The organism is Mycobacterium sp. URHB0021 (assembly GCF_054057895.1).
In genome coordinates this window covers 7030476-7261161 of record NZ_JBSRZT010000002.1, presented here as the reverse complement: position 1 = coordinate 7261161, position 230686 = coordinate 7030476, and the positions used below count along the sequence as shown (strand labels likewise).

195 protein-coding genes, 2 tRNA genes and 7 pseudogenes (2 of these 204 only partly in view) are annotated in these 230686 nt (G+C 66.1%); 102 read left to right on the top strand and 102 right to left on the bottom strand.

Annotated features, from left to right (window positions below):
- Positions 1 to 427: the 3' portion of a hypothetical protein gene (locus tag ACVWWN_RS37615; protein WP_457148400.1), read on the top strand. 98 nt of this gene lie to the left of the window's left edge; 427 of the gene's 525 nt are visible here — the last part of the coding sequence; its start codon lies beyond the left edge, outside the window; its stop codon occupies positions 425 to 427.
- A gap of 21 nt (positions 428 to 448) precedes the next feature.
- On the opposite strand, the gene ACVWWN_RS37610 is transcribed toward ACVWWN_RS37615, so the two are convergent.
- Complete coding sequence (locus ACVWWN_RS37610; protein WP_457148399.1) at positions 449 to 943, bottom strand: YajQ family cyclic di-GMP-binding protein; 495 nt, start codon at positions 941 to 943, stop codon at positions 449 to 451.
- A 103-nt stretch (positions 944 to 1046) separates the two neighbouring features.
- Between ACVWWN_RS37610 and ACVWWN_RS37605 the strand changes: the two genes are divergently transcribed.
- Positions 1047 to 1129, top strand: a tRNA-Tyr gene (locus ACVWWN_RS37605).
- A 1854-nt stretch (positions 1130 to 2983) separates the two neighbouring features.
- On the opposite strand, the gene ACVWWN_RS37600 is transcribed toward ACVWWN_RS37605, so the two are convergent.
- The 3 genes from ACVWWN_RS37600 to ACVWWN_RS37590 all read right to left on the bottom strand — a co-directional run bounded on the left by ACVWWN_RS37600 (position 2984) and on the right by ACVWWN_RS37590 (position 4826).
- Complete coding sequence (locus tag ACVWWN_RS37600) at positions 2984 to 3139, bottom strand: hypothetical protein (RefSeq protein ID WP_457148398.1); 156 nt, start codon at positions 3137 to 3139, stop codon at positions 2984 to 2986.
- Between the two features lie 151 nt (positions 3140 to 3290).
- Positions 3291 to 4391 (bottom strand): alkaline phosphatase family protein, encoded by a 1101-nt coding sequence (locus ACVWWN_RS37595; RefSeq protein ID WP_457149429.1) that lies wholly within the window; start codon positions 4389 to 4391, stop codon positions 3291 to 3293.
- A 228-nt stretch (positions 4392 to 4619) separates the two neighbouring features.
- Positions 4620 to 4826: a hypothetical protein gene (locus tag ACVWWN_RS37590; protein ID WP_457148397.1), complete on the bottom strand. Its 207-nt coding sequence runs from the start codon at positions 4824 to 4826 to the stop codon at positions 4620 to 4622.
- On the opposite strand from ACVWWN_RS37590, the gene ACVWWN_RS37585 reads away from it, so the two are divergent.
- Entirely contained in the window at positions 4819 to 5310 is a 492-nt protein-coding gene (locus ACVWWN_RS37585) for a hypothetical protein (protein WP_457148396.1), read from the top strand. The two genes, ACVWWN_RS37590 and ACVWWN_RS37585, sit on opposite strands and share 8 nt — an antisense overlap.
- 716 nt (positions 5311 to 6026) lie before the next feature.
- On the opposite strand, the pseudogene ACVWWN_RS37580 reads toward ACVWWN_RS37585, so the two are convergent.
- A pseudogene (locus ACVWWN_RS37580) lies at positions 6027 to 6205 on the bottom strand (LLM class F420-dependent oxidoreductase); the annotation flags it as partial.
- A 64-nt stretch (positions 6206 to 6269) separates the two neighbouring features.
- Positions 6270 to 6512, bottom strand: coding sequence for a hypothetical protein (locus tag ACVWWN_RS37575; RefSeq protein ID WP_457148395.1), 243 nt, complete (start codon positions 6510 to 6512; stop codon positions 6270 to 6272).
- A gap of 186 nt (positions 6513 to 6698) precedes the next feature.
- Here ACVWWN_RS37575 and ACVWWN_RS37570 point away from each other — a divergent pair.
- Both ACVWWN_RS37570 and ACVWWN_RS37565 read left to right on the top strand, forming a co-directional pair.
- Positions 6699 to 6892, top strand: a pseudogene (locus ACVWWN_RS37570) (LuxR C-terminal-related transcriptional regulator); the annotation flags it as partial.
- Positions 6893 to 7018: 126 nt separating this feature from the next.
- Positions 7019 to 7285, top strand: coding sequence for a hypothetical protein (locus ACVWWN_RS37565; protein WP_457148394.1), 267 nt, complete (start codon positions 7019 to 7021; stop codon positions 7283 to 7285).
- Here the strand turns inward: ACVWWN_RS37565 and ACVWWN_RS37560 are convergent.
- Positions 7266 to 8720 (bottom strand): sensor histidine kinase, encoded by a 1455-nt coding sequence (locus ACVWWN_RS37560; RefSeq protein WP_457148393.1) that lies wholly within the window; start codon positions 8718 to 8720, stop codon positions 7266 to 7268. The two genes, ACVWWN_RS37565 and ACVWWN_RS37560, sit on opposite strands and share 20 nt — an antisense overlap.
- A 452-nt stretch (positions 8721 to 9172) precedes the next feature.
- On the opposite strand from ACVWWN_RS37560, the gene ACVWWN_RS37555 reads away from it, so the two are divergent.
- The 3 genes from ACVWWN_RS37555 to ACVWWN_RS37545 all read left to right on the top strand — a co-directional run bounded on the left by ACVWWN_RS37555 (position 9173) and on the right by ACVWWN_RS37545 (position 11440).
- The gene (locus tag ACVWWN_RS37555) at positions 9173 to 9418 is read left to right on the top strand and encodes a hypothetical protein (protein ID WP_457148392.1); all 246 of its coding nucleotides are present in this window, start codon (positions 9173 to 9175) and stop codon (positions 9416 to 9418) included.
- Positions 9419 to 9750: 332 nt separating this feature from the next.
- Positions 9751 to 10944 carry a hypothetical protein gene (locus ACVWWN_RS37550; RefSeq protein WP_457148391.1) on the top strand — a complete coding sequence of 398 codons (1194 nt, stop codon included), beginning with the start codon at positions 9751 to 9753 and terminating at the stop codon, positions 10942 to 10944.
- A 169-nt stretch (positions 10945 to 11113) separates the two neighbouring features.
- Complete coding sequence (locus tag ACVWWN_RS37545) at positions 11114 to 11440, top strand: helix-turn-helix domain-containing protein (protein WP_457148390.1); 327 nt, start codon at positions 11114 to 11116, stop codon at positions 11438 to 11440.
- 465 nt (positions 11441 to 11905) lie between these two features.
- Here the strand turns inward: ACVWWN_RS37545 and ACVWWN_RS37540 are convergent, their stop codons facing one another.
- Positions 11906 to 13672: a sigma-54-dependent Fis family transcriptional regulator gene (locus ACVWWN_RS37540; protein WP_457148389.1), complete on the bottom strand. Its 1767-nt coding sequence runs from the start codon at positions 13670 to 13672 to the stop codon at positions 11906 to 11908.
- 296 nt (positions 13673 to 13968) lie between these two features.
- Between ACVWWN_RS37540 and ACVWWN_RS37535 the strand changes: the two genes are divergently transcribed.
- The 10 genes and pseudogenes from ACVWWN_RS37535 (at position 13969) to ACVWWN_RS37490 (ending at position 24546) form a co-directional block, all read left to right on the top strand.
- Positions 13969 to 14181, top strand: coding sequence for a hypothetical protein (locus ACVWWN_RS37535; protein WP_457148388.1), 213 nt, complete (start codon positions 13969 to 13971; stop codon positions 14179 to 14181).
- A gap of 1533 nt (positions 14182 to 15714) precedes the next feature.
- The gene (locus ACVWWN_RS37530) at positions 15715 to 16767 is read left to right on the top strand and encodes an alpha/beta hydrolase (RefSeq protein WP_457148387.1); all 1053 of its coding nucleotides are present in this window, start codon (positions 15715 to 15717) and stop codon (positions 16765 to 16767) included.
- Positions 16768 to 17351: 584 nt separating this feature from the next.
- Positions 17352 to 18272, top strand: a complete 921-nt coding sequence (locus ACVWWN_RS37525) for an NADP-dependent oxidoreductase (RefSeq protein ID WP_457148386.1) — start codon at positions 17352 to 17354, stop codon at positions 18270 to 18272.
- A gap of 339 nt (positions 18273 to 18611) precedes the next feature.
- The gene (locus ACVWWN_RS37520; protein WP_457148385.1) at positions 18612 to 19046 is read left to right on the top strand and encodes a cupin domain-containing protein; all 435 of its coding nucleotides are present in this window, start codon (positions 18612 to 18614) and stop codon (positions 19044 to 19046) included.
- Positions 19047 to 19136: 90 nt separating this feature from the next.
- Positions 19137 to 19622 (top strand): annotated as a pseudogene (locus ACVWWN_RS37515) (hypothetical protein).
- A 230-nt stretch (positions 19623 to 19852) separates the two neighbouring features.
- Positions 19853 to 20530: a sigma-70 family RNA polymerase sigma factor gene (locus ACVWWN_RS37510; protein ID WP_457149428.1), complete on the top strand. Its 678-nt coding sequence runs from the start codon at positions 19853 to 19855 to the stop codon at positions 20528 to 20530.
- 231 nt (positions 20531 to 20761) lie between these two features.
- Positions 20762 to 21277 (top strand): YkgB family protein, encoded by a 516-nt coding sequence (locus ACVWWN_RS37505; RefSeq protein ID WP_457148384.1) that lies wholly within the window; start codon positions 20762 to 20764, stop codon positions 21275 to 21277.
- 44 nt (positions 21278 to 21321) lie between these two features.
- Complete coding sequence (lpdA, locus tag ACVWWN_RS37500; protein WP_457148383.1) at positions 21322 to 22731, top strand: dihydrolipoyl dehydrogenase; 1410 nt, start codon at positions 21322 to 21324, stop codon at positions 22729 to 22731.
- Positions 22732 to 23189: 458 nt separating this feature from the next.
- On the top strand, positions 23190 to 23762 hold the full coding sequence (locus ACVWWN_RS37495) for a hypothetical protein (RefSeq protein WP_457148382.1): 573 nt from the start codon (positions 23190 to 23192) through the stop codon (positions 23760 to 23762).
- A 430-nt stretch (positions 23763 to 24192) separates the two neighbouring features.
- The gene (locus ACVWWN_RS37490; RefSeq protein WP_457148381.1) at positions 24193 to 24546 is read left to right on the top strand and encodes an LLM class flavin-dependent oxidoreductase; all 354 of its coding nucleotides are present in this window, start codon (positions 24193 to 24195) and stop codon (positions 24544 to 24546) included.
- Between the two features lie 209 nt (positions 24547 to 24755).
- On the opposite strand, the gene ACVWWN_RS37485 is transcribed toward ACVWWN_RS37490, so the two are convergent.
- A complete protein-coding gene (locus ACVWWN_RS37485; protein ID WP_457148380.1) occupies positions 24756 to 25010 on the bottom strand; it encodes a hypothetical protein in 255 nt (84 codons plus the stop codon).
- Positions 25011 to 25270: 260 nt separating this feature from the next.
- The gene (locus tag ACVWWN_RS37480; protein WP_457148379.1) at positions 25271 to 27052 is read right to left on the bottom strand and encodes a sigma-54-dependent Fis family transcriptional regulator; all 1782 of its coding nucleotides are present in this window, start codon (positions 27050 to 27052) and stop codon (positions 25271 to 25273) included.
- A gap of 583 nt (positions 27053 to 27635) precedes the next feature.
- Between ACVWWN_RS37480 and ACVWWN_RS37475 the strand changes: the two are divergent.
- Positions 27636 to 30430: pseudogene (locus tag ACVWWN_RS37475) on the top strand (ATP-binding protein).
- 24 nt (positions 30431 to 30454) lie between these two features.
- On the opposite strand, the gene ACVWWN_RS37470 reads toward ACVWWN_RS37475, so the two are convergent.
- Complete coding sequence (locus ACVWWN_RS37470) at positions 30455 to 30676, bottom strand: hypothetical protein (RefSeq protein WP_457148378.1); 222 nt, start codon at positions 30674 to 30676, stop codon at positions 30455 to 30457.
- A 391-nt stretch (positions 30677 to 31067) separates the two neighbouring features.
- Here ACVWWN_RS37470 and ACVWWN_RS37465 point away from each other — a divergent pair, with 391 nt between their 5' ends.
- The 16 genes from ACVWWN_RS37465 to ACVWWN_RS37390 all read left to right on the top strand — a co-directional run bounded on the left by ACVWWN_RS37465 (position 31068) and on the right by ACVWWN_RS37390 (position 47879).
- A complete protein-coding gene (locus ACVWWN_RS37465) occupies positions 31068 to 33344 on the top strand; it encodes a LuxR C-terminal-related transcriptional regulator (RefSeq protein WP_457148377.1) in 2277 nt (758 codons plus the stop codon).
- 1159 nt (positions 33345 to 34503) lie between these two features.
- The gene (locus ACVWWN_RS37460) at positions 34504 to 35484 is read left to right on the top strand and encodes an NAD(P)/FAD-dependent oxidoreductase (protein ID WP_457149427.1); all 981 of its coding nucleotides are present in this window, start codon (positions 34504 to 34506) and stop codon (positions 35482 to 35484) included.
- Between the two features lie 37 nt (positions 35485 to 35521).
- Positions 35522 to 35809 (top strand): thioredoxin, encoded by a 288-nt coding sequence (gene trxA / locus ACVWWN_RS37455; protein WP_457148376.1) that lies wholly within the window; start codon positions 35522 to 35524, stop codon positions 35807 to 35809.
- A 195-nt stretch (positions 35810 to 36004) separates the two neighbouring features.
- The gene (locus ACVWWN_RS37450; RefSeq protein WP_457148375.1) at positions 36005 to 36466 is read left to right on the top strand and encodes a DUF5709 domain-containing protein; all 462 of its coding nucleotides are present in this window, start codon (positions 36005 to 36007) and stop codon (positions 36464 to 36466) included.
- Between the two features lie 3 nt (positions 36467 to 36469).
- Positions 36470 to 36913 carry a GNAT family N-acetyltransferase gene (locus ACVWWN_RS37445; protein WP_457148374.1) on the top strand — a complete coding sequence of 148 codons (444 nt, stop codon included), beginning with the start codon at positions 36470 to 36472 and terminating at the stop codon, positions 36911 to 36913.
- A 302-nt stretch (positions 36914 to 37215) separates the two neighbouring features.
- Positions 37216 to 37989 (top strand): SDR family NAD(P)-dependent oxidoreductase, encoded by a 774-nt coding sequence (locus ACVWWN_RS37440; protein ID WP_457148373.1) that lies wholly within the window; start codon positions 37216 to 37218, stop codon positions 37987 to 37989.
- Between the two features lie 55 nt (positions 37990 to 38044).
- Complete coding sequence (gene msrB / locus ACVWWN_RS37435; protein ID WP_457148372.1) at positions 38045 to 38539, top strand: peptide-methionine (R)-S-oxide reductase MsrB; 495 nt, start codon at positions 38045 to 38047, stop codon at positions 38537 to 38539.
- Positions 38536 to 39084, top strand: coding sequence for a peptide-methionine (S)-S-oxide reductase MsrA (msrA, locus tag ACVWWN_RS37430; RefSeq protein WP_457148371.1), 549 nt, complete (start codon positions 38536 to 38538; stop codon positions 39082 to 39084). The genes msrB and msrA overlap by 4 nt, the downstream gene beginning before the upstream one ends.
- A 147-nt stretch (positions 39085 to 39231) precedes the next feature.
- Entirely contained in the window at positions 39232 to 40377 is a 1146-nt protein-coding gene (gene tal, locus ACVWWN_RS37425; protein ID WP_457148370.1) for a transaldolase, read from the top strand.
- Positions 40374 to 42128: an aa3-type cytochrome oxidase subunit I gene (gene ctaD, locus ACVWWN_RS37420; protein WP_457148369.1), complete on the top strand. Its 1755-nt coding sequence runs from the start codon at positions 40374 to 40376 to the stop codon at positions 42126 to 42128. Before tal ends, ctaD begins: the two co-directional genes overlap by 4 nt.
- Positions 42129 to 42962: 834 nt before the next feature.
- Entirely contained in the window at positions 42963 to 43562 is a 600-nt protein-coding gene (locus ACVWWN_RS37415; RefSeq protein WP_457148368.1) for a sulfite oxidase-like oxidoreductase, read from the top strand.
- A gap of 3 nt (positions 43563 to 43565) precedes the next feature.
- The gene (locus ACVWWN_RS37410; RefSeq protein WP_457148367.1) at positions 43566 to 44306 is read left to right on the top strand and encodes a ferredoxin reductase; all 741 of its coding nucleotides are present in this window, start codon (positions 43566 to 43568) and stop codon (positions 44304 to 44306) included.
- A gap of 17 nt (positions 44307 to 44323) precedes the next feature.
- The gene (locus ACVWWN_RS37405; RefSeq protein WP_457148366.1) at positions 44324 to 44596 is read left to right on the top strand and encodes a DUF6510 family protein; all 273 of its coding nucleotides are present in this window, start codon (positions 44324 to 44326) and stop codon (positions 44594 to 44596) included.
- Positions 44566 to 45246, top strand: a complete 681-nt coding sequence (locus tag ACVWWN_RS37400) for an RraA family protein (protein ID WP_457148365.1) — start codon at positions 44566 to 44568, stop codon at positions 45244 to 45246. The genes ACVWWN_RS37405 and ACVWWN_RS37400 overlap by 31 nt, the downstream gene beginning before the upstream one ends.
- A gap of 846 nt (positions 45247 to 46092) precedes the next feature.
- Positions 46093 to 47136 (top strand): alpha/beta fold hydrolase, encoded by a 1044-nt coding sequence (locus ACVWWN_RS37395; protein WP_457148364.1) that lies wholly within the window; start codon positions 46093 to 46095, stop codon positions 47134 to 47136.
- Positions 47137 to 47216: 80 nt separating this feature from the next.
- Entirely contained in the window at positions 47217 to 47879 is a 663-nt protein-coding gene (locus ACVWWN_RS37390) for a class I SAM-dependent methyltransferase (protein WP_457148363.1), read from the top strand.
- A gap of 31 nt (positions 47880 to 47910) precedes the next feature.
- On the opposite strand, the gene ACVWWN_RS37385 is transcribed toward ACVWWN_RS37390, so the two are convergent.
- Positions 47911 to 49572 carry a peroxidase family protein gene (locus ACVWWN_RS37385; protein WP_457148362.1) on the bottom strand — a complete coding sequence of 554 codons (1662 nt, stop codon included), beginning with the start codon at positions 49570 to 49572 and terminating at the stop codon, positions 47911 to 47913.
- Between the two features lie 61 nt (positions 49573 to 49633).
- Here ACVWWN_RS37385 and ACVWWN_RS37380 point away from each other — a divergent pair, with 61 nt between their 5' ends.
- The gene (locus tag ACVWWN_RS37380; protein WP_457148361.1) at positions 49634 to 50038 is read left to right on the top strand and encodes a hypothetical protein; all 405 of its coding nucleotides are present in this window, start codon (positions 49634 to 49636) and stop codon (positions 50036 to 50038) included.
- Between the two features lie 955 nt (positions 50039 to 50993).
- Positions 50994 to 52643 carry an alkaline phosphatase D family protein gene (locus tag ACVWWN_RS37375; protein ID WP_457148360.1) on the top strand — a complete coding sequence of 550 codons (1650 nt, stop codon included), beginning with the start codon at positions 50994 to 50996 and terminating at the stop codon, positions 52641 to 52643.
- 18 nt (positions 52644 to 52661) lie between these two features.
- Here ACVWWN_RS37375 and ACVWWN_RS37370 read toward each other — a convergent pair whose 3' ends face one another.
- From ACVWWN_RS37370 to ACVWWN_RS37310, 13 genes are all read right to left on the bottom strand, one after another.
- On the bottom strand, positions 52662 to 53642 hold the full coding sequence (locus ACVWWN_RS37370; protein WP_457148359.1) for an alpha/beta fold hydrolase: 981 nt from the start codon (positions 53640 to 53642) through the stop codon (positions 52662 to 52664).
- Between the two features lie 5 nt (positions 53643 to 53647).
- The gene (locus tag ACVWWN_RS37365; protein WP_457148358.1) at positions 53648 to 53956 is read right to left on the bottom strand and encodes a hypothetical protein; all 309 of its coding nucleotides are present in this window, start codon (positions 53954 to 53956) and stop codon (positions 53648 to 53650) included.
- A 158-nt stretch (positions 53957 to 54114) separates the two neighbouring features.
- Positions 54115 to 55371, bottom strand: coding sequence for an ATP-grasp domain-containing protein (locus ACVWWN_RS37360; protein WP_457148357.1), 1257 nt, complete (start codon positions 55369 to 55371; stop codon positions 54115 to 54117).
- Positions 55368 to 56642 carry an MFS transporter gene (locus ACVWWN_RS37355; RefSeq protein ID WP_457148356.1) on the bottom strand — a complete coding sequence of 425 codons (1275 nt, stop codon included), beginning with the start codon at positions 56640 to 56642 and terminating at the stop codon, positions 55368 to 55370. Before ACVWWN_RS37355 ends, ACVWWN_RS37360 begins: the two co-directional genes overlap by 4 nt.
- On the bottom strand, positions 56639 to 58264 hold the full coding sequence (locus ACVWWN_RS37350; RefSeq protein ID WP_457148355.1) for a branched-chain amino acid transaminase: 1626 nt from the start codon (positions 58262 to 58264) through the stop codon (positions 56639 to 56641). The genes ACVWWN_RS37355 and ACVWWN_RS37350 overlap by 4 nt, the downstream gene beginning before the upstream one ends.
- Positions 58261 to 59496: a GNAT family N-acetyltransferase gene (locus tag ACVWWN_RS37345; RefSeq protein ID WP_457148354.1), complete on the bottom strand. Its 1236-nt coding sequence runs from the start codon at positions 59494 to 59496 to the stop codon at positions 58261 to 58263. Before ACVWWN_RS37345 ends, ACVWWN_RS37350 begins: the two co-directional genes overlap by 4 nt.
- Positions 59493 to 60722, bottom strand: a complete 1230-nt coding sequence (locus ACVWWN_RS37340; RefSeq protein WP_457148353.1) for an ATP-grasp domain-containing protein — start codon at positions 60720 to 60722, stop codon at positions 59493 to 59495. The genes ACVWWN_RS37345 and ACVWWN_RS37340 overlap by 4 nt, the downstream gene beginning before the upstream one ends.
- Positions 60719 to 61822, bottom strand: coding sequence for an Ldh family oxidoreductase (locus ACVWWN_RS37335; RefSeq protein ID WP_457148352.1), 1104 nt, complete (start codon positions 61820 to 61822; stop codon positions 60719 to 60721). Before ACVWWN_RS37335 ends, ACVWWN_RS37340 begins: the two co-directional genes overlap by 4 nt.
- Before the next feature lie 78 nt (positions 61823 to 61900).
- Positions 61901 to 63301: an HNH endonuclease signature motif containing protein gene (locus ACVWWN_RS37330; protein ID WP_457148351.1), complete on the bottom strand. Its 1401-nt coding sequence runs from the start codon at positions 63299 to 63301 to the stop codon at positions 61901 to 61903.
- Between the two features lie 32 nt (positions 63302 to 63333).
- Positions 63334 to 64791: a GNAT family N-acetyltransferase gene (locus ACVWWN_RS37325; RefSeq protein WP_457148350.1), complete on the bottom strand. Its 1458-nt coding sequence runs from the start codon at positions 64789 to 64791 to the stop codon at positions 63334 to 63336.
- A gap of 23 nt (positions 64792 to 64814) precedes the next feature.
- On the bottom strand, positions 64815 to 66146 hold the full coding sequence (locus ACVWWN_RS37320; protein ID WP_457148349.1) for a KamA family radical SAM protein: 1332 nt from the start codon (positions 66144 to 66146) through the stop codon (positions 64815 to 64817).
- On the bottom strand, positions 66143 to 67156 hold the full coding sequence (locus tag ACVWWN_RS37315; protein ID WP_457148348.1) for an AurF N-oxygenase family protein: 1014 nt from the start codon (positions 67154 to 67156) through the stop codon (positions 66143 to 66145). The genes ACVWWN_RS37320 and ACVWWN_RS37315 overlap by 4 nt, the downstream gene beginning before the upstream one ends.
- Complete coding sequence (locus ACVWWN_RS37310; RefSeq protein ID WP_457148347.1) at positions 67153 to 68025, bottom strand: TauD/TfdA family dioxygenase; 873 nt, start codon at positions 68023 to 68025, stop codon at positions 67153 to 67155. Before ACVWWN_RS37310 ends, ACVWWN_RS37315 begins: the two co-directional genes overlap by 4 nt.
- Positions 68026 to 68201: 176 nt before the next feature.
- Between ACVWWN_RS37310 and ACVWWN_RS37305 the strand changes: the two genes are divergently transcribed.
- A complete protein-coding gene (locus ACVWWN_RS37305; protein ID WP_457148346.1) occupies positions 68202 to 68816 on the top strand; it encodes an FHA domain-containing protein in 615 nt (204 codons plus the stop codon).
- Positions 68817 to 68842: 26 nt separating this feature from the next.
- On the opposite strand, the gene ACVWWN_RS37300 is transcribed toward ACVWWN_RS37305, so the two are convergent.
- Positions 68843 to 71878 (bottom strand): Kelch repeat-containing protein, encoded by a 3036-nt coding sequence (locus ACVWWN_RS37300; protein ID WP_457148345.1) that lies wholly within the window; start codon positions 71876 to 71878, stop codon positions 68843 to 68845.
- 760 nt (positions 71879 to 72638) lie between these two features.
- Between ACVWWN_RS37300 and ACVWWN_RS37295 the strand changes: the two genes are divergently transcribed.
- Positions 72639 to 72950, top strand: coding sequence for a DUF3303 domain-containing protein (locus ACVWWN_RS37295; RefSeq protein WP_457148344.1), 312 nt, complete (start codon positions 72639 to 72641; stop codon positions 72948 to 72950).
- Positions 72951 to 72995: 45 nt separating this feature from the next.
- Here the strand turns inward: ACVWWN_RS37295 and ACVWWN_RS37290 are convergent, their stop codons facing one another.
- The 3 genes from ACVWWN_RS37290 to ACVWWN_RS37280 form a co-directional block, all read right to left on the bottom strand.
- Positions 72996 to 73658, bottom strand: coding sequence for a hypothetical protein (locus ACVWWN_RS37290; protein ID WP_457148343.1), 663 nt, complete (start codon positions 73656 to 73658; stop codon positions 72996 to 72998).
- A complete protein-coding gene (locus ACVWWN_RS37285) occupies positions 73636 to 75486 on the bottom strand; it encodes a hypothetical protein (protein WP_457148342.1) in 1851 nt (616 codons plus the stop codon). The genes ACVWWN_RS37290 and ACVWWN_RS37285 overlap by 23 nt, the downstream gene beginning before the upstream one ends.
- Before the next feature lie 238 nt (positions 75487 to 75724).
- Positions 75725 to 77680: a hypothetical protein gene (locus ACVWWN_RS37280; protein ID WP_457148341.1), complete on the bottom strand. Its 1956-nt coding sequence runs from the start codon at positions 77678 to 77680 to the stop codon at positions 75725 to 75727.
- A 533-nt stretch (positions 77681 to 78213) separates the two neighbouring features.
- Here ACVWWN_RS37280 and ACVWWN_RS37275 point away from each other — a divergent pair.
- Both ACVWWN_RS37275 and ACVWWN_RS37270 read left to right on the top strand, forming a co-directional pair.
- Entirely contained in the window at positions 78214 to 79944 is a 1731-nt protein-coding gene (locus ACVWWN_RS37275) for a DUF4407 domain-containing protein (RefSeq protein ID WP_457148340.1), read from the top strand.
- A 94-nt stretch (positions 79945 to 80038) separates the two neighbouring features.
- Entirely contained in the window at positions 80039 to 81616 is a 1578-nt protein-coding gene (locus tag ACVWWN_RS37270) for a serine/threonine-protein kinase (RefSeq protein WP_457148339.1), read from the top strand.
- Positions 81617 to 81622: 6 nt separating this feature from the next.
- Here ACVWWN_RS37270 and ACVWWN_RS37265 read toward each other — a convergent pair whose 3' ends face one another.
- The 13 genes and pseudogenes from ACVWWN_RS37265 to ACVWWN_RS37205 form a co-directional block, all read right to left on the bottom strand.
- Positions 81623 to 82639 carry an NAD(P)/FAD-dependent oxidoreductase gene (locus tag ACVWWN_RS37265; protein WP_457148338.1) on the bottom strand — a complete coding sequence of 339 codons (1017 nt, stop codon included), beginning with the start codon at positions 82637 to 82639 and terminating at the stop codon, positions 81623 to 81625.
- Positions 82636 to 83139: an isoprenylcysteine carboxyl methyltransferase family protein gene (locus ACVWWN_RS37260; protein WP_457148337.1), complete on the bottom strand. Its 504-nt coding sequence runs from the start codon at positions 83137 to 83139 to the stop codon at positions 82636 to 82638. Before ACVWWN_RS37260 ends, ACVWWN_RS37265 begins: the two co-directional genes overlap by 4 nt.
- Positions 83140 to 83147: 8 nt before the next feature.
- Positions 83148 to 84209 carry a type III polyketide synthase gene (locus ACVWWN_RS37255; protein WP_457148336.1) on the bottom strand — a complete coding sequence of 354 codons (1062 nt, stop codon included), beginning with the start codon at positions 84207 to 84209 and terminating at the stop codon, positions 83148 to 83150.
- Between the two features lie 121 nt (positions 84210 to 84330).
- Positions 84331 to 84591: pseudogene (locus tag ACVWWN_RS37250) on the bottom strand (MMPL family transporter); the annotation flags it as partial.
- Positions 84592 to 84882: 291 nt separating this feature from the next.
- Positions 84883 to 85845 carry a 2-hydroxyacid dehydrogenase gene (locus tag ACVWWN_RS37245; RefSeq protein ID WP_457148335.1) on the bottom strand — a complete coding sequence of 321 codons (963 nt, stop codon included), beginning with the start codon at positions 85843 to 85845 and terminating at the stop codon, positions 84883 to 84885.
- A gap of 14 nt (positions 85846 to 85859) precedes the next feature.
- Positions 85860 to 87197 carry an enolase C-terminal domain-like protein gene (locus ACVWWN_RS37240; protein WP_457148334.1) on the bottom strand — a complete coding sequence of 446 codons (1338 nt, stop codon included), beginning with the start codon at positions 87195 to 87197 and terminating at the stop codon, positions 85860 to 85862.
- A gap of 1 nt (position 87198) precedes the next feature.
- Positions 87199 to 88047, bottom strand: a complete 849-nt coding sequence (locus ACVWWN_RS37235; protein ID WP_457148333.1) for an IclR family transcriptional regulator — start codon at positions 88045 to 88047, stop codon at positions 87199 to 87201.
- Between the two features lie 11 nt (positions 88048 to 88058).
- Entirely contained in the window at positions 88059 to 88781 is a 723-nt protein-coding gene (locus tag ACVWWN_RS37230) for a sulfite exporter TauE/SafE family protein (RefSeq protein ID WP_457148332.1), read from the bottom strand.
- Complete coding sequence (locus ACVWWN_RS37225) at positions 88778 to 89779, bottom strand: ABC transporter ATP-binding protein (protein ID WP_457148331.1); 1002 nt, start codon at positions 89777 to 89779, stop codon at positions 88778 to 88780. Before ACVWWN_RS37225 ends, ACVWWN_RS37230 begins: the two co-directional genes overlap by 4 nt.
- Positions 89772 to 90821 carry an ABC transporter ATP-binding protein gene (locus tag ACVWWN_RS37220; protein ID WP_457148330.1) on the bottom strand — a complete coding sequence of 350 codons (1050 nt, stop codon included), beginning with the start codon at positions 90819 to 90821 and terminating at the stop codon, positions 89772 to 89774. Before ACVWWN_RS37220 ends, ACVWWN_RS37225 begins: the two co-directional genes overlap by 8 nt.
- Complete coding sequence (locus ACVWWN_RS37215) at positions 90818 to 91810, bottom strand: ABC transporter permease (RefSeq protein ID WP_457148329.1); 993 nt, start codon at positions 91808 to 91810, stop codon at positions 90818 to 90820. The genes ACVWWN_RS37220 and ACVWWN_RS37215 overlap by 4 nt, the downstream gene beginning before the upstream one ends.
- Before the next feature lie 20 nt (positions 91811 to 91830).
- Positions 91831 to 92760, bottom strand: coding sequence for an ABC transporter permease (locus ACVWWN_RS37210; RefSeq protein ID WP_457148328.1), 930 nt, complete (start codon positions 92758 to 92760; stop codon positions 91831 to 91833).
- A 16-nt stretch (positions 92761 to 92776) separates the two neighbouring features.
- Complete coding sequence (locus ACVWWN_RS37205) at positions 92777 to 94360, bottom strand: ABC transporter substrate-binding protein (protein ID WP_457148327.1); 1584 nt, start codon at positions 94358 to 94360, stop codon at positions 92777 to 92779.
- Positions 94361 to 94669: 309 nt separating this feature from the next.
- On the opposite strand from ACVWWN_RS37205, the gene ACVWWN_RS37200 reads away from it, so the two are divergent.
- Genes ACVWWN_RS37200 through ACVWWN_RS37190 form a run of 3 tightly spaced genes read left to right on the top strand, consistent with a single transcriptional unit; the run spans position 94670 to position 96791 of the window.
- Complete coding sequence (locus ACVWWN_RS37200; RefSeq protein WP_457148326.1) at positions 94670 to 95659, top strand: 2-hydroxyacid dehydrogenase; 990 nt, start codon at positions 94670 to 94672, stop codon at positions 95657 to 95659.
- A 31-nt stretch (positions 95660 to 95690) separates the two neighbouring features.
- A complete protein-coding gene (locus ACVWWN_RS37195) occupies positions 95691 to 96494 on the top strand; it encodes a transglutaminase-like domain-containing protein (protein ID WP_457148325.1) in 804 nt (267 codons plus the stop codon).
- An 18-nt stretch (positions 96495 to 96512) separates the two neighbouring features.
- Complete coding sequence (locus ACVWWN_RS37190) at positions 96513 to 96791, top strand: hypothetical protein (protein WP_457148324.1); 279 nt, start codon at positions 96513 to 96515, stop codon at positions 96789 to 96791.
- 132 nt (positions 96792 to 96923) lie between these two features.
- On the opposite strand, the gene ACVWWN_RS37185 is transcribed toward ACVWWN_RS37190, so the two are convergent.
- Together ACVWWN_RS37185 and ACVWWN_RS37180 are read right to left on the bottom strand one after the other, a co-directional pair.
- On the bottom strand, positions 96924 to 97253 hold the full coding sequence (locus ACVWWN_RS37185; protein ID WP_457149426.1) for a hemophore-related protein: 330 nt from the start codon (positions 97251 to 97253) through the stop codon (positions 96924 to 96926).
- Between the two features lie 97 nt (positions 97254 to 97350).
- A complete protein-coding gene (locus tag ACVWWN_RS37180; RefSeq protein ID WP_457148323.1) occupies positions 97351 to 98274 on the bottom strand; it encodes a LysR substrate-binding domain-containing protein in 924 nt (307 codons plus the stop codon).
- Between the two features lie 663 nt (positions 98275 to 98937).
- On the opposite strand from ACVWWN_RS37180, the gene ACVWWN_RS37175 reads away from it, so the two are divergent.
- Complete coding sequence (locus ACVWWN_RS37175) at positions 98938 to 100578, top strand: diguanylate cyclase (RefSeq protein WP_457148322.1); 1641 nt, start codon at positions 98938 to 98940, stop codon at positions 100576 to 100578.
- Here the strand turns inward: ACVWWN_RS37175 and ACVWWN_RS37170 are convergent.
- From ACVWWN_RS37170 to ACVWWN_RS37155, 4 genes and pseudogenes are all read right to left on the bottom strand, one after another.
- Positions 100562 to 101831, bottom strand: a pseudogene (locus ACVWWN_RS37170) (glucarate dehydratase family protein). The gene ACVWWN_RS37175 and the pseudogene ACVWWN_RS37170 sit on opposite strands and share 17 nt — an antisense overlap.
- 2 nt (positions 101832 to 101833) lie before the next feature.
- Positions 101834 to 102772, bottom strand: a complete 939-nt coding sequence (locus tag ACVWWN_RS37165; RefSeq protein WP_457148321.1) for a 5-dehydro-4-deoxyglucarate dehydratase — start codon at positions 102770 to 102772, stop codon at positions 101834 to 101836.
- 30 nt (positions 102773 to 102802) lie between these two features.
- Positions 102803 to 104398 carry an aldehyde dehydrogenase (NADP(+)) gene (locus ACVWWN_RS37160; protein ID WP_457148320.1) on the bottom strand — a complete coding sequence of 532 codons (1596 nt, stop codon included), beginning with the start codon at positions 104396 to 104398 and terminating at the stop codon, positions 102803 to 102805.
- A gap of 143 nt (positions 104399 to 104541) precedes the next feature.
- Positions 104542 to 105282, bottom strand: a complete 741-nt coding sequence (locus ACVWWN_RS37155) for a M15 family metallopeptidase (protein WP_457148319.1) — start codon at positions 105280 to 105282, stop codon at positions 104542 to 104544.
- A 207-nt stretch (positions 105283 to 105489) separates the two neighbouring features.
- Here ACVWWN_RS37155 and ACVWWN_RS37150 point away from each other — a divergent pair, with 207 nt between their 5' ends.
- Positions 105490 to 106689 (top strand): KasA/KasB family beta-ketoacyl-ACP synthase, encoded by a 1200-nt coding sequence (locus ACVWWN_RS37150; protein ID WP_457149425.1) that lies wholly within the window; start codon positions 105490 to 105492, stop codon positions 106687 to 106689.
- A gap of 5 nt (positions 106690 to 106694) precedes the next feature.
- On the opposite strand, the gene ACVWWN_RS37145 is transcribed toward ACVWWN_RS37150, so the two are convergent.
- Both ACVWWN_RS37145 and ACVWWN_RS37140 read right to left on the bottom strand, forming a co-directional pair.
- Positions 106695 to 107591 carry a cyclopropane mycolic acid synthase family methyltransferase gene (locus ACVWWN_RS37145; protein WP_457148318.1) on the bottom strand — a complete coding sequence of 299 codons (897 nt, stop codon included), beginning with the start codon at positions 107589 to 107591 and terminating at the stop codon, positions 106695 to 106697.
- A 65-nt stretch (positions 107592 to 107656) separates the two neighbouring features.
- Positions 107657 to 108595, bottom strand: a complete 939-nt coding sequence (locus ACVWWN_RS37140; protein WP_457149424.1) for a cyclopropane mycolic acid synthase family methyltransferase — start codon at positions 108593 to 108595, stop codon at positions 107657 to 107659.
- A 254-nt stretch (positions 108596 to 108849) separates the two neighbouring features.
- Between ACVWWN_RS37140 and ACVWWN_RS37135 the strand changes: the two genes are divergently transcribed.
- Positions 108850 to 110232, top strand: coding sequence for a cytochrome P450 (locus tag ACVWWN_RS37135; protein WP_457148317.1), 1383 nt, complete (start codon positions 108850 to 108852; stop codon positions 110230 to 110232).
- Here the strand turns inward: ACVWWN_RS37135 and ACVWWN_RS37130 are convergent.
- Entirely contained in the window at positions 110185 to 111000 is an 816-nt protein-coding gene (locus ACVWWN_RS37130) for an aminoglycoside phosphotransferase family protein (RefSeq protein ID WP_457148316.1), read from the bottom strand. The genes ACVWWN_RS37135 and ACVWWN_RS37130 overlap by 48 nt on opposite strands.
- A gap of 124 nt (positions 111001 to 111124) precedes the next feature.
- Between ACVWWN_RS37130 and ACVWWN_RS37125 the strand changes: the two genes are divergently transcribed.
- A complete protein-coding gene (locus tag ACVWWN_RS37125) occupies positions 111125 to 113497 on the top strand; it encodes a CocE/NonD family hydrolase (RefSeq protein ID WP_457148315.1) in 2373 nt (790 codons plus the stop codon).
- A gap of 94 nt (positions 113498 to 113591) precedes the next feature.
- Positions 113592 to 115406, top strand: a complete 1815-nt coding sequence (gene stpK7 / locus ACVWWN_RS37120) for a serine/threonine protein kinase StpK7 (protein ID WP_457148314.1) — start codon at positions 113592 to 113594, stop codon at positions 115404 to 115406.
- Positions 115407 to 115418: 12 nt separating this feature from the next.
- Here the strand turns inward: stpK7 and ACVWWN_RS37115 are convergent, their stop codons facing one another.
- Entirely contained in the window at positions 115419 to 115889 is a 471-nt protein-coding gene (locus tag ACVWWN_RS37115) for an Lrp/AsnC family transcriptional regulator (RefSeq protein ID WP_457148313.1), read from the bottom strand.
- Positions 115890 to 116021: 132 nt separating this feature from the next.
- On the opposite strand from ACVWWN_RS37115, the gene ACVWWN_RS37110 reads away from it, so the two are divergent.
- Complete coding sequence (locus ACVWWN_RS37110) at positions 116022 to 118346, top strand: transketolase-like TK C-terminal-containing protein (RefSeq protein WP_457148312.1); 2325 nt, start codon at positions 116022 to 116024, stop codon at positions 118344 to 118346.
- Between the two features lie 18 nt (positions 118347 to 118364).
- Here ACVWWN_RS37110 and ACVWWN_RS37105 read toward each other — a convergent pair whose 3' ends face one another.
- Entirely contained in the window at positions 118365 to 119381 is a 1017-nt protein-coding gene (locus ACVWWN_RS37105; protein ID WP_457148311.1) for a hypothetical protein, read from the bottom strand.
- A 1286-nt stretch (positions 119382 to 120667) separates the two neighbouring features.
- Between ACVWWN_RS37105 and ACVWWN_RS37100 the strand changes: the two genes are divergently transcribed.
- On the top strand, positions 120668 to 121150 hold the full coding sequence (locus tag ACVWWN_RS37100) for a DUF5994 family protein (RefSeq protein WP_457148310.1): 483 nt from the start codon (positions 120668 to 120670) through the stop codon (positions 121148 to 121150).
- 103 nt (positions 121151 to 121253) lie between these two features.
- Here the strand turns inward: ACVWWN_RS37100 and ACVWWN_RS37095 are convergent, their stop codons facing one another.
- Positions 121254 to 121457 (bottom strand): cold-shock protein, encoded by a 204-nt coding sequence (locus ACVWWN_RS37095; protein ID WP_457148309.1) that lies wholly within the window; start codon positions 121455 to 121457, stop codon positions 121254 to 121256.
- Positions 121458 to 121922: 465 nt separating this feature from the next.
- On the opposite strand from ACVWWN_RS37095, the gene ACVWWN_RS37090 reads away from it, so the two are divergent.
- Positions 121923 to 123173, top strand: a complete 1251-nt coding sequence (locus ACVWWN_RS37090) for a KasA/KasB family beta-ketoacyl-ACP synthase (protein ID WP_457148308.1) — start codon at positions 121923 to 121925, stop codon at positions 123171 to 123173.
- 16 nt (positions 123174 to 123189) lie between these two features.
- On the opposite strand, the gene ACVWWN_RS37085 is transcribed toward ACVWWN_RS37090, so the two are convergent.
- Together ACVWWN_RS37085 and selD are read right to left on the bottom strand one after the other, a co-directional pair.
- Positions 123190 to 124008, bottom strand: coding sequence for a DUF1932 domain-containing protein (locus tag ACVWWN_RS37085; RefSeq protein ID WP_457148307.1), 819 nt, complete (start codon positions 124006 to 124008; stop codon positions 123190 to 123192).
- A complete protein-coding gene (gene selD, locus ACVWWN_RS37080) occupies positions 124005 to 124997 on the bottom strand; it encodes a selenide, water dikinase SelD (protein WP_457148306.1) in 993 nt (330 codons plus the stop codon). Before selD ends, ACVWWN_RS37085 begins: the two co-directional genes overlap by 4 nt.
- 69 nt (positions 124998 to 125066) lie before the next feature.
- Here selD and ACVWWN_RS37075 point away from each other — a divergent pair.
- The 7 genes from ACVWWN_RS37075 (at position 125067) to ACVWWN_RS37045 (ending at position 134152) form a co-directional block, all read left to right on the top strand.
- A tRNA-Sec gene (locus ACVWWN_RS37075) sits at positions 125067 to 125161 on the top strand.
- Positions 125162 to 125176: 15 nt separating this feature from the next.
- A complete protein-coding gene (gene selA / locus ACVWWN_RS37070; protein WP_457148305.1) occupies positions 125177 to 126457 on the top strand; it encodes an L-seryl-tRNA(Sec) selenium transferase in 1281 nt (426 codons plus the stop codon).
- Entirely contained in the window at positions 126445 to 128193 is a 1749-nt protein-coding gene (locus ACVWWN_RS37065; protein ID WP_457148304.1) for a SelB domain-containing protein, read from the top strand. The genes selA and ACVWWN_RS37065 overlap by 13 nt, the downstream gene beginning before the upstream one ends.
- Positions 128175 to 131447: a formate dehydrogenase gene (fdh, locus tag ACVWWN_RS37060; RefSeq protein WP_457148303.1), complete on the top strand. Its 3273-nt coding sequence runs from the start codon at positions 128175 to 128177 to the stop codon at positions 131445 to 131447. The genes ACVWWN_RS37065 and fdh overlap by 19 nt, the downstream gene beginning before the upstream one ends.
- Positions 131447 to 132346, top strand: coding sequence for a 4Fe-4S dicluster domain-containing protein (locus ACVWWN_RS37055; protein ID WP_457148302.1), 900 nt, complete (start codon positions 131447 to 131449; stop codon positions 132344 to 132346). Before fdh ends, ACVWWN_RS37055 begins: the two co-directional genes overlap by 1 nt.
- Positions 132343 to 133317 carry an NrfD/PsrC family molybdoenzyme membrane anchor subunit gene (gene nrfD, locus ACVWWN_RS37050; RefSeq protein ID WP_457148301.1) on the top strand — a complete coding sequence of 325 codons (975 nt, stop codon included), beginning with the start codon at positions 132343 to 132345 and terminating at the stop codon, positions 133315 to 133317. The genes ACVWWN_RS37055 and nrfD overlap by 4 nt, the downstream gene beginning before the upstream one ends.
- 148 nt (positions 133318 to 133465) lie before the next feature.
- On the top strand, positions 133466 to 134152 hold the full coding sequence (locus ACVWWN_RS37045) for a DsbA family oxidoreductase (protein ID WP_457148300.1): 687 nt from the start codon (positions 133466 to 133468) through the stop codon (positions 134150 to 134152).
- A 2-nt stretch (positions 134153 to 134154) separates the two neighbouring features.
- Here ACVWWN_RS37045 and ACVWWN_RS37040 read toward each other — a convergent pair whose 3' ends face one another.
- A complete protein-coding gene (locus ACVWWN_RS37040; RefSeq protein ID WP_457148299.1) occupies positions 134155 to 135792 on the bottom strand; it encodes an APC family permease in 1638 nt (545 codons plus the stop codon).
- On the opposite strand from ACVWWN_RS37040, the gene ACVWWN_RS37035 reads away from it, so the two are divergent.
- The 5 genes from ACVWWN_RS37035 to ACVWWN_RS37015 all read left to right on the top strand — a co-directional run bounded on the left by ACVWWN_RS37035 (position 135754) and on the right by ACVWWN_RS37015 (position 140958).
- Entirely contained in the window at positions 135754 to 136917 is a 1164-nt protein-coding gene (locus tag ACVWWN_RS37035; protein ID WP_457148298.1) for an ROK family protein, read from the top strand. The two genes, ACVWWN_RS37040 and ACVWWN_RS37035, sit on opposite strands and share 39 nt — an antisense overlap.
- A gap of 61 nt (positions 136918 to 136978) precedes the next feature.
- Positions 136979 to 137758: a glucosamine-6-phosphate deaminase gene (gene nagB, locus ACVWWN_RS37030; protein WP_457148297.1), complete on the top strand. Its 780-nt coding sequence runs from the start codon at positions 136979 to 136981 to the stop codon at positions 137756 to 137758.
- 253 nt (positions 137759 to 138011) lie between these two features.
- Positions 138012 to 138434, top strand: a complete 423-nt coding sequence (locus ACVWWN_RS37025; RefSeq protein WP_457148296.1) for a hypothetical protein — start codon at positions 138012 to 138014, stop codon at positions 138432 to 138434.
- 168 nt (positions 138435 to 138602) lie between these two features.
- Positions 138603 to 140618 carry an MFS transporter gene (locus tag ACVWWN_RS37020; RefSeq protein ID WP_457148295.1) on the top strand — a complete coding sequence of 672 codons (2016 nt, stop codon included), beginning with the start codon at positions 138603 to 138605 and terminating at the stop codon, positions 140616 to 140618.
- Positions 140619 to 140628: 10 nt separating this feature from the next.
- Positions 140629 to 140958, top strand: coding sequence for a DUF2505 domain-containing protein (locus tag ACVWWN_RS37015; RefSeq protein ID WP_457148294.1), 330 nt, complete (start codon positions 140629 to 140631; stop codon positions 140956 to 140958).
- Positions 140959 to 140979: 21 nt separating this feature from the next.
- Here ACVWWN_RS37015 and ACVWWN_RS37010 read toward each other — a convergent pair whose 3' ends face one another.
- Positions 140980 to 141486, bottom strand: coding sequence for a hypothetical protein (locus tag ACVWWN_RS37010; RefSeq protein WP_457148293.1), 507 nt, complete (start codon positions 141484 to 141486; stop codon positions 140980 to 140982).
- 137 nt (positions 141487 to 141623) lie between these two features.
- Between ACVWWN_RS37010 and ACVWWN_RS37005 the strand changes: the two genes are divergently transcribed.
- Positions 141624 to 142241: a rhomboid-like protein gene (locus ACVWWN_RS37005; protein WP_457148292.1), complete on the top strand. Its 618-nt coding sequence runs from the start codon at positions 141624 to 141626 to the stop codon at positions 142239 to 142241.
- A gap of 36 nt (positions 142242 to 142277) precedes the next feature.
- Here ACVWWN_RS37005 and ACVWWN_RS37000 read toward each other — a convergent pair whose 3' ends face one another.
- Positions 142278 to 142499 carry a hypothetical protein gene (locus tag ACVWWN_RS37000; RefSeq protein WP_457148291.1) on the bottom strand — a complete coding sequence of 74 codons (222 nt, stop codon included), beginning with the start codon at positions 142497 to 142499 and terminating at the stop codon, positions 142278 to 142280.
- A 324-nt stretch (positions 142500 to 142823) separates the two neighbouring features.
- Between ACVWWN_RS37000 and ACVWWN_RS36995 the strand changes: the two genes are divergently transcribed.
- Positions 142824 to 143360 carry a threonine/serine exporter family protein gene (locus ACVWWN_RS36995; RefSeq protein WP_457148290.1) on the top strand — a complete coding sequence of 179 codons (537 nt, stop codon included), beginning with the start codon at positions 142824 to 142826 and terminating at the stop codon, positions 143358 to 143360.
- Positions 143333 to 143704, top strand: a complete 372-nt coding sequence (locus ACVWWN_RS36990) for a threonine/serine exporter family protein (protein WP_457148289.1) — start codon at positions 143333 to 143335, stop codon at positions 143702 to 143704. Before ACVWWN_RS36995 ends, ACVWWN_RS36990 begins: the two co-directional genes overlap by 28 nt.
- Here ACVWWN_RS36990 and ACVWWN_RS36985 read toward each other — a convergent pair.
- From ACVWWN_RS36985 to ACVWWN_RS36940, 10 genes are read right to left on the bottom strand one after another with little or no spacing between them, the layout of a single operon-like run.
- Positions 143609 to 144289: a GntR family transcriptional regulator gene (locus tag ACVWWN_RS36985; RefSeq protein ID WP_457148288.1), complete on the bottom strand. Its 681-nt coding sequence runs from the start codon at positions 144287 to 144289 to the stop codon at positions 143609 to 143611. The two genes, ACVWWN_RS36990 and ACVWWN_RS36985, sit on opposite strands and share 96 nt — an antisense overlap.
- Entirely contained in the window at positions 144286 to 145884 is a 1599-nt protein-coding gene (locus ACVWWN_RS36980) for an ABC transporter substrate-binding protein (protein WP_457148287.1), read from the bottom strand. Before ACVWWN_RS36980 ends, ACVWWN_RS36985 begins: the two co-directional genes overlap by 4 nt.
- A 32-nt stretch (positions 145885 to 145916) precedes the next feature.
- Entirely contained in the window at positions 145917 to 146909 is a 993-nt protein-coding gene (locus ACVWWN_RS36975) for an ABC transporter permease (protein WP_457148286.1), read from the bottom strand.
- A gap of 4 nt (positions 146910 to 146913) precedes the next feature.
- Positions 146914 to 147777 (bottom strand): ABC transporter permease, encoded by an 864-nt coding sequence (locus ACVWWN_RS36970; RefSeq protein WP_457148285.1) that lies wholly within the window; start codon positions 147775 to 147777, stop codon positions 146914 to 146916.
- Positions 147774 to 149333 carry an ATP-binding cassette domain-containing protein gene (locus ACVWWN_RS36965; RefSeq protein ID WP_457148284.1) on the bottom strand — a complete coding sequence of 520 codons (1560 nt, stop codon included), beginning with the start codon at positions 149331 to 149333 and terminating at the stop codon, positions 147774 to 147776. The genes ACVWWN_RS36970 and ACVWWN_RS36965 overlap by 4 nt, the downstream gene beginning before the upstream one ends.
- Positions 149330 to 150220, bottom strand: coding sequence for a polysaccharide deacetylase family protein (locus tag ACVWWN_RS36960; protein ID WP_457148283.1), 891 nt, complete (start codon positions 150218 to 150220; stop codon positions 149330 to 149332). The genes ACVWWN_RS36965 and ACVWWN_RS36960 overlap by 4 nt, the downstream gene beginning before the upstream one ends.
- Positions 150217 to 151713, bottom strand: coding sequence for an amidohydrolase family protein (locus ACVWWN_RS36955; RefSeq protein WP_457148282.1), 1497 nt, complete (start codon positions 151711 to 151713; stop codon positions 150217 to 150219). Before ACVWWN_RS36955 ends, ACVWWN_RS36960 begins: the two co-directional genes overlap by 4 nt.
- Positions 151710 to 152399, bottom strand: coding sequence for an aspartate/glutamate racemase family protein (locus ACVWWN_RS36950; RefSeq protein ID WP_457148281.1), 690 nt, complete (start codon positions 152397 to 152399; stop codon positions 151710 to 151712). The genes ACVWWN_RS36955 and ACVWWN_RS36950 overlap by 4 nt, the downstream gene beginning before the upstream one ends.
- A complete protein-coding gene (locus ACVWWN_RS36945; protein WP_457148280.1) occupies positions 152396 to 153274 on the bottom strand; it encodes a carbohydrate kinase family protein in 879 nt (292 codons plus the stop codon). The genes ACVWWN_RS36950 and ACVWWN_RS36945 overlap by 4 nt, the downstream gene beginning before the upstream one ends.
- Positions 153267 to 154445, bottom strand: a complete 1179-nt coding sequence (locus tag ACVWWN_RS36940; RefSeq protein WP_457148279.1) for an SIS domain-containing protein — start codon at positions 154443 to 154445, stop codon at positions 153267 to 153269. The genes ACVWWN_RS36945 and ACVWWN_RS36940 overlap by 8 nt, the downstream gene beginning before the upstream one ends.
- 122 nt (positions 154446 to 154567) lie before the next feature.
- Here ACVWWN_RS36940 and ACVWWN_RS36935 point away from each other — a divergent pair, with 122 nt between their 5' ends.
- From ACVWWN_RS36935 to ACVWWN_RS36920, 4 genes are all read left to right on the top strand, one after another.
- Positions 154568 to 156409 (top strand): ATP-binding protein, encoded by a 1842-nt coding sequence (locus ACVWWN_RS36935; RefSeq protein WP_457148278.1) that lies wholly within the window; start codon positions 154568 to 154570, stop codon positions 156407 to 156409.
- 270 nt (positions 156410 to 156679) lie between these two features.
- Positions 156680 to 157858 (top strand): glycosyltransferase, encoded by a 1179-nt coding sequence (locus ACVWWN_RS36930; RefSeq protein WP_457148277.1) that lies wholly within the window; start codon positions 156680 to 156682, stop codon positions 157856 to 157858.
- The gene (locus tag ACVWWN_RS36925) at positions 157849 to 158871 is read left to right on the top strand and encodes a glycosyltransferase (RefSeq protein ID WP_457149423.1); all 1023 of its coding nucleotides are present in this window, start codon (positions 157849 to 157851) and stop codon (positions 158869 to 158871) included. The genes ACVWWN_RS36930 and ACVWWN_RS36925 overlap by 10 nt, the downstream gene beginning before the upstream one ends.
- The gene (locus ACVWWN_RS36920) at positions 158868 to 160346 is read left to right on the top strand and encodes a glycoside hydrolase family 130 protein (protein WP_457148276.1); all 1479 of its coding nucleotides are present in this window, start codon (positions 158868 to 158870) and stop codon (positions 160344 to 160346) included. The genes ACVWWN_RS36925 and ACVWWN_RS36920 overlap by 4 nt, the downstream gene beginning before the upstream one ends.
- Before the next feature lie 16 nt (positions 160347 to 160362).
- On the opposite strand, the gene ACVWWN_RS36915 is transcribed toward ACVWWN_RS36920, so the two are convergent.
- Positions 160363 to 161544, bottom strand: a complete 1182-nt coding sequence (locus ACVWWN_RS36915; protein WP_457148275.1) for a N(5)-(carboxyethyl)ornithine synthase — start codon at positions 161542 to 161544, stop codon at positions 160363 to 160365.
- On the bottom strand, positions 161528 to 161665 hold the full coding sequence (locus tag ACVWWN_RS36910; RefSeq protein ID WP_457148274.1) for a hypothetical protein: 138 nt from the start codon (positions 161663 to 161665) through the stop codon (positions 161528 to 161530). Before ACVWWN_RS36910 ends, ACVWWN_RS36915 begins: the two co-directional genes overlap by 17 nt.
- Positions 161666 to 161891: 226 nt before the next feature.
- Between ACVWWN_RS36910 and ACVWWN_RS36905 the strand changes: the two genes are divergently transcribed.
- Positions 161892 to 163073: a fatty acid desaturase family protein gene (locus ACVWWN_RS36905; protein WP_457148273.1), complete on the top strand. Its 1182-nt coding sequence runs from the start codon at positions 161892 to 161894 to the stop codon at positions 163071 to 163073.
- Here ACVWWN_RS36905 and ACVWWN_RS36900 read toward each other — a convergent pair.
- Complete coding sequence (locus ACVWWN_RS36900; protein ID WP_457149422.1) at positions 163042 to 163368, bottom strand: STAS domain-containing protein; 327 nt, start codon at positions 163366 to 163368, stop codon at positions 163042 to 163044. The two genes, ACVWWN_RS36905 and ACVWWN_RS36900, sit on opposite strands and share 32 nt — an antisense overlap.
- Positions 163369 to 163836: 468 nt before the next feature.
- On the opposite strand from ACVWWN_RS36900, the gene ACVWWN_RS36895 reads away from it, so the two are divergent.
- From ACVWWN_RS36895 to ACVWWN_RS36875, 5 genes are all read left to right on the top strand, one after another.
- On the top strand, positions 163837 to 164577 hold the full coding sequence (locus ACVWWN_RS36895) for a TetR/AcrR family transcriptional regulator (RefSeq protein ID WP_457148272.1): 741 nt from the start codon (positions 163837 to 163839) through the stop codon (positions 164575 to 164577).
- Positions 164578 to 164716: 139 nt separating this feature from the next.
- On the top strand, positions 164717 to 164920 hold the full coding sequence (locus ACVWWN_RS36890; protein WP_457148271.1) for a cold-shock protein: 204 nt from the start codon (positions 164717 to 164719) through the stop codon (positions 164918 to 164920).
- A 145-nt stretch (positions 164921 to 165065) separates the two neighbouring features.
- The gene (locus ACVWWN_RS36885) at positions 165066 to 166565 is read left to right on the top strand and encodes a wax ester/triacylglycerol synthase domain-containing protein (protein WP_457148270.1); all 1500 of its coding nucleotides are present in this window, start codon (positions 165066 to 165068) and stop codon (positions 166563 to 166565) included.
- A 117-nt stretch (positions 166566 to 166682) separates the two neighbouring features.
- Complete coding sequence (locus ACVWWN_RS36880; RefSeq protein ID WP_457148269.1) at positions 166683 to 166841, top strand: DUF6307 family protein; 159 nt, start codon at positions 166683 to 166685, stop codon at positions 166839 to 166841.
- A 4-nt stretch (positions 166842 to 166845) separates the two neighbouring features.
- Positions 166846 to 167043 carry a hypothetical protein gene (locus tag ACVWWN_RS36875; protein WP_457148268.1) on the top strand — a complete coding sequence of 66 codons (198 nt, stop codon included), beginning with the start codon at positions 166846 to 166848 and terminating at the stop codon, positions 167041 to 167043.
- Positions 167044 to 167106: 63 nt separating this feature from the next.
- Here ACVWWN_RS36875 and ACVWWN_RS36870 read toward each other — a convergent pair whose 3' ends face one another.
- The 5 genes from ACVWWN_RS36870 to ACVWWN_RS36850 form a co-directional block, all read right to left on the bottom strand.
- Positions 167107 to 168387, bottom strand: coding sequence for an amino acid ABC transporter substrate-binding protein (locus ACVWWN_RS36870; RefSeq protein WP_457148267.1), 1281 nt, complete (start codon positions 168385 to 168387; stop codon positions 167107 to 167109).
- Between the two features lie 53 nt (positions 168388 to 168440).
- Entirely contained in the window at positions 168441 to 169184 is a 744-nt protein-coding gene (locus tag ACVWWN_RS36865; protein WP_457148266.1) for an ABC transporter ATP-binding protein, read from the bottom strand.
- Complete coding sequence (locus tag ACVWWN_RS36860; RefSeq protein ID WP_457148265.1) at positions 169181 to 169894, bottom strand: ABC transporter ATP-binding protein; 714 nt, start codon at positions 169892 to 169894, stop codon at positions 169181 to 169183. Before ACVWWN_RS36860 ends, ACVWWN_RS36865 begins: the two co-directional genes overlap by 4 nt.
- Positions 169891 to 170916: a branched-chain amino acid ABC transporter permease gene (locus ACVWWN_RS36855; protein ID WP_457148264.1), complete on the bottom strand. Its 1026-nt coding sequence runs from the start codon at positions 170914 to 170916 to the stop codon at positions 169891 to 169893. The genes ACVWWN_RS36860 and ACVWWN_RS36855 overlap by 4 nt, the downstream gene beginning before the upstream one ends.
- Positions 170917 to 170977: 61 nt before the next feature.
- Positions 170978 to 171853, bottom strand: a complete 876-nt coding sequence (locus ACVWWN_RS36850; protein WP_457148263.1) for a branched-chain amino acid ABC transporter permease — start codon at positions 171851 to 171853, stop codon at positions 170978 to 170980.
- 353 nt (positions 171854 to 172206) lie between these two features.
- Here ACVWWN_RS36850 and ACVWWN_RS36845 point away from each other — a divergent pair, with 353 nt between their 5' ends.
- The gene (locus ACVWWN_RS36845; protein ID WP_457148262.1) at positions 172207 to 173178 is read left to right on the top strand and encodes a patatin-like phospholipase family protein; all 972 of its coding nucleotides are present in this window, start codon (positions 172207 to 172209) and stop codon (positions 173176 to 173178) included.
- 232 nt (positions 173179 to 173410) lie between these two features.
- Here ACVWWN_RS36845 and ACVWWN_RS36840 read toward each other — a convergent pair whose 3' ends face one another.
- Entirely contained in the window at positions 173411 to 174031 is a 621-nt protein-coding gene (locus ACVWWN_RS36840; RefSeq protein WP_457149421.1) for an antibiotic biosynthesis monooxygenase family protein, read from the bottom strand.
- 680 nt (positions 174032 to 174711) lie between these two features.
- On the opposite strand from ACVWWN_RS36840, the gene ACVWWN_RS36835 reads away from it, so the two are divergent.
- Together ACVWWN_RS36835 and ACVWWN_RS36830 are read left to right on the top strand one after the other, a co-directional pair.
- Positions 174712 to 176226, top strand: coding sequence for a serine hydrolase domain-containing protein (locus ACVWWN_RS36835; protein ID WP_457148261.1), 1515 nt, complete (start codon positions 174712 to 174714; stop codon positions 176224 to 176226).
- 71 nt (positions 176227 to 176297) lie between these two features.
- Positions 176298 to 176762, top strand: a complete 465-nt coding sequence (locus tag ACVWWN_RS36830) for a cyclic nucleotide-binding domain-containing protein (RefSeq protein ID WP_457148260.1) — start codon at positions 176298 to 176300, stop codon at positions 176760 to 176762.
- A gap of 16 nt (positions 176763 to 176778) precedes the next feature.
- On the opposite strand, the gene ACVWWN_RS36825 is transcribed toward ACVWWN_RS36830, so the two are convergent.
- The 3 genes from ACVWWN_RS36825 to ACVWWN_RS36815 form a co-directional block, all read right to left on the bottom strand.
- The gene (locus ACVWWN_RS36825) at positions 176779 to 177405 is read right to left on the bottom strand and encodes a hypothetical protein (RefSeq protein WP_457148259.1); all 627 of its coding nucleotides are present in this window, start codon (positions 177403 to 177405) and stop codon (positions 176779 to 176781) included.
- Positions 177406 to 177423: 18 nt separating this feature from the next.
- Positions 177424 to 178104 (bottom strand): MspA family porin, encoded by a 681-nt coding sequence (locus tag ACVWWN_RS36820; protein WP_457148258.1) that lies wholly within the window; start codon positions 178102 to 178104, stop codon positions 177424 to 177426.
- Between the two features lie 210 nt (positions 178105 to 178314).
- Positions 178315 to 179931: a DUF7937 domain-containing protein gene (locus tag ACVWWN_RS36815; RefSeq protein ID WP_457148257.1), complete on the bottom strand. Its 1617-nt coding sequence runs from the start codon at positions 179929 to 179931 to the stop codon at positions 178315 to 178317.
- A gap of 134 nt (positions 179932 to 180065) precedes the next feature.
- On the opposite strand from ACVWWN_RS36815, the gene ACVWWN_RS36810 reads away from it, so the two are divergent.
- Together ACVWWN_RS36810 and ACVWWN_RS36805 are read left to right on the top strand one after the other, a co-directional pair.
- A complete protein-coding gene (locus tag ACVWWN_RS36810) occupies positions 180066 to 181913 on the top strand; it encodes a hypothetical protein (RefSeq protein WP_457148256.1) in 1848 nt (615 codons plus the stop codon).
- A 22-nt stretch (positions 181914 to 181935) separates the two neighbouring features.
- Positions 181936 to 182682, top strand: coding sequence for a Mut7-C RNAse domain-containing protein (locus tag ACVWWN_RS36805; RefSeq protein ID WP_457148255.1), 747 nt, complete (start codon positions 181936 to 181938; stop codon positions 182680 to 182682).
- Positions 182683 to 182693: 11 nt separating this feature from the next.
- Here the strand turns inward: ACVWWN_RS36805 and ACVWWN_RS36800 are convergent, their stop codons facing one another.
- The 3 genes from ACVWWN_RS36800 to ACVWWN_RS36790 all read right to left on the bottom strand — a co-directional run bounded on the left by ACVWWN_RS36800 (position 182694) and on the right by ACVWWN_RS36790 (position 185153).
- Complete coding sequence (locus ACVWWN_RS36800; protein WP_457148254.1) at positions 182694 to 183179, bottom strand: hypothetical protein; 486 nt, start codon at positions 183177 to 183179, stop codon at positions 182694 to 182696.
- Between the two features lie 25 nt (positions 183180 to 183204).
- Complete coding sequence (locus ACVWWN_RS36795) at positions 183205 to 183588, bottom strand: DUF6152 family protein (protein ID WP_457148253.1); 384 nt, start codon at positions 183586 to 183588, stop codon at positions 183205 to 183207.
- Between the two features lie 104 nt (positions 183589 to 183692).
- Positions 183693 to 185153, bottom strand: coding sequence for a UbiD family decarboxylase (locus tag ACVWWN_RS36790; RefSeq protein ID WP_457148252.1), 1461 nt, complete (start codon positions 185151 to 185153; stop codon positions 183693 to 183695).
- Between the two features lie 193 nt (positions 185154 to 185346).
- Between ACVWWN_RS36790 and ACVWWN_RS36785 the strand changes: the two genes are divergently transcribed.
- Both ACVWWN_RS36785 and ponA2 read left to right on the top strand, forming a co-directional pair.
- Positions 185347 to 186150 carry a 3-oxoacyl-ACP reductase gene (locus tag ACVWWN_RS36785; protein ID WP_457148251.1) on the top strand — a complete coding sequence of 268 codons (804 nt, stop codon included), beginning with the start codon at positions 185347 to 185349 and terminating at the stop codon, positions 186148 to 186150.
- 571 nt (positions 186151 to 186721) lie between these two features.
- Positions 186722 to 189229 carry a transglycosylase/D,D-transpeptidase PonA2 gene (gene ponA2, locus ACVWWN_RS36780; RefSeq protein WP_457148250.1) on the top strand — a complete coding sequence of 836 codons (2508 nt, stop codon included), beginning with the start codon at positions 186722 to 186724 and terminating at the stop codon, positions 189227 to 189229.
- Positions 189230 to 189278: 49 nt separating this feature from the next.
- Here ponA2 and ACVWWN_RS36775 read toward each other — a convergent pair whose 3' ends face one another.
- The 11 genes and pseudogenes from ACVWWN_RS36775 to ACVWWN_RS36725 all read right to left on the bottom strand — a co-directional run bounded on the left by ACVWWN_RS36775 (position 189279) and on the right by ACVWWN_RS36725 (position 202946).
- Entirely contained in the window at positions 189279 to 190181 is a 903-nt protein-coding gene (locus tag ACVWWN_RS36775; RefSeq protein ID WP_457148249.1) for an intradiol ring-cleavage dioxygenase, read from the bottom strand.
- Positions 190178 to 191242 (bottom strand): maleylacetate reductase, encoded by a 1065-nt coding sequence (locus ACVWWN_RS36770; protein ID WP_457148248.1) that lies wholly within the window; start codon positions 191240 to 191242, stop codon positions 190178 to 190180. The genes ACVWWN_RS36775 and ACVWWN_RS36770 overlap by 4 nt, the downstream gene beginning before the upstream one ends.
- A complete protein-coding gene (locus tag ACVWWN_RS36765) occupies positions 191239 to 193032 on the bottom strand; it encodes an FAD-dependent oxidoreductase (protein WP_457148247.1) in 1794 nt (597 codons plus the stop codon). Before ACVWWN_RS36765 ends, ACVWWN_RS36770 begins: the two co-directional genes overlap by 4 nt.
- Before the next feature lie 142 nt (positions 193033 to 193174).
- A complete protein-coding gene (locus ACVWWN_RS36760) occupies positions 193175 to 194122 on the bottom strand; it encodes a helix-turn-helix domain-containing protein (protein WP_457148246.1) in 948 nt (315 codons plus the stop codon).
- A 49-nt stretch (positions 194123 to 194171) separates the two neighbouring features.
- Positions 194172 to 194396: pseudogene (locus ACVWWN_RS36755) on the bottom strand (hypothetical protein); the annotation flags it as partial.
- 171 nt (positions 194397 to 194567) lie between these two features.
- On the bottom strand, positions 194568 to 195074 hold the full coding sequence (locus ACVWWN_RS36750; RefSeq protein WP_457148245.1) for a peptidoglycan recognition protein family protein: 507 nt from the start codon (positions 195072 to 195074) through the stop codon (positions 194568 to 194570).
- Between the two features lie 856 nt (positions 195075 to 195930).
- On the bottom strand, positions 195931 to 199296 hold the full coding sequence (locus ACVWWN_RS36745) for an ATP-binding protein (RefSeq protein ID WP_457148244.1): 3366 nt from the start codon (positions 199294 to 199296) through the stop codon (positions 195931 to 195933).
- On the bottom strand, positions 199289 to 199975 hold the full coding sequence (locus ACVWWN_RS36740; protein WP_457148243.1) for a DUF4194 domain-containing protein: 687 nt from the start codon (positions 199973 to 199975) through the stop codon (positions 199289 to 199291). Before ACVWWN_RS36740 ends, ACVWWN_RS36745 begins: the two co-directional genes overlap by 8 nt.
- Positions 199972 to 201417: a DUF3375 domain-containing protein gene (locus tag ACVWWN_RS36735; protein WP_457148242.1), complete on the bottom strand. Its 1446-nt coding sequence runs from the start codon at positions 201415 to 201417 to the stop codon at positions 199972 to 199974. The genes ACVWWN_RS36740 and ACVWWN_RS36735 overlap by 4 nt, the downstream gene beginning before the upstream one ends.
- 316 nt (positions 201418 to 201733) lie before the next feature.
- On the bottom strand, positions 201734 to 202309 hold the full coding sequence (locus tag ACVWWN_RS36730) for an Asp23/Gls24 family envelope stress response protein (protein WP_457148241.1): 576 nt from the start codon (positions 202307 to 202309) through the stop codon (positions 201734 to 201736).
- Positions 202310 to 202403: 94 nt separating this feature from the next.
- Entirely contained in the window at positions 202404 to 202946 is a 543-nt protein-coding gene (locus tag ACVWWN_RS36725; protein WP_457148240.1) for an RNA polymerase sigma factor, read from the bottom strand.
- Positions 202947 to 203195: 249 nt separating this feature from the next.
- On the opposite strand from ACVWWN_RS36725, the gene ACVWWN_RS36720 reads away from it, so the two are divergent.
- The 8 genes from ACVWWN_RS36720 to ACVWWN_RS36685 all read left to right on the top strand — a co-directional run bounded on the left by ACVWWN_RS36720 (position 203196) and on the right by ACVWWN_RS36685 (position 207542).
- The gene (locus ACVWWN_RS36720) at positions 203196 to 203663 is read left to right on the top strand and encodes an Asp23/Gls24 family envelope stress response protein (RefSeq protein WP_457148239.1); all 468 of its coding nucleotides are present in this window, start codon (positions 203196 to 203198) and stop codon (positions 203661 to 203663) included.
- Positions 203660 to 204157, top strand: a complete 498-nt coding sequence (locus ACVWWN_RS36715; protein WP_457148238.1) for a hypothetical protein — start codon at positions 203660 to 203662, stop codon at positions 204155 to 204157. The genes ACVWWN_RS36720 and ACVWWN_RS36715 overlap by 4 nt, the downstream gene beginning before the upstream one ends.
- A 187-nt stretch (positions 204158 to 204344) precedes the next feature.
- Entirely contained in the window at positions 204345 to 204524 is a 180-nt protein-coding gene (locus ACVWWN_RS36710) for a hypothetical protein (protein WP_457148237.1), read from the top strand.
- Entirely contained in the window at positions 204521 to 204943 is a 423-nt protein-coding gene (locus ACVWWN_RS36705; protein ID WP_457148236.1) for an Asp23/Gls24 family envelope stress response protein, read from the top strand. The genes ACVWWN_RS36710 and ACVWWN_RS36705 overlap by 4 nt, the downstream gene beginning before the upstream one ends.
- 20 nt (positions 204944 to 204963) lie before the next feature.
- Entirely contained in the window at positions 204964 to 205494 is a 531-nt protein-coding gene (locus ACVWWN_RS36700; protein WP_457148235.1) for a DUF6286 domain-containing protein, read from the top strand.
- A complete protein-coding gene (gene amaP, locus ACVWWN_RS36695; RefSeq protein WP_457148234.1) occupies positions 205494 to 206069 on the top strand; it encodes an alkaline shock response membrane anchor protein AmaP in 576 nt (191 codons plus the stop codon). Before ACVWWN_RS36700 ends, amaP begins: the two co-directional genes overlap by 1 nt.
- Before the next feature lie 73 nt (positions 206070 to 206142).
- On the top strand, positions 206143 to 206991 hold the full coding sequence (locus tag ACVWWN_RS36690) for an LmeA family phospholipid-binding protein (RefSeq protein WP_457148233.1): 849 nt from the start codon (positions 206143 to 206145) through the stop codon (positions 206989 to 206991).
- Between the two features lie 188 nt (positions 206992 to 207179).
- The gene (locus ACVWWN_RS36685; RefSeq protein WP_457148232.1) at positions 207180 to 207542 is read left to right on the top strand and encodes an antibiotic biosynthesis monooxygenase family protein; all 363 of its coding nucleotides are present in this window, start codon (positions 207180 to 207182) and stop codon (positions 207540 to 207542) included.
- A 456-nt stretch (positions 207543 to 207998) separates the two neighbouring features.
- On the opposite strand, the gene ACVWWN_RS36680 is transcribed toward ACVWWN_RS36685, so the two are convergent.
- On the bottom strand, positions 207999 to 209081 hold the full coding sequence (locus ACVWWN_RS36680; RefSeq protein ID WP_457142590.1) for an IS630 family transposase: 1083 nt from the start codon (positions 209079 to 209081) through the stop codon (positions 207999 to 208001).
- A 66-nt stretch (positions 209082 to 209147) separates the two neighbouring features.
- Entirely contained in the window at positions 209148 to 210230 is a 1083-nt protein-coding gene (locus tag ACVWWN_RS36675; RefSeq protein WP_457142590.1) for an IS630 family transposase, read from the bottom strand.
- Positions 210231 to 210859: 629 nt separating this feature from the next.
- Here ACVWWN_RS36675 and ACVWWN_RS36670 point away from each other — a divergent pair.
- Both ACVWWN_RS36670 and ACVWWN_RS36665 read left to right on the top strand, forming a co-directional pair.
- Positions 210860 to 212392, top strand: a complete 1533-nt coding sequence (locus tag ACVWWN_RS36670; RefSeq protein WP_457148231.1) for an AAA domain-containing protein — start codon at positions 210860 to 210862, stop codon at positions 212390 to 212392.
- Between the two features lie 3738 nt (positions 212393 to 216130).
- Positions 216131 to 217275 (top strand): IS3 family transposase gene (locus ACVWWN_RS36665; RefSeq protein WP_457142205.1). Its coding sequence is split into 2 segments (ribosomal slippage): positions 216131 to 216398 and positions 216398 to 217275, totalling 1146 coding nucleotides; the frame shifts between segments, so codons are not numbered across the junction.
- 396 nt (positions 217276 to 217671) lie between these two features.
- Here the strand turns inward: ACVWWN_RS36665 and ACVWWN_RS36660 are convergent.
- Positions 217672 to 218025, bottom strand: coding sequence for a hypothetical protein (locus tag ACVWWN_RS36660; protein WP_457148230.1), 354 nt, complete (start codon positions 218023 to 218025; stop codon positions 217672 to 217674).
- 99 nt (positions 218026 to 218124) lie between these two features.
- Between ACVWWN_RS36660 and ACVWWN_RS36655 the strand changes: the two genes are divergently transcribed.
- Positions 218125 to 221226, top strand: coding sequence for a DUF3427 domain-containing protein (locus tag ACVWWN_RS36655; RefSeq protein ID WP_457148229.1), 3102 nt, complete (start codon positions 218125 to 218127; stop codon positions 221224 to 221226).
- Positions 221163 to 222221 carry a DUF6884 domain-containing protein gene (locus tag ACVWWN_RS36650; protein WP_457148228.1) on the top strand — a complete coding sequence of 353 codons (1059 nt, stop codon included), beginning with the start codon at positions 221163 to 221165 and terminating at the stop codon, positions 222219 to 222221. The genes ACVWWN_RS36655 and ACVWWN_RS36650 overlap by 64 nt, the downstream gene beginning before the upstream one ends.
- Here ACVWWN_RS36650 and ACVWWN_RS36645 read toward each other — a convergent pair.
- Positions 222218 to 223288 (bottom strand): HNH endonuclease, encoded by a 1071-nt coding sequence (locus ACVWWN_RS36645; protein WP_457148227.1) that lies wholly within the window; start codon positions 223286 to 223288, stop codon positions 222218 to 222220. The genes ACVWWN_RS36650 and ACVWWN_RS36645 overlap by 4 nt on opposite strands.
- A gap of 69 nt (positions 223289 to 223357) precedes the next feature.
- On the opposite strand from ACVWWN_RS36645, the gene ACVWWN_RS36640 reads away from it, so the two are divergent.
- The 3 genes from ACVWWN_RS36640 (at position 223358) to ACVWWN_RS36630 (ending at position 226393) form a co-directional block, all read left to right on the top strand.
- Positions 223358 to 223549: a nucleoside triphosphate pyrophosphohydrolase gene (locus ACVWWN_RS36640; RefSeq protein ID WP_457148226.1), complete on the top strand. Its 192-nt coding sequence runs from the start codon at positions 223358 to 223360 to the stop codon at positions 223547 to 223549.
- A 157-nt stretch (positions 223550 to 223706) separates the two neighbouring features.
- Entirely contained in the window at positions 223707 to 226145 is a 2439-nt protein-coding gene (locus ACVWWN_RS36635) for an AAA family ATPase (protein ID WP_457148225.1), read from the top strand.
- On the top strand, positions 226142 to 226393 hold the full coding sequence (locus ACVWWN_RS36630; protein ID WP_457148224.1) for a hypothetical protein: 252 nt from the start codon (positions 226142 to 226144) through the stop codon (positions 226391 to 226393). The genes ACVWWN_RS36635 and ACVWWN_RS36630 overlap by 4 nt, the downstream gene beginning before the upstream one ends.
- A gap of 231 nt (positions 226394 to 226624) precedes the next feature.
- On the opposite strand, the gene ACVWWN_RS36625 is transcribed toward ACVWWN_RS36630, so the two are convergent.
- Both ACVWWN_RS36625 and ACVWWN_RS36620 read right to left on the bottom strand, forming a co-directional pair.
- Positions 226625 to 227350 carry a heme peroxidase gene (locus ACVWWN_RS36625; protein WP_457148223.1) on the bottom strand — a complete coding sequence of 242 codons (726 nt, stop codon included), beginning with the start codon at positions 227348 to 227350 and terminating at the stop codon, positions 226625 to 226627.
- 66 nt (positions 227351 to 227416) lie between these two features.
- Positions 227417 to 227989 carry a hypothetical protein gene (locus tag ACVWWN_RS36620; protein ID WP_457148222.1) on the bottom strand — a complete coding sequence of 191 codons (573 nt, stop codon included), beginning with the start codon at positions 227987 to 227989 and terminating at the stop codon, positions 227417 to 227419.
- 205 nt (positions 227990 to 228194) lie between these two features.
- Here ACVWWN_RS36620 and ACVWWN_RS36615 point away from each other — a divergent pair, with 205 nt between their 5' ends.
- Positions 228195 to 228551, top strand: a complete 357-nt coding sequence (locus ACVWWN_RS36615) for a hypothetical protein (protein WP_457148221.1) — start codon at positions 228195 to 228197, stop codon at positions 228549 to 228551.
- Between the two features lie 577 nt (positions 228552 to 229128).
- Here the strand turns inward: ACVWWN_RS36615 and ACVWWN_RS36610 are convergent.
- Positions 229129 to 229509, bottom strand: a complete 381-nt coding sequence (locus ACVWWN_RS36610; RefSeq protein ID WP_457148220.1) for a hypothetical protein — start codon at positions 229507 to 229509, stop codon at positions 229129 to 229131.
- A gap of 115 nt (positions 229510 to 229624) precedes the next feature.
- Here ACVWWN_RS36610 and ACVWWN_RS36605 point away from each other — a divergent pair, with 115 nt between their 5' ends.
- Together ACVWWN_RS36605 and ACVWWN_RS36600 are read left to right on the top strand one after the other, a co-directional pair.
- Positions 229625 to 230170, top strand: coding sequence for a TetR/AcrR family transcriptional regulator (locus tag ACVWWN_RS36605; RefSeq protein ID WP_457148219.1), 546 nt, complete (start codon positions 229625 to 229627; stop codon positions 230168 to 230170).
- A gap of 89 nt (positions 230171 to 230259) precedes the next feature.
- Positions 230260 to 230686: the beginning of an NERD domain-containing protein gene (locus ACVWWN_RS36600; protein WP_457148218.1), read on the top strand. 1232 nt of this gene lie beyond the right edge of the window; 427 of the gene's 1659 nt are visible here — the first part of the coding sequence; its start codon is at positions 230260 to 230262; its stop codon lies off the right edge, out of view.

Here is a 230686-nt window from a genome sequence, read left to right as displayed (position 1 = left end):
GGATGAGCCGGAGAATCCGCTCACCGATGAGCAGACGATGGCACAGGTGGTGGACCCGGCCAAGGATGTGGTGCGCGCGCTGCCGCAGCTCGACGATGTCACCGGCGGCTTCTCGTACGGGTCGTGCAACGACCAGGGCGACCCGCCGTTCCAGGGCCGCGTCGAGGTGGCGTTCAAGCTTCCGGCCGACCCCGACACCCTGTTCGGACAGATCCGCGACACGATGCTGAAGCAGGGCTGGAGCGCTGGCGCACCGGAGGGCCAGAAGGTGCACGGCGGGGGTCTCAACCGCAACGGTGTGACGGCCACCGTGGGACCGCGCGCGGCCGACCCGGGTTACGGGTCGCTGAAGCTCTACGGCGAGTGCCGCAACGTGGGTGAGCACCTCGGCGAAGATGCGGTCAACCTGACCGACCAGCTGCGCTAGCGGCGAGCTTCGCTGGTCAGCTCAGCGGTAGTTGACGAACTGCAGTGCTACCTCGAGATCGGCGCCGCGCAGCAGCGCCTGAACGGCCTGCAGATCGTCGCGTTTCTTGGAGCTGACGCGGACCTCGTCACCTTGGATCTGGGTTTTGACGCCCTTGGGTCCTTCGTCGCGGATGAGCTTGGTGATCTTCTTGGCGTGCTCGCTGTCGATGCCCTGCTTGATGGTGCCGCTGACCTTGTAGGTCTTGCCGCTGGCCTGGGGATCACCCGCGACGTCGAAGGCCTTCATCGAGATGTCGCGACGGATCAGTTTCTCCTTGAAGACGTCGATGGCGGCCTTCGCTCGCTCCTCGGTGGAGGAGGTGATGGTGATGGTCTCGTCGCCTTGCCAGGCGATGGTTGTGTCGGTGCCGCGGAAGTCGAAGCGGGTGGCCAGCTCCTTGGCGGCCTGGTTCAGCGCGTTGTCGACCTCCTGCCGGTCGACCTTGCTGACGACGTCGAACGATGAATCCGCCATTGGATCCGTTCCTCCTCGGGGATTGGCTCGGTTTGTATCTGAGGTACATCCTCGTTGTATTCTGCGTTGCGCACTAAACCACCAAGGCTAGGTGCAGCACCCAGGCAGGTTGCCCGAGCGGCCAATGGGAGCGGACTGTAAATCCGTCGGCTAACGCCTACGCAGGTTCGAATCCTGCACCTGCCACACTGGTCAGAGGCATTTTGGCTGCTGACCACGCGTTTGAGTCACCGTACATTGTCAGGGTTTGTCACAACTCGCCCGAAACTCTGCGCTGCTTGACTCGACGTGGCGGACGCCCATGTTCTAAAGGTTGAGCCGGAGTCCGTGTCGTGTAACCACCCAGCCGCCAATGTTGCGCTCTAGTGGCAACGAGACGTCAGAGCGGCGCCTGCGACCGCAGACTAGGAGCCGGTTCCGAACCGACGTCGTGACAGCAGGATTTTGAATATCGGCAGCTCGATGGCGTTCAAGAGACGAACAGCGCCGGATGTGCAACGACGACGCTGGGGGCCACATCGCCTGTTCGTCTCAGCAGGAAGCATTTTTGAAACACAGTTCCTGGTTTGCAAGGTTTATTGACGTTTGTGAGCGTCTGAACGCCTGGAGGGTCCCCATCGGCCACGGCCTCTAACGGCTGTCGGCTGCCAGGTGAAGGGGGACCATTTCAGGGCTGGTTTGCCATGAGCATGGGACCACCTGGCCGGCGGGGTTTGCCAGTTATGGGCGACTCCGGCGTGGTGTGGGGGCTTCCGGTTGTTGGGCCGCTGTATCGGCCCAATGAGCTACCGGAAGGATCGGTGATCGAGATCGTGGAGATGTGTGGCTGTGGCTGCAGGGGTTGGGTTGGTTGCCCGGCTATCGGGGACTGATGGCAAAACGGTGCGACGGTATGTCACCGTGCGCGGGCATGCGGACCGGACGGTGACGGTGAGATGGTCAGCTCACCGATGACCTGCTTGGAGCGGTGATCGCCGAGGTCCATCCGGGGCCGGCCTCGGCGAAGAGGCAGGTGTGGCAGACGTGGGTTGGTGTCGTACCGGACACCGGACACCGGAGAACCGGTCGACCGTGCGTATCCCCGACGGCGCTGTGATCTGCAGCCGCGGTGACGGCAACGATTGCAGCACTCCACGTTCGACACAAAGTCGCTCATCAGGGATCGCGCAGGTCTACGAACGCACCACCGCGTTGACTTCGGCGCACCACGCCTTGGCCGCGGTGTTGGCGGCCGTCCGTCCACCGTGGTGCCATCGATGACCGCCTGGGTTAGCAGCGGGACGGCCAGGTCGCCTTGGGCGCAGCCGCACAGGTTCTCCACGATTGCCTTCGATTGCGGCATTGGCGTGGGCGAACCCATAGTGGTTGGCCAGGCGCACATCATCCGGAGTCGGGACCACCGCTTGACGACCACACACCCTTCAGGCAGACCATCCAATTGCCAGCACCCGCACCGGCACGCCACCGATTGCGACCAGCCTTTCAGCGATCAACGCCAACGGTGTCGAGGTTCGCTGATCGGTGATGAAGGCGACGTAGCGGCAGCGCGAGAAACGCCGGCACCGCACAGAACGGGAACAACCCGGGTGCTGCCTGGACCCAACCGATCACCAAATACTCACCCGGTGGCCACAGCGTAGGATGACATCCGCGATGATTTTGCCTGCGCCACAACACTTTCGCTTCAGCGTCCAGGCGGCGGAAGTTACGGTCAGAACCCCGATAGCCCGCAGCCGCAGCGACTGGCGACAGTCGTTTCGCAGAGATCCGACACCCTGCGACTTCGCGATCCGTTCGGCGACCAGCTCGGCCACCCGGTCATAGTTATGGGCCCGCTCGACCACCTCCGGCGGCGGCGCTCTGGCCTGGTCGGTCGCGAACTTCTCGACGATCCGTTTGACGGTTTTTGGGTGGTGCCGCACACCTCGGCGGCGGCTCGGTATAACCCGAGTTGTTGATGGGCAGAAATGATGCACATGCGGTCCTTCGCAGACTCAGACGAAACCGAACGCGAGCTGACGCAGCCTCTGATCCCAGCTGTCAGGCGGCGGGGCTGATCTCGACCTCGAAACCAAGTTCTTTGAGCTGATGCACCAAACGAGCCTTCTGCAGACCGGGATCATTGCGCTCGGTGTAGTAGTCAGCGCCCAACTCGGCGTAGGCGACCTGGTCGTGCAAGACGTGCCAGACGATCACCAGAATGGTGTGCGCGACAGCGACGACAGCTTTCTTGCCGGATTCAGCGAATGCTCCTGTGCGACAGGGAAGGACGGTCGCCGCCTTCGTCGCCTTCGCACGTGCGCGGCAGGGCGACTTTCGCCGCCCCGCCGCTGCGTGATCCGCCGGATCAGATGCTGAAGGCGTCGCGCATGCTGGCCGCCTTGGCCGCTTCGCCGAGCGGGGGAAGGCCGAGCATGTCCTCGGTGGTGCCAAGCATCGAGTAATGCGTGAAGGCATCGGCCGCCTTGGTGCCCGGGGTGACCGTCGGTGCGATCACCTCGGTGAGGACCTGGTTGGATCCGGCGCCACCCTCGTCCCAAGTCAAGAAGATTGCGGTGTTTCCCGACTGGTACTGGGTGCTGTTGACCAACTGCGGAATGAGGGTGGACAGGTACTTGTCTCCGGTCTGCAGCTCACCAGGCACGCCGGTGCCAGCGCAGGCGTCGTGCATGTCATCGCATAGGTCCGGAGTGATGAAGGTGAACTTTCCGCTGAGGTCCGGCGTCGAGACCGTGTCAAACGGGATGTCCTTCTGCTGGCACAATGTCGAGAAGTTCTTCTCGACGTAGTACGCCGCAGGATTGTGCTTCGGCGCGTAATGGCCGTCGGTCTGTGCCTCGCAGTTGGTCTTCATCGACTCGTTGAGTGCCCGCCAGTCGCCGCCGAGCTGGGAGAAGATGCTTTCCGCAGTGATCGGGGGGAAGTCCGACGGATTCCCATCTTTGGTGACTCCCTGCGTTGAACCGGATGTCATGGCGATGTAGTTGGGCAGGCTCGGGTTGGTAATCGCGCTGTAGTTGGTGGCCTCACCGCACATGCCGGCGAGCTTGTTGATGTAGGGCGCATCGGGAGAACCATTCACCTGTGCAAAGCTTTTGTTCTCCATCACGATCCATACCACGTGCTCGTACTTGGTGTTGGCGGCTTTCTGAGCGACGCCACAGGGCTTGTCGACGTTGGGCCTGCTACTCGGGGTGTCCGCATTGGCGACACCCGGCATGACAGCCAGTGCACTGATCACACCGGCGGCCGCAACAGCAGCCATCCGAGCCACGCGGTGGTGGCGGTTCTGAAATGCGTTCATTACCAATCCTTTCGAGATGGGAGCCGGGTGATATCGGAAATCCGGCCTCTGCAGTCTTGAAAAGTCTTCTGTCCCAATCACATCCATAACATGGATCACAACTGTCTCGTTAGTTAACATCCGCCCCAAAGGCAACGTCTGCACCAACCGTTACATCATGTCCATGTTGCTGCCCTTGACATCCAAGAAGGCCCACGGATCCCCGCACGCATGCCGAGACACGATCAGCTGACGCCCACAGCCCGGCGACCGCATTTCTGCGGGTTGTCAGAACGCAAGCTGGAGGAGTACGTCGGCCACGCCGAACGGCCAATCGTCAGTGCACTCCACAAAATTCGCGTCGGTTGGTGGATCAGCGCCGCTGTGGCCGGCTCAGCGCGGGACTGCTGACCAACGCAGCGACGTCCGTACCCGTTTCACCACTGCCCTCGTGTCGTGACCGGTCAGCACGAGAGCCACCGGGAACAGAGCAATGACAACCTGCACCCCGACGCCAAGCCGATGCGCATCGGCGACCTGTTCAAGCAGCACGGTGTGGGACATGATGCCGGGCTTCTTCTGCCTGAACTTCATGATCACGTTCTTCCTCACCTGGTTCCCCTCCTACCTGGTCGAAGAACGCGGCTTCAACCTGCTCAAGCTCGGCGTCTTCGGCATGATCCCGCCGCTGGCCGCCATCCTGGGCAGCTGGGCCGGCGGTCTCATCGGTGACTATCTATCAGGCCGGGGCTGGTCGCTGAACAAGGTCCGCAAGACGTGTCTGGTCGGCGGCATGATGGTCTGCTCGGTGATCGCGCTGGCCGCCATCGCCCCGGAAGCCTCGCAGCCGCTCGTGCTGATGTCGACTTCGTATGCGGCGGCGGCCTGCACCATCGTGTCGAACTGGTGCCTGCCCGCTGACGTCGTCGGCTTCAGCACCGTCGCCACCCTCGGCTCGACCCAGAAGCTCTTCTCCAACATCGGCAGCGCACGCAGCCCATTCGTCGCCGGCGCGCTGTGCTTTGGACTCCTGATCAACAAGATCGACCCCATTCGACGCCGGGAGTTGAAAACGACGACGTGACTCGGCGCCTACGGACGACGATGGCCTCCGCCTGCTGGCGGGGCCCATCCTCGTTGGAGGACTCAATCCCGCCTGCTGTCAGGCAGCCCCCCGGCACCAGCGGTGCGATGACACCGAGCGGGACCAAACCGAACTCGGCGGCGAGGGGTGACCTTCGGGGCCGTACCTGACCGATAGACCGGGACCGGGCATCGACACTAGGAGGCTGCCGTCATGGCCATCAAGGGATGGACGTGGATGTCGGCGGGTGTGGTCGCTACAAGTACCAGAAGGTCCTGGTTCCAGGACCAACCCTGACCACATGGTGCCCAGTGCGCCGTCGCTGACGACATTCCGCCCCTTCAGGTGGCTCCGCGGTATCGGAGGGGACGGTATTGGAGTATTGGAGTGATCTATGGATCACGAGGCACTGCGACAGCCGCGACGACCGGGAACGCAACGTGATGAGGCGGTCCCGAACTGCTTCGGCCAGACGATCGTGACGGACAGCCGGACTGGTTGCCAGCGGGGACGACGGGGGTCTTCCGAATAGGCGGGCTGCAGGCAGCCCCGAGGAGAGGCTATTCGCGAAGGAGGCCACTATCAAAATCCGGACTAGCTACATCATGGCCCCATTAGCAACAGGCGCTGCCGCGTCGCGATTGCCGCCGCACCGACGGCCCTGGCAGATATCACGTCGGGCATGTCCTTAACATCACCAGTGGGACTGGTGTGCAGTCGTATGGACCGGCAGAGCCCTCGTGCACCGCGGGGTCGACGCCGACGACGTGGTCATCCGCCGGCAGGTGGGTGACGCCCAGTTCCTCTACCTGTCCTCTACCTGTTGGCCGTAGGCACGGCCCGCTGATGCGTCACCGCCGAGTTCCGTCTGGGGGAACACCACGCCGATTCGGATACTGTGCCCCAACGCACCGAGGCCCTCCCCCAATTCCTCAGGGGGAGGGCCTCAGTGATGTTTATCAACGGATGTAGCCCGGCTGCAGGACATCGACTTGGTAGATCCCGTGGTGCCAGCGGGCGCCCGGCATCGCCTCGGGCGACGGGTGTGCCTTGACGTCGGGCGTCGCGACGACGTCCGGCGGGCGCACGTCGGCGTTGTTGGCCGCGCTGGCCGTCCCGGCCAGGCCGAGGGCGGCGCCGCCGATGATTCCGGCCGAGATGATCGGCAGGGCGAAGTAGCGGGCGAAGCGGTTGGTGTTCATGTGAGTTCTCCTGTGTCCTTTGAGGTTTGGTGTCTTTTCGCCGGTGTTTTCCGGTGATGACCCAAGACTGCCGCCCCGCGGGAGGTTTGTATGTCCGGCGATCGGACGGTGACACGGATGAATCACGTGTCCCCCGATCGGGGGAGGAACCAGCCGGTGCTGGCGCTGCAGGAGGGGGCGGCGGTGCTGGTGGCGCCCAGCCTTGCCGCCGGCCTGTGGGGGAGATGCGGGGGCGAGCCCAACCGCAAGGCCCGGTGCTCAGCCCACGCGAGGCGGAGCTGGTGAGGTTGATTGCCGCGGGCAGCAGCATTCCCGCGTTGGCCAACGAGCTGTACCTGGCGCCGTCGACCCTCAAGACCCACGTCCAACAATTCGTCGACTACTTCGCCGCGCAACCGATACGCGTCCCGCGATTCTGCGGGTGCCAAAGCTCGGCCTGATCGCCGTGCTGGTGTGGATACCGGAGGTCGACCACTGGCTACCCGGGTTGTAGGCGGATCCTCGGTGTGTACGGGGTGGCGGCGGTGCTGTGGCCGGTCACCGTGCTGAAGGGGCCGGCGCCCCGGCGGGCGGCCGTCGACGTGGTGGTGATCATCACGCTGTGCCTGTTGTCGGGCGGCGCGACCGCGGCGCTGCTACCGGTCTTCTCCCTGCTGCCGATCTTCATGGCGTTGCAGGACCGGCCGACATTGACGGTCATCGGAACCGCCACGGCGCTGGGTTATCTCGCGGTGTGGATCTCTATTCCGAACTTCACACGACGGCCTGGTTGAGCTGCTCGACACGGCTCCCGCTGACGATCGAGCCACCCACAGCTTGGCGGTGCGCCGGCCGCAGCGGTATGAACACGGTGACTTCAGTTCCGGGAGATGTCGAGCGCACGTCGAACTGTCCCCCGGACGCGAGTACCTTCGCGCGAATCGATGCCATTCCGATATGACCTTCTTCAGCCTTCTGCGCGATAATCGCCTCCGAGATGCCAACCCCGTCGTCGGATATACGCAATGAAGCCAGCTCTTCCTGGTGGTCCAACTCAATCCAAATGTGTTCAGCCCGCGCGTGCTTGATGACGTTCGTCAGCGCCTCACGCGCCGCGCTGTACAGCACGTAATCCGCCTGGGTACGCAGGCCGTCAGGCCATGTAGGTGCGGCGAGATCGACCGAAAGCTCTGTACGCGAAGAGAGACTCTCGGTGAGGGCGGAGATCGCCGATTTCAACCCCAGGCGCGCGAGCACGTCCGGATGCAGTTCGCGGACCACGTCGCGCAGCAGGCCCGAGCACTCGACGAGTGCCGATTCCACCCGTTCCGCGGCAGCCTTTGAGCCGTCCCGCACGTCCTCCATATCTTGGCGCGCGACCAAGACATACTGAAGGGCACCGTCGTGCAGACGTTCAGAAACCGCCTGCCGCTCACGCTTTTCCAGTCCCAGCAACTCCTCCAACAACTGGGTTCGTTGCCGCGCCAAGTCTGCGATCATTTCAACTTTGGACCGCTGGATGAGCGATAAGGCGACCGAGCCGCCGGCGAGTGCTGCCAATACCGTCGAGCTCAACAGAATCGACGTCCACGGCTCCTGGTTGGACGATCTGGTGATCCAGCAGGTCGCAATGAATACGGATAAGGTCGGCACTGCCACGGCCCCGCTGATGATGGGATCCAACTGCGCCGCCGCGATCAAAGGGATCAGAAAGAAACCGTTCCTCATCACGTTTGATGTCCAGTCATCCGGCGAGGTGATGCCGGTCAGAACCGACAGGACGGATACCACCGCGACGTCGGCGGCCAGCACTACCAGTGTCACCGGCGTTTTGGTGGGTAACACTGCGCGTGCCGCAGTCCGCACCGCCCACGCGCTCCAGCACCCGATCACGACCACGTAGACTCCCATGACCGCCACGCAGATCCATAGGTAGCGATTCGGCGGCTCACCCAACAGAGTCACGACGACGAAAACGGTGAGTACCGCGCGCAACGCAACCTGCAGCAGAGTGCCCAACAACAAAGTCCGCGGGGAGTCCGGCGCAACTTGTTGCACTCGGAGGTCGACCGCATGCGGATGACGTTTCGGCATCGGCGGCTCCAGTCCCTTTAAGCTGGCGAAAGCATAACGCTGGGCGCTCGCTTGCAGGGCCGCGCGCATCGCGTCCGCGTCAGCTTCCCTCCGACGGCTCGACCGCTCAATATCGGTGAACAGAAGCGTCAGCACCCAGCCGCAGGGTCAGCGGAGCAGCCGCCGGATCAGCGGACACCTACGCAGAATCTCACAACAGACATGTTCCAATCTGGCCAGAGGCCACTTAATTGTCTCTGGCACCGCCCTCAGTTCGGTGATCGCCGCAGTAGTCTCACCGGCGGCGTCGAAGGTGGTTGCCACAGCGTCGGGTAGCCCGCCGCCGCGCCGACTCGAATACCAGCGTGCTGCCATCACGGAGCCCAGAAGGGTACCCGGCCCGAGGGCACGACGTCCCACCCCGGGTTAACAACCCGTCGAGCCAACCGCAGCCACGGCGTAATCTGCGGATCCTGGCTGCCCGGAAGCGCCCGCTGTTTGCGCCGGATCGACCATGGGGCGGTTCACTTTTCGACAATCGCACTGTTTCGTCTACGGGCTCGCGGGACTAGTCTTGATGGACGAGCATCGAAGGACGGGAGGAGCGTATGACCTGTTCAGGAATCCTCGGAAAGACCGCGGTGGCAGTGGGCGCGGTGGCAGTGCCGGTGGTGTTCGCGGTCGCTGGGGCGGGACATGCGTCAGCAAACCCGGGTTGGTGCATCAGCGGCCCGTTCGGGTACGCATCCGCATGTCTGGACGTGCCCGTATGGGGAGGCTGGAACCAGTGGGACGGCGGATGGCGCAACGGTTGGTACGGCGGTGACGACGACTGGGAGGGTGGAGACGACTAAGTGGCCAAAAGCGCGAACGGTTTCGGGCGCGTGACGGATGGCCGGGTGTTTGCTTACCTCCACGCAAAGGCGGGCGGTAACTCGTTGCGGCTGAGATAAGGGTGACGACGCCAGTCACAGAAGTCTCATGTCGTCGCTTTACGGCATCTCATTCGACCAAACCCGTTCGAGGGCTACTACGTTGGCGTCGTAGGACATCAGAATGGCTCTGAATCTGCACGTGGGCACGCTGGCCCTGTGGGACGATAGGCCTCGGTCACGCCGCCCGGACCGCGGCGGCGCTGCGCGAAAGGGGAAGCGCCACGTCGTCACGTCGCCCCGAGCTCTTGAGCATGGCGGACGACTACGCGCGCCACGCCCTCTCGCAACGCGCCGCGTTCGAGGCGATTCACCCGGCCGTGATGGCCGCCGCGGACCGGCAGGCGAGCGAGCACGTGCTCTGCGTGGCCGATCTGGGCGCCGCCGACGGCGTGAACTCTCACGACCTCATCCGCGATCTCGTCGCGCAGCGCGCCGGTCGGCGGCTGATCTACGCGCTCGTTGATCTCCCGACGAACGCGTGGCGGGTCGCCGCCGACCACCTGCGGCACGCCTTCGGCCCGGAGGCCGACAGCGGCGCGATAGTTGTGATCCCTGCTTCGGCCGAGTCCGGCGCCGGGATCGCCGACACGGGCACGGGCCCCCATTACGCCTCGCCGGAGGCGCACGGCGAAGCCTGTCGGCGAGCGCTCGATCGCGACCCGCCGCCCGCCACGGTCGTCTCCATGGCCGGAATCCCTCTCCACCAGGCGCCCTCCTTTCCACGAGGCACAGTGCACCTCGCGGTGACCGGGACAACCCTGCACTGGGTCGCCGACGCCGCCGGCCTAGCCTCGAGCGGCTCGGTCTTCCCCGGCTATCCGGACCACGTGGATGAGGACGAGCGACGCGCCTGGCGCATCGCTGCGGAGCGGCAGTGGGAGCGAATGCTCGAGATGCGCGCAGTTGAGCTGGCGCCTGGGGGGTGGTTTATCGCCGCCATCCCAGCCTCCCCCACTCCATGCCCGGACAGGACGGGGCTCTACGTCGAGATCGTCGGGGACATGAACCTGCTACTCGCCGACTGGCGCCGTGCGGGGCGCATCGGCGGCGGCACCGTCGCCGCGGCGGTCGTTCCGGTTTGGTCGCGCACACTCGGCGAATTACGGGTGCCGTTCGAAGCGGGCGGCGGGAGCTTCGCCGGCCTCGAGCTCGAGAGCGCCCAGCTTTTCCGTCTCGACAACCCCTACCGCCATGACAATCCCGCGGTGTTCGCACGGGACTACGTCCGGAGCGTGACCGCGTGGGGAGGGCCGTTGCTGCTCCGCGCCTTCGCGCGCGAGGGCGAGGCGCGCGCTGCCGGTCTCCTCGCCGACTTCCTCGGAGAACTCCAGGAACGCGTTGCAGAGGCCCCAGACCGCTATCGCTGGGACTACGTCGAGGCCCTCGTCATCTGTCGGAAAGCCGGCGACGTGGGGCGGGGCGCCCGTGTCTACTCGACCAGTTGACCTGCACGTCCTGGTGCAGTGTTCTTGGGTGAGCGGTTTTGAGACCGTCCTATGTCGAGTCGATCGAGACGCGGAGCGCCCAGATCGTCCGCGAACAAGTGCGCGTACCGGTCCGGGGTCCGCCGCACCCGCCGGCGGCGGCCGTCGCCTTGGTAAATGCGTAGCGCGGTTGGCCGAGCGTGAGGAACCCGCCGCCGACTTGAACACCAGTGCGCCGCCGCCGCGGTCGACGATCTCGGTCTCCAAGAGCCGAGCGACGAACGCAAGCACGGGCACCGTGCGCGCCGGCGTGACTCTTCGTCGGCTCCTCTACAAGCCCCGTCTTGCGGCGTACGTGACATTGGTGCAAGGCGCGCTGGCGGTGGAGAAGTCCAGCTGGACGGAGGAGTACCTGCAGGTGTGTGCGCTGCTGCGTGTGCTCCGCCGCGACGCTGGATTGACCCAGGCTGCCGTCGCTGAGCGGCTCGGTGTCCCGCAATCGTTCGTCAGCAAGTAGAGACGGGGGAGCGCAGGCTTGACGTGATCGAGCTGCGGCATGTGGCCGAGGCCCTAGGCGCGACGTTGAAAGCTGTGGTCGCGCGACTTCCTTGACGTCGTCGCAACCGTCGAGCTACCGATTCCTCCGCCGTCGTGCACGACGCCGAGATCTGCTGTTCGACGAACAGGGCGAATGAGCAAGCGAATAGGGCTCGGCGGCCTCCACGCGAACTAGCGCTGTAGACCGTTGAGCGCGAATGATATCCGGCGACCATCCGAGGAATTTCTCAGAGTGGCAATGCAGTAGGGCGCTGAGGGCTACGTATTCAACGACTCCGGGTCGAGCCATCAGTACCGGAACGCGAGACGCACTCGAAGCCAGGCGTGCCCGAGGCGACCGGCTCGCCGCGGCGGCGGGCGCTTCTTTTGAACCTGATGCGACGCGGCCGCGCGAGCGCCTGCCTGCTCCACTGGCTTCGGCCGATCAGGCGATGCCGTAGTCCCGCATCTTGCGATAGATCGTCGCCCGCGACATCCCCAAGGCTATCGCCGCCTGCAGCTTGTTGTTGGAGTTGTCCGCCAAGCTGCGGACGATGGCGTCTCGCTCAAGCGCCTCCATCTGGGTGAGTGTCCGCTTCGCGAGCGATCGACACTCGGGCGGCAGCTTGTCTGCACCGATAACGCCTGAATGTTGTCGCGCAACAGTTTCGGCAATAATTCGCCGCAACTGTGCCACATTACCAGGCCACGGCAGCTTATTGAGTTGACGCATCGCATCGGGAGCGAGGCGCACATCAGCGCCGGAGGTCAGCTCGCGCAACAGGAACGGCACCAGTACCTCGATGTCTTCAATCCGGTGCCGCAGCGCGGGGACCCTCACCGTGTGGATGAACAACGGCAGCAGCAATTCAATCATTGGTGAAGGCTTCGACGAACTCGTCGTCGCGGCGATCCATCCGCGACTCGCACGCGACTGCAACACCGGAATGACTGCTGCGAGTGTTCCCTCGTCGATGCAGTCCAGGTCGGAAATCACCACGGCGAAGTCATCGCCGTCGGTTTGGGCCACCATCTCGGCGACGAAAAGTGCTGGTGCCGGGAATGTTTCAGCCCGCATCACCCGCACAGTCCTTCTCGGGTGTACGTACTGGGCGACGCACTGCGCCAGCTTGGCTCGTCCGGATCCCTTTTCGCCTTCGAGCAGTACCCAATCTCGGTCTCGGCAACATTGCTCCACCTGCTGACAAGTGCGCCGCCATGAGCTGCTACGCCCAACGAGGCCAGGGATGTACGACGCGGCCGATTGGCGAGTCGCGATACGGGGCGCTGTTGCCTCGGTCGACAGATGCACATGGAAAACGATGTTCGTCCTGCCACCGGGGATTTCCGCATGGTCGACAACAGAGATGTCGGCGGTCGTTCCACTCGGCAGCATCGCCGGCGGATGTCGCGTGGCGGTGGTGTGAAGCAGATCCGACGCGTGCTCGAGCAGGGCGATTTGATCATTGGTGTCCAGTGTCTGGCGCAGGTAGCGGTTCATCAGCAACACGTCACCGCCGATCGCCAGCACACCGAGTGGGAACCGTCGCGCCTGGTTCTGATACGCCTCCAGAAGCGCGATCTCGCTCGCGTGGGCCGACTCTCTCATCCGGTCCTCGATCTGGCTTCCCAGGCTCGTGACCAACGGCAATAAAACCGGATTCGAGCGGCTAGCCCGGCAGGTGAGATCAACGACGCCGACGAGCCGCTGGGTTATCGGGTCACGGATTGGCGCTCCGGCACAAGCGAGTTCGCCCAGCGACCCGACGAAATGCTCGCCGCCACGAATGAAGGTGGGTCGCCCCGTCTCGAGCGTAGTGCCGATCCCGTTGGTACCGGCGTATTCCTCAGCGTAGCTGTAGCCGGGGGCCAGGCTCACCGAATCCAGGGCCTTCATGAAGGCACCCTCCGAGGCTGAGCGTTCGATCACTACGCCGTCGGCCGAGGTGAGGATCACCGTCATCGCCTCGGTGGTCATGTCCCGCGTGACCTCCTGTAGCACAGGCTCCGCGGCCTGAGCTAGTCGTGAGTCGGTATCCGGCCGCCGAACATAGGGCAAATCGAGCCGGTCAGGGTGAACCCGCATGGCCTGGGACCGACGCCAGGAGTCCAGCACGCTTGGGGGCAAGGTCTCGGCCTCCAAGGAACCCTCGCACAAGAACCGTTCCCGAATTTGCCGAACGTCAGTTTGGACGCCGGCCCGCAAGCTCATCGACGCATGCACCTCGCTCCCCGACCGAGCGGCAGCCCCTCGGCGATACCGGCGTCTCAGATTGAGACGCGCAACCCTGCTCAGATCGAGACGTTCAGCATACGCCGGCGGCGGTGTCATGGGTTACGTCAGCAAATACCGGGACCGGATCGGAAGAGCCACGGTGAGGCAGGCAACGGCACACAGCGTCTGCGCAACGGCGGCTCGGCTGTCAGGTGATCCGCCGCCGGCCATCCGGCACGAGTCCCGGTGCATCGCGACAACCACAACGTGATCCAGCGACAAGGCATGAAGAAATGACCATCTATCAGCTCACCGATCGCCTACACGGCCGTACCGTGTGCGTGCACGCAGATCACATCCCGGCGACGGTGGCCTCATGGCTGGCCGAGTTGGACGCCTGGAGTCCATTAGTAGAGTTGCTCGGGCGAGCGGTGCGCGATGCTGACTGGCCCGCAATACATGCCATCGCCGACTATCTGTCGGTGGAAGTCCAGGTGGCCGCATGACACCACACCCCTACGCTCCTCAGCCCAAAGCATTGGCTAACAATCATCACGGCGAAGCGCCGTGTCCTTTGGCATTTGCTCCTGCACGGTGCGGGTAGCGAAGCGGTTGATGTGGTGCCGGCGCCCGCAGCTCGTTGCGGCAATCCGGTGCGCGGTTGACCGCATCCCGATTCGCACCGTGCCGCCGCCCCGACAATCAGGCTCCAGCTCCCGGCTGATGTCGGCCAATTACGCGGATGCCGTTGCGAAATCCGCCCCTAGGCACGTTTTCGTCTGGTTGCTCGTGAAGCTGGAATAACTCGGCCGATCACCCGGGTGAATTAGTTGTCTGGATGATGACCACTCATCCTACGTCGGTAAATGCTGGCTCAGCAGAAGGCGAGTGGACGGTAAGTGCAGCCGACCATGTACCGGACTTGCATTCGCCGACGCGCAAGCGAGTAACGGGTCGCGTTAGCGGTTCACTCCCTGGCTGCGTTACCACCGTACATCGCCATCGCCATACATCGGAGAAACCAGATGAAGCGTCGTCAATTTCAACGATCGCCTGCTGAATACGGCCCCGGTGCTGCGCGAACACCATGGCTGCTGCATCGAGTGCGTGCGGCTACCGCCTTTGCCCGGCGTCCGGCGCATCGCAAAGGAGATGCCGCGAGAGACGCCGTCGGGGCGATCGAGGAACAACTTCACACACTGCAGCCCATCTGCAGCGCCCAACGGGTGTCGACCGGCGTTTCATGCGGCGCGCCGGCGGTCGCGGTCGCCGAGATACACGCCATCGACGGATGCAACCAGATGGGGCTAAGCCAATACGGCGACCTCGTCGAGACGCTCTGCCAAGCCTGCCTGGCTACTTTGCAACGGGCAATGGCCACCTACGTGGGCGACAAACGCGAGACGGCGTCGCGACGCGGCACCCACCCGGTATGCAGCACTTGCGAGCGTCCCACTCGATACCTGAGCAGTGTCTTCGTTGTGCGCCCCATTGGGCCAGGGGGACTGGCATCATGACCGGACTCCGCATCGCCTTCCTGTTTGTGGCTGTAGTGACCGGTGATTACGCGGCCCTCATGTTGATCGACGGTCAGCTAATCGATTTCGGCGTCGCCGCCGCCATTTGTGCGGGATCCTCGGTCGCCGCCGCGCTGATCGCCTACGCCAACGACGAGGCCGCCCGGCGGCAGCATCAGCTGGGCAGGCGACGCCGCAAGGCGGTGACGCGGGCGCGAGCGCTGTGGGGGCGCCCTGACTGGCAGCCAGCTACCGCGCCCGACCGACAGTGCCCATTATGCGGAGGTGCGCGCCAAAGCCACAGTGAGTCACCGAGATTCGTTGAGCGGCTGGGAGCGCACTTATGCGAGGCATGCGCGCCGGCCTCAACCCAAAGCCGACACGATGAGCCTACGGCCGGTCTCGGTGCCAGTTCTGATAAGCGAGCAAACCGAACCCGTGCACCGGAAGACGGCGAGCCCCGCGTCGGCTGTGATCGGTCGCGTGGCGTGGCGTCAAATGACGCCGGCGTGGAGTATTGACATGAGTGCACCCGCCGTCATGTCGGGGTCACCGCGCCCCGGTCGACGAGCAGCCAGGGCCCGACAAACTCGACGCGATCCGTTCCGGGCGGGCGCCATCGTTGAGGTCATCCGGGACGATCCGAGCATGGCCGGGCGCATCGCGTGGCTCAGCGCCCGGCTGATGATCCGACCCACGCTTAGCATGGGCAGCTATCTGCCCTCGGCACCGTGGCCATGGGGCCTCGCGGAGTTCGCCGCGCGTGCTATCGCGCCGACGCCAGGCATGGTGCGCGCCGGCATCGGGCTCCCGCACTGCACCGCGCAGCTCGTCCGTGCCGCCGGGGTGCTACCGGCTGACGGCACCCGCCGGGTCGTGCTGTATCTGCACGGCGGGGCGTTCCTCACCTGCGGCCCCTACTCGCACGGCCGACTGGTCAGCATGCTGTCCGATTTCGCCGACAGCCCGGTACTGGTGCCCAATTACCGCAAACTTCCCAAACATTCGATCCGCGAGGCGATCGACGACTGTTTCGACGGCTACCGGTGGTTACGCCAAGAAGGCTATCAGCCCGATCAGATCGTGCTGGCCGGTGATTCGGCCGGCGGCTACCTGGCGCTAGCGCTGGCTCAACGCCTGCTCGAGTGCGGCGATCAGCCCGCAGCGATGGTGGCCATGTCACCGCTGCTGCAACTGGCTACACAACCCAAAATGGCACACCCCAACACCGGCTCGGATGCGATGTTTCCGCCAAGGGCATTCGATGCCTTCCACGGCCTGATCACCCGCGCCGCAGCACACCGCAACACCGACGTCGATCCCGAGGCGCTCTACGAACCCCTCGATCACATCCAACCCGGACTGCCGCCCACCCTGATCCATGTGTCCGGGTGCGAAGTCCTGCTCCACGACGCACAGCAGGCGGCCCAACAACTAGCCGCCGCCGGCGTGCCCGTCGAACTGCACGTATGGCCTGGCCAAATCCATGTGTTCCAACTCGCCGCGCCGATGATCCCGGAAGCCAGCCGCTCACTGCGGCAGATCGGCCGCTACATCCGTGAAGCGACCGAATAACGACTTCGGGGCATGGCCACTAGAAATCAACCCCCGCCGCTGAGCTCGACCCGATGGCGTCCACCCCCGATGAATGCGATCCGCCCAGTACCGCATTTGTCCTCACCCGGGTGAATTGGCTCGCCGGGTGATGTCCACTCACCCCGCGTCGGTGAATGCTGACTCAACAGCTGGTCGAGCGAAGGGTGACCGAGAACGGTTGGGTTCGCATTAGCAGCGACGCATCTCGAGGCCGGGTGCGATCGAAGCCGTGGTCATTGGTGAAATCCGCACTCAGCCGACGACTTAGGGCTCCTGAAGCGGGCCCGTGATCGCGGCTCAGGGATGTCAGCGTGCAACCCCAACCCGCGCTGACTCGCACACCCCCGCGCTGACTCGCACACCGACGACAAGGAGACGTATCGATCTTGACGCTCTCAGACGCCAGCAAGGCGGTCGCTCGCCGAGCGCTGCCGACGGCAGCATATGGACATTCGCCGAGAGAGCACAGCCGCATGACTGGACATAGCAAACCCGACCACCGCCCCGTGTAGTGCGCCAGGCGGTCATTCTCAAACAACAACCCACATCAGGAAGGACGTGTGATGAAAGCTATCGCTGTATCAGATCGTGAGGCGGGGGTCGCCGGCCTGTCGTTTACCGACTTGCCCCACCCCGAGGCGGCCTCAAACGATGTCGTTGTGCGGGTGCACGCTGCGAGTTTCATATTCAATGAGCTTGAATGGCCGGACACCTGGACCGACCGCGCAGGTCGTGACCGCACACCGAGCGTGCCCGGCCACGATCTGTCGGGGGTAGTGGTTGAGTTAGGTTACGGTACAACCGGACTGAGTGTTGGTCAGCGGGTGTTCGGATTGACCGACTGGTCGCGCAACGGCTCGCTGGCGGAGTACACCGCGGTGGAAGCCCGTAATCTGGCACCGTTGCCAATCGACATCGATCACACCGTGGCCGCCGCGCTGCCGATCTCGGGATTGACCGCCTGGCAGGGCCTGTTCGACCACGGCCGCCTCACCGCTGGACAAACGGTTCTGATCCACGGCGTCGCGGGTGCGGTTGGATCGACCGCCGTGCAGCTCGCTGCTGAAGTCGGTGCGCGTGTTATCGGCACCGGCCGGACCGCAGATCGCGACCGGGCGGCCGAGCTGGGAGTCCATACCTTCCTGGACTTGGATACCGAAAAGCTGGAGGACGCAGGGGACGTCGACCTGGTGTTCGACGTGATCGGCGGAGACATTCTGGCCCGCTCGACCGCACTGGTGCGCGCCGGCGGAACGCTCGTCACCGTAGCCGAGCCGCCGCAGACCCAGCCGCACGACGGGCGGGCTGTGTTCTTCGTTGTCGAAGCCGATCGCGCCCAACTCGCCGACGTCGCCGCGCGGGTGCGGGATGGACGCCTGAAGCCGGCGGTGGGCGCCGTGTTGCCACTTGCTGAAGCCGCTGCCGCATTCGCTCCCGACAAGCGCATCCTTGGCAAGACGATCGTGCGCGTAGTCGAAGACTGAAAAGGAACCTCCCATTGTCGGACGGCGTTATCGCGGGCCTTCACTCGTTTCTTCCTGCGCTACTCGAAGGCGAGGTAGCAGTGCGCCCATCCGCCAGAGACCCGAGGCTGAGCCCGCCGCTGACTGGGGTGCAACGCCAGCGGCGGGCACAACCGCTCACCTGCTCAATGCAGTGGGCCACGATCAAGGTGTGGAGTCGGCGTGTTCGGTGGCAGCGGCCGACTCCCCACTACGTAGGTGCGCAACCTGTTCTGAGGAGTCTTCACACGCACGCAGGTCAGCTCAGACCGTGTGATCACATGAGTCAGTCGTCAGAAACCCAAAGAGAAGGCAGCCAAGATGGCCGTAAAACCATTGCTCCCTGCGTTGATCGCTGTTGCGATGCTCGCACCGGCCGCGCACGCTGAGCCAACGTCCGAGAGTTCAGATCAAAGGCCGGTCGTGCGAACGGTTTTCGATCAAAATAGTAACGTTCCGGGCAAATCCCTGGTAGGAGTGACCGTCAGCTATCCGCCAGGGGCCAAGAGCGGAGCTCACCATCACGCAAAAACGGCGTTCATCATGGCCTACGTGATCTCAGGATCAATCCGCAGCCAGGTCGAAGGTGAGCCTGCCCGTGTTTATCACGCTGGCGAGACGTGGAATGAATCGCCCGGCGCGCACCACACGATCAGTGAAAATGCCAGCGCCACGGAACCCGCTGAGCTACTCGCAGTCTTCTTGCTCGATACCGGAGACGGACCGCTCACCACGGACGACAACGCACCAGGCTGAGCCTCGCGATGGCGATGAAAACGTTCCAACTGTTCGGCATAGATAAATTTGGGCAGTCCGTTTCGCGAGGCGGCACAGCAGGAGCAGTCCATGCACACGCCTTACCGGATCCGGGTTGTCCGGATCGCACTACGCTTGTCGCTCGCTGCGGCGCTTTTGTCCGCTGTTGCCGACCGATTCGGCTGATGGGCGCCGTTTGGACAGGGTAACTGAGGGAGCATGAGTGACTTCGCCGAGTATGCCCATCAGCTTGTCCCGTTTGCTTCTGGTTGGGTTTTGACCATTACTGTCTGGGGTGCCACCGCCACCGAAGCGAGCCTCGGAGTCTTGCTCTTGGTTGGCCGGCGGCCAAAACTCGTTGGCGCGGCGACTTGCCTAGTGCTCACAGCATTTGGAAACGCGATGGCTGTATCGCTCGGTATGGAATCACCGCTTAGCTACAGCGTCTTCTCCGCAGCAAGCGCTGCCGCGGCCTACGCGATCGTTGACCCAACATCGCCATCAAACGCCATTGAAACCAAGCACCGCCCGCGCCTTACCCAATCTCGATATTCGAAACCGGCACAAGTCGACTGACGGCGAATACGTTGCAGAGAAGCTGGATAACACACTGCATCCGCTTTCAGTGACGCGCACGCGCATGAAGATATGAACCTGAGGGCGTCCACCCCTGGGTTGTGCTCATCCGGGTGAATTGGTTCGCCGGGTGATGACCACTCACCCCGCGTCGATGAATGCTGGCTCAACAGCTGGAGACCGGAGGGCAAGTGCAACCGACGATGTACCGGACGTGACAATGGGAATGTATCGTGGCGCGCGCACGTACTGAACGTGCCAGCCTGACAGAGGATCCGGCAAGCGGCGCTCACTTCGAGCGTGACGTGATCCCACTGCTCGAGCCCCTCCGCAGGCGGGCGATTCAGATGACCTACACCATCGCGGACGCAGAGGATCTGCTGCAGGAAACGCTACTCAAAGCCTACGCCGGTAGGCGTTCATTTCAGCCGGAAACGAATCTGAAGGCGTGGCTGTTCCGGATCATGACCAACACCTACATCAGCAGCTACCGAACCAAGAAACGCCAGCCGGCGCATTATCCGACCGACCAGATCACGGACCGACAGCTTGCAGCCGGCGCTGCGCACCAGTCGGTTGGCCTGTGGTCGGCCGAAGATCAGGCGCTCGCAACGCTGCCGGACCCTCAGATCAAGGCCGCCATGCAGGCACTGCCCGAACAGTTCCGTATTGCCGTGTACTTTGCCGACGTCGCGGGCTTCTCCTACAAGGAGATCGCCGCGATCATGGAAACCGAACGGGGAACGGTGAGTTCAAGAATCAACCGCGGCCGAGAACGGTTGCGCAATTTGCTCATTGACTCGCGGCCGGCGCAGGGAGGTTCACGTCACCGGACAGTGCGGTCGAACGACGACCCACTGTCACCGACGCCAGCCTCGGTGACGCGGCCGGCCGGCGATTGTGACTGACGGCCGCCTCAGAGGCACACAAGCGAGGATCTGCGCCGCAGGACCGTTCTCGTCTGCCTCTCACCCGGGTGAATTGCACAGCTGGATGAGGACAACTCACCCGCTGTGTGCAGATAGTGGTCGCTGACCTGAGCCGCGAGCGGTAGCACTGATCATCAACCTTCTGCGTGAAGGAGACAGAGAGTGTGCGACAGGGCCGCAGCGGCGCAACGAAATACGAACGGAGACCGCATGTCCTATAATCGCGCTACAGGCATCATCGCTGATGAGCTGGGAAGCTCCCGAACTACCGACGTTGCGGCGCTCGTGGCCCGCTATGGTCTGGTCATAGTCTTGGCCTGGTTCGGTGCCATGAAGTTCACTTCTTATGAATCTCAGGGAATTTCACATTGGGTAGCCAATAGCCACCTCTTGAGTTGGGCCTACAACATCATGTCCATCGACGCCTTTGGTCGATTGAACGGATCAATAGAGTTGATTGTTGCAGCATTGCTGGCGGTCAAGCCGTGGTTCCCGAAGGCTTCCGTGGTGGGCGGCGTATTCGCCTCGCTGTTCTTCGTGACCACGCTGAGTTTCATGGTCACGACCCCCGGCGTCGGCGAGGCTTCTGCCGGTGGCTTTCCCGTTTTGTCTGCCGACGGAGAATTTTTGATGAAGGACATCGCGAATCTCGGCCTAGCGCTGTGGCTGCTGGCGGATGCGATTGACGCAACCCGCAGACGGGCGATAGCCGCCAAAGCAACCTGACAGTTCCCGCCCATGAAAATGCCCGTGATCAAACAGGAGCCAAGATGACACCGACAGCCGACGAACATTACGACCTCATCGTCCTCGGTGCCGGCTCCGGGGGATATGTGGCAGCCATCCGCGCCGCCCAGCTAGGCATGAGTGTCGGGATAGTTGAGGAACGTTATTGGGGTGGCGTGTGCCTCAACACGGGTTGCGTTCCCTCAAAAGCGCTGCTGCGCAATGCTGAAATTGCTTCCATCATCACCCACGGGTCCGCCACCTTCGGCATCTCCGGTGACGTCGATCTCGACTACTCCCGCGCCGTGTCACGCAGCCGCGAAGTTGCCGATGCTCGGGTCCGTGGCGTGCATTTTCTGATGCGCAAGAACAACATCACTGAGATCGACGGCCACGGCTGTTTCACCAGTCCCCACAACCTTCACATCGACCTGCGTGAGGGAGGCAGTAGGCTAGTCAGCTTCGACCACGCCGTCATCGCGACCGGATCGCGCGTGCGCATGCTGCCCGGAGTTGCGCTCAGCGACAACATCGTCACCTATGAACAGCAGATTCTCAACGCCGATCTGCCCGAGTCCATCGTGATCATCGGCGGCGGTGCCATCGGCATGGAATTCGCGTACATCTTGCACAGTTACGGCGTCCGCGTCGAGATTCTGGAATTCGCCGACCGTGTCCTTCCTAACGAGGACTTCGATGTGTCAAGAGAACTTCAGCGGCATTACCGGCGCCGCGGGATGGCGATTCACACATCCACCCGGGTGGACAAAGTCATCGACCACGGCGAGCACGTCGTCGTCAGCCACACCGGCGCTGACGGAACGTCCCTCACCGCGCAGGCCACCCGGGCCTTCATCTGCATCGGATTCTGTCCCAACGTCGAGGAAATCGGTCTGGACGCCGCTGGAGTGCGTGTCACCGCCGCTGGGGCTATCGACATCGATGGCTACATGCGTACGTCCGTGCCCCATATCTATGCAATCGGCGACGTCACCGCCAAAGTTCAACTCGCCCACGTCGCTTCCGCACAAGGCGTAGTAGCTGCCGAAACCATTGCAGGCGTGGAAACGATGCCGTTGGACTATCGGATGATGCCGCGAGTGACCTTCTGCCAGCCACAAGTCGCCAGCTTCGGCTATACCGAAGAACAGGCGCTCGCGGCCGGTCACCGCGTGCGGGTCGCTACTTTTCCCATGCAGGCCAGTGCCAAAGCCCACGGACTAGGTGAACGCGGCGGTTTCATCAAACTGATTGCCGATGATGCTCATGGCGAGCTCCTGGGAGCGCATTTGGTGGGCAGCGAAGTCAGCGAACTCCTCCCCGAGTTGACGCTCGCGCAGCTGTGGGACCTCACCGCCACCGAGCTGGCGCGAAACGTACACACCCACCCCACACTCGGTGAAGGGCTACAGGAATGCTTTCACGCGCTGGCCGGTAAGGCCATCAATCTGTAGGGAAACAGCGGCACGCAACCCGGCGCTGGTAGACGTCCGATCCGTACCGCGCTAGACCCAAGGCCACTCGCCCGCACCGCGCCTGCGGCAGCGGCGAATTGACAGCCAGATTTCTGGCTGGGCGCGGTGTTGATCACGCCACCTGCAACACAAGCAACGCTCGTGTCCAGCGCTGTCCATTACTGCTAACCGGCACGGTTCGTTCACGCTGTCGCATTAATCACCCGGGTGAATAGTTGGCTGGGGCGATGGACAGCTCACCCGGATCGGCGGCAGTCTCAATACGACAAGAACTGGGCCGGATTGCCGGGGCGCGACGTTGGCCGCAGCTGAATTCGCCACGCGTTACCGACCGAAGACCGGCGGCCCGTAACCCAGGGAGTTGAGCCGGTAAGGAGCCGGCCAAGAGCGTTCCGGCGCGCTTGACAATCAACCGCGCACTCACTCAAGGAACATGCGTGTCACATGAAGACCACGAGGACCCGGCGGCGGTCGACGCGTTGAACCCGGCGCAGCAAAACGTAACCCAAGAGACCGCGACCGAGCGTTCAGGCGCAGCGACAACAGGCCACCACACCGAATACGCGCGGGCACACCAATGGCGCGAGGCCACCCGTGAGCTGGTGTTGGCCGGAGCCACCGCGGTGGCCGCAGCAGAACCGCAGCAAGCGCAGTGCGCGGTCTCGATTACTCTGACCGGTAACGCATTGTCGAACGACCTGTTGCTCGCCGACACCGGCATCATCGTATTGACATCCCTTCGCGACCACGCACATGCCCGCAGCCACCCGATGAGAGTGTTACCGATGCGACTCGACATGCTCAGCGACCTGCCGGCCATCCGCGTTCTGGGACGTGGCGTGACCGAGCCGACGCGACTGCGGCTGGTGGTCGAATTGACCGCGCGCAACACGCACACCGGCACCACAGCAGTGATGACGTGTGAATACGATTCCGTTCTCCTTGATGCCCAGACGCCGCTCGCGGTACTGGATTTCCAGCTACAGCATGGAGAACCGCACCCCGCGTGATCACGCCGACCCAGACAGTTCGCTACACCGGGTGCGACACCACCAGTCCCACAAGGATGCGACTGGCAATGACTTCGATGTGATCGTGGTAGGCGGCGGGTGGGCGGTGTGGCCACCATGCGGAATCTTGCATCGGCAAGCCTTGCTGTAGCGCTCATCGAGGATCTTCTGATCGGTGGCGAGTGCCACTGTTGCCTGCTGCCCAAGCAGAACATTGCTTCGCCCGCAAGAGGTGTTCAACCTTGCGAAGGCGGTTCCTGGTGTACGGGAGGCCGTTTCGGGCTCAAGACTTGATGTTGCCGCCGTCTTCGCGAAACGCGACGCGATCATCGAGCATCTCTCGGATCAAGACCGAACTGCATCATTGCGGCAAGCGGTTGTAGCAGTGTTTCATGGGTTCGGCCGGCTGCGCGGCGAACGAACAGTGCGAATGGCGCATGCCGACAGCGGCAAAGAGATCAGCGCACAGCCCGGATGGCCGGTGCGGGTCGCTGGCGGCGCGCCCGTCCCGGTATACGTGGCCGCGATGGGCCCAAAGGCATTGCAGGTCACCGGCGAGCTGGCCGATGCCACTGTGCCGTATATCGCCGGTCCTCGGACCATCGAAGAGTTCATGGACCCGGCCGTCTCGAAATCGGCCGCCGACGCCGGACGGCCGGAACCCAGGATCATCGCACAGGTGCCCGCAATCCTGTCCGACAACGTTGATGTCGCAAAAAATTTCGCGGCCGGGCAATTGAGCTTCTACGAGGCACTTCCCTGGTATCGGAAGGTGATTGCGTGAGAGGGTATCGCCAGCGCAGCAGACATTGCCGCGGTGGGTTCGGCGGATTCGATCAGGCGTCAGCTTCAGAGCTATCTGAATGCGGGTCCGACTGATGTTGTGCTGAGCGTGGCCAAGGCCGCTTGCTGCCGTGGCCTATTTCGGTGACCGGGCTGATCTCCTCACGGATCGAGGTTTGCGCCAGCCCTGGCGCGAATGTGGCCTTCCGGTCAGAGCTGAGCACTCTCGTCAGCCTGGTCCTCGTCGTTATCCCCGCCAGCCGCGGCCTCCGGTTGCACGCTAATGAGCTCGAGGCCGAGATCGCGCAGCCGGTCGAGGATTCCGTAAAGTTGTGACTGGTCTTTGACTTCGCCGGTGAACACGGTGTTGACTGCGCCGCCGTGCAGGGTCATCCCGTCGAGTGCCGACGCCAGCCGCTCGGTCAAGCGGCCCTGAACGCAGATCTGGTATATCGTCGGCTCCACTCGCTCCTCCGCTCGCCCGCCGTTGATCCAGCATTCACCGCCGCAGGGTGAGTGATCATCATCCAGCAACCAAATTCACCCGGGTGAGTTTGTGTTATGAGCACCGTGCGCAGCCACCGCAACCTGGGTTTCGGTGGAGGCCCGCCATTGAAACGAAGTTGGCGGATGCGGTCGTTGGCACACGGCACGGCTGACGACGGATATGGCGCTTCGAGATGATGGTTGTTGGCCGAGGCTTTGCGTCCGATAGCCCAGCGGTCTTACGCGATACCGTATTCGTTTATCTTGCGGTAGATGGTGGCTCGCGACATTCCCAGGTCGCGTGCCGCTTCTTTCTTGTCGCCGCCGTTGTCTTGCAGGCTACGGACAATCGCGTCGCGCTCCAGGGCTTCCATATGGGTCAGCGTGCGCCGGGTTACGGAGCGGCACTCTGGCGGCAACTTGTCGGCGCCGATAGTGCCGGACCGTTGGTGGGCAACGGTTTCGGTCAAAACCCGCCGCAGCTGCGGAACGTTGCCCGGCCACGGTAGTTTGCTGAGTTGGCGCATGGCATCGGGCGCCAGCGCCACATCAGCGCCCCGGGTGATCTCGTGCAGCAGCAGCGGCACGAGATCCGAAAGGTCGTCAATCCTGTGTCGCAGAGCAGGCACTGTGACGGTATGGGTAAACATCGACAGCAGCTGCTCGAGCGGTGCTGAAGGAGGAGCGCCGCTGCTGGTCGCCGCGACCCATCCGCGGGAGGCGCGCGCGGCCAATATCGAGGTAATCGCTTCGAGTGTGTCGTTGTCGATGTCGTCCACGTCTGCGACCACCAGCGCGAAGTCCTCCTCGCTGGACTCGGCTGCCAACTCGGCAACGAGACGCGCGGCGCTTGGAAACATTTCGGCGCGCATCACCCGAACAGTTCGGCCCGGTTTCACGTCCTGCCCGACCGCCTGCGCCAGCCGTCCTCGACCGGATCCTTTCTCTCCCACGATCATCACCCATTCTCGGTCGCGGCAGTATTGCCGCACATGCCGGCAGCAGCGCACCCAGGCGCTGTTGCGACCTGCCAGGCCAGGGACGTAACTGCGCGACGGCGGGCCGACTCCGGCGGGGTGCGAGCTGGTCTCGGCGGAAAGATCAACGCAGAAAACGACATTGGTGCGGCCGTTGCGCTGTGCCGACCGATCGGCAGCAGTCATTTTGGCGATGCGTCCGCTCGGCAGAACAGCCAGCGCGGTGCCCGGCGGTGTGGAGGTGAGCAGATCGGAGGCATGTTCGAGCAGCGCAGTCTGCTCGTTACCGTTAAGCGTCCGACGCAGGTACGGATTCATCAACACCACCTCGCCGCCGATCGCAAGGACACCGCTGGAAGACCGTTGTGCCTGCCGCAAATATGCCTCAAAGAGGGCGGTGTCGCCTTCATGAGCCAGCGCACGCATCCGATCCTCGATGTGGCGACTGGCGCTGGTAGCCAGCGCGAACAACAGTGGATCGGATTCGTCAGCCAGACAACTCAGATTAACGGCGCCGATCACCCTGCGCGTTATCGGATCACGGATCGGCGAGCCCGCGCAAGCGAAACCGGTGAACATCCCGACGTAGTGCTCGCCGCCGCGAATGAAGGCGGGCCGGCCAATCTCCAGCGCGGTGCCAATCCCGTTGGTGCCCGCGACCTCCTCAGCCAAGCTATAGCCCGGTGCAAGGCTGATCGCGTCTAACGCTTTGAGGATGGACACTTCTGCGGCGCTCCGTTCAAGCACCACACCATTCGTTGATGTCAGGACAACGCTGACAGCTTGCGCAGCTAGATCATCGGTTACGCGCTGCAGCACCGGCGCGGCCGCGCGCACCAGCCGCGAACCCTTATTGGGTTCGCGCACGTAGGGTAGCTCGACCCGGTCGGGGTGAACGTGCAGGAGCTGGGACCTACGCCAGGAGTCCAGCACACTGGGCTGCAGAATGTCGTCGACTGAGCGCACCGCGTCAACGGACCCGACGGTCAGGAACTTTTCCCTGACCCGCTCAACTTTGGGCGTATGGCCGGCCTGCGACCTCATCCTCCACTACCTCGACCTCGGCTCGCCGTCACTAGCCGTGACCCGTGACCGTCCCTGCGGCTGGACGCACCCGTCCCTGGCTACAGGCGTCAAACATCTTCCCAGACGCCAGACACACTTACTGTACGCGCGGCGGCGGCGTTACTCAGACGAACCGACACGTCCGCGGGAAGCCAAACAGGACGACGATGACGGAGGGTTCAGGCCGCCCTCTGGCGTCTTACTTCAAGTCGCCATTCACGTCATGTTGAAACGCTCACCATCCGCGCGCGGCGCTGTCATGAGGCGCATGAGCCAACGCATCGATGGGCGACGGGAAGAAATACCGTGAGCGGGCACGGTGTGAGGGTGGCTCAGTAGGAATTCCTTGGTCCGTTGGGGGATGCAGATCTGTGGCTGTCTGTGCCGAGCAACCGACGTGGGCACCACAGTTTGGCCAACTGCGCAGTCGATCGCGATTGACAGGAAATGGGGCCAGGAGCACGCCTACACTGAGTCCAGCGCTAGCGTTGGCGAGAACTGTGGACGACACAACTTGGAGGTCTTCCACCCGCCTACTTCACGTCGGTGGGCGGCGGTTCGCGTGAGCACCGCGAGGGCGTCGGGGAAGCTGCGCATACCGCCGATTCGCGGTCGGGCGGGCGAGTTGAAGGTGATCGGCGCGCTGATCGATGCGCTTGCTCAGGGGCGCGGCGGAGTACTGGTCATCGAGGGGCCGCCGGGCATCGGGAAGAGCCGCATGCTGACCGAGATCTTGGCGCTCGCCGAGAAGGCCGGTGTTCGGGCACTATTCGGCGAGGCGTTCGAGTACCAGCAGACGGTGCCGTTTTTCTCGTTGTTCATGGCCACGCTGCGCGCTGATCCCCCGGTCGGTGATGTTGAGGCGCTGCGCAGGCTGGGCGGCTCGGCGGATCTGCGCTACTGGGTGGTGCACGATCTGGCGTACGCGATTCATGCGGCGGCCGCGCAGACCCCCCTGGTGGTTGTGTTGGAGGACATCCACTGGGCCGATAGCGGAACCCTGCTGGCGCTGCGGGTCGCTGGCCACCGTCCGGCCGGATGCGGCGGTGTTGTGGGTGGTGACCGCGCGCACCGGGGCGGGCGGGGCGGGGGTTCAGGAGACGTTGTCGGTGCTGCAACGCACGAATGCCACATTGTTGCGATTGGCAGCGATGACGCCGGACGCGGTCGCCGACATGGTCTGCGACGCGGTGCGGGCGAGGGCGGATGCGTCGCTGCTGAGTCTGGCCGCCAAGGCGCACGGGAATCCGTTTTTAGTCAGCGAACTGGTCGGTGGTCTTGGCGAGGAGGGTCGGCTCGAGTTCTCCGGTGGGCGTGCCGCGGCCACCGGATATGCGCTGCCGCGGCGGCTGCGCGTCGGTATGCAGCAGCGACTGGACCTGCTCTCCGATAGTGCTTCGGAGGTGGTGCAGGTGGCCGCGGTGTTGCCCGACCGGTTTTCGGCCGGACTGTTGGCCGCGATGCTGGACCGCCAGCCGGCATCGCTGATGTCGGCGCTCGAGGAGGCGGTGCGTGCGGATCTTTTCGTCGAAGATGGTGAGCGGCTGCGGTTTCGGCATGACTTGCTGCGCGAGGCCACCCCGGCAGTCGTTACCCCAGTCGCTGCGCCGAGCGATGGAGCGCCAATCGGCGTCGGTCATGCTGGGGATGGGCGCGGCCCCAGCCGAGGTCGCCACCCAGTTGGCGCGCAGCGCCGAGCCCGGGGACCGAGAGGCGATCGACGCGCTGCGCCAAGCCGCGCAATCGGTGGGCCGCGGCGATGCGAGCGCGGCCGCGGACTTGATCAAGCGTGCGTTGGAGCTGTTGCCCGCCGACGACGCTGAGCGCGGGTCACTGGTCGCCGAAACGGTGGAGTTGCTCAACCGGGCCAGCCGCTACGGCGAGGCGGAAGAATTGGCCGTTGCGGCGCTCTCGGAGGCGGCGTCGCCGGAGGAGGAGGCCGAGATTCGCCTCCGGCTCCCGACGATCAATACGCACAGTGCCCAGCGACGCGTGGAGGAGAATCGCCGAGCGCTGCAGTTGGGCGGCATCAGCGAGGTCACCCGGGCGCGGCATCTTGCCTTGCTGGCGTACAACCTGCTGTACGACCAACGTGGGCAACTCCGCGGGGCGGCCGACGAGGCCGCCGCGGCCGCGGCATCAACCGGTGATCTTGAGTCGAAGATCGTCGCCGATGTCACCCTCGCTTGCCTCGACTGTGCGGACGGGTATGCCGACCGCGCGCTGCGCCGCCTCGAGAAGACTCGTGGGCTCGACCGCGCAAGTGATCCGACGGCGGCCCATGGCTTGCTTGCAGCGCACCACGCGAACCTACTGGCGGTGGTCGGCCGGTTGGATGACGCTGCAGCTCAGATCGCCAACGGAAAAGAGCAAGCCAGCCGGGAACGCAACGCGATGGCCCTCGGTATCTGGGCCGATATCGATGCCTGGGTCCATCTCGCAGCGGGTCGGTTGGAGGCAGCTCGCGCCGAGGTTGAATCCCTGCCGCACCCACGCCGGACAGGCCCGACCGACCTGGACATGATCCGCATGGCGCTTTTGGCCGAAGTAGCAGTGCACACCGGCGACCGAAACTTGCTGCAGGAGATGGCCGATGACGCTCGTAACGCCTACCCCACCGGCGGAACTACGGTACGTCGAGCAGCGGCGCACGTGCTCGCGCTGGCGGCGTGGCAGCGCGGCGACGTCCATGACGCGATGCGCTGGCTCGGCGACATCACCTTGCTCGGGACACCCATTACGCCTGAGGTCTTGGATCTCGTGATCTTGGCTGGGCGGGTGGCCTCGGCCGCCGGTGATGCCGGCTTGCGCGCACGTGTCCTGCAGGCCGCCGAGGCGCTGGAGCGCGAGCGACCACCCGTGCCGCTGTTCTCGGGGGTCGCCGGATACGCCCGCGGGATACTCGAACGTGACGTTCAGGCATTGGTGGCTGCCGCGAAGTTGCTCCCCTCGTCGTCGCGGCCGCTTCTTTACGCAAGCGCCGCCGAGGACGCCGGCGGCGAGTTGAGTCGCGCACAGCGCAATGCTGAGGCGCTCGACCAGCTGAACGCGGCATTCGACACCTACATTGAGTGCGAAGCGATTGCCGATGCCCGCCGCGTCGGCCGCGCGCTGCGCCGATTAGGCGTGGAACGGCGCATCGTCACGCACCCACGGGCAAAAACGGGCTGGGACAGCCTCACCGACTCCGAACTCACGGTCGTCCATCTGATCGCCGAAGGCGCGACCAACCGCTCCGTCGCGCAGCAACTGCACCTCTCCCCGCACACGGTGAAAACGCATCTACGCAACGCCTTCGCCAAGCTCGACATCACGTCTCGGGCTCAACTGACGCAACTCATGCGCCGCCAGTATTGACTGGCGCGTCAAATATCAAGGCCACTAGGTATACACCGATCCCGGCCTATAGATCAGCCGTTGACCGATGGTGACGGCTGTGTTCGCCTGCCAACGTGAGAGAGGACACAGAGGAATCGAGAAAGTGATGATGAGCACCTTGTTGGGAATGTTGATGATGATGCCGGTGGTGTTCGCCGTCGGTGGGTACGCGTTGGTGTCCCGACGGCCATGAGCCCACGATGACGGACGGTCCAGCTCGCCCACGGGCGTCTCACTTTGAGACGCCAGTTCACCTCATGATGAGACGCTCACCATCCGCGCACGGCGCTGTCATGAGGTGCATGAGTCAATGCATCGATGGACCTAGAGGAGAATTACAGTGAGCGGGCACAGTGTGAGCGCAGCTCACGAGAAAATCATTGGCCCGTTGGCGGCAAACGGGTCCGCCAGCCTGAACGGGCATCGCCAGCGCCCGGAGGTAATCGGAAAGAACGCATCTGATTCAAGAGCAACTTCGCGATCACCGCGCAGAACGAGCCCGGGCGGTTCCGCAGCGAGCGACGGGGAGGCCGAGAAGCCAAGGCCCACCCAGGATTTGTCGACGCCGAGTGTGCCCGCCCGGACGCTCGGTTCAACTGAGTCGCGGAGTTCGGACATGCTCAGGTCAGATGGACCTAGCGACAACCACATCGCAGAAGGCGCTGAGCGAGCAGTTCTGCTCGCCACCAAACTGCACGTCCCGGCGATCGGGGGCGAGGTTGTTCAGAGGGCAACCCTTTTAGACGCCCTGTCGGCGGGACGACGCCGCAAGCTGACCCTGCTGAGTGCGCCCGCGGGCTGGGGCAAGACGACATTACTGGCGCAGTGGGCTTTGAGTGCGGGCCAGGACCAGCGGTTCGGCTGGCTGTCGCTTGATTCGTCCGACAACGACCCGGTGTGGTTCTGGATGTACGTGGTCGCCGCGCTGCAGCAGGTCAGTCCGGGGGTGGGGACTCGCGCGGTCGAACTCCTGACGATGGGCGCCGACCCGGTGCAGGTCGTTCTGCCTACCCTGCTCAATGATCTGGACACAATCGAGAGTCCGATGGTGCTCATTCTCGACGACTACCACCGCGTGGCAAATCGAGCGGTTCATGAGCAGATGGCATTCGTTATCGGCCGGATGCCGGCGAATCTTCGGTTGGTGTTGGCCACCCGCTCGGATCCGATGTTGCCGTTGGCTCGGCTGCGGGCCGCCGGCGATCTCCTCGAGATGCGAAGCGACGATTTACGTTTCGGGGTTATTGAGGCGGGCCATCTGCTGAACGATGTGCTCGGACTGGACTTGACTGACGACGATGTTCAGCTTTTGCACCGACGCACCGAAGGGTGGGCTGCCGGCCTCTACCTTGCCGCGCTCTCGCTTGCCGGACGCCGTGATGCCGCCGCATTCATCAGGACCTTCGCCGGCGACAATCGTCATATCGTCGACTATTTGATGGCCGAGGTGCTCGACAGTCAGTCAGCGCAGATGCGCAGTTTCCTACTGCGCACATCGGTCTTGGGACGCCTCAGCGGTGCACTGTGCGACGCGATGCTGCAAACGTCTGGCTCGGCCTCGGTCTTGGAGAAGATCGAGCACGAGAACCTGTTTGTGGTGCCACTGGACATGTCGCGTCGCTGGTATCGGTATCACCATCTGTTCGGCGAGTTGCTGCGCGCCGAGCTGCATCGCAGCGAGCCCGATCTCGTCGCGGTTCTGCATCGACGAGCTGCGGCGTGGTTCCAGGCCGAGGGCCTTGTTGATGAGGCGGTGCGCCACCTGGTCGCTGCCGGCGACATCGCGGCAAGTGCTGATCTGATCGCCGCGGACTGGGTCAACGAATTCAACGGTGGCGGCCTGTCGACCGTCTCGGGCTGGCTCGATCTGCTTCCCGACGAGTCTGTTCGACAGGATCCGCGACTGAGCGCGGCGCGGGCCTGGATCGCATTGAATGCGGGCAAGTTTGATGACGCGCTCATGTGGATCGAGGCCGTCGAAGCCGGGCCTGCGGCCGACACCGCCGATCATGGCAGCCTCGACGCTCAACTTGTCGCCCTGCGTGAGGTCCACGCGTTCAAGACCGGTGACGTCGCTGCGGCGCTCGAGGCGGCTCGCCGCGCGATCACCCTCGACTTCGACGACGCACTGCAGGCCCGGTCGGCCGCGTGCTGCATGTATGGATCGGCGCTGTACTTCTCCGGCAGCATCGGCGAGGCCCAAGCCACCTTCCGGGCGGCCGTGGCGCTGGCCGAGAAGATCGGCGATCGGCGCCGCCGTATCTATGCGCTGGGTTATCTCGCTTTGATCGCGGCCGAATCCGGTCAGTTCGCAGATGCCGAGCACCACATTCGCCGAACAACGGGCATCGGTACATACCCGGCGGGTGGCGAGCACTTCGTCAACGCGATCGTGTCGCTAGCGGCGGCCACCATTCTTGATGTGCGTGGCGATGCGGCTGCTGCCGCGGATGCGGCTTCCCTGGCGGTCAGCTTGGCCCGCAAGGGGGGAGGAATCCTCGAACTTGCCAAGGCGCTGGTAGTCAGAGCCACCATCCTCGAGGACGTCGGTGATCACGAGACGGCGGCGGCCAGCCGGAATGAGGCCGGCGCGCTGCTTCTAGGCTGTACGGACGCCGAAATAGCGCAAACGGTGCTCACTTCGGCCCAGCGCGGCAAGTGCGTCGCGCTAAGCCCGCGCAACCAGGGGAACACGGTTGCCGAAGAGCTCACCGCCAAAGAACAAGAGGTCCTTCGGTTGCTGGCCACCCGACTGTCGCGCCGTGAGATCGGCCAGCGGCTGTATGTCTCACTGAACACCGTGAAGACCCACCAGCGCGCCCTGTACCGCAAACTGGGCGTTGAGGACCGCGCCGCGGCGGTCGCCCGCGCCCGTGAGCTCGGTCTGCTCTAAACCGTCGAGCGACACCTTGTCCAAGCTGGTCCTTTCGTAAATCGCCGCGGCGGCCGGAATCCCGCGATAATCACCCGGGTGAACCGGCCGTAAGGGTGATGACCAATAACCCCGCTCGGCGGAAATCTCATGGTGAGCGGACTTGGCCAGCTCTGATCAGACCGGCACAACCAAGCCGGACCCCGCACGGCGCGGTGACCGGATCGAGAACAAAACGATCAAGGGCAAACGGTGGCGCGCCACGAACCAAGTCTGGGAAGGAACCAGGACATGCATTCAGACGTCGACGAGCGATGCCTGGCACCTGCTCGAATATCAAACAGAACCCCGCTGCTGAGCCGCCCGGTTGCTGCTCGCGCGATGATCGGTCACCGCGCGTTTGCGCCGCTGTGTCAGCTGGGGTTCCTCGATAACGGATTCCGGTGCGCCCTGCCGGCGGTGGCGTACGTGGAATTTCACATGGTCGGGCACTGTCACCGCTTCGACTGTGACGCGCACGGTAATGCGTGCGGTTTTGTGTGTGCTGATCATCTAGACGCACTGGAATACACCGCGCAATGCACGGCGGCAGAAATGCAGCCCACGGCGCTGCGGCGATTGTTCAATCGTGTCGCTCGATGCCCGACGTGTGGCAAAACTCTCGTGAGCGCATTCGATATCCTGCAAGCCGTGGTGGCACTCTGATGCCAAACACGTGGGCAGCAGAGGCATTCATTCGTGGCCCCGCCTCGTACCGCGACCATCTGGCCGCAGTCGCTCTCAGCGTCCGCCAACCACCCAGCGCAGCGTGAGATGACCGCTACATTGGCGCTATCTGCGAAGGCGAGGTCGGCTGGATGATCATCGCCGGCGCCGTCTCGGTTGATTTGTCGATCATCTCGGACGCGAACGTGACGTGGATGCTTGCCGATGCAGGCCAGTGTGTGTCTGACGGGTCATGAACCTCAGACCGGCTGATGTTGCCGCTGGCCGTGTTCGACAGGCTGCCCCGCTGGCTAGACGGTTACACCGGCAGCCCAGAAGAGCCGCAACTACGCACCATGGTTGCCGAAATTCGGGCACAGCAGTTCGAGCCGGTTCCATTGCACACCCACCCGGCGCAGCGTGACGATTCACGGCGCACCGCCGCGTCTGCGTGCAGGGTTAGCGTCGCGCGTTGATGCAGGGAGTAGGCCGAGTTCGTGACGTTGTCATCGTCGGATCAGGTCCCGCCGGCTACACCGCGGCGCTCTATGCCGCACGCGCGGGACTCGACACCCTGGTCGTCGAGGGCCATCTGCCCGGCGGTGCCCTGATGGCGGCGGGGCAGATGGACAATTACCCCGGCTTTGCTCAGCCCGTGTGCGGACCCGGCTTCGCCCGCGCCCTGCGCGCACAGGCACAACGTTTCGGCGCCGAGTTCCACACTGGCGACGTCGACGCATTCGATCTGGAAGGCGAGGTCAAGTCGGTCGCCATCAACCACCACCTGCGTCACGCTTCCGCGCTCATCCTCGCTATGGGCGCAGTCAACCGGCCCCTCAACGTTCCCGGAGAGCGTGAGCTGCGAGGCAACGGAGTCAGCGCCAGCGCCAAACGCGACGGTGACAAGTTCGCTGGCTGCGACGTCGCCGTCGTCGGGGGCGGTGACGCCGCCGCCGAAGAGGCGCTGTTTCTTGCGCCGCTGGCCCGCCGCGTGACCGTCATCCGCGGTAGGCGCCGATTGCGTGCATCGACTGGCATGGCTGCCCGGCTGCGCGCTCAGCCCAATGTCGTTGTCGTGGACTCCACCGAAGTGCTCGCCGTAAAGGGCCGACACCACGTCACCGGGCTGCGCGTGCGTAGGGCCCACACCGCCGCCGAGTACGAGATTGACGTCGACGCGGTATTCGTGGCCATTGGTCAGACCCCTCGCTCAGATCTGCTGGTGGGACTGGTTGACCTCGACACGCGCGGCTATGTCCTGACCCGCGACGACAGCACCCATTCCAACGTAGATGGGGTTTTCGCCACCGGCGACCTGATCGACCACCGGTATCGCCAAGCGGTCACCGCCGCCGCCAGCGGCTGTCAAGCCGCGATCGACGCGCAGCGCTGGCTCACCCATTCACGCACTGCCACAAACAACGTCACCATCAGTAAGGACAACGCGCCAAAATGACCAGTCCCATTCGATCACTGTCACCGATGCCTCGTTCATGGCCGACGTCCTCGAAAGCACCACACCGGTACTGGTGGACTTCTGGGCGCATTGGTGTGGTCCATGCCGCGCCGTAGCGTCAGTGCTCGAAGAAATCGCGGCCGAAAACATCGAGCGCCTCACCGTGGCCAAACTCGACGTTGGCGCCAACCCCCTGATCGCTGAGCAGTACCAGGTGGTGTCCATCCCTACCCTGGTCGTGTTCAAGGGTGGCCAACCGGTCGCCCGCATAGTGGGGGCGCGCGGAAAGTCTGCGCTCCTCAGCGACCTCACGGACTATCTCTGAAGACTTCGTAGAGAAGCGTTCGCACCAAACTCAACACGAATGCCGTGCCCGGTCAGCCTATGTCCCGGAGCGACTTCAAGAATGGCGATATTCGACGCGGCTGCCGGCCTCTCACCCGGGTGAATGGCGCAGTGGGCGAGGACAGCTCGTCCCATTACGCGGCATGATCATTGCCGGGAGCCGACGCGATAGGGAATGGAGCACGCACTGATGGGGAATTCTGAGTTTGATGACGTGGCGGCCCATCTGCTTGAACCAGAAGAAAGCCTGGACTCAGAACAGACTGGCATCGACCTGGACGAAGGCTATTCACCCCCGGAGAGTCCGCGAGAACTGGGGGACTGGGGGCTGACCGCCAGTGAAGCGCGTACCCATGAAAGTCTGGCGCGCCGGCTGGCCCGTGAGGTGCCCGAAGTGACCGACCGATGGGATGGCGACGGGATCGGTGACGTCACCGACAGCGATGGCGAGCCGATCGACGATCAGGTCGGCGACAGCCGTGCAGGTCGGCTCGTCGCGTTCGGCGTCGACCCCACAGATCCCACTACCGATTACCGTGCTCACGATGTGGGGATCGACGGCGGCGCTGCGTCGGCGGAGGAAGCGGCCATGCATATCATCGCGGATGAGAGCACCATGGCCCGGGATCATCTTTGACCCGTGGCTGTGATACGCGAGATCATGGAAGGCGAGACCGCGCAAGGTGCCGAGGCAATGCTCTTGCTCAGGCCTCGCTGGAAGACCGCCGACGCCGTTGTCGACTTAATTGACACCAAGCTTCGGCCGACGGGCTATCGGCTGGCCGGCGCTTTCGAGCATTCCTCGGGTGCGGCGGTATCAATCGTTGGTTTCCGCGAGCTGTGGTCGACCGCGTGGGGGTACTACATGTACATCGACGATGTGAGCACACTGGAGACAGCGCGTGGCAACGGATTTGCAGACGAGCTCTTGCGGTGGGTAATCGCTGACGCTAGGCGTCGCCGGTGCGAAGCAGTCCACCTCGATTCAGGCGTGGGAAGCGATCGGGCAGCGGCACATCGGCTGTACATGCGCAACCGCCTGCGGATCTCCGCTCATCACTTCTCGCTCGAAGTCGACAGCTGACGAAATCCGCGTATGGCATTGCTGATGCGCGCGAGTCAACAGCGTCATTCTGTCGAGCACCCACTGCGGCGCCCCGCAATTACACAGCGCAGGACTTAGATACCTGCTCGATGTCGCGTTCGTGGCCCCGGTCCGTCCTCACCCGGGTGATTGGGGCAGCAGGGTGAAGACAGCTCACCCCTAGGCCGGCCAGGCTTGTCTTTCGACAGACCTCCGCAGCGATCACCGACTGTATGGCGCCACATAACCATACGTGCAATGCGGTGTAGCAGCTGAAGGAACCAGAGAAAGGAAACTCGCCAGTGGACGCAGAGTTCGACGGTAAGAAGATCGTTGTCGTAGGCGGCAGTGCCGGCATGGGACGTCAAGCCGCGGTGGACGTCATTGATCGCGGTGGCAGCGCGGTGATCATAGGACGCTCGAAAGATCGTGTCGATGACACTGTGGCCGAGCTGGACCGTCGGGGTAGAGCCTGGGGGATCGCTGCCGAGCTGACCGACCGATCCGCAGTTACCGATGTGCAGCGCGCGCTATCCGAGCACCACGGCGACGCAACGCTGATGGTCAACGCGGCCGGCTACTTCATCCCAAAACCCTTCCTGGACTACGACGCCCAGTCCTACGATTCGTATCTCGATCTGAACTACGCACTGTTCTTTCTCACCCAGACCGTGGTCGCGGGCATGATCGCCAACTGTGCGGGGGGCTCCATCGTCAATATCGGCGCGATGTGGGCGCATCAGGCGATCGGCGCGACGCCGTCGTCGGGCTACTCCATGCAGAAGGCGGGATTACACGCCCTCACCCACAATCTGGCGATCGAGCTGGCTCCCCATCAGATCCGAGTCAATGCTGTCGCACCAGCGGTGGTGAAAACGCCTCTCTACGAGAGGTTTATCGCCAAGGAGGAGATCGACGCAACACTGGCGACGTTCGCGCCACTGCACCCGCTGGGCCGCGTCGGCACCCCGGCCGACGTGGCGAACGCCATCACCTTTCTGCTCTCCGAACAAGCAAGCTGGATCAGCGGCACGATTCTCAACGTTGATGGCGGCGTCATGGCCGGCCGCAACTAGCCCACCGGGATCCGCGGCAAAAACAATCACCGCACCACCACGAGGAGCACCTCCGATGCACGACTACCATAAGAATCCGGCCGCGATCGCCGCGTTGCGCCCCGAGCAGTACTACGTCACCCAAGAAAGCGGCACCGAGCGACCCTTCACCGGCGAATACCTCGACAACCATGAACCAGGCGTCTACGTCGACGTGGTGTCGGGTGAGCCGCTGTTCGCATCGGTCGACAAGTTCGACAGCGGTACCGGCTGGCCGAGCTTCACCAAGCCGGTCGACGGCGACAACATCGTCGAAAAGTCCGACCACCGCCACCACATGGTGCGCACCGAAGTGCGCTCGCGACAGGGCGACAGCCACCTAGGGCATGTTTTCAACGACGGACCCCGGTCCAAGGGAGGCCTGCGCTACTGCATCAATTCCGCGGCTCTGCGCTTCATCCACCGCGACAACCTCGAGGCTGAGGGCTACGGGCACTACCTGAGCCTCTTTGAAACCGCGGACAGCTCTGCGACGCAGGCCGATTCAGAACTCACAGAGCCGCAGCGATGACGACGAGGACCGCGATACTCGCGGGTGGATGCTTCTGGGGCATCCAGGACCTCATCCGCCTGCTGCCCGGCGTGGAAACGACCCGCGTCGGCTATACCGGCGGCCAAAACGAGCACCCGACCTACCGCAACCACCCCGGTCACGCCGAGGCGATCGAGATCACCTACGACCCCACCAAAACTGATTACCGTGCCTTGTTGGAATTCTTCTTCCAGATCCATGATCCAACCACAAAGAACCGCCAGGGCAACGATGTCGGCACCAGCTACCGCTCGGCGATCTTCTATCTCGATGACGATCAGAAGCGCATTGCATGCGACACCATCGCCGATGTCAATGCATCGGGACTGTGGCCTGGCGCAGTGGCCACCGAGGTGACGCCGGCCAGCGACTTCTGGGAAGCCGAACCAGAACACCAGGACTATTTGCAGCGCTACCCCGGCGGCTACACCTGCCACTACGTGCGGCCGGAGTGGAAATTGTCTGACCCCAGTGAATCCGGTGGCGCGACGCGCAGCACGGTTGAGCCGAGCCGTCATGAATGAGTGCCACGCGATGTGGTGTCACCGCATGTCGGCGCGTGATCGGCAGATGCTGACCGCCGCGTACTTACCGGTCATCGCTTTCGGCGCCGTGCTGCTCGCCGTAAAAATCTCGCGGACACCGCGACACCAGCCGCAAGCGGGTCGGCGATGACGCAGAACATCATTCTGAGTGCGCTGTCAGCGGCGGGAGTGTCGGTCTGGCTGGATGACCTATCTCGTGACCGCCTGACATCGGGCAACCTGCAGCAGCTGATCGACACCAGAAGCGTCGTGGGCGTCACCACCAACCCGTCGATCTTTCTGCACGCGATCTCCCATGGCCAGGCCTACACGCGGCAGCTCACCCAGTTGGCCGAAAGTGGCGCCGACGCCGATTCGGCCATCCGCACCGTCATCACCGATGACGTCCGGGCGGCCTGTGATGTCCTGCGCCCGCAGTGGGAAGCCTCCCGTGGCGTGGACGGGCGGGTATCGATCGAGGTCGACCCGCGGCTGGCCGACGACACCGAGGCGACGGTCAGCCAAGCCGCCGAGCTGTGGAAGATCATTGACCGGCCCAACCTGTTCATCAAGATTCCCGCCACGACGGCCGGGATGCCTGCCATCACCGCCACGGTGGCCGAGGGCATTTCAGTCAACGTGACGCTCATCTTCTCCGTCGAGCGTCACCGCCAGGTGATGGATGCGTATCTGGCCGGGCTGGAAGCTGCGCAACAAGCCGGGCGGGACCTCACCGGAATCCATTCGGTGGCTTCGTTGTTCGTCTCCCGAGTTGATACCGAAATCGATCAGCGTCTCGAAGCGATCGGCACTGATGCCGCCATGGCGCTGCGTGGACAGGCGGCAATCGCCAACGCTCGCCTGGCCTATGCGGCCTACCAGGACGTATTCGAAGCCGGAACACGTTATGCCGCATTAAGTTACGCAGGCGCCCACGTGCAGCGGCCGCTCTGGGCATCGACCGGGGTGAAAAATCCTGCATATCCCGACACCATGTACGTCACCGAGCTGATCGCACCGCACACCGTGAGCACCATCCCGGAACGCACCTTGGAGGCGCTCGCTGACCACGGTGTCATCGTCGGCGACTCCATCACCGGCACGGCCGCCGACGCCCAAACGGTGCTCGACGACGTCAGCGCGGTCGGCGTCGGCCTAGAGGATGTCTTCAGAGTGCTTGAAAACGACGGCGTCGCCAAGTTTGCAGCCTCCTGGCGCCAACTGCTCGACGCCTACCCCACATCAGCGGAGACCGCCGAGAATACGCAGGGCAGGGGAGAACCGGACCGTTGACAACCCACGCAGCCCTAATCGGAGAATTGCAGAGCCGGCGTCCCTTTCCGGCGCGGCCGGGTCCCAAGGGCACGGTGCTCTACAAGCTGGTGACGACCACCGATCACAAGGTGATCGGCATGATGTATGTCGTCGCGTGCTTCGCGTTTTTCTTCATCGGCGGGCTGATGGCGCTGTTAATCCGCACCGAACTGGCCGCGCCAGGCCTGCAGTTTCTGTCCAACGAGCAGTACAACCAGCTGTTCACCATGCATGGCACGGTGATGCTGCTGTTCTACGCCACCCCGATCGTGTTCGGGTTCGCCAACCTGGTCCTGCCGCTTCAGATCGGCGCCCCGGACGTAGCGTTCCCGCGGCTGAACGCGATGTCTTTCTGGCTTTTTCTTTTCGGCGCCTTTATCGCGCTGGGCGGCTTTGTCGCCCCCGGCGGGCCGGCCGACTTCGGCTGGACCGCTTACACCCCGCTGTCGAATGCGATCCACTCCCCGGGTGCGGGCGGGGATCTGTGGATTCTCGGTCTGATCGTCGGCGGCCTGGGCACCATTCTGGGCGCGGTCAACATGATCACCACCGTGGTGTGCATGCGGGCCCCCGGCATGACCATGTTCCGGTTGCCGATCTTCACCTGGAACATCCTGGTGACCAGCGTGATGGTGCTCGTGGCGTTCCCGCTCTTGACCTCTGCGCTGTTCGGGTTGGCCGCCGATCGCCACCTGGGTGCGCACGTCTTCGATCCGGCCAACGGCGGTGTCCTGCTGTGGCAGCACCTGTTCTGGTTCTTCGGTCACCCCGAGGTCTACATCATCGCGTTGCCGTTCTTCGGCATCGTCAGCGAGATCATCCCGGTGTTCTCGCGCAAGCCGATCTTCGGCTACACCACGCTGATTTATGCGACTTTGTCCATCGCCGCGTTGTCGATCGCGGTGTGGGCGCATCACCTCTACGCCACAGGCGCGGTGCTGCTGCCGTTTTTTTCGTTCATGACGTTCCTGATCGCGGTGCCGACGGGTATCAAGTTCTTCAACTGGATCGGCACCATGTGGAAGGGCCAGCTGACGTTCGAAACACCGATGCTGTTCTCGGTGGGGTTCCTGGTGACGTTCTTGCTGGGCGGTCTGTCGGGTGTGCTGCTGGCCTCCCCGCCGATCGACTTCCACGTCACCGACTCGTATTTCGTGGTGGCGCACTTCCATTACGTGCTGTTCGGCACGATCGTGTTCGCCACCTATGGCGGGGTGTATTTCTGGTTCCCGAAGATGACCGGGCGGTTATTGGATGAGCGGCTCGGCAAGCTGCATTTCTGGCTGACCCTGATCGGGTTTCATGCCACGTTTTTGGTGCAGCACTGGCTGGGCGCTGCCGGCATGCCACGGCGCTATGCCGACTACCTGCCCTCCGACGGGTTCACCACGCTGAACATCGTGTCGACCATCGGGGCGCTCATCCTCGGCGCCTCAGTGCTTCCGTTCGTGTGGAACGTGTTCAAGAGCTGGCGTTACGGCGAGCCGGTCACCGTCGACGATCCGTGGGGTTACGGCAACTCGCTGGAGTGGGCGACCACCTGCCCGCCGCCGCGGCACAACTTCACCGAGCTGCCCCGAATCCGGTCCGAGCGACCAGCGTTCGAACTGCACTACCCACACATGGTCAAGCGGCTACGGGAGGAATCCCATGTTCACCGCATCCGCAGCGAGGCGCATCAAGATGATGCCGTGACGACCGGGACAACATCCGAGAAGAGGGCACCATGATGCGTCACTTCAATGCGACTATCGAGTGGCTACCCGGACTTCGAGATGGCTTGCATCCGGTGCAAGAACCCGGAGGCATGATGGCGGCACGTCTTCTGGAACGCCCCATCAACGAGGTCCTAAACATTGGTGAGGGCGAGCGCCTTTGTGACTCCACGAGGGTCGACAACAGGGTGCGTCCGTTTCGGGTGATCAGTCAGTGTTCCAAACCAGCCGAATGGATCTACGTGATGAAGTGCTGCGGAGGTCAGTCACTGGCATGCGATCCGTGCCATGAGCAGCACCTACAGCCCACGCTTTATCTGCGTTACTGCGCCCACTGTTCGCATCAGTTCGGCACCCTGGGCGACGGCGCGCGTGCGGTGTATCGGGTGTAGGGCGATGGCCTCTGCGACCCGCATCGAAGCATCAACAAATGCGCTACGAATGGTTTCGCTCACACCTTTGCGGTGAGTCAGCTATCAAGCCCAATCGATTGGAGACATCGTGATGGAAAACTGGGATGCTGTTCGCCTGACGCATGTCGTCGCGGGTACGGCGGTTCTCGGTGGGTTGGCGGCATCGCTCGTGAGTTGTAGCGGTAACGGTTCGAACGCGCCGTCGACCACGCAACCGCCGACGACAACCCCCACCACGCAGTCCCCGACCTCGTTCGTTCCCGCGCCCGCGCCGACTGAAAAAAGTGTCAATCCGACCGGAGGGAACGTGTTCGCACCGACGGTTCACGCGCCACCGGCGCCGACGGCAATTCCCGGGAACAGAGAAAACACTGGATAGGCCACCGACAACGAGCCCGAGATGATGGATGAGTCGTCACTACGAAGGGGAGCACGAATGACTATTGTCAACAAAGGCTTTCGCGGGCGCCGCGCTGAGTCGACGCGCGAGTTGCCGCCCGGTCAGCATCTGACCGCGGATTTCCCAGTCCTGCAGGCCGGACCGACTCCGCGGATCGATCTCGATGATTGGCGGTTCACCATCCGCGACGGGCACGGCGCCGAACACGTGTGGACCTGGACCCAGCTGAAAGCATTGCCCAGCGAGCGGCTCACTGTCGACATTCATTGCGTCACCACGTGGTCCAAATTGGACACCAAGTGGGAAGGCGTTTCGCTGGACAAGCTTTTCGAATCGGTGGACGCCACCGCGGAGTTCGCATTGGTCGGTTCTTACGGTGGCTATACCACCAATATTCCGCTAGCCGATCTACTTGGTGGGAAGGCCTGGATCGTCGACGCCTACCAGGGCGAACCACTTACCGCGGTGCACGGTGGTCCGGCGCGGCTGCTGGTGCCCCATCTGTATTTTTGGAAGTCCGCGAAGTGGGTGCGGTCCATTGAGTTGCGCGACAGCGACATACCCGGATTCTGGGAGCACCTGGGTTATCACAGCTACGGTGACCTGTGGCGAGAACAACGCTACGCCGGGGATTGACCCGTGGAGGATGGGCCGACACCCCATTTGCAGTGGCGGGTTGCGCGGGTGGTGAACTCAACGCCGGAGACCGAATCCGCGCGAACGATCGGACTTGCGGTGCCGGGCTGGGGCGGCCACTTGGCGGGCCAGCACATTGATCTCAAGCTGACCGCTGAGGACGGATACAGTGCACAACGCAGCTATTCGCTGAGCAGACCGGCCGACGGTGAGCGCATCGAGCTCACCGTGCAGCAGATCGACGACGGAGAGGTCTCGCCATATCTCACGGCTGTGCGCCCCGGCGAGGAGATCGCGCTTCGCGGACCCATCGGCGGTTGGTTCGTTTGGCGGCCGGCTGAGGAGGCCCGGATTTTGTTGGTCGCTGGCGGCTCGGGCATCGTGCCGTTGATGGCGATGCTGCGACAGCGGATATCGGCGGGCAGCGGGAAGTTTCGGCTTGTCTACTCGGTGCGCAGTCCCGCCGACGTCTTCTACGCCCACGAGTTGGACCGCCTCGAACGCGACTTCGACTGGTTGCAGGTCGCTTTGGTCTACACCCGGGCCGTCGCGCCGCCGATCACCCGGCGGCCGGGTCGGGTCGGCTGTGGTGATCTCGCGGCGCCTGGATGGATGCCCGACGACGGTCCGCGCATCTACGTCTGCGGCCCAACGGGATTCGTTGAATCGGTGGCCACGAAGCTGATCGGGCAGGGACATTCCCCATCGGCCATCCGGACCGAGCGGTTCGGACCGAGCGGCTAATTCAGGAAGAAGGAAAGATGACAGAACCGACGCACCTCGACGGTAACGCCGCAGCAGGCGCCTTCGCTAAAGTGCTGGGATTCGATGTCACCACTGCGATCGTGACATGCGCGGGATGTGGTCGGGTCGGGGCTTTCGCCGAGACTCACATCTATCAACGCGCCCCGGGTATCGTGGTGCGTTGCCAGAGCTGCGACCATGTGCTGGTCCGACTAGTGCAAACCCCGACCGACGTGCGGCTGGACCCACGCGGCGCCCAGTGCTGGCGCATCCCTTTCCCGGCCGGCTGATGGAGTCGCTCGACGCGCTCGCCAGTCGGGTGCGCACCGCCGACGTCGTGGACGCGGTGGGGCGACTGCATCAACATCGCTGTCATATCAACGACTTGGTGAGCCCAACGCCCGGTCGCCGGCTCTTCGGCCCCGCGGTCACCATCTCGTACTTCCCGGCGTGCCAGGCCGCCCGTCCGCCCGAGCGCTACAACTTCAAGAGGCTGCTCCACCAGGCGATTGAACGCGGCGCCGGCGGGCGCGTGCTGGTCTTGGCCAGCAACGGCTACCCCGAAGCGTCACTGGGCGGTGGAACAAAGCTGTCGCGTGCCCAGAACCATCGGCTGGCCGGCATTCTCGCGGACGGGCGGCTGCGCGACTTCGCCGAGCTTCGGCACTACGACCTGGCCATCTACTGCCGTGGTGAAACCACGCGATGGGGCGGCGACATCGTCACCCCATACGAGGCGAACCGGCCGGTGGTGATCGGCGGGGTGGCGGTCTGCCCCGGCGACTACGTCTTCGCCGACGCCTCCGGCGCCGTGGTCATACCGGCCGACGATGTGCAAGCCGTGCTGCACGCGGCCATCCAGGTCGTCGCAGCCGACGCGGCGTCCATCGCCACCATCAGAGGCGAAACCCGAAACACGCCGAGAGACAGTGAGAAGTGACTAGTGCGCTGCAGAACCCGAGCGCCATTAGGGCAGCGTCCATGATCGGCGGGGAATGACTTGATGTCGCTCGATGAGCGGGCCGAGGAGCTAGATCTGCGACCACTTATGTCAAGTGCAGTAGATGAGTTTGCGTCGGCGCAGCGCTGGCTCGCATGGTAGGCCGCGGTGCGCTCACCCGGTTGCTCGTAAAATTCGATCGGATCGAGCTGGCGATGACCGGCCCAATCGATTCTCGTGACAGCACGCTGATGCACTCTCAGCGCTGGTCGTCCGTTGTCGTCGCTCCTAGCGCTTGGTGTACGGAAGCAACCACTATCGAGCCCGCACCCACCGCCGAGGCGACCCGTCTGATCCATCCGGATCGCACGTTTCCGACAGCTGAAAGCCGGCACGGCTGGTCGCCGGCGGTCGCGGCAACAGGTATGTGAAACACATTGGGAATGTGGCGGTCGACGTCCGGATCGGCGAAGCGGTAGGGCTGGCGGTTGCGCCACCCACCCATCGTCACCCATGTGTGCGCCGACCCGCGTCCTCCGATCGCTGAACGGTTGAGCTCGCCGGTGAACTGCTGCTCCCCATACTCGTGCACTACTTGTGGGATCGTGCTGGGGACACATAGACCTCGATGAAGCTGCTGAGGACGAGGAAGATCTCGGCTGCTCGCCAGCCAGGCTCGTACAGCACGGTGCCGCGCGGCTGATTTCGCGTCGGACTTCCCGCTCACGCTGTCAGCGCATGCGCGGCACGACGTGACTATCAGACGTCGCGCCACTCGGACCGGTGCCGGCGGTACCTCTCATTGCCGTCCTTCCGCTGCCCACACGGCCGCCGTAGGCTCTGGCGATGCTGGAGAACTCCGAGATCCGGTTCCTTGCCCTCGGCGACCGTCGCGTGGCGTACGAGATTCGGGGGGACGGTCCACCTCTCGTCGCTCCGGCATGGTGGGTGAGCCACCTCGAACTGGACTGGCAGAGCCCGGCATTTCGGCGGTTCTGGCAGGGCGTCGCGGATGGATACACACTGATCCGCTACGACCGTCTCGGTGTCGGCATGTCGGACCGTACGGTGCGGGACGCGGATCTGACCATCGACGGGGAAGTCGCAACGCTGCGTGCGCTGCTCGACGAACTCGGGCTCGAGCGTGTGTCGCTCGTCGGGGGCTCGAGCGGGAGCTGCGCGGCGATCGCGTTCACCGCGGCAATTCCGGAGCGCGTGGAGCGCCTGGTGCTGTACGGCTCGTACTCCGATGGCGCAGCGATCACCGCTCCGGCGGTCTCGGAGGCGATTCTCGCGGCGGTACGCGCGCACTGGGGACTCGGCTCGCGTCTGCTCAGTGACATGTTCCTCGGTGATGCTGATCCTGCGGAGCACCAAAGCTTCGCGCGGTTTCAGCGGGAGGCGGCGACCGCCGAGACCGCGGCCGCCTTGCTGGCCCTCGTCTATCGCCTCGACGTACGCGGGCAGCTTCCTCTCGTCCGCCGGCCGGCGCTGGTAGTACATCGTCGCGACGATCGCGCTGTGCCCTACCGACTCGGGCGTGAGGTCGCGGCCGGGATTCCAGGCGCGAGGTTCATCCCGCTGCAGGGCAGCGCGCACTTCCCCTGGCATGGTGATGTCGATTCCGTCATCCGCGCGTGTCGCGAAGCGCTGGGCCCGGCGCAGCCGACGCCAGAGCATGCGAGCGAGCCGGGACCGGTCCTGCTGTCCCGTCGTGAGCAGGAGATCCTCGCCTGCGTCGCGCGCGGTCTCAGCGATCGCGAGATCGCCGAACAACTCGTGCTCAGCCCCCATACCGTTCACCGCCACGTCGCGAACATCCGCAGCAAGCTGGGCCGCACCTCGCGGACGGCCGCCGTCGCCGAAGCCGCGCGTCTCGGCCTGCTGTGAGGTAGCCCGAAGGGGCCATCTCCAGAAGATGGCCGCTTCGGGCGATGCGGGCATCCTTGCGCGGCTCGTACGTTCGCCGGATGACAGATATCGCCGATTCCGGAGTTCACGCGAGCGCACCGTCGGCCGCGTGGCTTCGGATTTTCGCCCTCGTGTACGACCCGTTTCTCTGGCTGAGCGAGATCACAGGCATGCGCCGCATGCGGAGCGCGCTGCTCGGCGGCGCCCGCGGCCGCGTCGTCGAGATCGGCGCCGGGACCGGGCTGAACATCGCGTGTTATCCCGACGGCATCGCCGAGCTGGTGCTCGCCGAGCCCGATCCGGCGATGCGCCGGAGACTCGCGCGTCGCCTGCAGCACCGCAACGCGGTGGATGCGCGGATCGTCGACGCGCCTGCAGAGCGGCTTCCGCTGGCCGATGCGTCCGTGGATACCGTCGTCTCGACACTGGTCCTGTGTACCGTCGATGACCCCGACCGGGTGCTCCGCGAGATCGCCCGCGTGCTCCGCCCGGATGGGCAGCTGCTGTTCATCGAACACGTGCGCGCGAGGTCGCGGTTCCTTGCGGCCTGCCAGGACAACCTGCTCCAACCATGGCGCCGCTTTGCAGCGGGCTGCTGCTGCAACCGCCGCACCGTCGAGCTGATGCGCGCCAACGGCTTCGGGGTCGACGCCGACGACGCCGTGTGGCGCGCAATGCCACCGATCGTCCGTCCACTCATGGTGGGACGGGCGACTCGATGAGCCCGGACGGCCGTCGACCAAATGCGGCGCTCTAGTGATCTGCGCCGTGAATCTCTTGGTAGAGGCGATGCCGTCCCGCAGCTGGGTCAGTTGCTCTGTGAAGCTGTTGATGGAGGCGATGCCGTCCCGCCGGGGCACCGTCATCTGCCCTGTGCAGCTGTCGGTCGAGGCGGTGCCGCCCGTAGCGCGGTTGCTCAGCCGGTGGCTGCGGTTCGACTGTCGGGGGCTGGTCGGCGGCAACGAGCAAGTCCCCGATGCGGAAGTCTCCACCCGATACGTCGGGCAGGTTGGGCGTCTCGAGTGTCTTGATGCCGCCGTTCATCCGGAGCAGGTCGACGAAGACCTCCGCCACAATCCCGCCGCCGACCGCGCCGAGTTCCGCACCCCCCGTAGTGAGTTCGGCTTCGCGAAGCACGTAATACCAGAGCGGCGTGCCCTCCGGGAAGACGGGTTCACCGGTGACCGGCACATCCATCGCCCCGGCGATGTCCTCGCCCGAAGGCACGTCGTAGAACTTGGCACGCACGAGATTGCGGAACGCGAGCACGTTCGACCCGCCGCCCTCCGCACCCGGGATCGGCAATTCGAACAGCGACGGCGCGATTTTGGTATCGATCGCCCGCCCGGTCAGCGCGGGATCCTCGGTGCCGGCTCGCGGAAGCTCGGCGAAGAAGTTGTTGAAGTCGATGATCAAGTTCGCCGGTAACTGACGGCCACCGCGCAGGTCGGCCACGGCGGGGTCGAGCGAGAACACCCGTACGCCACCCGATGCGTCGTTGATGTTGTAGGCGTTGCGAACTTGGGAGTGGCCGAACCGGAATGCCGCCGCCGAGAACTCCACCGGGGTCATCGGGGCGTCCTGCGACCCCGGGTCGTAGAACCCGGCCGTGACGGGCCGGCGCAGCGCCTGGTCCACCGCTTCCTGGCCGACGATCTGCGGCAGATAATCATTCAGCACGACATAGCGGTAAGCACCAACCACCGTCTGGCGTGCCTGATCGAACGACATGCCCTGGTCGATCAGCGAGTTGTGCAGCCTGAGGAACGACAGATGAATCTGGGCGATGATCAGGTTCTCGTCGTTGCGGTGCTCCACCAGGTTTGCGCTGCCATCGGCGTTGCGCGGCAGGTCTGGTGACACGCCGTCGGTGGCGGTGCCGATCAAGAATCTGTCGCCGTCGTACAGCTCCGGGTTCTTCTTGAGGCCGCCCCCGTACACCGAGTCGAGGTCGAACGCGAACGAGCGTCCGTTCACGAGCCCCTCGACGTCGACCGTGTCGGTTGGCTGCGGCTCGTTGTCGAGTGTCAGGTCGTGATCGATGAACTGGCCGAAGAAGGTGATGCCGGCGGTGGTGCCCTTCGGATTCGCGATCGCCACCTCCTCCAACATGGTCTGGGCGAGGTCGGCGAGTTGCTGATTCGTCTGCTGGTTGAGCGGAGGGAGCGGCTCCGTGCTCTCGGTAGATTCCGCGACCGGGAACATTCGCCCAAAGCTTGACGGGTCCTGCGCCCCCTCCGCCCGGCGGCGCACCCAGGCGAGCACCGTCCACAGCGCCGGCGAGTCGACGGGGTTCAGCGGGCTGTTGGACGCGAACGGACTCAGGCCCACAGATGCCAGAACCTTTGACACGACTTCGGTTACGGGCTCCGGCGGTGCCGGCGGATCACTGATCGCACCCGCAATGACTTGCATCTCGCGAGTATCCGCCGCGGCCACGGCGAGGCCGCCTACCGAGTCCATCGCAGCTTCGGTCGTGGTCTCCGGTTCAGCGGTCGACACCGGGGTCGCGACCACGCGGTCGATCACCGTTGACTGCTGGTTCACCGAGGCCGAACTCGCCGATGCGGTGCGGCTCGTCAGGGCGCTGCTGGGAGAATTCGGTGACGTATGCGAATCCCGTTGCGGCTCGACCTTTGTCGTGGACTCAGGAGCAACGTCCGCCGACTCGACCGGAGGCGTCGCGGCCGGATGCGGGGTGGGCATAGCTGCCGTTGGTGGCTCGTCGGGCGAAGCTGCGGAGACGGCAGAAGGCTCCTCGGTTCCGCTGGGTGTCGGCTCAGCTGATGCGGTGGTGTCGCTGCTTGACGGGGCAGAGGCGGTGAGCGCGCCTCCCGAACTCTGCACAATCCCCGAGCGTGGGTCTGCCGTCGAAACCTGACGTGGAGACGAGGACGAACTGGTGTGGGAGTCACCCGAACTCGGCGCCGTTTCAGACAACGAATCTGGTGTAGAGGCGGACGCCGAGTCCGACGACGTTGTTGACGCCGTCGATTCCGAGGCCGTACCGGTCGCGGACTCCGACGAGGAACCCGACGACGTCGACGACGAACCAGACGACGATCTGGAAGAACCTGTGTCGGTAGGTTCGGCGAACGCCACTGCAGGCGTGCTCGCCATGGCGGCTCCGACGCCGAGCGCGAAGGCCAAAACGCCTGCGCGGACGATGTGTTGCGCCTCGGCCGGCATTGCGCTCAGGGGAGAACCGGCGCGGGCACCCGGGCAGCTGCCTCCGGAGCCGACGTGGTCGGCGCGCTGGAAACCTGGCCGGGGGGCGGCGCTCTTGGTGACTTTCTGGGACGCGGGCCGACGATGTTTGGCCGTCGTAGTGGACTTCCGATGCGACCTACTCATGGCGCTGTGGTGTCCTCTCTGCCGCCCAGGAGACAACTTGTCCTGTTCGGGCTGGAGAGGCTACTGGGCCGGCGTTTGCTCTCGAGGTGGAGCGTCGTCGGTCTCACTCCGGGGGCCGCAACCAGCTCCAGGTCCGATTTGGGTGGACCGATGAGTGGTCCAGGCCCGCCAGTGGGAAATATCCGGGCGGGTTGATACCGACGTTAATGTGTGATGTGGATCACGTCACCTTTCGCCACTTTTGCGTTTTCCGCCTAGGCAAACTGTGGAGTGCCTCTAAAAGCTCGACGTCGCGCCTGCACCTGGGAGGCCGAGGCCCGCCGCCGCCGAACCGTAGCCATTTTGTGATCTTCCCGTTATGTGACGCAAATCACAATCTGGGCGACTTCGGGCCGACAGGCGATTGCGGGGGAGCCGAAGATGTGTCGACGACTGGTGACTTTTGACACGGCGCGGCGGCCCTCTGCCCGTAGGGTGATTCGGTGACACTCTTGCTTGGTCCTGCCCTGCGTCACGTTTCTGACACCACGGCGCTCGTGTGGGTGCAAACCGAGAGCGCCGCGACTGTGCAGGTGCTCGGCTGCGCCGCGCAGACATTTGAGGTGCAGGGCCATCACTACGCCCTTGTCATCGTGACCGGACTGATGCCAGACACCGTCACCGAATATGACGTGAAGGTCGACGGAGAACTTGTCTGGCCACAGGAAGATTCGCCCTTTCCGCCGAGCGTCATCCGCACCCGCGGGCCGGCGTCGACTCACCGGCTACAGGCGATCTTCGGATCGTGCCGGTACCCCAGAACCGACGACGAGAAGATCGACTCCAAAGTAGGGCTCGATGCTCTGGACGCGTTCGCCGGCCGGATGGCCACGCGTCCGATCGACGAGTGGCCCGGGGCGCTCATCCTGCTCGGCGACCAGTTGTACGCCGACGAACTCACGCCGGAGGTGAGACGACGCCTAGCCGGCCGCCGCACACGTCTCAACCGCCGTGGAAAGCGGCCGCCCGACGAGGTGGTGAGCTTCGCCGAATACGAACGGCTGTACCGCCATTCGTGGGGTGACCCCGAGATCAGATGGCTGATGTCGACGGTTCCCACCGCAATGATCTTCGATGATCACGACATCAGGGACGACTGGAACACATCGGCGTCCTGGCGCGCCGACATGAAGCAGAAGCCGTGGTGGCGTGACCGGATCCGCGCCGGGCTGGCGTCCTACTGGGTTTATCAGCACCTGGGCAATATGAGTCCGGCTGAATTGGCCGCCGACGACGATTACCAGCGCCTGCTGGCGACAACGGGCGACACCTGGCCGCATCTCGTCGATTTGGCGGACCGGGCCGACGACGAGGTGGACTGCAACAAAGGCATCAGGTTCAGCTATCGATGGGATCTCGGCCGCAGCCGGCTCATCATGATCGACTCGCGCAACGGTCGGATTCTGGACTCCGGTGACCGCATGATGATCGGGCAGCGGGAGTTCGAGTGGCTTCAGACCCAGGCAGCCGACCGTCTGGACGAGTTGGACCACCTGATGCTGGCCTCGTCGGTGCCGTGGCTGATGCCGCCCGCCATCGGAGACCTGGAGGCGGTCAACGAGCGAAATGCCGACCGGCCCGGCCTACGTGGAATTGTTGCCGAAAAGGCGCGCAGAGCAATTGATTTCGAACACTGGCCGGCGTTCCACGAGTCTTTCGTACAGCTGGCGGAGATGGTCACCCGCGTCGCAAAACATCCCAACGGACCGGCGACGGTCAGTGTGCTGTCCGGCGACGTGCACCACAGCTATGCCGCGCGCGCCCAGTGGGCCGGTGATTCAGCTCTGCCGGCGGGCGCCACGGTGCATCAACTCGTGTGCTCGCCGGTGCACAACTACGTCCCCCTGTTCATCAAACCGGCGTTCAGACTGAGCTGGACCCGTCCCGCCGCCGCGCTCGCTGGATGGTGGGCACGTCGGCGCGGCGTCCCGGCGCTCCCGCTGTCCTGGGTGAACACCTGCGGGCCACTGTTCGGAAACACCATCGCCACGATTGAGGTGGACGGCCGCAGCGCCGAAGTGCTTTTCGAGCAGCCTCGCGGTGCGGATGCGCTGGACGAAGTGGCCCGTGTGCCGCTCAGCCGATCCACCTGAGCGGCGTACCGATCCGCTCTATGCGCAGCGGGCTCGGCGGTGCGTCCCCATCGCGTAATCGATGGCGGCGCTGACACAATGAGGCGCTTCCTGGAGGAGCATGTGCCCAGCGGTGGGCCGGTGCACATGGGTGGCGCCCGGGATTGCGGCCAGTAGGTCGTGTGCGTGGGAGGCCGGGGTCAACACGTCCGCTCCGCCGCTGACGATGACGGTCTTGGCGGTGATGGACGCGACCGTGTGGTACTGGTCGAAGTGCTTCAGGCTGGGCAGAAAGCCCGCTGCCGTCGTCAACCCCGTGGAAGAGACGGCGCCTGCGGCAACTGTGGCCAGGGCGTTCCGTTCGGCGCCGGCTCCGCCGGGATACCTGGTGATGGTTTCGCAAATTGGCCGTACGAGAGCCTTGATCGCCTTCTCCGCAGCGCCTCCTGGCATGTGGTGGACAAACTCGAACAGCATCCGGGTGGCGGGAGTGGCCAGCAAGCGGCCGATTCCTCGTTCGGCGATCCTGCCGGCCGCGGTGGCGATCAGGACGAGGCCTTGCGGTTCAACCGGGCGGTCGAGGGGAGGACGGCCGAGGTATGCCAGCGCCGCCATGCCGCCCATCGAGTGTCCGGCCAGGGTGACCGGGCCCTCGACGCGCAGAGCGGTGAGGACCTCGGCGAGGTCGGCAGCGAGGCGGTCGATTCGGTAGGTGCGCATCGAGGCGCCGGTCGAGCGGCCGTGGCCGCGGTGGTCGTAGGTGATGATTCGGGTGGTGTCACCCCACCGACGGACCGCCCGGCGGATCTGGACCGCCCAGCTCTCCTGCGTCAGGCAAAGACCGTGCAGCAGAACGAGAGTATGACTGCACGTGTCGGCCGAGCCGTAGTCGCGAACCGCCAGCCGTACCCCGTCACTCGTGGTGACCGCTTGCTCGACACAGTCGGCTCGCTTGACGTCCAACGACGTCGGTGGACGGTGCGCCGGAAATGCCAGCGATGAACTGGGCCGGACGAACATGAGCGTCAGCAGCTGACGTCGACGTAGACGGTCTTGTTGGTGACCGTGGTGACGAGGTCTTCGCCGGCTCCAGGCGCCCCGGAGTCGGTGCGCGAGAACGTGTGGCCGGGTCGCACACCGCCGAGTGTGCATTGATCTGCCGGCGCGGAGCCGATGCGATTCACCACGACCTCGAAGCCCTGCGCACGAAGCTCACTGACCGTGTCGTTGACCGATGGCGAGCCGGACGGGGCGGCGTTGCCGATTCCGGCCAGCCCCAGCGCCGACGAGGCCAGCGCTCCTGTCGCGAACGAGGTGACGAGGATTTTCTTCATTGAAGTACCTTTCGGGTTTGTAGTCATGGAGAAATGGTCGGCGATCGAGGACTGGTTCCGTAATCGCTGAAAAGCCAGAATTCGCTCCTGCATGGGAAGGGTTTACTGACCGCCAGGCAAGCACGCGAGCTCCTGACGTCCAGGCGGAGAACGATCTGTCACACCGTCTTCTCGCCGATGTCGCGGACCCGTAACTGGAACTCGAGGCGTGCTGCGGCAGTTCGCGCCGAGGTCACCGCTTGCTCGGGTGTTGTCCCAACGGCGCGCACGTATGCGATTCGCGAATCCGAGGACTCCAGGTTGCCGACGGTGCTGCCGGGCCCGACCAGTATTTCGACGTCCCTGACCCCGTCGGTTTGGCGGGCCTCGTGAGCTCCGCTGACGTCGACCACCACGCCGGTGGCCGGTGCGGCGACGAACCAGATCGCCGAGCAGCGGGCGGGCCGATTGTCGGCCAGCGCCGCGCGGATCTCGGGAAGTACCTTCTCGCCCATGGTCTGTCGCACGACGCAGTCGGCGAGGTCAACGCCGGTGGCATCGAGGGCCAGAGCCGGGATCTCGTCCCCGCCCATCCTGACGTGGGTCTCGATCACCCGTGGCCCAGTCTCACCGAGGACGATCTCGGTGTGGGTGGCGCCGAATGTCACGCCGAGGGCGTCGAGCACCCGTTCCACGAAATACTGAACCTCTTTCTGATCCTGGGAGGTGAGATCCGCGGGGGCCACGTGCCCGAGCTCGACGAAGTTCATCGGATCAGAGAACTTGCGGGTGATCGCGACAACCTGGTGCTCACCGCGCTCAGAGAACGCCTCGACGCTGAACTGCGGCCCTTCGTGGAACTCCTCGACCAGCACTCCCTCGTCCGGCAATCCTTCGAATCGGCCGCTGGCTCGCTCGAAGGCCGACGCGAGTGAGCTCTGGTCCCTGATCACTGCGACACCGGCGCTGCCGGCGCCTGCGACCGGCTTGACCACACAAGGGAAGCCGTGCAGGGCGACGAAATCGGTCAGGGCGGCCAGATCGTCGACCAGGTCGGAAGCCGTTGTGTCGACGCCGGTCTCGCGAAGCCGGACCCGCATGGCGTTCTTGTCGTGCACCAGTTCTACAGTGCGCGGTGAATGGGTGGCAATGCCGAGTGCTTGCCCGATCACCGCGCAGCGGTCCTGGTCGGTCTCACCGAAGGTGGCAATCCGGCTGAACGGATGCAGCTGGTGAGCGGCCAAGGCCAGTGCGACCCACTCTTCGTCCGGGGCATCGTCTCGCACCGCGATGACTCTGGTGTGCTCGGTCAGCTCGCGGAGCTTTGCGACGAACTGCAGGCGGCAGATCACCGAGGTCTCGGTGCCGGGGCGCGCCCGTCGAACTCGGGCGGGTAGATCGCGGCCACTGCCGACGACAAGAACGTGCTCTCTCATGATTTCACCTCGAGGTTTCGGTGGGTGGTGGAAATTTCCGACAGACCACGGCGAGCCGCCGTCCGCGAGATGAGGGCGGCGGCGCCGAAGGCTCCCGCCAGCGCCGGCCAGGCGATCAGGCCGCTCGGCATCAAGACAACGACCAGAAAGGTTGGGCCGATGACCTTCTGGCCGCTGAAGCCCAGGCTGAAGGCGCCCAGATAGCGCGCGCGGGCGGCTTCCGGTGACAGTTCCGCCGACAGCTCCCAGGCGGCGGCCTCCTGGATGTTCTCCGCGATCGAAAGCACCACGACCGCCACCAATATCGCCGCGATCGCCGCTGTCCCCGATGAGGCCTGAGCCATGGCGAAGAAACCGCAGCAGAGCGCCATCAACGCACCGGACAGCACCAGCAACCGGATCGCCGCGGCCGGACTGTCGGCGAATCGTGTGACGTAGACCTGAAGCAGCACCGTCAACACCGTATTGACCGCCATCAGAACGGGTACCAACGCAACCGGCACCGCGGTGTGCTCGATGACCCAGATCGGTAGCAGGACGATCAGCACGGTGTCGTGCAGTGACAGCACGCCATTGCCGACGGTGAAGACCATGAACCATCGGTCACGGAATGGGGATCGGACACTCGGGACGGCTGCGGTCGCCGCGGGCGCGGTTCGTTCGAGTACCGGGCCCGTCCGTGACAGCACGTGGCCCACCATGGCGGCGACCACGACGAAGGAAAGCCCATTCCCGACGAAGATGGCGATGAAGACGGCCGGCTCGGCGGCGGCGAAGGCCGCGCCGGCGAGAAGGAACCCGACGGTCAGGCCGATGTTGCGGACGGCGCGGATGGACGCCATCGTCCGAGTCCGGTCCTTGCCTCCGATCACCGTCGTCACAACGGCCTGCTGGATAGGGGAGCTCGACCGGTCCGCAGCGGTGAGGAGCACGGTGAGCACGAGGAAGCCGTTGAAGTCCGTGACGAACGCGAAGCACCCGTAGCCGAGACCGCGCACCAACAGCAGGGCTACGTAGAACCGTCCGGTGCCCAACCGGTCAGCAAGACGCCCCAGTGGCACCGGCGCCAGCAAGGCGACCGCTCCGGCAATGGTGGCCGCCAGGGCGACCTCGGTCGCGCCGATCCCGATGACACCGACGAAGTACAGCGCGAACGAGGCGAAGAACATCCCCGTGCCGAGCGAGTCGATGCCGGCGCCGATCGCCAGTGGGCGGCCGGCCGGATTGTTGGGGAGCAGCATCAGACCCAGCCGCCGGAGCGCACCTTTCACAGCGGAACCTCCTGCGGTGCGCGCTGAGTCGCTCGGATCAAGTCGGCTGACCGTCGCACATGGGTGGCGGTCGCCGCCTCGGGTGCGGGGCCGCGAAGATAGTTCCAGGCGTAGCGACGGGCGGCATTGACCAGCAGTTCCGTGGTGGCCGCGGGTCCACCCCTCGCCGCCTCCGCCACCAGCGAGGCGGCGATGAGCAGCCGGCCCATCCGGTCGACGAGCACCCATCCCGCTGCTGCCACGGTTGCGGGGTCGGCTCCGACCCATTCGTCGCGGGTGGTGTTCAGCGTGTGCAGACCGTCGTCGACCATCTGCCATGCCCCCGACAGCCGCCCCTCCGGTACGGTACCGAGCAGCTGCCGGCATCGGTCGGTGACGGCGTCGAAGTGGTTCTCGTGTGTGAGCAGAACGAGTCCCGCTTCGGTGAGCGTAAACCGGTCTGATGCATCTTCGGCCGTGAAAACATAAGCGGCGCAACTCTCGGCGGCCGTCTGTGCGGGGCCATGCGAAGCGCCCGGGAGACTCTGCCAGGCCCGGGCCGCCATCAGATCGACGCAGCGGTCGGCGGCCTCCTCGCGGCGGGCGACGGCGGCCGGGCTGTCGTCGTCGAACAATGCGGCGGCCGCGTCGGCCAGCTTGGTGACCCGCTCTTCGAGCCGTGTCAAGTTGTCGATGGCAGGCGGCGCGGTGGGCTCTGGGCGCCCCACATATTCGAGCCAGTGCCGGTAGGAAGGGTTGCGCCCGCGGACTATGTCGCGGAACGCATCGCGCAGTTGTGCCGTGACCGGGCCGCAGCCGGCGGTGCCCGTCGGACGGTCATCCACCGAAGCGACCGGGATGATCTCGGCCGCGGTCCCGGTGAGGAAGGCTTCGTCGGCGACGTAGAGCTCGCTGCGGGTCAGGCTCTGCTCCCGGACGGCGAGGCCCAGGTCTCGTGCCAGCGTGATGACCGTGTCGCGGGTGACGCCGGCCAGGATGTTATCGCTGATCGGCGGTGTGATCAGTACGTCGTCGCGGACCACGAAGATGTTGGCCGCGGACGCTTCGGACACGTGACCGGTCGGCGTGAGCATCAGGGCGTCGTCGTAACCCGCCCGGAGCGCGGCGACCTTGGCCAGCGCCGAGTTGACATATGCCCCGGTCGCTTTGGCCAACGGCGGGACCGAATGAATTCCGTTGCGTTGCCAGCTGCTGACGACGAGCCGGCAACCCTCCTGCTCCGCCTTCTCACCTAGATACGACCCCCACGGCCAGGCCGCGATGGCGACGCGGGCACTGTCCAGTGCGGGCGCGACACCCATCGCGCCGTAGCCGAGGTAGACGATCGGGCGTAGATACCCGGACTCCAGCCCAGTGCGTCGCAGCAGTTCCAGTGAAGCCTCGGTGAGCTCGTCGACTGTCCAGACGGGATCCACCAGGTAAACCCGCGCCGAGTCGTGCAGCCGTTTCAGATGGTCCCGCAATCGGAAGACGGCTGGACCATTCGCGGTCGGATAAGCCCGGATGCCTTCGTAGACGCCCCAGCCGTAGTGGAGGCTGGGAGTCAGCACGTGGACTTGTGCCTGGTCCCACGGGACGAACTCGCCGTCCATCCAGATGGTGTCGGTCGGCGTCAGTTTCACTGTGGCGCTCCTGAAGTCGCGGTGAGTGCAATGCGGGAAGGAACGGGCGTGGCAGGAGCTCCGACGAGGGTCAGCCGGCGTTCGATGCTCTGCGACTGGAGTTCGAGCACGTCGCGGTACGTGCCGGACTGGGCGCCCAGAAAAGCGAACCAGCCCCATCGGGGCCGTAGCTTGCAGCCCCGCGTGACCTTGGCCTCGTAGGCGCTCATTCCGTAGTGGATTCGACGTATCCCGTTTTCGAGGGCCCATCGAGCCGTCTCGTGATAATCGACCGCGAAGTAGCAGCCCCGCGCCTCCGGCAAGGTGCCACCGGTCCGGGCGAACAGCGCGTCGCGGGTGCGCAGATAGAGGGTGAAGCTGGCCATCCGGCCGTCGCGCTCGGCGCTGAACACGACGCAGCTCTCACCCAATTCGTCGCGGACGGCGTACAAGTCGCGGCGGACGCGATCTTCGCCGCCCGGCAGGCCGTACTTGGCCCGGTGGGCGACCTGCAGGTCCACCAAGTCCTCGGTGAACGCGTCGGGACCGGTGCGAACCACGGTGCGGAAACCGGCGTCCTGGTAGATTCGCAGCTCTTTTCGCGTTTGGTAGCGGCGACGCTTGCTGAGGGCCACCAGGTAGCCCTCCCAGCTTGTGGCGCCCAGCTCCAGCACGGCCTCGGCGCCGAGCAGGGTAGCCACATACCCGGCGCCAGAAGCGGACTCGTCGACGCCCGCGGCGTCCGGCTCGCCGACATACAGCAGGGCGATGCTGCGGCAGCCCAGTTCGGCGGCGGTCTTCAGTAGAAGGTCAGGGAGAGCAGCCATGACCGCGCTGCGCTGATCGACGGTACGGTCAGGTGCATGCGCGACGCCGTGGTGGTTACCGAAGGTGGCGAGCGCCAGGGACGGATACTGGTCCGCGCCGGGCAGGCTCACCGTCAACTCGTCCCAACGCTGCCGGCCGGACGGGTCGAGCAGCTCGGGCTCGGCCAAGGCGCCGGGCGTTCCCGCCAGTCTGGGCGGGTCGTAGAAGAGCAGGCCGCCAGGTCTCGGAGTGATCAACAGCATGGCGAGCGCGACGGACCGACCACTCTGGCGCACATCGAGATAACGCACCGTGTGTAGGTCGGTGTGGGCTGTGAACCGCCACCAACGCTCGTCCACCCAGATGGTGTCGGGCCCTGAGAGGCCGGGGTAGTCCCGCGCTGTCGGACGGACGTCCGGCGGCAGCAGATGGGCGGAGTAGGTCATCGCGCACCACTCAGGGATTCGGCGTGCTCCCAGGCGAACCCGGCGCTGACCGACGCTGCGGTCGAGTTCAGCTTCGCCTGCAGCGCGGCCGTGTCCGTATCGGTGACCACCCAGCTGGCGAGGAAGTCGGCGGATTTGCGCTGCGCGTAACGATCGTCGCTCCATTCGTCACCGACGAAGGTGTTCAGTGCGAAATCGACTGCACCGGAAGGGGACTCGGGCAGCTGAGACACCCGTCCCTTCCTGGGTGGCACACCGTAGAAGGCCGCGTGGGGAGCGGTGCGTACCCGCTCACGCACCGCCGGAAGGTCGGTCGGCAGGCCGCATTCCACCCGCGACGACAGTTCTCGCGGGTCGACGCCGAGGACATGACGCAGCATCGTCGGTATCGGGCCGCCGCCGATACGCGCGGCCACTTCGCAGAGCACGATCGTGCCCGTCACGGTGACGAAGAACTCGGCGTGCACGGCGATGGTGCGCGGCGAGGGTAGCGCGTTGACCAGCCGCCAGGTCTCGTCCACCAGTTCGTCTACGACGGGGTCGGCGGTGTCTACCGTCTGGGAGCCGAAGGCGGCATCGGTCCAATGCTCGAGGCAACCTTGGCCGGTATAGCGAGATGCGATGGCGGCGACCGGAATCCGGTCTACCCTGATTGCGTCGACGTGATGAAGCACGCCGTCGACGAACTGCTCGACCTGGTACGGTTCCGCCGATACGGCCTCGGCGAGGTCGGCCGCCTGCGCCGGGGTGTCGAGCACATACACCCCGCTGGAGCCCGAGCCGGCTCGGGGCTTGACCACGCTCCGTCCGGGATGACGCGCCATGAAGTCTGCAATGTCACCGACGCAGGCCACCGGTGCGAACTCCGGCACCCGGATCCCCCCCGCGCGTGCGTACTTCTTCATGATGACTTTGTCGCGGTAGGCCGTCGCGGCGAAACTGTCGAGTCCCGGCAAGCCGAATTCGTGACGCAACCGCGCGGCGCGTACCACATCGACCTCGGCCAGTGCCAGGACCGCCCGCGGTGCGTGCCGCCGGGCAGCGTCTCTGGCGGCGCTGAGTACGGCGTCGTCGTCGGAGTAGTCAGCAACGGTGAGGACCTCGGCGAATCCCTCGCCGAGCGTCACGCCATCCGCGGTGACCGCGACCAGTTGACCCTTGTCCTCCGAAAGCCATTGCGCGAACGGCAGGCCGGCCTGGCGGGGGCTGATCAATACGAGAATCACGACGCCATCTCCTCATGTGTGACGACTGCTGCACTGGGGCCGGGGAGACCGAGTTTTGTCGCGAGCATCGAAAGGAGTTCAGCGGTTCGGACATCCAGCGGGATGCCGCGGAGGCGCCGCTGAGACTCGTGGGCGCGTTGCGGGTCGCCCGGAGCCAGGACCGGCTGACGGCGGTCTGCGGGTCCGGCCGAGCGCACGGCGCCCAGCAAGCCGGCCAGGCCGGCGCCGAAGTCCCGTTGCCCACTGAAGGCGTGGGGATCCAACGCGAGGAGAAGATGGCCGACCTCGCGTCCCTGCCCGGGCTTGCCCTCGCCGACCTGAGACAGCTGCCAGTCCAACGGTGACCCGGTGAGCACACCCGCGAGCAGCGTGACCGCCATGCCGAGGCCCTGTCCCTTGTATCCACCGAGCGGCGACAGCGCGTACGCGTCGTCGGCATCGGTCGTCGGTCGGCCGCCGTCGTCGGTGACCCAGCCGCGGTCCAGCGGCCGCTGCTGCGCCCGGCGAAGTTTGACCTCGCCGAAGCAGACCTGGCTGGTGGCCATGTCGAGGGCGAACTCGTCGGCTCCATGGTCCGGGTCGCCCGCGGCGACGCTGATGGGGTTGGTGCCGAACAGTGGCTCGACACCGCCGTACGGCGCCACCCGGGATGCGGCCGAGGTCACCGCAATGCCGACCAGCCCGGCGCGGGCGAGTCGCCGGGTGTAGACCGATGCCGCGCCGAAATGGTTGGAGTTGCGGACCCCGACCGCTGCCACGCCGAACTGTCGTGCGCGCTCCGCAGCGCTCCGCGCGGCAGCCAGGCCTGCGAGCACACCGAGCGCGCCGTCGGCGTCGATCAGGAGGCCCGCACCCCGGTCCTTGAGCACGCGGATCCGGGCTTCCGGTCGGGCCACGCCCGTCGCCAGTTCGTCCAAGTACTGTGGGAGCAGCCGCAATCCGTGGGTGTCGATGCCGCGGAGGGAGGTCTCCACGAGTGCGTCAGCCACGTCACCGGCGTGCCCGGTAGGCAGTCCGGCTTCGGTGAGCGCGATCCGAGTGAGGGAACGTGCCGCTTCTTCTGAGATCACCGGATCTACTTGCGGCTTGGACGAAGTCATGAGAGAAATCGTCGCGGGCACGGACCGAATCCGTAATCGTCGGAAAGCCAGATTCCACCGCTGAAGGGGAAGAGTTTCCTATCCCTCGGGTAAGTGCGAGGAAATCGGCCCGTCGGGGGCGGTGTCCCCGTCGTCGGGTATGAGGTAGCGCTGGGGGTGGTGGTAGTTGTTGATCCGGGTTTGTCCGGTGTCCAGTTGTGGGGGTGGGAGCCATTCGGTGCGGCCGTCGTTGCGTTTGCGGGTGTTCCAGCCGCCGGGTTTGACGCGGCGGTTGTCCGGGCCGCAGGCCAGGGTGAGGTCGGTGATGTTGGTTTGGCCGCCCTGGCCCCAGTCGGCGGTGGCGTGGTGGACCTGGGAGTGGTAGGCGGGGGCGGTGCAGCCGGGGAAGGTGCAGCCGCGGTCCTTGCTGTAGAGCACGATCCGTTGAGCCTTCGACGCCAGGCGCCGGGCCCGGCCCAGATACAGCGGCTCTTCGGTGTGGTGGTCGAACACCGCCAGATAGTGGTGGGCGGCGCCGGCTTGGCGGATCACCTCTGACATCGGCAGCAGGCTGCCCCCGCCGGTGACCGCGTGCCCGGCCGCTGATTGCAGCTCTTGGAGGGTGGTGGAGATGACCAGGGTGACCGGCAGCCCGTGGTGGCTGCCCAGCTGCCGCGAGGCCAGCAGCGCCCGGCCCATCGCGGTCAGCGCGTCGTGGTTGCGTTGGCCTTGGGTGCGGGTGTCGCCCTGGGTGGCCTCGATTGAGGGGGCCCCGTCCACACAGGGGGTGTCGTCGTCGGGGTGGCACATGCCGGGGGCGCCCAGTTTGGCGATCACCGCATCCAGCACGGCGCGGCCCTGCGGGTCCAGGCGGCCGCGGACCTCGCTCATCCCGTCGGGCTGCTGCGGGCCCAGGTGCAGGTAGCGGCGCCGGGCCCGGTCGGCGTCGGACAGTGTGCCGTCCTGATCCAGCAGTGCCGCCAGCCGGTCGGCGGCCGCGCGGAGTTCGTCGGGGTTGACCTCGGCGGCGATGTCGGCCAGCTGCGCTTCGGCCAGGCCCCGGGTTTCGGGGTCGACGAAGCACGGCAGCGTGGTGAAGAACTTGCGAATCTTTTTGACGTGTTCGGCGCCGATGCGGCCCTGCTGCTGGGCGGCGGCCGTGGCCGGCAGCACCGGAGCCAACACCTCACCGGTCAGGGTGTGCCGCGGCGCCAGATCCCGGGCCAGCCGGACCCGACCGGCGGCCTCGTCCTTGGTGATCCGCAACAACGTGGCCAGCGCGGCCGCGGGCGTCGGCGCCCCCAACTCGGCGACCGGGGCCGCGGCCAGCGCCGCCACCAGCCGATGCCCCAGGGCGGCTTGGCGGCGGACCAGGGTCTCCCACTGATACGTCAGGGCCAGCTGATCGGCGGTGCTGAGCATCTCCAGCGGCTCGGCCAACAACGCATCCAGCTCGGCGCTCATCGCCGCGATCCGCTTGGCCACCACCCCCAACCCCATACTTCGAACACTAGTTCGATCCACCGACAAGTTCAGTCCCAGTACATGAAATGGTGCAGCCCGATCCCGGGCATCTCGAATGCCGCACCCGCGCTGTGAAATCCGTACTTGCGGTAGAAATCGGCCGCAGAGGTGCGGGCGTTGCACCAGACCACCTCTGCGCCGGCGAGTACGGCGTGCGTGATGGCGGTGCGCAGCAGGGCGCTGCCCTGACCGGTGCCACGGATGTCGTCGATGGTGGCCATGCCGCGCAGTCGCCAGGCCCGGCCCGGTTTCATTCCGGGGAGGGCGAATTCGGGAGGCGGATCCTCGTGATACACCGAGGCCGCGCCGACCGGACGCCCCTCGTGCAGCGCGGCGAAGTGCCGGGCGCCGGGTCGATCGTCCTCGGGGTAGGAGCAGAGCTGCGCAGGCTGTCCGGGGCGCAGGACCTGCTGGCGGATCGGCCACACTTCGGCAGCGGGGACCGGTCGCACGCGCCAGCCCAGCGCCGTTGAATCTGGCACGTAACCGGACCCCGGCCGGTCCGGCACCGTGATCGCGCCGCGGCCGTCGAGCGTCAGCCCGTGTCCGGTGTCCACCGCCAACAGGTCGACGACGTCGACGTCGAGGTAGTCGGCCAGGGTGCCAAGATGAGCGGTGCCGGACACCCCGGCGGCGGATTCGGGCATGCATCCGAGCATCGTGATCAGCCCACGCGCCCGAGCCGCGCGCAGCAGCGACAGCGATGGTGTTATCCCGCCGGCCTTCATCGGCTTGACGTTGATGCCGTGGAACGCTTCGGTGCAGGCGTCGAGGTCGCCAGGCGAGGTGATGCTCTCATCGGCAATCACCGGGATTGGAGTGCGGTACTTCAGGATTCGGGCGTCCTCCCAGGCCGCACGGGGAAAGGGCTGCTCGATGAGCGAAACCCCCAGAGCGGCCATCTCTTCCAGCGCGGGCAGCACCTGACACAGCTTCCACCCGCAGTTGCCGTCGACGTAGAACGGCGCGTCGGTATGACGACGGAGTTGGCGCAGCACAGTCAGGTCGCCGGGGTCGGCGAGCTTGACCTTGTACGCCGACCATCCAAGTCGCTCGCGGAGCTTGCCCACCATCGCCGACGGCTCGTCGAGACCGATGCTGAAGCTCGACCGAAGGCCATCAGGGGGGGCCAGACCCAGGGCCTTCCACAGCGGCAGGCCGAGCATTCTCGCTCGCAGATCGTGCACGGCGGCATCGATGGCAGCGAGCGCAAATGGCGACTCCCGCAGTTCCGTGGCGAGTGCCTCCCATACGTCAAATGGGTTGTCCGGGACAAGTTGTGACAACAACGGGGCAACCCGGCGGAGGTCACCGTGCAGTTGGTCCAGACTCGAGTTGTAGTGGTCGGTCATGAACGCCGACGCCTCACCGAAACCGGTCACGCCATCCTGCTCCACCTCGACGATCAGGGCGTGCTGAACCGGGATCGCCTCCCTGGTCGAGCGCCAGAGATGACGCTGAGTCAAGCTGATCTCATAGGTAGCGGCCTTCACGGGTCGGCCACTTCGAGGTCCGGGGCGAAGAATTCGCGGTCACGCGCGCCGTACGGGCGAAGGTCGTCCCACCACTGGGCGTGCGGATCATAGACAGCGAAGAACGGCCTGCCGACCATGTCGGGCCGGCGCGCCTGCAGCATCCGCAGTGCGAACGCGGGCCCATGGTCCAGTTCGACCACTCCGTCGATGGCGACCTTGCCGGGCGTCGCGGACATCACCGGACCCCTGGCGGTCCGCCCGAGACCGGAAACCCGTTGCAGGGCGTCGCGGTAGATATCGGCGGCCCTGGCGAGCGGCAAGCCGTAGTACCGGCGTGCCCCGGTGTCCCGTTCGACGAACATGTAATACGGCACGACGCCGTTGCGAACCTCGTTCTGCCACAGCTCCGCCCACGTTTGCGGGTCGTCGTTGACATGCCGCACCACCGGGGCCTGAGCCCGTAACACCGCACCGGTCGATGCGAGCCTCGACAGTGCCGCCCTGACGGCGTCGGTTTTCAACTCCGCCGGGTGCGACAGGTGCAGCATCATCGCTACGTGCTTGCCCGCGGCGGTCAGCCGCTCGAGCAAATCGAGCAGGCTGTCGGCCTCTGGTCCCGCCAGCAGCCGGTACGGCCAGAACGAGAGGGCCTTGGTTCCGATCCGAATCGTCTCGACGTGCTCCCGGCCCGGCTCGAGCAGCGGCTCGAGGTAACTGGCCAGGAGATCGGTCCGCATGACCAGGGGGTCGCCGCCTGTCAGCAGGACGTCGGTGACCTCCGGGTGCCGGCCGAGGTAATCGGTCATCGTCTCCGGCCCCGGCACCGCCTGCTTCAGCTCGGGCCGCTCCACGAATTGCGCCCAGCGGAAGCAGTATCCGCAGTAGCTGTGGCAGGTCTGCCCCTGACGCGGAAACACCAGAAGCGTCTCCGGATACTTGTGCTGCAGGCCCCAGGCATCGAGGTCCCCGTCCTGCGGAACGTTCTGGCTCAGCTGGTTGCTGGGGTGGGGGTTCAGCGCGTACTGCACCTTGGTGACGGCCTGCCGGAGGCCCTCCTTGTCGCCCGCCAGCACGGCCTCCTCGACCAAGTCGAAGTGCTCGCTCTCGAGCATGTCGCGGTGGGGGAAGGTCAGCCGGTAGATCGGATCGTCGGGCGCCTTGTCCCAATCGATCAGCTCGTCGACCACGTAGCTGCTGGCTTTGAAGGGCAGAACAGCCGACACCACGCGCGCATCGTGGGCGAGATCGGTGTCACCGGTGCGCTCGGCGATGAGTCGGCAGAGCCGGTCACCGCTGATCGACCGGGGGGCAAGCGCCGCGTGCCTGTCCGCGGAGAGCACGGTCATGGCTTCACCACCGCGAGTCCCCAGTCGAAGTCGACTTCGTCCAGCACGTCCATGTCAGACATCAGTGAATGCAGGCCGCTGTAGTCGCGGACCAGGCGTGAACCTGCCCGGTCTGCCTGGACTTCGGCGATCATCCGGTCGGCGCCGGGCACATTTTCGGTATGGAGAATGGCTGTCCAGGTGGCGTAGTCGGTCGCGACGAAGGCGTTCAGCCCTGCCACCAGCATGGTGCGGAAGAAGCGGCGCATCCCGGGATCCAGCACGTCATAGACGAGCTTCGCCATCTCGTCGGAGATCGACGCGTGGCAGTACTCGTCGCGGTTGTGGAGCCGGGCCGTCGTGGAATTGACGACCTGAATCTCAGGATCGTCCGCCAGCAGATCGAGGTACGCGTTGATCGAGATCTCGGAGACAGTCGCGAAGGCCAACGTGGTCAGGCTGCGCTGCCATCGTTCGGTGCACTGCGCGCGCAGCCGTTGATGCGTTCTCGCCGTGTGTGATTCGGGCAGCACACTGTCAGGGAATCCGTACTCGCGCCTGCGCCTGGTCAACGCGCTGGCGGAGATGTGCATCAGGCTGTGGTACTGCTCGTCGACCATGGCCTGGGCGAGGGCGATGTCCATGTCGTGACCGCCGAGGCCGGGGAACTCACCCTCCATCACGAGCGCGAAGGCCGGGTTGGCGAGGCGCTGCTCGGCCAGCACTGTGTGCCGGTTGTAGGCGATCCATGCCCAGCTCAGCAGCCGCGAGCGCAGCTCGTCCGGCAGTCCCTGCCAGGTGGGGTGGTCACGGAACGGGACGATCCTTTCGGGGTAGTCGGGTCGGCCGGCCTCGAACAGCGCGTCGATGTCCGGCTCATCGCGCTTGACTGTCGCGCGCCGGTGCCAATTTCCGGCAAGGCGACTGATGATCGCGCTCTCGGCGGTGTCGATCGGATCGAACGACGGCAGTCCGGGCAGGTGCACGAGGCCGTCGGTGTCCGTGCGCGACGCAAGCTCGTCGATGCTCATGCCCGCCTCCGGTCGGTGCTCCAGAACCGGGTGAGGTGGCGAGAGCGGTCGGCGTATTCCGACCGCGCGTGGAGCATGCGCTGGTTGTCCCAGATCAGCAGCGAGCCATCCGGGATCAGCACGCTGGTGCGTCGCTCGCGGAACACGTCGCTGACGCGGTGCGCCAGCCTGCGACCGGCCTCGCCGAGCGGCAGCTCCGAATGACCGACGTCGGCGCCCAGCGATGGGTCGTAGTCGGCCGTCGTGAGCAGGTTGTAGCTGAAGCGCGCGACGGTATTGCCGCTGGTGTCGGTGCTCAGCATCGTGCTTCGAATGCCGCCGTCCGGCCCCGGAAAGTGAAGCTCGGCCGCGGTCATCAGGGCCATCTCGTCGGTATCGAGTACCCCGACCAATCTCCGAGCGTCGAGCAGATCGGTGTGGCCGCCGCCGCAGCGCGCCTGGCGGTGGCAGAACAGTGCCAGGTAAGCGGGACTGGGATGCCAGCCGGGTGCCTCGGTGTGGGCCAGGATCGTGTTCGCGCTTTGCGAGTATGACCGGTCGTCATTTCCGGGGCGGTAGGTCACGTCGTGGGTGAGGTGACCGTTGTATTGCGGAATCAGTTCGCCTACCGAGCGAACGAGTTCTTCGGCTGCGGCCTGGCTGTCGACATCGTTGATGACGACGTAGCCCCACTGGTCGAGTCGTCGACGGTCCGCGTGGCCGAGGGTCCTTGGCCACGCCTGGACGGGACCGGGCGTAATGGTGCGGTGATACCGACCGAAGCCAACCGCCGCATCCTCGGTCTGCTCATGCGGTACCGGGCCGAAGATCACCTCGGCGAGGCCCGACGCCTGCCAGATGGCCTGCCGGTGTTCAGTGTTGGAAGTCATGGGGAAATGGTCGCGGTCGACCGGTGATCCCCGTAATCGCTGCAGAGCCAGATTCGACTTCTCCGGCGGAAGACTTTCCTATCCTCCGGGTAAGCCAGTTCGGCTCGCTCTACCGTCTGGTTTTCGACTACCTGAGCGACGACAGCAGATGAGAATGGGTGCGACAGGAGGTCTGTATGTCTTCCCACTTGGAGATCTGGAAACCGGCGGGACGGGAGCTGTTCGAACTGACCGGCCAGCGAGTGACGGTCGGCAACGATTCGACCAATCTCATATCGCTCAGTCATGACGCGACCGTCTCGCGCCTGCATGCCGTCTTGGAAAACCTCGGGTCCGTCTGGTCGATACGGGATGTCGGCAGTCGCAATGGCACCTATCTCAACGGAGAAAAGATCTCCGCCGAACGGGTCTTGCGGTCCGGGGACGAGTTGCGCATGGGCAGTTCACGGTTGGTCTTTCGGGAAGTGAGGCAAACTGGCCGCGACGTGACGGAAACGGTCGAACCCGGCCAGCTGCCGCCGCGGCTGACCCCGCGCGAGCTGGAGGTGTTGGTAGTCCTGTGTCGCCCCTTGGTCTCGGGCGACCCGTTTCCCGAGCTGTCATCGGTCCGCCAGATGGCGCACGAGCTCTTCGTCACCGAGGCGGCCATCAAACAGCATCTCCAACACCTGTACGACAAGTTCGCTGTGCCCGCGGAAGGAGAGCGCCGGATCCGTCTGGCCAATGAGGCCATCAGACGCGGGGCAGTCACTCTCGCCATGCTGCGCGACGGCGGTAAGCGCGACGGATGACGCGCGGCCGCGGTCAAGCGCCTCCATCAGGTGAATTCCAGCGCCTCGACGGCTGCGACCGGACCTTCGTGTGTCGGCCGATTCGCGCCGCCGATGGCGTACACGGTGTCACCGACCGTGGCGACCACCTCGCCGTGCCGCGCCGTCGGAACCGGCGGCAGTGAGCTCCACTTTCCCTCGGCGATGTCGTACATCTCCACCGTGGCCAGCACCTGCGTCGGCTCCTCGCCACCGACGGCGACGATCCGGCCGTCGATGAACGCGGCTCCGTAGCTGCCGCGCGGGGTCGGCATGTCGACGAGCTTCGTCCACTCCCCGGAAGCCGGGTCGAAGCGCTCGAACGCCGCGGAGTTCTTGTCGGCGGACAGGAACCGTCCACCCACCGTGTAGACATAGAACCCGTCCGACACCGTGGCCAGGTGTTCGCGCGGGGTCGGCAAGTCGGCTGCGTCCTGCCACGACTGACCGTCGAACACCTCGGTCTGCGGGACGAGCGCCTTCGCGTTCTGGCCGCCGACGACCACTAGCTTGTCACCCACGACCGCTGCGCCCGCCGCCGCCCGGGCGTGCGTCAGGCTCGGTAGCTCCACCCAGGTATCTCGCCGCAAAGCGAAAACCTTGTTCGACGCATCCGCCAGTTCGTCACTGGCGCCTCCGATGACCACCACTTCACCGCGGTAGGTCGCCGCGGTCGCGTGGTGCAGGGGGATCGGCAGCGGGGGCTGCGCTTGCCACGCTCCGGTCTGCGGATCGTAACTCTGCACTGTCTGAAGCGTGTCTCCGTGGGTCATGCCACCGGCGATCCAGATCTTGTCGTCGAGCACCGTCCACGCCATCATCAGCCTGGGGGTCTGCGCATCCGGAAGCATCCGCCATTCAGACGGCGGCTGCAGTTTGCGAGGCGCCAATTTCAGGGCCTCCGCGGCCGAGGTCACCTCGGTGTCGTCGACACCGGTCGCCCCGCCGATCGCGTATACCGACTTGTCCACGCCGCCGACGGCCGAGCCGTGCCGCGCGGTGCTCATGTCCGGTAAACCGGCCCACGTCTTCGTGGCAAGATCCATCGCCGCAACGCTCTTGACCACCTGGCCCGCGGACAATCCGCCGACCGCCACGAGACGCTCGTCGGCGATCGCCACGCCGAGGTCGCTGCGCGGCTGGGGAAGGGCGGGCAACGTCGTCCAGGAATCGGCGGCCGGGTCGTAGGCCTGGACCGTCGGTAGGTCAGCGGCGCCGTCGGTGCCGCCAACGACGTACATCACCCTGTCATCTGCCGCGGCGGAGAGCATCGAGCGCGGCGTCGGCATTTCGGCGCCGAGCGACCACGAGGTGCCATCGAAGACTTCGGTGGTGTTCAACAGCTTGCCGTTGGCGCCCACCCCGCCGGCGACGATCAGGCGATCCCCGACCACCGCGGCCGAACCCGCCGCGCGCGGCTGCAACAGTGGAGGCAGCTCTACCCAGCGACTGTTGACGACCCGCCAAACCTTGTCGGTCGCGACCTTCGTATCGGCGCCCTCGGCGCGCCAGCCGCCGAGCACGACCGGGTTCCCGTCCCATGTCACCGCCATCGCATGGTGTACCGGAACGGGTAGGTCGTCGCCGCCCTTCCAGCTGTCGATGGCAGGGTCGTAGCCCTCGTGTCGGCCACTGACCTGGCCATCCGCCTCGATCCCACCGAAAATCCAGATGGTGCCGTCGGCCTCGGTGGTCGCCGCCGCCTCGCGGGCAACGCGCGCATTCGTGATCGGTCGCCACCCGCCCTGAGTTTCGGTGGTTGGGTGACTCGCGGCGGCCGTGGTGCCGCCGGCATCGCCTTCGTCGCGGAATGCGATGAAATAGACACCGCTGAGCACCAACAGGAGCGCTACGACGGCGGCCGCTCCGGCAATGAGCATCGCCTTGCGATTCCAGGTTCTCCGTGTGGCCTCGGGCGGCGCACCGTGCTGCTGCACCGGCGAGCGCATACTCGCAAAGTTCATGGTGTGCGGTGTCGGTGCATCCGCCATTGGTGGTGGGGTTCCAGTCGGCGGTGGAGGGGTACGCGGCGGGGATGGAGGCGCGCCGGTCGGCGGCGGAGGCGGACCGGCGTGACTGGCGGGCCCCGACAGCTGCATCGCTGGCGCGCCCATTGTCTGGTCTCGTTCATCGGCAGCCTGCTCGCTGAGCGCCATCGAATCAGGAATCAACCCGTTGTGGCGCTGCGCTGCCTGCAGTTCGCGGCCGAAGTCGGCGGCCGACGCCTGCCGATTGGCCGGATCGAGCGACATCGCCTTCTCGATCGCGGCGCATACATCGGCCGGAATTCCCCCGGGACGCATGTCCGGCACGGGTGTCGAACCGATCCGCAGGTAGTGCGCGATGAGGTCTTCGCCGGTCTTTCGCTCATGGGCGGCCGACCCGGCGATCAGCGCGTAAAGAGTTGCGCCAAGGGAGTACACGTCGGACGTGGTCGTCGGAGGCCTTCCGGCCAGCACCTCGGCAGCGGTGAAGGCGATGGTGCCCGTGAAGAACCCGGTCTGGGTTTCGAATCCCCCTGCTATGCGCGCGATTCCGAAGTCGCTCAGCTGCGGTTCACCGTAATCGTTGACGAGCACGTTCGCGGGCTTGATATCGCGGTGCAGCGTGCCCGCCCGGTGCGCAGTTTCCAGCGCCCCGCACAATTTCACTCCGATTTTCAGGGCATCAGGCCACGCAATCGGACCGACCCGGCGAATTCGGTCCGCCAGGGAACTGGCCGAGTGGTACGGCATCACGATGTATGGCCGGTTACTTTCGGTGACCCCGACCTGCAGGATGTTCACGATGTTCGGATGGCCGGACAGTCCGCCCATCGCGTAACCCTCACGCAGGAAACGTTCTCGGTTGTCTTCGTCGAGATCGGACGCCATCACCTTGATGGCTACGCTTCGCCCGAGTGACGTTTGGTAACAGCGGTAGACAACGCCCGCGCCACCCCTGCCGACTTCGACGGCGTGGGTGAAGCCGGCGGCTGCCAACTCGTCGGCGATCCCGCCCCGTCCTAAGGGCGGAATGCCGCCGTCCTTATGTTCTCCGGCCATAACGGTGATCGTCCTCCAGTGCGAAGGGGAAGATTTGCGATCTTAACGATTAGCGACCAAAAATCGGGGTGAACGTTAGATTTACGTACCGCCGGCGCCCCTGGTTCAGTCGTGTCGGGAAGTGCGCGGTTACAGCATCACGTCGTGGCTGTTAAATGGGCCGACCGTACTTGCCAAGGCAAAGACCGGAACGATTGCCAAGGCGACATCCGATGGGCGAAGCGTCGTGAACGCCGGACGAACAGCCAGCATTCGATCATCGGTTCGGTCGGTCGCGCTCCGTGGGCGGCCATACGCAATGAGAGGCGAACCGCATCGTGAACGAGCACGCGACAGAGCTTCGCGATAGCGCGTCGATTCGCACAATCGTTAGGTGAGCGTCCAGCAACGGCGCGCCCCCGATTCGCTATATGCACTCGACAATTTGCTGAAGGTCGACCATATCACCGACTTTGGAATGGCCGGGGTTGACTAGATGCCGGGCGGACCAGCGCGGCGCCGGAAGGATGCCGTCGCATACCACTTCTTTGAAGTATGGCCATCGGTCACCAAGACGGCCATCGAGGCGCTGATCACTGACGGGATTCAGCATCCAATCCAACAGGGCGTCAACTCTATTCGTTGGAAAGAAAAACCGTGCGAAGTTCTATTTCGGCGATGTAGAGCGGGTCTTGAGAGGACACTGACGTCCGTGCGGGTACTGCTTGTGGACCTTCACCCCCGCACGACCACTAGTTCAGCCAAGTGCTAGGAGGATCGGATGAAGTACGCCATGACCTGGACGAGCCGGTTGGGTGGCTCCGGCAAGGAAAATGAAGACGGCGTGCGCCGTGCCCTGCAATTGTTTTCGAAATGGCAGCCTCCCGCGGGTACGACGTTCCACCAGTTCGTCGGCCGACTGGACGGCGAAGGCGGGTTCGCGATCGTCGAGACGGACAATCCGGCAGAGCTTCTTGGCGAAACGGCAAAGTTCGCACCTTTCAACCTGTTTCAGATCTATCCAGTCGTCGATATGGACGAGTGGGCACAGGCCACGCAGGCGGGAATAGAGTTCAGGGAATCGGTCAGCTGAATCGTTCGGCACGACAGAATGGGCCGCTCCTGGTGGGCGGTCCGTTTACCGTCGTGATTGCGGCGCCGAAAGGGCTTTGTAGACGACAGGATCGGAGCCGCGGCCGTTGGTCGAGACGGGGTTTGTGGATGGTCCGAGCAACGGCACGCCATGGCGTAGCCGGACCGCACCCGGCAGATCGAACATGCGCTGCCTCTTGGTGACTACAAGTTGTTGCATCGTCAGCGAGCCGGTGATCGTGCACGTCCCGGATCTGATCGCGGTCAGCCGGGCCTGCCGGACCACCGCGAGCACCCCGGCCATGCTGAAGGTGATCGCCAGTTCGATCCGGATGGTGGCGATCGACCTGCCGTCGATGAACACCTCGACGTCCGGGTGATGGCTGGACTCGATCCGGTGTGTTGCCAGCGCCACGATCTCCTCGGTGGCCGGGGCGTCGCGGGTGCGAAGGGCGGCCTGCCGCAGCGCCTCGTACTTCTTCCAACCCGCGGCGGCCACATCAGCCAGGTTCAGCGAGAGCAGCCCGTCCGTCGCGGCCGCCACTTCGCGTTCGATGACGCCGGTGAGCCCGGGCGGGCCGGGGATGAGGCCGCTGAGGGTGCGGTGCTCGTGCAGCGCACCGGTCAGTGCCTCCGCCGGTCCGCGGGCCTCTGTACCGAAGAGCAGATCTCGCACCGTTGCGGCGTCATCCAGGACGGCTGTCGTCATCCTCCACCTCCCTGATCGTTTGGATACCGGCATCGGGATGGACTGCCAGGCGGATGGCGTGCGTCGCCTCACCGCGGGCCGGCGTCTCGCGCACTGTGACCAGTGGAGTGCCGCCGGGACGCGGGACGGCGCGGACGGTCGGCATCGGCGCTTCGGGCGGCCCGGACCTGCGCCAATGACGGAGGGCCAGGATGGCCACGATCGCGATGGCGACGATCAGGGCGATCAACCACCACGGAAACTTCGAGTCCGATCGGAGGTCGACAGACGGTCCGCTCAGGACAGTGAAGTCGGCGGCCGCGAGGACACCGCCCGGGCATGCGGCGCGCAGCGTGAGCAGGCCTCCGCCGACGTGTGTCGGGACCGGGACCAAAGCGTTGAAATGCCCTGACGGGTCTGGGGATGCGTTGGGTAGGCGGGTGCCGTCATCCCAGGAGAGCTGCACCGCCGCGCACGCGAAATGATCACCGGCTGCACCGGCGGCGCTCCCACGCGGTCCGCTGGTGGGCTGCAGCGTCAGCACTGGGGATACGTTGCCCGGGATCGCCACACTCGTCACCGTGAAGGGCTGACGGTCGGAGATCCCGGTGTGGTTGCGGCACGTTGCCACCACGCTGTGATCGCCGGCCGGCACACCAGTTGGGACCGTCAGTGCCACCGTGAATTCGCCGGACGGTGCCTCCTGCAACGGGCTGTCACCGTCCCAGAACAGCTGAACGCGGTCGCCGTCGCACGCGAATCCGCTACCCGAGGCTGTCACCGGTGAACCGGGCGTTCCGTTCCTGGTGCTCAGTGTGAGCGCGGGTTCGGCGGCCGTGACAACGGTGAATGCGGCGGTCGCCTCCCCGCCCCCCTCGCATGATGCGGTCACGGTCTGCGCTCCGGACCCGGCCTCGTCGGGGACGGTGAGCGAGAATTCTTGACTGTCAATATTATCGGTGGAACCGGTCAGCGCTTGATCACCCCACCGGAACGACAGCGTGTCGCAATTCCCAAAACCCGTTGTGGTGGCGGTAAAAGATGTTCCCGGGCTGCCCTGCGCTGGTGCCAGCGTGAGGGAGAGTTTATCGGGCGGGTTGACGGTGAAGGTGGCGCTGGCCGTGTGGTCCGAACACCACACGGCCACCGTGTGTGCACCGGTTGCGGCGCGATCCGGCACCGTGAATTCGACATTCACGTTGTGGGGGTCACTGGTGTCGGTCTCGGCGGGCGCCAGGTCGCGATCGTCCCAATAGAACGACATCGTCTGCGGCCCACCGCCGTACCAGCCCTCCAAGCACGGCGCAAAGCCGGTGGCGGTGGCGGTGAACGACGCTCCCTGAGCACCTTGCTCCGGTGCGAGTACGAGGGCGGGTTCCTCGGCCGGTATGACGGTGAACGTGGCGGTGGCCTGTGCGCCGCTCACGCAGGACGCGGTCACCGTGTGCACACCGAGTTCGGTGTCTTCGGGCACCGTGAGGACGACCGTGGCACTGCCTGCGTCGAGGGTCGCGCTCGTGAGCGTCCCGCCGTCCCACTCGAACGAGACCGTCCCCGACCCCACCGTCTGCGGAGGCACCGCATCCGCCACCAGCGACCGCGACGACGTGTCGGCGAGGCAGCTGTCGAAGCCGGTCGCCGTCGCGTGAGACCACGTTCCGGGACTGCCCTGCGGGGGCGCCAACACGAGATTCGGAGGACCAGGGTCCGCGAGAGCCGTACCGTCGGCAACCGTCATGGAGGAGATTGCACACCCGAGAGCCAGCACGGCCGGCACGACCGCGATATGCCGCCAGGACATCCGGTGCCCCACCGACCGGTGGGCCACGATGTGATCGACTGTTGCCACTCCAGCAGCATCAACCTCGTCAAGACGGCTGGCATGAGTACTCGACTACTCGAGTTGAGTACGGTGCCCACCTGAAAATCGGTGGCAGCCCTCGGACGGCCTTCGTGAAGCTCGGCGTCAGGTCGCGCCGCCGGCGTCGCACTGCTTCCTGGGCCAGCTAGCCTTGGGCGAAAATCCGGAGGCGGGCACGCCTTACGACGTGCCCGCCTCCGAGCGACAAAGTCGCTGGAGCGATCGGTTACTTGGCGGACTTGTGCGATTGGCCAGCGTGACTTCCCTCGCCCTTGGCGTGGCTGGCGCCGGTACCGCCACCGTTGGAGGCGCCACCGTTGCCGCCGTTCGACCGCGGGCCGTGGTCGCCGGACTTCGCGTGATGGCCCGTGCTGCCACCCGAACCGGTGCTGCCACCCTTGCCGGTGGTGCCGTTGCCCGTGTTTCCGCTCGTTCCCGTGGAGCCGCCGGTCGTGCCCGAATGCGTTCCCGCGGTGCCGCTGCCGGTGCTCCCGTCCTTGCCCGTGGACCCGCTGGCGCTGCCCGTGGTTCCGGTGCTGCCGGTGGTCCCGCCGGTGCTGCCGTGGGTTCCGGAAGGAGCTGTACCGGACGGCTCTGTCGTGCTGCCGTCGGGAGACGTTCCGGTGGACGGCTTTTCGCCGGTGGCGTCCTTCTTGCCGTCGTCGACGCCGGTGGTCTCGTCCGACTTCGACACTCCCTCAGTCGCGGGCTTCTTCGAGTCGATCGTCGACTTGGCCAGGGCGTTGGTGACGTTTGCGTTTGCGGCCGGTGCCGGAGTCGGGTTGAAGAACCGCTGCGCCAAGCTGGCGTCGTAGTTGAGTATCCCGGCGATGGAGGCGGGCAGCCCCTGGAAAATCGAGGTGCCCGCCGTGTTGAGGGTGTTCATCACCGTTGCAGGGATGTTCTGGATTTGTCCGTAGATCGCCAGATTGAGGGCCGTCAGCGGGAGCAATCCGACCTGAACGACGTTGCCCGCCACGGTCAGCAACGAGGTGAACGGCTTCGGGACGAGAGGCGAGGTGGGCACATTCACACCGGCGAGGATCGACCACGCGGTGTTGATCGGCAGCTGCAAGACGTCCAGCGGAGTCGGCGCGGGTGCGGCGGCCGCGGCGGCGGGAGAGACCGCGAGACTGGCGTCCTTTGCGACAGTGTTGACGGCAGCGGCCGTCGCCGCATCCGGGTTGAAGAACTGCTGCAGCAGGGTGGCGTCGTATTGCAACGTGCCCATGATCGACGCCGGCAGACCCTGGAACAGCGAGGTGCCCGCCGTGTTGAGGGTGTTCATGACCGTTGCGGGGATGCTCTGGATTTGTCCGTAGATCGCCAGGTTGAGAGCCGTCAGCGGGAGGATTGCCGCCTGGACCAGGTCACCGGTCGCCTTCAGCACCGAGGTGTACGGCTTCGGGATGAGCGGCGAATTGGGCAGATTCAGGCCGGCACCGATCTGCCAGGCGGTGTTGATCGGGAGCTGCAGCACGTCCAACAGGGTTGGCGCCGCTGCAGCAGCGGCGGCGGTTGCCGCGGCAGTGGGCGTGACCAATGCCGCGGATACCGTGGATGACGAAGATGCGGCGTTGACGGTCGCCGCACCCAGTCCGGTGGCGAACTGCTGCAGCACGCCGAAGTCGTATTGCACGATCCCGTTGACGGAGGCGGGCAGACCCTGGAACAGCGAGGTGCCCGCCGTGTTGAGGGTGTTCATCACCGTGGCGGGGATGTCCTGGATGTGTCCGTAGATCGCCAGGTTGGCGATCGTCAGCGGCAGCAGTGCAACCTGGAGGGCGCTGTTGCTGACCGTCAGCAGTGACGTGAACGGTGTGGGAACCAGCGGCGATTTCGGTAGGTTGAGGCCGGCGCCGATCTGCCAGGCGGTGTTGATCGGCAACTGCAACACATCAAGCAGTGTCGGCGACGTGGCGAGGGCGACCAGTTCCGATGCGGCCTGGTTCGCGTCGCTGATGAACTTGTCGGCCGCCTGGCGACCTGCGGCCACCACCGTATCCGGCACGGCGTTCGGCCCCTGGGCGATCACCTGATTCGCGAATGCCTCGGGAAGCGCGAGGATCTCGGTGCCCTTCGCCGGGGCGGCGGCAGCGGAACCGACCTGGGGCGTCGGCCCGACCGGTGCGAACACCAGCTTCAGGTGCGACGTGCCGGCGTTCTGGCCGGCCCCGCTCACTGCCGGTACAGATGCCGCAGCGAGCCTGACGTCTGTACTGACGCCAGCGGCGTTGTCAACCGGATCCCCGGCCGCCACGGAAACACAAACAGCAGCGAGGGCGGCAATGGATGGTTGTAAGAGAGATGGCACCGGAACCCCTTTTGGATCGGACGTAGTCGAGATGGAAATGTACTGAGGCACAACGAGCACTACAAAAAACTTTGGCAAGAGTTAACGCGACAGTCAGGTGCCCGTCTCGTGTCGCCGAACAGGAGATTCACAGGCGCAATTCAGGTTTCGGCCACCGCGCAAACAGCCAAGGTAGTTGTACGGGATGGTCGATGAATGACGGGTTAACAGCACCGGAATTACTGCACTTTGTCGACGCACGTTCGAAATGCTGGAGGAAAAACGACAGGCACGTTTGCGGGTGCGGAACGGGCATCGCACGGCGGCAAACGATCTGGCTCCCGGGCGGCAATCTGTTCAGCGCGAGCGTCGGGCACGTGACGATGGATGCTGTGAGATGATTGGGCGCAATTCACACCGGCGTGAGGGCGCGATCCACGGGGTTCGATGACGCCGGGTCACGCCGGCGTGATGTCGAGACGTTTGGAGTTCTTCTGTCTGCCAATCGATTTGCTGCAGCACTGGCGTGGCTCGGCGGCGGCGAGTGGCGTCAGCTCGACGAATCCGATGAACGGTCGACCCAGGTCATCGCCGGAGTCGTGATCGTGCTGCTCGCGGCGTCGGCCTGGCTGGTCGCGGCTCTGGCCGTCGCCGAGTCGACGCGCTGGTCCACGCCGGTGGTTGTGCTGTCGACCCTCGTGTTCGGCGTGCTGGTGGCCACGGTGACCCGCGCCGTCGCCGGCGGACCCGTGGCGGGGCGGCCAGGCGTGGTGACCCGCGCGGCGGTCGGAGTCGCCGTGGGCATTCTCGTGGGCGAGTTGGCCGCCGTCGTCCTGTTCGCCGGGGCGATCGACCGCCGCCTCGACGATCAGGCCGCACGGACCGCCGAGTCTTCGCCCGCGGTGTCGCAGGCCATGGCCGAACTGGACCGCACCCGCGCCGCCCGCATCGCGCTCGACGACGCGGTACGGCAGGCCGAAGGCCGCCGCGACGATGCACTGGTGGTCGCCCGTTGCGAGTTCAACCCCACGCCGGCTTGCCCGGAGACCCACATCACCGGGGTGGCCGGCGCCGGACCGGAGAATCGGACGGCGAACGATTTCCTGGCCGACTCCCAGCGTGAGCTCGACACCGCCGAAGCCGGGCGTGACCGCCCGGCACCCCTGCTGGACGCCCAGATCGCCGATCGCCAGCGGGTGATCGCGCAGACGCGACAGGCCGCCATCGCGCATGCCGATGATGGTCTCGGGGCCCGCTGGTCGGCGATGAACGAGCACACGATGACCAGCTCGGGTGCGATGGCGCTACGTGTCCTGTGCGCCGCGTTCCTCGCGCTGTTGAGCCTCTTGCCGCTGATCTTGAAGCTGTGGCGTGGCGAGACAATGCATGAGCGCAGCGCAGCGGCCCGCGCCGACCGAGCGCGTGCCGAGTTGGATGCCGACACCGCCATCGCGGTCAAGCGCGCCGAAGTTCGCGCGGCCACGGAAATCCTGCGGGCAGAGCGGGAATTGGCCAGCGCGCGGCTCACCGTCGAGGCGCAGCACGAAATCGATCGTGAACAGCAGCGGCGTCGCGTCCCCGAAGCCCTCGAAGCCGCGACACCCGTACAGTCCGAACGCGTGGTGGAGCCGCTGGCCGAACTGGTCGCGCAGCGTCCGCCGACGGAGAACCTGCCTGCGCTGGCCCAGGCGGGTGCTGTCGAGCCACGCCGGGGCAGCGGCACGTCATTGATCACGGGGCTCCCTGGCATCCCGGACGCCACCAGGACCGCCGCCTTCTGGATACGTCCGTTCGTGCCGCCGATCGTCGCATCGGCGATCGAGACCACCACCAGGCCTTTGCGCGGCGTGCGCCAGAGTTTCGAGGAGACCGAGGAGATCCACTTCACGCTGAAGCGCAGCTACAAGGTCACCGTGCAAACCGAGGAGTCCGGTGAGCAGTCCGCGGAGGGCCGTCCGGGTCGACTCGTCGACCCGGACGCGAATGGATGTCCATGGAGGTCAGTCCGCGTCGACACCCGGCGGACCGCGCGGGCTCCGTGCGCGCGACCGGAGCCGCGAACTACCATCGACGGAATAATCTCGCGCACCAATTTCCTTGCTGTGCAGCAACATCGGAGGCCCTCGGGCGACGCGGCGCGACGGGCGCGTTAGGCATGCGGCCGATACGGGAACACGTAGGGTCGCTGGGATTGCTGCGCGTTCTGAGTTGGACAGTGGCATCGGGGACGAACGGAAAGGAGTGGGTATGGCGTTGTCATCTCGTGGCTCCCGTTTAGGTACCCGTTTCGGACCCTACGAGCTGCAGTCTTTGATCGGCGTCGGGGGAATGGGCGAGGTCTATCGGGCCTACGACACCGTCAGGGAGCGGACCGTGGCCGTCAAGGTGCTGCGTGCGGAGATGGCCGCCGATCCCGCCTACCAGGAGCGCTTCCGACGCGAGTCGCGGGTGGCGGCACGACTGCAGGAGCCCCACGTCATCCCGGTGCATGACTTCGGCGACATCGACGGGGTTCTCTACATCGACATGCGCCTGGTCAGGGGCGCCAGCCTGAAGGACGAGTTGCGGTCGACCGGCCCGCTCGCACCCGGCCGGGCCGCGTCGATCATCGGCCAGGTCGCGGCTGCTCTGGATGCCGCACACGTTGACGGGCTGGTACACCGCGACATCAAGCCGGAGAACGTCCTCCTGACTCCCGATGACTTCGCCTATCTGGTCGATTTCGGCATTGCCCACAGCGGCGGTGACGCAAACATCACGAAGACCGGGCTGATCATCGGGTCGTGCGCGTACATGTCCGCGGAGCGGTTCACCGGCGGACAGGTCGGGCCTGCGGCGGATATCTACTCACTGACCTGCCTGCTCTACGAATCGCTTACCGGTCGAGCGCCGTTCGAGACCGGTGACCTGAGGCAACTGATGAGCGCGCACATGTTCGCGCCGCCGCCCCGGCCGAGCATCATGCGCCGGGGGATCAACCGCGCGTTCGACGACGTCATCGCGCAAGGGATGGCGAAGAAGCCAACCGACCGCTTCGCGTCCGCCGGCGAACTCGCGAAGGCGGCCACGGCGGCGGCGAAGGGAGTATGGACGTCGCCGCCCGCGGCCGTCTCGCCGGCACCGCCGGCGGATACCAAGCCCCTCCCGGCGGCGTACCCGCACCCGGCGGGTACCGCGCAGACGCCGTACCCACAGGAGATGCCACCGCCGCCGACGCCGCCCGGCGGCAATTCGCGGTTCGGCACCACTCAGGTCGCGCTTGTCGCCACGACCATCGTGCTGTTCGGCGCGGCGGTGATCCTCGCGGCGTTGCTGCTGTCGCGTGGACAGGACGCCACCGACGGGCCGCCGACCACCCTGGCCGTCCCCCCGCCGTCGGTCAGCACGAGCATCGAAACGGTCGAGCCATCGACGACATCCACATCGAGTGCACCCACGTCGACGTCGACATCCTCCACGTCGACCACGACGTCACCGTCGACGAGCGCGACACCGCTTCCGGGCATGCCGGGAACCGATGCGGAGGGTTTCGTCGGGCACACGGCCCGCTGCGACACGGGGTCCTCGCTGGCCGCCGCGATCCGAACGGCCCAGTCGCTGGCGGTGGTGTGCGAGCGGTCGCCCGGCAACTACTACTACCGGGGCGAACGACTGAGCGACGGGGCACACGTCGAGATCGCGAACGCCGTTCCGGCCGGCGGCGGATTCGACGTCACGAACCCCGCCGACGGCGCCCGCTACCAGGTCCGGCCCGACCGGCTCACCATCAGCAGCAATGGCCGGGTCGATTCCGCGGAACCGGCCCTGCAGTACGCCGCGGGGTAGCGCAGGCTATTCGGCCAGCAGGTTGGCGAGTCGGCTGAACGCCCACGGATACCGTGCGGCGGCCGGCACGACCCGCGACCGCACCGGCGCCACCGTGCTGGCCCGCAGGACGGCGGCCGTCAGCAGCCGGTATCGCGACGTCATCCGGCGCCAGCGCAGGTCGTACGCCTGTGGCCGGTCGGCCGCCACGCACTCCACCAACAGCTCGGCCGCCGCGAACGCCAGCCCGATGCCCTCACCGGTCAACGCGTCGACGTATCCGGCGGCATCACCGACCAACAGCACCCGGCCGGCCGTCCTGCTGCGCACCCGCTGCCGCAACGGGCCTGCCGCCCGGTCGGCTTCGCGGTCGTGACCCTGCAGCCGCGCCCGCAACTCCGGAAATGCCGTGAGGTGCTCGTCGAAGCTGCCCCGGCGGGAGGTCAGAATCGCGACCCCCACGCACTCGTCGGCGACGGGGGTGACGTACACCTCCGCACCGTCGGACCAGTGCACCTCGACGCAGTCACTCCACGGCGTCATCAGATGGTGGCGGCGGATTCCCCACCGCCGCGGGCCGGTCGACGGCCGGGCCAGGCCCAGGGCGTTCCGGATCGGCGAATGCAGGCCGTCGGCGGCCGCCAGGTAGCGGGCGCAGAATTCGCCGCAGCGCACCGAGGTCGCGTCCTGGTGGACCGGTCCGACATCGCCGTGCACGATGCGCACACCTGCCGCCGTCGCCGCCTCGAGGAGCCCGGTGTGCAGAACCGTCCTGCGCACGCCGCGTCCCGCGCCGCCGCGGAACCGTCCCGTCACGCGGCGCCTGCCATCGGTGTAGGTGATGCCGTGAAACGGCTTGCCGGGCGCCGAGACGCCGAGACCCGACATCAGCGCGACGGCATGCGGCATCAACCCTTCGCCGCACGCTTTGTCGATGGGTCCGCGGCGCCGCTCGACCACGACGACCTCCAGACCGGCCTGTGCGCCCAGGATCGCGGTGGCGAGCCCCGCCGGCCCGCCGCCCGCCACGAGCAGATCGATCACCGCAGGGCCCCCAGTGCGGCGTTCTCCACAGCGATGCGGGTGCGGAGCACGAACGCGTTCAGCACCGTGAACACCAGCGCGGTGAGCCAGCCGGTGTGCACCAGCGGCAACGCGATTCCTTCGACGACGACCGCCACATAGTTCGGATGGGAGAAGAACCCGTAGGGCCCGCCGGTTATTCGGACTGCATCGGGGATGACGACGACGCGGGTGTTCCACTGATGGCCGAGTGTGGTGATGCACCACCAGCGCAGGCCCTGCGCGGCCAGCACGACTGCCAGCATCGGCCAGGCCAGCGCGGGCAGGAACGGCCGGTATGCCGCCTCCCACAGACAACCCGCCAGCAGCGCGGTGTGTAACGCGACCATCGACGGATAGTGGCCGGCGCCGAACTCGACCCCGCCGCGGACCCGGCTCCACGCCAGATTGCGCTGCGACACAACCAGTTCCGCAATCCGCTCGACCGCCACGGCGGCGATCAAGAACACATACCAGACCATGGCCGGGCCTAGTGCCAGCGCAGCAGCACGAGTTCGGAAGAGAAGCCGGGCCCCATCGCCATCAGGATGCCCCGGGTATCGCTCTCAGGTGGTTTGGCCCGCGCGTCACGCAAGATGTGCAGCACCGACGCCGATGAGAGGTTGCCGATCTCGCTGAGCGAGCGCCACGACAGTTCGAGGGCATCGTCTTCGAGGTCGAGGGCGTCGCTGATCGCCTCGAGAACCTTCGGTCCGCCGGGGTGCGACACCCATGAGCCGATATCGTCGAGCGTGAGGTCGTGATCACCCAGGAAACCGTTGATGTCGCCGGCGAGATGACGGTCGATGAGTTCAGGCAGCTCAGCAGACAGCACCAGCTTGAAACCCGATGCGCCGACGTCCCATCCCATGATGCCGAGCGAGTCGGGATAGAGCCGACTGCGGGTGGCGAGGATGTCCGGTCCGGTCATTCCGTCGCGCGCTCCGCGATTCGCGCCCACGGCGACGGCGGCGGCCGCGCCGTCCCCGAACAGTGCGCTGCCCACCAGGCTGGCCATCGTCGGTTCGCACGCCGGGTACATCAGCGAACACAACTCGACGGCCACCAGTGCGGCGACCTCGTCGGGCGCCCCGCGCAGGTAGTCGTTCAGCCGTGCCAATCCCGCCGCGCCGCCGACACAGCCCAGACCGAAGATCGGAATCCGACGCACATCGGGTCGCAAACCGAGTCGATTGGCGATGCGGGCATCCAGCGAGGGCACCACGACTCCGGTCACCGTGGTCGTGTAAATGGCGTCGATATCGGCGGACTCCAGGCCCGCATCCTCGAGCGCACCGGACAGGGCCGCGCAACCCAGTTCCACCGCGTGGTCGATGAACAGGCTGTTGGTTTCACCGAAGTCACCAAGTGTCAGGTACTGCTCCATCGGAAGAATGAGGTGCCTGCTGTCGACCTTCGAGTGGGCGTGCAGGCTACGCACGACCTTCTCGAATCCGGCGAAGGCGGGGACCTCGACGAAGGCGTCGGTGATCTCGTCCTGTGTGTACCGGTTGGGTGGAACCACTCCATGTACACCCGCGATAACGCTCATTGCACTCACTTTCCTGACACGTGTCCGATGACTGCTTGGTTCACTTCGATGGTTGTGTTCAGCCGCGGCCAGCCCATGGCCGTCGCTGAAACCGAGACGTCGGTGCACCGTGACCATCCAGCGGCGCCCGCCAATCCGATTGAGCCATCACGTGCATGAATGCCGGCACGAGCACCATCCGCACCAGCGTGGCGGCAACCAGGACCACGAGCGCCAGCCCGAGCCCGAACATCCGCATGAACGAGACGTGGGCGGCGGTCTACGCGGCGAAGGACATTGACATGATGAGCGCGGCGGCGGTGATGATCCGTCCGGTCTGGCCGATGCCGTGTGCCACGGTGTCGTCACTACGCACGTGAGGAGCGATCGAGGTTCCGCGTGCGGCGGCCACCAGCACAGCGACGGCGATGACGCGTCGCGGTGCGGCAATGGCCAGCCGGGCGGTTCGATCTAGCAGTGTCTTGTCCTCAGGTCAGTGAGTCAGCCACGGCGTTGTGGACAGCGCTCGGAAGTCCGCTGGGCTTCCTCCAGTAGTTGCTACGCACCAACTCGGTTAGGCGCTCAATGTCACGATCGAATCGACGTCTGGGAGCCTCCCTCGCCGGCCGTCCCGGCAGCAAAAAAGGGCCCTCTTTGCAGGCAAATTGAGGTGACGCGCAGCGAGCGCGGGCGGCTAGCGGGTCACCACGTTACGGAGCGCCTCACCCCGCTGCAGTCGTCCGATGTTCGCGGCGATGTCCTCGACGCGCCCACTGAATGTGTCGTGAGTCACGCCGGACGAGTGTGGCGTCATCAGCAGATTCGGCAGTTCTCCGAACGGTAGGTCGCCCGGTGCGCCCCCGCCGTCGGCCGTCGGGTAGCGATACCAGACGTCGATGGCCGCAGCGCGAATCAGTCCGCTCGCGAGAGCGTCGTACAGGGCTTTTTCCTGCACAAGTGGTCCGCGGCCGACGTTGATCAGCACCCCGGCGGTGCCCAGAGCCCGTAGCTGATCGGTGCCGATCATCCCCTCCGTGTCCTGGTTCAACGGGGCCGAGACCACTGCGACGTCGCACTCGCGCAGCAACCGGTCCAATTCGCGGGTGTCGCTGGACCATTCCAGACCGCACTCCGGTACGCGTCCCGAGCCCGTCACCGCCGCCGCGGTACAACCGAAGGCGCGGAACAGATTCCACGCGCGTTGGCCGATATGCCCGAAGCCGATGAACCCGATGTGTGCATCGCCCATGGTGGCGGGCTGTGGTATCGATGTGTCATAGACGGAGGTCGCCCACACGTCGCGCCGCAGCGAGCGGTCCTGGGTCAGAAAGTCGCGGCGCAGCATCACGGTAGCCGCCACGATGTACTCGGCGATCGACCGCTCATGGTGAAAGGTGTTCGCCACCAGAGTGTCCGGCGACAGCGCGGCGAATTCGACCTTGTCGGTACCCGCTCCGGCCACATGGATGAGCCGTAGCTTCCCGGCGGCTCCGGCCATCTGTGAGGTGAAGCGACTGCCGATATAGACGTCGGCATCCCGAAGCTCGTCCAGCGGCGGGCCGCCGATATGCCACGTCACCCGGCAGTCCGGCGGCAGCGCACTTTCCAGCCGCTCGCGATGGGGTGCCAGGTTGGCGTCGGCAACGATGACCTTCATGTGACCGTCAACCATCAACCCCGTTGCAGCGCCGGACGTTTGCTGTCGAATGTCCAACCGGGGATCAGGTACTGCATCGCGGCCGCATCGTCTCGGCTGCCAAGGGCTTCGGCAAGGTAAAGCTCGTGTGCGGCGGCCACCGCGGCTTCATCGAGGTCGACACCGAGCCCGGGGGCGTCAGGCACGGCGAGATAGCCGTCGATGATGGGATAGGGCGCCGTGGTGATCCGCTGACCGTCCTGCCAGATCCAGTGGGTGTCGATGGCGGTGATCTCGCCGGGAGCGGCGGCCGCGACATGAGTGAACATCGCGAGCGATACGTCGAAGTGGTTGTTGGAGTGCGAGCCCCAGGTAAGGCCCCACGCGTCGCAGAGCTGAGCGACGCGGACCGAACCGGCCATCGTCCAGAAGTGCGGATCGGCCAGGGGGATGTCGACCGCGCCCGAGCGGATGGCGTGCCCGAGCTCACGCCAGTCGGTGGCGATCATGTTCGTCGCGGTCGGCAGGCCGGTGGCGCGCTTGAACTCGGCCATCACCTCCCGCCCCGAGAATCGGCCCTCGGATCCGACCGGATCCTCGGCGTAGGCCAGCACATCGACGAGTTCACGGCATGTCTTCACCGCATCGTCGAGCAGCCAGCCGCCATTGGGGTCCAGGGTGATCCGGGCATCGGGGAAGTGATCGGCGAGTGCTATCACGGCCTTCGCCTCGTCCGCGGCGGGCAGCACCCCGCCCTTGAGCTTGAAATCGCGGAATCCGTAGCGGGCCCTGGCGGCCTCTGCGAGGCGGACCACTCCACCCGGCGAGAGAGCTTCCTCGTGGCGCAGTCGCATCCAGTCGTCGGCCCCGGCATCTTCGTCTGCCGGCGACCGGTATGCCAGGTCGGTCTTCGTGCGGTCGCCGACGAAGAACAGATAGCCGAGCGCCTGCACGCGCTCGCGCTGCTGACCATCCCCGAGGAGTGCGGCCACCGGCACGTCGAGGTGCTTGCCCAGCAGGTCGAGCATCGCCGACTCCACCGCGGTGACGGCGTGCACGGCGACGCGGAGGTCGAACGTCTGCGCGCCACGGCCGCCGGCGTCCCGGTCGGCGAATGTGCGGCGCATGTCGTTGAGCACTGCATGGTGCTCACCGATGCGGCGGCCGGTGACGATCGAGCGGGCATCGGACAGTGTGCGGCGAATCGGCTCCCCGCCGGGGACCTCGCCGACACCGGTGTTGCCGGCGGAGTCGGTGAGGATCACCAGGTTTCGGGTGAAATAGGGGCCGTGTGCGCCGCTGAGGTTCAGCAGCATGCTGTCGTGGCCGGCGATCGGGACAACCGTCATCTCGGTGATGGCTGGCGTTGTCATGTCATTCTCCTGATACTCGTGACGCAAACCATTTATCGCCGTTGGCGAGTGGCCGTACGACCCGGGAGATCTTGTCTCCCATGGCGCATAGCGCGTCGACTATGTCGCGTTCGCGCCGGGGGTTGAGTCGATCGACGGGTATCGAGGCGCTGACCGCATCCTGCGGCGGCTGGCAATACCGCAGCGCCACGGCGTAACACTGCACTCCCGCGGTGCTCTCCTCGTCGTCGGTCGCGTAACCGCGCACCCGCACGTCGTCGAGCGAGTCATCGAGCCTGCGGCGATCGGTGATCGTTTTCTGGGTCAGCGGTCGCAGCGCGGTGGGGATGTGCTCGTCACGGTCGGCGCCGAAGCGCTCGGCGAGCAGCGCCTTGCCCAGTGCGGTTGCGTATGCGGGCAGCCGCCTGCCGACCCGGTTCGATGTGCGGGTGTACTGCGTGGACTCCCGGGTGGCGAGGTACACCACATCGCCGTTGTCGAGCCGGGCGAGGTGGAACGTCTCGTCGAGTTCATTGCGGAGGTCGTCCAGGAACGGGGTGATCAGCGGCAGGTACGGGTCGCTGTCCAGATAAGTCGTCCCCACGAGCAGGGCCCGTACGCCGATCCCGTAGAGGGTGCCCGACTCATCGGACCGCACCCAGCCCTGGGCGACCAGTGTCCGCAGCAGGGCGTGCGCGCTACTGCGCGGCATATCGAGCGCGGCGCTGATTTCGCGGAGGCGTGCGGGACTGTCGTGCCGGGCCGCGAGATACTCGAGCAGAGCCACGGTCCGGACAGCCGATTTCACACCCGCACGCGAGGAAAAGCGCTCTGTGCGAACGGCGAGATCGGGGGCGGGCTCCTCGGTCATGTTCACTCCTCTCACATCGCCAGCAGTTCGCGGCCGATCAATACCAGTGCGCCCACGGTCGATGCCCCGATGGCCAACCACCGCAACCGTTTCGGATCCAGGAAGCGATTGACCTGGCGCGAGAGCGCATACCCGGCCACCGCCGCCGGCACCATCACCGCGAATCCCCACCAGGTCCGCGCATGGACCGCGCCGGTTGCCGCCAGCGCGATGATCGACATCACCGAACCGATGAGAAAGAAGCCGCTCATGGTCCCGCGCAGCCGGGCGCCACTGTTGCGTTGCCACACCAGCGCCATCGGCGGTCCGCCGATCGCCGTCGCCGTTCCCAGCAGCCCCGAGGTGGCGCCGGCCAGCACCACGTTCCGCCGCCGCGGGGCCGGAATCCAGCCCGTACTCGTCAGCAACACCCCGACGAGCACCACGCCGGCCAGCAGAATCGCGAGCGCACGCTGCGGCAACAGTGCCAACAGCATCGCACCGGCGACGGTGCCGGGCACACGGCCCACCAGTGCCCATCCGGTTCCATGCAGATCGATGTCCTGGCGTTCGCGCACCACGACCATGAGGGTGACGAGAGTGGCCACCAGGATCAGGGTGCCCGGGATGAGACCGGGGTCGACGAGCGCGACCACCGGTGCGGCGAGCATGCCGATGCCGAATCCGATGGATGCCTGCAGACAGGATGCCAACAGGATCGCCAGAGCCACCACGCAATACCCCGGGATGCTCATGCGGACACGGTGGCAAGCGAGGTCCCCTCCAGCAGCAGAGGATGGTGGCACTCCGCGATGTGACCGGCATCCTGTGGGTCGACGGCATCCGGCGGCGCAGTACTCGCGCAGATGTCGGTGGCCTTCCAGCAGCGGGTCCGGAACCGGCACCCGGACGGCGGGTGCAGCGGCGAGGGAACCTCACCCTTGAGCAGAATCCGCGCGGTGCGCTGAGCGCCGTCCAGCCTGGGGGCCGCCGACATCAACGCGGCGGTGTAGGGATGGTTCGGCCGGTCGAAAACCGCTTCTGTCGGCCCGTTTTCGATGATGCGGCCCAGGTACATCACCGCGACACGGTCGGCGACGTGACGAACCACCGACAGATCATGGGAGATGAAGATGTAAGAGATCTGCAGCTGCTGCTGTAGGTCGTTGAGAAGGTTGAGCACCTGCGCCTGTACGGACAGGTCCAGCGCGGAAACGGGCTCGTCGCAGATGATGACGTCGGGGTCGAGAGCCAGCGCGCGGGCGATGCCGATGCGCTGACGCTGGCCGCCGGAGAACTCCTGCGGATACTTGTCGGCCGCCTTCGCGCCGAGCCCGACCAGGTCGAGCAGGCCCCGCACCCGCGTGTCGCGGTCCTTGCGGCTGCTGAACATTCCTTTGTGACTGCGCCACGGCTCGGCGATGATGTCACCCGCTGACATGCGTGCGTTCAGCGAGGCGTAGGGGTCCTGGAACACCATCTGCACACGGCGGCGGAACTTCAGCAAGTCCTTGCCGCGCAGGCTGAACGGGTCGATGCCGTCGAACCGCACGCTGCCCGAATCGGGCGTCTCCAACATCAGCAGTGTCCGTGCCAGCGTGGACTTTCCGCAGCCCGACTCACCGACCAGGCCGAGCGTCTCGCCCCGGGCCAGGTCGAGCGTGATGCCGTCGAGCGCGGACAGCCTCTTCTTGGCGTTGGGCACGCGGAACGACTTGCGCAGATCGCGGACCTCGAGCAGTTTCTCAGACATCTGTTGGTTGTCCTTCTCGCGCGGGGAGATCGACCTCTTCGGGGAAATGGCAGGCGGCCTTGCGACTGGCGCCGACGGCGTCGAGCGTCGGTCGCTTGGTGGCGCAGATCTGCCGGGCCAGGGGGCAGCGCGCCTGGTAGACGCAACCTTCCGGGATCGCGTGCAGGTCGGGCGGCGCGCCGCCGATCGACTGCAACTCGTCGCCGCGCCGCGCGTTGACCGGCACCGAACGCAGCAGCCCCTTCGTGTAGGGATGCTTGGGATTGCCGAAAACCTCGGCTACCGGCCCGGTTTCGACGATGTTTCCGGCATACATCACCGCGACCCGGTCGGCTTCCTCCGCGACCAGGGCCAGGTCGTGGGTGATCAGGACGACGGCCATGTGGTATTCGGAACGCAGGTCGCGCAGCAGCGCCATGATCTGCGCCTGCACGGTCACGTCGAGGGCCGTGGTGGGTTCGTCGGCGATCAGCACGCTGGGGTTGAGTGCGACGGCCATCGCGATCAGCAGCCGCTGGCGCATGCCGCCGGAGAACTGGTGCGGGTAGGAGTTCAACCGCGTCTCGGGTTGCGGGATGCCGACCCGGGCCATCAGCTCGACCGCCTTGTGCTTGGCGTCCTTGGCGCTCATGCCCTGGTGGATCCGGAACGGTTCGGCCAGCTGCGTTCCCACGGTGTAGAGCGGGTTCAGCGCGGTGAGCGCGTCCTGGAAGACGATCGCCAGTTCGGTGCCCGCGATCTTGCGCCGTTTGGCGCGGTCGGCGCTCAGCAGATCGGTGTCGCCGAGCGTGGCCGTTCCACCGACGACGTCGGCGACAGGTTCGAGCAGCCCGACGAGCGCGGTCGCTGTCATCGACTTGCCGCAGCCGGATTCGCCGAGCAGTGCCAGTGTTTCGCCGCGGCGGGCCGCGAACGACACCTCGTTCACGGCGCGGACGGTGCCGGAGATGGTGCGGATCTCGACGCTCATGCCCTCGACTTCGAGCACCGGGTCGGCGTCGACCCGGTCGACGGGCACGTGGCGGTCAACGGCAGCGGTCATGAGAGAGCCTTCGTGGTCTTGGCGAAGCCGGACAGGCGCTTCTGGGGAACGGTGAGGCGCCACCGCTGCCCGGGGTCGGTGGCGATGCGGGCCCAGGCGGCGAGGATGGTGGCCGAAACGGTGGTGATGACGATCGCCAGTCCCGGGAAGAACGACAGCCACCACGCGGTGTGCAGGTAGGTGCGGCCCTGCGACACCATCAGGCCCCAGCTGATGTCCGGCGGCTGGATGCCGATACCCAGAAAGCTCAAGGAGCTCTCCGCCAGCATCACATAGCAGAAGTCCAGCGTCGCAACCGTCAGCAGGGTCGGCAGCACGACCGGCAGCACGTGGCGCCAGATGATCGAGCGCGCGCCGGCCCCGAACGTGCGGGCGGCGTCGACGAACAGCCGGCTCTGCAGTTCGGCGGATTCGGCGCGCGCGGTGCGCAGGTAGACGGGGATCCGGGTGATCGCCAGTACCAGAACGATGTTCGCGGCGCTCGGGGAAAAGACATAGAGGACGACGACCGCCAGCAGCAGCGACGGGAAGCTCATGATGACATCGGCGACGCGCATGGCGATGGTCTCACGCCAGCCGCGGTAGAAGCCGGCCCACATCCCGATCAGGGAGCCGACGATCGCGGAGATCAGCACGGCGGGCACGGCGACCGACAGCGTGGTGCGGCAGGCGACGATGAGCCGGGCCAGCATGCTGCGGCCGAGCGGGTCGGTGCCCAGCACGTTGGCCCAGCCGTGCGCGAGGGTGAACGGAGCCTGGTTCGAGTTGTCCAGGTCGATGTGGGTGGCCAGGTTGCCGACCAGCATGGGCGCGAAGATCGCCGTGAGGGAGACCAGCCCGAGCACCACGGCCGCGACCGCGGCCACCCGGTCGTTGGCCAGCAGCCGGAACCACTTGGAGGTGCCGCGCTTCTTCGAGGCGTCGATGTCGCCCTCGCCGACGATCGCAGTCGTGGGTTTGACGGGAACCAGATCCAGTTGAGTGCTCATGTGCTTGTGCTCCTAGTCCGTTAAACCCGGGCCGGTTCCCGCACGCGGGCGTCGAGCAGTGCGTAGCAGGCGTCGATGAAGATGTTGAGGGCGAAGATGCTCACCGCGGTCAGCAGTACGGCCGCCTGCAGGACGGCGAAGTCACGTTGCAGGATCGCGTCGATCATCAGCTTGCCGATGCCCGGCCAACCGAAAATGGCCTCGACGACCACCGCGCCGTTGATGAGGCCGACGGCCAAGTCGCCGGCGACGGTCAGCGCGGGCGCCGCCGCGTTGCGCAGCGCGTGGTGGGTGACGACACGAAAGTCGCTGGCGCCCTTGCTCCGGGCCAGCCGCACATACGGAGCCGACAGGGCCGAGACCATGGCGCCGCGCACGACCTGTGTGAGGACGCCGAGCGGACGGATCATCAGCGTGGCGATGGGCAGGATCCAGGAGAGCAGGCCGCTGTCGACACCGGAGGTGGGCAGCACACCGAGCAGGACCGCGAACAGCCAGACGCAGGTGATGGCGAACCAGAAATCCGGGATGCTCGCCGCGGTCATGGACAGCAGGCTGGAGAAGCGGTCGGCCAGGGAGTTGGGTCGGTAGGCGGCCCAGCAGCCGATCACGACGGCGCCGACCACGGCCAGAAGCATTGTCGCAAAGGCCAATTGCAGCGTCGCCGGGAAGGCTCTCAGGGCCATCTCGGATGCGGACTCGCCGGTGCGCAGCGAGGTGCCGAAGTCCAGGTGGATGACGCCCTTGAAGTAGTCGACCAACTGGGTCCACAGCGGCTGGTCGAATCCGTTCCTGGCGGCGAAGTCCGCGCGCTGCTCGGCGGTGGCCGACTCGGGCAGGTAGAGGTTGGTGGGATCGCCGGTCATCCGGGCGAGCAGAAACACGCCGAGGAGCACGATGATCAACGGCAGTGTGCTGGTGTACATCCGCCGCCGGAGAAAGGGGAACATGGCTGGGATTCCTTACTTACTGGGCGTCGGTGCGGTCAGTGGCTGCGGGCGTCATCTCAGCCAGCCTCATCTCGTCACCGGTGGCCGAGTTGGGCGTGTAGTCGACGCGGGGCGACTTGCCGAGGATGCCTTTCATGTGTGCGATGTAGGCCATCTGCATGATCTCCTTGGGTTCCTCGGCGAACAACTGCGCGAACGCGTCCTGTCGGGCCTGGCCGGTGAGGACTTCGGCGGCGCGGATCTTGGTATCGAATTCCGGTGTGCCGTAGGCGGCTTGCGGGCCGTCGCTGAGCATGTACTGGTCCATGGTGAACGCGGCGTCGCCGGCCTGGTTGCCGTGCATGATCATCAACAGATACGGGCCGGTGTTGTCGGGGAACGGCCGCAGCTGGTACTCGAGCTGATGGGAGGTGTCCATCATCTCGATCTTGACGTTGAGGCCGATCTCGGAGAATTCGCTCTGCAGCACCTCGATGGTCTCGCTGATGTTCGGGAACTGCGCAGTGCGCCCGATCAGCCGGATCTGTCTGTCAACCGGCACGCCGGCGGCCTTGGCTTCGGCGATGAGCTGCTTGGCCTTGTCGGCGTCGTGTGGCCACAGCGGGAGCTTGTCGTTGTAGCCGACGACACCGGACGGGATCAGCTGAGACGCCGGCTGGCCGAGCCCCCGGAACAAGGCCTTGACGATGCCGGTCCGGTTGACGGCGTAGTTGATGGCCTGCCGCACCCGGATGTCGTTCAGCGGAGCCTCGGTGACCTGCATCCGCAGCGCGGTGGTCTCGTTGTTCTGGAAGGGCACACCGAGTTCGCCCGCCCCGTCCTCGGGTCCGAGACCGGTCGCAATGTCGGTCTCGTCATTGGTGATCATCGCGGCACGGACGCTTCCCTCACTGCGCCACTGGTATTCGGCGTGCGCGAATGCGGGCTTGCGGCCCCAGTAGGTGTCGTTGCGCCTGAGGAGCAGCTTCTGGCCGTACTGCCAGTCCTCGATCGCGTAGGGTCCGGTGCCGATCGGTTCACGGACCTTCTCGGTGGTGCTGGTCCCACGTGGCACGATCTCGACGAACGAGATCCGCAGCGGGAGAATCGGATCGGGCTTCTCGGTGCCGACGATCATGGTGGTGGGGTTCGGCGCGGAAAGCCTCAGCTTCTCGTCGCCGAACACGTAGCCGTCGACATTGCACTGCAGATCGGAGTTGACCGCGCGGTCGACGGAGAATGCGGCGTCCTCGGCGGTGAACGGTGCGCCGTTGGAGAAGGTCACGCCGTTGCGGATGTTTAGGGCCCATTCGGTGGGGGAGGTCTGGCGCCACTCGGTGGCCAGCAGCGGCTTCAGGTCGCCGGAGTCGGGATCACGCTCGATGAGTGGCTCGGTGATGTTGGAGCGCACCACGATGCCGGTGGAGGTCAGCGAGCTCTCGCAGGGCTCCAGCGTCGGCGGTTCCTGCGGCAGCACGATGCGCAACGTGTTGGGGTCGTAGCCGCCGTGACCGGAGTTGGCGACGGTGCAACCGCTGGCTGCCACCGTGACTCCCGCGAGGGCTGCGGCCACGGCGGCGCAGGCTGTGCGTCGCCGCGTCGGGCGTTGGGCGGGGCTCATGGATCCTCCCGGGCTGCTGTCGTGACGTCCACGTATGTGGATGCAAACGTGTGATCGCAGCCACACGGTAAGGACGGCTGTGAAATACCGTCAACCCGGCCAGATGCCCAAATCGGGCATCGAGCGGCGCCCGCGTACGCGTGTTAGGGCACCTTAATAACCAGCAGTGAGCTGGCGGTTTACCGGCAAGCGGAGGGCGGCGATACCGTGCGGATGCTCTGGTTCGGCCAACTATGCCGTTTGGATATAAGTCCATGCTATTTCGGCGTTGGACGGGTATCCGCAGGTCGCCGTACCGTGGGCATCACTATGAGCACCGAACCCCTGACCGCGCAGGGACGCCGCGTACTTCAGGTCGGACCGCTGAAGCCGTCGCTGGTCCAGACGCTGCGGGACGATTATGCGGCCTACGTCCTGCCCGACGACGCCGCAGACCGCGAAGCGTTTCTCTCCTCGCACGGCGCGGAGATCACCGCGGTGGTGACGTCGGGGCGTACCGGTGCGGACGCCGCGTTGATGTCGGCGCTGCCGAACCTCGGCGCCGTCGTGAACTTCGGCGTCGGCTACGACACCACCGACGTCGATGCGGCCGCCGCACGGGGCGTCGGGGTGAGCAACACCCCCGATGTGCTGACCGACTGTGTGGCCGACACCGCCGTCGGGCTCATGATCGACACGCTGCGGCAGTTCTCCGCCGCGGATCGGTATCTGCGCGCGGGTCGCTGGGTGTCCGACGGGAATTACCCACTGACGCGCCAGGTCAGCAACACCCGGGTGGGGATCATCGGTCTGGGGCGGATCGGCAGCGCGATTGCGTTGCGGCTGAGCGCTTTTGGTTGCACGATCTCCTACCACAACCGGAATCGGGTAGCGAACTCGCCGTACCCGTACGCGGCGTCTGCGGTGGAGTTGGCACGCGGTGTGGACGTGTTGATCGTTGCGGCGGCCGGTGGCCGGGGGATCCGCGGCCTGGTCAGCCGCGAGGTCATCGACGAGCTCGGCACCGACGGGTACCTGATCAACATCGCGCGCGGCAGCGTCGTCGACGAGGCCGCGTTGGTCGAGGCGTTGACGAACGGACGGCTGGCCGGAGCGGGGCTGGACGTCTTCGTCGACGAGCCGAACGTCCCCGAAGCGCTTCGTCAGCTGGACAACGTCGTGCTTCTGCCGCACGTGGGCAGCGGAACCGAGGAGACCCGTGCGGCGATGGAACAACTCACGCTGCGCAATCTGGACAGCTTCCTTGGTTCGGGGCGGCTGGTGACTCCGGTGCCGATGCCGGCTGCCGCGTCGACCTGACGGTTGTTCGATTGCCAGCTATCGTCGCGGCATGAAGCGAGACGTGGGCGCAGAGCTTGAGGTCGAGATCAGCGCACCGACCACGTTGGAGTTTCAGATTGCGGTGGCTCCGCATCCCGGTACCGAGGTGTCCGAGTCGCTGACGTTCTGTCTGGACGGAACGCCCGTCCAGGCAGCGGAGATCATCGGTGTGCACGGCAACCGCATCCACAAGATGGACGTCCCCGTCGGCCTTCTCTCGGTCGCGTATACCGCGACGGTCCTCGGTCGGACCGGCCCCGCGCCGGTGACCGAATATGACCTGTCCATGTACCTGCGCCCGAGCCGCTACGCCGAGGCCGACAAGTTCTTCGGCTTCGCCGCAACCGAATTCGGCAAGTACATCGATTCGACGACGCTGCTCGAGAAGGTGTCTTCGTGGGTCGGCACCCGGTTGAACTACGTGCCGGGGTCCAGCGACCCGATCGACGGAGCGGTGGACACCCTGCTGGCCGGTGCCGGGGTGTGCCGGGACTACGCGCATCTGGTGGTGGCCCTGCTCAGGGCCGTCAATGTGCCGGCCCGTGTGGTGTCGGTCTATGCGCCGGGGCTGTACCCGATGGACTTCCATGCCGTCGCGGAGGCCTTCGTCGACGGCCACTGGCGCGTGGTCGACGGCACCCTGCTGGCCCCGCGGCAGAGCCTGGTGCGCATCGCCACCGGACGCGATGCCGCCGACATCGCCTTTCTCGACAACCACAAGGGCGCGATCACGCTGAACAAGATGGTGGTGACGGCTGTCGTCGATGGCGAACTCCCCCGGGATTCAATCGACGACTTGGTCTCGATCGGCTGAGGCGCCGGAGGCGACGCAATGACGGGACCGCTGCCGGAGAAGGACCGTGCCGAGCGTCTCGACGCCGCGATAGACGAGGCGGTACGCAACAACGGGCGTGTGAAGTCCCCGGGTGCCCATCACGCGGTCGTCGTCTACGGGGGCGGCCGCATCCTCATGCACCTGGCGTTTGCCGTCCTCACGATCTTCACGTGCGGGCTGTTCGCGTTCCCACGGATCGCCTGGGCGAACACCGGCCGCGAACGGCGGGTGGAGATTCGGGTGGATGAAGCGGTCAACGTCAGTCGAACGCAATGACGACGCGAATGTGACGGCAGGGCGCAGATTCCAGGCGAATCCCGCCGTAACGTGACATTCGAGCGATTATTTCGCCCGAAACGCCAAAGACAACGTCATTCGAAAAGAAGGACGTTGCCTGTGCGACGCGACTCAGAAGTTATTGCAGGTGTTCGCGACCGAGCTGATCAGCGGCGTGTATTCCGCCACCCCGGGAAAGCTCTTCGCCTGGTTGACCATCACCTGTCGCTGCGCGGGCCCCGCGGCAACCAGCTGCTGCAGCCACGCCTGCGCGGCGGGTGCCTCCTGCAACTTGCCGCCCAAGTACGGGTCCTGGGCGTTCAGCGCCGCCACGACCTGCGGATAGGTGCAGGTCGAATTGATGATTGCGTCCTCAGGTGCTGCGGACGCAATTCCGGCCCCTGCGCTGAGCGCCAATGCCACCCCACCTGTCGCGACAATCAATTTCGTCGTTGACAGCATCTTGTACACCTTCCAATGGTTCAGACCGACCCTTGCCAACGCTAGCATCCTTATCTGGTCTAAGCAGACTTTCTCCTGCTGACCTGCGCTTAAGCGCTCAGCCGACGTCCTCGACAAGATCATCGGTGGTCCATTCCCGTTGAGGCAGCACGTCTCTGAGGAGACGTAACAGCGCGGGATTCGTGCTGTCACTGCGCCAGACGGCGTCAAGCTCGACGGGTCGCTCCCGGAAGGCCCCGATCGACCGGAAAACCACTCCGTCGGGGTGCAGCGTCGCCGCCGACGCGGGCACCAACGCGATTCCGATGCCCGATCGGACCAGCACCAGCATCGTGTGCACCTGTGTGACGTACTGCACATAGTGGGGCGTGGCGCCCGCGATGGTGAACGTGCTGATGAGCAACTCGTTGAAATAGCGGGCCTGGACGGGTGAGTACATGATGACGTCCTGGCCGTCGAGGTCGTTCAACGTCAGCTGCCGGCTGATCCGGGCCATCGGGTGCGCCTCGGGCAGCGCGGCGACCAACTGCTCGTGCAGCAGCGGCCGGGACACCAGGCCGGGTCGCTTCAGCGGCGGGCGTGCCATGCCGAGGTCGAGCTCACCCGACATCAGCCCCTCGATCTGTACGGCCGTGACCATCTCACGAAGGTCGAGTTTGACGTCGGGCAGCATCTCTCGCGTCCGTTCGAGCAGACGGGGCAGCACGGCATGGGCGGATGCGGCGGTGAACCCGACCACGACGGTGCCGAGATCGCCTGCGGGAATGCGCTTTACAGTCTGAGCGGCCCCCTCGGCGAGCTGGAGGATGCGCCGGGCGTCCGGCAGGAACGCCACCCCGGCCGGGGTCAGCGTGACGGTACGGGTGGTGCGATCGATGAGCTGCACACCGAGTTCGTTCTCCAGTTGCTGGATCTGCCGGCTCAGCGGGGGCTGGGTCATGTGAAGGCGCTCGGCGGCCCTGCCGAAGTGCAGTTCCTCTGCGACGGCGACGAAGCAGGACAGCCGGGCCAGTGAGAACACCGATGCACTCCTCGCATCACTGCAGGCGGTATGCCCGGCAGATGGGTATCACTCTAGGCAATGTGCCGAGGCTACGTCTCGGGTCCCACAGCAGTGCCCGCAGCGCTTCGCGACACCGTGGAGGCGAAACTGCTGGGAGCACGGCGGCGGTGTCCCGTCGCGACCGACGGTGGCCCGATGGTGACTCTTCGATGCCCCGTCCGCGCGGTCCTGGTGCGTGTCGCACAACGGGGCGTCGTCGCGGGTGCTGTTCGCGCATGCGCTGGTGCTCGACGCAAACCTCGCACTGGGCCGGCAAACGTTACTTGCCCTCAACAACGTTCTGCCCGAACGCTATCCGGTGGACGAGCCTGGGCTGCCGGAACGGGTCCATGACGGCGCGCCCTCGTATGGCTCGGCGAACAGCGCCAAGTGTGGATGCCGGCTCCCCGACGTGTTGTGGCCGCGATCATTGATTTGCCGGCCTATCCGCGCAGCCAATTGCACTATCTGTCGGACGCATACAGTAGACATCGCAGGTAACCGAGATGGTTTGTTCAATCGCGTATGTCGGGGAACGCGCAAGCGGTAGCTTGACGTCAGATGGGACACCCGGCCCGTGCCCGGAGATCTCCGGGCGCAGCTCCTGTTGAGCCTTTGCGCAGAGGACTTGAAGAGCGCCGCATGGGAGGAAAGGGGACGTTGGGGGACGTCGAAAGTTTGAACCCGGGCCCAGGCCTGACCGAGGAACGATACCGCCGGCTGGTGGAACTCAGTCCCAATGCGATCTGTGTGCACAAGGGCGGGCGCATCGTGTATGTCAATCCCGCCGGAGTACGGTTGATGGCCGCGCAGTCGCCAGATCAGATGATCGGTCATCCCCTCACCGAGTTCGTTGCGCCCGAATCGATTTCACTGATGCAGGAACGCAACGCCGAGTTGCGGGGCGTCGGCGACTACTCGGAGCCCGCCGTCGCGCAGATGATGCGGCTCGACGGCACGCTGTTGGCGGTCGAGGTCGAATCGGTGGTGACGCTGTGGGAGGGCGAGCCGGCCTACCAGGTGATCTCGCGGGACCGGTCCGCTCAGCAGGCGGCCGAGGCGGCGCTGCGGTACCGCGCGGCGCTGGTCAACCACGTCAGCGACGCCATCATCTCGACCACCGCCGGAGGACTGGTCACCAGCTGGAACCCAGCGGCCGAGACGATCTACGGCCGGTTCGCCGACGCGGCAATGGGCCGCCCGATCGCCGATATGGTCGGTGCGCCGGTCGATCCGGTCGCGATAGTCGCCTCCGGCGGCATCGTTTCGGCCACTCATCACTCCGCCGATAACGCGGCTCTCGATATTCGGGTCTCCGCGGCCGCCATGGAGAACGGCTATGTGTTCGTCTGCTGCGACCTCACCCCGCTGAATCGCGCAAAAGAGCATTTCGAGGCCGTGGTGGCGTCGATGGACGAGGGTGTCATCGTCTTGGACAAGGACGGTTTCATCAAGTCGATCAACCCGGCGGCGGTCCGGATCCTCCGTGTCGGACCCGAGCACCTGGGCGGCAACTTCTTCGAAATGACGGAGAAGTACCGGCTGTACGATGCCGAAGGGGTGAACATCCCGCCTGACCGACGGCCGGCCCTGGCAGTCCTACACACCGGCGTGCCCTACTCCAATCTGATTGTCGGCGTGGACCGCGCCAAGGGGAAACGCGGGTGGCTGATGTCGAGCTGCCGATTGATCCACCCCGACAGGCTCGGGCACTCCGACGTGTTGATGTCGTTCATCGATATCACCTCTCAGCGGCAGGCCGCCGACGAACTGGTGTTCATGGCTACCCACGATCCGCTGACGAACCTGCCCAACCGTGCCTCGGTACTCCGCAAGGTCAAGCGGGCGCTCGAAGGGCCGCGGCAGAGTGACCGCTTGCGCGCGGTGTTGTTCATCGACATCGACGAACTCAAGGCGACCAACGACACGTTCGGTCACACCGCCGGCGATGAACTGCTGCGGGCCGCCGCGCGCCGGCTACGTAACATCACCCCCGCCGACGACGTGGTCGGACGAATGGGCGGCGACGAGTTCGTCGTGCTGGTCTTCCGCGATATCACCCATGGTGAGGTCGACGAGATGGCGAACCTGTTACGCCGCGAGTTGTACGCACCCACGATTCCCGACGTGTCGAGGGGCGCCATTCACGCCAGCATCGGTGTCGTCGAAGTCAACCACGACGATCAACGAACTTCCTACGAGATCCTGCGAGACGCGGACCGCGCCATGTATCGGGCGAAGCGTGCGCGACGCAATCGCGAGCGTCCTACCAGCGCGGACTGACAGCCCGGTAGCTCGGGTCGGATGCTCTGCATGTAACCGGTGTCGTCACGGTCGCGGATACCGCACTCGAGGTACTGCTCGTGCAGGGCGGCCAGCGACTCCTCGTCGATCTCGACACCGAGACCGGGCGTCGTGGGCACCGGGACGGAGCCGTCGACGAACGCGAGCGCGCCGGGCTTGACGATCTCCTCGGTCTTCCACGGCCAATGGGTGTCGCAGGCGTAGGTGAGATTCGGTGTGGTGCCGGCGAGGTGCACCATCGCCGCCAGGCTGATGCCCATGTGGGAGTTCGAGTGCATCGACAGCCCGAGGCCGAAGGTGTCGCAGATGCCCGCGAGAAGACGTGAACGGTGCAGGCCGCCCCAGTAGTGATGGTCGGAAAGCACTACGCGGACAGAATCTTTGGCGACTGCGGGAGCGAGTTGGTCGAACGCGACGACACACATGTTGGTCGCCAACGGCATCGGTGCCTGCTGGGCGACTTCGGCCATCCCGTCCAGACCGGGCGTGGGATCCTCTAGGTATTCAAGGACGCCGGCCAAACCCGAGGCCACCTTGACTGATGTCTGCGGTGTCCACGCGGCGTTGGGATCCAGGCGCAGCGGGTGGTAGGGGAAGGTTGCCCGCAGGGCCTCGATGGCCGCCATCTCCTCTTCGGGAGGAAATACCCCTCCCTTGAGTTTGATTGCAGTGAAGCCATATTCGTCGATGATGCGGCGGGCCTGGGCGACGATGGCGTCAGGGTCGAGTGCCGCACCGTACGCGTCGGGTTCACCGCCGGGGTGAGCCGCCCACTTGTAGAAGAGGTAAGCGCTGAACGGTACGGCGTCGCGCACGAGCCCACCGAGCAGGTCCGACACCGGCCGACCGGTCGCGTGCCCCGCGACATCGAGGCAGGCGACCTCGAACGGTGAGAACACCTGGTCGACGGCGCTCGCCGTGGTGATCATCCCGGCGGTGCCCACCGCGGCCGTGTCGTTGCCCCGGAGTCGCTCGGCGATGGCTGCGCGGATCGCATTGAGCGCGAAGACATCCAACCCGGTGATCGCCTTGGCGGCCGCCGAAAGCCTGGCCAGGTGGGCCTGGTCGGCATACGTCTCGCCGAGGCCGACCAGACCGGCGTCGGTGTCGAGCTGGATGATCGCGCGCAGCACATACGGCTCGTGGACACCGACGGTGTTGAGCAGTGGCGGATCGACGAACGCGATAGGGGTGATGCGGGCGCCGGTGATGTGAATCGGACTCGGCGCCATCGCTATCCGGCCTTGGTGAGCGCGTCGGCCAGAACAGCGCGGCCGGCGGTGATCATGGCCGCAAGCTCGGTGAGGTCAGCCGCTGTGGGCATCACCAGCGGTGCCCGGACCGGCCCGGCAGGAGTGCCCTCCATGGTGACCCCGGCCTTGACCAGTGAGACGGCGTAGCCCGGCACGGTGTCGCGCAGCCTGACCAGCGGGTGGAAGAACGCCCGCAGCAGGGCGTCGGCCAGGCCGTTGTTGCCGGTCTCGAGCGCATCGTAGAACGCGAGGGCGAGGTCGGGGGCGAAGGCGAAGGTGGCCGACGAGTACAGCGGCACACCGATGGCGCGGTAGGCCTGCTGAGTGGTCTCGGCGGTCGGCATCCCGTTGAAGAACAGGAAATGCTTGCCGGTGTCCTTCAATGAGTCCTTGACCGCGCGGACGATGCGCGCCACCTTGTCGAGATCCCCGGTGCCGTCCTTGAACCCGATCACGCTGGGGATCTTGGCCACCTCGACCGCGGACTGCTCGGTGTAACGGGCGTTGTTGCGGTTGTAGACGATCACGGACAGGTCGGTGACGGCGGCGACCTCGCGGGTGTAGGCGATCAGCCCGGCCTGGGGAATCTCGACGAGGTACGGGGGCAGCAGCAACAGGCCGTCGGCGCCGGCGTCCTTGGCTGCCGCGGCGAAGACCTTGGCCTGGGCGATCGAGCCACCGGCACCTGCGTAGACCGGCACGCGCCCTGCGACTGTTTCGACCGCGGTGCGGACCACGGCGCCGAACTCGCCGGCTTCGAGGGCGTGGAATTCGCCTGTGCCGCAGGCGATGAAGACGCCACCGGGCCCGGCGTCGACGCCGTTGGCGATATGGCGGGCCAGGGCGTCGTGGTCGACGTCACCCGATTCGGTGAACGGCGTGACGGGGAAGAACAAAACGCCGTCAAACGTGGGGTGCATCTCTGGGGGCTCCTTGGTGAGTGGTTTTGGTCAGTCTTGGACGAGCCGGCCGTCGACGCGCCGCCACAGGTGGTCGGGGTTGTCATCGGCAAGCACGCTGGGCAGCAAGGATTTCGGGACGTCCTGATAGCAGACGGGGCGCAGGAATCGTTCGATCGCACGTGAGCCGACCGAGGTGCTGCGTGAGTCCGAGGTCGCGGGGTAGGGGCCGCCGTGCACCATGGCATGGCCGACCTCGACACCGGTGGGCCAGCCGTCGAACAGTATCCGGCCGGCCTTGAGCTCGAGCAGCGGTAGCAGCTGCCCGGCGTCGCCGTAGTCGGACTCGTCGGCATGCACGGTGGCGGTCAGCTGGCCTTCGATGTTCTCGGCGACGGTCCGCATCTCGGCCGCGTCTGCGCAGCGCACGATCAGGCTGGCCGATCCGAACACCTCGGCCTGCAGCGTCTCCGAGTTCAGCAGGCTGGTGGCGTCGGTGGCGAACAATGCCGCCCGACAGGACGTCTGGTTGTCGCTCGCTTCGCCGCGGACGATCAGGTCCGCCTCCCCGCTGAGCGTGGACACGCCGTCGGCGTAGTTGGCGGCGATCCCCGGGGTGAGCATCGGCGTCGCCGGAGACTGCGCAAGCGTGTCGCGGGCCGCGGTGAGGAAGGCGTCGAGGCCGGGGCCGTCGACCGCGATGACCAGGCCGGGATTGGTGCAGAACTGCCCGGAACCCATGGTCAGCGATGCCACGAAGGCACGGCCCAGGTCGGCTCCGCGGCTGGCCAGGGCGCCGCCGAGCAGGAACACCGGGTTGATGGAGCTCATCTCCGCGTAGACGGGGATGGGTTCGGGGCGACCGGCCGCCGCGGCGACCAGCGCCGTACCGGCGAAGCGTGAGCCGGTGAAGCCCACCGCCTTGATCCGTGGATCCGTCACAAGGGCGGTGCCGAGCCCCGGGCCGGATCCGAACAACAGCGAGAAGGTGCCCGCCGGCAGTCCGGCGTCCGCGACGGCATCGGTGATGGCCCGTCCGACCAGTTCGGATGTGCCGGGGTGCGCATCGTGACCCTTGACGACGACGGGACATCCCGCCGCCAGTGCGGACGCGGTGTCGCCGCCGGCGACGGAGAAGGCGAGTGGAAAGTTGCTGGCGCCGAAGACGGCGACCGGGCCCAACGGAATGGACCGCTGACGGATATCGGGGCGCGGCAATGGGGTTCGGTCCGGCACGGCGGGGTCGATGCGGGCTCCGTTCCAGCTGCCCTCGCGCAGTACGCCGGCGAACAGCCGCAGCTGGCCGGTGGTCCGACCGACCTCGCCGGTGATGCGGGCCTGCGGCAGGCCGGATTCTGCGACCGCGCGCGCGATCAGGTCTTCGCTGATGGCTTCGATGTTGGCGGCGATCGCCTCGAGGAACTGGGCACGCTGTTCGCCGGACGTGGCGCGATAGGCGGCGAAGGCCGTGGCTGCGGCGGCGCACGCGGCGTCGACGTTGGACTCGTCGCCGTAGTTGTACGCGGGTTCGAGGTCCTGTCCGGTGCTCGGGTTGAAGGCGTGGATCGGCTGGTCGGATCCCCGGACGGGGGCCCCGGCGATCAGCATCTGACCTGTCAGATGGGTATCGGGCATCGTTGCTGTCATGGTTCCCTGTGCGACTCGATGATCAGTGGTCTCACAGCCACGGTAGAAGCCGTATCAATGCTTGTCCAAGTCCGATTCGCCGACGAATAATGCTGGAAATGGATAAATAGGCGGCACACTACGTGCGGCTTCGTCCCGACCGGTCAGGGGTGCTCGAAGTGTTGATAGTCGATCGGCGTCCGCCAGTATCCGCCCCAATGCCAACCCCGATCGGTGAACGCCCGCACGGCGGGGTCGCCCGCGTGTAGCAGTCCTGGATCCGTCCTGGCGCGGTCGAGGTAGGGCGTGGCGTTCCTGGGCTGGAACGCGCCTCGGCGGTCGACCAACGGATTGAGAAGTGGATTGACGTCGACGGCCCGACCGTAGGCGTGCTGAGCCCATCGGTCGGTGCCGGGAATGCGCCGGCAATTGAATGCCGAGGTGTTGTTGTCCTCCATCGACAATTCGTCGTCGGCGGCCGGGTACTCGTCGACGGTGCGCATCGCGGCGATGGGGAAGCGTAGCCGGCGCAGTTGGGCGAAGATCGTGACGACGTCGGCGACCACATCCTGATGCACGATCAGCTCACCGCGGTGCGTCCGGCCGTCGAAACCGTCGTAGTCGATGTCGACGCGCCGCAGCGCTTCCGGGGGCACCGGGCAACCCGGCCGCCAGCTCGCCCCGAGTTCGGCCGCAGTGACGCGATGAGCGGACGCAGGCGGAGACGTCGGGGCGGGCATCCGGGTCTGCACTGGTGATTGCGTTGACGATTGCCTGGGTGATGGTGTCGACAATTGCGTTGACGATGGTGCGGGCGTTAATGATGGAGTGCACCCAATTAGCAGGCAACCGATTGCGGTCATTGCCGTCAGAGTGCGGATCGGGAGGTTCGCGCGTGCTGTCATTCCAAAACGCCGCCACTGCGGGGCCTGTCGTGATTCGGCTCAATGTAATCAGAAGACGGCCCAGCAAGCCATAGGTGTCAGCGCCGAAAGGCTTTACTCTGGTGCAAAGCAAGGCAACTCACCATGGTCGGCTAGCGAGCGAGGTATTCGGCAGTCATGGCACCGTTGAGAACGGGCGACGGATTCCCGAACGTCGTCGTCACCGCGATCACATCGACCACGCCTCTGGCGTCGGACGCGGAAGACACCTGGCAGTTGTTACTGGAAGGCCACAGCGGAATTCGCTTATTGGATAAGCCTTTCGTTCGCGAATTCGCCTCGCCGGTGCACATCGGCGGCCAGCTCGTGGAGAACCTCGACGAGCACCTGGGCCGGGTCGAGATGCGCCGGCTGTCGTTCATGAGCAAGATGGCCACGGTGCTGGGGCGCCGGCTGTGGGAGGGCGCCGGATCGCCGGACGTCGACACCACACGCCTGCTGGTGTCGATGGGGCTTGCGCTGGGGACCACCGAGGAGATCGCCACCCAGTACGACGCCTGGCAGGAGCGCGGTCTGCGCGCGATGTCGCCGCTCGCCGTGCAGATGTACATGCCCAACGCCGCCGCGGCCGCCATCGGGCTGGCCCGGCACGCCAAGGCGGGGATCATCTCACCGCTGGCGGCCGATGCCTCGGGCGCCGCCGCCATCGCACACGCCTGGCGGCATATCGTGCTCGGCGAGGCCGACATCGCGATCTGCGGCGGCGTCGAGACCTGGATCGAGGCGGTGCCGATTGCCGCGTTCTCGGGGCTCGGCATCATGTCGACCAACAACGACGACCCTGCCGGCGCCTGCCGGCCCTTCGCCAAAGATCGCGACGGCATGGTGTTGGGCGAGGGCGGCGCGCTGATGCTGATCGAGACCGAGGAGCATGCCAAGGCGCGCGGTGCCCCGATCGTGGCGCGGCTCATGGGAGTGGCCTTGAACTCGGACAGCTACGACGTGGTCAAGCCGGAGCCCAGCGGTGAACAAGCCGGTGATGCCATCGCCCGCGCGGTCGAGCTGGCCGGCCTGCAACCGACCGACATCGACCACGTGAACGCCCATGCCACCGGCACCACCTTCGGAGACCTGGCGGAGGCGCACGCGATCCGCCACGCGTTGGGTGACCACACGCCGGCGGTGTACGCGCCCAAAGCGGCGCTGGGCCATTCGCTGGGCGCGGCGGGCGCGGTGGAGGCGGTGCTGACCGTGCAGGCGCTGCGCGACGGCATCGTGCCGCCGACGCTGAACCTGAAGGACCAGGATCCCGAGATCGATCTCGACGTGGTGGCCGGCGGTCCCCGCCGCGGCGATTACCGATATGCGGTCAGCAATTCCTTCGGCCTGGGCGGGCACAATGTCGCGCTCGTGTTCGGCGCGGTCTGACGCCGCTATTTCTTCGCGAGCGTGAACTGTCCCAGCTCGCTGACGCGACGCTTGAAGAAATCGGAGCACCCGGTCAGGTATTTCATATAGCGCTGGTAGACCTCTTCAGAGGTGGTGGCGACCGCCTCGTCGTGATGGGCCTCCAGCGCTGTTGCCCACGTGTCGAGCGTCCGCACGTAGTGCTCGTCGAGCAGCTGCTTCTGCTCCAGCGAGAAGCCGGCTTCGGCCGACAGCCGCACGATGTCTTCCTCACCGGGCACCGACCCGCCCGGGAAGATCTCCTTGGCGATGAACCGCATGAACCGCAGGTCGGTCATCGTGATCGGGATGCCCATCTCCGGCCACTTCTTCAGCGGGTGCCCGAGGATGGCCTGCAACACCATGCGTCCGCCGCTGGGCAGCATGCTGCCGCACGCCTTGAAGAATGGCGCGTACCGCTCCTGTGGAAACGCCTCGATCGCCTCGAGGCTGATGATGCGGTCGACGGGCTCGCCGAACTGCTCCCAGCCGCGCAACAACACCCGGCGGGACCGGTCGGTGTCCAGACCGTCGAGAAGTTCCTGAGCGAACTTGGACTGGTTCCTGCTCAGCGTCAGCCCGACGACGTTGACATCGTGCTTTTCCACCGCACGCTTCATCACCGAGCCCCAGCCGCAGCCGATGTCGAGCAGGGTCATGCCGGGCTTCAGGTCCAGCTTTCCGAGCGCGAGGTCGATCTTCGCCATCTGCGCCTCTTCGAGCGTCATGTCGTCCCGCTCGTAGTAAGCACAGCTGTATGTCCGGGACGGGTCCTGAAAAAGGCCGAAGAAATCGTCGGAAAGGTCGTAGTGTGCCTGCACTTCTTCGAAATGCGGCTCCATGTCCGGAGACGAATCTTTCCTATGCATCGTGCCCTCAGTCATCCCCGAAAGACCTTTTCGATCGTCGCTTGCCTATCGTTTAGTCTGCCGAACGTAAATTACTACACCTACGCGGAAGGTGCCTTCTCGCAAGTGAACTGGCAAACATCGGTGTACCCGTCGCGGAACAGGTCGGCGCACCCGGTCAGGTATTTGCGGAACCGCTCGTAGACCTCCTCCGACGTGATGGCGATGGCTTCATCCTTCTTTGCCTTGAGATTGGCGGCCCAGGTGTCCAGCGTCTTCACGTAGTGCGGCTGCAAATGTTGTTCACGGGTGACGGTGTAGCCGGCCTTGACGGCCTGTTCGGTGACCTGTGCCGCCAGCGGCAGACGGCCGCCGGGGTAGATCTCGTCCATGATGAACTTGATGAAACGCACGTTCGACATGGTCAGCGGCAGTTTCTTGGCTTTGATTTCTTCATCGCTCGGAATGATGATGGTGTGAAGCATCATCACGCCGTCGTCAGGCATCAGGTTGAATGTCCGCTTGAAGTAGTCGGGGTACTTGCCGAAGCCGAAATGCTCGAAGGCGCCGATCGACACCACCCGGTCCACGGGCTCGTCGAACTCCTCCCACGGTTGTAGCCGTACTTCCATGTGGCGCTTGCTTTTCGAGTTCGCGAACCAGTGATTCTCGATATGTTCCTTCTGGTTCTCCGACAGCGTCAGGCCGATGACGTTGACGTCGTACTTGTCGACGGCACGCATGATCGTGGAGCCCCAGCCGCAGCCGATGTCGAGCAGGGTCATCCCGGGTTGCAGGCCGAGCTTGCCGAGCGACAGGTCGATCTTGGCCAGCTGGGCTTGTTCGAGCGTCATGTCGTCACGCTCGAAGTACGCGCAGCTGTAGGTCTGGGTCGGGTCCTGCCACAGCTTGAAGAAGTCGTTCGAGATGTCGTAGTGGAACTGAACTTCCTTCTTGTCCGACCCGGCGATCTTCGACGCGGAATCGGACAACCACTTGGACTGCGCCTTCGTCCGCGCTTCGCTTGATGTTTCTGCCACTGTCCGTCCCTGTTCGACACTCAAGATTGGTGGGGGGTTCGGCGTGTCGGCTGCTTCAACACTGACCCGAGAATACGTCAGACGGTACAAGGTCGGGACGATCCGTGACGCGCCGGTCCCCGCTGGAGCGCGAATTTGTTTGCCGCCCAGCCGATGCGGGGTGTCGGATTCTGGTGGACCACCCGTGTCGCAATCTCGAATTCGCCGACTCCGCGCCGTTCCCATCGGTGGCCTGCGCTTGTAGCCTGTTAGGCATGAGTCAAATAACGACGGCAACGTTGCCGCCGGGACCGCGGCTCCCCGGCTGGCTGCAATCTGCGCTGATGATGAAGCGGTGGCCACAGTTCGTATCGGCGTGCGCGCGGCGCTACGGCAACGTCTTCACGCTGCATGTCCCGCCGGCGGGCCCGATGGTGTACGTGTCCGATCCGGACGAGATCAAGAAGGTGTTCGCCGGCGATCCGAGCGTCTTTCATGCCGGCGAAGCAAACTCGATGTTGCGTGGGTTGCTCGGCGAGTCGTCGGTCCTGGTGATCGACGATGACGTGCACCGCGACCGCCGCAGGCTGATGCTGCCGCCGTTTCACCGCGAGGCGGTGGCCCGGCAGGTTGACGCCATGGTCGAGGTTGCCGCAGCGAATGTCGCGGAGTGGCGAGTCGGGAGTGAGTTCGCGGTGGCGCCCAAGATGTCCGAGATCACGCTCGAGGTGATCCTGCGGACGGTGATCGGCGCCAGCGACCCGGCGCGCCTGGCCGCGCTGCGCGCCGTGATCCCACCGATGCTCAACGTGACGACGTGGCCCTCGCTGGCGCTGATCAATCCGGACCTGCAGCGCAGGCGGCCGTGGCGGGCAGTCCGTCGACGCATCGACACGGCCGACCGGTTGCTCTACGACGAGATCGCCGAACGGCGGGCGGACCCGCATCTCGAGGACCGCACCGACACGCTGGCCATGCTGGTGCGCGCCACCGACGAGGACGGGCGCACGCTGAGCGACGGTGATCTTCGCGATCAACTCGTGACGCTGCTGGTCGCCGGGCACGACACCACGGCGACGGCACTGTCCTGGGCGCTGGAGCGGTTGACGCGCCACCCCGGCGCGCTGGCCAAGGCGGTGCAGGCGGCCGACAGCAGTGCCGCGGGTGATCCCGCCGGTGACGAATACCTCGACGCGGTGGCCAAGGAGGTGCTGCGGATCCGGCCGGTGGTGTTCGACGTCGGCCGGGTGCTGAAGGAACCCATCGAGTTGGCCGGCCACCGGCTGCCCGCCGGGGTGATGGTCGTGCCCGGAATCGGTCTCGTGCACGGCAATTCGGAGGTGTACCCGAATGCGGACCGGTTCGATCCGGACCGGATGCTAGGGGCGACGCTGAGCCCGACCACCTGGTTTCCGTTCGGCGGCGGGAACCGGCGCTGCCTCGGTGCCACGTTCGCGATGGTCGAGATGCGGGTGGTGCTGCGCGAGGTCCTGCGTCGCGTCGAGTTGGCGACGACGACGACCTCCGGTGAGCGGCAGAAGGTCAAGCACGTGATCCTGATCCCGCACCGAGGAGCGCGCATTCGCGTCAGGGCCCACCGGCCGGTCGCGTCAGTCTTGAACGGCCTTGGCGAGCGCGACGTATCTCGTCAGCGCTGAGACGTCATCCAGCACGCGGAGCGCCTCGCCGACCACTCGGACGATGACCCAGGCGCGGGTCCGGTCCTCGTCGAAGCCTGAGGCGTCGACCAGCGTGTAGAAGCGGCGTTGCACCCCGCCGCGGATGTTGCCGGAGAGTTCGTCCCACCGGCGCAGAAGCATCGGGGCGATCTCGAAGGCCGGGTCGCCGTTGATCGGCGTGGGGGCGATCGCCAGCCAGGGTTCGCGTTCGGCGGCGAGTACGTTGCCGTCGTGCAGGTTGCCGTGCAGAACGGTGTTGGGTGGCTCTGCGGCGAGCCCACGGGACAACGCGAGCGCCTGCTCGACCAGCCGGTGGGGGATCGGCGCGCTGCGGGGAAGCGTCTCGAAGTCGCCCGACCACCGCTCGAGATGCGAAGCGAGCGTCGCCAACTGGGGCATCGCGGGCACGTGGAGACGTCGGTACAGCCCCGCGACCACTTCACATGCGTCGACGTCAGGCAGCGTGGTGAGGCTGTCGGTCTGCAGACGTTCCAGGAGCAGGGCACGGTGGTGGGGATCGGCACGGAGCAGCCGGACGGCGCCGTTCCCGCCCCACCGCCGCAGCACGAGGTGCTCGTGTTCGGACCCGGCGCCGGGGCGGCCGATCTTCAGGACCGCCTGCGCGGCGTCGGCGGTGCGGACCGGCAACGCGAGCGAATGCGGGCCGTCGCGGGGTTCCCCGTCGGGGCGAAGGTCCCATCGGTCGAGTTGGCGCTGCACGACGCCCGCGAGGTCGTCAGCCGCCATGCAGGGATCGTTTCACTCACGACCTGCCCCGTGGAAATCGGCTCGGACGAGTAAGCCGAGGTGATCGCCGGCGATTCCACCAAGCGGCGTACGCGCCGGAGACCGCCACGGTATGCACATAGGCATGGGCGCGGGGGTTTACCTGGGGCGGATCGGCGGACTGGCTGCGGCACTCGGAATCGGCGCCGCAGTTTTCATCGGTCAGGGTGTGGCCTCGGCGGAGCCCGCGACCGGCTCCGGGGCTGCGTCGTCATCGTCGACGAACTCGTCGCCATCGGACCACAAGGAGACGGAGGCGACGGCCGGGGGTTCCGGCGAGACGGAGACCCACACCGCCGACCCGGCACCGCGAAGGAAGAAGAAGCCGAAGGATTCGCCGGTGTCGAGCAGCTCCACCCACGAGACCGGGTCGAAGGTGGCGGTGACCGCCCGGCCGGAACGCGTGACCGAGCCGAAGAAGAAGGTCGACGAAGCCAAAAACGGCGAAGCCAAAAACGGCGAAGCCAAAAACGACGAAGCCCCGGTCGCAACGGCGGCCAGTGCGCCCGGCGATCCTCCCGCGAAGACCAGCGTGGCGGTTTCGATAGGGAACCCATCGACGCCGAAGGCGGACCCGGCCGTCGGCGATACCCCGCCGAAGCCGGCGGACTCACCGGCGGCATTGGTGTTGATGGCGGCCGCACGGCGGGAGTCGTTCGGCAAGGCGGCCGTCGCCGATCCGGTGGTCACCCCGGCGACGAACAGCCTCGCCATCGACCCCGGAAACTCCCGCGTCGACACCGATGTCGACACGCCGGCCGGCCCCCAACCGGGCGTCATCGCAATCCCGCAGATCCCACCGCTGGCGTTCCTGCAGCAGATACCGGTCATCGGGCCGATGTTCGTGACCCCCATCGTCGCGTTCATTCACCAAATACCGTTGATCAGCGACATTCTGCATCCGCTGATCGGCTTCCCGATTCCGTTCGGCCTGCCGCCGGGCACACCGGTGCCGAGGGACGTCAAGGTGGTGTCCTTCGACGGCACCCAGATCTACGTCCACATCATGCCGGCGTACGGACTCCCGGCGAACAAGCAGGCGCCGACGATCCTTTACGGCGCGGGCTTGGGCCAGCCCGGGCCGACCAATCTCGACGGCGCACAAGATGCGTTTCTGGGCAACGACATCATCGGTATCGCACCGCTGCGCCACGCCGGCTACAACGTCGTCACCTGGGATCCACGCGGCGAGTGGAATTCCGGCGGCCAGTTGGAAATCGACTCGCCGGATTTCGAGGGCCGCGACGTCTCGGCGATCATCAGCTGGCTGGCGACGCAGCCCGAGGTGAAGCTGGACACGGAGGGTGATCCGAGGATCGGCATGGTCGGCGGGTCGTATGGCGGCGGCATCCAACTGGTGACCGCGGCGAACGACCCACGCGTCGACGCGATCGTGCCGACGATCGCCTGGCACAGCTTGAACACCTCGCTGTACAAGGCCGGGGCGTTCAAGACCGGCTGGGGGACCTTGCTCACGACGGCGCTGGTGCTCACGGGCGCGCGCCCGAATCCCGCGCTTTATCCCGCCGCGATCTGGGGCGTCCTGACGGGTATGGTGTCGCCGGCCGACCAACAATTGCTCGACGACCGCGGCCCGGACGAGCTGGTGGCCGAGATCAAGGCCCCGACGCTGCTGATCCAGGGCACGGTGGACACACTGTTCACGCTGGCCGAGGCCGATCTGAACGCGAAAGAGCTTATCTCCCAAGGTGTTTCGACGAAGGTGGTGTGGTTCTGTGGCGGCCACGGGTCATGCGTGTCCAGCTTCGACAACGGCGAGGTGGTCAAGCGGGCCACCCTCGACTGGCTCAACCGGTACGTCAAGGGCGACCCGACCGTCAACACCGGGCCGCAGTTCGAATGGGTGGACCAGCGCGGGCAGAACTTCTCGACGAAGACCTATCCGGTGCCGCAGGGCACGCCACTCACCACGAGCGGCGGCGCAGGCGTGCTGCCCCTGCTGCCGCTCATCGGCGGCTCGGGGCCGGAGCCGTTCATTCTGGCTACCGGACCGATCGGCACGCTGCTCGGCCTGCCGTCGGCCTCGAAGGCGTTCAATGCGCTCAACCTGACCACCGCGAAGGCGACCACGACGCAGTACATCGTTGGCGCGCCGCAGCTTTCGCTGACCTACTCGGGAACTGGCACCGCCCGCCACGTGTACGCACAACTCGTCGACGACACCACGGGGTTGGTGCTGGGCAACCTCGTCACGCCGGTGCCGGTGACGCTGGACGGGCAGCAGCACACCGTCGACCTTCCGATGGAGATGGTGGCGCACACCTTGGCGCCGGGCGAGACGGTGACACTCCAGCTGGTCTCCTCGGCGGTGCCGTACGAGAACATCTTGTCGCTGGGCATACTGAACGTGTCGAGCATCAACCTGTCGCTGCCGACCGCGAATGCCGCGCTGATATCGACTCCCACCTCGACGCAGGTGACGGTGGCGGCGGCGTAGGGAAGCCGGCCCACGCGCAGGTGATCCTGGCAAACGTGGTGTACCTTCAATCGACACGAAGACGCGGGGTCGGGCCGCGTCCAAGGAGTGGGCGGTGGATGCGACACCATTCGGGCAGTATCAGCTGCAGGAGCTGATCGGCCGGGGCGGTATGGGCGAGGTCTATCGGGCCTACGACACCAAAACCGACCGGATCGTCGCGCTCAAGGTGTTGCCGGCCACTCTCGCTGACGACACCGTGTTCCAGCAGCGGTTCCGCCGCGAATCGCAGGCCGCGGCCGGTCTCAACGAGCCCCACGTGGTGCCGATCCACCGCTACGGCGAGATCGACGGCCGGCTCTATCTCGACATGCGGCTGATCGAGGGCCGCAATCTCGGGACGATCCTCAACGACGACGAAACGCCGCTGGACCCGGCGTTAGCGGTGACGATCGTGGAGCAGGTGGCCGCGGCGTTGGATGCCGCGCACGATGCGGGCCTGATCCACCGCGACATCAAGCCGTCGAACATTCTGATCACCACGCGGCAGTTCGTGTATCTGATCGACTTCGGGCTGGCCCGCACGGCCGGGGACCAGGGGCTGACCACGGCGGGCAGCACGCTGGGCACCATGGCCTACATGGCGCCTGAGCGGTTCGAGGGCGGCCATGTCGACGCACGCGCCGACATCTACGCGCTGACGTGCGTGCTCTATGAATGCCTGACCGGCGTGCGGCCGTATCCCGCGGACAGCCTCGAGCAGCAGATCGCCGGGCATATGACGCAGAAGCCGCCGCGTCCGTCCGCGACCAACCCAAAGCTGGCTGCCTTCGACGCGGTGATCGCCAAGGGCATGGCCAAGAAGCCGGCGCAGCGGTACCAGTCGGCGGGAGACCTGGCCGTCGCGGCCCGTCATGCGCTGAATACACCCGTGCGCGTCACGGGCTCCGGGCGTCATTCGGCGGGCAAGGCGCGGACGATGCCGAGCCGTGGCGTCTCCCGGCAGGTGCTCGCGGTCGCGGCCGCGTTGGTGGTGCTGGGCGCGGCGGCCACGGTAGGTGCGTGGCAATTGTGGGGCAGCCCCCATCGGGGCGACCCGCGGCCGGCGAGCCTGGCCGAGTCGTCGTCGCCGACAGGACCGGTGGAGACGCCGACGGGCGCGGTCCCCGAGATCGCGGCGATGGTGCCCGACGACATCCGCAAGACGGGCCGATTGGTGATCGGTGTCAACGTGCCGTATGCGCCGAACGAATTCAAGAACTCCTCGGGTGAGATCGTCGGGTTCGATGTGGATCTGATGAACGCGGTCGCGAAGACGCTGGGACTGAAGCCGGATTACCGAGAGACCGCGTTCGAGAGCGTGATGCCGTCGGTGTCGGGTGGGAGCTTCAACATAGGGATGTCCTCGTTCACCGACACCAAGGCGCGTGAGGCGGACGTGGACTTCGTGACGTACTTCCAGGCGGGCACGCTGTGGGCGCAACGAACCGGGGCCCCGGTGGATCCCGAGGCGGCGTGCGGCCTCCGGGTCGGCGTGAAGTACGCAACCGTGCAAGAGACCGTAGAGGTTCCGGCCAAGAGCGATCAGTGTGTGGCGGCGGGGGTGTCGCCGATCGACAAAGTCGTCTTCACCCGTCAGGACGATCTGACCGCAGCGCTGATCGCCGGGGACGTCCAGGCGATGGCGGCGGACTCACCCGTCACCGGCTTCGCGGTCAAGCTCTCCGGCGGCACACTGGAAACGGCGGGCGAGATATTCGACACCGCGCCGTACGGGTGGCCGGTGGCGAAGGGCTCTGGACTGGCGCAACCGCTGCAGCGTGCGCTGGAACACGTGATGCAGACCGGCGAGTACAAGACCATCGCCACCATGTGGGGCGTCGACAAGGGCATGATCGACCGGTCGGTCATCAACGGCGCGACACGCTGACCGCGTCGGGCCTCAGGACTCGGCGCCCCGGCGCAACAGCGGAGTGAGGCGGTAATCGACAAGGTCGCGCATCACCAGCGCGGTACTGGTCCGCTGGATGTCGGGGATGGCCAGTATCTGCCCCGCGATCCGGTACAGGTCGTCGGCGTCGGTGGCCACGACCTGGACGAGCAGGTCGTTCGGACCCGAGATGCCCTGCACCTGAAGCACTTCCGGGACCGCTCGCAACGCATCGGTCACCTCACTCAACCGGCGCTGCGTCACCTGGGCGGTGATGAACGCCGTCAGGGGATAGCCCAGCGCCGCGGGTGTGATCCTGCGCTCGAACGCACCGAGTACCCCGTCGGCCTCCAAGCGGGACAGCCGGGCCTGCGCCGTGTTGCGGGCGATGCCGAGTTGCTGGGCGAGGGCGACGGTGGTGGCCCGCGGGTGCTCGCACAGCTCGAGGAGCAGCTTCGCGTCCACGGAGTCGAGGCTGGGCATAGTGCTCCGTTTCGAGTCGATGGTGGGACCGCAGATTGCGCGATCTGCTCAATATAATTGCGGTTACTTGCGCAACAGTCCATTGCGGGGCTTCTATGGAAGTCAATTCGCGAAACATGGAGGTTGCCAACTGTGAGTACCCCGACGCTCTCCGCCCATGGTGCGGTGGAGGACTACGAGGTCCTGCGCGACATCGAGAACCGGATCCTGTGGCTGTCAACGGCGATCATCGACCATGCGAACCGGGTCCGCCCGAATACGTCAGGTGTGAAAGTCGGTGGCCACCAAGCGTCATCGGCGTCGATGGTGTCGATCATGACCACGTTGTGGTTTCGGCATCTGCGCGCCGAGGACCGGGTCTCGGTCAAGCCGCACGCCTCACCCGTGCTGCACGCCATCAATTACCTGACCGGTGGCCTGGATGAGTCGTACCTGGCCCGGCTGCGGGAGTTCGGCGGGCTCCAGAGCTATCCGAGCCGCGCGAAAGATCCCGACACGGTGGATTATTCGACGGGTTCGGTCGGCATCGGCGCGACGGCCCCGATCTGGGGGGCGGTGTCGCGGCGCTACGTCGGCAGCATGACCGGCGGCGATGTCGGCGGCAGGCAATATTCGCTCGTCGGAGACGCGGAGCTGGACGAGGGCGCGGTGTGGGAAGCGGTGCTGGACCCGGCGGTGGCCGAACTCGGCGAGGTGGTCTGGGTCGTCGACCTCAACCGCCAGTCATTGGACCGAGTGGTGCCCAACGTCGCCATCGACAAGCTGCAGGGCATGTTCGCCGCGGCCGGGTGGCAGGTGATCACGGTGAAGTACGGCCACCTCCTGGAGGAGATGTTCGGCAGGCCCGGCGGGACGGCGCTGCGGGCACGGGTCGACGAGATGACCAATCCGGAGTATCAGCGGCTGCTGCGCTGTGACGCGGCGGAGTTGCGGCAACGGCTGCCCGGGCAGGGACCCGACGCGGAGGCCATCGCCGGGCTCATCGCCGAGGTGGCCGACGCGGCGCTCGTGGATGCGATCGCCAACCTCGGCGGTCACGATCTACCGGCGCTCGACGCCGCCTTCGCGGCGATCGAGGACACCAGGCCGTCGGTGATCTTCGCTTACACCATCAAGGGCTATGGTCTGGCGACCAAGGGACACCCGCAGAACCATTCGGCGTTGCTCACCGAGGCGCAGATGCGCGAGCTGGGCGGCCGCCTGGACTGCGACCTGGATGACCCGTGGCACCCGCTCCCCGAAGGGGGTGCGGCTCAGGCACTTTGCACAGCGACGGCGCAACGCCTCCGCAGGCCAGAGGTGCAGCTCGCCGATCCTCCGGCGGTGCCGAACGACGTGGTCCGCGCGTTCAGCGGAACGACCACCACGCAGGCGGCCCTGGGCCGTACGCTGCTCGACCTGAACCGCGAAGCACCTGAGGTGGCGCGCCGGGTGGTGACGGTGAGCCCCGATGTCAGCTCGTCGACCAACCTCGGCGGCTGGGTGAACAAGGTGGGTGTCTGGTCGGCGCGCGAACGCACCGACTGGTTCGCCGACGACTCGGACACCATCCTGCACTGGCGGGAGAAACCGAGCGGCCAGCACATCGAGCTCGGCATCGCCGAAGTGAACCTGGTCAGCCTCCTCGGGGAACTGGGGGCCACCTGGAGTCGGTGGGGGCAGCCGCTGCTGCCCATCGGGGTGATGTACGACCCCTTCGTCGAGCGGGCGCTCGAGCCGTGGTCCTACGGCATCTATGCGGGCGGTCAGTCCATCCTGATCGGTACTCCCTCGGGAGTGTCGCTGGCCCCGGAAGGCGGTGCGCACCAGTCGATCAAGACCCCGTCGATCGGGCTGGAACAGCCTGGATGCGTCACATACGAGCCGGCGTTCGCCATCGACACCGCCTGGGTGCTGCTGGAATCCCTTGGCCGCCTGGGGAAACCGGACGGTACGTCCGCATATCTACGGTTGTCGACCCGGCCGGTGGATCAGTCGTTGGCCGCCCTGCCCACCGATCCCGCCGCCCGCGAGCGCCGTCGTCGTCAGGTGGTGGCCGGTGCCTACCGGCTGCGTGGCAAGGGCGACCCCGTGGTGACGATCGCCGCGATGGGCGCCATGGTGCCCGAGGCGCTCGCGGCCGCCGATCGCCTCGAACAAGTCGGCATCGCCGCCGACGTCGTTTGCATCAGCAGTCCCGACCTGCTGTACCGCGCGGTGCGGGCGAGGCAGGGCCATGACGAGGCACCGACCTGGATCCTGGATCAGGTCTTCCCGGCCGAACGGGCGGCTCCACTCGTCACGGTGGTCGACGGCCATCCGCACACCCTGGCCTTCCTGGGCAGCATCAACCGGGTGGCGGTCAGCTCACTGGGCGTCACCGGCTTCGGCCAGTCCGGTTCGCTCCAGGAGGTCTACCGATGGCACGGGATCGACGCCGACAGCATCGTGCGGGCCGCACTGGACCTCACCGTCTGATGCGGGCTCGGGTGGCCGCTAGTTCATGAAGCGGTCTGCGCCATCGGCGCGCAGCAGCTGACCCGTCCTGGCCTGCCGATATCCCAGGCAGATCCCACTGGCGGTCATGAGCACGATGCCGGCCACGCCGGGCAGTGCCCCCGCCGCCATCTCGGACACCGGCCTGCGCACGGACTCGTTGAGCGCGGTCCGGTAGGGGTCTCCCGTGCGGGTGGACAGGCCGGAGTACGTCGATGACGGTTCACGCAGCAGCGTGCCGTCCGTCGAGGCACGAACCCGCCCGGGTGACGTCGCACTGCCGCGCCCATTGCCCCACCGCGGTGTGGGACCCGCGGCAACGCCGATCCCTGCCCAGCGCGGCACGACCGACGCCCCGAGGAGGTGAGGCGGCGCATACACACCGGGGGTGGCGATGAACGGCAGGTTCAGCACGGGCGATTCGTTACTACCGGGATGGTGTTCGGCTTCGCCGGCAACCGCGTCCACCACGCCGGGGTCGACCGGTGCGGCGGGGGCTGGGCGAACGGCGGGGGGCAGGTCGGCGGGCGGCGGTGGCGACTCCACGATTGGCGGTGGTGCCTCGATGACGGGCGGTGGCGCCGCAGGCGGCGGCACGAGGTCGAGGGCCGGCGGCGCCTGCGGACGCAGCGGTATCCGGCTGATCGTCTTGCCCTCGGAGGAGTCGGTCTTCGGAGGCTCGTGGTCGACGGGCTTCTTGATTTCGCCATCGCCAGGCTCGTCGGCGACGGGATCGGGCGTGCCACCGCCTTGGTCTTCGCCGGTTTTGTCGGCCTCGGCGCCGAAGGTTTTGGTGTTGTCGGCGGCCCCACCGCCACCGTCGGTGTCGTTGTGGCCTGTCGGGTTCGGGGACGGATTGCCACCGGCGCCGGGTCCGCTGTCGGAGGCGGCGGTGCTGCTCTTCTCGCCACCCGTCGAATCAGGGGTGTCGGCCGCGGCGATTGCACAGTTGCCGCCGGCGAGCAGGAACACAACGCCGACGGCGAACGCCGCCAGATGTGTCTCTGCCCGTCCCATTGCGCCTCACCTACAGTTTCGGTTAACTGCTCGACCGTCAATATCCAGACATGCATCTTCGCATCCTTCGCGCCGCTGGTCACGTGCATCGGGAAAATCGCCTCGCCGTGTCATCCGGACGAAGGACGTTGTGTCGCAGGGCTTTCGCGGCGATTAAGACGGGATAAAGGTGCTATTCGTCGGCGTCGGCGTCGCTTGCGAAGCCGAGAGTAGGCGCCTACCGCAACGCCCTCGGTGGTCGACTGATCGAGCAGCGAGCAAAGTCAAGCGCCAGCAACTCAACAGGGACCATCCCACCTCCGTGGTGGTTATCGCCGTCACCGCGACGCCGCCGATTGCCCGTTCCCGGCCGCACATATCGGCGGCTCTTCGTCGCCCGCGACGGCGGTGCCTGGCATCGGTGTTCGCCCAGGGGTCGGGGAGCACCGCCGGTGGCGGGCGGCCGCCTAGGCGTCGAGTCACGTTCGGCGGCAATGGCTTCCGTCACGCTGGTGTCGTGGTCGTCAACCGATGGATGACCGCTGAGTGTCTTCTACCACCTTCGCTGGGCGGCCGAGCCTTCGGTGTCGACGACGTGGTCGGGCGCGATCTCGCGCTGGCGTGCGGGTTCGCTGGCGGCGAGGGCGCCATGGCCTCGGGGTCGCCCGACGGGCCAGTGGTTTACTCCTCCCGCAAACTGTTATGGCCGCGGACTAGTATTTGATGGCAATGAATATAGAGCAGCTAAACACCAGCACTTTTGTGCTCTAAATGTGAATGACGGAGTTTCTCGCAAATCAGATTGCCAATGGCGGAAGCCACCGCGCGCAGCGACCGGTCGACGCCCAGCGACATGCGGACGGCGCCTTAACCGGCGACCGGGGTTTTCGCCCGGTGCCTGCGCGGTCGGCCGACGCCGTCGATCCTGGCTCACTCTCGCCGCAACGTATTCATCTGATGCCCGCCGGCCACTCCGATTCCTCGCCGGCGCCCCGAAATGCCGACGCCGGCAACGTCAGCGCCTGGGTGTAGATTGGACTGAGGCCGTTTCGTGCCAGCGGTGCCAACCGTAGCTCTGCTACCCCTAACAAATGAGCTCGCGAATCGATCGCCCCTTCGCCCTCGGACGCCACGTACGGTGCTGATCCGTACCTTTTAAGGACAGATTGTATGGAATCGACTGACCTGTTTTCCCATCCTGAACAGCCGGAATTCATTTCGAACGGCGAAAGCTCGCCGGAGCCGGTCGAAGCGCCGGCGTTCTCGGACCGACCCCATCGGGAGACGTACATACCAAAGCCGACTTCGTGAACGGCCTGAACGGGACGCGGCGCTTGGCCCGTCCCGTCAGGTTGGCGCTGGCCAAGACGCTCGGCGGCGATATCGACGGGGCGTGGTGGCCCCATACAGCCTCGGTGGCACGGGAACTTCCCGAGTTGATCGAGGTGCTGCATCGGCCGCTGGGTGAAATCGTCGACATCTGCATCAACTGGTCCGCCATGGAAGGCCCGCTCGATCTCGACACGATCGCAAGCGGCGGGCGCACCTTGATCGGCGCGCAGCACCGGCGCCCACGCCTGATGGTGGTGGAGGGGCGCGACGGCTGCGCGAAACTACTCGTCGTACCGCACATGACGTCGCAGGCCCTTGGCGCGGTGGTGATGCGCTGTGCCGCGGCACTGCCCGCTCTTCATGCCGATCGTGGCACCCAGTTGTTCGAGACCGCCGACGGGGTGGTGCGGGTGGCGCAGGTCGAGAGCGCCAAGTGGACAGGCCGGATGCGCGCATAGTTTTCGCTGAAGGCTTGGAGCACAAGCTTTTACATGACGCCCGGAAACATCAATGGGCTGGTACGGACTTATCCGTACCAGCCCACCGTGATGTTGGGATCGGTCAGACCGCGGTGACTCTCACTGCCTGAGGACCCTTGGCTCCCTGCTCGACCTCGAACTCAACGCGCTGGTTCTCTTCGAGTGACCGGAATCCGCTTCCCTGGATCTCGGAAAAGTGGACGAAGACATCCGGAGCGTCGCCGTCAGGAGCGATGAAGCCGAAGCCTTTGTCGCCGTTGAACCACTTCACAGTTCCCTGTGCCATTTACTTACTTCTCTCATTTTGAATCGGATGTACCAAAAACATCCGCGCGCGGAGTTTAGCATGAAATTGCTGGATATTCGAAATACGTTGGCACAGTTGGGCCTTGGCCCGGATTCGGCTGACCACCCCCCTATTCCATTGTCGCGCCGCCTTGAGGGGATGGTGTCCGATGGTCATCAGCCGATACCGCCAAGTGCCTGTCCGGCAGTCGGTTCGGATCATCTCGGTGCTCCTGCCAAACGCTGAGCACGTGCCTGCCCGTCTCGCTGCCCGCCTCATCCGGCATCCCACGGCAGGCGCCCGGGGGTCCGGCGAGGGAACGCTGAGCTGGTGTTTTACAGTTCTGGGACCTGGATCACGGCTTGGCGCGGGGTGCAGGGGACTGAATTCGCGGCGACCGGCGGTTTGATCCTCAGGGGTGGGGGAACCGTGCACACACAGGGGAGAGCAAAGGAAATCGGCAAGATGGCAGCGTTGAGAACCGGTGACGGGTTTCCTGATGTCGTCGTTACCGCGGTCGCGTCGACCACGTCGCTGACTCCCGACGTGGAGGACACCTGGAAGCAACTGCTCGACGGCCGCAGCGGCATCCGCACCCTGAACAAGGGGTTCGTCGAGGAATTCGGCTCACCCGTGCGCATCGGCGGCGAACTGCAGGAAGACCTCGACGAGCGGTTGAGCCGCGTCGAGCTGCGCAGGCTGTCGTACATGCAGAAGATGTCGATGGTGCTGGCCCGGCGGCTGTGGGAAAACGCGGGGACACCCGACATCGACACCAGGCGGCTTTCCGTCTCGGGCGGTCTCGCGCTGGCCTCCACCGAGGCGCTGGTTTTCCTCTACGACGACTTTCTCGTGCGCGGCACGCGGGCGGCCACCCCGATCTCGGTCCAGATGCACATGCCGAACGCGGCCGCCGCGGCCGTCGGACTGGATCGCGAGGCCAAGGCCGGCATCATCACCCCGCTGATGGGCGATGCATCCGGTGCCGCGGCCATCGCCCAGGCGTGGCAACACATTGTGCTCGGCGAGGCCGACGTCGCCATCTGCGGCGGCGTCGAAACCAGGATCGAGGCCGTGCCCGTGGCCGCGTTCGCGCAACTAGGCATGACGTCGACCGGCAACGACGATCCCGCCGGGGCATGCCGGCCGTTCGACCGGGACCGCGACGGCATGGTCTTCGGTGAGGGCGGCGCGCTGATGCTGGTCGAGACCGAACAGCATGCCAGGGCGCGGGGGGCGAAGATTCTTGCCCGCCTGATGGGTGCGTCGATGACCTCCGACGGCTACGACGTCGTCAAGCCGGAGCCCAGTGGAGAGCGCGCCGGGGACGCCATCGCCCGCGCGATCGAGCTGGCCGGCCTGCAACCGACCGACATCGACCACGTCAACGCCCACGCCACCGGAACCTCCTTCGGCGACCTGGCGGAGGCCAACGCCATCCGCCACGCGCTCGGCGGCCACACGCCGGCGGTCTATGCGCCGAAGGCGGCGCTCGGTCATTCGCTGGGCGCGGCGGGCGCGGTGGAGGCGGTACTCACCGTGCAGGCGCTGCGCGACGGCATCGTGCCGCCGACCCTGAACCTGCAGAACCTCGATCCCGAGATCGATCTCGACGTGGTGGCCGGCGGTCCCCGCCGCGGCGATTACCGCTACGCGGTCAGCAGTTCGTTCGCGTTCGGCGGGCACAACGTCGCCTTGGTGTTCGGCGCGGCCTGAACCGACACGTCGAGCGCTACCTGTCCCCGATGAGCTGACCGAGCACGTCGATCACCGCGACGTCGTTCCGGTCTTTGGCCGATGTCCAGCGGTCAAGGGCCGCAGCGGCGCCGAGTGCCAGGCCGTCGGGGAGCGCCGCGTCGCGCAGCGCGTCGGCCACCTCACGCATCTCCGGCGCCCACCGCCACGCCCTGGCTGCCACGCCGGGAAACTGGTCGACGTCGGCGAGCGGAAAGCTGTTCAGCAGATCCGCTTCGTGGCTCAGATAATCACCGACGCCGTGCTCGACGGCCAGCGCGTGGGCGACGGCGGCGAGCACCCGACTGGCCTTCTGGTACGACGCGTAGGCCATTTTCAACGCGGACGCCCGACCGATTCCGCCGGACAGCACGACCACTTCCAGCGCGGTGCCGACGAACAACTTCTCCACACCGTCCGTGTCGCCGGACAGATAGAGGCGGGTGGTGCCCGACCGTGACGGGGGCGGGCCGATGATGCCGCCGTCCACCACCCGCGCCGTCGGCAGCAGCGCCGCGATGCGCTGGACGCGCGCCGGTGAGATCGCATTCGCGTCGACATAGACGCCGCGGTAATCGCTGACCTCACGGGCCACGTCCTCGGCGTATGCCGGGGGACAGATGGACAGCACGACATCGGCGCCGTCGAGTGCGGTGGTCAGCTCGGCGCGCTCCTCGAGCCCGGCGGCGGCCGCCCGTGTGCGGGTGGCGTCGCTGCGATTCGTCGCCACCCAGCGCACGGTCGACCCGCCGTGCAGGGCCTGCCTGCCGACCGCAGCGCCCATGGCTCCGGGGTGTAATACCGTGACGACCGTCATCGCACCAGAATCGTGTATTCGCTGCGGGGGATGAGTTCGCCGATGACCGGTGCGCCGGGGATCTCACCGGCGATCAACAAACCGCCCGACGTCTGGGCGTCGGCCAGCAGGAGCGCCTCGTCCTCGTCGATGGCCGAGAGGTCGACGTGCGGCCGGACCCAGTCGAGGTTGCGTCTCGTGCCGCCACTGACGTAGCCGTCCTTCAGCGCTTCCCGCGCACCCTCGATGTACGGGACGGCCGCGGCGTCGATCACCGCGGTGACACCGCTGGCCCGGGTCAGCTTGTGCAGGTGGCCGAGCAGACCGAATCCCGTGACGTCCGTGGCGCATTCGACGCCCGCCTTCAGCGCGGCCACGGAGGCCTCGGCATTGAGCATGGTCATCACCTCGACCGCCTCGCGGCACACGTCCCCTGTCGACTTGTGCCGGCTGTTGAGCACCCCGATGCCCAACGGCTTGGTCAGCGACAACGGTGTGCCGGGTTTGCCCGCGTCATTGCGCAGCAACCGGTCCGGGTCCGCGATGCCGGTAACGGCCAACCCGTACTTCGGCTCCGGGTCGTCGACGCTGTGCCCACCCGCCAAATGGCAGCCGGCTTCGTTGCAGACGTCCAGACCGCCGCGCAGGGCCTCGGCGGCGAGCTCGAACGGGAGCACGTCGCGTGGCCAGCCCAGCAGGTTCACCGCGACCACCGGCCGCCCGCCCATCGCGTACACGTCGGACAGCGCGTTCGTCGCCGCGATCCGCCCCCAGTCGTACGCGTCATCGACCACGGGAGTGAAGAAGTCCGTGGTCGCGATGAGCGCCACATTGCCCTCGATCCGGACCGCGGCCGCGTCGTCGCCGTCCTCCAGCCCGACCAGCAATTCGCCCACCGGATCGCGCGGCGCGGACTTCGTCAGCCCGCGGACCACATCCTCCAGTTCCCCCGGTGGGATCTTGCACGCACATCCGCCGCCGTGGGCATATTGGGTCAGTCGGTAGGTCATGGAGTCCATCGTGCCCGCGTCGGCTGTGGGGCTTCCGGGGAGGCTTGCCATGATGTTGGGATGGACCACGGAGGCGTTTCCGATCTGGTGATCGGCACGGTCTTCAAAATCGCTGAGCGGCAGACCCTGCCGCTGGCGGGTTCGATTCCCGTCCGCCTCCGCCATACATCCCTGTCGCCATGACCGATCCCCGACGGCACGTGCCGCGCACCGATGCGCTGCTCGCCGATCCGCGTCTCGCCGGGGCCGCACGGGTCCTCGGCCGAACGTTGGTGAAATCCGTCGTCGCCCAGGCGCAACAGCGGGCCCGCGCCGGGGAGATCGAGCCCGGCCAGGTAGCCGAGTACGCTCTGGCCGCGCTTCCGGCCGGCGCCGCAAGCCTGCGACCGGTGATCAACGCAACCGGCGTCGTCGTGCACACCAACCTGGGCCGCGCGCCGCTCTCGAAAGCCGCGCTGGACGCGGTGGTCACCGCCGGCGGGGCCACCGACGTGGAGTTCGACCTGGAGAGCGGACGCCGTGCCCGCCGCGGTCGAGGTGCGCTGGCGGCGCTGGCCGCGGCGGTGCCCACGGCCGGCGGCGTGCATGTCGTCAACAACAACGCCGCAGCGCTGCTGCTGGCCGCGATGACCCTGGCGCCCGGCAAGGAGATCGTCATCAGCCGAGGCGAGCTGATCGAGATCGGCGACGGGTTCCGGCTCCCCGAGCTGATGGCGTCGACCGGCTCGCGAATCCGCGAGGTCGGCACCACCAACCGCACCCACCTGCGCGATTACCAGGACGCGATCGGGCCGGACACCGGGTTCCTGCTCAAGGTCCATCCGTCGAACTACCAGGTCACCGGGTTCACTTCGGCAGTCCCGGTCGCCGAGCTGGCGGGGCTGGGGATGCCGCTCGTCGTCGACATCGGCTCCGGCCTGCTGACCCCGCACCCGCTGCTTCCCGACGAGCCCGACGCGACGACCGTGCTGCGCGCCGGCGCCGACCTGGTGGCGGCCAGCGGCGACAAACTCCTGGGCGGGCCGCAGGCGGGCCTGCTGTTCGGCGACGCCGGCCTGATCGAGCGGCTGCGCCGGCATCCCGCAGCGCGTGCGCTACGCGTCGACAAGCTGACCCTCGCCGCGCTGGAAGCCACGCTGGTCGGCCCGCCGCCGCCGGTGGCCCAGGCGTTGGCGGCCGACGTCGCCGACCTGCGGAAGCGTGCCGGGCAGCTCGCCCAGCAGATCCCGGACGCGCAGGCGGTCGACTGCATCGCCGCCGTCGGCGGGGGCGGCGCCCCGGACGTTCGGCTGCCCAGCGCCGCGGTCAGCCTGCCCGAGTCCTACGCCGCCCCGCTGCGCACCGGGATCCGCGCGGTGGTCGGGCGTCTGGAGGGCGGCCGATGCCTTCTCGACCTGCGCACGGTCGCCCCCGAAGACGACGAGAAGCTGCTGGACGCGGTGAAGGCATGTATGTCGTAGCCACCGCCGGGCACGTCGATCACGGCAAGTCCACGCTCGTGCATCGGCTCACCGGGATGTGGCCCGACCGGCTGGCCGAAGAACAGCGCCGTGGGCTGACGATCGACCTCGGCTTCGCCTGGACCGAGATAGCCGGGCGGGAGCTCGCGTTCGTCGACGTGCCGGGGCACGAAAAGTTCGTCGCGAACATGCTCGCGGGCGTTGGGGCAGTGCCTCAAGAAAGTCCGGTGATGTTCGTCGTCGCCGCGACCGAGGGGTGGATGCCGCAGTCCGAGGAGCACCTCGCGGCGCTGACCGCTCTCGGTGTCCGGCACGTGATGGTCGTGATCAGCAAGGCCGACCTGGCCGACCCCGGACCGGCCGCCGCGCAATTGAGCGAGCGGCTGCCCGGCGCGCAGGTTGTGCTCGGCACCGACCTGGACGCGGTGCGCGCCGCACTGGTGACCCTGGTCGACGAGCTGCCGGAACCGGACCGCGGCGGCGACGTGCGCCTGTGGGTGGACCGGTCCTTCACCGTCCGCGGCGCGGGCACCGTCGTCACCGGGACGCTCGCCTCGGGCACCATCCGGGTCGGCGACGAACTCGAACACGACGGGCGCCGGACGAGGGTGCGCGCCCTGCAGTCGCTCGAGCGTGACCGGGCCGAGGTCGCCGCGGTGGCGCGCGTCGCGGTGAACCTGCGCGGGATCGACCACCGGAACATCAGCCGTGGTGACACCGTCCGCACACCGGGCGCGTGGCTGCAGACGGCCGAGATCGACGTCGGGCTGCGGGCGGCCGGCGAACTGCACCGTCAGCTCGTGCTGCACATCGGGTCCGCCGCGGTACCCGTGCACGTGCGTCCGCTCGGGCCGGCCGCGGCGCGGTTGCGGCTCATGCGGCCGCTGCCGTTGCGCATCGGCGACATCGGGTTGCTGCGTGACGCCGGAGAACACCGCATCGCCGCGGGCATCGAGGTGCTCGACGTGTGTCCGCCCCGGCTGCGTCGGCGCGGCGCAGCCCGGGAGCGGGCCGAGGAGCTGGCCACGGGCCGGGTGCGGCCGCCGGTGTGTGGGCGGGTCGATGACTTGCGCGCCATGGGCTTTCAGGTGTCCGGGCAGCGGGTCGGCAACTGGGTCGTGGACACCGACTGGTGGACCCGTCGGCGCGAGCAAATGTTGACAGCCGTCCAGCGGTGGTCCGCCGACCACGACGTCGCGGCGGGTATGCCGCTGGAGACGCTGCGCCGGCTGGCCGAACTGCCCGCCGCCGAGTTGGTGGTGCCGCTGCTGGAGGGCACCGGGCTCGAGGTGGCCGACGGTGTGGTCCGGCCGCCGGGAACCGGGCTGCCCGAACGCGTCGACCAGGCGATCCGCACGGTCGAGAAGCGGCTGGCCGCCGAGCCGTTCCGCGCCCCGGAGGCCGATGACCTCGCCCGGCTCGGGCTCGGCGCGCAGGAGCTCGCCGCAGCGGTCCGCATCGGCCGCCTGACCCGGATCGCCGACGGTGTGGTGCTCGGCGCCGACGCTTTGGACCGGGCGGCGGCGATCCTGAAGACGCTGCCCCAGCCGTTCACGGTCAGTGAGGCGCGTCGCGCGCTGGGAACCACCCGGCGGGTCGCGGTGCCGTTGCTGGAACAGCTTGACGCGCGCCGGATCACCCGTCGGTGCGAGGACAGCAAGCGTCAGGTGGTTGGATCAGACCCGAGCGGGGTAGAAGCCGAGCAGAAGGGACGCCGATGGACTTCAAGAAGTTGATCGAGTCGTGGCCGGTCTACCGTCAGCTCACCGGCGACGACCCACTCGGTCGTGGGCAGGCCGCCCAGTCGAAGCGATCCTTCACCTTGACGCCGCGCACCGCCGAGGCCGACAGCGTCGCACACTCCGTCTGCCCCTTCTGTGCGGTCGGCTGCGCGCAGAAGGTGTACGTCAAAGACGGCAAGGTCGTCCAGATCGAGGGCAATCCCGACAGCCCGATCTCCCGAGGTCGCCTGTGTCCCAAGGGTTCTGCGAGCAAGCAGCTGGTGACGGGGCCGCAGCGGCTGACCAAGGTGCGCTACCGCGCGCCCTATGCCACCGAATGGCAGGACATCGACCTCGACACGGCGATGCAGATGGTCGCCGACCGCGTCCTCGACGCCAGGGGCAAGGCGTGGCAGCAGTTCGACGCCGACCGCAACACGCTGCGCCGCACCATGGGCATCGCGAGCCTCGGCGGAGCGACGCTGGACAACGAAGAGAACTATCTGATCAAGAAGCTGTTCACCGCGCTGGGCGCGCTGCAGATCGAGAACCAAGCCCGTATTTGACACAGCGCCACGGTTCCCGGTCTGGGAGCCTCCTTCGGTCGCGGCGGGGCGACGTCTTATCAGGAAGATCTCGTCAATTCGGACTTCATCGTCATCATGGGCTCGAACATGGCCGAGGCCCATCCGGTCGGGTTCCAGTGGGTGATGGAGGCCAAGGCGCGGGGCACCGAGATCGTGCACATCGACCCGCGGTTCACCCGCACGAGCGCGGTGGCCAACCGCCATGTGCCGCTGCGCGCGGGCAGTGACATCGTGTTCCTGGGCGGGGTGATCAACTACATCCTGTCCAACGAGCTGGACTTCCGGGAGTACGTCAGCGCCTACACCAACGCGTCGTTCCTCGTCGACGAAAGGTTCCGGGACACCGAGGATCTCGACGGGTTGTTCAGCGGCTACGACGACGAGTCGGCGTCCTACGACCCGTCGACCTGGCACTACCGGTCGACGAACCCGGCGAACGCCGGGGCGGGCGCCCAGGAGCGGGCCGCGCCGGATCAGCACGGGTCCGGGGGCGCGCCGATCGAGGGCGCTGCCGGTGACATTCCGGCGGACCCGACACTGCAGGACCCGAGCTGCGTGTATCAGATCCTCAAGCGGCACTACGCCCGCTACACCCCGGAGATGGTGGAGCGGATCTGCGGCGTGCCGGCCGAGGAGTTCCTCGCGGTCGCGAAGGCGTGGACAGAGAACTCCGGCCGGGAGCGCACCACGGCCCTGGTGTACAGCGTGGGGTGGACGCAGCACTCGGTGGGAGCGCAGTACATCCGCGCCGGGGCGATCATCCAACTGCTGCTGGGCAACATGGGTCGCCCGGGCGGCGGGGTGATGGCACTGCGCGGGCACGCCAGCATCCAGGGGTCGACCGACGTGCCGACGCTGTTCAACCTGCTGCCCGGATATCTCGCGATGCCGAAGGCGGGCGACGCCACGCTGGCGGACTACCTCGGGCGCATCACGAGCGTGAACCAGAAAGGCTTCTGGCACAACGCGGATACCTACATGGTCTCGCTGCTGAAGGAGTACTGGGGCGAGCACGCCACCGCGGAGAACGACTACTGCTTCGACTACCTGCCGCGGATCAACGGCGACCACGGCACGTACCGCACCGTGATGGACATGGTCGACGGCGGCAAGGTCTTCGGCTACTTCCTGCTGGGCCAGAATCCGGCGGTCGGCTCGGCGCACGGGCGGCTGCAGCGGCTGGGCATGGCCAACCTCGATTGGCTGGTGGTGCGGGACCTCGTCGAGATCGAGAGCGCGTCGTTCTGGAAGAACAGCCCCGAGATCGAGACCGGGGAGATCACGCCGGAGAGCTGTCGCACCGAGGTGTTCCTGTTCCCCGCCGCGTCGCATGTGGAGAAGGCCGGCACGTTCACGCAGACGCAGCGGATGCTGCAGTGGCGGGAGAAGGCGGTCGAGCCGCCCGGCGACGCCCGCTCGGAGCTGTGGTTCTTCTACCACTTGGGTCGCATCCTGCGGGAGAAGCTCGCGGAGTCGACCGATGAGCGGGACCGCCCGCTGCTCGAGCTGTCGTGGGACTACGAGATGGAGGACGACGGCGACGAGCCGTCCGGCGCGGACGTGCTGCGCCGCATCAACGGCGTCGACCTGACGACGGGACGAGCGGTCGAAAACTACATGTCGCTCAAGGCGGACGGCTCGACGATGTGCGGCTGCTGGATCTACAGCGGTGTGTATGCCGACGACGTGAACCAGGCGGCGAGGCGCGAACCGGGCGGCGGGCAGAGCCCCACTGATTCAGAGTGGGGCTGGACCTGGCCGATGAACCGGCGGGTCCTCTACAACCGGGCCTCGGCGGATCCGGAGGGCCGGCCGTGGAGCGAGCGTAAGAAACTCGTCTGGTGGGATGCCGAGACGGGTGAGTGGACGGGCCACGACGTGCCGGACTTCGAGAAGAAGAAGCCACCGGACTACCGGCCGCCCGAGGGTGCCGTGGGTGTGGCGGCGCTGCGCGGGGACGACCCGTTCATCATGCAGGCCGACGGCAAGGGCTGGCTGTTCGCGCCCAATGGCGTGCTCGACGGTCCGCTGCCGACGCACTACGAGCCGCACGAGTCGCCGGTGCGCAACACCATGTACGCGCAGCAAGGCAATCCCACACGGAAGGTCTACGGGCGCAAGGACAATCCGTCGAACCCGTCACCGCCGGAGGCGCATGGCGCGGTGTTCCCGTACGTCTTCACGGCGGCGCGACTCACCGAGCACCACACGGCCGGCGGGATGAGCAGGCAGTTGCCGTATCTGGCCGAGCTGCAGCCGGGACTGTTCGTCGAGGTGTCGCCGCAGCTGGCCGCCGAGCGGGGATTGACCCACATGGAGTGGGCGCATGTGATCACCAGCCGCACGGCGGTCGACGCGCGGGTGTTCGTCACCGACCGGATGCGACCCCTTCGAATCGAAGACCATGTGGTGCACCAGATTTGGATGCCGTATCACTGGGGCGGCAACGGGCTGGTCGACGGTGACGTGGTGAACGATCTGCTGGGGGTCGTCCTCGACCCGAACGTGTTCATCCAGGAGAGCAAGGTTGCGACATGTGACATCCAGCCGGGCCGGCGGCCGCGAGGGCCGGCGCTGTTGGACTACATCGCCGCGTACCGTGACCGCGCGGGCATCACGGCGGACACCGGAACCCGGCTGCACACCACCGGGTCGTCCACGCTGCACACGGAGGAGGGCTGATGGCCGGCAACAGCTTCTACGGTCCCCTGGAGGACCCGGCGGGTGACGCGGGTTATACCGAACATCCTTCGCGGGTCGGGTTTTTCACCGATACGTCGGTCTGCATCGGCTGCAAGGCGTGCGAGGTGGCGTGCAAGGAGTGGAACGGGGTTCCTGACGACGGGTTCAACCTGCTGGGGACGTCGTTCGACAACACGGGGTCGTTGAGCGCGAACACCTGGCGCCACGTCGCGTTCATCGAACAGCCCGCGCCGGAACGGGCCGAACCGGTCGATCTGGGGATGCCCGAGCTTTCGCGCCCGGGGGACGCGACGGGCCTGGAGACGCGAACGGATTTCCGGTGGCTGATGAGCAGCGATGTGTGCAAGCACTGCACGCACGCGGGCTGCCTGGACGTGTGCCCGACGGGCGCGCTGTTCCGTACCGAATTCGGCACCGTGGTTGTGCAGCAAGACATTTGCAACGGGTGCGGATACTGCGTGTCGGGGTGTCCGTACGGGGTGATCGAACGGCGCGAGGGCGACGGGCGGGCCTGGAAGTGCACGCTGTGCTACGACCGTCTGCACGACGGGCTGGAGCCGGCGTGTGCGAAGGCATGCCCGACCGACTCGATCCAGTTCGGGGTGTTGGACGAACTGCGGGAGCGGGCGGCGCAGCGCGTCGAGGTGTTGCATTCCCGCGGCGTGACCGAGGCGCGGTTATACGGCCACGACCCCAATGACGGTGTCGGCGGCGACGGCGCGTTCTTCCTGCTGCTCGACGAGCCGGAGGTGTACGGCCTGCCGCCCGATCCGGTGGTGCCGACGCGAGACGCGGGCGTGATGTGGAGGTTCGCCGGTATCGCGGCGTCGGCGTTCGTCGGCATCGCGGTGTCGGCGTTCATGGGGCGGCGGAGATGAGCCGCGGCCGCGGCGGCAGAGAAGAACTGGCGGTGCCGCCGGCGGACTTCCGGTCGTATTACGGCAAGCCGATCCTGAAGACGCCGGCATGGAACTGGATGATCGCGGCGTACCTGTTTCTGGGTGGACTGTCGGCGGGGTCCGCGATGCTGGGCGCCGGGGCGGATTTGACAAGTCGCCCGGGGCTGCGGCGGGTGAGCCGGGTCGGGGCGCTGGCGAGCATCCTGGGCAGCCTGTACTTCCTGATCGCCGACCTGGGCCGGCCGGAGCGGTTCCATCACATGCTGCGGGTGGCCAAGCCGAGCTCGCCGATGAGCATGGGCACGTGGCTGCTGACGGTGTACGGACCGGGAGCGGGCCTGGCGGCGGCGGCGGAGTTGCTGCCGCGCCGGTTGCGCAGGACGTGGCTGGGTCGGCTGATGGGCTGGGCGGCCCGCCCGGCCGGGTTGTGGGCGGCGGTGACGGCGCCGGGGGTGGCGTCGTACACGGCAGTTCTGCTGTCGCAGACGGCGGTTCCGGCGTGGCGGGACGCGCACCCGTATCTGCCGTTCGTGTTCACCGGATCGGCGGCGGCGAGCGGTGGTGGACTGGGAATGCTGCTCGCACCGGTGTCGGAGTCGGGTCCGGCGCGGCGGATGGCGGTCGCGGGCGCCGCGTTGGAGGTGGCGGCGTCGCGGGTGTTGGAGCAGCGGCTCGGGGTGAGCGCGCAGGCCTATACGACGGGGAAGGCTCACCGGCTTCGGCACTGGTCGGAGCTGTTGACGGTCGGCGGCGCCGTCGGCGCGGTCGTGGGGCGTCACAGCCGTGCGGTGTCGGTCGCCTCGGGCGCGGCCCTGCTGGCGGGCAGCGCGCTGCAGCGGTTCGGCGTGTTCGAGGCGGGCGTGGTGTCGACGCAGGACCCGAAGTACGTCGTGGTGCCGCAGCGGGAACGCCTGGACGCGGGCCGGCCGACCTCGAGTGTCCACCTCTGAGCGACAGAGTCGCTCAGAGCGACAATGTCGCTCGGAGGTGGACAACTCACTTGGCGGGTGAAGCTGCGGGAGGAACGGCCACTGCCCTGCCGGTTTGTTCGAATGCGATCGGTCGTTTGACACCCATCAGCCAGGGAACCCGGACCGCATGAAGATGGCAGTTCGTCCCGGAACCGTAGTGGTCTTCGCCGACGTGGTCTGTGGCTGGGCGACGGTGGCGTTGCACCGCTTCTATCAGGCGCGCGAGCGTCTCGGCCTGACCGATGCCGTGCGTGTCGACCATCAGCTTTTTCTCCTGGAAGATGTGAACCGATTCCCGATCCCGAAGCGCTTCCTCGACAGCGAGATCCCGGTGGTGGGCAGGCTGGCACCGGACTTCGGCTGGAAACCGTGGCAGGGCGATGCCTCGACCTGGCCGATCACATCGTTGCTCGCCAACGAGGCCGTGCATGCGGCAAAACGACAGTCGGCATCTGCGGCGGAGGAGTTGGACATGGCCCTGCGGCATGCGTTCTTCACTGAGAGCAGGCCGATTTCGCTGCTGCACGAAATCGTCGACGTCGCCGGTGGATGTGAAAGTGTCGATGCGGACGCGCTGCGTCGCGACCTGGACGATGGGACCGCGCGCGCCGAGATGATGCGCGGCTACCGCAGGCATGCCGATGATGTGCAGGGCAGTCCGCATTTCTTCCTCGCCGACGGATTCGACGTGCACAACCCGGGCATCGAGTTGCATTGGGAGGGTGACCCGGGCGCCGGTTTTCCGGTGGTCGACCAGGATGATCCGTCGGTAGTCGACAAGCTCGTCGAGAGGGCGGCCTATCTCCGCGGGTAGACCTAGACCGAGCCGTCGACCGGACCGTTGAGGAAAGCCTCCTTGACCTCCTTCGGCCCGAACGGCCAGGTGTGCTCGGCCTTGGCGTAGATGAGGAACGCGATGACGCCGATCGCGATCCAGCCCAGAGACAGCCCGATCGACAGCCAGGTGGCGGAGACATAGATGTAGACCCAGCCGACCAGCGCGATGATCGTCGGCACCGGGTAGAGCCATTGACGGTACGGGCGTTCGAGATTCGGCTGCCGGCGGCGCAGCACGACGATCGCGGCGACCTGGGCCAGCGACTGGATGATGACCAGCGTCGCGACCGCTGCGTTGATGATCGTGGTCAGCGTGAACAGCGAGCCGATGATGGTGATCGCGCCCATGGTCAACACACCCGCGGTGGGCAGGTGCAGCCTCGGATGCAGCCGAGCGAACACCGGCAGGAAGACCTTGTCGCGGGCCGCCTCGTAGGGAACGCGGGACCCGCCGAGCAGGCCGGCGAACACCGAACCGATGGCCGCCACGACGATCAGGACGGTGATGGCCCGCGCGGTGCCGGACCCCCATGCCTGTTCGAGCACCGTCGAGGCGACGGACGTGGCGTTCTTCAACTCGTCCAAGGGAATCGAGCCAAGCACGCCGACCTGCAGCAGGAAGTACAGGCTCATGATGCCGAGGATCGAGAGCACGATGGAGCGCGGGATGGTGCGGCCCGGGTCGCGCACCTCGCCACCGAGGTAGGCGGTGGTGTTGTAGCCGAGATAGTCGTAGATCGCGATGATCAGGCCCGCGCCGAGGCCGGCCCAGAACGAGCCGCCGCTGAAGCTGAAGGCGCCCGGGGTGAAGGCAAAGGCCTGTGCGGTGCTGAAGTGTGAGAAGGCGGCGACGATCGTGCTGAGCACCGCGGCCAACATGACGACGAACAGCACGGTGGTGAGGTTGCCGATCTGACCGATCTTGCGGAACAGCGCCACCATGATCACCAGCACGATCGCGATCCCGATGATCTTGCCCAGCGCGGTGTTGCCGGCGTCGTCGGTCACACCGGGGACCAGGTACCCGAGATACTGGATCAGGCCGATGATGCCGGTGGACATGATCAGCGGAATGAAAAGCACTGCGCTCCAGACGAAAAGGAACGGCATCAGGCGTCCGGTCCGGTACTGGAAGGCTTCGCGCAGGTAGATGTAGGTGCCGCCGGCGCCGGGCATGGCGGCCCCGAGTTCGGCCCAGATGAGGCCGTCGGCGAGCGCGAGGATCGCGCCGATGATCCAGCCGAACATCGCCTCCGGGCCGCCGATGGTGGCGACCATGGCGGGGATCGTGACGAACGGCCCGATGCCGCACATCTGCGTCATGTTGATCGCGGTGGCCTGGATCGGGCCGATCCTGCGCTCGAGGGCGGGCTGCGGGGACATCGCGGCACCGGACGATCCGGGGCTGAGGGATGGTGAACTCACGACGTACCTCCATACTTTGTTAGGAAAGTTTCTTAACATAAATCTGGCGGGTGTGAAACCCTCCCCTGTAAATTTCCTGCAACGGGAACGGAGACGGACACGGTGGTGGGTCAGGCGGCGCCGCAGGCGGGAACGCCGGCGAGCATGCGCGCGTTGAACCAGCGGCTGGTGCTGAACCGGCTCCGCGACCATGGCGAGGCGACCAGGCCCCAGATCGCGGTCGACACCGGATTGTCGAAACCGACGGTCGGGCAAGCGCTTCTGGATCTGGAACAGCACGGTCTGGTACGGGCGAGCGGGCGGAGCGCGCCCCGCCCGGGACGGGCCGCGGTCATCTACCGCACCGCGCCGGACGCGGGCCATATCGTCGGTGTCGACGTCGGTCGGCGTATCATCCACGTCGCGGTGGCCGACCTGGACGGGACCATCGTCACGCGCCTGGAACAGCCGAACCGGAGTCGCTCGGGGACCATGCTGTTGCGCAGCGTGGGCGAGACCGTCGAACGCGCCATCGCGGACGCCGAGCTGGCGGCCGACGACATCGTGGTGACGGTGCTCGGGACCCCGGGCATCCCCGACGCGGCCACCGGCACGATGTACCGGGCGCCGAATCTGCCCGGGTGGGAACGCCGCGGCCTGCTGCAGGAGCTGGTCACGACGCTCGGCGCGGACGGCTCCGAGGTGATCGTGGAGAACGACGCGAATCTCTGCGCGGTCGGTGAGCACGCGCACGGCGCGGCGCGGGGTGTCGACATGGTGGCGTGTTTGACCGTCGGCACCGGCATCGGAATGGGCATCTTGGTCAACGGCAAGCTCTTCCGCGGTGCGCACGGGGCGGCGGGAGAAATCGCGGACCTGCCGTACGGCCGGGTACCGGCGGGGGTGACGGCGCATCGGCCGGGTCCGGTGGAGGTGGTGGCCGCGGCCCAAGCGGTGGTGTCGGCGGCGCATGCGGCCGGTCTGAGCCACGCATCGACGGCCAAGGACGTGTTCGACTCGGCGCGCGGCGGGGACAAGCGCGCGTTGCGTGTGGTCGCGGAGGAGGCGTCGAAGCTGGCCCACGTCGTGGCGGTGGCGACGGCCGTCCTCGATCCAGGTCTGATCGTCCTGGCCGGGGGAATCGGCGGCAACGCCGACCTGTTGGCCAGTCCGATGCATCGTGAGCTCGCCGAAACCATTCCGGTCGTGCCGGAGATCGTGGGCGGGCATCTGGGGGAGGACGCGGTCCTCGTCGGTGCGATCGCCACGGCCATGGACACGGCGTGGGATCTGGTGTTCGAGCGCCGCGTCCTGGGCCGCTCTGCAAGCGAGGCGTAGTCCGGTGCGTTGGACCTGTTGAGTCTCGACCGAATGCCGTCCGTACGACAGAAAGTGATCGATGGAAATCGTCATCAGAGAGCACGAACAGGAGTGCGGCGTCACCGTCGCCGACATCTTCGAGCAGGCCGTGCGCGCGGGCGCGACGACGATCGGGCTGGCGACGGGCTCGTCGCCGCTGTCGGTGTATCGGGAGCTGATTCGCCGGCACCGAGAAGAGGGCCTGAGCTTCAGCGGGATGCAGGCATTTCTGTTGGACGAGTATGTGGGGTTGCCGCCGGAAGTTCCGCAGTCCTACGCGAATGTCATCCGGGCGGAGTTCACCGATCACATCGACATCGACTCCGACCGGGTGCACGGCCCGGACGGATTCGCCGAGGATATCTTCGCTGCCGCAGAGGATTACGACGAGTTCATCAAGAAGGCGGGTCCCGTCGGGGTTCAGCTGTTGGGCATCGGCGGCAACGGGCACATCGGGTTCAACGAGCCCGGCTCGTCGCTCGGGTCACGCACGCGGGTCAAGACGTTGACCGAGCAGACCAGGCAGGACAACGCTCGGTTCTTCGCGAGTGTGGACGCGGTGCCGCGCCATGTCATCACACAGGGGCTGGGCACGATCAGTTCGGCCCGGCACCTCGTGCTGATCGCGACGGGGGCGCACAAGGCGGAGGCGGTTGCCGCGGCCGTCGAGGGCCCGCTCACGGCCAGCTGCCCGGCGTCGGTCTTGCAGTTGCATCCGCACGTCACCGTCGTCGTCGACGAGGCGGCGGCGACACGACTCGACAATGCCGACTTCTATCGGTACGCGCTGAAGCACCGGCCGCCGCAGCAGAGGTACTGAGCGTATTCGTGGGTGCCTGTGCGGGCGCTAAATTTTTGCGAAGAAAGCGCCTCACTAATGTGAACGTGGCCTGAATGTCGGTGCGGAAACGCCTGGAATACGGGCTTTTTCGAAGCTGTCGTACAGGCGGCGGTCAGTGACGCCGATAAACTGACATCGACGGTTGAGCCCACAGCCTGGATGCGGATGGTGCGGATTACCGGTCCCACCAACGCATCAATCTGGAGTGACTTCAACAGATCGGTGCCGACATATGATCGCCCTTCCCGCGCAGCCTCGCAGTCCCTTCGGCTATGTCATCGCCTGCCATGGTGCAGTCATCCGAGCTCAACTCAGCGGTGTCGCGACCTTGGTCAGCGTCACCGGAGGCCGCACCACCCAATGGGACGACGTGGTGGTCGCCCACCTGCGCCGATTCACCAAACTGGACCGGCCGCTGATTCTCGACGTGAGCGGCGCAGACGGCGCGCAGCGTGGACTGCTCCGCAACCTGGTCGCGACGGTTGAAAGAGGCTGCGACGCAAAGGGAAACCACCTGGTGCTGGTGGCCGAGCCGGTGCAGCGACGCGCCCTCGACCTTCGAGATCGGACACTCATCACATCCTCTGTCGGGGAGGCGCTGCAACGTATCGCGGGCTTGGTCCGAACAGGCCGTAATCGGCCGATTATCGCGTAGTCGCGCCGCGTCGAGAGAGAAGCGGATCCTGGCAATTCGCTGTACGGGAATAAAATCAGCCGCGCCGAAGTTGGAGCCCCGCGTGCCCAGACTCGTCCACATGAGCAATCGTCCGGGTGCGGCGTGGCGCCGCCGAACGGACCCGACAGTCATCCACAGGCACGGCTGATGCGCCAGGGACCCCTCGCCGGAAGGTATCCGGCAGTGGCCGCGATGGTCACTTTTGCATTGATTCCCTATCTAGCGTTGTCGGCGGCGCTCGACCCGCTGGTGCCCGTCATTTCCGCGGACCTGCACATGTCGGCCCAGGCGATGAGCCTGAGCTCCGGTCTGGGCAATGCGGCGTATGCGGTGGGTACGGTTCTCGCGGTCCAGTTCGCCCAGCACCTGCCGCAGCGCAGGATGATGCTCGGCTACGCGGTGCTGTTGGTCGTGGGGTCGGTGCTCGCCGCGGCAGCACAGAATGCGGGCATGTTCGTCGGCGGGCACGTGCTGCAGGGGTTGGCGACGAGCATGCTGTTGATCGCCGCCGCACCACCGCTGACCATCGGCTTCCCCAGGGACAAACTTCGCAACACCGCGGTGATCATGAACATGTGCGTCTTCGGGGCGGTCGCGCTGGGCCCGTTCATCGGAGGTGTGCAGGCAGAGGCGCATGCGTGGCGGCCGCTGTTCTGGATCGTCGCCGGGATCGCGTTGGTGGCGCTGATCCTCGCGACGCTGACGTTCGACGACGCCCCGCCGGCCGATCGCGACGCGCCCCGTGACCTGTGGGCCATCGCATTGGCGATGGTCGGGTGTACCGCCGCCTTCGTCGGCGCGGCCCAACTCACCAGCCACGGCTTCGGAGACGCGGCGGCCATCGGCCCCATGCTCGGCGGGCTCGCGCTGATCGTGGTGCTCGTCATCTACCAGTTCCGGGCCCGGCGTCCGCTGCTGACCATCCGCACGATGATGACCAGCGCGATCCCCGTCGCCGGGGTCGGCGTGGCGCTGTTCGCGGCGGCCGCCTCGGTCGCGGCGACGGCACTGACGGCCAACGTGCTGCTGCAGAGCTACAGCCCGGTCCAGGTCGGACTGCTCTACCTCCCCGAACTGGGGGGCGCCGTCGTGATGGCCTTCGTGTTCGGATTCGTCATCTCGCGCCGCGCGATGCACTACCTGCCGCTGGCCGGGATGGCGCTGCTGGCGGCCGGCATCGTCGTGTTCTGGTTCGCCCTCCCGGCGAATCAGCCGCTGGCGTTGGTCGGCTCGGCATTGACGGGGTTGGCGTTGGGAGCCACGGTCGCGCCGGCACTGTTCGTCGCGGGCTTCTCGCTGGAGTCGGGCAGCCTGCAGCGGGTGTTCGCGATCATCGAGCTGTTGCGGGCGGTGGCCGCGTTCATGGTCGCGCCGATCCTCGCCCATGTCGCCGATGCGTTGCCCGGTGACCTGAATGCGGGCACGGGCATCACGCTGTGGATCGGCTTCGGGCTGGCGGTCGGCGGCGCCATCTTCGGGGTGGCGATCTACGCGCTCAGCGGAGCCCGACCCCAAAAACCCGACCTCGACGAGTTTCTCGACGGGGATTCCCCTGCCTGGTACTCACCGCCCCTGCTGGCGAGGATCCGGCCGGGCCTGCCCGCGCGGGTCGCCGCGATCGATCATGCTGAGGTGATGACGACGCCGGCCCACGAACTTGCGGCGATGTCCGCCGGACCGGTGGTCTTCGCCTACGACGGGTCCGAACGCGCGGCGGGTGCGATCAGACAAGCCGCAGCCCAGCTGGCGCCGGGGCGATGCGCGCTGGTGGTCTGCGTGTGGCAGCCCGTCGACGTCGGATTCACGCCGATCGACGCGACGCACTTCGACGCCGACAAGGCCGGTCAGGTACGGCAGGCGGCTGAGAGGACCGCCGCCCACGGTGCGTCGCTGGCCGTTGGCGCCGGATTCCGGGCGGAGTGCATGGCGGTGGAGGCGGTGCCGACGTGGAAGGGCATCGTGGCGGCCGCCGACGAACACGACGCAAGCCTGATCGTGCTCGGACCGCACCGCCGCAGCGGGCTGCTCGGGCACCTGCAGGGCAGCGTGGCGGCCGCGGTCATCGCACACTCCATGATTCCCGTCATGGTCATCCCCGAGCGATCGAGGCCCGCTGAGCCCGCGGCGTCGATGGCGCCTGTCCGCGAGGGCTCATCGCGGTAGCGTGGCCACTGTGCCGCGATCCTTCGATATCTCGGCCGATTCCCCGGCCGGGGCCGGCCAAGTCCATTCGGCGTTCAGCGACGAAGGCTACTGGCTCGCGCGGTTCGCCGACTCCGGCGACGAGGTCGGTGTTGCGGTGCCTGGGGCGCCAATTTCGTTGGCGGGCAAGGTGCTGTTGACGACGGTGCCGACCGGCTCACGGGTGCGGTTCAGTGGGACCGTGGACGTCAAGGTGCCCTTGGTCGGCGGCAGGATCGAAGGCATCATCGGCGATGGTCTGAGCAACTTGGTCGTCGAAGAACAACGCTTCACAGCGACGTGGATCGCGGAAAACACCTGATGTCGACGGTCTTCGGCTCTCCTATCCGTTGCGCGGCTGGCCCGACGGCGCGGGAGTGAACTTGACGGCGGCCATGTGATCACGTTTGGCCGCCTCGGTGAACTCCTCGAGGGTCGGGACGCGCTGGTCGCGGAACTTCAGGCCCATCATGGTCTGGGCCCGCTTGACGCCGTAGGACTGGGCGCAGCGATGGGAGAGGTCGGCGACGACTTCAGGGTCGGTGATGAGCTCGCCCGTCATCGCCGTGCTCTTGCCGTTGTGAAGGACCTCGGCCGGAGCGCCGCCGCGGAAGTTGTTCTTCCAGGGCGCGCTCGTCAAGGAGTAGATCGCGCCGTCAATGTGATGGGCGCTCAAGGGAATTGAGTACCGCTTACCGGTCTTGCTGCCGGTGACGTTGACGACCATCATCTGCCGGCGCAGAGCGCCGACGAGGGGCGTGCGGAGCAGAAACCCCATGAGCGGGTTGACGGCACGGAGCAACGCGGCTGGCGGATGAGAGATCGCGACCGCGTAGGACTGATCTGTCATGTTCCTCACGGTATGTCGAATCGCGGCTCACTTGGGCGAAATCACGCTCTTTGCCCGCTGAGCACACCTTGCCCGCTGAGCACACCCGAGGCCGGAATCTGCTGGCCCGGGTTTGTGGTGGCGATAGTGTCGCCATCGTGGACTCCCCACTCAGCTTCGCCTGGCTGCTGGTGCTGTTCGTGACGACTCGGATTCAGCGGTCGGCGGGGCGACGCGGCTCCGGACGCATCCAGCACACCCATTCCACCAACCTGCGCCGCCTGCGCACCGAGCCGTCGAAGGTCCTGACCACCAGCCTGTTGTGGCTCGACGGCCGCGAATGGTGGCCGTACGTACCGATATTCGTCGGCGTCGTGGCCCCGGCCGAACGCCGGTTGCGTTGGTGGCGCTGGCTTCTCATCGGCGTCGCGGCGCACCTCATCGGCACATATGTCGGGCAGGGTCACCTGCGCCGGTCGATCAGCAAGGGAAGAACGCCGAGGCGGCTGGTGAATGCCCGCGATGTCGGCGTGAGCTACTTCGTCCTCGGAGTGGCGGGCACGCTGTCCGGCTACCTCGAGCGGCGTTGGCGATCGAAGTGCCAGGTGGTGGCGGTGGCCGGACTGGCCGCCAATGCGGCGGCCAGGCCGACCTTCACCGAGGTGGGGCATCTGACGGCCTTCCTCGTCGGGCTGACAGCGATCCCACTGGCGCCCGACCGCGAGCAGCGCCCGTACCCAGCCGGCGTACCTAGCCGACGGCGCTATGTAAGGTGATGCCGGGTCCACCGTGCGTCTGACGTCGCCGGAGGATCAGAACCCGAAGCCCACGCCGAGGTCGAGCCTGACATTGACGCGCGGCTGGTCGTAGTCGTTGGTCGCGTTCGGATTGCCGACGCAGTGGTCCGTCTCCACGCCGTCGACCACCGTGCTGGTGCACGTCGCGATGGGTTCGGCCAACGCGCTAGGTGCGCCGGCCACGGCAAGAACACCTGCCGCGCCCGCCGCCACACAAACCCGGCCGATCGATCGCATGCTTCCACGATCCCAGCGGCACGGCGCCGCGGCAAGGAATTCGACAACGCACATCGACGTAGCGCCCGGGCCTTGAGTGTCCACCTCCAAGCGACAGTGTCGCTCCGAGCACAGTGTCGCTCAGAGGTGGACAACCCCGACCCCAGTGCAGGCGCGGAACCGGACAGACAACAATCGCGGGGGTGAGCGACCATCAGCCGGGTAGAGCAGAGCGGCTCCTGCGGTCGATCCGCAAGGAATCCCGGAGGCGCTCGCCGGCGAGAAGGACCACGACGACGCCGAGGTCGCCGCAATGCTGCGCGAGCTGGGGATCGCGTTGGTCGAGTGCGAACAGCCGACGCATCTCGTCGCGGCCCGGCTGCTGGCGATCGCTCCTCGGTACACCAGCGAAACCGTCCGCGTCGTCGTGCTGCCGACACGATCGCCTACGAGATCGAGGCGGTCGCCAAACCGACGACGCAGTTGGACCTCGCGGGCCGGATCGACGCGATCGCGGAGCTCGCCGAGGTCGGCGCCATCACGCCGGCGGACGCGGCCCGGGAGGCCGCGGCCGCGCGCACCATGGCGCCGCGGTTCGGGCCCGTCACCACCGTGATCGGCTACACCATCACCACGCTCGGTTTCGGCATGGTGATCAACCCCACGTGGGCATCGCTGTGGGGGTACGTTTTCCTCGGAGCCGTGGTCGGCTCGATCGCCATGTTGGGCAGACCTTTTCCGACTTTGAACGCGGTGCTACCGACCTTGGCCGCGACGGTGGTGACGGTGCTGGCCACCTGGTTCGTCGCCGACGCCGCCAACGACGGGCTACTGCGGGTGATCAGCCCCCCCTGGTGGCTGTCCTGCCGGGCCTGGCGTTGACGATCGCCGCCATGGAGCTGGCCAGCGGGCAGATGATCAGTGGCGCCACCCGGCTCATCTACGGCGTGGCGCAATTGGGGTTGCTCGTCTTCGGTGTCGGTTTGGGCCTGCATGTCGGTGCCCAGCTCACCCCGCAGCAGCCGTCGGCGCAGATGGGCGGGTGGTCGCTGTACGTCGCCGTGATCCGTCTACGCCACGATCAACACCCGGCGCAGCCGCTGATCGGTCAGAACCAGTCCGATGAGCGTCTAACTCATCTGCCCACGCATCGCCTCGAAGGTCGGCGCCCGATCCCGCTCGATGTGTGCATAGGCGACCGACTCGGCGACCCGCTCGTTGGCTGACGCGATAGCGTCGCGCAGCAGCACGTGATCATGAAACGCCTCATCGGCCGGTAACCCGGATGTCAGGTAGAACAGCCAGGTGATCCGCCCCGAGATGGCGCCCATCAGCCGGATCATCAACTCGTTGGTGGACATCGCTACCACGGCCTCGTGAAACATCGTGCTGCCCTGGGCAATTGCGTAGGCGTCGCCCGCCTCGACGACCCGTTGCGCCTCGGACAGGGCATGGTTCAGCGGATCCATGGACCCTCCCCGCCCGACCTGTCGCGCGGCGTAGCGGGCGGCACCGACCTCGAGGGACAGCCGGGCGTCGAACAGATCGTCGATCGCCTTCTCATCCCAACGGGTGACGACCGCCCCGCGCCGTGGGTAGGAATGCACGAAACCGTCACGCTCCAGCCACGGCACAGCCTCGCGCAGCGGTACCCGCGATACGTCCAACTCCTCCCCTATGCGCTGCTCGGGCAGCCGACTGCCCTGTGGATACTGCCCCAGGATGATCCGCTCCCGCACCGTGCAGTAGATGCGCCGCGACAACGACAACGGCGACTCGACGACCTCGGAACCGTTCAGCGAGCCGCTCAACCCGCGATACCGAGCAGCGAGAAGTTCAACTCGTTGGCGCCGATGTTCTGACTCTCCGGCACCTGGGTGAGCCACTTCTGTGCCACCACCCAGTTCTGGTTGTACGACAAGTTCAGGAAGCACCCGGTCTGTCCGTACAGATCACCCGCCTTGACGTAGGTGGCCATATCGCCTGTGCGCAGACCGTCATCGAGCAGCGTATTGACTTCCTTTGACTCGCAACCGAAATAGTTGATGCCACCGGCAGCGTCCCAGAACACATGTCCCCACATGTACGGGTCACCGCCGTCGGGACCGTTGTTGCCGTCGATGAATGCATCCGGACCAGTGGGCGGGTTGTTGATCCAGCCGAACACCGTCGACGTGTCGTAACCCTGCGCCGAGACGTTCAGCCCGATGGTCTGCAGGTTGGCCACCACGATATTGGCCATGGATTGGGCGTTGACATTGCCGTTGGCGTACCCGATCACCAGATTCTTGTTCGCACCGGCGGGCAACCCGTCGACGTAGGCTTTCAGCGCACCGGCATCGTAGGAGATCGCCTGGTGATCACCGCCGCCCGGAATCATGCCCTTGGCGTACATGGTGGTGGCCACCTCGGATCGCTTGCCCAGCACCTGACTCACCAATTTCTGCTGGTCGATCGACTTGAGGAACGCGACCCGGGCATCGGCATTCCTGAAGAAGTCGTGACTCGGGTTCACCGTCACCAAAGCGCCCTGCAGCGTCGGCAGAAAGTAGTTGGAGACGCCGTCCTTGGTGGCGTATTTCTGCAGGCTCGACGACGGCAGCGCGGCGGCGATCGCGTCCACCGTGCCGTTGTCGAAGGCAAGCTCCAGCGCGGACTCGTCGGTGTAGACGGGCAATTCGACCTTCTTGAACGGTGATTTCGGTCCCCAGTAGCCGTCGTACTGCGTCAGCTCATACTTGACCCCGGTCTGCGCGGTGGTCAACATGTAGGGTCCGGTACCCAGATCGTGTGAGGACAAGTAGGTTTGGGCGTCGTCGGAGCCGGCGTTGGACGTGAGGCCCTGCGGTGATTCCATCTTGGGGCCAAAAGGCGACGCGAGGTAGCTCAGAAATGCGGTATTGGGCTGTTTCAGCGTGATCACCGCGGTGAAATCATCCGGCGTATCAACGCTTTTGACCACGTCGACCATATACGCCGCGCCACCTTTGACCGCAATCCGGCGCTTGAAGGCGACATCGACGGCGGCCGACGTGAACGGCGTGCCGTCATGGAACGTCACACCTCTGCGCAAGTGGAAGGTATAGACGTCATGGGTGGGGTTGACTTCCCAGGTCTCGGCCAGCCGTGGTGCGATCTGCACCGTGTCGGTGTTGTTCTTGTACTGCACCAGGCCCTCGTAGGTGTTGATCATGATGGCGGTGCCGTTGTTCGCGTAGTAGATGTCGGGGTCCGGCGGCTGCCCGATGTCGCCGAGCAGCCCGACGGTCAGCGTGCCGTCTGTCGGCGGTCCCGCCGCGCCTCCGCCGCCGCCACCGGTCGAGCTCCTGGTGCCCGAACTGCAGGCGCTCAAGGCCAGGGTCAGCGCGGCGCAGACGGCGACGCCGCGTAGCAGTCGAGTGTGCATGACGGTGCTCCTTCGCTTGATGGAACAAACTCTCATTCGGCGGTCACCCTCGGATCGGCTAGCGCCTGAAGCAGGTCGACGACGACGTTGGACACCACATAGATCGCCCCCAGCACGAGCGTGACCCCGGCGATCGCGGGGAAGTCCGCGACCGGGATCGAGGCGGCCAGATAGTTGCCGATCCCCGGCCAGGAAAAGACCTGTTCGACGACGACCACCCCGGCGAACATGAACCCGAGCTGCAGCCCGCCCATCGAGAAAGCGGGCCCGATACCGTTGCGCACCACGTGATGTGCCACCACCTGGAACTCGGTCAGGCCCTTGGAGCGGGCGGTGCGGACATAGTCGACGTCGAGCACCGCCTGCAGGGACGACCGGAACACCCGGCCGATCGCGACCGCGGGCGCGATGGACAACACCACCGCGGGAAGCGCCAAATGCGCCAGCGCGTCGACAAACGCGTCGGTCTGGCCGTGCAGCAGCGTGTCGACAGCCTGCATGCCGAACGGTCCCGGATCATCGAAATCGCCGACCCCGCGGGCAGGTAACCATCCGAGTTCGCCGAAGAACACGATGATGCCCACCAGCGCAAGCAGGAACGGCGGTGCCGTGGCCAGCAGCAGCAGAACACCCCTGCCGAGCGCGGCGCCCGGCCACCGCAGTGCGCCCGACAGCGCGTACCACGTCGCCAGCACCAGCGCGATGAGAAAGGCGGTGACAACGAGCTCGACGGTCGCGGGCAAATAAGTGGCGATATCGGCGACCACCGGCTGGCGGGTCCGCAGCGAGCGGCCCAGATCGCCGGTGAACAGACCGCCGAGGAAATGGAGGTAGCGGGTGAAGAACGGGTCGTTCAAGCCGAGCCGCCGGCGCTCGGCGGCGACCATCTCCGGCGAGGCATTGGCCCCGACGTACGCACGGGCCGGATCTCCCGGCGAAATGGCTTGCAGCACAAAGATCAGCAGCGACAGCGTGAGCAGGATGACCACGGCCGCAGCGGCCCGGCGGGTGAGGAACGCCAGCATCCTCCTACCCCCGCACCGGAATCAGGTTGCGGATGGCGTCCCCGCCGAGGTTGGCGATCAGGCTCAGCCCGAGCACCGCGATGCCGGGGATCCCCGGCACCCACCACTGACTGAGCAGCTGGCTCAGCGCGCGGGCGGTGTCGGCGCCCAACTCGGGCGCGGGGGCCTTCTGCCCGAGCCCCAGGAAGGACAGCGCGGCCAGCAGCAGAACGACGTTGCCGATGTCGAGGCTGGCGCTGACCACCGCGGTGGGGACCACCCCGGGCAGCAGGTGATCGAGCAGGATTCGCGGCCGCGACACCTCGGCCAGCCGGGCGGATTCGACGTGCGGGCGGGCGGCCAGCGCCTTGACCTCTCCGCGCACGATGCGCGCGTAGTACGGCCACCACACGATCGCGACTCCGACCAGCGTGTTCACCAACCCGGAACCGAGCGCGGCGACGATGGCGATGGCCACCAGCGCCCCTGGCAGCGCGAGGAACAGATCGGTGATGCGCATCAGCAGCACCGAGTCGACCCAGCCACCGGTCGCACCGGCGACCAGGCCGATGGTGCCGCCGATGAGCAGCCCGCTGGCCACCACCACCAGCGCGGAGAGCCAGCTGACCTGGATGCCGATCAGCGTGCGCGACAGCAGATCCCGGCCGATGCCGTCGGTGCCGAGTAGGTGTCCCGGGCTCAGCGGTGACAGGTTGATCGGACCAGCCGGCTGAACAGCGTTGTACGGTGCCAACTCTCGTGCGAAAACGGCCAGCACGGTGACCGCGACGAGCAGTCCGACCAAGGCCACCGCCGTGGGCCTGCTGAGCTGTCTGCTCCTGACCGATAGCGGTTGCAAACGCCCACTGGGCACCAGGATTGCCGTCACGACGCCCCCACGATCTCGGGCACCGCAGCCAGCAGCGTGCGGGTGTACTCCTCGGTCGGTGCGGCGATCACCTGTTCGGCGGGCCCGATTTCGACGATGCGGCCGGCCCGCATCACCGCGATGCGGTCGCCCATCAGCCGGGCGACCGCCAGGTCATGGGTGACGAACAGCACCGTCATCCCGATCCGCGCGCGCAGATCCCGAATCAGCGCCAGCACACCCTTGGCCAGTGAGGCATCCAGCGCGCTGGTGGGTTCGTCGCACAGCAACACCGCGGGCGGGACCATGGTGGCCCGGGCGAGCGCGACGCGCTGACGCTGCCCTCCGGAGAGCTCACCGGGCCGGGCGTCGGCGACCTCCGGCGGTAGGTCCACCGCGGCAAGTGCCGCCCCCACCCGTTCGCGGACCTCGGCACGACCGAGCGCAAGCGGACGCAGCCGCTCCGCCAACGTCTTTCCCACGGTCATCCACGGGGTCAGCGAGGAACCGGCATCCTGGAACACCATCTGTGGTCCGCCGGTCGCGGTCAGCGTGACCGACCCCGATGTCGGCTTGTCCAGTCCGGCGACGATGCGCAGCAGGGTCGTTTTTCCCGAACCGCTCTCGCCGACGATTGCCAGCGACTCTCCCGTCGCGATGTCAAGGTCGACGCCGTCGACCGCGGCGAGCTCGCGCGAGCCGCCGAAGAGCCGGCCGCCGTGGCGCACGGTGAAGATGCGGTGCAGATTGCGGATGCGCACAGTCGGTTCGGCGTCGTGGGGGGTCGGCGCGAACCGTTCGTCGCGGGGCATGGTGAGGCTCAGTCGCGACGCCAGCAGCGAACGGGTGTAGTCGTGCTCGGGGGTGCGGATCACGGCTGCGGCGGGGCCGATCTCGACCATCTCGCCGCGATGAAGAACGGCCAGCCGGTCGGCGATCTGGTCGGCGACGCCCAGATCGTGGGTGATCAGCAGGACCGAGCAGCCGAAGTCGTCGCGCAGCTCACGCAGCAGGTCCAGCAGTTGTGCCTGCACGGTCACGTCGAGCGCGGTGGTGGGTTCGTCGGCGACGATGAGCGCGGGCCGGCCGGCCACCGCGATGGCGGCCATCACCCGCTGCCGCAGCCCGCCGGAGAGCTCGTGCGGGTAGACCCGCAGGCGCAGCTGGGCGTCACGGACCCCGACGGTGTCCAGCAGCCGCACCGATTCGGTGTCGTCGTGGGTGCGTTCGCCGATCTGCCTGCCGATGCGCATCGTGGGATTCAGTGAGGTCATCGGATCCTGGAAGATCGCGCCGAGCAGGTCGCGCCGCACCTCCCGCAGTTCCGACTCTCTCGCGCGCAACATGTTCACCCCGCCGACGGTGACGGCACCCGCGGTCTGTGGATGGGAGGCTTGGGGCAGAAGCCCGAGCAGGCTCAACGCGAGCACGCTCTTACCGGATCCGGATTCGCCGACCAGCCCGAGGATCTCGCCCGCTCCGATGCGCAGATCGACGCTCGCGAGCACCTGGGTGCGAATCCCGTTGCGCACCAGCGACAGCGAGAAGTCGTCGACGCTCGCCACCGGTTCGGTCACGACGTCACCACCCCTGTCGGCGGAAACAGCGTGGGCGAGTCCAGTACCGCCCGGTGGATGTCGCGCGGCGTCGTCAGCCACACGCCGTCAGCGGCGGCGATACCCTCGAGCGCGCGGCGCACCGCGCGCAGCCGGAACGGCACCCCGGTGATGAACGAGTGCAGCACGATGCTCATCACCGACGGCTGCGGTGTCGACGCGAGTTCGGAGAATTCGTCGACGATCATGTCGGCGAATTCGTGGGCGGAGGCCTGCCTGCCGATCATCGTCGACGAGTCGTTGATCTCGACGTTGTACGGAATGGCCAGCAGCGGACCGGATTCCGTGGGCAACCAGACCGGCTGATCGTCCAGCCGCAGGTCGAGCAGGTAGTGATACCCGGTTTCGACCAGCAACCTCAGCGTGGCCGGGCTGTGACTGAGCCAGGGGCTCGACCAGCCGCCCGGCGGCGCGCCCTCGTGCGTACGGATACGCTCGGCGACATCGCTGAGGTAGACGCGCTCCGCTTCGGGTGCCAGCTGCGCCAGCGAATCCGAGTTCGACCGGCCGTGCCCAACCACCTCGGCGTCTACCTGCCGGGCCGCTGCCAGCACGTCGGGGGCCTCGTCGTAGACGTCCGTGTTCAGCAGTACCGTCGGCGGGATACCCAGGGCGCCGAGCATGTCGAAAAGCCGGAAGGCGCCGACCCGATTGCCGTAGTCCCGCCACGCGGTGTTGACCAAGTCAGGAGCGGGCACGCCGGGCAGCACGTCCTCGGTGTGTCCGTTGCCGAACCGGTAGGACTCGACACCGACGCATACCACGACCGCCAGCCGCGCGCCGTTCGGCCAGGTGCCCGCGGAGCGGGCGGGCAGCGGTGTGTAGGCGTAACGGGCGGGGTTCGTCATCGTGCCAGCCAACGGCTGAACCCGACATCGGTTGCGGCGGCCCGGCGCACGATGTGCTGATAGGCGGGGAACAGCGCTTCCGCACCGATGCGGGCGGCGCGTAGCGCGGGCGCCTTGGCGGCGAACACCTCTCGCGCTTCGTTCAGCAGCGCCACCTCGTCGACCGAGGTGACGTGGCCGCGTTCGGCGACAACCTGGCCCGCCACCATCGTCATCACCACGTCGCGGCCGTCCTCGCAGTGCACCAACTGCTCACGCAGATCGTTGAGCGGAGTGAAGGCCACGGCGTGCAGGTCGACCAGGGCCAGATCGGCGAGCATGCCGGGCGCGATCGCACCGAGGTCGTCGCGCCCGGTGGCGCGGGCACCACCCCGCCACAGCGCATCCAGAATCTCTGCGGGTGTGGGCCATTCGTCGCTGTCGAGTCCGGAGATGTTGTGGATCAGGCCCGCGGTCTTGGCGACCGTCCAGACGTTGACGGAGTCGTCGCAGATCGCCTCATCGGTGCCCAGCGCCACCGGGACGCCACGGTCGAGCATGGCTCGCCAGGGCGCCACCCCGCTGCCGAGCCGCAGGTTGCTGACGGGGTTGTGCACGACAGTCGATCCCGCTTCGGCGATCGCGTCGAGGTCGCCGTCGTCGACCCATACGGCGTGGATCACGTTGGTGTGCGGCTTGAGAAGGCCCGCGTCGGCGGTGAATTGAACGAGCGACCGGCCGGCAAAACGCGGCTGCTCGGTGATCAGGGTGCGCTGCGTCTTGGTCTCCAGCATGTGCGCGTAAAGCGGCAGACGGTAACGCTCGGCGAGGTCATCCAGCGCGGCGAAGTAGTCCAGGCTTACGCGTTGCGGTGCGGAGATCGACACGGCCGCACGGATGCGGTCGTCGGCGGCGCCATGCCAGGTGCCGATCAGGTGATCGTAGGCGTCGAGCAACACGTCGGCGCCCGCGGGTGCGGGTAGGTGGAAGGCCGCGGTTTCGTCGAGTTCCGTTGTGAAAGGCAGTTTTTCGGCCTCGGTCAACTCCGGTTGATCAAGTGCGAGAAAGGCCCGGATTCCGCTGTCGCGGTAGGCGGAGGCCACCGCGTCGACGATCTGCGGGTCGGGGTACGGCATCAGGAAGGCGTCGTCCTGCACGGTGGTGACGCCGCGCTGCAGCATTTCGATGGCACCGAGCATGGTGCGCAGATAGGCCTCGCGCGGGGTTGGGATCAGCGCCGGGTCGGCGGGTGACTCGTAGAGCATGAACAGTTCCAGCGGCAGGCTGCGCACCGCGCCCTTGAGATGGTTGGCCGGCGAATGGAAGTGGGCGTTGATGAGCCCGGGCACCAGCAGGTGCCGGCGGCCGCCCTCGACGATGCGGGCACCTGTCGCGGCCAGGGGTGCACCGATCGCGCTGACCCGGTCGCCCTCGACCAGCACGTCGACGGGTCCGGTCCTCGCGTCGGGGGCGTCGGCGTCGTAGACGTACACCTGGCGGAAGAGCACGGTCACGGCAACCTCACCGGGGCAAAGGTGCTGGCGCGCGAGGTGTTCAGGCCCATGGCGACCAGGCCGGCCGCGATCCCGACAGCCGCGGCGACGCCGTCGATGACGGGCATGTCCAGTTCTTTCGCCAACGGTCCGACGAGCCCGGCCAGGCCCGCGCACCCCAGCACCACCGCCTCGCCGCGCTCGGCGCCGCGCGCGGCCCGGGCGAACGCGTCGAGCAGATGGCCGGAACCGTCCGCCAGTCCGGCCACCGGCGCATCGACGGCCGTCACGCTGCACCGGTGTTCCAGCCCGAGCGCGCGCACGACGCGCTCGCTGTGGGCGATGGTGCGGGCCGGCATGGTGATCACGACGAACCGGTGCGCCAGCAAGCACCCGGTCTGCAGTGCGGCTTCGGTCATCCCCACCACCGGACAGGTGGCGACCTCGCGGGCCGCGTCGACACCGGTGTCCCCGAAGCAGGCGACCACGAAGGCGTCCGTCTCGGCCTGGTGCACACGAACCTGCTCGATGACACCGACGGCGGCGACGGACTCCTCGGCGTGGCTCTCCACACTCGCCACGCCGGCGGCGGGGCGGACGCCGATGACACGGACGCCGGCCCCCGCGACCGCTTGGGCCGCCGCGGTGATGGTGGCCGTCAACTGTGCGGAAGTGTTCGGATTGATCACGGTGATCCGGACCGTCACGGCGCCACCCCCGACACGACCGCCGCCAGCAGTCCGTCAAGCCCAGGGGCACTTACCGCGATGCGCGCCGCCGATGCTCCCGCCCGGGCAGCGGCGTACACGTCGCCGCTACGAAGGTGCTCGGCGGCGAACGCCCCGCTGAACGTGTCGCCGGCGCCGGTGCTGTCCACCGGATCGACGTGATCGGCGGGCACGGCAGTGGGTGCGGGGCTTTCACGGGTGGCGACCAGACAGCCGGCCTCGGCGAGTTTGATCACCACCACCGTCGGCCCCAGCGCCAGGAACGCCGCTGCGGCCGAGTTCAGGTCGGAGGTGCCGGCCAGGGCGGCGGCTTCGACCTGGCTGGGCAGGAAGACGTCACACGCGCCGACCGCGTCGAGCAGCGCCGACTCGTTTCCGGCGAGGTAGTCCTCCTGCGGATCGAAGTAGATCCGCGCCGAGCTGCGGCGCCGCAGCCACGCCGACAGTTCGAGTTGTGCGTGCAGCGCCATCCCGCACAGCAGCATCCCCGGCGCGGCCAGCGCCATGTCGGACACATCGGCAGGGTGCACCGAAAGCTTCTCGAAGTGCGCCTCGCCGAGCAACAGCTCCCAGACCCGGCCCCCCGCCGTGTCGTAGCGCACCACGTTGCGCACCGTGGGCAGGTCGCGACGGGGCAGCGAGGCCGGATCCGTTCCGGCCGAGCGGACCGCGCCGAGCAGATCGGCGGTGGCGTCGTTGCCGAGCGGGGCCAGGATGGTGGGTTCGCCTCCGGCCAGTTTGGCGCCGAGGGCCGCGAATAGTGCGTCCCCGCCGATGGATTCACTCCGTGTGCCCGCCGGGAACACCACCTCGTCGATGGTGAGGTTGCCGACGCAGATCACGTTGTCAGGCATGGGCGGTCGCCGCGGCATAGCAACTCAGCCCGAGGTGGTAGCCGACCAGCTGGGCGGGCAACACATACAGCAAGGGGGACAACGGTTCCGGTATCGGCGGCAACGTGATGAGCCTGCCCCCCAGGTCGTCGAATGCGTGCTCGCCGTCGGTGGTGACGACGTAGAGCCGGCCGCCCCAGCGCAGCGCATCGGTGCCCGTGTCGACGGAGCGTGGTACCGACGGGCCCGACGGGGAGAGCACGAACAGTGGTTCGCCCGCCTTCTGCGAGTTGTAGTGGTGATACTCCTCGACCTGGATCTCGATCGCGTGCAGCGTCGTGCACTCTTTGACCTTGGCTGCGCCGATGACAGCGGACGCCAGGTTCGGCCCGGCGCCGGCGAAGAGCACCGTCTGCACTCGAGCCTCGACCTCATCGTCGGCGATCTCGGCGACGAGGGGGTCGATCCGCTGCAGCACCTCGGTCATCAGGTCGGGCAGCTCGTCGAAGGCGGAGCCCAGCGGGGCGGCCAGGCCCGGGACACGGCGCTCGCCCACCCGAATAGCCAGCTCCAGCAGCAACGCCAGTGCCGCGGTGGACGACTGGGTGGGCCAGCCGACCCGGGTGGCCTCGATCTTCAACGCCGTGTCGGCCTCGATCTGCAAGGTCGAGCCGTCCGTATTGGTCAGCGCAACGGTATACGATCCGCGGTGCTGAGCCATCAGCAGAGCTTCGACGGTCCGGGTGGTCTCGCCCGAGCTGGACAGCGCGATCACCGCCGTATCGGCATCGACCAGATGCGCATGGTAGTAGGCGAACTCCAGGCTCTGCATGGTTTCGCACGGCACCCCGAGCATGCTCTCCAGCACCTGGCGCGCGGCCATCATGACCGCCAGCGAGTCGCCGCACCCGACAAGCACCACCCGTCGGATCCCATCGAGGAGGCGATCGGCGATGGTATCCAGAGTCGCCGCGTTGAGCTGCAGCGTCTCGCGAATAGCCGCGGGTTGGCCGAACAGCTCCGGCCCGGTCGCCTGTACGCGCGAGCGTAGTTTGGCGTCCAGCGGATCGTTGCTCGGAAGGGCGAGGATGTGCGCGCGCTCGGCGTCGGAAACTCTGTGAACCACGGCGCGCTGGCGGGCGTCCAGCGGGCTGGCGCCTGGATCGAGCAGCGGGCTCGCGAGAGCTCTCATCTGGATTACGCACCCTTCGTGCCGCAACCGGACATCGCTTCCAGACGGTATACCGTTCGTGTCTCGCCCGTATGACTTTCCGTGGCATTCCGGTTACCGGCGCCGCGAACTACGATCGGCCGGTGGCTTCATCGACGAGCCCACGATGGCAAACGCTGTACCGGCGAACCCTTGCGCTGGTGCTGCGCCCGACGGCGCCACCGGTGTGGCTCGGCGTGCTGGTCGCACTGGGGTTCATCGCCTTCGAAATCGTGGTGGTGCTGCAGCTGAAGAGGATTGCGCCGCAGAACGCCTTCGGGGCGCTCTTCCTGCTCGGCGTCCTCGTGGTGTCCGCGGGGTGGGGCATCGGCGTCGCGGTGGCGATGTCGCTGGTCAGCGCGGTGGTGTATTCCTACTTTCACGCGGAAGGGGCCGGCAGCCTGGCGCTGGCGCTGGGCGTATTTCTGTGCCTGGCGCTGTTGGCCAACGTGCTGGCCGGGCAGGCGCGGTTGCGTGCGCTGGAGGCCGAGCAGCGCCGGGTCGAGGCGGATCTGTCGGCCGAGCTTGCGCGGTCCACGTTGCGCACCGGGGATCTGCGTGCCGCGCTGGATGCTGCCGGTTCACGGATCGCCGAGGTGCTGGAACTGCCGTTCGCCTTGCTCGACCGTGACGAGATTCCCGGCGACGCCGATCACGCAGCGGTCACGTTGCGCGACGGCGGCCAGGTGGTGGGCACATTGTTGGTGCCGGCGGGCCTGCCGGCGGGGTCGCGGCAGCGCGTCGAGCGGATGGTGCCGTCGCTGGAGGCGCTGTTGGCCGCGACGCGGGACCGCCAGGAGATCACCGCCGAGCTGGAGGCCAGCCACGACGAAGTCACGGCGCTCGCCGAGCAGCAGGCTGCGCTTCGGCGGGTGGCGACGCTGGTGGCACGCGGAGCAGAGCCGGCGGAGGTTTATCCGATGGCGGTCAACGAACTCGCCCGCGGGCTGGGGGTAGAGCACGTGACGATCGTGGGCTACGACGGGGGTGAGGGCGTCGTGCTGGCCACCCGGGACAGCCCGCACCGCGCAACAATGGCGGTCGGCGAACGGTTCCCGCTCACCGGTGACAATTTGAGCGTGCGGATCGTGCGCACGGGTGAGCCGGCCAGGATCGACGACTACGCCAGTGTGAAAAGTGCGATCGCCGACCGGATGCGCTCCCTGGAGGTGTGTTCGGGGGTGGGTGCGCCGGTGATCGTCAATGGCAAGGTACGGGCCGGGATAGTCGTGGGTTCGGTTGTCGCGCAACCGCTGCCGCCGGGAACCGAGGATCAGGTTGGCGATTTCGCCGATCTGGTGGCCACGGCGATCTACAACGCGGAGAACCGCGCGGAGCTCAAGGCGTCACGCGCGCGCATCGTCGCCGCCTCCGACCAGGCCCGGCGCGAGTTCGAACGAGATCTGCACGACGGCGCGCAGCAGCGGATCGTGTCGCTGGGTATGCAGCTGCGGGCGTTGAAGGAATCCGAGCAGGAAGTGATCCGCGACGGCCTCGACCGTGTCGTCGCGGATCTGATGGAGGTCCACACCGATCTGCAGGAGCTGTCCCGCGGTATCCATCCGGCGATCCTGTCGCGGGGTGGCCTCGGCCCGGCGATCAGGACGCTGGCGCGGCGGTCGCCGGTGCCGGTCACCCTCGATGTCGACGTGGATCGGCGGCTGCCCGAGTCGGTGGAAGTGGCCGCGTATTACGTTGTGGCCGAGGCGCTGACGAACACCGCCAAGCACGCCAACGCGACGGAGATTCGGGTGCGCGTGGCGGCGGAGGAACCCGAGATCCGAATGTCGATCACTGACGACGGAGTCGGGGGCGCGGTGACGGGTGATGGTTCGGGTCTGATCGGGCTCAAGGACCGGGTCGAGGCGGTGTCGGGACGCCTGGAGGTCGACAGCCCACCCGGTGACGGGACCACGCTGACGGTGACCATTCCGCTCGAGGGCTGATCACGTGTCGCCGCCCATCCCGCAACTCATTTGAGGGACAATGCTTTCGGTGGTCGACCGCTGTCCGGGTGGTGGGGCGGTTCGAAGGCGCTCAGATTCTTCATCAGGGTGTCTGATCGGTACCGAGGGCCGGACGTCAGCCATCGGGGTGTACCGTCAACGGTGTTGGGAACCCAGCCAGTCCGGGATGTGTCTGCCGCTTTCCGCTGACCGCACCGAGCAACCGCTCACGCCGGACACGCAGGTGACAACCGCCAGTTGGGATCACCTTTGAGCACGCCTTTTACCTTTTCGTCGTCATTTCCTGTAGCTGAGGCATTTTCCGGGACGCCGACTTTCGGCATCCTCAGCACGTATCCGCCGACAGCGTGTGGGCTGGCAACCTTCAGCGCGGCGTTGGCCAAGGGGTTGGCCGCCAATGGCTCCGACGTCAGCGTCGTGCGGGTGTCCGACGGGGCTCCGTCGTCATGTGCCCGTGTCATCGGAGAGTTGGTCAACGGCTCGCCGGCATCCGTCGCAGCATGCGCAGAGTCTCTGAATCAGAGCGACGTCGCGGTAATCCAACATGAGTACGGCATCTACGGAGGTGTCGACGGAGACGAAGTTCTGGACATCCTCGACGGGCTGCGCGTCCCGTCGATCGTGGTCGCCCACACGGTCCTCAAAGACCCGACGCCGCATCAGCGTTCGGTCCTCGAAGCAATTGCGGCGCGGGCAGATCAAGTGGTCGTGATGTCCGATGCGGCCAGCCAACGGTTATGCCGCGGCTTCGACATCGACGACCGCAAAGTAAGCACCCTCGCGCACGGCGCCACCCTCCCGACGAACGACGCGGTAAAGCGGGGCGGTCGGCCGACGCTGCTGACCTGGGGTTTGCTGGGCCCCGGCAAGGGCATCGAGCGGGTGATCGAGGCGATGCCGTCCCTGAAGGATCTGCCAGGCCGACCGCGGTATCTCGTTGCCGGTCGAACGCATCCGAAAGTGCTGGCCAACGATGGTGAGGCGTACCGCGACGCACGCAGTGAGCAGGCGCGGCGCCGAGGCGTGGCGGACGCCGTGTCCTTCGACGACGGATACCGCAACGTTGCGATGCTGACCGCTCTCATCCAGTCTGCCGCGGTCGTCGTCCTGCCCTACGACTCGACCGATCAGGTCACCTCCGGGGTGCTGGTCGACGCCATCGCGAGTGGCCGGCCCGTGGTTTCCACCGCGTTCCCGCACGCCGTCGAGCTCCTCGGCACCGGCGCCGGCATCGTCGTCGACCATGACGACCCGGACGCGCTGGCGGCCGCCCTGCGCCGGGTTCTGACACAGCCGCGGCTCGCCGGCGCGATGGCGGCCGAGGCCCGCCGATTGGCACCCGAGATGGCCTGGCCGGTGATCGCGGGCGGATATCAGAGGCTGGCACGTCGGGTCCTCACGCATCGACGGGCACTGGTATCACCATGACGTCGCCGGCACCGGTGTTCGACCATCTGATGCGGCTGACGGACCGTCACGGCACTCTGGAGCACGCTCGGCTCGCCGACCCGTCGCCCGAGCATGGTTACTGCACCGACGACGCCGCGCGGGTGCTCATCGTCACCACCCGGGACCATCGTCCCGACCGAACACTGAACGGTCTCGCCGGAGTGGCGCTCCGCTTCTTGAACGACGCGCAGGCCCTCGCCGGCGCCTGCCGCAATCGGATGGACAGCACGGGCCGCTGGGTCGACGAGCCGGCCGTAGAAGACGCCTGGGGGCGGTGCCTGTGGGGTCTGGGGACCGCGGCCGCGCACAGCAATGTCGCCTGGGTCCGCCAGTCCGCCATCATGCAGTTCGAACGCGCCGCACAGGAACGTTCGGAATGGCCGCGGGCGATGGCGTTCGCGGCACTCGGCGCCGCCGAGCTTCTCGCCTTCGACCCGGAGCACTCCGCGGCCCGCGCACTGATCGCCGACTACGCCGCTTCGGTACCCGCTGCGAAGGACGACCCGGCATGGCCGTGGCCCGAACCCCGACTGACGTACGCGAACGCTGTTCTCCCCGAGGCGATGATCGCGGCCGGGGCCGCGCTCGACGACGCGACGCTGCTTCAGCGCGGCCTGGATTTACTGGCCTGGCTCATCGACTCCGAAACTACCGACGGCCATTTGTCTCCTACCCCTGTTGCGGGCAGAGGCGCCGAGGACCCCAGGCCCGCGTTCGACCAGCAACCCATCGAGGTGTCTTCGCTCGCTGATGCGTGCGCGCGTGCCGCTGTCGTCGACCCCAATCCGAACTGGCCCGACGGAGTGCGGGCCGCAGCGGCCTGGTTCATGGGCGACAACGACGCGGGACAGCCGATGTGGAACCCCGAAACGGGCGGCGGATACGACGGTTTGCACGCTGACGGTGTAAACGGTAACCAAGGCGCGGAGTCGACGATGGCCGTGATCTCGACCTTGCAGCATGCTCGGCGTTTGTCGACTGTGCCTCAATGACTTCGGTGCGGGCCGGACTGGTCACGCGCAGTCCGCAGCGGCTCGCGGCCGACCCGTCGAGGGTGATCACCCGGCTGTTCGTACCCGGGCAGGAGGCGTTCGAGCGGCAGGACTCCCGCGCGGCGGCGGTGTTGGCTCGCGTCCTGGCCCTTGACGAGGACGAGGTGCGTTCATCGCTGGACGATGTCATCATCCGCTTCGACGGGAGGCACCGCGACCTGGTCGACACGTTCCGCGGGCACGCCCGTGAACTCGCCGATCGGCTCGACCCCGCCATGGGTATCTCCGAGGCGCGAATGTTGCTGCTGGGGGCGGTCTTCACCAGCGAGTACGCGATCGAGGGTGCGGCGCTGTGCAATCCCAGCATGGTGGCTCATCCGGACCAGACCGCAACCGCGGCGGGCAGCCTGCGATTCGTGATGAGCGTGCGAGGCATCGGCGAGGGGCACTGCTCGTCAATCGGGTTCCGGACCGGCGTGGTCGACGCGGCGGGCAACGTCGAGATCGACGATCCGGCTGGGTTCGCCAGCGTGGGGCCGGTCGTGTCGAGTCTGTTGGATGCCACGGTGCTGCGCAGTGAGCTCGCGCGGCAGGACGACGTCAGCGAGGCCGCGGACTATGTGCTCGATGCGCTCGGCGACCGGTTCACCCGAGCGCAGCTCGACGAGCGGCTCGACAAGCTTGCACACAACCGCAGGACGCGTGGGCATGCGACCAGGACGATCTCGCTGATGCGGGCGATCGCCGACCGGACGTACGGTGTCGAATTCCCCGACGCGAGCGAGCTTTCCGAGCGGGTGCTGTGGCCGGCGATGAGCGCGGAGGCGGCCGGCATGGAGGACGCGCGTTTCGTCCGTTTCGTCGACGACGACGGGACGGCCACGTTCTATGCCAGCTACACCGCCTACAGCGGGTCCCACATCAGTCAGCAGTTGTTGGAGACGACGGACTTCCGCTCGTTTCGGTCCACTCCGATGGTCGGCAAGGCCGCGGCCAACAAGGGGCTCGCGCTGTTTCCGCGCCGGATCCGCGGGCGCTTCGCGGCCATGTCACGGTCAGACCGCGAATCGAATTCGATCACGTATTCCGATCATCCGTTCGTGTGGACCGACTCGGTGCGCCTCCAGCGGCCGGTCCGGGCATGGGAGGCTTTGCAGCTCGGCAACTGCGGCCCACCCATCGAAACCGAAGCCGGCTGGCTGGTGCTCACCCATGGCGTAGGTCCGATGCGAACGTACCGAATCGGGGCGATGCTGCTCGACCGGGAGGATCCGACACGGATTCTCGGCCAGCTCCGGGAGCCGCTGCTGAGCCCCACTGCCGATGAGCAGAACGGATACGTCCCCAATGTGGTGTACTCGTGCGGCGGCTTGGTGCACGGGGGAACCCTCGTGCTGCCGTACGGCATCAGCGACGCCGCGATCGGTGTCGCGACAGTGCCGCTGTCAGAACTGCTCGACGCTCTGGAGCGGTAGACCACACACGAAACGGCTAGGACATTGCCTGCGCCACGGCGCGAATCCCGTGCGGGTATGCGTCGTCGCGGTGCTGAAACGAGAGGATGCCGGGGTTGACGACGGCGCCCTCGCGAATCTCGATAGCCCGGGAGATGGTCGAGTTCTCATCCCACGCCGCCGGACCGGCCAGGACCGTCTCCAGATGCGGCAGCAGGGCCTCGCTGATCTCCCACGTCGCCGAGTTCCATAGGTAGGACGGGCTGTGGTCCACAGCGTAGTAACGCACGCCGTTGGCGATCTCGATGCTTGGTTGAGTAAACGTGGTTGGATGCGCCCAGCTGAAACCCATTCCCACGTCGCACGAGACGTCGATGATCAGGCTTCCGGGGGTGAAGTCGGCCAGGTCTTTCTCGGTGAGGAAGACCAGGGGAGCGTCGGTGTCCTGCAGAACACAGTTGACGACGATGTCGTTGTCCGCCAGCAATTGGGCCACCGGAACGGACTCCTCGGGGGTATCAGCCCATATCTGCTCGGGTGCGTCCGGGTCCGGTCTCATCTGGATGATCTGCGTCGAGTGAATCGGCGAACCGACGGCCGCGATTTCACGGTTGGTGAGGACACGCACGTCGTCGACACCGTGGGCGTTCAGCGCGGTGACCGCGCCTCGGGCGGTGGCGCCGAATCCGATGACGGCGGCGCGCAGCCGCGGACCGTAGCTGCCGGTGATGCCGGCCAGTTGCATGGCGTGCAAGACCGAGCAGTAGCCGGCGAGCTCGTTGTTCTTGTGGAAGACGTGCAGGCCGAATCCGCCGTCGGCCTGCCAGTGGTTCATCGCCTCGAACGCGATCAGCGTCAGCCGCCGATCGATGGCAGCCTGAGTCAGGGCGGTGTCCTGCACGCAGTGCGGCCAGCCCCAGACAACCTGTCCCACCTTGAGTTCTGCGAGGTCTTCGGCCTGGACTTTGGGCAGCAGGATCACATCGCAGCCGGCGATGAGCTCTTCGCGCGTTCTGATTCCGCCGACGAGTTCGGCCAGCGCATCATCCGTCGCGCCGGAGTCCGAGCCGTACCCCTGCTCGAGGAAGATCCGCGGTCGGACCCGACGATCGATCCTGCTGAAATGAGCCGGGTGGATCGGCAGCCTATGTTCGTCGGCTTTCCGCGAGCCGGCCAGGACACCTAGCGAAAGATGTTGTGCCTTAGCGCTTCTTGTCATGCAGCAGCGCCTCGGTAGACGAGACGCGGGTCGCTGCCTTGGCGTGCTTGGCGGCGCGTTTCTCCTTCAGAGATTTGCCGGTCTTCTTCGTCATGGTTTGCCGAGGCGATTTGTCGGACATGACGGGCCCCTTGGTCATGGGGCCTGGTTGGTCCCGATTCGGTGAGTTTACCAGTATCAGCGTCGTAGACACACAGCGTTGACGTACGCCGTTATGGCCCTTAAGCTGGAGATACGCCGACGCGCTGCTGTCATCCCTAGAATCTCGGCCGGTGGTCCGCACTCAACTTCGGGTTCTCACACACGAGCCCACCCATGCCGTAAGGCCGGACTCATCAGGACATCTTTTGGCAATTACCGATATCGCCGCGTACGCGCATTTGAGCGAGACGGACATCGAGGCGCTCGGGGTTGAACTTGACGCCGTTCGCTTCGACATCGAGGAGTCGCTCGGTGAGAGCGACGCGGCCTATATCCGGAGAACCATCAAGTTCCAGAGGATTCTCGACGTGGTGGCGCGGCTGATCATCGGCTGCAGCCGGACACGGGCCGGCTGGGCAGTGGGGACCGCGGCGCTGGCGTTCGCCAAGGCCGTCGAGAACATGGAGATCGGTCACAACGTCCTTCATGGCCAATGGGATTGGATGAACGACCCTGAAATCCACTCGAGCACGTGGGAGTGGGACATGGTCGGGCTCTCCTCGCAGTGGAAGCATTCGCACAACTATCGCCATCACGTGTTCAGCAACGTTCTCGACATGGATGACGATCTGGGCTTCGGCGTGATGCGGGTGACCCGCGATCAGCCGTGGAAACCCCAATATCTGCTGCAGCCCCTTCAGAACATGTTTTTGGCAGCCACCTTCGAATGGGGCATCGCGCTGCACGGTGTGGACTTTGAGCGCATTCGGGGGGCTACCGCCGGCGAAAGGGGTATCCAGGCGAGGCTGCTCGGTGCAAAGGTGATCCGCCAGGCGGTCAAGGACTACGTGCTCCTCCCGGCGCTGAGCCGATCGCGGTGGCGCCGAACCCTGGCCGCGAACGCGACTGCCAACCTTCTACGCAACCTGTGGGCCTACGTGGTGATCTTCTGTGGGCACTTCCCTGACGGCGCCGAGAAATTCACCACGGATGTACTCGAGCACGAGACGCGGGCCGACTGGTACCTGCGGCAGATGTTGGGGGCGGCGAACTTCGATGCCGGCCGGGTGCTGGCGTTCGCGAGTGGGAATTTGTGCTACCAGGTCGAGCACCACCTGTTTCCGGACCTGCCGAGCAATCGCTACGCGCAGATCGCGACGCGGGTTCGGGCATTGTGTGCCAAGTACGACCTGCCCTATACCAGCGGATCACTTGTGCACCAGTATCTTTTGACGCTGCGGACGATCCACAAATTGGCGCTTCCCGACGGATTCCTGCTGGCCACCTCCGACGACGCACCGGAAACCGCCTCGGAACGGAAATTCGCCACCGGCGCGAGGACAGCGGGAAGCGCGGTCACGCAACTGCGTGCTGCTCCTGGAGGTTAGCAAGTGCCGCACCGACGGTATCGACAGCGGGAAGCGATCCGTGGGGGTCACAGATTCGTAGCAGTCGGGAGACCGCCGGACCTGGTACCAGCACCCACCCGGTGCCATCGCGGGCGCAGCTGACCGAGACTCTGTGCAGCGCCGAGAAACCGTCGACGCCAAAGAATTGCAGGCCACTGAGATCAAGGATCAGTCCTCGGCAACGCACCGCATTCGCGAGTGCGTAATCGAGGAGGGTGCTTACGTTCGACGCGTCGATGTCGCCATATGCGCTGACGACGGTCACCGAGGACATCGGAAATCGAGCATCAAAACGCACCGCGTGATGCTCGGTGAGCGATCGAGGCTCAGTGTGAAGAGCATTCATCACGTGTCCTTGATGGGGTTCGGGCAGTGCACACGTCGCACGATCATCCCGCGGTGCCGGCGGTCCCAGCGCGTCGTCGGCTCGCAACTACAGACCGAGCGGCGCCACCGCGCCGACCAGGATCCCTAAGAGGAACGCCGTGGCGGTCGACCCCGAGAGGCAATATCCGGACACGGAGTAATCGGTCGGCGGGTGGGCCGCCCTAGCATTACTCAGCACGCCCACGCGGCGAGGAGCAATATAGCCACACCAACGATGACAGGCACTCCACGCCGCTCATCTGCTGGTAGACCTCCAGTACACACCCCTTTGCGTCGCATGTCAACGTCGTTGACGTATGGTGTTAACCTACGTTGTGGTTCACCGGGGACAGGTCGAAGGAAGGTGTGGCGCGCAATGGCGAAAAGGCTGACCGCGTCCGCTGCGGACACCACCGGAACTGATCGCCCCGCCACCAATGGTCGCGACGCCGGTCCGGTCAGCCGGTCGACGATCCTGCAAGCGGCGCTGAGAATCATCGACCGCGACGGTATCGATGGCTTGTCGATGCGTCGTCTCAGTGAGGAGGTGGGCCGGGATCCGACTGTGCTCTACCGGCACGTGCCGAGCAAGGCGGCATTGCTCGACGGGGTCGCCGAGATCGTGCTGGGGCAGCTGGAGGCGGATACGTCGGATCCCGACTGGGCCGGCCAGCTACGCAGCGTCGCGCATGAGTTCCGGCGGTTGGCGCTCGCACACCCAAACGTGGTGGCGCTGCTGGTGACTCGGCCGCTGGCCACCCCGTTGGGTCAGCGCCCCCCGGGGATGCTGAGACCGTTGGAGGACGTCCTCGCCCTCCTCACCTCCGTCGGCTTCAGCGGGGTCGACGCCCTTCACATCTACCGGGCGCTCTTCGGGTATCTCCATGGCCACATCCTCACCGAGCTGCAGGAGGTCATCGAGCGACCCGAGGAGACCGATGACGTGCTGCGCCTGGGGCTGCACAGGCTGGCGGTGACAGAGTTCCCCCAGGTGCGTGCGCTGGCATCGGCGCTGGCCAACTACGACGGCGCCGCTGAGCTCGACCGCGGTCTCGATCTCCTGCTCGCAGGCCTGGCGGCCACGCTGAAGCCACCGAAGCGGCGTTCTCGCTCGTGATGGCTTGGCATTCGAAAAACGTTTTGCGGCAAATGAAAACAGTTGATCGAGCCGAGGCGGCCGGAGCCTGAGGACCGTGATAGCCTGAGCCCGGATGCATTTTCGGCATCCATTCAGAGTGAAAGAAGTTGGCAAAAGTATGGCACAGGGAACTGTGAAGTGGTTCAACGGCGAAAAGGGCTTCGGCTTCATCGCCCCCGACGGTGGCTCAGAGGATGTGTTCGTTCACTACTCGGAGATCCAGGGGAGCGGGTTCAAATCGCTCGAGGACAACCAGCGGGTCGAGTTCACTATCGAACAGGGCGCGAAGGGTCCTCAGGCGGTCGGAGTAACGGCCGTCTAACAAGCTTGATCCAATGTGGGCTGGTGGGATTTTCCACCAGCCCACATCTCGTTTCCGGGCAGCTGAGGCGTTGAGGTGCAACATCTTTCGCCGTCGCGGTGATGGCGAGTAGAGTGAGCGGCCTCGGAGATTGGCGGACGAGCTGATGGTCACTCGATTGGCGGCCGCGGATGCGCTGGCGCTGCACACCCAGACCGCGACCACACCGGCACACACGGTTGCCCTGGTCATCCTCGAGGCATCCGATCACCTGAGCCATCGCCGGCTGCATGACCTGGTGGCCTCGACGGTACCGAGCCTGGCGCGCTTCCGCAGTCGACTGGTCGGCAAGCCGTTCGGTGTGGGGCAGCCCATCTGGGCCGACGTGGACGACTACGACCCCACGCCTTACATCCACAGCGCGACGGCGGCGGCGCCGGGGGGCGAGCGCGAGCTCGCCGATCTGGTCGTGCAGCTCAGCGCGGGACCACAGGATTGGCGTCAATCGCTGTGGGAAGCGTGGAGTATCGACGGCCTGGCGGGTGGCCGCTGGGCGTTGGCGGTGAAGATGTCGCCGGTACTCGGCGACGGGGACGACAGCACGGCGTCGCTGTGGCAGCGGCTGCTGACCAGCGGTCCGGACGACCCGGCAGGCAATCTGCCGGCCGAGGCCGGCCTTGGCCGCGCACCGTCGCTCAGCGGGATCGTCACGGACACTGTGAGCGAGATCGTCGAGAACCAGATCTTGGGCGCTTGGCTGGCCGCCGAAGCTGTCCGTGGAGTGCTGCAGAGCGTGCGGAGCCGGCTGCGCGGTCCCGGTGAACTCCCCGAGGAATTGCCGGTCGCGCCGTCGATGAGCGGACCCGTGCCGCGAACCGTGTTCAACGCGCCGTTGACCAAGCGGCGGTCGATGGGCTTCGCATCGATTCCGCTGGCCGATGTGCAGGCGGTCAGAAACGCGTTCGGCGGCAGCACCGCCAATGTCTTCCTCGCCGCGTGCACGTTGTCCCTGCGTGCGTGGCTGCAACGATACGACGTCGTCCCGGACAATCCCCTGCTCTTGCAGGTCCCGGTTTCGCGGCCGACCGGCGATGCGGCACAGAAGGGAAAGGCGCTGACAATCGGGGACGTTCGCGTGCCCGTTCAGCTCGACGACCCGGTGCAGGTCCTGACCAATCTGTACACCGCCACCGAAAAGCTGAACACCGCATACAGCCTCGGTGACGAAAACTTTGGCTCAGCAGTGGATCTCGCGAGGATCGCGTCGCTGCTCGCGCCGTCCGTCGTCCACGCGGGGACACAGATCTACACCGGACTGGGCCTGGCCCGGTCGCGGGCCCCGAGATGCCAGGGCACGGTCGCTTTCGTATCCGGCAAACCGGGGCCGACGTACTGTGCCGGCGCCAGGGTGGTCGGTATGCACACTGCAGCGCCACTGATGCAAGGTTGCGGGCTCACCATCACCGTGACATCCCACGCCGACGTGATGGATCTGTGCGTGTGCGCCTGCCCGGACAACGTGCCGGAGGTCGATGACATCGCGACCGGCATCGCCGAATCCGTCGGCGTGCTCCTCGCAGCCGCCGCGCAATCCCCGCGCGGCCGCGGCCGTTCCGTCGTGTCGGAAATGACGTCACATGCCACCAGGCATCCGCGCGGCCACTGACGGCGTCGGTATTCAGACGTGACCGTACGCACGCCCAGTGGTGGGAAAGGGCGTACCGTCATGAGTATCGGGCAGCTCGGTTCCGAGCGGACATGCTCGTCTGAAAAAGGAAACCTCATGGCTTCGCCAACAGTTCTGCAAACGCCCTACATCACTCGTCTTGAATTGGTCGCGGACACGATCCAGGCTCACTCCAAGCTCGGGGACAAGGCGGCAAGCGACTTGGCCGTGCACATCCTGCACGCGCTGAACTCGATTCCCGAGAAGATGCGCTGAGCGCGTGACGGTTTGCGTGACACTCCGCGATGGCGGCGCCGACAAGTACATGCGGTTCGGTGACGCCTACGTCAAGAACCACGACGGGACCTTGGACGTCGTCCGAACCGGCGCCAAGCAGGCCTACAGCTACGCGTCGGGGGAGTGGACGGACGTCGAAGGCGACCAGAAGAAGTTCAAGAAGCACGGCTTCTGGCGCTGATCGCCGAACGAAACGCTCTGCCGCCGAACGCGGCTGGCCGCGGGCGCGTCGATCCGGAGACGCTCAGCCCAGCGGGGCGAGCGGGTAGATGATCGGGGCCTGAGCCGAGTCCGGCGGCGCGATGGCCTTGACCTGCCCTCCCTGGATCTGCACCAGCATCGGGTTGAGCGCGGTGTTGTTGTGGAAGTGGTCCCCGTCGGGCGCGAACCGGATCGGTCCGTAGAAGGTGGTCAGGTCGGTGGCGGCGATCAGATCGTTGAGCTTGACCCGAGCGTCCTCGGACAGCGACGGCGGTTGCCCCAGCTTCTCGGCCGCGGCCTGCAGTACCTGCCCGGCGGCGCTGCACCCGGCGGCGGTGTAGTCCGGCGGTGAGCCGTGCTTCTCCTCGAATGCCTTGGCATAGTCGGCGGCCGAGCCGAACAGGTCGTCACTGAAGGCCGCGGTCGGCAGCCAGACCGAGATTCCCATCACGCCGTCGGCGCGGCGGCCGAGCGCCTTCGAGAAGGAGGCATCGGTGATCCCGTAGTGCTCGATGATCGCCTTCGGGGTGTAACCGGTCGCGGCCATCGCGTTCACGAAGTCGACCAGCAGGACGTCGTGGCCGCCGACCGCCACGATGTCGGGCCGCTGCGCCGCGACCACGTTGGCGACGGGCGCCAGGTCGGCGTTCGGCGGAAACAGCGAGAAGTGACCGACTTTCAGCCCGGCGTCCTCGACCCCCTTGCGGAAACCCTGGGCGGTGTCGTCGGAGAACGGCTCGTTGGCGCCGACGACTGCCGCAGTGGCCGGCTTGGGATTCGCGATGTCGACGATCGATTGGATCGAGCGGGCCGCCGTGGTGTCGACCGCGGGGATGACGCCGAAAGTGAACGCGGGCTGCTTCTTCCAGATGCCGGGGGACTCCGCCGAGCCGGCGATACACGGCACCTTGTACTTGGCGCAGATCGGGTCCATCGCGATCTGCACGCCGCTGGTGTATGCGCCGAAGATCGCGTTCACGCCTTCCTCGGTGGCCAGCCGGGATGTCGCGTCGGCGGCGGTGCCGGGATCGCTCTTACAGTCCTGCACCACCAGGTCGACGTTGTACTTCTTGTCGCCGATCGACAGCCCGCCCTTGCTGTTCACCGTGTCGGCCCAGAGCTGGTATCCGCGCTGGGCGATCTGTCCGCCGGTCGCAGATGCGCCGGACAGCTCGAGCACGGCGCCGACCTTGAACGTGTCGGTGGACGTGCCGCCGCCCGTGTCACCGCCGCACGCGCTGAGCAGGCTCGGGCCGGCAACCACGCCGCCCACCACGAGGCCGGCCCGGGTGAGAAAGCCTCGACGGTTGATGTAGATGGACATGGTTACTCCTCTCGGGTTGCCCTGGCGGGCCGCGGGCTGAGGCCGTGCATCGTTCAGCGGCCTCCTAGATAGAGGTGCATGAGTTCGCGGTCGTCCTCCACGTCGGCGGGTGTGCCTTCGAACCGGTTCCGCCCCGCCACCAGGACGTACATCCGGTCGGCCACCCGCAACGCCTCGCGGATGTTCTGCTCGATCATGATCACGCCGACGCCGCGCCGGGCGAGTTCGGCGGCGCGCACCAGGACGTCGCCGACCAACTTCGGGGACAGGCCGGCGGAGGGCTCGTCGAACAGCAGGAACCGTGGGTTCAAGACGAGCGCGCGGGCGATCGACAGGATCATCTGCTCGCCGCCGGACAGCTGGCCGGCCTGCACGGCATACCGCTCGCGCAGTCTCGGAAATTCCTGCAGCAGCTCTTGGATCCGTTGATCCAGCTGCTGGCGGGATCGGATCGTGTAGCCCCCGATCCGCAGATTGTCGCGCACCGACAACTGAGGGAACACGCCGCCGCCCTGTGGCATCATGGCGAGCCCACGGCCGAGGGTGCGGTGAGACGGCAGATGGGTGAGATCGTCGCCGTCTAACGCGACCGTGCCCGCCCACGGGTCGATCACTCCCACCATCGCCTTCAGCAGGGTGCTCTTTCCGCAGCCGTTCGGCCCGAAGATGCAGGTGACCTCGCCGGTGCGCGCCGTCATCGACACCTCATGCAGGATCTGCACGCCGCCGTACCCCGCGTCGAGGCCGTCGACCGTGACGACGCTCTCCGGGGAGTCGATGCCCTGGTGTTCGGTCACTCCGCCGACACCCCCAGATACGCCTCCATCACGTGCGGGTCGTGAGAGATTTCTTCAAAGCTGCCCTGCGCCACGATCTTTCCGGCATCCATCACGATGATCCGGTCGCAGATATCCTGCGCCAGCTCCATGTCGTGCTCGATGACCAAGAACGTGGTGCCCGCGTCACGCAGCGTGCGGATGGCGTCCAGCATGATCTGGCGCAGGCGCGGGTGAACCCCGGCGGCGACCTCGTCCAGCAGCGCGACCTTCGGCTTCTGCATCAGCACCCGGCCCATCTCCAGCAGCCGCTGCTGCCCGCCGGACAAGCTGCTCGCGAGGTCGTCGGCGACGTGGGTCAGCTCGAGGCGCTCCAGCACAGCGTCCGCGTCGGCCCGGGCGTTGTTCCAGTCGAACTGTACTGCGGCGGTCCAAAGGTTCTCCCGCACAGTCATGTTCACGAACAGCGCGGGGATCTGGAAGGTGCGGCCCAGGCCGGCCCGGGCGATCCGGTAGGGCGCGAGCCGGGTGATGTTGCGGCCGAACAGCGAGATGGTGCCTGCGTCGGGCTTCAGGGCACCGGTGAGAAGGTTGAACAGCGTGCTCTTCCCGCTGCCATTCGGCCCGATGATGCCCACGATCTCGGCCTGCTCGACGTCGAACGTGACGCCGTCGACCGCGCGGATGCCGCCGAAGGAGCGGAACAGGCCGTCGACTCCAAGCACCGTCATCGTCTGGCCTCCTCGGTCTCGCTGTCCGCTCGCGGGGGCGTGACATCGTCGTGGGCGCGGCCAAGTAGCTGCCGTACCAGCCGCATTCGTCGCGCTCGCCGGGCGAGGCTGACCAGCCCGTCGGGAAGAAACAGCACGACCGCCATCACCAGGGCGCCGACGATGATGATGTAGGCGGTCGTCTCGCCGTAGCTGACCCGCAATTGCTCCTGCAGGAGGTAGAGCGCGGTCGCGCCGAGCGCCGGGCCCCACGCGTGTCCGAGTCCGCCGACGAGCACCATCACCACCAGCTGGTCGGTGATGATGGTGTTCAGCACACTCTCCGGGTTGATGAATGTGATCCAGTACGCGTTGATGCCCCCGAGGACGGCCGGAATCATCGCGCTCAGGACGAAGGCCGCAATCTTGACGAGCGTGGTGTTGATGCCCTGCGCGCGGGCGGCAACCTCGTTGTCGCGCACCGCCTTGACCCGGAATCCGAACCGGGACCGTTCCAGCAGCAGGTAGCACACGGCGAAGGCGATCGCCGAGGCGGCGAGCATCGTGTAGTAGAAGAAGGTGTCGTCGAGGTGGATCGGCGTGGTCAGTCCGCGGGAGCCGCCGGTGAAGTCGAGGATGGTGGTCAGTTCGCGCACGGCTTCGGCCAGGGCCCAGGTCGCGATGGCGAAGTATGCCCCTTTCAGCCGCAGCGCCGGCCAGCCGACGAGCGCCGCAACGGCGCCGGCGATCACGGCCGCGACCGGAAGAGTCGCCCAGAAGTTCCAGTGGTGCTGGGGCTGCATCAGGATCGCGGTGGTGTACGCACCGATGCCGAAGAACGCGACGTGGCCGAAGCTGATGTATCCGGCGTACCCGCAGATCACGTTCCAGGACAGCGCGAGTCCGGCCCACATCGCTACGCCGGTGGCGACCCGGATGTAGTACGGCGTCGTCATCATCGGCAGCAGAAAGAGCGCCGCGACGACGAGGGCGAGCACTCCGAGGTTGACGACCGCGTTGCCTCCGGAGGCCGGCTTACTCATGCGACGTCCTCGCAGGCTCGGCCGACGCATTCCGTGCCGATGATTCGCTCGCAAGCTTCGTTCATGTCAGCCCCCGCCGTGAAATACCTTGCGGGAACAGCAGCAGCGCGACGAACAGCACCCCGAAAACCACCAGCAGCGTGTAATCGGCGCCGACATACGTGGTGACCAGTGACTGCAGCACGCCGAGGAACAGTCCGGCGGCCATCACCCCGACCGCGGAGCCGAGCCCGGCCAGCACCACGACGAAAAATGCGAACAGCGTGTAGCGCAGACCGACCTCCGGGGTCATCGCGTAGATGGCGCCGAGCAGCGCGCCGGCCATCGCGGTGAGTCCGGTGTAGATGGCGTACACCAGGCTGCTTATCCGCTTCACGTCGACGCCCATCAGCCCGGCGTTCTCCTTGCTCTGTGCGGTGGCCCGAATCGCCAGACCCGTGCGGGTGTAGAACAGGAACGCCAGGAACAGGCCGGTCGCTACCACCGCGAAGGCGAAGCCGGCCACCCGGATGGCGGGTGCCGTGATGCCGAGCAGCTCGACGTTGCCGGAGACGAGGTCGGTGTGCACGTTGCGGGGCGTGTAGCCGAAAACGGTGAGCAGTCCGCCGCGGATCAGCGTGGCGAGCCCGAAGGTGAACGCCAGCCCCATCAGCGCCGGCAACGCGTACTTACTGGTCCGGACCCGATAAATCAGCGGCGCGATGAGCCAGCCGACGACGGCGAAGACGACGAACACCACCGGGAGCAGTAGAAACGCGTCTACCCGCAGCTTTTCGCCGGCCACGATTGCGGCGAACGCACCGAGGACCACCCACATCCCGACCGCGAGGTCGACGACGTCGAGGACGCCGAACGACAGCGAGAAGCCGATGCTGATGGCGACGTACAGGCCGCCGATGAGAATCCCTCCGACAAGCGCTTGCGCCAGTTCGGTCACGGCGTCCTCTCGACTGAGCGTTCAGACTTCTCGGAGCGTATCCGGACCGTAGGTTTGTTGACAATGGATCAATCGATTTGCCTCGGGCGCATCGTGGGCACGGTCAGCATCGACTGTCGCGGAATGGCGGCCCAGGACTCGCACGTGCCCTCCGGCGGTGTGAGGCAGCCTAGGGCAAAGCGGATGACGGCGTTGCCCTGCTCACCTCTGTTAGTCCCGCGATTACGCAGCGGAACCCATCCGGAGCCGATACCCGGCCGTGCTGTCCGTGTGCGTCGCGGTAGGCATCGGTGTGAGCGGGCAGCTTGTCAAAAACGCATGTCGAGTAACGACATTGGGAAGAGAGTTCAAGGATGAGTGGAACGGCACGGGCAGATCTGGTGTGCGAAGGCGGTGGTGTTCGAGGCATCGGCTTGGTCGGTGCGGTGCATGCGCTGGCGGCCGCTGGATATGAGTTTCCGCGGGTCGCTGGATCGAGTGCGGGAGCCGTGGTCGCCTCCATGGTGGCGGCGCTCGAGGCCGCCGGCGAACCGCTTTCGCGGCTTGACGAGCTTGCTCAGAGCATCGACTACTCCAAGTTCGCCGACCCGACTCTGTTCGCACGAATACCGGTCGTGGGCCCGGCGCTGTCCCTTGTCGCCAGGGACGGGCTGTACAAGGGTGATTACCTGGAAACCCTGCTGACCGGGCTGCTAGGCGATCTCGGCGTGCGCACGTTCGGTGATTTGCGCACCGGCGAGCCGGCGCAGCAGTATGCGTGGTCGCTGGTGGTCACCGCCAGTGACCTGTCACGGCGTCGGTTGGTCCGAATCCCGTGGGATCTGCCGAATTACGGCGTGGATCCCGATGAGTACTCGGTGCCGCGGGCGGTGCGCGCGTCGTCGGCGGTGCCGTTCGTGTTCGAACCGGTGCGGGTCAGCGGTGCGACGTGGGTGGACGGGGGCCTACTGTCCAATTTTCCGGTGCATTTGTTCGACAGCAGCGACGCACCGCGATGGCCGACATTCGGCATTCGGCTTTCTGCCCCGCCGGGTATGCCGCCCACGCACCAGATCCGAGGTCCGCTGTCATTGGCGTTCGGGGCGCTGGAGACTCTCATCAGCGATCAGGACGCAGCCTATGTCGATGATCCGTGTACGGTTCGGCGCACCATCTTCGTCCCCGCGGAGTCGGTCGGTTCGCTGGATTTCGACATCACTGCCGAGGAGCGCGACGCGCTGTACAACCGCGGGCTGCATGCCGCACAAGAGTTCTTGGACTCCTGGGACTACCCCGATTACCTGCAGGCCTGCCGCGGCGAGTCGGCGCCTGCAACTGAGGTGTGACGGCCCCGAGAGGCTCTGCGGTCGTGCACGATTACCTGCCGGTGCGGCGAGCGCGGTCGGGGGCGGCTAACCGGTGTGGATTCGGTGGTCGGTCGGATCACATGCTCCCGCAACGTAACTGATGGAGTGGTCGGCATAGGGCCATTCCGCGCGACCCAGGTGCCAAGAAGTCGTTGAGTTCGGCGTATGCCCGGGCTGTCACGTAACCGGCCACACTAGGTCTGTCTTGCGGTCAGGCCATCTCGGGCACACGTAGGTGTGCGACCGCCAACTCGAAGTCGCACTGGTCGAGTACCTCTGCGTTCGCTTCCTGGCTGCCCGTGGCTTTGAGCTTGTCCAGCTCGTCCTTATTACGCTCAATCGCTTCGGCGTTGTCGAAGGTCGCCGCGGCCACGCCACGACCGGACGCACGGTCGACGAGCAGGCTGCCACTGCAGAACCCCTCCAGCTCCTCGAGGGCGGGCAAGATGGTCGCCCTGTAGAAGCCGACGCCTCCGTCGATTTGATCCGGATCGACCTTGACCCAGGTGGCTCGCACCCAGGCGCCCTCACCTGCGCGGTGCTCTCGGTGCATGGCAACGATCTCCCATTCCTCGACCTGCGCGCTGCCACCGAAAAGTTCCGCGGCGTGGTCACGAGTCGGCCGAATGGACTCCTCGCTGGCGCGCATCGCCTCCTCGGATTCCCAGGAGCTGGTGGCAATGCAGCGACCGGATGTTCGGTCGACCATCACGGACAAGCCGACGTACCCGTCGATACCCTCGAGCGCGGGCATCACGCGATCGCGCATGTGCGCAATACCGGCGTCAATGGACGAGGGCTCCGCCTGGATTGTGGTGCTTCGTGCGTACATGATCTGCCTCCGTTGCATGTGGGGCAGCGTCTCGACGGCGCCGCCGGACCACTTCATCGTCCTCCCACCGGCAAAGCATGGCAATGGGGTGGGAGTGTCAGCATGATAGAAATTCGGAGTCGGTGAAAGCCGCTGCGGGCCTGAACAATACGTGCTTCACAATCAAGCCCGACTAATGAGCTTTGCGACCAAAGTGGGTGACGTCGAGAAGGAGCGAGGAACTCAACCGAGCGACCCATCGGAGCGCACCGCGCTGTCCGGCGACGACCGTCGTCTTCGCGTCGGGAGTCGGAGCCGGGGTGGGGCCACATTTCCGCCGTGGTCTGCTCACCGAACCACAGCCGAACTGCGGATCGTCAGCTGGTCTGCTGGCCTCGGAAGGCCTGACCCCCGACGTGTTGTTCCACTCCCCGGCAGGACCGGTGGAGTTCGCACCCGGTGTAGTCGCGTGGCGCCGACCTGGGGTTTGCGTCTGGACCCGACCGCACCTGAGCCGTGACCAATGGAGTGCGTTCCGCTCATCTGCGGCGTTGCCAGTTAATCGCGTAGCGGCGGTATCGGACGACGGCGCGGCGATATGACGGACAACGCTCGCGAGCGGTGACACGATAACCGTGTAAGGTCGCGTGCCACGGAACTGCCGCTGAACCCCCAAGTTCTGTAACAAGAAGGCCAGCTTTATGTTCGGTAAGCCATCAGTGCGCACGGCCCTTGCTGTCGGCGCTGCCGTGCTGACATTCGCGACGGCGTGTTCGCCAGGAAAAGCAGAGCAGACCGCCGTCACCGACAACGCGCAAGCCTTGCCGCCCCCAGTTGCGCCGGCGTTGCCGCCCGTTGCGGTTCCCGCGCCCGACTTCGCCGCCGTCTCCACGCTGATCAACGACGCGATCGCGGCACACAAGCTGCCCGGCGCCGTGGTGGTGATCGGGCACGGCGGCAAGGTCGTCTTCCACCAGGCGTACGGCTCGCGCAAGCTGGCCGGGGAGCCGGGACTGGATGGATCGCCTGCACCGGCAGAGCCGATGACCGAGGACACCATCTTCGACCTGGCGTCGTTGACCAAAACCCTTGCGACCGCGCCCGCCGTCATGCAGCTCTATGAAGAAGGCAAGGTCGCCTTCGACGATCCCGTGCAGCACTATCTGCCCGACTTCAACCCGGCCGACGACCCCCAGCGGGCCAAGGTGACCGTTCGCATGTTGCTCACGCACACCTCAGGCGAAACGGGAGACGTCAATCTCGGAGATCCGTGGGGACTGGAAGCGGCCGACAAGACGGAAGGCATTCATCGCGCGCTCACCACGCCGCTGGAGTCGGCGCCCGGTGAGCGTTTCCGCTATTCCGACATCAACTTCATCCTGCTCGGCGCGGTGATCGAGAAGATCACCGGCGAGGCGGAGGACGTCTACGTCCAGCAGCACGTATTCGCCCCCGTCGGCATGGACGAAACCCGGTACCTACCCCCGGCCGGCGCCTGCGGTCCGCACACGATGCGGGGAGCCGCGATCGTCTGGGCTCCCGCGTCCGGCGCGCCGGTCGACTGTCCCGCCGGCACCTGGAGCACCAACCTGTTGCCGCGCATCGCACCAACGGCACGTGACGAGGAGGGCAGAGCCGATCCGGTCAAGAATCCCGACCTCGATTACCTGCTCCGGGGCACCGTGCACGACACGACGGCGCGGCGCATGGGTGGAGTGGCGGGGCATGCCGGGGTGTTCTCGACGGCACACGATGTCAGCAGCTATGCGCAGGCACTGCTCGACCGGCTTGCGGGCCGGCCGAGCACTTTTCCGCTGCAGCAGGCCACTTTGGAGTTGATGACGACTCCGCAACAGCCCGGGCATACGGCGGAACAACTCGACGCAGCGAACGATGCCGCCCGTGCGACGAGGCCGAACCCACGAGACCCGCTGCTCGCTCCCCACTACCCGGCAATCAAGGGACAGAGCCTGCGGGGCCTGGGCTGGGATATCGATACGGGACAGTCCGAGCCGCGAGGCATGGTCTTTCCCATCGGCAGCTTCGGCCACACCGGCTTCACCGGAACCTCGCTGTGGCTGGATCCCGGTTCGGATACCTACGTCGTGCTGCTCACGAATTCCATCCACGTGCGAGGCAGTGCGCCGATCTCGGAGCTGCGGGGGGACGTGGCGACGGCGTCGGCCCGGGCCCTGCATCTGTACGGCAGTGGTTGAATCCGGCCTACAGGCAATGGCCTCTCGCTAGGCTCCGGAGAATCAGGGTCATCATGAACCGGGGAGCGACCATGAACAGGCGCCAGACCACCGAGGCAAATCGAGCCCGCGAGAAGGAAACCGCAGAGGACGTCCGTCGACTACGGAAACTCGATGCGTTCGCAAACTTTTCCGAGGAAGACCTGAGGCGTATTACCCGAGTAACGCATCACAGCTCGACATCGGGGCCATGGCCGCTGATCCGCGAGCAGACTGTGTCGGACGCCTGCTACATCCTGCTCAGCGGGGAGGCGGGCGTGTATGTCGGCAACGAACGCATCGCCGTGGTGGGACCGGGTGAGGTGATCGGCGAATCGGCGCTTCGCCGCGGAAAGCTGCGGAATGCGACTGTCACGACCACCGGGCGGACCGAGGTGCTGCGCATCGGGCGCGATGATCTCGACCGCTTGCTGGCCGAGGTACCCGCGCTGCAGGAGACCTTGGACGCGACGGTGGCGCGACACGCAACGAAAGCGGCCACCGCAGATCCGGGCTGATCCCGGATCGTCTCGCTCAGGGATTCGGCTGCGGCGGCGGCAGGAGGGGTAAACCCACCGGGCCCGGGCCGGCCGGGGGTTGACCGTTCGGATCCTCGAGTCCGGCGGTACTGCCCATGGTGGCGACCTCCACCCCGGCACTCTCCAGTGACGTGCCCGTATTGGCGGTGATCCCGAAGGGCGACAGCTCGCCTGCCTGGCCTGAGGCGGGTGCGTGTCCGTAGGGGTCCACTTCCGAGGCGGGCTCCCCCATGCTGCCGATCATGACGCCCGAGCCGAAGCCCTGCGTTTGGAAGCCGGGGGGACCGGCATACGGTCCGATCCTCGGCGACACAACCCCCAGACGGGACCCCGGCATGCCGACGACGGTCTGACCCGAGTTCGCGTTCGTGGCAACGAACACGCCGCGGGCGTCGGTCTGCGCGGGAGGGGTGTACGGGGCGAACTCCTGCGAGAAATCCTGCATGAAGAAGGGCTTGCCAGGATTGCCCGGAACGATCAGCTGGGTTATCGGGAAGCCGGGGGGAACCGGCGGCGCCGGTTCAGGCTGAGCTCCCGCGGGCGGCGAGGTGAGCGTGGCGAGCGTGCACAGGCTGGCCACTGCCGAGATGGTGCGGCGTCGGGCGACGATTCGTAAACCCACGAGACCTACCTCCGGTTCCTAGATTTTGAGGGGATCGCCGTAGACGGCGAATCCGGTATGCGTCAGGGCGGTGGCGACACGAAGGTAGGCGTACGACCGGATGGTGACGTCACCTCCACACGCGTCGGCCTTGATATGGATGTTGTCGAGATCCAGCATCGCGCGTCCGTCGGGTGAGAGGGCCATGTTCGTCATCGGCACTTCCACGATGACACCGGGCTGGATGGTGGTCTGGAGGAAACCCGCCCCGCCGCCGGCACCCCCGACATTGTCGGAGGCGGCCCCGGGATTGAGCAGCGGAGCACCGGCCCCGACATTGCCGCCGCCCGCGCCCGCGCCGCCCATGCCCAAGCCGCTGGACACATCGGTCTGGCAGCCCAGCTGATATCCGGTGATGAAAAGACTGTCGGTGATGGGCGTTTCACCGCCCTCGGCCGTGGCGGTGGCCGACAGGGTCACGAAACCTTCTCGCGAGGTAGTCGCGTCGGCCAGGTTGGGCACCGAGTTGATCCGTTCCCCCTCAATCGAGATCGACAGATTCCATCCGTCGCGAGTCTGTTTCGAAAGATGCTTCGGTGCCATGCCGACGGGGTCGGCGGCCGCGGTGCTGGGCGGCAGGATCAGCGACCCGACGGCGACCACCCACACTCCGACGGCTCGCACCCCGAATCGCCACATCGACCGACCCGTCATCGACATCGGGCTGAACCCCTATCTCATCCGATGGCTCCCTCGCCGCTGACTCCCCTTCAGAGTTCGCTCGGCCTTCGGTCGTATTCCACAGCACAGTAACCGCAACAAGATCCCGTCAGGCCCCTTCGACGGACCCCTCCCGAGAACGGTTTCGCCACATTTTCGTAACGTTCTCTCGCTGAACAATTCTGACTGATCGCACCCCGCGGTCGCCGGTTATTTCGGGAGCCCCGACGACGGCGGTTCGCGGCGCTGGATCCGCAGCGTCGGCGGAGCCGGGAGCACCGTCGTCGAATCCTCTTTGAGCCGAACGATTCTCGGCATTGCCGCGGGCCGCACGATCGTCGGTGGCGCGGAGGTCGTCGGCTCGGCCGTGGGCGGTTTCGGGGGCGCGGCAGCGGTCGCGACCCGCGCGTCGCGGCGGCGCACCAGATAACCGGCGAGCGGGCCGGTGAACAACATGGCGACCAGGATCGTGAGGCTCAGTAGGCACACCACGACGTCGAAGGTGCTGGTGATCTGCTGGGCCAGGTTGTTGCCGTAGATCGCATCGGGCGGCGGTTCCGCATAACGCGGGGCGAGCGCGACACCGATGGCCAGGTTCGCGATCGTGAAGACGAACAGCACCCCGCTGAAGGCGGCGATGACGGTCGGCGTCGCTGCGCCTCTGCGGAGTTGGCGCTGCAGCCACCACGCAATCACGCCGGCGATCGCATTGAACGCCGTCATCGCGACGCTGTCGTACAGGGCGCGGGGCAGGTTCAGCGACAACGCGATCAGGAAGTCGACGACGCGCAGTGTCGCTGCGGCGAATGCCCAGAACGCAATGAGCGTCAGACACTTCTGCGCGGCCGAACGGAAGGCGCCCAGCGTCGGTGGTTTGACCAGGAAGACGGCGTACAGCGTGGTGGGGGCGACGATCGCGGCCGCGGCCGCCCAGAACAGATAGCCCTCGTAGCCCACGGCAGCCGTCGAGGTGTTCTGCGCGATGCCGTGGAAGGCGTCGATGTCGCGGCCGACGGGAAAAATCCACACCAGGACGGCCGCCAGCGCGCCCGAGGCGCCCAGCGCGGTGGTGGCCAGTCGCGCGGCGGCGGACTTTTCGATGAGCCACCGCGACGCGATGACCAAGGCGATCATCGCCTCCGCCGCGTAGAGCAGCGTGGTGACGATGACGGCGACATCCTGACCGCCGAACGCGTCGTTCGTGACGAACAGATAGCGCAGCCGCCAATACAGGTTGAAGGCAACCGAAAGCGTCGCGAGGGCGATCGACACCGCGCCCAGCACCCGGGCGACTGTGTACCAGCGCCGAAAGCCGTTGCCTTCGATGGTGATACTGGTGATCGGCGGCTGCGCGGCGAGCATCGCGCCGCCGATACCGGCGATCAGGCCGGGCCCGATACCCGGCGGCACCAGCCCGGTTCCGCCGTCTCGAACCGTCTGCACCAGGTGGTGCCCCACGAAGCCGACCGCGACGATCGGGTAGGCCAGGCTGAGCAGCAAACGGATCCGGCTGGTGCGGCGGACGTCGGGCTGGGGGGCGGTGAGCCGAAACGGGCCGACGTGTGGTGCGAGCGCGGCGCCCAGCGACAGCAGCGTCACGACGGCAACAAGGCCGAAGAGCGGGACGCTGCTGCCCGGGACGCCGAGACCGAAGCCGAGGTTCCACGGCAGAAGCAGCGCGACGACGAGCAGCACGACCGCGACGCCGTCGCGCACCATGTTGGTCCGCGTGGGCACGTAGCCGACGCGGGGCGACCGGGCGACGGCGGGCGCGGCGGTGGTGGCCACCGCGACGGTGTCGGGTGCGTCGTAACGCTGGTCGCTCACGTGACGATTTCCTCTCTGAGTGGCACCGCGAGGTGTTGCCACCTCAGGGTGCTCATTGTCGCTTCTGGACACAAGTGAGCGCGGGTGGGCCGTCGAGGTAGCTTGGGACCGTTGTATAGGCAGGGGGTGGATCGGTGGATGTAGTCGTCGGGGTGGCGGTCACCGGACGGGTGGCGCGCCTGGCGATGGTGGGCTCGCCCGCCTCGGGCGGTCAGGTATTCGACCAGTATGCGATGGACCTGCCCGATGATGCGCTCACCGACCTGGCAGACACCATCGTCGGCACCTACCGTGCGGTGGCCGACTCCGGCAATCGGGTGGCCGCGACCCGGCTCTGCCTGTCCGACCCCTCGCAGGCCGAGACCCTGCGCCAGGTGGTGTCGAACGCCGGAGTGCCCAACGTCGAGATAGTGGCTGAGGCCGAGGCGGCCGCGGCGCTGGCCCGCAGTGTCGGCGCGGACGCCGCGTTGCTGCTGTCCGACGACGACACCGTCTCGCTGGCCGTGATCGGCGAGGACGAGCAGTCGACATCGGTGCTGGCGTCGGTGCCGATCGGTGCGGCAGGCGCGGCCGTCGCGTGTGCCGCGGTGCTCGAGCAGGTGCCGGGCCCGGAGGTGACCCGGATCATGCTGGTCGGGCAGCGCCTGGACCTCGAATCGATCGCGGCCGAGCTGCGCACGACCACGCCGGTGGAGGTACCGGCCGATGCCGGCTACGCGATCGCGCGCGGCGCCGCGCAAACGGTCGAGGACTCGGGTTTCCCGGCGGGCGCGGCGACGCAGATGTCGCCGGTGGCCGCCGCGGACGCGACGATGATGGCGCCTGCGGCCAGCGATGCCACCCAGATGGCACCAGCGGCCGGCGATGCAACCCAGATGGCTCCCGCGGCGGCCGATGCAACCCAGATAACGCCCGCGAGCGCGGACGCTGCAGCGGTCGGGCCGCAGCTGGCGTACTCGCAGGAGGAGCCGGACTACTACGAGATGCCGGCGGACTCGATCGAGGAGTTCATTCCCGAGCAGGAGGATGAGGCGCCGTACACCGCGGTGATCGCGCTGCCGCCGCCGAGGGCCTGGCTGATGGGCAGTGCGCTGGGGTTCGTGGCGATGGCCTTCGCGACGTTGGCGGTCTCGGTTGCCGTCACCATCCGGCCGGCGGCCTCTGTCGAGGCACAGCCGGCACCGGCCATTCAGTCGAATACGGTGCCGGGGCGGTACCTGCCGCCGGTGCCGCACGCGCCCGATCCGGTGGCGCTGCCGATCGCGGTGGTGTCTCCGGCGCCCGCGGCTCCGGCCGCGCCGAGCGTTCCGGTCAACCGTGCGCCGGTGAACAACGCGCCGTCGGCTCCGGCACCGCAGGCGCCCGCTCCGGCTCCGGCTCCGGCTCCGCAAGCGCCGCCGCCCGCGCCGGCTCCCGCACCGCAGCTGCCGGTGGTCCCGATTCCGCCGGTGATCATTCTTCCGCCGTTGTTCCCGCCGCCGACGTTCCCGACGCTGACGACGGTCACGACGCCGCCGACCACCACCACCACGCCGACCACGACCACGCCGCCCACCACCACGCCGACGACCACCACGCCGCCGACGACCACCACCACGCCGCCGACGACGTCCGCGCCGACCACCACGTCCGCGCCACCCCCCACGTCGTCGGTGCCCGTGACGGTTCCGACGGTTCCGTCCGAGCCCTCGACGATCGTGACGGTTGCGCCGGAACCCGAGGCGCCGGCGCAGGCGACTCCGCACGTCCCGCCGTCGGCGCCGGCATACACGCCGCCGGCCGTGGCGCCCGAGCCCGCGCTGGCCCCGTCGCCGGCCCCGGTGATCCAGGCGCCGTCGGGCGGCGGTGGATCGTCGAGCGGCGGTGGATCATCGGGCGGCGGCGGATCGTCGAGCGGCGGATCATCAAGCGGCGGTGGATCATCAAGCGGCGGTGGAGGTTCCGCGCCGGCACCGGTGACGACTGTGCCGTTGTCGCCGTAGACCGTCAGAGAGAGCATGAGGCATGGCCGGCTACGTGGATGTCCGGGCATACGCCGAACTCAACGACTTCTTGTCCTCGGAGTCGCGCGGTCTGACCGTGCGCCGTCCGTTTCGGCCGCATCAGACGGTGAAGGACGTGCTGGAGGCGATGGGCATCCCGCATACCGAGGTCGACCTGGTGGTCGTCAACGGGAATGCGCAAGACTTCGCCCACCGCCCGGCCTCCGGCGACCGCATCGCCGTGTATCCGGTGTTCGAGGCGCTCGACATCGGATCGACCGCACGGCTGCGGCCGGTGCCGCTGCGTGATCCGCGCTTCGTCGTCGACGTCAACCTCGGTCGGCTGGCGCGGCTCCTTCGCGTGCTCGGGTTCGACGTGTGGTGGTCCAGCGACGGGGAGGACCGGACCCTCGTCGACGTCAGTCTGGCCCAGCACCGGATCCTACTGACCCGCGATCGGGCCCTTCTGAAGCGCCGCGCCGTCACGCACGGCTTGTTCGTCCACTCCGAGCATCCCGAGGAGCAGACGCTCGAAGTGGTCCGGCGGCTGGACCTGAAGCAACGACTGGCGCCGTTCAGCCGGTGCGTGCGGTGCAACGGCAGGTTGATCGGCGTGAGCAAGGACGAGGTGATCGACCGCCTCGAGCCGTTGACTCGGCGGTATTACGACGATTTCAGCCGCTGTCCGGACTGCGGACGAATCTACTGGCCGGGGTCGCATCGCACGAGGATGGCCGGCTTCGTCGAAAGGCTCCGCAGCCAGCTGTGATCCATGGTCCGTCACCAGTACCCGATGATGCGTCCCGCGCCGACCGCGGTCAGCCAGCTGGCCAGCGACACGCCGCCCATGACCCCCAGTCGCCGCGCTTCCGACCGGGAAAGATCGCGGACGGTGTGGTCTTTCCAGGCGGCGGTGCCGCGCAGCGCGATGGCGTTCACCACTCCCAGCGCGATGGCCGCGAACTTCACCAGCAGAACGGGGTTGTTCTCGTACTCCAGAGCGTTCGCCGCCAACAGGCAGACACCGCTGGCGGCGGCGAGAGCGAATCCTGCCATCGCGACCGGCGCGGCAACCGTGGTGATCGGTCGAAGCGGTGTCCGTCGCCACGCGCCCAGCAGCCGCAGATCGAGAACGAGTACCGCTCCGAACAGCGTCGCGACCCCGAACACGTGAATCACGTTGACCACCGGATAGGTCCACGGGCCGGAGTCGCGCATGAACATCCCGAGGGCAGACGATTCCAGCCAGGCGAGCGCGTCCGTCATGCGCGCTGCGTTGCGGCTTCAGGCGTCAATCGCGTTCGGGGTAGACGTCGAACACCGTGTCGTTCCAGGTGAGGCGTTCCGTCTTGACTTCGAGCGTTCCCTCGTCGAGATGCCGGTGACCGCTTGCCGTCACGGTGGCACCGACGGGAACGGCGTCCTCGGTCAGGCCGGCCGCGGCGGTGCGCGTCGGCGGGGCGAACACCAGGTTCCACAGTTCGTCATCGACTTGGAGTCGGGCGGTGGCGTGCGGACCGGCAAGGCTGACGGGCGACGCGAGTGTTCCGGTGATGTCGAACTGCTCGTCCTGGTACTCGCTCCAGCCGTGATGGGCGCTGACCGGCGCTGCCATCGCGACGGCCATGACGGCGATGGCGGCGAGGACGATGATCCAGTTGGAGTGTTTCCGCATAGTCGGGCCTCCTGGTGGGAGGGTACTCCCGTGCGCCCGCACCGGTCCGCGATTCCCGCCGCTACGGCACCCTCACAGCCCGGCCGTCTCGTCGAGCATCGCCGTCAACGGATCCCGCCCAGGACGTCGGGCCAGCGGTGCACCACCCGGTCGAGCAGGCCGCGTGACGCCTCGGCGACGGCGGGGAACTCCGCCAGACGCGTCCAGGGCCGGCAGGCGTCGATGACGGCCCGGTTGTTGAACGCGGGCGCGCCCGGTTCGCGCAATGGGTCGACCCGGCTGCCCCAGGTGCGGTGTAGCACTTCGATGTCCGCGCCGGGATCGGTGCGGGTGCAGACCGCCCACATCACGTCGTTGAGGCTGCGGGGGTCGACGTCGTGGTCGACGACGATGACGAATTTGTTCATGTAGGCCGCCGCCGGCAGCGACGCGGTGAGCAGCCCCGTCTGGCGGACATGCCCCGGATACTGCTGGTGCACAGCGACGGCGAGCAGCTGACGGCCGCCGCCGACTTCGTGCGCCCACACGCCCTCCAGGCCGGGAAGGCCGGTGGCGATCAGTGCGTCGTGGATCATCGCGGACTTCATCACGCTGCGCATGTACGAGTAGTCGTGGGGTGGCTTGCCGGGGGGCGCCCCGAGTTGAATGGGGTTGTGGCGGTGGTAGATCCGCTCGATATCCATGGTCAGGACCGGTTCACTGCTGCCGCTGTAGTAGCCGGTCCACTCTCCGAACGGACCTTCTGGTTCGCGGCGGTCGGGCTTCAGCCAGCCCTCGACGACGATCTCGCTGAAGGCGGGCACCGGGAGTCCGGTGACCTCGCCGGCGACGATGTCCACGGGCCGGCCCATCACGGCGCCGGCGTACTCGAGTTCGGAGACGCCGCGGGGGACTTCGGTGCCCGCGACCACCAGCAGGAGCGGGTCGTGGCCGAGTGAGGCGGTGACCGGTGCCCGGCCCGCCCGCTCGAACCAGGCCCGGACATGCGCAGCGCCGTGCTTGCCGGCCTCCATGTTGACACTTACCGCGCGCCCGCCGTTCTGGATTTGCATGCGATACGCGCCGGCGTTGACGACACCGGTGTCGGGGTCGGTGGTGAACACGGCGCAGCCAGTGCCGGCGTAGCGCCCGCCGTCACCTTCGTGCCACCGGGGGATCGGGAAGTCCAACAGATTGACTTCCGATGGCTTCAGGACGTTTTCGCACACCGGACCGGAAGCGACTTCGTGCGTCGGGTGGTCGGCCGCGGTGGCCGCCCAGTGGTTCGGGCGGCTGCGCAGCGCCTCGATCAGCGCCCGGTCGTCGAGATCTGTTCCAAGTCGCAGCGTCACGCCGAGTCGGCGGGCATTCGCGATGCTGGCGCTCAGCACGCGCTGACCGCTGTGGTAGCCGGTGATGTTGTCGAACATCAGCGCCGGCGGAGAGGCGCGCAGGTAGTTGACTTGCGATGCCGCTCCGATTTCCTCATCCCAGTGCGCGCCGTCGATCTGTCGTAACTCGCCGATGTCGTCGATCAGGTCGCGCCAGCCGCGCAGATCGGCGATCTCCTCGAGTCGGATGGTCACAGCCTCCCTTGTACACGGCGTTCCTCCGCGTTTCCTCAATGCCGGAGACGGTGCGGATCACGTATCGAAGCCTTCTTCTAGGCTGTGCAACGGACCGACCAAGCCTTGGTCGGAACCAGTGCGATTCACTTCGTCTCTGACGTTCGGTGCAGCGGCGCGTCCACATGTCTTTCGTCATCACCAGGAGACCCGCATGGCATCTGCACCCGGTCCGATTGCCACCGATGCTCAGAGCATCACGATCGCCGAGCAGGTGGTCGTGGTGACCGGCGGTGGCCGCGGGCTCGGCCGCAGCATCGCCGAAGCATTCCTTCGCGAGGGCGCGCGGGTGGTGATCAACTACAACAAAAGTCGCGAGGCCGCCGAACATCTCGCCGCCGCCCATCCTGGCCAGGCAATTGCCGTCCAGGCCGACGTGCGCGACCGGACACAAGTCGACTCGCTCATGACGCAGGCGCATCGGAGGTTCGGCACCCCTGTTTCCTCCGTGGTCAACAATGCGCTGGTCGACTTTTCGTTCAACGGCGACGCGCGGGCCAAGGCAGACGAGATCGGCTACGGCACCTTCGAAAAGCAGTTCGCGGGGACGGTCGCGGGTGCCGTCAACGTCATCCAGGCGGCGCTGCCGGAATTCGAGCAGACCGGTTCGGGACGTGTGATCAACATCGGCACGAACCTGTTCCAGCATCCTGTTGTGCCGTATCACGACTACACCGCGGCCAAGGCCGCGCTCCTGTCGCTGACGCGCACGTTCGCCGCCGACCTCGGGCCGCGTGGCGTCACGGTGAACATGGTCAGCGGTGGGCTCTTGCGCACCACGGATGCCAGCGCTGCCACGCCTGAGTCGGTCTTCGACGCGATCGCGCAGAATACACCGCTGCGTTCGGTGACCACGCCGGAGCAGTTCGCCGATGCGGTGCTCTTCTTCGCGTGTCCGTGGTCGCGGGCGATCACCGGCCAGAACCTTCTCGTCGACGGTGGTCTGGTCAAGAACTGACGATCCCGCAGCGGTCGCAGGTCATCTGTACCGCTCGCCGCAGATCGGGCTGCGGCGCGACGTCGAGGTGGAAGAACGATGAAGCTCTGCATGGAAACGGCGACCACGATTGTCGACCACGGCATAGCGGTACGGGGCCACCAGCGACGTCGTTCCCATTGAATGTACGGTCCTGAGCGCGATCTTCTCATGGGTGATACCGTCGATTCGGAAGCCCAGCGTGGTGACTACAGTCCACATGATCTGCCCCCTGAGTTGGCGCTGTCCGACCTCTCAAGGGTCCAGCAACGGGCAGTGATTCACATCATAGGTGACCTCCATTTGCGCCCCGGTGTCACCGGGTGGCCTCAGCTACCCGCCAGCAGGTAGGCCCGGCGCTGCGCACCGCTACACGCCTGCCTACCCGTTTCTCGGGGTGCAGCGAATCGACGGCGCAGCCTAGCGTGCGAATCGGCTGTCTGACAGTCGAATTGACGCACGCCGTGGGCGACGGCCGGGTCGGCGGCGACATGCCCCGCGTGAAACGCATGAAATAGCCGACTCCGTCAAAAAGGAGAACTACTCTGTAAGCATGTCGGAGGGGCGGCCGACGGGGCTGACGGTCATCAAGCTGGCATGGTGCTGCCTATTAGCCGGGGTCGTGGCGGCGGCCCTGATGTTCCCGATAGCGGGTGGCCTCGGGCTGTTGTCCAACCGCGCCTCCGACATCGTCGCCAACGGCTCGGCGCAGCTTCTCACGGGTGACGTCCCGCAGGTGTCGACGGTGGTCGACACGGCCGGGAATCCGATCGCGTGGTTGTATTCGCAGCGCCGGTTCGAGGTGCCAGGCGACAAGATCGCCAACACGATGAAGTTGGCGATCGTGTCGATCGAGGACAAGCGGTTCGCCGACCACAACGGCGTGGACTGGCAGGGCTCGCTGACCGGCCTGTCGGGCTACCTCTCCGGCGACCCCACCACCCGCGGCGGCTCGACGATCGAGCAGCAGTACGTCAAGAACTACCAGCTGCTGGTGACAGCACAGACCGACGCCGAGCGGCGGGCGGCCGTCGAGATCACCCCGGCACGCAAACTGCGCGAGATGCGGATGGCGCTGACGCTGGACAAGACGTTCACCAAGGCCGAGATTCTGACCCGCTACCTGAACTTGTTGTCGTTCGGCAACAGCGCCTTCGGCATCCAGGACGCCGCCCAGACCTACTTCGGTATCAACGCGTCGCAGCTCAACTGGCAGCAGGCCGCCCTGTTGGCCGGGTTGGTGCAGTCCGAGAGCTCGCTGAACCCGTACACCAACCCCGACGGTGCGCTGCAACGCCGAAACCTGGTGCTGGACACGATGATCGAGAACCTGCCGCAGCAAGCAGGCGAGCTTCGCGCCGCGAAGGCTGCCCCGCTGGGGGTCCTGCCGCAGCCCAACGGGCTGCCGAACGGCTGCATCGCCGCCGGCGATCGCGCGTTCTTCTGTGACTATGTGCTGGCCTTCCTCGCGCGGGCGGGCATCAACAAGGACCAGGTTGCCCGCGGCGGTTATCTGATCCGCACGACGCTGGACCCGGTGGTGCAGGCTTCGGTCAAGCAGGCGATCGACAAGGTCGCCAGCCCGACCTTGGACGGGGTAGCCAGCGTGATGAGCGTGATCAGGCCCGGTAAGGACGCGCATCAGGTGATGGCGATGGGCAGCAACCGCACGTATGGGTTCAACAGTGACGCCAACGAGACGGTGCAGCCGCAGCCGTTTTCCCTCGTCGGCGACGGGGCGGGCTCAATCTTCAAGATCTTCACCACGGCTGCGGCGCTGGACATGGGCATGGGGATCGACGCCCAGCTGGTCGTCCCCGGCTCGTTCCAGGCCAAGGGGCTGGGCAGCAGCGATACGCCAGGTTGTCCCAAGGAGACCTGGTGCGTGCGAAACGCGGGCGGCGGTTACCGCGGCTCGATGAACGTGACCGACGCGCTGGCCACCTCACCGAACACCGCGTTCGCCAAGTTGATTCAGCAGGTGGGCGTTCCCCGGGCGGTCGACATGGCGGTCCGGCTGGGGCTGCGCTCCTATGCGACCCCGGCGACGGCGCGGGCCTATGACCCGGAAAGCAACGAGAGCCTGGCCGACTTCATCAAGCGCCAGAACATGGGCTCGTTCACCCTGGGCCCGTTCCAGCTCAACGCGCTCGAACTCGCCAATGTGGCGGCGACGCTGGCCTCCGGTGGGACGTGGTGTCCGCCGAACCCGGTCGACAAGATCTACGACCGCCACGGCAAGGAGGTGTCGTACACCATCGAGCCGTGCGACCAGGCGGTGCCGGAGGGACTGGCGAACACCCTCGCGAACGCGCTGAGCAAGGACGACCAGAGCGGCGGCACCGCGTCGGGGGCGGCCGGCTCGGTGGGGTGGACGCTGCCCCTGTCGGGCAAGACCGGCACCACCGAGTCGCATCGCTCTTCGGGCTTCGTGGGCTTCACCAACCGCTATGCCGCGGCGAACTACATCTTCGCCGACTCCAGCTCGCCGTCCGGCATCTGCTCTTTCCCGCTGCGTGCGTGCGGCAGCGGGGACCTGTACGGCGGCAACGAGCCTGCACGCACCTGGTTCGAGGCGATGAAGCCGATCGCCACCAATTTCGGTGAGGTGCAGCTGCCGCCGACCGATCCGCGTTACGTCGAGGGCGCGCCGGGCGGCCGGGTGCCCAGTGTGTCCGGCCTGGACCTGGATGCGGCGCGTCAGCGCCTCAAGGACGCCGGGTTCCAGGTCGCCGACCAGCCGACATCGGTGAACAGCTCATCCCGCTACGGCACCGTGGTGGGGACCTCGCCGAGCGGTCAGACCTTCCCGGGATCGATCATCACGATCAACACCAGCAACGGGATTGCGCCGGCACCGCCGCCACCTCCGGTCCAGCGCACGCCGGACATCCCAGGCCCTCCGGACGGGGGCGTGACGGTCGTGGAGATTCCGGGGCTGCCGCCGATCACCGTGCCATTTCTCGGACCGCCACCGCCAGCACCACCGCCGCCGGAACCACCACCGCCGTTTGCACCGCCGCCGCCACCACCGTTTCTTCCACCGCCGCCGCCGCCTTGATCGTCGCGACGGGTCGGATGCCCAGGCGGGGTGGCACGCACCCGCTATCTCAAGCGCTCGGCGGCGCCAACACGATGTCGAACCGCACCCTTGACCATCCCGAACCGGACAGATCGCGTCCATTCGGTGCCGGGGTACCCGGCGGCTGCGCGACGAAGTCCTTGACCAGGGAGTCCTTTACCCCGAACACAGTGTCGGAATCCAGCATTTCGTCGCCGCGCACGAAGATGTGCGTCACCAACCTGCGATATCCGGGTGCGGTGACCATGAAGTGCAGATGCGATGCGCGCATCGGTGAGCGCCCCGTCGCCGCCAGCATCCGGCCCACCGGGCCGTCGTGTGGGATCGGGTATGGCGTGGGAGTCAGTCCCCAGAACGCATACCGACCGTCGTCGCCGGCGAACAGATGTGCTCGGCCCCCGGTCCTTTTGTCGTCGTACTGCACGTCGTAGAAGCCGTCTTCGTCGGCCTCCCAGACGTCGATCCGGGCGCCCGGCAGCGGATTGGCGTCGACGTCGATGACGGTGCCCTCCACCCAGCAGGGCTCGCCGGCGGCGCCGAAGCTGATATCGCCGCCGATGTCAATTCGGGGGCTGTCCTCGACGAAGAACGGACCGAAGACGGTCGCTTCGGTGGCGTCGCCATGGGCGGCATTGTTGATCGTGATGGTCTGCATCGACGCGCCGAGCACATCGGAGAGCAGGATGAACTCCTGCCGCGTGTCGTCGGTGATGTGTCCGGCGTCGGTCAGAAACGCGATACCGGCCGCCCACTCCTGCTCGGTCAACCGCACCTCCCGCAGGAACTCGTGGACATGCCGTACAAGCGCATGCATCACTTCCTGCAGCCGCGGCTGCGCGCAGGCGTCGAAAGAGCGAAGCACCCGCTCGGTCAACGCGGCCTCGCGCGCGGACTGCTCGGCGGACACCTCGTTCGTCTCGGTGGTTGTCATCGTGGTTCCTTTCCCGCCCATGCGGCGCGCAGAAGTTCGGAGATGGTGTCGGTGGTGACAGGTGTCGGGTTGCCTGCGGGTGCCGCCGCAACAATGGCATCCGCGGCGGGTGTGATGCCGTCTGCCGGCATGCCGATGTCACGAAGTGCGCGTGGCGCATCGAGCGCGTCGCGCAGTGCGATCAATCCGTCGAGCGCGTTCGGTGCGTCGAACGCCGCGGCGATGCGCCGTTCGGCCGCAGGCGCATTTGGCGCGTTGAACGCCAGCACGTGCGGTAGCACCACGGCATGCGTCGGCGCATGGGGCAGATTGAACATGCCGCCCAGCACATGGCAGATCTTGTGATGCAGGCCCGAGCCCGCCGACGCGAACGCGACCGCCGAAAGGTACGCGCCGTACAAGGTGTGCTCGCGGCCCTCCAGGCCGGTCGGCTCGTCGACCACCGCGGACAGGCCGACCCGCAGCGCCCGGATCGCCTCGCCGGCCAGCACCGCGTTCACCGGATCCACCGCCGGCGCCCACAACGCGTCCACGGAATGGGCCAGCGCGTTGAGTCCCGACGCGACACTCAGGTCGACGGGCAGCCGCTGCGTCAGCGTGGCGTCGTACACGATGGTTTTGGGCAGCACCCGGGGGTCGGTGCCCGTTGTCTTGCGGCCCGCCTCCGTCATCCCCCACACCGGTGTGACCTCGGAGCCGGCATACGTCGTCGGGACCGCGACGATCGGCAGTCCGGTGGTCAGCGCGACCGCCTTCGCCAGGCCGGTGGCCGAGCCGCCGCCGATGCTGATCAGGGCGTCGACGTCGTGGTCCGCGGCCGCGTCGCGGGCTCGCTGCGCCACGTCGACCGGGACATGCATGACGACATCCTCGCACCAGTGTGCGACGGGCATGCCGGCGAGGATCAGTTCCGCGGCGGGACGCTGGCCGCGCGAGCCGATCACCATGAATCGGTGTGCACCCAGCTCGGTGAGCGCATCCCTCAGATTCTCCGCGGCCGCGGACGAGGCGAATCGCACACGCTGGGGCAGGGTTTGGTGATCGAATCGCAGGCCCGTCATTTCTGCCCCAGGATACTCGTGAGTGCGGTGCGTAACGCGTCCTCGGGGTCCTGCGGCAACGACATTGTGCGCCAGGCGATGTGCTTGTCCGGTCGGACCAGCAGCACCCCGCTCTCCTCGACTTCGCGCAATTTGGCCCAGTCGTAGTAGAGGTCGGTGACCTCGCGGCCCGGACCGATCACGACGGTCTGCAGCGGGATGCCGAGTTCGTGGCCGATCTTGTCGCCGGCACTGGCCCACGCGTCCCCGGCGATACCGGTGATCAAGGTCCATTGCCCGTACGGCGTCAGGTCCATCATCGCGAGTCGCCGCGTGTTGTCCCCGACCCAGGCGTGCGGTAGATGCGCGCCTGGCGCCGTTGACATTTCGTAGTAGAGGTCAGGGTCACGGGTCGGCGCCGGCGGCGTACTGCCGTCGGACAGCACCGCCGCCGACTCGTAGAACTGGCCGAGTTCCACCCCGTGAGCGTTGAATTCGTAGTTCTTCAGATCCATCGCCGACACCAGAGCCGCACGCTTGGCCGCACCCTGCGGGGTGTTGGCCTTGCGTTCCTCGATCGCGGCCGCCATCTCCGCCTCGGTGGTCGCGTCGAGCACGCCCAGCGCCTCGAACAACTCCGCGAACTCACGACTGGACTTATTGGCCCGCTTGACGATTCGTTCGGCCACCGGGGCGCGTTCGGCCGAATACGTGTCCAACAGCGCCGGCGCGGCCTGGCCGTTCAGCACCGCGGCGATCTTCCAGGCCAGGTTGTAGGAGTCCTGCACCGAGGTGTTGGAGCCCAGCCCGTTGCTCGGCGGGTGGCGGTGGATGGCGTCACCGGCGCAGAAGACCCGGCCACTTTGCAGATGCGTGGCATACATCTCGTTGTTGCCCCACAACGACGCTCCGGTGATCTCCACGTCCAGATCGGGCACGCCCAGCAGGTTACGGACGATCTGGGTTGCCGCCGCCTCGTCGACGACGGGCGGTTCGTCGTTGATGTCATATCCCCACACGATGATCCATTCATCCCACGGCCGCACCATGCGCACCAGGCCGGCCCCGATCCCGCCGACGTTGGAACCCGGCTGCAGCACCCAGTACAGCACCGACGGGCGGTGGTCGACGTAGCGGGCGATGTCGGCCTTGAAGGTGATGTTCATCGATCCGGCGATGTCCATGTCCCCGGCGAACGGCAGTCCGATGTCGGCGGCGATCTTCGACCGGGCGCCGTCGGCGCCGATCAGGTACTTGGCGCGGATGGTGTAGCGATGACCGCTGAGCCGATCCAGCACGTCCACGTCGACACCGTCGGCATCCTGCCGGTGCGCCAGATATTCGGTGGAGAACCGGGCCTGGGTACCGCGCATCGTCGCGTTGCGCACCAGGATCGGCTCCAGGTAGGTCTGCGGGATGTCGACGGTGAGGCAGGGTGACGCGAGTTGGTAGTCACCTTCCCGGTCGGGTCTGGTGCCCCAGGTGTGGAGGCGGCCGATCTCTTCCCCGGCGATCGCGGTGCAGAACACGGTGTCCCCGACGAGCGCGTGCTCGGTGGCGTCGGCAAGCACCTGATCGTCGATGCCCATGTCGCGGAAGATCTCCATCGACCGCTGGTTGGTGATGTGTGCCCGCGGGGTGTTGGCCGTCCACCGGTATTTGGTGACCATGATGTTGTCAACGCCCAGCGTGGACAGAAACAGTGCCGCCGACGCCCCGGCGGGACCCGACCCGACGATCAGCACATCGGTGGTCACGGTGGCGGCCTGCGGCGGCTGGGTTTCGGCGATCCCGTCGTTGAATTCGGCCATCTGCTTCACCTTTCATCGATGCGCCGGGTGTGGGCGTGGTGCCAGTGTGTGAGCCGCGGCACACCCGGCACCAGCGTTCACGGCCGACGTGGCGGGAAACGGAAGTTGTGGCCGCCCCGCGCAAGTGCGGGCCGGCCGCGACTCAGGAGATCAGGCGGGCCCGCGCTCGATGGCGCAGATCGGTGGCCCGTAGACCGAAGCGCTCCTTGAACGCGTGCGAGAACCGCGCCGGTGAAGAAAAGCCGCAGCGGTACGCGACCTCGGCGGCCCCGAGTTGGGGGCCTTCTGTCAGCAGCCGATGAGCACGGTCGAGGCGTCGGCCGAGGATGTACCGCGGCATGCTCGTCCCGCCCGTGGCGAACACCCGGGACAGGTGTCGCTCGCTGATGCCGATGCCGCACGCGACCTGCGAGGCGCTGAGCCCGGGATCGGCGAGCCACTCCTCGATGTAGGTCTTGGCCGCCGCCAGGTGCGCGGTGGCCAGATCGGCGGCTCTGCCGGAGACAAACCCGCCCAGCAGGTCCAGCACGGTGGCTTCGTCGACCGGCACCGCGTTGTCGGCACGCACCGCGCGGCCGACGAGCCGCGCCAGCGTCCTGGCCTGCACGTCGCCGCGGGCGAAGTCCAGCACCAGCGGCTCGGTGGGTGCGGTGGTCCCGCTGAGCTCCTCGAACACCTGCCTTGGCACCTTGACGGCCAGCTCCTCCAGGCCATGAGAGAAGCCGCGCATGAACGGCCGATCGGCGTCGCAGACGATCACCTGTCCCGGCGACACCGTGCGCACGCCGTCGTCGTGATAGAAAAACGCCTCGCCGGCGAGTGTGAAGTAGCACGCGACGGCGTCCGACGGGGTCTGGCGGACGGTCTGTCCGGTGCGTTTGACGACATGCGGGTTGCCCTGCACCCGGGCCAGCTGCAGTCGCGGCAGCGCGACGTTGATTTCGGTTGCCTCCAACGTGGCGTCCTGCAGCGATCGGCAGCGCACCGCGATCAGCGCTTGAGCGTTGTGGTCTTCCCACAATGCGATGCGCTGGTCCTCTGGGAGACCCACGGTGCTGAACCGCAGCGGATCCGCAGTAACCGGGATCACGCACTGAGCGTATATGTCGCGTGAACCCACTTGCCATGTCGGCGCGCCCTCACACTCCCGCGGGCACCTTCTGCCTGGCACTGGCCCGCATCTGCTGGCGCAGGGTGGTGAATTCCGAGATTATCCGGGTGGCCACCGTCGCGACCGGTCGGGCGTTGCGGCCGGTGGCCTCGGTCTTGGACACCATCACCACGCTGTCGATGTAGGGACCGTCGAGCATCAGCTGCGCGAAAACCGGTCGATTGTCCGTACTTTCGGCTCTGACACTGCGAAACACTCTGAGAACGAGAGCTGTATGGAGTGCTCTGGTTGTGACAGGTTCGTCCAACGCGATGAGGGTGGCTGCGGGAGCGGTGTGATCTGAGGTGGTGCGCTTCGGTGCGTTGTCCGGGGGTGAGAGGCCCTGCCGGCGCAACTGCATCAGGAACGTGTTACCTGAAGCGCGTCAGTTGCCAGCCTCGATCGCGGCGACCCTAGCTGCGGCCTCAGGCCCGCAAGCCTGCTGAACGCTCCCGGCGCCGCTTGCGACCAGGTCCTCGGTTCGACGTTTGATCTCCCCTGATGCGATGTGGGCGTACAGGTTTGTGCCCGGGCAAGAGGTCGCCGCGAAATCCCGATGTCCCGCGAGCGTGTCGGGCGAAATGAGGAAGCGCTGAGCGGCCCAGGCGCACGCAAGAGTGACTCCGTTGAGAAGTTCTTCCGTCACGTCCTCTTCGTCGAAATTTCCTTCGCAGACAACGAGGAAGTGACCGGTTGGGTCGTAGTTCGTTGCGGTGTCTCCAACGAGCTCGGGGTTTCGCAGCTCGTAGATGTTTCCGTTGCGGTCGACGCCAATGTGGTATGCGATGTCGATCCACCCTTGCGAATCCTGGTGATACCGCTGGTCCGCGCGGATGCGACCAGGAGCGTTGCTGTTGTCGCCGAGGAACACCGCTGTGTGGTGGATCGTCAATCGCCTGGGGATCTGGGGCGTGCCGCCTGGACGCGGGGAACGCGCACCCCATGCCTCCCGGCATAACAAGACTCCTGACGGAACACTCGACACTGGTGCGGGCACGGTCATGAGCTCGCCTGGTGGGCTCGCTATCGTGCTGGACTCTGGGCCGGTGGTCACGGCGAGGCGGGGACTCATGCCGGCGGTGGGTTCCGTGACACTCTGCGGTCGGACTGGACTTGTGCATGCGCTGACCAAGGCGGCGAGGCCCGCGCCGCCGGCAACTTGGAGCAGCCGACGACGGCTGACGAACTCCCGTCGGTGCCCGTCTGACCCAGGTGCGTTCATGAAGTCACGGTATAAAGCTTGGTCGGTCATCGCGTCGCTTAGCAACGGATGCTGTATCAGGGGCATGGGTGGTGTCCAGCCATTTGCCGTAGGCCGAACCGCCCGCGGCGGACACCGCGTCACATATCGCAGTCTCGGACCTGCCAGCCACTCGGTATACGGCGTATATCGGATTCCCGTCCGCGGTTGCTTGGCGTAACGATGGACATGATTGGTCTGTCCGCAAGTACGATGCGCCAGGGTTGGCGTCGAGCAATCGTTGGACGCCCTCCGAGTATTGGCCGGGGGTGGTGACCGACCCCAACAGGACGATGCCGGTGCCATCGCAGGCCGGGCGCGACATTGGGATATCCACGTTGAGTGGTCCACCGCCCTCCGAACTTGGCGGCGGCTGCGGAACTCGGCTGGCTGCTGTTGGCGACGGCGCGTTAATTCACGATTGCCGAGTCGCCGGATCCTCGCTGAGATTGCGTCAGCGGTCCCCACTGCTCGCCGCGCTTTCCCCAACTTAAATGCAGTCATACGGTCAGACTCCGGCGGCCACCTTCTGCCTGGCGTTGGCCCGCATCTCCTGGCGCAGCGTGGTGAACTCCGAAATCGTCCGGGTGGCCACCGTCGCGACCGGTCGGGCGTTGCGGCCGGTGGCCTCGGTCTTGGACACCATCACCACACTGTCGATGTAGGGCTGGATGGTGGTGGCGTTCTGCACCGTGGCGACGATCACCAGCTGGAAGCCGAACTTGCGGAACGCCGACAGCGCCTGCTGGGCGAACTGCGGGTCCGACTTGGAGAACGCCTCGTCGAGCATGAGCTGCGCGAAAACCGGCCTGTTGTCCGTACTTTCGGGGCTGGCCAGGTTGAAGCTCAGCGCACCCGCGAGGCAGAACGCCATCAGCTTCTCCTGCTCACCGCCGGAGTTGTCGCCCGCGTTGCTGTGCGTGCGGATCAGCTCCTCGCTGCTGATGTCCCACTCGGCGCAGTCGAAGGTGAACCGGTTGCGTACATCGAGCGCGTCGCGGGTCCACGCCTTGTCCTCGGGTGCGGTGGACGCCAGCCGGTTGCGCAGCCGCAGGATGTCGGCGTACTGGTCGAGGATCGCCTGCTTGTCGCCCAGCCCGACCTCGGCGATGCGCCGCGAAATGGACCGCACGATCTCGGTCAGCTCCGACACCGCCGTCAGGCTTCGCGGCGTCGCGCGCAACGTCAGGCGGGTGCCGCGGTTGAACTCCACCGCACCCAAACCCGTGTTGACGCGGTCGATCTGCTCGGCGATCCGCCGCGCCTCCTGCTCGGCGACCCGGTGCAGGGTCAGGATCGCGTCGGGGGCCTGCTCGGTGACCAGCCGCATCATCCGCTCGTAGGCCTCGGGCAGTTCGCGCTCGTCGATGTGCCTGCACAGCGCGACGTAGTCGTGCACCCGCTCATCAAAGTTGTCGCTGTCGTTGGGAATGGCGTCGGGGAACGAGGTGTCGAAGGTGTTGAGGATGCGCGCCAATTCGTCGTAGGAGCGGCGCCGGCTCTCCCGCAGCTGTTCGCGCTCCTTCTTGATCGCGGTGAACAACGCGTCGCGGTGCGGTTCGGGGTCGAGCAGCTCCAGCGAGACCGGCAGCTGCGCGGCGTAGCGGTGCAGCAGTTCGGTCAGCGGTTCGGACACGAACGCCGGCGACAGCCGCTCCTGCAGCTCCAGCAGCCGGGTGCGGCGCTCGTCGAGACTGTCGCGGCGGGTCTGGATCGCGCCGCGGCGCGTCATCAATTTCTGGATCTGCGACCAGCATTCGTCGGCACGCGCGTTGAGGGCCTCAAGGTCGGGGTTGTCGGCGAGCAGCAACTCGTACTGCTCCCGCAGCCGGTCGGCGTGCCCGTCGGCGGTCTCGGTGTCGACCTGGCTCCACTGCGGGTACTGCTCGCAGATCGCCTTGCACGCCGCCGCCCGGTCGCGCCACTGCTGGCGCTGCGCGGCGATGTCGTCGGCGGTGCGGCGGGCCTTCTGGTAGGCCTCCTCGGCGGACGCCAGTTCGAGGGTGAGCGCGTTGATCTTGGCCGACACGTCGCCCTGGTACAGGTATTCGGACTGCTTGACCGGTCGCCGGTCGTCCTTGACGGCCAGCCGGTCGGAGTCCTTGTACAGCCCGGTGTCGGTGACCGCGCGGCGGAACCGGGCGAACACGTCGGGGGTGTCGACGCAGACGTGGTTCCCGGCGGCGGTGATGACGTCGACGGCCTCGGCGGCGCACGGATGGGTGGGGTCGACGGCGAACAGCTTGCCCGCCAACGTGTTCGGTTCGGGATCAACGGGTTCGGCGCCGAGGAACTTCACCCGAACGTGGTGTAGCTGCAGCCGGCCGCGCATGTCGGTGTCGTTGACGAACCGCAGCACCTTGTCCCAGTGCTGATCGGGCACCAGCAGCCGCAGTCCCGCCCCGCGCAGCACCTTCTCGACCGCGAGCCGCCAGCGGGTCTGGTCAGGCTTGAGGTCCAGCAGTTCGGCGATGTAGGAGAGTTCGGTGGCGTCGGCACCGATGGCGGCGCAGATGTGATCGCGCATCGCGAGGGCGAACTCCGGGAGCGCCGAGCCGACGTGTTCGACGCGTTTGAGTTCCTTGGCGGCGTCGTCGCGGGCGATGCGGGCAGACTTCTGCGCGTACTCGGCGTCGGTGGACGCCTCCCGACCGCGTTCGACCTTGGCGAGCATCTCGGTGGCCTGGGCGAGCAGGTCCTCGCGCAGGTTCCAGAACTCGTCGGCGGTCTCCGGGATCTCGACGTCCTGCGCGGTCAGCAGGTCCTCGTAGGCGGCGCGCCGACGGGTCACCTGCTCGGCCTCGGTCTCGGCGGCGGTGACCTGGGACTGCATCGGGGCGAGGTTGGCGCTGGACCCGCTGATCTGGGCGTTGAGCGAATCCGCCTCGGCCTTGGCCAGATTCAGCGATCGGGTGACGTCCTCGTGCTCGTTCTCGAGCTGGTCGATGGTGCCGTCCAGTGTGGCGATCTGGGTGGGGCACTGGGCGAGTCGGACGTGGTCGGTGAACGCCCGCACCATCGGCGCGTCGACGAGGTCGATGATGCCGAGATCGCTGGACTCCGAGGCGTACCGCTGCTGGATCTGTTCGATGTCGCCGAGGATCTTGCGCTTCTTCTGGGCGACAGCGAGTAGTTCGCGGGCCTCGACCAGCGGGTCGATCTGTTTGAGCGCCTCCGGCAACCGGGCCAGGCTGTCGGGTTCGTCGAGCATGAATTCGCGGACGAACTGCTCCAGCCCGCCAACGCTTTTCAGCGACTTGGCCTTGCCGAGCAGCTGCTGGGCGGCCTCGGAGGCGCGGATGCCGATCGTGGCGTAGAGCTGCGCCAGGTACTGCGACTCGACCTTGGTGGAGAACCGCCAGGCTTCCTTGAACACGCCGGCGTCGAAGCGGCCGGCCGCCCAGCGGTTGCAGATGTCCTCGATGTCGAGGTCGCCGTCGCCGACCACGAAGCGGCTCGACGAGTCGTTGCGGGATTCGCCGGTCAGCCACTTGAGCACCAGGCCGGTGACGGTGCGGCCCGAGTCGCTGGCGTAGGTGACGGCGACCGCCGACCAGGCGGTGCCGTCGCCGCGCAGGTACATCACCCGGCTGGTGCCGCCGTCGCTGCGCTGGCCCCAGGCGCCGCGCACGTACTTGTCGACGGTGCGGCGCCCGGCGCTGGACCCGGCGGCGGTGGCGTCGCCGGAGGCGTTGAAGTTGCGGCGGTTGAACGGTAGGAAGCCCAGCGAAATCGCGTCCAGCAGTGAGGATTTGCCGCTACCGGACGCGCCGGCGATGAGCGCGCCGCCGCTGCTGAACGGGATGGAGTGGTAGCCGTCGAACACGCCCCAGTTGATGACCTGCAGCCGGGACAGGTAGAACTGTTCAGCCATCGAGCTCGACTTCTTCCTCTGCTGGCGCGCCGCCGTTGAGCAGCTGCTCGAACTGCTGCTGGAGTTCGGAGATAACCGACGCGGTCATGATGGCGGTGATCACCGGGCTGATGGTGTAGCTGTCCTCGTCGTCGCGGCACTTGCGCAGGATCTCCAGTCCGGTCAGCCGGGCGATGGCGCCGTCGATGCGGGCGGCGAAGGTGACGGCGTCGCGGTCGGTGTCGTTGAGCACGCCGGAGAACAGGCCGTGCATCTCCTCGCGGCTGATCAGCACGGCCTGCCCGCCCGAGGCGCGCATCATCTGCGCCAGGTGCAGCGCCAGGATCGAGTCGTACGTGCCCAGCGGTTCGCGGCGCAGAAGCTTGATGCCCCTGGCCGATTCGTAGCGGGCCTGTTCGACGTACGCGACGTCGGTACCGTCGACGATGCGCAGCAGCAGGTCGAGTTCGGAGAGCCGAATGGACAGCTGCTTGCGGTATTCGAGCACCCAGCTGTAGATGTCGGCGTCGGCTTCGGCGCTGATGTAGCGGCGGGTGAGCAGGTGCTGCAGGGCCCAGCAGGCGCGGTCGGGGAGTTCGGAGACGTCGCCGTCGAAGCGGGGCCTGCGTTGGTGTGGGGGACGGGCGGTCTGGTCGACCTGGGGGAGCGAGGAGAAGTCGATGTCGGCTTCGGTGGTCATGCGGAGGCTCCGGCGAGGGTGGTGATGGGTTCGGTGAATGTCAACTGGGGAACGGCGATTTCGCGGTCGGGGCCGTCCAGGGAGCGGAACCGGACGGTGGTCGACTCGGCGGCCGGGTCCGCGTCGGGTTGTTTGAGCGCCCAGGACCAGAGCACGATGACGTGGCCGAGGTAGGCGATGTCGAGCATGGCGACGGCGTCGGGCAGTGACACGGGCCCGGTGGTGAGGGCGGCGTTGAGCATGTCGGACATGGCGGGGGCGTCGACCTGGGTGGTGAGGGCGGCGAAGCTGGTCAGGTCGACCTGGCCGTCGGCGGGTTTGGCGGGTCTGGGGTTGGACAGGTCGCCGATCTTGAAGCTCAGTGCGCCAACGGAACTGATGGCGTGGCGGGCCAGCGGGACGTCGAGGTCGAGGCGGGAGTCGGTGAACGAGGACTTCAGCAGGGCGCGGGCGGCGCCGATGGCCTCGTTGAGTTGGCGGGCGACGCCGCGGCTCTGCTCCATGGTGCCGAACGCGGTGAAGCGTTTGACGCGCTGGGCGCAGCGCTGCTGGATGCGTTCGACCTCGTCGATCTGGTGGCCGACGAGTTCGAAGAAGCCGGCCATGACTTTGCGCAGGGCGGGGTCGAGGGCGGGCAGGGCCTCGGCGACGGCGGCGACGTCGGCTTCGAACTCGGCGCGCTGGTCGGGGTCGTTGATCATCCGCAGGAAGGCGCGGTGGGAGTCGCGGCCCTTCGAGTCCCAGGCGGCCTGGTAGTCGGTGTACATCTGGCGTTGGCGGTCGCGGTACTCGGTGTTGGAATCGATGGGTTCGTCGAGGGCGGCGGTGGCCTGTTCGATCATGGTGCCGTACTGGCCGATGTCGGTGATGAGGCGTTCCATCTGCAGGGCGATGGCGCGGGCCTCGTCGTAGCAGTCGGTGACATCGGGTTGCGGGCGGTGGCCGGCGTCGAGTTGGTCGAGTTCTTCATGCAGGGCGGCGATTTCGGCTTCGATGTGTTTGCGGATGCGGGCGGGGTCGTGGTCGACGCGTAGGGCGACTTGTTTGAGGCGGGAGGCGATGCCGGTGATGGAGCCGCCGGTGGCGATGGTGTCCTGGCGGCGCATGCCGCGCAGGAAGTCCAGGGCGCGGCGGGCGTCCTGGGTGAGGTAGCAGACGTTCTGGTCGTGGCGTTCGTCGACGATGCGGTGCAGCCAGCCCTGGGTGGCCCAGGACTTGATCAGCGCGAGCCCGGACTGGTGGTCGTCGAGGTCGGCGAGGTCGCGTTCCAGGCGGACGACGAGCTCGGTCTCGGGAAGGGCACCGTCGGCCAGGTGGCGTTCCATCAGCGTGGCGTAGAGGCTGAGGTTGGTGGTGGCGAGCAGCCGGATGGCGCGGGAGCCTTGCAGGTCGCGGTTGAGCTCGAGCAGCTCGGCCGCGGACAGCCCTGCGTTGTTGTCCACTGGTGCTCCTCGATCTGTCTGCGTTGTTGGTCCGGACGCTCAAACATAGGTCACGGCGACGACATCTCCGGCGGGGGACGTGCTGTGTCGGCGGGATCATCGTCACCGCGCGCGTTTGCCGACGTCAACGGAATGTCCGCGCTCCCAAGGCGTTGCGCTGAACTGACGGAGGGCGGGCACCTCTGTGGCTCATGGTGCTAGGCCCCTTGCCGCCGTCCGCGGGAGAGACGCGGCGGGATCCTCATGGATGGGGGTCGAGTCGCACTGCATCTTCTGGACGAAAGCATAAACAGCCCGCTTCGTGGGGCGGGCTCGGCTAGCCCGGGGGCTCTCCCGGTGCAAGCAGCACGTCGTCAACCGTCACGTTGACGGCGATGGTTTGCAGGCCGATGCTGTTCTGTAGTTCGGCTTTGACACGGCGCTGGATTTCGTGGGCGATGTGGTGGACCTGTTCGCCGTAGGTCACGGCGACGGCGAGGTCGATGACCGCGGTGCGGCCCAAAACGCCGACCCCTGAGTCGGGATGCCGGCGGCTGCCAGTGGCAGTGGCGATCAGGTCGGCGACATGAGACTGCGTGGTGCGCCCGAGCACGAAACGCACGCCAGGAACCCGACGCGCCACGCCACGGGCAATGGCCGCGATGACACGCGAAGCGACCCGGATGGCCCCCTGGTCAGTGAGTTGGAGGGTGTAGCCGACGTCGTGAACCAGCCTCTCGACTTCATGCATCACTGAGGCCCGAAAACGACGCGGAACGGGCACCGGCTCATCGGCAAGGCGACGAACCGGGGACCAGATGCGGTTGAATTCGGTAATCGCGGCCTGGCAATGCGGGCAGTGTTGCTGATGATCGCTCAGCCGCTCGCCGTCGCCTTCGGCGACCTGCTCCAACACTTCATCGACTAGGGCGCCACAAGCTAGCTCGCGTGAGTCGTCGCTGAAGTAACTTCGGCGCCCCTCGTGATTCGAGCCGGACATCGGTTACTCACCTCCACTGTTGCAGCGCGACACCCAGTGTGCGCCTCGCCCGGAACAGATGACTGCGAACAGCTGCCACGCTGGAGTCGGTGGCGGCTGCAACCTCGGCGTAAGACAGGCCCTCCAGGTGATGCAACACAACCGTGATGCGCTGTGCCGGCGGCAGGGCCTGGATCGCGTCGGTGACGGCGTCGTTCATCAGATCGCGTTCCAACCGCACTGCCGGACCGGCACAGGCGTCAGCGACATCACCGATAACGTCAAGTGAGTTGCTCGGGTGCTGGCGCTGCACCCGGTTGAGGGCCCGGTGCGTGACGATCCGGTACAGCCAGGTGGAGAAAGTGGATTGCGCGCGAAAATTCGGCAGCTGCTGCCATGCGCCGACCAGGGCTTCCTGCGCCACATCCTCGGCGTCGTGATGGTTGCCGACAACCCGCAGCGCCACCCGGTAGGCCAGCCCGCTATACCGGTCAACCAGTTCAGCGTAGGCGTCGAGATAGCCTTCCTGAGCGCGCCGGACAAGGTAGGCGTCATCAACACCAGCCTCCACGTCCGGCCCCCTTGTCGATCCGCGGCTACCCCAGAAGGGTAGCCAGTGTCGCGGTGAGGTAAGCGGTGTGCGGCGGCCAACCGCAAGCCGCGACGAGCAGTTGAACGTTGTCTGCGATCTTTTCTCTTCGGCTGTGTCGTACCTATGGAGGACGGTTCAAACCCCTGGGCAGTCCGTCTAGCGCTCCGAGGCAACTCGCGCCGCCATCCCAACAAGCATTTCGCTGACCACACAAGGAGTTCAACACCGATGACGCAGCCTGAGAAGTCCAGTACTCCAGCCACGAGCAGTGGCTCCGCAACTCCTGATCGCCTGCAAACCGACGAGGGCAAGATCAGCGTCGCCCAGTCCGTGGTGCAAAAGATAGCGGGCATAGCGTGCCGCGAGATCAGCGGTGTGCATGCCATGGGCAGCAGCACCGGGCGCACGTTCGGCGCGATCCGCGAGGCCATCCCCGGCTCGTTAGGAAGCCCCCACGTCGCCCAAGGCGTCAGCGTCCAGGTCGGCGAAACCCAAGCCGCGATCGACCTCGACATCGTCGTGGAATACGGCGTCGAGATCGCCGAGCTGGGCAAAAGCATCCAACGCAATGTCAAGCAGACCGTCGAGCGGATGACAGGCCTGGAGGTGGTGGAGGTCAACATCAACGTCAACGACGTTTACCTGCCCACCGACGACGCCGAGCACGAGCAAGAGATCCCCTCCCGCGTTTCATGACCAATCCCGACACCGCCATCGTGGAGGGCGTCAACGTTGACGCCCTCGCCGCCGCGGTTCGGGCTTGCCCCGCTGTCGACGATCTGGACGGCGGCCCACTCGGCACCGTCGCAACCTACCTGCCGGGTCGGCGAGTGCCGGGCATCCGAATCGGTGCCGACCGGGCAAGCATTCAGGTCCGCGGCAAATGGGACGTCCCCATACGCGAGCTCGCTGGGCAGGTACTGGCTGCGGTGGCGCCGCTCACCGGTGGCCGCACGATCGACATCTTCGTGGCCGACGTGGCCGAGCCCGCCCCGCCGGCGCCGACACAACGGGGCCTGACCGGACGCTCCCGGCAGCTCGGCGCAGGTCGGCAGGGAACTGTCGTGTCGCCGGCCGCTGAGGACAATGACGAACTATGCACGAGGACGACCGCCGCCGACGCGCCGCGCGCAAAGAGTTCATCCGCACCCACCACCCCGACCGGGGAGGAGACATCACCGAATTCGTGATCGGGCTGGCGCAATTCGACCGCGGGTCCCCACAAACCGCTCCCAGCGCACATCTCCGCATCGTCTTCGTGCCACACATCAGCTGGCCCCGGCGTCTACTGCGTGCCGTCCTCAGCCCACTTCACCGCCGCCTACCGCTGCGGAATCGCAAACCGCTGACACCTACCCAACGGAATCGAGAAAAGACATGACCCGAACATCCCTCGGCATCATCATCGGGCTGGCCCTCGGATTGGCCCTGGCCTTCGGCAGCTTCGGTCAGATGCTGCTCGTCGCCCTGTTTTGCGCGTTGGGGGTCGTCGTCGCCAAGGTCCTCGACGGCGACATCGACCTGAACCGCTACGTCGGAAACCGACGCGACCGATGACGACCACCGACGTCGCCGCGGCACGTCCTGCGGCTGGGCGTAACGAGCTCGGCGCCATCACCATCGACGATTCCGTGGTCGCCAAAATTGCCTCTCGCGCCGCGGCCGAAGAGCCCGACGCCGGAGCCGCCGCGCCCCGCATATTGCGGAAATCCCTGGCGGGAGCGGGCCGGCTCGGCCTCCGCGACACCAGCCTCACAGAGTTGCCGAAGACCTCCGCCGACGTCGATGGCAGCGTCGTTCTCGTTGAGTTGACGATCAGTGTGCGCTGGCCGCGCTCGGTTCCCGCCGTCACGCAAGCCGTGCGGCACCGCGTGCGGGCACGCGTCGAGGCGCTGACCGGCCTGAACGTCGCCGAGGTCAACATCGCGGTAACCGACCTTGCCACCCATCTCGCCCCGCCACCGCGGGTCCACTGAACACCGGACACGAGGCCCCGATGAGACTGATCAACCGGCTGCTCGGAGCCGTTCTCGCCGTCGCGCTCATCACCGCAGGTCTACTCGTGGTCGTCGAGGTCATCGCCGACCGCATGACTGGTCACCCCGCACTCGTTGACTGGCACCCGGTTTATGAGTGGGCCGCACGCACCAGCTGGATGCAGGGCAGCGTCCGAGTCGGGGGCATCGTCGTCGCCGCGCTTGGCGTGATTCTGTTGCTCGCCGAACTGCGCCGCGGAAAACCCAAGCGACTACGCATCGCCAGCGATCTCACCGACGCCGCCTACACCCGCCGCGGGGTAGCTGCCACGATCCGCACTGCCGTCAACGACGTCGACGGCATCAATCACACCGCCGTCACGGTGAAACGCCGCAAAGTCAAGGTCGCAGCAACAACCGCGGGACGCCAACCCTATACGGCCCAGTCCCTGCGAGAACCCGCAACAGCCGCCGCTCAACAGCGGCTGGACACTTTGGAACTATCCCCCGCGCCGAGGCTGTCGGTGCGCGTCACGACTCGGAGCCGCTGATGCACGCCGACCGCGCCAACCGCGCCGTACTCATCCTGTTCGCGTTGCTGCTCATCGCCGGCGGAGTCTGCACTGCGCTGGCCGGCTTCGGAGCCTTCGGCGCGGCAAACAAATATCGACACCTGTTCGCCAACCCGGTCGGCGCCTACTTTGGCATTCAGGGCGCCTGGTTATGGCTCGTCGTGGCGCTGGCCGCCGTACTGTTGGCAGCCCTTGCGTTGCGCTGGCTGATCGTGCTGCTGTTCTCCACCGACCGAGCCGGCGACATCCGGCTCACCGGAGACCGCTCCACGGGACGCAGCACCCTTGCCCCGGGCGCACTCACCAAGGTGGTGTGCGAGGAAATCGAAACCTACCCGGGCGTGCATTCGGCCAAGGCCCGAATCATCGGCGATCCCACCAGCCCCGACCTTGTCATCACCGCCACCCTCGAGCAGAGCTCAGACCTAGCCGCCCTGCGTCGGCGCATCGAGACCGACGCAGTCGCGCACGCCAGACAGGCTCTGGACAACCCCGACCTGCCCGTCATCCTCGACCTCACCATCACCGACCGCCAAACCCGCGAAGTCTCATGACCGAACACCACCGGCGTCGTCCACCGGTTCGTTAAACCTGTGGCTATCGGCTGAGCGGGTCCACGATAAAGGGATGGACGAGCATCCCCCGCCGCCGCCGGGCCAGCCGGGTTATGGCCCACCGCCGGGCGCCCCGACATCGAAGGGTTCCGGACGGAGTCGCGTCCGTCTGCGCAACCCGATGTCGATAATCCTGGTCGCGGTGACCGTGGTCGGCTTAGTCGCCGCCGGCCTGCTCGCCGGTGAGCTGTACGCGCGTCACCGCGCACGAAGCGTGGTGGCCGCCGCCGCCGAATGCGTGGTGCAGGATAAGGCGAGTGTGTCGTTCGGCGCGACGCCGCTGCTGCTTCAGCTCGCGACCGGCCACTACAGGAACATCTCGATCCACACGGCCGGCAATCGGATCGGCCACGCCCGCGGCATGAAGGCCGACGTGCTGATCGACGATGTCCGGCTGGATGGCGACGCCGACGCCATGGGCAGCGTGGGAGCTCTAGACGCCATGATCACCTGGTCGGCCGACGGCATGCAGCAGAGCATCCAGGAGGAAGCGGTCCCGCTGTTGCGTGGCTTGGTCAGCGGGGTCCAGACCAACCCGGATGACGGCACCCTCAAGCTGCAGGGCAAGTTGGGCAGTGTCACCACCAAGCCGCAGGTGACAGACGGACGAGTGGCGCTGCAGGTGGTCGATGTCACCGGGCTGGGTTTGTTGCTGCCCAGCGAGATGGTGCAGTCGGCGCTGGACGCGTTCACCACGCCTCTCACCGAGAATTATCCGCTCGATATCCATGCCGACAGCGTGCAGATCACCGATGACGGTGTGACAGCACATTATTCGACCCGAGACACGTCGATCCCGCACGGCAACAAGGGCAATCAAGGGAGCAACGACAACCAGGACCCCTGCTTCGCAAACCTATAGGCCCGCGAGCATGGCGCGGCGGGGCAAAGGCGGCGAGCGCCTACGCGACTGCAAAGGTGCCTAGTTCGCAGAACTAGGCGGGACACGCAGTGATGTTGAGGTAGAACCGTCCCGGACCCCGATCAATCCGGCAATAATGTGCCCTGACGTCGGGATGCCGGACACCCGAGGCCCATACACCGAGCCGGGTGCTTTCGTTGGGGGAAGGCGGCCCCAGCGGCGGCGAGGAGATGGTCATGATCGCTCGGATGTGGCGCGGCTGGGTTCGGACCAAGCAGGCGGCCGCCTACGTCGCCTACATCACCGGCACCGGTTTGCGTGAGTATGCGGCGACGCCGGGCCACCTTGGCTGCCAGATGTGGACGAGAGACCTGGGAGATGGTCGAACCGAAGTCGCGACGGTCAGTTGGTGGGAGTCACGGGCTGCCCTCATCGGGTTCGCGGGATCCGACATCGAGGCCGCCGTGTTCTACCCCGAGGATGACGAGTACCTCGTCGATCGCGAGACCACGGTCTCGCATTACGAGGTTGCGGCCGCCCAGCCCGGCTGACGTCGCCGCTGAACGGTCGAGACGCGCTTGCAAGGCGAGTGCGACCGGGGAGTCCTTGATTCATCATGGCCCAGGACGGGTCGGTTGTCGTATGAGTACTCGGCCATCTCGGTTCCCTTTCGATGAACGTGGTTGTGTCTCCGTTGACCGAAAAGTTGCGGGGGAGTCCTTGGCGGAACTTGGTAGGCAGCCGTGGGCGGAGGCTTGGGCCTAGGGTGTGGCCGCGCAGAATCAGGCCGCCTGCCGAATTGCCCGGGCCGCTGCGACTTCGTCGAGCGCTAAGTCCGATTGGCCATTTCCGAATGAAGAGGGACGTCGGTGGGAGGACGAGCAGCCAGGTGGTAGTCAGTGCCGGCCGAGCGACTGCAGTCGGTGAGTAGTCGGGCCGCTGCGGGGGGACCGCACCGGAACACGTTGTGGCGCGGTCAAACCAGGTTCTAGTGGTGTGTCCTGCTTTTAGCTGACTTTTTCGAGTGTGATCCGGCCGCGTGCGACTTTGGCCAGGATGGACTCGGCGGTGGCGGTCCACACGTAGGGTTTGGGGTCGTTGTTGTGGGCGTCGATGTATTCCTGGATGGAGGCGACGAGGTCCGGCACTGAGTGGAAGACCCCGCGCCGCAACGCTTTGTCGGTCAGTTCCCGGAACCAGCGTTCGACGAGGTTGAGCCAGGACGACGATGTCGGGGTGAAGTGGAGGTGGAACCGGGGGTGTTTATCCAGCCACTGGCGGACATCGTCGTGGGTGTGGGTGGCGTAGTTGTCCAGGATCAGGTGGATCTGCAGGTCCTTGGGGACCTGCCGGTCGATGCTCTTGAGGAATTTCAACCATTCCTGATGCCGGTGCCGGGGCATGCACTGGCTGATGATCATGCCGGTCAGCACGTTCAGAGCGGCGAACAGGGTGGTGGTGCCGTGGCGCTTGTAGTCGTGGGTCATCGTCTCGCCCCGCCCCTTGACCATCGGCAGCGATGCCTGGGTGCGGTCGAGCGCCTGCACCGAGGACTTCTCATCGGCGCACAAGACGATGGCCTTCTCGGGGGGATTCAGATAGAGCCCCACGACATCGACCAGCTTCTCCTCGAAGTTCGGATCGTTGGACAGCTTGAACGTCTCGACCCGGTGCGGTTTGAGGCCCCGGGCCGACCACACCTGCTGCACAGTCGATTTCGACACCCCGGTAGCCGCGGCCATGGTCCGGCAGCTCCAATGGGTTTCGCCCTCGGGACGGTAGTTCAGTGTCAGATCCACGATCTCATCGATCTTGTCCTGGGGGATCGTCTTCTTGCGACCCCGGCCCTCGCGGACTTGGGCGAACTTGACCAGCCCCTCCTCGGCGAACCGGGCGCGCCAGCTGCTGACCGACCCCGGCGACACCGACAACGATTCCGCGATCGCCGTGTTCGCCCGACCGTCGGCCGCCATCAACAACGCCCGCGCGCGGACCACCTCGCGATGCGGCGCGGACTGCGACCGCGCCACCGACTCGAGAACCTCACGCTGCCCTGTAGACACCGACAGAGCCGGAACGGGTTGCCTCATGGCGTGAAGCCTACCAAGGAATCATCAATTAATTACAGGACACACCACTAGTGGTGTGTCCTGCTTTTAGCTGACTTTTTCGAGTGTGATCCGGCCGCGTGCGACTTTGGCCAGGATGGACTCGGCGGTGGCGGTCCACACGTAGGGTTTGGGGTCGTTGTTGTGGGCGTCGATGTATTCCTGGATGGAGGCGACGAGGTCCGGCACTGAGTGGAAGACCCCGCGCCGCAACGCTTTGTCGGTCAGTTCCCGGAACCAGCGTTCGACGAGGTTGAGCCAGGACGACGATGTCGGGGTGAAGTGGAGGTGGAACCGGGGGTGTTTATCCAGCCACTGGCGGACATCGTCGTGGGTGTGGGTGGCGTAGTTGTCCAGGATCAGGTGGATCTGCAGGTCCTTGGGGACCTGCCGGTCGATGCTCTTGAGGAATTTCAACCATTCCTGATGCCGGTGCCGGGGCATGCACTGGCTGATGATCATGCCGGTCAGCACGTTCAGAGCGGCGAACAGGGTGGTGGTGCCGTGGCGCTTGTAGTCGTGGGTCATCGTCTCGCCCCGCCCCTTGACCATCGGCAGCGATGCCTGGGTGCGGTCGAGCGCCTGCACCGAGGACTTCTCATCGGCGCACAAGACGATGGCCTTCTCGGGGGGATTCAGATAGAGCCCCACGACATCGACCAGCTTCTCCTCGAAGTTCGGATCGTTGGACAGCTTGAACGTCTCGACCCGGTGCGGTTTGAGGCCCCGGGCCGACCACACCTGCTGCACAGTCGATTTCGACACCCCGGTAGCCGCGGCCATGGTCCGGCAGCTCCAATGGGTTTCGCCCTCGGGACGGTAGTTCAGTGTCAGATCCACGATCTCATCGATCTTGTCCTGGGGGATCGTCTTCTTGCGACCCCGGCCCTCGCGGACTTGGGCGAACTTGACCAGCCCCTCCTCGGCGAACCGGGCGCGCCAGCTGCTGACCGACCCCGGCGACACCGACAACGATTCCGCGATCGCCGTGTTCGCCCGACCGTCGGCCGCCATCAACAACGCCCGCGCGCGGACCACCTCGCGATGCGGCGCGGACTGCGACCGCGCCACCGACTCGAGAACCTCACGCTGCCCTGTAGACACCGACAGAGCCGGAACGGGTTGCCTCATGGCGTGAAGCCTACCAAGGAATCATCAATTAATTACAGGACACACCACTAGCATGGTCATCGACCTTGACGCGCATGGACTGATCGGGCGACCTGTGGCTTCACCGCTCGAGACATCCGCAGACGAAACGGGTCCGCGAGCGTCCGGCCAACAAGGCGGTCCAGCGCTGTCGCTACAGACCAAAGTTCTGGTCGAGCGAACGCCTGAGGCTGGAGTGCGTCGCGCGTCTCGGCGTCTACTGAGTAGATCGCCGTTCCGACCATTCCCGGGTTGGCAGAACCTTGTAGACGTTGTGACGGGGACGACACGTCCGGCTCGGGACGGCGTCGGAAACTCGTCACCTGAACGGTATACCGATGTCAACGGAAGATGAAGGCGCGCAGGCTGTATGCCGTGTAGGTTGGCAACCCGGTGCCGGTGTGAAGGGTGTTGCTGGTGGTGTTCGAAGAGGGTCGGCTCACCTTGAAAGCCAGCGGGGAAGGGTGCCCTGTGGGCTGGGCCTAGCGCAAGGTGCCGCTATACGGCTAGCGAATCCGAATGCCATCCGTAAGCAAATTGTCGGGCTGGACAGTTAGTATGCCTTCGTTACGGATGGCACGGCGTGGACGCCGAGTTGCAGGGAGAATCGAATGACCGCGATCGAGCAGGGGCGCGACCAGGCATATTTAATGCGGAAAGCAGTCAACCTGTTCACTTTTCTTGGTCAGACACAGAAACTATTGGTCACGCCTGTTAGGACGGTCGACAACTTCCAAAAGGCCATATGGTTCAGCGACCTGCCGGAGCACTCAGGGGTGCGCACGGCACATCAAATGGCAAATCTGGATGTGGACGCTCCGCTACTCTCAATGGACAGAATCCCGAAGAGTGATCCACCACCCGTGCCGGAGCATTTGGCCGCCTGGGTGGACGGGCCATCGGATGATACCGAGTGCGAGCCATCTCTCCGCGACGCGGTATACAGCGAAGAGCGCCCGGTTCCCACGGCCTCGGGCAGACACGACGACGCCTCCGATGAGGAGGAGGTTTTCGAGCGCCGGCGCATTGAGCTCGCCGAGGTGCCCCATGTTACAGAGGCATACGACCAGTGGCTGACTGATTGGCGGCTCTGGGCCGAGCGCGAACGGCGCGATGCAGTGGTACGCGACATCTACAAGGAACTATTCGCGGTTCACCTGGCGGCGACTGACCACCCTGAGGAGTTCGAGCTCGTTGTCGGCGTCGGATGTCTCACATGGAAGCCCGAGGACCACGAATCGGTACTCCGGCACGTCGCGACGGCGCCGGTATTGATTCGACTCGACGAGAACTCCGGCGCGCTGACAGTCGTACCGGCGCCCTCACCCGAAGCGGTATCGATCGAAATCGACATGTTGGATCCGACGATCATCCCTAGCCCCGCGGCGATCGACGAGATCAGGCAGATGGCGGGCGACTATGAGGGCCACCTGCTAGACAGCGCGACCATCGGCGCCCTCTGCCGACGTCTGATTCACCGCCTTGATCCCGACGGCCAGTACGACGAAAATGCCCTCGCGCCGCCGACCGGAACCGGCCCCCGGGGAGCCTTCGCTCCCGCGTTGATTCTGCGGCGGCGCACCAACCGCGGGCTCGTCCAAATTTATGAACAGATAATTGCGCAGATACAAGAGACCGGTGAGGTGCCGGCAGGCGTTTTGCCCCTGATTGACCCTGACCGCCAGCCAGAAAGCGAAGCCAACACGAGTCCAGGCGCGGTCGTCACCATCGACGACGAGGATTTCCTTCCGCTGCCGGTTAATGCCGCGCAGCGCAGGATCATCGAGCGTGTCGACCGCACCGCACAGACGGTGGTGCAAGGTCCGCCGGGCACCGGCAAGACCCACACTGCCGCTGCGCTGGTCTCGCACCTGCTCGCTCAGGGAAAGCGTGTCCTGTCACCGCTCAGACCGACCGGGCGCTGCACGAGGTGCGCGACAAACTGCCGCGCGAGACTCGCTCATTGGCGGTGTCTGTCATCGGCCAATCGCGGTCGGACATGGCCGAACTACGTACAGCGGTGGACGGCATCTCCCAGCGTGCCGACGAGTTCGACCCGGATGAGTCCCGCCAGGCCCTCGACCGGCACCTCGCCAAGATCGATGAGCTACGGCGACGGCGTGCCGAGACATACAACAAGTTGATCGCGATCCGTCGCCAGGAGGTGGAGACCCGCAGCGACGGTCCTGAAGAGGGCACCCTCGCCGCGATTGCTTACCGCCACCTCCAGCAGGAACCAGGGTTCTCCTGGATCCGCGAGTTCGAAGTGGATCCGAACAACGAAGGCACCAGTATCTCTTCCGACGAGATGGTGTGGTGGCGTGAAGTGCTGTTGAACCAGGACGTGGCGGACAACGAAGCAGAGGCGACCTCCCGCCTGCCCGCGTTGATGTCGGTGGCCGAGCCGCAGGTCTTCGGCACGCTTGTCGCCGCCGAGCAGCAGGCGATCGCTCATAAAGAGCGGTACGATAACTTGTTGTCACATCAGTCATTCGACTTCGTCAGGTCGCTTGCGCCAACTGTAAGAGAAGAACTGCGCGCCAGGGTTTCTGATTTGGCCGAACGTGCCAGCGCACTGGAGCGCCGGGAAGAAGCCTGGATGAACGAAGCGCTGCGCGACGTCCGTAGTGGTCGTCACCAAATTTGGATGGCGCGGTCCGGACAAATCAAATCGCTGGCCGACAACGTCGAAATTCTCATCTCCCGGATTGGCCCGACGACATCGGTCGAAGTAGTCTCAGGTGATCACGGAGTTCACCAGCAGGTAGCAAAATCACTTCTGACACATCTGAATTCGGGCGGCAAGATCAAGACATTGCCGGACGGCTCGCTCAAGATCGGTACGTTCAGCCCGAAGACCGTCAAGCTGGCAGAGCCCTTCTTCACCAATGTGAAGATCAATGGCCTGCCCGCCGTCGCCCGAGAACCGCTCGAAGCGTTTGTCGACTGGGTGGAGGCGAGCCGGACCATCACGGCGATGGATCAGGCCTGGCCGGCGTCCGTGCAGGTTCCAGACGAGGACACTCTCGCCGAGGAACTGCACTGGCACCGCACCGAGGTGGCGCAGCTCGACAAGGTGCTCGCGCTCGGCGAGCAACTCGAGGTCGAGCGGGCGTGGTTCCAGTTCAACCACTTGCCGGTTCCGGACTGGAATGACCTCGACGAGATCCGCTGCTACGCCGAACTCGTCGAAGCAGCGACGGCCGCCGACGGCGCATTGAGCGCATCGGTACCAATGGAGACGTTGGTCGAGTATCTGCGCGCGGAAGCACGGTGGCCTAACCCTCCGCAGATCGTCTCCACATTGCTTCACACGGTGCGCAACCGGGATACGAGCGCCTACGCCGAAGCCTTCGATCGGCTCGTTCACTTACATCGAGTTGCGGATACGGTGGTTGAACGTGACCGAATCCGGGCACTGTTGGAGGCAACGGGACCGCGATTGGCGGTGGCAATCGCCGCTGACCCGGCATCGGCGGAGTGGGATGACCGCTTGTTGTCGTACGGTGACGCATGGCGCTGGGAAATGACTGGGCGCTGGATCATGGGACAGGACACCGAAGATGCCAACGCGCTCAAAGTCCAACTCAACGGCATCGAGCAGCAGATCAGAGCTGAGGTCGAGCACCTCGCCGCCGAGCGCGCGTGGGGTCACGCCGTCGCCCCGGGCCGCCTTACTGGCGGTGCGCGGGCCAATCTGACCCAATACGCGCAATTGGTGGCTTCGCTGGGTAAGGGTACCGGCAAGTACGCGGCCAAGAAGCGCGCCGAGATCACCGAGGCGATGGGCCGGTGCCGCCCGTCGGTGCCGGTGTGGATCATGCCGCTCTACCGGATCGCAGAGCAACTTCGGGTGCAACCGAACGCGTTTGATGTCGTCATCGTCGACGAGGCATCGCAGGCCGGCTTGGAAGCCACCTTCCTCCAGTACCTGGCGCCGAAGATTGTGGTTATCGGTGACGACAAGCAGGTTTCGCCGTCGGCGGTGGGTGTCGACCACCAGCAGTTGCGCGATCTCGCCAATCTGTATCTCGCCAACGACACTTACCGAGCATCGTGGTTGGACCCGAAGCGCAGCTACTTCGACGAGGCCAGTATGCGTTTCGGCGGTCGCATCACCTTGACAGAACACCGTCGCTGCGTGCCCGAGATCATCGGTTTCTCCAACCGAGTCGCCTACGAGCCGGAAGGGATCCGTCTCGTTCCGGTGCGGCAGTTCGGTGCCGAGCGGCTCGAACCCATCAGAGTCGTCTATCTCGCTGACGGATACGAGGCCGACAACAAGACCAACCTCGTCGAGGCTGTTTCGGTCTATAACCTGCCGCTCTGCGTGCTTGACCCCATCGTCCGACCATTCGCGGTGCAATCGATCTCGGATTGGAAGAACGCCTACGTGGAGGAGTGCGAGGGTTGCTCGGTCCGCCGCGATTGCGCAGGCTTTTTTTCCACGGGGCGACCAAAGTTCAGTCGCGGGATAGCTGCGATTTAGATTCCATACCACATCGCCCGTTTTAGCGTCGGGCCGACGCGTTGGTGGTGGTCGTGATGGATCGCAAAGCGGGGCGCAAACGCGCTGTGACAGAGGGAAACGCGCTTAAACGTGTGCTCATATGACGAACGGCCTATGAGAGGCCGCCGCCATCGCACACAGCGGGCGCCCGTATTGCCGTCGCGCGCGTCTCGTTAGCGCGCTGCGGGATGAACTCCAAAAGAGTCCATGGCCTCCGAGACGACGCCACCCTTGCGGCGGGCGAGGATGGCTTCGCGCAGCGGGGCGGCGCGGTTGGTCTCCATGCGCAGGCGTGCTTTAGCCCGATCGAGGGAGGACGAGTCGCGGGTGGCTTCAGGTCGGCGCCGCTTGTCGCCGGCAGCTGAATACTGACCATTGCGCGGCCGCCAGCTGGTCAGATTTCAATTGCCGTTGACACCGCTGAGCTTCGCGTCGTTAGCGATCCTGTTCGTCACCACGCCGGCGGCAGCCCTCACGCGGGCGGCGGCACTCGACATATCTGCGGCGGTTGTCGCGGGAGCCGTCGCGAGGGCTGCGACGAGCGTGACAGAGTCGATGTTCGCCCTTAGGCGAACCTCGGGTCGAGAGCCAAATTTGTTTGGACAGCTGCACCCTGCGGTCTATATCGATAGATATTTCTTACGCAGGTGTCCCGAACGCGGGATAAAACCCTTGAGACGTTCACACCGTTAGCGGTACGGCAGGGAACACTAGAACCAAACCGTCGGCGCTCTGCTCGATCTCGATCGCCACATCAGTTGGTAACTGGAGTCGTCGACCTCGTCGCTCAGCGCGCGAAGCCGATAGGACGCCCGCAACAGGTCGTCAACTTCCCCTTGCGTAAACATGATGCTCCGGATGCCGCCGTATCGCTTGATTTCGAGCGCTGATACTCGCCGAACGATCGATGTGATGCCGGACTCGAGCTCGTTCACTCGCTTCTCGTCTTCCCTCAAGATCTCAGTGAACCTTTTAAACGGATGATTGGCTCCCTCGAGCTGTGCATGTTCCACGGCTTGGAGTACGAGGACCCGCCGCTTGAGCGCGCTTGAGCGCAATCGCGAGCTTCACGAGCTCGCGATGGGCTCGAAACTCGCCGCCGCTCTCCTCTGCCAAGCCGGAGAAGACTTCTGAACTGTCGCGAGCTCGATCCGTGCGGGCATCTCAGCCAAACTTTGCTGCCACTTGCCGAGTCGGCGGGTTGCTCGCTCGATCGCGATATTTATCGCGAAGACGGTCGAGTCAAGGCCGAGTGATGCACCAACGCGTCCCTGGTCGAGCAGGATTGCGGTTGGCGTGTTCCCACTGAATGAGTCCAGCAAGTTCTAGAGTCCTGTGGCCCGATGTCGGGCCAGAAGGGACGATGAAACGTATGGCTGGTCGGAAGCGGCATTCCGCGGAGGACATCGTGCGCAAATTGCGCCGTGCGGATGAGCTGACCGCGGAGGGCAAGACCGGCGAGGAGATCGCCGCTGAGCTTGAGGTGTCGGCGGCGACGTTGTACAACTGGCGCCGCGCCTACGGCGGGATGGACACCGACGCCGCCAAGGAACTCAAAGAACTGCGTGAGCAGAACGCCCGACTCAAGCGGCTGCTGGCCGAAGCCGAGCTGGTCAAAGACGCCCTGCGGGAGGTCGCCAAGGGAAAATTCTGAGCCCAACTGCCAAGCGCCGCGCCGTCGACATGCTCACCACCACGTTGGGTATGTCGGAACGGTTGGCGTGCAAAGCCGTTGGGCTAGCCCGCTCCACCTGCCGCCGCCTTCCTCAGGCGCAGACCCCCGCTGATCCCGACACCGAAATGCGGGCCTGGCTTCGCGCCTACGCCACCAAACATCCCTGTCACGGGTTCCGCCGTGCCTGGGCGGCATTGCGTTACGACGAGCGCCGTGAGGTCAACAAGAAGAAGATCCATCGACTGTGGCGCGAGGAGGGCCTGCAGGTGCGGGTGCACAGTCCGCGTAAGCGGGCCGGGGTGTCGTCGATCCCGCCGGTCGAGGCCGACGCCGCGAACGTGGTGTGGGCGATCGACTTCCAGTTCGACTCGACCATCGATGGCAAGGCGATCAAGATCGCCTCGATGATCGACGAACACACCCGGGTCTCGCTGCTCGATATCGTGGAACGGTCGATCACCGCCGACAGACTGGTCGACGAGCTCAAGAAGGTATTCGTGGCGGCGGGCGGGCCGCCGAAGGTGTTGCGGATGGACAACGGGCCGGAGTTCATTTCTCAAGCGCTGCAACAGTTCTGCGACGGCAAGACGGGCATGTCGTATATCCCGCCGGGAACGCCGTGGAACAACGGACACATCGAATCGTTCAACAACCGACTACGCAAGGAGTGCCTCAACCGCAACCACTGGAACACCCTGCTCGAGGCCCGGGTGGTCATCGGCGACTTCAAGGAGGAACACAACCACCGACACCGCCACTCGGCGCTGGGCTACCGCACGCCGGCTGAGTACGCTGCGGTCTGCAGGTGCACCCACACCCCGGTGGCCTGCAGCATCAACTGAATCTGGATCAAACCAACCCGACTCTAGAAACGGGTGGACTAAGAAACGGGGACTCGCCACGGTGGCCTTACTGAACGCATCTCGGCAGCCATCCAACTGACTGCGCTCTTCCTCGAGCTTGTCTTCGTGCAGTTTCTCGAGTAGGCCCGTGATGCGTTCAAGAGCTTATTCGCGCTTGTGATCGGCGTAAGCGCTGGCCCCAACCGCGACCGCCATCATCATCAGCGGAGCGGCGACCGTTAGAGTCCCCACCGCCCCGACCGCTGCAGCACCAGCGGCAGTCGCTTGGCCAGCAACCGGCACAAACATCGCTTGAGAGGCAATCTTGCCTGAATTTACGAGCGCGCTGTGTACGCCACCCACCGCCGCTATGGACGCCATCGGCTGCATCAGCCCCTACCGACCTGGGCCAACCTTTGCCGGCACGACCATGCGATACAGCACCTCGCTTGACGCAGCGACATTCGCCATGGCGGGCGATGACTTTGCCGTCTGAGACATTAAGGTCGACAAATCCTGCGCCAGAGGACTCGCTGCATGCAGCGAAATATCGCCTGACCGCCGCCGTTTGGTGATGATGGGGTGCGCTTCCAGCGTTGCGATGGGAGTGTTCGCCGGCGTAGCTAGAACCATGCGAAGGTCAGCCAAACGTTCGGGCGTCATGGCGGCTTCGCCGGTATCATCCGGAATGTCGACTTCCTCGGTGGCGAGCGTCCACATAGGTACCAAGGACTTACCGTCGGCCGTCACGATTGGTATTCTCCTCCCCGTTTCCCCACCATAGGCGGCGCGCGTGACACGCGCCAGCAACGCCCACAATGTCGGTCGTGTCGACTATCGTCCGTGCTTATGGTCCTGGGGGTATACGAGTCGCTGCTTACCGCGAAGCTTCTCAGGACGCTGACCGATCGGGATGATGCTATTCCCGAATACGGAAGCGTCGACGATGCCGAGCAACCCATTGCTATCGCGCGACACCTCACGCCGATCATTGAGCGCTCGATGCAGTTAGCGCGAACTGCTGATGATAGAGCAGAGCTCGCGCGGCGGATTCTCGCCGTCCTGCCAGACCTCGCTGTCGAGAATGAGGCGCTGTATCGATACCAACCCGGCAAGATCACTCGTCTCGAGGAGGTCGCGAGAGCCGCCGGTTTAGCTCACGGCCGCCTACCTCGACCCGCGACGCCTTTCTCCAATGCGGCGTTGATGACGAACTCGCGGAACGAGCCAACCTTGGCTGCGGAGTTGCGCGCCGAGATGGGGAGCGCCGACGAAGTCGACCTTCTCTGCGCGTTCGTCAAGTGGCAAGGACTTCGACTGCTCGAGGACCAACTCAAAGAACTGGAGCAACGCGGTGTGCCGCTGCGCGTAATCACCACCACCTACCTCGGCGCCACCGACGCTCGCGCTCTCGACGCTTTGGTCAACGAGTTCGGCGCGGAAGTCCGCGTCAACTACGAGACCGATCGCACGCGTCTGCATGCAAAAGCATGGCTCTTGCGTCGCAACACCGGTTTCCACACCGCCTATGTCGGCTCCAGCAATCTGTCCCATGCCGCACTCGTCGACGGTCTCGAATGGAACGTGCGGCTTTCCGCAATCTCTACTCCGCACTTGCTGGAGAAGTTCCGCGCAACGTTCGACTCCTACTGGGAACACCGCGAATTCGAGCCGTACTCGCCGATCCAAGATGGCGACCGACTTCGCGCGGCGCTCAAGACTGCCTCGGGCGACGGCACCAGCGAGCGAGTCACAATCACCCTCTCGGGCCTGGAGGTACATCCCAAGGCGTACCAAGCCGAGATACTCGAACAGCTCGACGCCGAACGGACTATTCACGACCGTCATCGCAACCTCATCGTCGCAGCTACCGGAACTGGCAAGACGGTCATCGCTGCTCTCGACTACCGACGCCTTGTACGCGACGTTCACAATCGTGACTTCAAGCTGCTGTTCGTCGCGCACCGCAAGGAGATCCTCCAACAATCTCGGCGGATGTATCAGGAGGTACTCACCGACGCGACATTCGGTGAGATGTTGGTCGACGGACACGAGCCAACTCAATGGCGACACGTATTCGCGAGCATCCAGTCGCTGTCTCAACGTCGGCTCTCAGACATTGACTCGAAGCACTTCGATGTGGTGGTGATCGACGAATTTCACCATGCCGAAGCGGCGTCATATCGGCGACTACTCGACCACGTTGAGCCGATGGAACTGATTGGATTGACCGCGACACCCGAGCGTGCCGACGGCGTCGACGTTCGCGACTTCTTCGGAGGAAGGGTCGCCGCCGAGTTGCGCCTGTGGGACGCCCTCGAGCAGAACCTCCTCTGCCCGTTCCATTACTTCGGCATTCACGACGGGACAGACCTTGAAGGTATCCACTGGAAGCGCGGCGGATACGACCTCTCAGCACTCAACACCCTCTACACCGGGAACGATGCACGCACGCGAATCGTGCTCAAAGAGTTGCGCGACAAAGTGTCTGACGTCGGGACCATGCGAGCCCTGGGCTTCTGCGTCAGCGTGGAACATGCGCGGTACATGGCTCAGCGATTCTTTGAAGCCGGTATACCTGCGCGTGCAGTATCGGCCGAAACATCGACGAGTGACCGTCGAGACGCACTGCAGGCGTTGCGAAGTCGCGAGATTAACGTCCTGTTCACCGTCGACCTCTTCAATGAAGGCCTCGACATCCCAGAAGTCGATACTGTCTTGTTCCTGCGTCCTACTGAGAGTGCAACCGTTTTCCTACAGCAGCTGGGCCGCGGCCTTCGACTGACTCGAGGCAAGACGGTGCTGACAGCGCTAGACTTCGTTGGGCATCAGCGCCGCGAGTTTCGTTTCGATCAGCGCTTCCGCGCGATGACGGGCGTCGGCGGAAAGGCGTTGCAGCGCCAGGTCGAAGAAGGATTCCCCTTCTTGCCGTCGGGCAGTCAGATAGTTCTTGATCGCGTCGCGCAGAACCTGGTGCTTGAAAATATTCGCCAGCAGGTCGCTCCGCGATGGGCTGCACTCGTATCCGAAGTTCGTGCTCACCCAGATGACCAACTAGCCTCCTATCTTGATTCATCTGGACGCGCCATCGAGGACATCCTGCGCAACAACCGTTCCTGGACCACGCTGTGCCGCGAAGCCGGTAAGGTCGGCGGTGACTTCGGCGTTCGCGAGGCCGACCTGATCAAACGAGTACGTGCACTCGCACATGTGGATGACCGCCGACGGTGGGCGGCATACAAGTCGATGCTCGACGGGATGACCGATGTTTCCAGCCCAGCCGAACAGCGACTGGCGGAGATGCTGTTCTTCTCGTTATTCCCCAACGGAGGGGGATTCGACAGCGCGATATCGGGTCTAGAGGTGCTTGCTGACGAGGCGGTCACTGACGAAATGCGACAAGTCGTCGACATCGCATTCGACGCTGCCCGGCGAAGCACCTACGAGTTGAGCAGTCTGGTACCGGCTCTGGCAGATGTGCCACTTGAAGTGCACGCAACCTACTTTCGTGAAGAAATCCTTGCGGCTTTGGGATTCGCTTCACTGCAGCGGACGCCGAGCACCATGCGGGAGGGCGTGGCTTGGTGCCCGTCGGTCAATGCTGACGCCTTCCTAATCACCTTGAAGAAGTCAGATCGCGACTATTCGCCGACAACGATGTACCGCGATTTCGCGCTGAGCCCGGAACTGTTCCACTGGGAGTCACAATCAACGACCTCGGAGGCGTCGGCCACAGGACAGCGATATATCCGCCACCGCGGGCGCGGATCTCACATCCTCTTATTCGTCCGGGAAGCGAAGACAAACGCGTTAGGGGCATCGCCATACGTCTTTCTCGGTCCCGCGGATTACGTATCGCACGAGGGAGACCGGCCGATGGCCATCACGTGGCGACTCCACAGGCCCATGCCGACGGAGGTCTACCAAGCATCGACGGTTGCAGTTGCATGAGCACTAAAGTGACGGCGGACATTGTCCTGATTACCTGCGTCAAGTCCAAGGCGGCTCGACCGTCTGCTGCCAAGGATCTCTACACCTCACCGCTCTTCAAGAAGCAGCGGGCCTACGCCGAAAAGGTGGGCGTCCGGTGGTTCATACTCTCCGCCGCGCATGGACTCGTCGACCCGAACGAGTGGCTCGCGCCCTACGAGCGATACCTGCCCGAAACCCCCGCCTCGTACCGGGCGGCGTGGGGAGTCTGGGTGGCAGCTAGACTTGAGCTATTTGCTGGGCCGTTGCAAGACAAGACCATTGAGGTCCACGCGGCCTCAACGTACCTTAATGTGGTTCGCCCGGAGCTGGAGAAACTCGGTGCGCGAGTAGTCGACCCGCTGCAGGGCCTGCCGATGGGCTCGCGCCTAGCCTGGTACGTCAACGTCACCATCGAGCCAGTTGCCGAAGGCAACGACGTCGAAAGGTGCGTGCAGAAGCTGAGCGACTCGACCGCCGCTGTCTCGCCCAAAGAGTTCATCGCACGAGGCCGAGCCTCGTGTGACCGGCCCGGCCTGTATAGCTGGTGGGTCGATGACGAGGGTGCAGATGACCTGAGCCGTGGGCTCGGCTTAGAGGTCGGGGCAGGTCTCATCTATGCGGGACTGGCCGGCGCCACTCGTTGGCCAAGCGGTGTGCGATCGAACAACACGCTGTGGTTGCGCGTCATGACGATGCATCTTGGCGGAAACCACGAGTTCTCCACGTTCCGGCGCACCCTTGGGTCGATTATCGCGCACTCCAGGGTCACAACGCAGATCGATGAGGAAGCACTGACGCGATGGATGCACTCCCATCTACGGCTCGTCACAGTTTCCTACGACGACCGGGACGTGCTCGGCCGTCTCGAACGAGACGTCCTTGCTGAACTCGACCCGCCGCTGAACTTGCAGCACATGAAACCGACGCCGATTCGTCGGCGGCTCAAAGAGCTGCGGCGCGCGATCACGGACTAGAACCATGGCGGCGGAAAGCTGATGTCTAGCCTTTCTGTCTGTTTGTAGCCCGACCACGTTGGCACGCCAGCCGGCTGACCGCGGTAGATCCCGCGAGCTGCAGCGGCGACGCGTTCATGCTGCGTTGGCCACTGCAAGCTGGCGGCCAGCTGCTCTAACACCTTTCGATCACGTTGCAGCACGTGATCAACGATCCCCACTGCAGGCAACGCGCCGCTCTTGTCGCTGTTGCATCGCGCGCACGCGAGCACGAGATTGGAAAGCCCGTCGATACCCACCAACGACCACGGCAGCACGTGATCGATCGGGTTATTCGCCGGCAGATGCGCACGGCAGTAGAAGCAATGCGGCCCGAACGCATCTTTGAACGGCTCCCGTACGGCCACCAGCGCCGTGCGCTCCCGACCGAACAGATGGCCGGCTACATCGGGGACCTCGGCATCGAGAAATTTGTTCATCCGACGTACGTCGTCGACCCACATTATCTCTAGCGCTGGCTTGAGCAGGCCTGCAAGTCGAGCGAGCCCGTACCCAACACCGGGTTTCAGTTCGATCGCGTCGCCGTGAGCGCGCAGCGTCGACCGCGACACGTGGTCGTGCAGGAATGAATCGTCGTAGAGGAACGGGTCGCCGGCCGAGGAACCGGGCAGCTTCTGAAGCCTGTGCAAAGGCTGCTGAGCCAGGCATAACGTGATTTCGTTGATTGCCCGCTCATACGCCGCTGGAGTGCGCATCGCCGCAACATCGACCGACCAGGTGAACCGGCCCGCAGTTGCGCGTAAGTCATTGGTCGCGATCAGTATTCGTGCTCGCGGCTGCGTAGATTGCCGTAACGCGTGCCCGTCGAAGGGCTTGACTTGCTGCCAGTAGATGTCCAGCACGCGGCGGGCCAGCTCCGGCAGCGACACCACCAGCGTGTTGCCGGGGTGGTCCGGCAGATTCTCGATGCAGTGCTCCACTAGCGCCATCAGCGTCGCCAATTTGTAGGTCGCGGTGCGCAGTCCCGTCTCCAGGATCGCGACCACCCGCTGCCCGAGCAGCAGCGGATCAACCACCTCATTCGACACGGTCGGCCCTCGATGTCACCGGCAGGCGGTACAACAGCACCACAGCATTATCGCGAGGGGAGCACCGCCATGGGCAAACTCGTCCGGGACCGCGTCCCCGACATCATTCGCGAATCCGGCCGCAGCCCGCGTGTGGCTAGCCTGTCCGCGGCTGCCTATCGTCACGCTCTGATCGACAAGCTGCGAGAGGAGGTGGACGAGCTCGCCGCAGCGCTCACGACCGAGTCACTACTCGAGGAGGCGGCCGACCGACATCCTTGAAGTCCTCACCGCGATCACTCTCGAGCACGGGGCCGCTCTCGCTACCATCGTCGACATCGCACGAGTCAAGCGCGACGAGCGGGGAGGCTTCGATCTGCGGCTCGGGATAGAGGGCATCGACCCGCAGCCTTGACGTAGCAGACCGGGAGGTAGATGCGTGTCGGATGAGCGGCTAGAAAACTACGTGCTGGCCCGCGCCGACGAAGACGCGGACCTCAGCGAACAGGTCCGCCTCGTCGTCCTCGCCGCACTGGAATCCTCCGAGGACCTGTCCGAAGTCCTCGGCGGCGGCACCACCCGCCGAGAACTCGTCGAATCCCTCACTGCGCCGATCGACGAGCCCAGCGAACCGACCGGCGCCTACCTCACCGAGGTCACCGTCGAAGGCTTCCGCGGCATCGGCCCGAAGGTGACGCTGCCGCTGAAGCCCGGACCCGGCCTGACCGTCGTCGCCGGGCGCAACGGCTCGGGCAAGTCGACCCTTGCCGAGGGTCTGGAGCTCGCGCTCACCGGCACCGACTCCCGCTGGAAGAACAAGCCCGTCATCTGGTCCCAGGACTGGCGCAACCTCCATGCCAGCAAGAAGTCAGACATCCGCGTGGGCCTCGCCGAGGAAGGCGCGGGCACCTCGATCATCGGAGTCGACTGGCCACCCGGCGACGACGTCGCTGTCGACGACTCCAAGCGGTGGGTGCAACGCAAAGGCAAGAAGCAAGAAGACATCTCGGTGCTCGGCTGGGACAGTGCGCTCGAGATGTATCGACCGCTGATGAGCTACGACGAATTGAGCGGAATTCTCGAAGGCAGCCCCAGCGCTTTCTACGACCAGCTCTACAAGCTGCTCGGCCTCGAACAGCTCACTGACGCGATGGGGCGCCTCGACGCCGAGGTTAAACAACTGCGCCAACCCGCAGTCGAGTTGCGCAAGGCCCGTGATGCGCTGAAGCCGACCCTGGAGTCACACGAGGACCCCAGGGCGACAACCGCGCTGGCGCTGGTCCGCAAGACCAAGCCGAATCTCGACATGGTGCGACCGCTGATCACCGACGGCACCAATGCCGACGTCCCGCGAGCATGGCTGCGAGCCGAGCGGCTTACCACGCCCGAGCCCGACGACATAGCGCTCAAGTGTGCCGCTCTGGGGTCTGCCGCCGACAGCCAGCGCCAGGAGACTGAGCGCTCCGACGCTCTAGCCGCCGACCGCGCCCAGCTGCTCGAGATGGGACTGGACTTCCACGGGCACTTCGGTGACCAGAAGTGCCCGGTGTGCGGGCACGGAACTCTCGACGCGAACTGGGCGGTCGCAGCTCGCGCCGCCCTGGAACAGGAACAGCAGGCGGCCCAAGCGCTGACCGCCGCGCGCGCCGCGACCGCCCAAGCCCGCTCCGCGGTGATGGCGGCCGTCCGCGAGGTTCCCGCCCCGCCGACCGCGGACCCCGACCTCACTAACCTCGACGCCGCACGCGCCACCTACGACGCCTTCGTGAAGCTGCCGGCCGACGGCGACATCGCTCTCGCCGATCATGTGACCGAGACACTCGAACCGCTTCGCCAGGCCTATGCGAACCTGCGCCAGCAGGCCGTCACGTTGATGCAATCACGGGCTGACGCATGGCATCCCGTGGCGTTAGAGCTTGCAGGGTGGATCAGCAAGGCCGAGAAAGCCGCCGAAGCCGAGCCTCGGCTCGCCGTTGCCGACGAGGCTCTCAAGTGGCTGCAGAAGAACGCCGGGGTGCTGCGCAACGAACGCATCGCCCCGCTGGCCGACCAGGCGAAGGGCATCTGGGCCGCGCTGCGGCAGGAAAGCAACGTCGATCTCGGCGAGATCCGTCTCGAAGGCCAAAAGACCACGCGCCGAGTTGTTTTGAAGGCCGACGTCGACGGGTCTGATACCGAGGCGTTCGGGGTGATGAGCCAGGGCGAGCTGCAGGCGCTGTCGCTGGCGATCTTCATCCCGCGCGCCACCTCGCCGGCGAGTCCGTTTCGGTTTCTCGTGCTGGACGACCCCATTCAGGCTATGGACCCGTCGAAGATCGACGGCTTCCTCCAAGTTCTCACCCGGTTGGCTGAGAACCGCCAAGTCATCGTCTTCACCCATGACGACCGACTGCCGTCGGCCATCAGAATGTCGCGGTCGCCGGCGCGGATCGTGGAACTCGTTCGCGGTGCGAACTCCGTTGTCACGGTGACAGAATCGACCCGGCCCGCCGATCGGCTACTCGATGACGCCTTTGCAATCGCCGTGGACGAGGCCGTCCCCGACGACATCAAGAAGAAGGCCGTGCCGCTGCTGTGCCGGGAGGCGTTGGAGGTCACCGCGTGGGACGTCTTCTCGTCGCGATTGTTCACCGCGGGTAACTCCCGCGCCGAACTCGAGGACATCTGGAACGGTGCTACGACGACGCGGCAGCGTGTCGCACTGGCGGTGGATCCGACCAACAGTGCGGCGATCGACAAATGGCTGGCTGGCGGTTCGGCTCGTAAAGCCACGATGGCGGTGGCGACCAAGGGGGCACACGCAGGGGTGCAGGACTACCTCGAAGCCGTCAAGCAAGCGCGCTTGGCTGTCGAGGACCTCGGACGGCTCGCCTCATGAATGACCGCGCCGCTGTCCTAGATCATGCTGACCGGCTGCTCGAAGGAGAGTACGGATTGGGCGGTCGCGGGCCGCGTATCGCGGCACTGCTGGCGCGCTCGGCGCTGAAGGACTGGCTCGACGAGCAGAGCGCGTCGTGGACGAAGCAGGCGTATGGCTACCCCACGACGAGATCGAAACTCGTTTCGCTGGGCGCGCTCGCGGCGCTGCTCTCGGCGAGCAGGCCAAGCGGGTGTGGCATGGATTGAGTATGGCGGTGCACCGGCACGCCTACGAGCTGCAACCGTCGCTCTCCGAGATTCGCCACCTCGTCGGTGCGGTTCGGGAGTTACAGCAGCGATAGCACGCCGCGATGGTGCGCCATGAACGTCGTCGTCTGTCTGGAAGCAACGGGGCGGTCGAAGGGTCGGGGTGCGTCATGACTGCTTGGAAGACCGCGTCAGTTACTCAGGCGGTATCCGACTGCACGCTGCACATGTTCACATGGGGTCGATCGGATCTCTGTCGATATTGACGGGACGACCCGACTCGAAGCGCCAGATCGCATGATCCGTCCGAATGACATCCCAACCGTTCACCTGTGCTAAGCGTCGGACCATGTCGGCGGCGTCGGCCCGTGAAACTTCATCGACCTCTCGATCCAACGCCCTCGCGACGTATCTGGTCACCATCCGGTCCGCCTTAACGCCGGGCACCCCGGCGAGCATCAATGCGTACTCCCATGTCAGTCCTGACCGCTGACCCGGAGTGGCCGTCCATGCCCTCTTTGCGCTGCGGAGACTGTTTACATTCGCTGCTGCCGCGCGCAATTCATCCGCAGAGTGGATACTGAGATTAGATAAAGCTTCTGCCACTTGCAGAATCGCCTCGGCTTTCAACGGCGCGCCTTTCGCCGTTGATGTCGGCCGCCGGTTGCCGATCCGGCTAGCCCAGTAATCGGCACCACCGAGCTCGTCGATGGTTGTCAATAGTTCCGAAGTTCCGTCTGCGTTGGCATCTCCGCCTTGCTTGGCACGGTAGTCACGATATCGACGCACCACGTTGACAGCGGAAGAGTAATGGGCTCCCGTCGAGTAGATCGAGTCAATGACGCAGAGTGCCAGCGAGCCGCGATACCCGTCAGGCTCGAACCACAGGTCTGGGTCCCCCAGATCCCTGTTGCATGCGATTCGCAGCGCTTCTAGTTGGTCATTTCCTAAAGGCATGCGAGTCCCCCTTCACCGCTTCAACCTCCCGAGCCAACAGACGGAACTAAGCACACTGCACCGACATCAGCGTCTGTAACGAGCGCCACCGTTCATCATTCCGGCAGTGCCTTCAGTCGTCTCGTAATCCGCGCCCAACAGCTGATCGTCGACATCCATCTGCAGCACAACCGGATCCACCTCGACGGTGCCCTTCGCGTAGCGAAGCAGTTCCGCCATGTCACCGACCCGTACGACGAACTCGTCGATGAAGGTCCGATAGCCCTCCAGCGGGACGTCGGCCAGCCGCGCGCAGTCGCGCATGAGGTCTGCGTACTGGGCGGTCGTTGACACTCCGCGGCACAGCTCCGACAACTCGAGGAACTGTTCGAGATAATCCATCAGCCGGTTGGCGATATGAAGTATGCCCTCGGCGTCGGCGGTGCTCTCGTCGTCGGGGTCGCCGAACATGCCGAGGAAAGCCGGTGACAGCATGAAGTTTTCGACCTGTTCGACGAGTTGGGAAAGCTTGTCCATCCGTTCGGTCACGAAGTACTTCACCTCGGCGCCGGTGTGCAGCCGTACTCCCGTCGGCGTGGTGAAGACGAGTGCGCTGTCGTGCAGCCGCGGCTGCAGCGATGCCCGTCGTTGCGCGAGCACCGAGGCGAATGCCGCCCACCGCCAGCACGGCGGTTTCTCCTTGCACCAGCTTCGCCAAGTCCTCCGCCGTGTACGTAACGGCGGCGACTTCCGTTGAGGCCTCGTCAGGGTTGCCGATTTCTGGTGGCGTAGGGGACACCGACCGCATGGCCTTCGCGCCGGCCGGCCCGTAGACACCTCTGCTGTCACCTCGCAGCGTCCAGCGATGCTGCTGCTCGGCGCGACGCGCCAGTTCCGCATTACGCTCCGCGGCCTCCAGGCGGCGCTGCTCGACCTTCCGCACGATGGCGCGGACCGCGAAGAACGCGCCCACCAACGCCGCCGCACCCGCGATCCACCAGAGGTACTTGATGATCAGTCCGATCACGAGCAGGACGACGAAGACGACCGCGAAGCCGCCACCCCCATCCGATCGACGCCTTGCCCCCATGGCGCGAAAATACGCCGGGGCACCGACATCCGAGAGAGGCGGTGCGGACTTGTCGGAGCGCCGGGCCCGCACTCGCGCCGTGCACATCGTCGAGGCGAACGACTGGAAAGATGCGGCGATCACGCTGCTTGAACCGCGATCCCCATACCGCCTGTGGCGCACCGGCGCCGCGCCGAGGAGTGGGTCCTGGCCGTGCTGCGCACCGACCCGGTGTCGGTGCTGACTGTCATCGGCCACGCGGACGCCAACCGCAACGCCACTTTCGTCCGCTATACGTCGCTGGATCTGCTCGACGCGACAACCTTGGCACCTTCGCGGAGATTCCGCGCCCGAAGGACCCGCGGCCGAACTGAACGCTCGACGACTCGATCAGCGAAGACACCTCGCTCGTCGCCGCGCGAATTCTGTTGCAGTCGCGAGGAGTCTGCACCGGCCGCGATAACCACATCGGCCTTCGTGGGCTCGCCGGACGCGACCGCATTCACGTCCACAGCACTGACCCGCCGCCGCGCGGCAGCCAGCGGGCCGACTGGCTGGCCGTTGTCTGCAAGCGGCGTCGCGACCCGATGGGCGATAACTTCCTCGACTTCCGGTTCACACGCCATCCGCAGTGCCCGAAGTACCACAGCCGCGGCACGATGGAAGCCATTTACGGTCGGCTCGTCACTCCGTATGTCATGCCGGTACACGTGGTGACGCACAGCAGCGGTCAGGCCGCTCGCCGATCGATCCATCTCGTCGCATCGCCACCGGGGACGGGGAGGGCCTGCAGCAACTGCCCATGGTTGTCTGGAATACCGCGGTAGGTCGACAGATACCGCTCGATCTGTCCGCGTCGCAGCGGCCGGCCCCAGATGTTCTCATCCGGGATCTCGATGCCACTGTCGTTGGACGCCGCGCGCTTCCGGGCGCCGATGCGGAATCCCACGATCGACGCGACCATCAATATGACCATGCCGACGCCGATGATCCCGGCCAACGCGCTTTCAGCGGCCAGGGCGTAGACGAACGTCCCGAGTGCCACGAATCCCAGCAGCAGGCACAAGTACGCCGTCTCCGTCATAGGAACCCTGCGCAATGCCTTCAACACGTCTATCACCTCTCGAATATGTCGATTGCTATACAAAACGCTACGGATAGCGTAGCGCTACGCTTAGTGTAGCGTTTCTTTGGCCGCCGATATTCCCCCGATGAAAGGACGGCCGATGGTGCAGCGACGAGACGTCGACGACGTCATCGCCGACTCCACCCTGGCGCTACTCCGCACCAAAGGGCCTCGATCGGTGACGGTCGAGGCCGTGGCGGCCCGCTCGGGCATCGCGAAGACCACCATCTACCGTCGGCATCGCGACCGCAGGGACATGCTGTCCGTCGCGCTCACGCGGGTCACTACTCCCGAACCGCTTGCTGCGCAGGCCGGCGCGGCCGATCGGCTGCGGTGGCTGATCAGAGAAGCGGTCAAGACAATTGAGGTCGGCATCGGCTTCGGCGGCTTCGCGGCCATGCTCACCGACGATGATCCCGACTTCACCAAGCTCTTCCGTCGGATTCTGGCCGACCAGCGGGCCGAATTGGAATCGGTGATCGCTGCGGGAAAGGCCGACGGTTCGTTCCGTGGCGATGTCGGTGGCGCGACGCTCGTCGACGCCGTAGTCGGTGCGCACATCGCCGAGCGCGCCCGCACCGGGCGGGTCGCTGGCGGTTGGGAAGGCAGATTGTTCGACCTCTTCTGGCCGACCGTGCGGGCGTGAGCGAGTCACTCCTCCGCGGAAGCGCGCGACGCGAATCCGCGAATTCGGCACGCGTCCGTTCTACCCTCCATCACTATGGGGCCCGCTGCATGACGATCACTCCAGACGAAACACCGCGGCTTGCCAACGCCGCCGAGCGCAAGGTGTACCAGGCTCTGCGGGAGCAGCTGCAGCCCAACGACCGGGTGCTTCCGGGCCGGCGAGTCACGGACCATCTCAAGGACCACGAAATCGACTTCGTCGTCGCCATCGAAGGTGCCGGCATCGTCTGCCTCGAGGTCAAAGGCGGTGAGGTCTGGCATGACGGCGACACCTGGTGGCAACGCGGACGCGGCCACGAGCACAAGATCCACCCCGTCCGCCAGGCTCGCGAAGCCTGCTATGCCCTTCGCGAGTTCATCGAGAATGATGAGCGCTGGACCCAGGACCGGCTGCGCTGGGACCACGTCATCGTCGTGCCGAATGCACAGATCGCCGAGGACTTCGCGCTGCCGGACTGCCCGCGGTGGAAGGTTA

Excerpts from the sequence above, each read along its gene's own strand:
- ACVWWN_RS37270 (WP_457148339.1), top strand. The coding sequence starts at position 80,039 with ATGGCGTTGTCATCTCGTGGCTCCCGTTTAGGTACCCGTTTCGGACCC.
- trxA (WP_457148376.1), top strand. The coding sequence starts at position 35,522 with ATGGCCGACGTCCTCGAAAGCACCACACCGGTACTGGTGGACTTCTGG.
- ACVWWN_RS36835 (WP_457148261.1), top strand. The coding sequence starts at position 174,712 with ATGTTCGGTAAGCCATCAGTGCGCACGGCCCTTGCTGTCGGCGCTGCC.
- ACVWWN_RS37540 (WP_457148389.1), bottom strand. The coding sequence starts at position 13,672 with ATGAGCTTGCGGGCCGGCGTCCAAACTGACGTTCGGCAAATTCGGGAA.
- ACVWWN_RS36915 (WP_457148275.1), bottom strand. The coding sequence starts at position 161,544 with ATGACAAGAAGCGCTAAGGCACAACATCTTTCGCTAGGTGTCCTGGCC.
- ACVWWN_RS37235 (WP_457148333.1), bottom strand. The coding sequence starts at position 88,047 with ATGACCGAGGAGCCCGCCCCCGATCTCGCCGTTCGCACAGAGCGCTTT.
- ACVWWN_RS37365 (WP_457148358.1), bottom strand. The coding sequence starts at position 53,956 with ATGAAGAAAATCCTCGTCACCTCGTTCGCGACAGGAGCGCTGGCCTCG.
- ACVWWN_RS37310 (WP_457148347.1), bottom strand. The coding sequence starts at position 68,025 with ATGACTTCCAACACTGAACACCGGCAGGCCATCTGGCAGGCGTCGGGC.
- ACVWWN_RS36830 (WP_457148260.1), top strand. The coding sequence starts at position 176,298 with ATGAACAGGCGCCAGACCACCGAGGCAAATCGAGCCCGCGAGAAGGAA.
- ACVWWN_RS36960 (WP_457148283.1), bottom strand. The coding sequence starts at position 150,220 with ATGACGAACCCCGCCCGTTACGCCTACACACCGCTGCCCGCCCGCTCC.
- ACVWWN_RS36820 (WP_457148258.1), bottom strand. The coding sequence starts at position 178,104 with ATGTCGATGACGGGTCGGTCGATGTGGCGATTCGGGGTGCGAGCCGTC.
- ACVWWN_RS36920 (WP_457148276.1), top strand. The coding sequence starts at position 158,868 with ATGACTTCGGTGCGGGCCGGACTGGTCACGCGCAGTCCGCAGCGGCTC.
- ACVWWN_RS36785 (WP_457148251.1), top strand. The coding sequence starts at position 185,347 with ATGGCATCTGCACCCGGTCCGATTGCCACCGATGCTCAGAGCATCACG.
- ACVWWN_RS37130 (WP_457148316.1), bottom strand. The coding sequence starts at position 111,000 with ATGGCGGCTGACGACCTCGCGGGCGTCGTGCAGCGCCAACTCGACCGA.
- ACVWWN_RS37240 (WP_457148334.1), bottom strand. The coding sequence starts at position 87,197 with ATGACAACGCCAGCCATCACCGAGATGACGGTTGTCCCGATCGCCGGC.
- ACVWWN_RS36615 (WP_457148221.1), top strand. The coding sequence starts at position 228,195 with ATGCTGCTGCTCGGCGCGACGCGCCAGTTCCGCATTACGCTCCGCGGC.
- ACVWWN_RS37305 (WP_457148346.1), top strand. The coding sequence starts at position 68,202 with ATGTCTTCCCACTTGGAGATCTGGAAACCGGCGGGACGGGAGCTGTTC.
- ACVWWN_RS36795 (WP_457148253.1), bottom strand. The coding sequence starts at position 183,588 with ATGCGGAAACACTCCAACTGGATCATCGTCCTCGCCGCCATCGCCGTC.
- ACVWWN_RS37575 (WP_457148395.1), bottom strand. The coding sequence starts at position 6,512 with ATGAACACCAACCGCTTCGCCCGCTACTTCGCCCTGCCGATCATCTCG.
- ACVWWN_RS37225 (WP_457148331.1), bottom strand. The coding sequence starts at position 89,779 with ATGTCTGAGAAACTGCTCGAGGTCCGCGATCTGCGCAAGTCGTTCCGC.
- ACVWWN_RS37460 (WP_457149427.1), top strand. The coding sequence starts at position 34,504 with ATGCAGGGAGTAGGCCGAGTTCGTGACGTTGTCATCGTCGGATCAGGT.
- ACVWWN_RS36640 (WP_457148226.1), top strand. The coding sequence starts at position 223,358 with ATGGGCAAACTCGTCCGGGACCGCGTCCCCGACATCATTCGCGAATCC.
- ACVWWN_RS37205 (WP_457148327.1), bottom strand. The coding sequence starts at position 94,360 with ATGAGCCCCGCCCAACGCCCGACGCGGCGACGCACAGCCTGCGCCGCC.
- ACVWWN_RS36840 (WP_457149421.1), bottom strand. The coding sequence starts at position 174,031 with ATGTACGCACGAAGCACCACAATCCAGGCGGAGCCCTCGTCCATTGAC.
- ACVWWN_RS37215 (WP_457148329.1), bottom strand. The coding sequence starts at position 91,810 with ATGAGCACTCAACTGGATCTGGTTCCCGTCAAACCCACGACTGCGATC.
- ACVWWN_RS37535 (WP_457148388.1), top strand. The coding sequence starts at position 13,969 with ATGACCATCTATCAGCTCACCGATCGCCTACACGGCCGTACCGTGTGC.
- ACVWWN_RS36805 (WP_457148255.1), top strand. The coding sequence starts at position 181,936 with ATGGCCGGCTACGTGGATGTCCGGGCATACGCCGAACTCAACGACTTC.
- ACVWWN_RS37155 (WP_457148319.1), bottom strand. The coding sequence starts at position 105,282 with ATGACAGCACGCGCGAACCTCCCGATCCGCACTCTGACGGCAATGACC.
- ACVWWN_RS36630 (WP_457148224.1), top strand. The coding sequence starts at position 226,142 with ATGAATGACCGCGCCGCTGTCCTAGATCATGCTGACCGGCTGCTCGAA.
- ACVWWN_RS36895 (WP_457148272.1), top strand. The coding sequence starts at position 163,837 with ATGGCGAAAAGGCTGACCGCGTCCGCTGCGGACACCACCGGAACTGAT.
- ACVWWN_RS36625 (WP_457148223.1), bottom strand. The coding sequence starts at position 227,350 with ATGCCTTTAGGAAATGACCAACTAGAAGCGCTGCGAATCGCATGCAAC.
- ACVWWN_RS36680 (WP_457142590.1), bottom strand. The coding sequence starts at position 209,081 with ATGAGGCAACCCGTTCCGGCTCTGTCGGTGTCTACAGGGCAGCGTGAG.
- ACVWWN_RS36845 (WP_457148262.1), top strand. The coding sequence starts at position 172,207 with ATGAGTGGAACGGCACGGGCAGATCTGGTGTGCGAAGGCGGTGGTGTT.
- ACVWWN_RS37520 (WP_457148385.1), top strand. The coding sequence starts at position 18,612 with ATGGCCGTAAAACCATTGCTCCCTGCGTTGATCGCTGTTGCGATGCTC.
- ACVWWN_RS37320 (WP_457148349.1), bottom strand. The coding sequence starts at position 66,146 with ATGACCGTGCTCTCCGCGGACAGGCACGCGGCGCTTGCCCCCCGGTCG.
- ACVWWN_RS37530 (WP_457148387.1), top strand. The coding sequence starts at position 15,715 with ATGAGTGCACCCGCCGTCATGTCGGGGTCACCGCGCCCCGGTCGACGA.
- ACVWWN_RS37160 (WP_457148320.1), bottom strand. The coding sequence starts at position 104,398 with ATGACAGCAACGATGCCCGATACCCATCTGACAGGTCAGATGCTGATC.
- ACVWWN_RS37550 (WP_457148391.1), top strand. The coding sequence starts at position 9,751 with ATGGCGGACGACTACGCGCGCCACGCCCTCTCGCAACGCGCCGCGTTC.
- ACVWWN_RS36710 (WP_457148237.1), top strand. The coding sequence starts at position 204,345 with ATGACCCGAACATCCCTCGGCATCATCATCGGGCTGGCCCTCGGATTG.
- ACVWWN_RS37330 (WP_457148351.1), bottom strand. The coding sequence starts at position 63,301 with ATGGGGTTGGGGGTGGTGGCCAAGCGGATCGCGGCGATGAGCGCCGAG.
- ACVWWN_RS36860 (WP_457148265.1), bottom strand. The coding sequence starts at position 169,894 with ATGACGGTGCTTGGAGTCGACGGCCTGTTCCGCTCCTTCGGCGGCATC.
- ACVWWN_RS37055 (WP_457148302.1), top strand. The coding sequence starts at position 131,447 with ATGGCCGGCAACAGCTTCTACGGTCCCCTGGAGGACCCGGCGGGTGAC.
- ACVWWN_RS37585 (WP_457148396.1), top strand. The coding sequence starts at position 4,819 with ATGATCACGTTCTTCCTCACCTGGTTCCCCTCCTACCTGGTCGAAGAA.
- ACVWWN_RS36800 (WP_457148254.1), bottom strand. The coding sequence starts at position 183,179 with ATGACGGACGCGCTCGCCTGGCTGGAATCGTCTGCCCTCGGGATGTTC.
- ACVWWN_RS36745 (WP_457148244.1), bottom strand. The coding sequence starts at position 199,296 with ATGGCTGAACAGTTCTACCTGTCCCGGCTGCAGGTCATCAACTGGGGC.
- ACVWWN_RS37230 (WP_457148332.1), bottom strand. The coding sequence starts at position 88,781 with ATGAGCATCCCGGGGTATTGCGTGGTGGCTCTGGCGATCCTGTTGGCA.
- ACVWWN_RS37135 (WP_457148317.1), top strand. The coding sequence starts at position 108,850 with ATGAGTCAAATAACGACGGCAACGTTGCCGCCGGGACCGCGGCTCCCC.
- ACVWWN_RS37085 (WP_457148307.1), bottom strand. The coding sequence starts at position 124,008 with ATGACGGTCGTCACGGTATTACACCCCGGAGCCATGGGCGCTGCGGTC.
- ACVWWN_RS36720 (WP_457148239.1), top strand. The coding sequence starts at position 203,196 with ATGACGCAGCCTGAGAAGTCCAGTACTCCAGCCACGAGCAGTGGCTCC.
- ACVWWN_RS36890 (WP_457148271.1), top strand. The coding sequence starts at position 164,717 with ATGGCACAGGGAACTGTGAAGTGGTTCAACGGCGAAAAGGGCTTCGGC.
- ACVWWN_RS37395 (WP_457148364.1), top strand. The coding sequence starts at position 46,093 with ATGCTGGAGAACTCCGAGATCCGGTTCCTTGCCCTCGGCGACCGTCGC.
- ACVWWN_RS37220 (WP_457148330.1), bottom strand. The coding sequence starts at position 90,821 with ATGACCGCTGCCGTTGACCGCCACGTGCCCGTCGACCGGGTCGACGCC.
- ACVWWN_RS37290 (WP_457148343.1), bottom strand. The coding sequence starts at position 73,658 with ATGACGACAGCCGTCCTGGATGACGCCGCAACGGTGCGAGATCTGCTC.
- ACVWWN_RS37505 (WP_457148384.1), top strand. The coding sequence starts at position 20,762 with ATGTCCTATAATCGCGCTACAGGCATCATCGCTGATGAGCTGGGAAGC.
- ACVWWN_RS37300 (WP_457148345.1), bottom strand. The coding sequence starts at position 71,878 with ATGGCCGGAGAACATAAGGACGGCGGCATTCCGCCCTTAGGACGGGGC.
- ACVWWN_RS37185 (WP_457149426.1), bottom strand. The coding sequence starts at position 97,253 with ATGCTGTCAACGACGAAATTGATTGTCGCGACAGGTGGGGTGGCATTG.
- ACVWWN_RS36690 (WP_457148233.1), top strand. The coding sequence starts at position 206,143 with ATGGACGAGCATCCCCCGCCGCCGCCGGGCCAGCCGGGTTATGGCCCA.
- ACVWWN_RS36980 (WP_457148287.1), bottom strand. The coding sequence starts at position 145,884 with ATGCACACTCGACTGCTACGCGGCGTCGCCGTCTGCGCCGCGCTGACC.
- ACVWWN_RS36940 (WP_457148279.1), bottom strand. The coding sequence starts at position 154,445 with ATGAGAGCTCTCGCGAGCCCGCTGCTCGATCCAGGCGCCAGCCCGCTG.
- ACVWWN_RS37255 (WP_457148336.1), bottom strand. The coding sequence starts at position 84,209 with ATGAGCGTTATCGCGGGTGTACATGGAGTGGTTCCACCCAACCGGTAC.
- ACVWWN_RS37245 (WP_457148335.1), bottom strand. The coding sequence starts at position 85,845 with ATGAAGGTCATCGTTGCCGACGCCAACCTGGCACCCCATCGCGAGCGG.
- ACVWWN_RS36880 (WP_457148269.1), top strand. The coding sequence starts at position 166,683 with ATGGCTTCGCCAACAGTTCTGCAAACGCCCTACATCACTCGTCTTGAA.
- ACVWWN_RS37480 (WP_457148379.1), bottom strand. The coding sequence starts at position 27,052 with ATGAGGTCGCAGGCCGGCCATACGCCCAAAGTTGAGCGGGTCAGGGAA.
- ACVWWN_RS36975 (WP_457148286.1), bottom strand. The coding sequence starts at position 146,909 with ATGCTGGCGTTCCTCACCCGCCGGGCCGCTGCGGCCGTGGTCATCCTG.
- ACVWWN_RS36870 (WP_457148267.1), bottom strand. The coding sequence starts at position 168,387 with ATGTCCATCTACATCAACCGTCGAGGCTTTCTCACCCGGGCCGGCCTC.
- ACVWWN_RS37260 (WP_457148337.1), bottom strand. The coding sequence starts at position 83,139 with ATGGTCTGGTATGTGTTCTTGATCGCCGCCGTGGCGGTCGAGCGGATT.
- ACVWWN_RS36740 (WP_457148243.1), bottom strand. The coding sequence starts at position 199,975 with ATGACCACCGAAGCCGACATCGACTTCTCCTCGCTCCCCCAGGTCGAC.
- ACVWWN_RS36900 (WP_457149422.1), bottom strand. The coding sequence starts at position 163,368 with ATGTCCTCGGTGACCGTCGTCAGCGCATATGGCGACATCGACGCGTCG.
- nrfD (WP_457148301.1), top strand. The coding sequence starts at position 132,343 with ATGAGCCGCGGCCGCGGCGGCAGAGAAGAACTGGCGGTGCCGCCGGCG.
- ACVWWN_RS37465 (WP_457148377.1), top strand. The coding sequence starts at position 31,068 with ATGCTCAGGTCAGATGGACCTAGCGACAACCACATCGCAGAAGGCGCT.
- ACVWWN_RS37610 (WP_457148399.1), bottom strand. The coding sequence starts at position 943 with ATGGCGGATTCATCGTTCGACGTCGTCAGCAAGGTCGACCGGCAGGAG.
- ponA2 (WP_457148250.1), top strand. The coding sequence starts at position 186,722 with ATGTCGGAGGGGCGGCCGACGGGGCTGACGGTCATCAAGCTGGCATGG.
- ACVWWN_RS37210 (WP_457148328.1), bottom strand. The coding sequence starts at position 92,760 with ATGTTCCCCTTTCTCCGGCGGCGGATGTACACCAGCACACTGCCGTTG.
- amaP (WP_457148234.1), top strand. The coding sequence starts at position 205,494 with ATGCACGCCGACCGCGCCAACCGCGCCGTACTCATCCTGTTCGCGTTG.
- ACVWWN_RS37190 (WP_457148324.1), top strand. The coding sequence starts at position 96,513 with ATGACGGGACCGCTGCCGGAGAAGGACCGTGCCGAGCGTCTCGACGCC.
- ACVWWN_RS37010 (WP_457148293.1), bottom strand. The coding sequence starts at position 141,486 with ATGACAGATCAGTCCTACGCGGTCGCGATCTCTCATCCGCCAGCCGCG.
- ACVWWN_RS37195 (WP_457148325.1), top strand. The coding sequence starts at position 95,691 with ATGAAGCGAGACGTGGGCGCAGAGCTTGAGGTCGAGATCAGCGCACCG.
- lpdA (WP_457148383.1), top strand. The coding sequence starts at position 21,322 with ATGACACCGACAGCCGACGAACATTACGACCTCATCGTCCTCGGTGCC.
- ACVWWN_RS36770 (WP_457148248.1), bottom strand. The coding sequence starts at position 191,242 with ATGACGGGCCTGCGATTCGATCACCAAACCCTGCCCCAGCGTGTGCGA.
- ACVWWN_RS37370 (WP_457148359.1), bottom strand. The coding sequence starts at position 53,642 with ATGTTCGTCCGGCCCAGTTCATCGCTGGCATTTCCGGCGCACCGTCCA.
- ACVWWN_RS37025 (WP_457148296.1), top strand. The coding sequence starts at position 138,012 with ATGATCGCCCTTCCCGCGCAGCCTCGCAGTCCCTTCGGCTATGTCATC.
- ACVWWN_RS37555 (WP_457148392.1), top strand. The coding sequence starts at position 9,173 with ATGACCTGTTCAGGAATCCTCGGAAAGACCGCGGTGGCAGTGGGCGCG.
- ACVWWN_RS37000 (WP_457148291.1), bottom strand. The coding sequence starts at position 142,499 with ATGCGATCGATCGGCCGGGTTTGTGTGGCGGCGGGCGCGGCAGGTGTT.
- ACVWWN_RS37020 (WP_457148295.1), top strand. The coding sequence starts at position 138,603 with ATGCGCCAGGGACCCCTCGCCGGAAGGTATCCGGCAGTGGCCGCGATG.
- ACVWWN_RS37040 (WP_457148299.1), bottom strand. The coding sequence starts at position 135,792 with ATGGTCGCGGAGCCGGTTCAGCACCAGCCGCTGGTTCAACGCGCGCAT.
- ACVWWN_RS36775 (WP_457148249.1), bottom strand. The coding sequence starts at position 190,181 with ATGACAACCACCGAGACGAACGAGGTGTCCGCCGAGCAGTCCGCGCGC.
- ACVWWN_RS36675 (WP_457142590.1), bottom strand. The coding sequence starts at position 210,230 with ATGAGGCAACCCGTTCCGGCTCTGTCGGTGTCTACAGGGCAGCGTGAG.
- ACVWWN_RS37315 (WP_457148348.1), bottom strand. The coding sequence starts at position 67,156 with ATGAGCATCGACGAGCTTGCGTCGCGCACGGACACCGACGGCCTCGTG.
- ACVWWN_RS36670 (WP_457148231.1), top strand. The coding sequence starts at position 210,860 with ATGACCGCGATCGAGCAGGGGCGCGACCAGGCATATTTAATGCGGAAA.
- ACVWWN_RS37200 (WP_457148326.1), top strand. The coding sequence starts at position 94,670 with ATGAGCACCGAACCCCTGACCGCGCAGGGACGCCGCGTACTTCAGGTC.
- ACVWWN_RS36715 (WP_457148238.1), top strand. The coding sequence starts at position 203,660 with ATGACCAATCCCGACACCGCCATCGTGGAGGGCGTCAACGTTGACGCC.
- ACVWWN_RS37525 (WP_457148386.1), top strand. The coding sequence starts at position 17,352 with ATGAAAGCTATCGCTGTATCAGATCGTGAGGCGGGGGTCGCCGGCCTG.
- ACVWWN_RS37175 (WP_457148322.1), top strand. The coding sequence starts at position 98,938 with ATGGGAGGAAAGGGGACGTTGGGGGACGTCGAAAGTTTGAACCCGGGC.
- ACVWWN_RS36705 (WP_457148236.1), top strand. The coding sequence starts at position 204,521 with ATGACGACCACCGACGTCGCCGCGGCACGTCCTGCGGCTGGGCGTAAC.
- ACVWWN_RS37345 (WP_457148354.1), bottom strand. The coding sequence starts at position 59,496 with ATGACCTACTCCGCCCATCTGCTGCCGCCGGACGTCCGTCCGACAGCG.
- selD (WP_457148306.1), bottom strand. The coding sequence starts at position 124,997 with ATGACCTACCGACTGACCCAATATGCCCACGGCGGCGGATGTGCGTGC.
- ACVWWN_RS37390 (WP_457148363.1), top strand. The coding sequence starts at position 47,217 with ATGACAGATATCGCCGATTCCGGAGTTCACGCGAGCGCACCGTCGGCC.
- ACVWWN_RS36605 (WP_457148219.1), top strand. The coding sequence starts at position 229,625 with ATGGTGCAGCGACGAGACGTCGACGACGTCATCGCCGACTCCACCCTG.
- ACVWWN_RS37450 (WP_457148375.1), top strand. The coding sequence starts at position 36,005 with ATGGAGCACGCACTGATGGGGAATTCTGAGTTTGATGACGTGGCGGCC.
- msrB (WP_457148372.1), top strand. The coding sequence starts at position 38,045 with ATGCACGACTACCATAAGAATCCGGCCGCGATCGCCGCGTTGCGCCCC.
- ACVWWN_RS36855 (WP_457148264.1), bottom strand. The coding sequence starts at position 170,916 with ATGAGTAAGCCGGCCTCCGGAGGCAACGCGGTCGTCAACCTCGGAGTG.
- ACVWWN_RS36910 (WP_457148274.1), bottom strand. The coding sequence starts at position 161,665 with ATGTCCGACAAATCGCCTCGGCAAACCATGACGAAGAAGACCGGCAAA.
- ACVWWN_RS37145 (WP_457148318.1), bottom strand. The coding sequence starts at position 107,591 with ATGACTGAGGGCACGATGCATAGGAAAGATTCGTCTCCGGACATGGAG.
- ACVWWN_RS37045 (WP_457148300.1), top strand. The coding sequence starts at position 133,466 with ATGAAGATGGCAGTTCGTCCCGGAACCGTAGTGGTCTTCGCCGACGTG.
- ACVWWN_RS37105 (WP_457148311.1), bottom strand. The coding sequence starts at position 119,381 with ATGGGACGGGCAGAGACACATCTGGCGGCGTTCGCCGTCGGCGTTGTG.
- msrA (WP_457148371.1), top strand. The coding sequence starts at position 38,536 with ATGACGACGAGGACCGCGATACTCGCGGGTGGATGCTTCTGGGGCATC.
- ACVWWN_RS37335 (WP_457148352.1), bottom strand. The coding sequence starts at position 61,822 with ATGACTTCGTCCAAGCCGCAAGTAGATCCGGTGATCTCAGAAGAAGCG.
- ACVWWN_RS36700 (WP_457148235.1), top strand. The coding sequence starts at position 204,964 with ATGAGACTGATCAACCGGCTGCTCGGAGCCGTTCTCGCCGTCGCGCTC.
- ACVWWN_RS37065 (WP_457148304.1), top strand. The coding sequence starts at position 126,445 with ATGTATGTCGTAGCCACCGCCGGGCACGTCGATCACGGCAAGTCCACG.
- ACVWWN_RS36945 (WP_457148280.1), bottom strand. The coding sequence starts at position 153,274 with ATGCCTGACAACGTGATCTGCGTCGGCAACCTCACCATCGACGAGGTG.
- selA (WP_457148305.1), top strand. The coding sequence starts at position 125,177 with ATGACCGATCCCCGACGGCACGTGCCGCGCACCGATGCGCTGCTCGCC.
- ACVWWN_RS37360 (WP_457148357.1), bottom strand. The coding sequence starts at position 55,371 with ATGAGAGAGCACGTTCTTGTCGTCGGCAGTGGCCGCGATCTACCCGCC.
- ACVWWN_RS37415 (WP_457148368.1), top strand. The coding sequence starts at position 42,963 with ATGACTATTGTCAACAAAGGCTTTCGCGGGCGCCGCGCTGAGTCGACG.
- ACVWWN_RS36765 (WP_457148247.1), bottom strand. The coding sequence starts at position 193,032 with ATGGCCGAATTCAACGACGGGATCGCCGAAACCCAGCCGCCGCAGGCC.
- ACVWWN_RS37385 (WP_457148362.1), bottom strand. The coding sequence starts at position 49,572 with ATGCAAGTCATTGCGGGTGCGATCAGTGATCCGCCGGCACCGCCGGAG.
- ACVWWN_RS37115 (WP_457148313.1), bottom strand. The coding sequence starts at position 115,889 with ATGCCCAGCCTCGACTCCGTGGACGCGAAGCTGCTCCTCGAGCTGTGC.
- ACVWWN_RS37090 (WP_457148308.1), top strand. The coding sequence starts at position 121,923 with ATGGCAGCGTTGAGAACCGGTGACGGGTTTCCTGATGTCGTCGTTACC.
- ACVWWN_RS36655 (WP_457148229.1), top strand. The coding sequence starts at position 218,125 with ATGGTCCTGGGGGTATACGAGTCGCTGCTTACCGCGAAGCTTCTCAGG.
- ACVWWN_RS37295 (WP_457148344.1), top strand. The coding sequence starts at position 72,639 with ATGAAGTACGCCATGACCTGGACGAGCCGGTTGGGTGGCTCCGGCAAG.
- ACVWWN_RS37490 (WP_457148381.1), top strand. The coding sequence starts at position 24,193 with ATGGCGCATGCCGACAGCGGCAAAGAGATCAGCGCACAGCCCGGATGG.
- ACVWWN_RS37125 (WP_457148315.1), top strand. The coding sequence starts at position 111,125 with ATGGGCGCGGGGGTTTACCTGGGGCGGATCGGCGGACTGGCTGCGGCA.
- nagB (WP_457148297.1), top strand. The coding sequence starts at position 136,979 with ATGGAAATCGTCATCAGAGAGCACGAACAGGAGTGCGGCGTCACCGTC.
- ACVWWN_RS37095 (WP_457148309.1), bottom strand. The coding sequence starts at position 121,457 with ATGGCACAGGGAACTGTGAAGTGGTTCAACGGCGACAAAGGCTTCGGC.
- tal (WP_457148370.1), top strand. The coding sequence starts at position 39,232 with ATGACGCAGAACATCATTCTGAGTGCGCTGTCAGCGGCGGGAGTGTCG.
- ACVWWN_RS37405 (WP_457148366.1), top strand. The coding sequence starts at position 44,324 with ATGACAGAACCGACGCACCTCGACGGTAACGCCGCAGCAGGCGCCTTC.
- ACVWWN_RS36885 (WP_457148270.1), top strand. The coding sequence starts at position 165,066 with ATGGTCACTCGATTGGCGGCCGCGGATGCGCTGGCGCTGCACACCCAG.
- ACVWWN_RS37165 (WP_457148321.1), bottom strand. The coding sequence starts at position 102,772 with ATGCACCCCACGTTTGACGGCGTTTTGTTCTTCCCCGTCACGCCGTTC.